Origin of the sequence: Pedobacter sp. WC2423, assembly GCF_040822065.1 — a bacterium.
In the GTDB taxonomy this organism is placed as follows: domain Bacteria; phylum Bacteroidota; class Bacteroidia; order Sphingobacteriales; family Sphingobacteriaceae; genus Pedobacter.
In genome coordinates this window covers 4900795-5131480 of record NZ_CP162005.1, presented here as the reverse complement: position 1 = coordinate 5131480, position 230686 = coordinate 4900795, and the positions used below count along the sequence as shown (strand labels likewise).

Below are 230686 nucleotides of genomic sequence, written 5' to 3'. Positions count from 1 at the left end.
TGCGGGGCAATCTTCGCACCCATCCCCTTTACAAGTTCTTCAATCCATTGCGCCAGTTTATAATCCCTTACCGGATCAGACTGAAAGACAACTCCGCTTTTAGTAATTGATTTAAATATCTTTTTACGTTTATCAAAATTCGCATATTTATAGCCCAGCACAAGAATAGTACTGTCCAGCGGTTTCTCAAAATAATTCTGAATAAACTCAGCTTCTTTACTGCTTCCCTCTGTTTCCTTAGACCACTTCAGATCCTGTGCCTCTTTCACCACGATCAGCTGATAGTCTGACATCATCGGATAACGTTTTGCTGCATTTAAAATCGTGGCCATGTCCGTATCTTTACCATACAATATAGTCTGGTTGAAACCTTTCTCCATATCATTCAATATATGATCTTCCATATAATGAATAATCTGGTCGATATAATAAGGTTCTTCACCATGCAAAAGATAAACAGGCTTGAATTTTTTAGCTTTGAGGTCTTTGATAATATCAGCAGCAGTCATAATTATCCAAATGTAACGGCTAATTACTAATTTTTAAAGGTTATTTTTGCACAAATGGCATTTACACCTACAGCATTGAACCTACCGCAGCATCCTTTCCGGATAACCCAGAAAGAAGAGCAGTACTTTATTTTTGATGAAGTACGGAAAAAACATCTCGTTTTAACTCCTGAAGAGTGGGTAAGGCAGCATTTTATCCATTATTTGATAAAAGATAAAAAGTTTCCGAAGTCTTTGATACAAATAGAAGGGGGCCTGAATCTGAATCAGCTTCAGAAAAGAACTGATATTGTCATTTTTAATACCAGTGGAGAAAGAATTATGGTCATAGAGTGCAAAGCTCCTTCCATTAAAATTTCTCAGGGCGTATTTGATCAGGCCGCAAGATATAACTCTGTACATAAAGCCAAATGGCTTGTAGTGACCAATGGCCTGAAGCATTGCTATGCACAAATCGATCATGTGGCTTCTCAGTTTTTGTTTATAGAGGAACTTCCTGAATACTCTTTGCTGTAAGTTTTTCACTTCTGTAAGAAGCTTACAATCAATCTGAGAAAACACAAAAACACTCATCTCTTGATACATCAAAATCTATATTTATTTATATATAGATATCAAGACACAAAGAAATATAGATTTAAAAACACTCAAAAATAAAGACACTTTAGCATAAAGATATTTACATATCTATAAATACAGATATCTATATACAAAGAAACAATTACATCTTTAAATAGCGATTTATCGTCAATCACAGCGATTAATGCAAGCTAACTCTAAACCCAGCCAATTCATCAGATCAGATATCAGCAGTATATAGATATCTAAAAATATAAACATCTATACGCATTTATATATCTCTGATTAAAGCGAAAAGGGTTTAATCAATCTAGCAACAAAGACATCTATATATTCAGATATATTTGAATCTAAACATCAAACAGGTAACCATCATTTATGTTCCAATTCAAATTGCAGGTAATAAAATAAAAAAAGGAAGGGCGTTTTCCTTGCCTTGGATGCTCTTCGCACCGTAAGCAAGGAAAACGCCCTTCCTTTTTTTATTTTACAAACTCAGAAGAGACTCTTGTATAATCTTCACCTTCGCTTCAGCATCAGCCTTCTTATTTCTTTCATTCTGAATAATCTCTGGCTTCGCATTCTGTACAAACCTTTCATTGCCCAACTTCGCATCAACCGACTTCAAGAATCCTTGCAAATACTCCAGTTCTCCATTCAGCCTCACCCGTTCCGCATCCACATCAATCGTTTCATTCAGCTGTATAAAAAACTCATCATTTCCAACCATGAAACCAGCAGCACCAACCACTTTATCACTTACAAAATCTACCTCAGTAATATTTGCCAGTTTAGAAATAATAGTCAGCCATTGAGCGTAAGCTAAAGAAGAATTAACTTTCACACTTAAAGGCAGCCCTTCTTTCGGAGAAATCTGTTTAGTATTACGGATATTACGTACTTCAGCAACAATCCCTTTCACCACTTCAACATCCTTTAACAAAGGTAAATCAGCAGGCTCCACAACAGGATAAGGCGCTACAATAATGCAATCCATCTCCCCTTTTGTACCAAATAGCTCATCATGCCACAATTCTTCCGTAATAAACGGCATAAACGGATGCAATAAACTTAAGATCTTTTCAAAGAAACCAATCGTTGCTTTCAGAGAAACCGGATCAATCGGATGCTGATAAACTGGTTTGACCATTTCCAGGTACCACGCACAGAAATCGTCCCACACCAGCTTATAAGTTGTCATTAAGGCCTCCGACAAACGGTACTGCTTATAATTATCCTCAATTTCAGCTAAGGCCTCATTGAAACGATTCTCAAACCATAAAATAGCCTGTGCATTAGGATTTGCTAAAGTCTCATCAACCTCCCACCCTTTCACTAAACGGAAAGCATTCCAGATCTTATTCGCAAAATTCCTTCCCTGCTCACAGTAGCTCTCATCGAACATCAAATCATTACCAGCAGGAGAACATAATAGCATTCCTACCCTGACACCATCTGCTCCGTATTTTTCGATCAAACCAATCGGATCAGGAGAATTACCCAAAGACTTAGACATTTTACGGCCTAACTTATCACGTACAATACCAGTCAGGTACACATTTGTAAACGGCTTTTTGCCCATAAACTCATGTCCCGCCATAATCATACGCGCTACCCAGAAGAATAAAATCTCAGGGGCAGTAACCAAATCATTCGTAGGATAATAATAATTAATATCCTTATTTCCCGGATCTTTCAACCCATTAAACACAGAAATCGGCCATAACCAGGCAGAAAACCAGGTATCTAATACATCATCATCCTGTCTGATAAAAGCAGATAACTGATGTTTAAATCCATTCGCTTCATCTTCAGTAAATTTACCGTCAATATCTTTAAGCTTTAAAAATTCATTTAAAGCATCTTCTTTGGTTTTTGCAACTACCCAGTCCCCTTTATCATCAAACCATGCAGGAATACGCTGTCCCCACCATAACTGGCGGCTGATATTCCAATCCCTCACATTCTCCATCCAGTGACGGTAAGTATTCACAAATTTCTCAGGAATAAGCTTCACATCACCATTCAGTACATCAGCTAATGCAGGTTTGGCCATTTCGTCCATTTTACAGAACCATTGTAAAGAAAGCTTAGGCTCAATTGCAGCATCAGTACGTTCAGAGAACCCAACCTGCGATTTATAGTCTTCTACTTTCTCCAGATGACCTGCTTCGTCCAGTAATACTGCAATCTTTTTACGGGCAATAAAACGGTCTTCACCTACCAGAATAACAGCAAGCTCATTTAAAGTACCATCATCATTCAAGATATCGATTACCGGAAGTTTATGTTTCACGCCCAGCTCATAATCATTTAAATCATGCGCAGGAGTTACCTTTAAACAACCCGTACCGAAATCCATTGTTACATATTCATCCTCAATAACTGGGATCTCGCGGTTGATTAAAGGAACAAATACTTTTTTACCTTTAAGATGTGTATAACGTTCATCATTTGGATTGATACAGATTGCTGCATCAGCCATAATTGTTTCGGGACGCGTAGTTGCAATCGTTATGAATTCAGTAGCTGTACCTGTAGCAGGAGCAATAGAGTATTTAATATAATACAACTTCTGATTCACTTCCTTACGGATTACCTCTTCATCAGAAACGGCAGTTTTACCAGCCGGATCCCAGTTGACCATACGGACACCACGATAAATTCTTCCCTTTTTATACAGGTCAATAAAACAGTCAATAACAGACTCTGAAAGGTCATCTTCCAGCGTAAAACGTGTACGGTCCCAGTCGCAGCTTGCGCCCAGTTTTTTAAGCTGATCCAGGATAATACCACCGTATTTTTCTTTCCACTCCCATGCATAGGTCATGAATTCTTCTCTGGTCAGATCTTTTTTGCTGATGCCTCTTTCTTTCAACATCGCAACCACTTTAGCTTCAGTAGCAATAGAAGCATGGTCAGTTCCAGGAACCCAGCATGCATTTTTACCTTGCATACGTGCACGGCGAATCATGACATCCTGAATCGTGTTGTTGAGCATATGGCCCATATGTAATACTCCAGTGACGTTTGGCGGAGGAATCACAATGGTATAGGGTTCACGTTCGTCTGGTTCAGAATGAAAAAACTTTTTTGACAACCAGTAGCTGTACCACTTGTCTTCGGTTTCGGCGGGATCGTATTTAGTAGAAATGCTCATTTATAGGGTGCTGATTAAATTGCAAAAATAAGGTTTTTAAAGGAAAATATTTAAGCTTTCCACTCTTCGTCCAGAATGGCGTATTCAAAACTATCCATCCAGCCGGTTACTAAAGGCAAAATTTGTCGTTTCCTGCCTTCCTGCGTCATCCCTGCTTTTTCCAGTACACGTATAGATGCTAAGTTTTCTACCGCGCAACCAGCTTCAATACGGTGTAATTTCAGGCGGTCAAATCCAAATCTGATCACTGCCCTGATTGCTTCTGTAGCATAACCCTGGTTCCAGAAATCTACATTAATCTTATACCAGATTTCTGCACTGTTGAACTTAGAAGAAGATAGCTTAAGAGATACCAGTCCCACAAAGCCACCTTTCTCAAATTCCACAGCAAAAGTGTAATTCTTAATCGTTTTTTTCTGGTGGTCATTAATCCAGCCATCTACAATAATATTAGTCTCTTCCAGATCTTTAGGAATACCCAAAGTATTATACTGATCTGTTTCAGCCAAATGGTGCAATACATGAATCGCTTCAAGATCAGCCATTTCTACTAATCTGAGTTTTAGTCTTTCGGTAAAAAATTTCAATACTACCATGCTCTTATTTAAGATTTTGCATAAAATAATCTGTTACTTTCTGATAAAGATGCGTTCTGTCTTTACCCAATACATTATGTTCGTGTCCTGGATAAATCATATAATCCAGCTGTATATTATCATCTACTGCTTTCTTTACCAGTTCAACAGTATGTTGCTGCAAAACAACATTATCCTGTAATCCATGAATAAGCAATAATTTGCCTTTTAGTTTTTGAATTTGGTTAGTCAGGTCAGTCGCTGCATAACCTTCAGGGTTTTCCTTAGGCGTATCCATATAGCGTTCTGTATACATCGCTTCATAGAAATTCCAGTTTGTTACAGCTCCGCCAGCTACTGCCGCCTTGAAAACGCCAGGATGATTCAACATAAAATCTACCGTATTAAATCCACCGAAGCTCCAGCCAAACAAGCCCATATTTTTTTCATCGGTATAGGACAGTCCTTTCAGATAGCCTACAGCAGACATCATATCTTCCATCTGTACATCACCGACTTTTCTAAACATAGCTTGTTCAAATGCTTTTCCACGGTTATCACTTCCTCTGGTATCAATCACCATGACTACAAAACCTTGCTCTGCAAGATATTGAAACCAGTAATTGCTCCCTCCTCCATTCCACTGGTCAAGAATTAATTGTGCATGCGAACCACCATACCAGTAAACTACAACCGGATGTTTTTTAGTGCTGTCCAGGCCTGCAGGCTTGAATAAATTACAATAGATAGGATCGCCTTTTTTCCCTTTGATAGTAAAAATAGAAGATGCACCCAAAGCATAATCTTTCAGTGGATCTGCGGATTGGAAAATCTGTTTTTCAGCTCCTTTTTTAACATCCAGCAGTTTAACAGTACCTGGATTTTTTGTAGAACTGAAATTATCAAGTACCGTATTTCCTGAAGTACTGATCTCTGTTTTATGCACTGCAAAACCCGAAGTAATCCTTTTTGACTGACCAGATTTGATATTCACTACATACAAGTTCCTGGTAATCGGAGATTCTGCTGTGGAAACATAAAATAAATTTTCACCTGCTGCATCAAAACCTTTGACTTCGGTAACTTCCCAGTTCCCTTTAGTGAGTTGCTTAACCAGTTTACCGCTGGTATTGTATAAATATAAATGATTCCATCCATCACGGTTACTTTGCCAGATAAATTGCTGAGGATCATTTTTCAGGAATACCGCAGGGACAAGTGGCTCTACATACTTTTCATCACGCTCTTCAAAAAGCGTTTTTACAGAGTGACCAGTTTGTGCATCAAACTGCTTAAATTGCATATGATTTTGTCCGCGGTTTAAAACAGCGATATAAACAAATTTATCGTCCGGGCTCCAGACGATATTAGTCAGGTACTGTTCTGCCGGCTCTCCTGTTTGCAAATAAACAACGGCTTGAGTCACTACATTATAGATACCTACTGTTACTTCATGGATTTTATCTCCTGCCATCGGGTATTTGATATTGATGTTTTTTGCCGGGCGGGTTGTCCAGTCAATAATTGGATAATCTGAAACCATACTTTGATCCATCCGGTAAAAAGCAAGCTGCTTCCCCTGATTACTCCAGAAAGTTCCTTTTGAAATACCAAATTCGTCACGATGTACGGATGAAGCGTAAACAATATCGCCGGTTCCATCGGTGGTTACTTGTTTTGCCGTTTTACCATCGCTCACAAACAGATTGTCATGATCCAGGTAAGCGGTATATCCTGCAATACTCCTTTCTGCTTTACTTTGACCAGCCAGTTTACTGTCCATCAAAGTGGTGAAACTGTTTTTCACCGGGTTATAAGCTAATAACGCGCCATTGACAGGAATAATCCAGTCTGCTCCCTGATTAAAAGTGATATCAGGCATCGTTTTTAAAGTATTCAGCTTTGCAGAACGCAGTTTTTGATTCAGTTGAGTTAAGTTAAGCAATAGTTTTTCTTCTTTACCCGCCATACTTCCTGTAAACCAGGCCGTTTCATCATTTACAGTTTTGCTGTATATATAATCTTCTTTTCCATAAAGGAATTGCAGATTCTTTAATTTTTGAGGGGCAAGTGTCGTACGTGAATTGAACATGGCATCAGTCATGCTCAGATTTTTCTGCTGACCGTTTACAATTACGGAAGCAGAAAGAAGTACGGCGAATAAAACTAGTTTCTTCATTGATTTAAATTTGATGGCCAAATATAGCAATTATGGCTTAGCGGGATGAATTTACCCGATTTGGAAAATGTATTAATAAGCTATTATTTCAGATCTGCACAATAATAAATGTTAAATTATGTTAATAGTGTAATTAATTCATCTGGTTATATTATGAAAACGATCAAAGTATTCCATCTTCCGGGATTAATCATTAAAAAACTCGGCCTGACCAAACTCTATTATTGGTTTAATAAATAACTGCAAGTACCCGGGTACTCAGTAATATTTTCATTAGAATAAGCTTTTGTAATTCTCATTTGTTATTTTGAGCACATTAGGTAAGCCTTATTAATAAAAACTGATGAATACAAAACACCTGAAAAACTATTTTGCAGTTCTGGGAATATTAGCAGCAAGCTACTCTTCTTACGCACAAAAAGTTCCCACCAAGTTTATTGATCCTGCCAATATGGATCTTACGGTAAAACCCGGAGATGATTTTTACGGATACGCGAGCGGTACGTGGATTAAAAACAATCCTGTCCCTGCCAAAGAAACACGCTGGGGAAGCTTCAATGAATTAAGAGATTTTAATATCAATGCAGTAAAAGGCATTGTTGAAGATGCTGCAGCAGATCGTTCTGCACCGGCCGGTTCTGTAAAAAGACGGGTAGGTGATTTTTATGCTGCTGCAATGGATAGCCTTACCATTGAAAAACTAGGCTATACACCTATTAAAGCTGATCTTGCCAGAATTAACAAGCTTAAAGATATACAAGGTATACTGGATGAAGTTGTCGCCATGCGCACTTCTGGTCTCGCAGCTCCGATGTATGGTTTTTATGTAGGTCAGGACAGGAAAAATGTAAATAAATATGTTGCACAGCTTGGTCAGGGTGGAACGACTTTGCCTGATCGTGATTATTATTTAAAAGATGATAGCAGAACGTTAAAAATCCGTGAAGCTTATCTGAATTACATGACTACCTTATTTATCTTAACAGGCAGTTCTGCAACGGATGCGAAACAAAAAGCAAATACAGTACTGACTATAGAGAAAAAACTTGCTGAAGCTCAAATGTCACGTCTTGAAATGCGTGACCCTTACAAGACCTATAATAAATTTACAATTGCAGATTTTGATAAAACAACACCAAATATTAACTGGACTGCTACTTTGCCAAAACTTTTAGTCAAAGGACAGGATACTGTTTTAGTAGGTTCTCCTAAATTTTTTGTCAGCCTGAATGCTATGCTGACTTCTGTACCCGTTTCAGACTGGAAAACTTACCTGGAATGGAATATTCTTAAAAATTCAGCATCAAATTTAAGTTCTCCTTTTGTAAAAGCAACTTTCGCTTTCAATCAGGCACAAACAGGTCAGAAAGTACAAACTCCAAGATGGCAAACGATGTCTTCTAAAACTGACGGAGCGATCGGTGAGTTATTGGGACAACTTTATGTCGCGAAATACTTTAAGCCTGAAGCTAAAGCCCGTATGACCGAGATGATCAAAAATTTGCGCACTGCATTTGAGATCAGAATTAAAGGTTTAGAATGGATGAGTGATGTGACTAAGGAAAAAGCGCTGGCCAAGCTAAATGCTTTTGTTCCTAAAATTGGTTATCCTGATCAATGGAAAACATACGATGGATTGAATATTGACCGTAAAACTTATTTCCAGAACCTTAGAAATGTAGGCGCATGGGGATATAATGATATGGTTTCTCAATTAGGTAAACCTGTTGACCGTAAACGTTTTGGCATGACACCGCCAACGGTAAATGCTTATTATAGCCCGACAATGAACGAGATTGTATTCCCTGCCGGAATTTTACAATTCCCTTTCTTTGCAGCTCATGCTGATGATGCGATCAATTATGGTGGTATAGGTGCAGTAATTGGTCATGAGATGTCACATGGTTTTGACGATAGCGGCAGCCAGTATGACAAAGATGGTAATCTGCGCAACTGGTGGACAAATGAAGATCGTACAAAATTTGAAGCTAAAACAAAAGCTTTAGGTGAGCAATTTGATTCATACACGGTACTGGATACTATTCATGTAAATGGTAAACTGACTATGGGCGAAAATATTGGTGACTTAGGAGGCTTAAATGCTGCTTATACCGCATTTAAATTAACTAAACAAGGACAATCTGAAGAGAAGATCGATGGGTTTACACCGGATCAGCGTTTCTTCCTTTCGTGGGCTCAGGTATGGAGAGGTAACATTTTACCGGATAATGCTGCACAGTTAATCAAAACTGATCCGCATTCTCCAGGGGAATTCAGAACTATTGGTGCTCCTGTCAACATGGATGCCTGGTATAAAGCGTTCGACGTGAAACCAGGTGATAAGTTATACAAAAAACCAGAAGACAGAATTCGGCTTTGGTAAATTGCTGATCAATAAAAGGCCGCTGCGATATGAATCACAGCGGCCTTTTTTGTTTTAAAACCTGGTTAAGACTTTTCTGCCTAAATCAAAGGTTAACCGGAATGCTTGCTGACTACTCATCCTTGATGGGGTATTATGCAAACTAAAGACGAATGATCCTCTGATATTCTTGAAAATCAAAGGGGTATACATCAGATCAAGCCTGTTATAAGTTTTATTCTGATAAAAACCATCTCCATAATTGATGTGTGATCCCTGCCCCTTGTAAAACTCATCATATAAAGCAAAACGTTTGTAACCCAGGTAAGCACTGGCTACAAATCCTTTTGGGGTATTCAGGTCTGTCACATTTCTGATTCTTTCAATAGACATCAAGGCTCCGGCTTCAATTGTTAAAGAATCCAGTATAGTCTTGTGACTAAAATCCAATCCCAATTTCACTTGTAAACCACCATTATCCTCTATATGGTCACCTGCTTGTTCATTTGAGGTATACGCATTATGCATCAGCTGAAAATAATGAGTCACATAAAAAGGCCCTGTAGTTACCGGACGATATTTACCCGATAATCCTACTAAAAATTGCTCTCTGTCGGTTGGTGATTGTTTACTCAGCCAATCAATCCATACAGTTTCTGTAAAATGCTCATTTTGATATTTCAATAACATCCCCTGTACATTTGGGCGATAATAGCGCAAAGTATCATTTAATAAGGCACGTGGATAGTCACTGAGCAGTCCTTCTCTCGAAAATGCACCAATATTAAAATTCCAGTTTTTGTTGGTAAAGTTGTAATAAGCAACCGGATCTACCTTCATAAACCGGCTGGAACCAAATTCGTGTAATCCGTTTACACCCACAATAAAGTGATTGTTGCTGTCCAGGTTTAATCCAAGGTCAAGGGCAAGCCTGGTACCTGAATAAGTATTAGATCTGGAAATGTAATCTTTATACTCCCTGTTGTCCATAAAACCCATTCCGTTAAAATGGATATCAAGGCTTCCCTGTGCGAACGCTATAGTACTTGAAAATATTGAGACAATAATGATCAGGTAGATTTTTTTATTCATAATTGTATTTTAATCTTAATAATTTGGCGCTAATCTACAAAGCTTGTTTAGAATTTATGTGGTAAATTTGTAGAAATGAATATCATCACACAAACTGCAGACGGCTCTAACACTTTATATAACGAAACCATTGGTGAACACTACCATTCTAAACATGGCGCATTACAGGAAAGTAAGCATGTATTTATTGATGCCGGCCTCAAACAAGCCGAACTCATTTTTCCTGACCAGCCTATAGCTATTCTGGAAATTGGTTTTGGTACAGGCCTGAATTTTCTGCTGACATCTGCTTATGCAGATGAACATGGGCTTTCATTGAGTTATACTGGGATTGAAGCCTATCCGCTAAGTAAAGAAGAATTGATCTCTACACAATATAATCAATATGTGCCGGCACCGGTCTGGGAGAGCCTGATGAATGTTTATGCAAACGCATTATGCGCAGCAACCGCTTTGAATACGAATCAGGAATTAACCATAGCACATACTACTCTGGATGCTTTTAAAGCGGAGAAATTATTTGATCTGGTATATTTTGATGCTTTCTCTGTACAGCACCAGCCTGAAATGTGGTCGGATGAAATCATTTGCCATGTTTGCTCTTTCTTAAAACCTAACGGAATCTTTGTGACCTATGCAATCACAGGAAAACTTAAACGCGCTTTAAAAAGTTGCGGCATGAAGGTTGAAAAGCTCCCTGGTGCACCTGGGAAACGCGAAATGTTGCGGGCAACTAAAGTTCCTGCTGAACTGGCACCGGTTTAATTTACAAATCCCCGACTAAACTTGAACTTTTGCCATTTAGATTTGTTTTCAGGGCTAACCTGAATAATACAAATACTTAGAGAAAAACAAATATTTACAATGGATAAAAGAAAATTAGGTAATACAGATTTACTGGTTTCGCCAGTAACTTTTGGGGGAAATGTTTTTGGATGGACATTAGACGAGAAACAATCTTTTGAAGTTCTTGATGGTTTTATAGAAGCAGGGTTCAATTTTATTGATACTGCTGATGTATATTCCAGATGGGTACCAGAGAATAAGGGCGGCGAATCTGAAACTATTATCGGGAACTGGATGAAGGCAAGGAATAACCGCAATCAAATCATATTAGCTACAAAAGTAGGTAGTAATATGGAGCTGAACGGAAAAAAGTGCCTTTCAAAAAAATATATACTTGAAGCTGTTGATGCTTCGCTGCTTAGATTAAAAACTGACTATATCGATCTTTACCAGTCGCATTATGATGACCTGGAAACCCCAGTACAGGAAACACTCGAAGCTTATGATCAATTGATCAGAGCAGGAAAAGTACGGTGGATAGGTGCTTCAAATTTCAGTGCTGAAAGATTCAGGGAGTCTTTGGAAACCAGTGCGCGTTTAAGCTTGCCAAAGTACCAGAGTTTTCAGCCGGAATACAATTTATATAAAAGAGAGGGGTTCGAAAAAGAACTGGAACAGATTTGTCTGGATCATCAGGTCGGTGTAATCAACTATTATTCATTAGCAAGTGGTTTTCTGACAGGAAAGTATCGTTCGGAAGCTGACCTTGGCAAAAGCCAGAGAGGCAGTGCGGTCAAGGAGTTTCTGAATCCAAGAGGATTCAGAATTTTAAAAGCATTGGATGAAGTTTCAGAACAATACAATTCTTCTCTGGCCAGCGTCGCTTTAGCCTGGCTGATGGCCAGACCGTCGGTAACTTCACCGATTGCGAGTGTGACTAACTTAACGCAATTAAATAATCTGACAAAAGCAGCAGCATTAAGGCTTGATGTGGAAGTGATCTCTATATTGGATGCCGCAAGTGCGTGGGAATAAGATTTTAATAACAAGTTGTTTATCATGCCCTGCTAATTATTTTGGCAGGGCATTTGTTTTTAGCCAGACTTTATTATTAAATTCACCCGAGCATGAAAAACATCTCCCCTCCTTTTTACGCCAAGCTTGCTTTGGTCCTATTTTCTATTATCTGTCTGGGGTATCTGGCCATTTTGGGTCACAGTCTTCTGGCTCCGCTGCTTGCCTCATTTTTATTAGCACTCTTATTATTACCACTGGCAAATTTCCTGGAGAAGAAATGGAGGTTTAAAAGAAGTTTAGCTTCTATTGTGTCTGTTATTATTATGATTGCTGTCATTGCCTGCATCATGCTCTTTCTGGCCAACCAACTTACTGATTTAGGACAAGACTGGCCTTTATTGAAGCAACAGGCCATACATTCATTTGAATCCCTCCAAGTCTGGGTTTCTCATACTTTTAATGTCAATGCGCATAAACAGATTGATTACTTAAAAGATAGTGCCACCAGCGCGCTGGCATCCAGTGCTACTGTTTTAGGTGCCACTTTAATGACCTTATCTTCAACGTTATTATTCCTGGCTTTTCTTTTATTGTTTACTTTCTTCATTTTAAATTACCGCCGAATCCTTTTTACTTTCCTGATCACAGTTTTTAAAGAGGAACATTCTGAAAAAGTTAAACAAATAGTGGAGCAAATTCAGTACATCATTAAACGTTATATTTTAGGATTATTCCTTCAGATGCTGATTGTAACTACATTAACAATTATAGTGTTGTCATTACTCGGGGTAAAGTACGCAGTCTTGTTAGGTTTGATTACAGGTATTTTTAATTTGGTTCCTTATCTTGGGATCTTCTCTTCTTTACTGATCAGTGTGCTGATTACTTTTGCAACAGCTGGTGCAACCAAGGTGCTGTTCGTTTTGATCGCTTATGTAGCTATACATACATTGGATGGCAATATACTGATGCCCCTGGTGGTAGGCTCGAAGGTAAAAATCAATGCATTATTCGCTTTTATAGGAATTATTGTTGGTGAAATGCTGTGGGGTATATCAGGAATGTTTTTATGTATTCCCTATCTGGCTATGTTAAAGATTATCTTCGACCGTGTTGATGAATTAAAGCCCTGGGGAGTTTTACTTGGTGAACAGGAAAAGCCAGAGCGGAAACGAAAGGTATACCGCATTACCAAGAAAATTAAGCTGGAAGAACCTGAGTAACAAGTTTACCGCATCTTTTAATAACAAACCCATTCTTTTAAATAGAATGGGTTTGTTATTTTAGCGCTTTATTTTAAATAAAATCCCATGCCAAACCATATCCCTCCTATTACTGCAGCCGATCCTTCTACTGCGTTTCAAAGGTTATTAACTATACTTGATACTTTGAGAACGGACTGCCCATGGGACAGAAAACAAACCATGGAGACTTTACGTCACCTGACGATAGAGGAAACCTATGAGTTGTCTGATGCGATTCTGGATGGGGATTTAACTGAGGTTAAAAAAGAATTAGGAGATGTGATGATGCACCTGGTTTTTTACGCAAAGATCGCTTCGGAAACCAATGACTTCACGATAGTGGACGTACTGAATAGTGTTTGTGATAAACTGATCAACCGTCATCCCCATATTTATGGTGATGCAGAAGTCCAGGATGAAAATGATGTGAAACGTAATTGGGAACAGATTAAGTTAAAGGAAGGTAACAAATCAGTATTGGGTGGTGTGCCCGCTTCTCTTCCTGCTTTAGTAAAGGCCAGCAGAATTCAGGAAAAAGCAAGAGGAATCGGTTTTGACTGGGAAAATAAAACTCAGGTTTGGGAAAAAGTAGAAGAGGAACTTCAGGAATTCAAGAATGAATATAATGTTGTTGACAATGAAGCGATAGATATTGAAAAAGCGGAATCAGAATTTGGAGATCTTATTTTTTCACTGGTTAATTACGCCAGATTTATTGGAATTAATCCTGAGAACGCTTTAGAGAAAACTAACAGAAAATTCATTAAACGTTTCCAATATATAGAAAGTAAGGCCAAAGATAATGGCCAGGCTTTGCAGGATATGACTTTAGAAGAAATGGATGTGTACTGGAATGAAGCTAAGAAACTGTAAATTACCTTATAGTAAATTGCAAAAATAAGGGGTCTGTTAATGAAAACAGACCCCTTATTTTATAGGATTAAGAATGTTTTTTCTTCATGGTCATTTTTGCTTTCTGACCAATACCATAATTATAATTCTTTGAGTTACTTTCTTTTTTCTCATGGTAAGCTCCGCCACCAGCAGGTTCTTCAGTTTTAACTTTGACTACACGGTTTTTATCAAATCCTTTTGGTCTTAATGTTTTCTCCACTAAAAGCTCTTCCGGAAGTTCCATCAATTCAAGTTTCTGACCAATTGACTGCTCAATTTTTTTCACCTGAACAAGCTCCATATCTGTAGCAAAAGTAATAGCAACCACTTCTTCAGGATTTTCCTTGTTTTTAATAATTCGGCTCAGGAAAGTTTCCTTTTCTTCAGGCACATCAAAGTGGAAGATAAATGGAATGCCATCCAGGTCCAACGGACCTTCACCCTGATTGGCCACCACAAGTACCCTTGCGCCTTCACTCTGTTTAAAATCTTCAAAATCATCAAAACCATTTTCATCAAAATGTAATGGTCTGAACATAGAAAATTCCATTTCTTTAGGACTTGCGATACTGATAGCCACTTTTTGTGCAGTAAGTCTTGAATTCACAAAAACTACTACTTTATTGAATACTTCATCATCACGTAATAAATGACGCAGCAGATTTATCTTAGTCTTATAATTAGGAACCTGGTAAAGTACCTGTGTAACCGTTTCAGTTTTCGAATCCCCAAAATCCTCTACTTCAATTACCGTAGGGAAGTTCAGGAACTGATCCGTCATTTTAGTTAATTTTTCATGAACAACCTCTGTGAAAACCAGATGCTGACATTTACCAGCACTTCTTGCCAATTCACAAACAGGTAATTGCATTCCCTGCTGTACAATTAATGCGGCATCATCCACAATAAAAGTCTGAAGTTTACTTAAGTTCAAACCCAGTTTTAAATAAATGGCTCTTGCTCTGGTTGGTGTTGCGACAACAATATCGATACCCAAAACCAATTCATTAACTTCGGCTTCTACCCCTCCAGTACCATAAAGACCAACAATATTCAGATCTCTGTTTTTACTTAATGAAATAAACTGATCAATTACAGCGATTGCACGATCCTTATCTGCCACTAATATTAAAACTTTTGGCGCATCATCTTTCGTATATTTCAAACGCATTAAAACGCCAAGGATATAGGCTGTTGTTTTACCTGATCCTTCCGGACCTACAGCAAGTATATCCTGCCCACCCAAAATTCTAGACATAGTTTTTGCCTGGATTTCTTTCGGGGTTAAGTACCCGGCATCAGTCATTGCTGTAATCAGGGGCTTACTTAGTTTTAATTTATCTAACGACACAGTATTTCAGTTAAAATTGATATTTCGCCAAATTTACGGAAATAAGCACAATATCCGGTATAATCTGTGCGAAACCATAAAATATCGGATTTAAAATCCTATTGTATCAAGATTTTGATACGATTAAAGCCGATGGGGTTACTTGATTTTGTAGTTTTACCAGATTAACAAATTCCCATCAATATGAAGAAAACATTACTGACCTTATTATTATTTACGGCTGCAACATCCGTATTTGCACAAGATGCGGTCAACTACCAGCTTCCACCTAAAGCAATTGCCGACCTTTTATTAGCCAATCCCACACCTGCAGTGAGTCTTGATAGTAAAGCAGAATGGATGCTGCTCAGCACCAAAAACTCTTACCCTTCTGTGGAAGAATTAGCCATGCCTGAATTCCGCATCGCAGGATTACGCATCAACCCCGATAATTTCTCACCAAGCAGGCAGACATTTATTAATGACTTTACACTAAAAAATATTAAAACAGGAAAAATAGCCAAAATTAATGGCCTTCCTGCTCCACTAGCCGCAGCTAACGCCTTATGGAATCCTTCACAAAATAAAATCTCTTTCACACAGACCACTCCAAAAGGTGTTGATTTATATGTTATAGATATCGCAACTTTAAAAGCAGTTAAAATTAATCAGCAACCTTTAAATGTAACTTTAGGTGGTGGAATTACCTGGGTGGATGACCAGACTCTTTTATATAGAATCGCAACAAAGCCAGCCAGTGCGATCCCGGTTAAACCATTATTGCCTAAAGGACCTTCTATCCAACAGAATATTGGCAAGGCTGCACCAAATCCAACCTATCAGGATTTAATTAAAACTCCATTCGATGAGCAATTATTTGAGTTCTTTGCGACCTCGCAATTAGTTCAATATAAAAATGGGGCACAAACCTTAATCGGACAGCCCGCAATGTATGCTGGCGTTGATGTTTCTCCTGACAAAAAATACCTGTTGCAGGAAACGATCAGTAAACCTTTTTCTTATCTGGTTCCAGCTTATGGTTTTCCCAGGACAGTGAAAATTACGGATCTGTCTGGTAAATCGATTAAAGTTCTGGCCGAATTACCTTCTAAAGAGAGCACTCCATCCGGAAATGACAATACGCAGAATGTTCCCCGCAATTATGAATGGAGAGCAGATCAGGCGGCAACTATCACATGGGCACAGCCACTGGACAGCGGACTGATCAAAAAACAAGTTCCATTTCATGATGCAATCTATGCTTTAAGCGCACCATTCTCTGGTGAAGCTAAAGAGCTTTTTAAAACAGTTACCCGTTACCGTGAAACTATCTGGGGAAATGAAACTCTTGCCTTGGTCAGGGAAGAACTTCGTGGTAAACAAACCATCAAATTAAGTCGCTATAATCCAGCTAAGGGAACAATTGAGACTTTATATGAATTAAATGAGACTGACAATTACAATAACCCAGGTAATCCGGTTACAGAGAAGAATGCTTATGGCCGTCAGGTTGTACAAACTGTAGATAACGGAACCAGGTTATTGATGAACAATATCACAGGCTCCTCTCCAAAAGGCGATTTACCTTTCCTGGCAAAATTTGATCTGGCTTCTAAAAAGAACGAGATTATCTGGCGTAGTGCAGAAGGGTTTTATGAATACGTTGTAGATGTACTGGATGCTAACAAGTTAGTGTTACTAACCAGAAAAGAGTCACAAAAAGATGTACCAAATTATTACATTAAAAACCTGGTACTTAGAATAGCCGACAGACCAGTAACTGATTTCACTAATCCATACCCGGGGCTGGAGGGAACTACTAAAGAGAAAATCACTTACAAACGTGCTGATGGGATAGATCTTACAGGTAATTTATATTTACCAAAAGGTTATGACAAGGCTAAAGATGGCCCATTGCCTGCACTGATCTGGGCTTATCCAAGAGAGTTTAATTCTGCGGCTGATGCGGCGCAAATCAGAGGTTCTAAAGATCGTTTCACTATGTTAACCTGGGGTTCTCCGATCTACTGGGTTACACAAGGATACGCTGTCCTTGACAATGCAGAAATGCCAATTGTAGCAAAAGACGGAAAAAAACCAAATGATACTTTCGTTGACCAGTTAAAATTAAATGCAGAGGCTGCAATTAATAAACTTGCTGACCTTGGTGTTGGAGATAGAAACAGAATGGCAGTAGGCGGACATAGTTATGGTGCATTCATGACTGCAAATTTACTGGCACATACCAACCTCTTTAAAGCTGGTATTGCACGCAGTGGCGCTTATAACAGAACACTGACTCCTTTTGGATTCCAGAATGAAGACCGTACATATTGGGAAGTTCCACAACTATACTATGAAATGAGCCCTTTCAGTTATGCAGATAAGATTAAAACTCCGCTTTTATTGATTCATGGAGATTCTGATGATAATACAGGTACTTTTCCAATTAACAGTGAGCGTTTGTTTAATGCAATCAAAGGTCATGGTGGAACAACAAGATTGGTCTTCTTACCTTATGAAGCACATGGTTACCGTGGTAAAGAAAACATTTTACACTGCCTTTGGGAGATGAATTCCTGGTTAGATAAATATGTGAAAAACGCAAAATAAAAGACTAAATATTTAACCTGAAAAAGGTTGCAATCTATGAAGATGCAACCTTTTTCAGGTTAAATATCATCGTTATTTAAAACGTATCGCTTTTAGCGGAGATATTCTGCTCACCAGTAAAGATGGCAGGATCAATACCACGAAACAAATTACAATGGTGGCCAGATTAAGAATCAGCACATCAATAAAATGGAATTCTATGGGCACGTAGGATAAGTAATAGGAGCCTTGGTTCAGCCTGAATATATGCGTGTATTGCTGTAGAAAGCCTAAACCCAAACCAAGAATATTTCCTAATAACAAGCCTATTCCAACTAAGTAAAGGGCATTGTATAAAAACACTTTCATTACACTGAAGTCCGTCATCCCGAAAGCCTTTAACATCCCGATCATATTGGTTCTTTCCAGAATCATGATCAGCAAGGCAGTAATCATATTAATTACCCCAACAATCATCATTAAGACAAGCAAAACCCTCGTATTGACATCAAGCAGAGATAACCATGTGAAAATATTTGGAAAATATTCTTTAACAGATTCCGATTTAAGGTTAATCTCCATGGTAGAATAAATCTTATCGGAAGCCGGCTGCAAACGGGAAAATTTTTTAAGTTTGATCTCAATTGCACCAATCTCATTGGATTGCCAGTTATTTAAGCGCCTGATGATGTTAATATCTCCAAGTACAAAACTTTTATCAATTTCCTCTACTCCAATATCATAAATCCCTACAATCTTAAAGGGGCGTTTACGTGGAGGATTCTGTACAAAGTACATCACAAAGCTATCTCCGGTTTTAAGTTTCAGCCGGTTGGCAGTGAAAGAAGAAATCAGGATTTCTTTAGTCGCTTTAGTACTGTCAGAAAAGTCCATAATCCTGCCGCTGACCAGATGTTTACTGATATAATCCCAGTTGAAATTGCGGTCTACACCTTTAAAATTAGTTCCTTCCACTTCATCATTTGCTGAAATGATAGCCGGTTTTGTAGCATAGAACTGAAAATAAGCAATATCCTTATTTTCTTTCAGGTCAGTTAAAGTTTTGGCTGTAGGAACAAAAGGTGTGAGTTCAAAGGAATTATTTAAATCGAGTTTAAAAATCCTGACATCGCCAACAAATCCTCTTACTTTTTCTTGTATTTCTGTTTTAAAGCCTTTGATAATGGCCACCGATAACATCATAACGGCAAGACTTAGCATCACCCCCGCAATAGCAATACGGACGATCAGCTTCGAAAATGTGCGTTCTGATTTAATGGCAATTCGCCTGGCTATGAAATATTCTGTATTCAAAATTTTTAATAAACTGTAACTTAGAGCCTGGTTAATAAAAACAGACAATAGCAAAAATGGTTATTTGATTTTGAATTCAACTATAATAAGTAAAAAAAGGTCTTATGAAACTATCTTCTTCCATCCTGCTCCCGGTTTGCCTGGCTATATTCAGCATACAGGCTTGTGCTAATTCAAAATTGACTGATAATGATAGTTCCGCCCTGAAACCAGCAGAAAGTAAAAATACTGGTCATGAAATCCTGACCGGAGCAGCCCAAACGGAAAAATATCTGCCGCTGCTTCAAGGAAAACGGGTTGGAATGGTGGTCAATCCAACTTCTGTGATTAATGAAACCACGTCGGTAGACAGCCTTTTAAAACGCGGCGTAAATATTGTCAAAATATTCGGCCCTGAGCATGGTTTCAGAGGTGATGCCAGTGCTGGAATTAAAGTAGACGATGCGATCGATAAAAAAACAGGAATCAAAGCAGTTTCCTTATATGGTAAACATGAGATCCCTACCCCGGCAGATTTAGCTGATGTGGACATCATGGTTTTTGACATTCAGGATGTAGGTGTACGTTTCTATACTTATATTAATACCCTGCAATATGTGATGCAGGCTTGCGCAGAAAATAAAAAGGAACTGATCATTCTGGACAGACCAAATCCTAACGGGTTTTATATAGATGGCCCTATTCTGGATTCCAGACTGGTATCGGGCATCGGACTAAAACCAATTCCTATTGTCCACGGGCTGACCGTTGGAGAATATGCACAAATGTTAAATGGAGAAGGCTGGCTTAAAAATAAATTGAAGTGTAAAATCACGATTATTAAAGTAGCAGGTTACACCCATGATATGCCATATGATTTACCTGTTAAGCCATCTCCGAATCTAAATACACAGCAATCTATTTTACTTTACCCCACGCTGTGTCTGTTTGAGGGAACCTACCTCAGTCAGGGCCGCGGAACTCAGTTTCCGTTTACTGTTTTGGGTGCACCCGCGCTAAAAGGAAAATACACCTTTTCTTTCACCCCGAAAAGTATCAAAGGAATGGCAGAAACTCCTTTACATCAAAATCAGGAATGTTATGGTTTAGATCTGAGAAATTATAATATTTCAAACCTTAGGAAGAATAAGGTGTTAAACCTTAAGTGGCTTATTGAATTGTACCAGGCCTATCCTGATAAAGCAGATTTTTTCAACTTCAAGCTCAGCAAGCAAATGAATAATTTTGATAAGCTTGCTGGTGTTTATAGCTTAAAAGAGCAAATCATTGCAGGTAAATCTGAAAAAGAAATCAGGGCAAGCTGGGAACCAGGATTAAGTCAGTACAAAAAGATGCGCAAGAAATACTTGTTGTATCCTTAACCTTAAACTGATCTTGATGAACAAGGACCCTAAAAGAAAAAATGAAAAACCAAGCAGTAATTTTCAGGAACCGGTTCCTGAGGTTGATGAAGGAAATAAAGCAGTAAAAAAACCGGAGGATGAAGATTACACTAAAGATGAACCTGAGTTTAAGGATCCCGCAAAAAAGAGAGAACGGGAGGAACAGCCTGTTGAGTCTATAAAAAAAGCACCTAAAAAAGGTGTATAAAGAAATCTCTTCCCAAATTGGGAGGAGGTTTTATCTTTATTCCGGCACATCACAAGATTTATACGGCTGAAAGCTTTTCTTGCTCAAACAAATCCAGTAATTCATCCCAATTCATTACCCGCGTATGGTGTAATTGATTTACATTATGTGACCCGTTAAACATAATCGGCTTTCCTTTGCAAAAATCAAGGTTTTTACAGTGGTCATCAATCAGGTAATCCGTATCAATGATACTCTTATCTCCACACAAAACTATATTTGTCCAGTTTATAAATGGAAAATATTCATTTAACCATTCCAGCTTCTCTGATAAGCATTGCGGAAATTCTGTTGCAGCAGATACGATGAAAACTTCATAATCTTCCATTAGCATTTTTACTGCTTCAATTGCTCCTGGCATAACAGGAATTGTCCTGAAAAAACCTGGGGTATAGACATATCTTCTGATCGCAGTTTTGTCGGGAAAACCATCTGACTCCGGTACACCTAGTCTTTCTTCTCTTGGAACACGTATTCCATGCTCTTTTTCATACCAATCCATAAACTGTGCTTCTGTATCGGCAATTACACCGTCCATATCGATAGCTATTGTTTTTCTTTCTCTATTCATAATTCGCAATATATTGCAACAAATATAGCAATAAATTGCAATATACTGCAAATATGCAATAGTTTTTATTTGTATATTTGCGACTAAGATGATTAAGGCCGAAAGATTACAACTGATTATTGAGCATATTCGTAAAGAACGAAAAGTACTTTTAGGAGATTTAAGCACGCTTTTAGCGGTTTCTGAGGATACCGTAAGGCGTGATATTAAAGAGCTATCAGACCAGGGATTACTAAAAGCAGTTCGTGGCGGGGCAATTTCCCGTTCCCCTATCCCTCAGCATTTCCGGGAAAGAGAACATTATGACGTGTCTCATAAAGAAATCATCGCACAAAAAGCAATAAAACTTATTAAAAACGGTCAGGTTGTGTTATTTGACTCTGGTACTTCAGTACTTGCTATTGCGACACATTTACCCAGAGATCTGCAAATCACGGTAGTAACCAATAGCTTCCCTGTAGCGACGGTGTTAGAAGACCATCCTTTTATTGAAGTTATTTTTTTAGGCGGCAGATTAAATAAATCATCTTTTTCCACTACTGGATTTGAAGTCATACAAACTATCCGGGGTATCCGCCCGGACATCTGTTTTCTTGGCATATGCAGTATCGACCTGATCTCCGGGGTTACAGGTATCAGTTATGAAGACTGCCAGATTAAGAAGGCGATGGTCGAGACCTCCAAACAAGTGATCGCCATTGCCACATTTGAAAAGCTTGACACCACCGAGTCTTATTATATTACCAGTACAAGTGACCTTGATATTATCATTACGGATACCGATCCAAATCATGAAAACCTTAAAAGTTATCGTGATCTGGGCATCAGACTGGAATAAGTGTTATTATAATTTCTTCTGCACAGCTTTGAGAAATTTCATTAAGACTTTTTCGTCATTTTCCATCGCCTGGATAGTATCAGGTCTGTCAGTATGTATTTTTTTCATATACTTTAACAACTGATCGTTTTCAAAAGCTTCGATCAGCAGTGGATACACATAGGAACTTTTACAGACGGCAGGTGTATTACCTAATTTACTGGCCACACATTTCATGACTTCGGTAACAATTTTTTTCTTAGGCCGTTCTTCTTCCACATTGCCTGTACAAATAGCCAGTTGTCTTAAGGCTTCCAGCGTGCCACCCCACGTGCGAAAATCTTTAGCGGTAAAATCACTCCCGGTAATTTCTCTGATATAATTGTTAATCATTCCCGAATCTATCGCCCTGCGTTCTGAATCGGCAGTGTAGTATTGAAATAAATCTTGTCCGGGAATTTCCATGCAACTTTTGACCATTTTGGCCAGGCTCTTATCATTAAGGGCCACTTCTTGCTTTACCCCCTTTTTACCCACAAATTTTAACTGGAGCACATTCCCATTTACTTTAGCGTGTTTATTTCTTAGTGTAGATAAACCATAGCTGCCATAAAGCTGTGCATAAGCTTCATTGCCAACGCGAATGAGCGTCTTTTGCATCAGTTGCACACAAATAGCCAAAACCTTCTGTTCATCATATACAGGCCTTTTTAAATCTTTCGCGATTCTCTTTCTGGCTTGTGGTAAGACTTTTCCAAATTCCAGCAGCCGGTAATATTTAAGATCAGATCTCCTGGAAGTCCATTTGGTATGGTACCGGTATTGCTTGCGTTTTGCCACGTCCAACCCGGTTGCCTGCAAATAAGCGTTCTTTTTTGCAGCAATCCATACTTCAGTCCAGGCTGGTGGTAATACCAGCGCTTTGATTCTTTCCAGCTGCGCCTCATCTTTTACCCGCTGACCGTTATGGTCTTCGTAATAAAATTTTCCGGGTTTTCCTTTGCGGTAAAGACCAGGCATACTGTCAGTAACATATACTAAACCAATTTCTTTAATTTCTTCTGAAGTCTGAACCATATAGATTAAACAAAATATGCGTTAAATTTTTAGTTATTTTGCTAGAGAAAGACAGGATGTTTAACCATCATGGCCTTACAATAATTTGATCACGAATAAACCAAACAAACACATATGAAAATAGTTTTCATGGGAACGCCCGATTTTGCCGTTGCTTCTTTAAATGCGCTGGCAGAAGCCGGATTTGAAATCGCAGGTGTCGTTACCGCAGCGGATAAACCAGCAGGAAGAGGTCAGAAATTACAGGAAAGCGCTGTTAAAAAATATGCTGTAGAAAAAGGTTTAAAAGTATTGCAGCCATTGAAGTTAAAAGATCCTGATTTCATCGCGGAGCTGAAAGCTTTAAATGCAGATTTGCATGTGGTGGTAGCCTTTCGCATGTTACCGGAAATTGTATGGAATATGCCTCCTAAAGGAACGATTAATTTACATGGTTCTCTTTTACCTCAATACCGCGGTGCAGCGCCAATCAATCATGCAATTATCAATGGAGAAAAAGAAAGCGGAGTCACTACGTTCTTTTTGAAACACGAAATTGATACCGGTGATGTAATTTTCTCAAAGACAGTACCTATTGCTGATGACGATACGGCTGGCGATCTGCATGATCACCTGATGAATGCTGGTGCTGGTTTATTGGTTAAAACAGTAAAAGCAATTGAAGCCAGTGACTATACAGAACAGCCGCAGATCTTTTCTGCAGAGTTGAAACATGCACCCAAAATATTCAAAGAGTTCTGTAAAGTGGACTGGAATAATTCTGTAAAAACAATCTATAACCTGATCAGAGGGCTGAGTCCATATCCTACTGCTTTCGCAGCATTAAATGAAAAGACAATTAAGATCTTCAAAGCAGGGTTTGAAGAAACCACTCCTTCAGTAAGCCCTGGCATGTTTATAACCGATGGCAAAAGCTATTTAAAGTTTGCTGCTCAGGATGGTTATATTACCTTACTGGATGTACAGTATGAAGGCAAGAAAAGAATGATGGTTGACGAATTTTTAAGGGGAATGCGTTTATAGCTGAATAGCTATAACGCATTGAGTAAAGAACTTAAAGACTTTGTTATTTCATTAAAATATCGTTTTTTACCATAACCCATCACCCAGCGGATACCAGAAGTAGCATTGGTAATAAACACCTCATCTGCCTCTTTTAAGACTTCAGGATTAATTTGTGCTTCTATTACAGGAATCTGATTGGTTTTAGCCACTTTCATAACTACGTTACGCATTACCCCGGCAATACATCCTTCGGAAAGAGCTGGGGTATAAATCTTTTTGTCGTAAATCACAAAAATATTAGAGCTGATACTTTCGCACAGAAAGCCGTGCTGATTTAATATGAAAGCTTCATCCAGCCGGTTTTGTTGCTTATATAAACCAGCCATCACATAAAGTAATGAATTACTCGTCTTATAGGTAGACAGTTTATTAATCGGTTTAGTAACCTCATCGTAAACATCGATGATCAGTCCTTTTTTATTCAGCTCGTAACCTCCTGCAGCGAGCGGGGCCGCTTCCAGTATGTATCCCGATTTATTGCTGTCGGGCGTATATAGCCCGTCGCCTTCCCGGTAAACAGATAAACGGAACCTCACATTATCTTTTAGCTTATTGCGTTTACAAAGTTCAGTAGTCTTCTGTTTCAGGAAATAATCATCAAACAGAATTCCTCCCTCCATTTTCAGCGCATTCATTCCCGCCTGCAAACGATCAGCATGCAATTCGGCAAACTTCAATTTACCTCCAGACATCCGCATAGACTCAAACAGTCCGTCACCATACCTGAAGCCTCTGTTTTTGGCTGTCAGGATAGGCTGGTCTATCGCAATGAACTGATCGTTATGTAAAATATATTCTTGTTGCATTAAATTCTTATGGCTGTGCGATGTAGTTTCTCCATTTGTTAAGTACAGAATCAAAATCCGGAGGCAATGGTGCTTCAAATTCCATATATTCCCTGGTAGTCGGGTGTATAAACCCTAAAGTCTGTGCATGTAAAGCTTGTCGCGGTAACATCTCAAAGCAGTTGGCTACATATTGTTTATACTTTGTAAACGTTGTTCCTTTAAGGATCTTATCTCCGCCATAATTCGCATCGTTAAATAATGGGTGACCAATATGCTGCATGTGAGCTCTGATCTGGTGCGTACGACCCGTTTCAAGCTGACAACTAATTAAAGTCACATAACCTAAACGTTCTAAAACAGTATAATGCGTAACTGACCATTTTCCTTTGTCTTCTTCGTCATAAACATCCATGACAATTCTGTTCTTGGCACTACGACCAATATAACCAGATACTGTACCATTTTCTTTGATATCGCCCCAGGCTAATGCCAGATATTTCCGGGTAATACTGTGGTCAAAAAACTGTTTGGCCAGTTTAGTCATCGTAATTTCGTTCTTACTGATAATCAGCAATCCCGAAGTATCTTTGTCAATACGGTGTACCAGACCTGGCCTGCCTTCATTACCAGGTAATTGTGGTAAGGACTCAAAGTGGAAGGCAAGTGCATTAACCAATGTTCCTGTATAATTGTTAAACCCAGGGTGTACAACCATTCCTGCCACCTTATTTACAATCAGTAAGTCATCATCTTCATAAACAATATCCAATGGGATATTTTCCGGATAAACTTCAGTATCTCTTGGCGGATGAGGAAACACAATCGAAATCTCATCAGCTGGTTTAACTTTATAGCTAGCTTTTATAGTGGCTTTATTCACCAGTACGTTCCCTGCTTCAATCGCATTTTGTATGCGATTTCTTGAAGCATTCTCCATACGGTGCATCAAAAATTTATCTATTCGCAATAAGGACTGCCCTTTGTCTACAACAATATTAAAATGTTCGTATAAATCCTGCTCTTCTAATTCCAGTCCGTTGTTATTGTTTTCCATTATTTATTTTATCAAATGTTATGGACAAATACACAGCCTGACACTCTTCAGGAGAGCAGACCCTATACTAATTCCATTTTACAAAACTAATCTTTAAGTCGTAGAAAAGTTGAAAATTTAACCGATAAAATTGATTATAGTCTAATTTTAAGCTAAACGCGTTAAATTTGTCCATGTTTACAGATTTACACAGTCCTTTACAACAGTTAAAACATTCGGATTTAGCTGAGTTATGGGTCAAAAGAGATGATTTAATTGACCCTTATATTTCGGGAAATAAATGGCGTAAACTGAAATATATTTTACAAGATGTTATAGCTGCAAGAAAAACACATCTGGTCACTTTTGGCGGGGCCTATTCGAATCACCTGGTGGCTACTGCTTGCGCAGCTGCGAGATCAGGATTAAAGGCAACGGCTTTTGTGAGGGGTGAAAAAGTAAACAATGAAATGCTGGTGCTTTGTTCTTTATACGGAATGGAGTTGATTTTTATTGACAGGGAAGCTTATAAGAATAAGCATGCTTGTTATGCGGAATATTCGGCGAACCATGCTGACACGTATTTTATTAATGAGGGAGGTGCCTGTGTTGAGGCAGTACTGGGTTGTGCTGAAATTATTGCTGAACTTCCGCAGGATATAGATCACCTATTTTGTGCAGCGGGAACTGGTACAACAGCGGCAGGTTTATTACAGGGAATTCAAAAAGCGGGTTTAAAAACGAAACTCCATGTAGTCCCTGTACTGAAAGGCGGTGAGTTTATCAGGGAAGAGATCAGTGGGTATGTGTCTGCGAATGATGAAAGGTTGATTTTACATACAGATTATCATTTTGGTGGTTATGCGAAAACTACTCCGGATTTACTGGGATTTATGAAGGGTTTTACGGCTAAGCATGGAATGTTAACCGATCCTGTTTATACGGCCAAAATGTTTTTCTCAATTAACGATTTAGCAATTAAAGGTTATTTTCCGAAAGGAGAAAAAATCGTGGCTTTGCATACCGGTGGATTATTGGGAATCATGGGGATGAAAGATAAATTAAAAGACTAAAATCTGCCGTTTATAAGACGAATCTGTCTGAATGTTGTCATGAAAATTATTAACATTTGTGATGCTAAAAATATTTTTCTGTTAAAATCATACTTTAAACTGTTTAAACCTTGTTTTTGTTTTTTTAGGCCAAACATGGCCTGAACTTGTTATTCAGGGGCATTTTACTAAATTTGGATAAACCAAAATATAAGAATTATGTACCAACTTACTGTAGCTCCTGATCAGGTAAATGAGATTTTAAGTCAGCATGTTTTAGCTGATGGATTTGATTTAACCTATGATATGGGACAAAGCCAGGGAGCATACATTTACGACTCAAAGTACAAGCGGACATTACTGGATTTCTTTACTTGTTTCGCATCTGTTCCCCTTGGATATAATCATCCAAAAATGGTTAATGATACTGTTTTTACACAAAATCTGTTGCAGGCAGCAATGGCAAACCCTTCAAATTCTGATGTGTATACACAGCAGTATGCAGAATTTGTAAAAACTTTTGGCGCGATTGGTATCCCTTCTTATCTTCCTCATGCTTTTTTTATTGCAGGTGGCGGGTTAGCTATTGAAAATGCAATTAAAGTTGCAATGGACTGGAAGGTTCAGAAAAACTTTGCGAAGGGTCACAAAGAAGAAAAAGGATTTAAAGTACTGCATTTCGAGAAGGCTTTTCACGGCAGAACTGGTTATACTTTAAGTTTAACAAATACATTACCGGACAAAACAAAATGGTTCGCCAAGTTTGACTGGCCAAGGGTTTCTATTCCTACAGTAAAGTTTCCGCTGGAACATGATAACTTAACAACGGCAATCCATACAGAAGAGCTTTCTATAGCCCAGGTGAAACAGGCTTTTGCCGATTACAAGGATGATATCTGCGCAATTATTATTGAGCCGATCCAGTCTGAAGGTGGTGATAATCATTTACGTGAAGAGTTTTTAGTTCAACTTCGCAGTATCGCTGATGAGAATGATGCTTTCCTGATTTATGATGAGGTACAAACTGGTGTTGGGTTAACAGGTAAGTTCTGGTGCCATCAGCATTATAGTGAAAAGGCACGTCCTGATATTCTGGCTTTTGGTAAGAAAATGCAGGTTTGTGGAATATTAGTTGGAAATAAGGTAGATGAGGTGGAAAATAATGTTTTCCGTGTTCCTTCAAGGATTAATTCTACCTGGGGTGGTAATCTGGTTGATATGGTGAGAGCGACAAAGATTCTTCAGATTATTGAAGAAGACAAGTTGTGTGATCATGCAGCTGGTGTTGGGGCATATCTGAAGGAAAATCTGGAAGGATTAGCTCAGAAATATGATAAGATTAGTAATGTACGCGGCAAGGGTCTGCTTTGTGCTTTTGATTTCCCGAATGGTGAGATGCGTAATGCGTTTATTCAGAAGGGTCTGGAGCATAATGTAATGTTCCTGGGTTGCGGGCCGCAAACGGTTCGTTTCCGCCCTGCACTGATCATGGAGAAAAGTCATATTGATTTGGGTTTAGAGGTTATGCATAAGGTGTTAGTTGATTTATAGGATAAGATGCGCAATACAAAGACTAATATTTTCCTGGGAGTAATGGTAGTGGTTTTAGTGGGCTGGATGTTGAAGGGTACGTTTTTTCAACCTGGAGCAGGCGATCTTAAGGCTGGTTTCAAAGAGGTTGCTCAGTATAGAAATGAGAATAATACTGGCCCGGTTCAATATGTGTTCGCAGTAACGGTAAAGGATACAATCTGGTCAGAAATGGAAACTTATGGAAATTATAAGCCGCATCATAAGGGTGGAAATACAAAGGTTTATTATTTTTTGGAAGGGAGCAGGGTGCCGACAGAGTTAGGCGCTGGAAGGGTGAATTTTGATAGTTCGTTCGATAGGGGTTGTGTGGGGTTATATGAGAAAAGCGCCATGGGGAACACGAGTATTACCAAACGGCCATTTAACTAAGATCTGGGGTTTTTCCAGGTAAGATAGAAACAAAAACCACCCTGCTATATTTCTGACGGATTTAACCGCGAAAAGCGATTAAACATGTCAGAAATATAGCAGGGTGGTTTTTCTTTTTCTAATAATCCTTCTTCCTTGAAAATCTGCTTAGATGTTAGAGAAATGGATGGATTTGGTTGTTTCGTGTTTGGTTGAGAAAAAAATAGAAGGAGCTTAAAGAAGAAAAAATATGCAGCGACCGGATAGAAGAAACTAAGAGAAGAAATTTATTGCGGTAACCTGCCGGAAGAAATCCTTGTAAGTGCTCCAGATAGAAGAATCCAAAGAAGAAAAAATATGCAACTACCGGATGAAGAAACTAAATGGAGAAAGATTTTGATAAACCTTATGGGTCCATAGGTTCATCAAAATCTATTTGTAAGGATTTGGTATTTGGGTAAAATTCAAGGTCATTATCTGATAAACGTTTTCCGGTTTTATAGGGTTCGTACCCTAGTTCTTTGATACAGCGCTGGGGCATGATATCACTGATGTACATGCTTTGTGATTTAGTAGTTACGACCAATGCAGGTTGTTCCATTGGGATATGGTAACGGTAGATTAGTCTTGAAGCGTTACGCAGGTTGGTAGTGGTGTGCCTTGCGTGTGGTTCCATCAGGATAGCACTTTCAGGGATTTGTAAGGTTTGCATCAGAAATTTCTTCATTTCATAAGCTTCGCTGTATTTTGTTTTGTAGGGGTGCACTCTCCCGCCGGAAACCATAATGTAGGGTGCGGCCTTCTTTTGGTATTGTTCTGCTGCTAAACGGCAGCGGAGCATCCCTCCTGCACTGAGTTCGGTATCATGTTCTTCGGGGCCTTCTCCAGGTACCAGGATCAAGGTGTAAGGATAGGCTTTGAAGTTTGTGTTTTTAATAGAGGAAAGAGCGGCTTTGTTTACGGTACTGGTCATGGGCTCGTAATCGGCAGCGTCATTTCTTTCATTGATTTCCAGCGCGGTCAAAGCAAATTGCAAAGACGGTTCAAAGTACAGGGTGTTTTTTGAGGCCAGACTCAGTTTTGCACTGGTATTGACTAACTCTGGATAGTTTTTGTCTTTGAGGTCAAAACTAATGGAGTCTATAGCCGGGTAATTGGGCTTTTGACCGTTTACGTAGATATTGATGGTATTGTTTATAGCGCTGGCATCTTGCTCCCAGGCCTTGGTTAGCATTTCTACGGGTTTCAGGTTATCATAGCTATTGTAACAGCCGGATGGAACGAGATCCTGACTAATCAGCAGGGCTAATGCATTACCTGGTTTAAAAAGGGCTTGCAGACGGTTACTTACTGCGGCTATTTCTTCGGGACTGAATTTGATTGTTATAGTGAGACATGGGATGTCGCTGCCACAGTTTTTTAACGCAGCATTGATGCTGGCTGTTTTATTTTTTAAGAGTTCGCTGAACACGGGGTCTTTTTGGATCAGTGTCTTCACCGCGGCATCTTTTTGTAATAGGGTTAGCAGGTAATAGTTTTTATATTGAACTGGGTTAGCTGTGTTTTGAAGGATGTATTGGTTGGATGGCCCATGATTTTGATTTTGGGCAATGGCTGTTATCGTGATTAGCCAGCTGCAAAATAGCAGAAAAAAAGCTTTCATAGTTTTTTGTTAAAGTTGTTAAAATCGTAGCAGTTACCAAAATAACTGCTACGATTTTTTTAGTAACCGGTGTTCTGCCAGCCGTCTTTTTTATTGACGTTATCAATTTCTACCTGTGGTACTGGATAGAGGCTTCTGAAGGTTGGAATACCAGGGAAGACTGTAGCCATCTGATTGGTTCTTACAATGTCAAACCAGCGGTCGGCTTCTAAGGCCAGCTCTAATCTTCTTTCCAGATAAAGGGCTGTTCTGAAGGAATTTTGCGACGTCAGCATCGCAGGAGTTTTCGCAGCAATGCCTGCATTGGTACGTACTGCGTTCAGCGCTGTAAATGCATCTGTATTTCCATAAGCAACTTCATTTAATGCTTCTGCATACATTAACAATACTTCAGCACAGCGGAGCACTGGAAAATCACTACTGGTTTCATTGTTTACCTGTGGTGTATTAAACTTTCCCGGACGGCCTCCTGTACCGGTTACAGCAAGAAGTGCTTTACGGTTATCACCAGCTTCAAACAAACTTTGTGGTAAATTAATGATGTTAGTGTTGTTGTTATTTCTATAACGGTTATCCTGGTTTACAAACTCTTTTACACCGCCTGAAAGATACTGAACTGCAAAGATGATGTCTTTACTTGTTTTTAATGCGTTGGGAAAAGTAGTAGTTTGTGGTACAGTTGCTAAAGTAGTTCCGGCATAAATCGCAGTAACTACAGGCTGCAGGGTTGAAGCTGCCATCGTGTAATTCTTTTGATAAAGGTAGACTTTACCCAAAAGGGCTGAAGCAGCGTAACTGGTTGCTCTTCCTCTTTGTGCGTCAGACCAGGAAACCGGGAGTTTCGCTGCTGCATCAGTCAGGTCATTACTAATCTGCTGATAAATCTGTGCGGGTGTGGAACGGCTGTTTTCACGGGCCTCTTCTGTTTTTTGAACTTTAGTAACCAATGGAACGTTACCCCAGAGCCTGGTCAGGTTGAAGTAGCTTAGCGCACGGATAAATTTTGCTTGTGCAATGATCTGGTTTTTTGTGGTTTCATTCATCACAATAGCAGGTGCTCTATCCAGAATAATGTTACAACGGTAAATTGCTTTGTAGTGTCCTTGCCAGCTGCCGGAAAGAATATTGTTAGCCGAAGTTTCAGCAAATACCTCAATTTGATTCCGCACACCTGCACCTGAACCTGGATCGTTGTCCGTAATGTTGTCTCCTCGGATTTCTCCCAGAGTTAAAAGGTTGTTTCCGTAAAGGCTATCAGTTTGCAGCGCATCATAGCAACTGATCAGGCCTCCCTGAAGCCCTTTTTCATCCACATAAAAAGTACTTTCGGTATAGGAATCCTGTGGTTTTAAATCCAGGAATTTCTTGCAGGATGTGGCTGTCAGCATTAAACCACCAATAAGAATGTATATGTAATTTTTCATGGTTCTGATTTTATAAAGTGATGTTAATACCTAAGGATATTGTTTTTGAAGTTGGATAAACGCCGTAATCCTCCCCATTTGTGGTGGCGTCAGACCGGTTGGTCACTTCTGGATTGTATCCTGAATACTTCGTGAAAGTAAAAGGGTTTTGTACTGATAGATACACTCTAAGTTTGGTTAGCGTCATCTTCTTCACTAAATCAGCTGGGAAAGTATAACCTAAAGCAATGTTACGGATTCGCAAATAAGATCCGTCTTCAACATGCCAGGTAGAAGTTGTTCCGTTACTGCCTTTTGAAGCACGGTTAGCTCTTACATCCTGCCCGCTTCCTGGATTACTTTCCGACATCCAACGATCCAGAGAACTTACCATATTGTTCATATTACCTTCTTTGTTCGCAAAATATCTGCGGGAAAGATTCAGAATTTTATTACCGTAAACGCCTTGCATAGAGATATTCAGATCTACACCTTTGTATTCTGCTGAGGTTGCAAAGCCGTAGGTGAATTTAGGCAGGTAATTTCCAACAATTTCTCTGTCTTTGGTCAGGTCAATCACGCCATCACCATCTACATCTTTAAATTTAAAATCACCGGGCTTAGAGGTATTCAGATCATAGTTTCCCTGGGTATCTGTGTAATGCGGGTAAGCATTGACTTCTGCCTGATTTTTAAATACACCCAAAACTACTGGCAGGTAATAAGAACCAATAGGCTCACCAACTCTGGTAATGAAATAGGCATTGGCAACAGATCCGGTCTTGATAATGTCTGCATTACCAGGACCAAGTTCTACGACTTTATTAATATTCTTCGAGAAGTTCGCGTTTCCTGTCCATCTTACTGCACCAAATTGCTGCTGTGTGCCTAAATTGATATCGATTCCCTTGTTGTTGACTTTACCGATGTTTTTAAGTTCGGTAGAAAAACCTGTAGATATAGGGACAGGAACATTCAATAATAAATTGTTGGTGTTGCTGTTATAAACATCAACAGATAAGGTCAGCTTGTTTTTGAAAAAAGAGGCATCAAATCCAAGATTTAATTGTGCTGTTTTTTCCCATTTCAAATCATCATTAGGTTGTGCAAATGGTGCTGCACCATTGATAACGGATGGAGTAGCACCGCCAAATACATAACCGTAATTAGTCATCGCACCTTGTGATCCGTAGTTCGGGATATTAAAATTACCGGTCAGACCGTAACTGGCTCTTAATTTCAAGTCAGAGATTGCTTCTGAGTTCTTAAGGAAATCTTCTTCTGACAATCTCCATCCAAGAGATGCAGATGGGAAATAGCCCCATTTGTTGTTTTTCCCAAATTTCGAAGACCCGTCTGCTCTTACTGAGCCCGTAAACAGGTATTTTCCTTTGTAGCTATACTGCAATCTTGCAATGCCGGATGCTAAAGCCCATTGGGTACGGGTAGAAGTTCCATTGGTCACCAGACCTGCACTCAGGTATTCAACCTGATCACTGATAAATCCTTTGGAAGCAAAAGCATAATTTCCACTTAAATCATCTTTTTGGTTAGACCAGCCCAATAAAGCATTGATGCTATGGTCACCAATAGTTTTATTATAATTTAAGGTGTGTTCTAACAACCAGTTGGTTTCTTTAATCGTTCTGGAAGAACCTGTAGCTTCAGACAATGGGTTTCCGGCAGTATTGGATTGAGGAAGTGTAGAAGGTCTGAAAGTATCTTCTGAGCTATTGAAAATATCAGCACCTAACTGAAGTTTATATTTCAGGTCTTTGAATATTTCTGCTTCAATAAATGCACTTCCTGTCATTCGGTGAGCACTCACGTCATCTTTTTGCAAATTAGCTAAAGCAACCGGGTTCCAGGCCTGGGTTTCACCATTCCCGCTTGCCACGGTGTTGTTAGGCAAAGTAGTAATCGTTCCGGGACTCCAGGAGTTTTGTGCATAGCTATAACTTCCATCTGGATTATATACCGGAAAAATAGGTGAATAATGTAAGGCGGACGCAACGATTCCACCACCATTCGAATTGTAAGCACCATTCGCGTTCACCCTTTTTTCATTGATAACCGATGGATTGAAGTTAACGCCATATCTTACTTTTCCTTTTTTCCCTTCCAGGTTTAACCTGCCGCTATAGCGTTTAAAACCGCTGTTTAAAATGATACCATCCTGATTAAAGTATTCCAGAGAGGCATAATATTTAAGCAGCTCGCTACCACCAGCAGCAGAAATGGAATGATTTTGTATCGGTGCTACCCTGAAAATTTCATTCTGCCAGTCGGTATTGGTTAAGCCTTGCTGACCTTGCAGATATGGTAGAATTTCTTGCGGAATTACCGTATTGGTATTGTTCGAAGTATTAAACAAGCGGGTGCCATTACTGTCATTGATATTGTAATTGACAGCAGGCGAACCTAAAGCATTATTTTTTCTGTTAATGGCATCCATCGCATCTGTATAGGAGTTATTTCTCGAATCCAGCACCATTTGGGAATATTGATAGGCATCCATCATTTTGATTTTATGCGATAGCGTCTGCCAGCCGGTATAACTGTTTACATTGATGGTAGAGACACCGTTCTTACCTTGTTTGGTCGTAATCAGCACTACACCGTTAGAACCTCTGGAACCATAAATGGCTGCTGAGGATGCATCTTTCAGTACTTCGATAGAAGCGATATCATTGGTGTTTAAGGTGTTAATATTGTCGTTGGAAATTGGCACACCATCTATAACATACAAAGGGTTGGAGCCTGCGGTGATCGTCCCTACTCCTCTAACTTTAATGGACAGGGCTCCTCCCGGTGTACCAGAGCCTTGCGAAACCTGCACACCTGCCATTTTACCGACCATAGCCTCCGCAGCATTACTGATAGGCTGATTTTCGATGTCAGCTGCTTTAATACTGGCAATTGAAGTAGTGACGTCTTTTGCTTTCTGACTTCCATACCCGACAATAACCACGTCTGATAAAGCTTTGGAATCAGGATTTAACTGGATTAGCAGGGTAGCCTGTTCGCCTGCTTTGAGCAGATAATTATTCATTGTTTTTGTGGCATAGCCAATGTAAGAGGCACTGATGGTATACGGTATATTTGCAGATAGCCCGCTGATCAGGAACTTGCCATCTTTATTCACCATGATCCCTTTCTTATCATTGGTTTTCATATTCTGTAAAAGTATGGTGGCTCCGATTAAGGGCTGCCCCATTTCATCTTTTACAATCCCGGTAATCTCAGAGGTCTGAGCCCAGGCTTTTACCGAAACTGCGATCAGCAGCAGGCAAAAGAACAGATGTTTGGTAAATTTTCTAAGCATAATCTATGGTTTTTGGTGGTTTGTTTTTCGGCAAAAAGATTCCATTCACGCTTATTCAGCGAGTTATTTAATGAATGATATTGATTTGATTTACTTGCTGATCAGATAACCTTTGGTTGTTTTGATTTGACTTAATTTATTTAGTTGGGTTATTTCTTCCAGTATGATTGCTATGGGTTGGGTTAATTTCAAACTGCCTGTGAAAGACATTTCCGCGACGTCGGCCGGGTTATAAATAATCTTAACCTGGTAGTGCTGCTCCAGACTGGCAAAAACATCAGCTAAAGGAGCCTGTGTGAAGTTTAATATGGCCGGACTGTCTTTTTGCTTAAGCGCAGGTAGCTTAGCATCCATAAGCTTTACTTTATTGAGTAAGGTATTATAGACCAGCTCCTCTCCTGGCTTTAAAATTTCATTGAATGGTTTGATATGCTTCGTAGAATCCACGCTTTTGACCCACACTTTTCCGGTATGCAACTGTACTTTAACTAATTTGTTTTTCTCTAAAGCAGTAATCGTAAAAGAAGTTCCTAAAGCAGTGGTTGAGACATCCTTTGCATAAACTATGAAAGGGTGTTTTTTATCCTTTGTGACCTGGAAAAAACCTTTTCCCTTCAAATAGATTTCCCTGTTATGCGCAACAAAAGGAATGGTATATCTTAATTCACCTCCCGGATATAGTTTTACGGTAGAATTATCCGGTAAGGTTAGCAATTGACCTTGTTCGGTGTAATTCACGACAGATTTCCAATGGACAACCTGCTTGATTTCGGCCCGGAGGTTTTTCTGACCAGCCAAATCAGGCTTTGGCTGATTCCGGTTCAAACTCAAAAGCCCAATACTCAGCACAGTTAGTACAGTTGCAGCAGCAGCGGTAATTTTTAGCCAGCTTAACGGGCGTACTTTAGCAATAGTTTGTTGTTTTACAGCCTCAAACATCTGGAATGTTTCTGCCTCAGAGATAATCGCATCCGGAATTTCATCCCATTCGTCTTTATTGAATACGTCTGCTGGTAAATCATCGGTTTCATTCAGATACTGTGTCACCACGATTTTTTCCTCTGGTGTACAAGTTCCTTTAAAATACTTATTCAGCAGCTCATCTGACATATTCATAATACTAGTACGATTTGATTTGAGCAAAACCCGTAATGCCTGAAAAATAAATTTTAATTTCTTCAGATCCCTTTAGTTTCCTATTGAAAGAACCTGATCAGGAAAATGAGTGCGGGGATTGAGGAATAACCATGAAGTTGTTTTATGGCCAGTGAGATGTGTTTTTCTACCGTTCTGGGTGAGATGGAGAGCTGTTCAGCAATCTCCTTATAAGAGTAGCCATGGAGTCTGTTTAACACAAAAACCTTTTTACGTGTCGGCGGCAGAACATTTAAGACCAGATCCAGTTGTTGTTTAGTTTCAAAACTCTGATCATGCTCCACGATTTCTTCAGTTGCTTTATGGTAAAAAAGCTTCAGATTACGTTCCTCGTTAGCCAGTTTTCTAAAGTAATCCAGTAAAGTAGTTTTTGCGATTTTGAACAGCTGAAGATCGAATGAATGTTCATCGGACAGGGTGTGCTTAAAGTTCCAGAGCTTAATAAAAGTCATTTGGGTAAGCTCCTTCGCCTGATCTCCGGAAGCTGTCTTTTTAAAAAAATAAGCGTAGACTTTTTTATGCCATAGTTTAAAAACTATCTCAAAAGATATATGGTCACCCTCTTTTATATTCTGAGTATAATTCAACATGTTCTGCAAAACTAACTGGTCAATGTTAGCTGTACCTAAATATAGTATTAATTCTATCAGAAAAAACAATTTAACCCGACCTGAAAGCCGGAGCAAAAAAAAAGCACTAAGCCCTTTGAAGGACTTAGTGCTTTTTATCATCAGAAAAAACTGAGCAAACAGTTCTTTGCTGTATCTATTTCAGGAGCTCTGCAAGTTTAGCCTGCAATTCCTCTCCTCTTAAGTTAGTTGCAACAATTTTACCCGCCGGATCAATTAAGAAGTTTTGAGGAATTCCTCTTACACCATAAAGTGCTGCTGCTTCGTTATTCCAGAATTTAAGGTCAGAAACCTGTGTCCAGACTAAACCATCTTTCTTAATTGCAGCTAACCAGGCATCTTTTTTACCCGGCTGATCTAAAGATACACCAAGGACGGTGAATTTTTTGTCTTTGAATTTATGGTAAGCAGCAACCACGTTAGGGTTCTCCGCTCTGCATGGTCCGCACCAGGAAGCCCAGAAATCAATCAGGACATATTTACCACGGAAACTTGATAATTTAACTGGTTTATCATTAACGTCATTCTGAGTAAAATCAGGTGCCATTACTCCTACCGAGGTTGAACGGGCAACATCAATAGCTTTTGCGAATTCAACTCCTGCTTCAGTAGTACGTATTTTTTCAGAAAGACCTTTATAAGCTGGCTCAATTTCTGCAACATTGATACTTTGTCCTGCTATTTCACGCAAAGCCAGCAGACTGAAGTAAGAATCAGGGTTAGCTTTAATAAAAGTTGACTGAAGTGCTTTCATTTCACCTTCTGCTTTATCATATCTGGTTTCTAATGATTTTCTGAATGCTTCATCTTTCTGCTTTTCTTCAGAAGCATCACCGTATTCCTTATTTATAGCATTTAAAACAGCAAGGGGTGCAGCGATAATTTTCGTATAGCGCGCATTCTCGTCATTTAGTTTTGAACCCGTCACAACGACTGTTTTCACTGAGTCTTTAGCGGTCAGGGTAATGGTTGCCGGCTCCAGGTAAACAACAGCATTGTCTGCCGATCTTCCCAGTTCTTTTAAACTTTCACCTTTATGCGCAACAAGCACTCTTGCCATAGTCGGTCCGGCCACTTTTCCTTTAAATACAAATGCACCTTTGTTAACTACTGCCGAGTCCATTACTGCACTTTCTCCGCTTCTATAGCTCAGGTATACTTTTGCCGGAGCATCCAGTGCACCAATTTTTCCGTTTAAGGTGAAATCTCCCTGCTGTGCAAACACGAAAGCCGGGGTAGTCATTAATAGTGACAGCACTAATTTTTTCATTTATATATTTTTAATTGTTTTATTTACTGTATATCCAAAATTAAGGTAATATTTTGGAGGAAATTGCATGTAACCAAAATATAACGAACTATTTCTGTTTAATGTATATATTAATTAAACAAAGGCAGAAAACCCTGTAATCGCACGACCAACAATTAAGGAGTTTATTTCTTTAGTTCCTTCATAAGAATAAATGGCTTCTGCGTCGGCCACAAAACGGGCCACATCATATTCAAGCAGAATCCCGTTACCACCCATTACTTCTCTCGCCCTGCTCACGACATCGCGGGTTCGCAAAGAACAAAATACTTTAGCTAATGAAGCATGTTCATCAGTTAATAATCCCTGATCCTGTAATTGAGATAAACGGAAACATAAAGTTTGCATCGCTGTCAGATTAGATAACATTTCTACAAGGTGATTCTGGATCAGCTGGAAAGAGGCAATGGGTTTACCAAATTGCTTACGGGTTCTGGTATAAGCCAATGCACTTTCATAGGCGCCGCGGGCACAACCTACTGCTTGCCACGCTACTCCCGCACGGGTCATCCTTAGTACCTTAGCAGTATCTTTAAAAGAATTGGCGTTTTGTAAACGGTCTTGTTCGTCCACTTCGCAATTAGTCAGCGTAATCAAGCCGTTCTGTACAATTCTTAAGGCCATTTTGTCCTGCATTTTCTCTACAGCAAAACCTTTATTGCCTTTCCTGACCAAAAATCCTTTAACCTGATTGTCATCCACATCTCTTGCCCAGATAATCGTTACGTCTGAAAACGTTGAATTACCTATCCATTTTTTCTGACCATTCAGGATCCATTTACTGCCTTGTCTTTTAGCTGTTGTAGTGAGGCCACCCGCAGCCGCAGAGCCAACTTCAGGTTCTGTTAAACCAAAAGCACCAATGATTTTCATCTTTTGCATATCCGGCAGCCATTCCTGCTTTTGAGCTTCTGAACCTAACAGATAAATGGACCCCATTGCCAAACCACTTTGAACACCAAAAAAGGTGGACATGGAAGTATCAATTCTGGCCATTTCCATCGCCAGCATGCCTTCCATTACATTTGATTTACCGGGGCAGCCATATCCCTGATAGGTAAGCCCGCAAATGTTCAGTTCTGCAATCTTAGGGATCAGTTCAAATGGGAACTCCGCTTTCAGCCAGTATTCATTGACCAGAGGTTTAACTTCTTTCTCTAAAAATGCACGCACTTTTAATTGCAGCGCACGATCTTCTTCGTTTAATGCAGTATCCCCTAAATGATAGAAATCTCCGTTAATAGGCGGAAGTTCTTTCTTTTTATGCGGAGTACCCAACATTTTCATTAAACCAGAGAGCTGGGTTTCATCCAGACCGGCTACCGAATCCACTATCTTTTTAAGATCTACTTTTTTTGATAGTGTATCCAGTTTTTCGAGATCTATACTTTGAAAAAGTGTATACGCATTTTTTATTTTAGAGAATATACCGGCCATAATTGAAGCTGTGTTAGATTTATACTAACAACAGCTGACAGCCTCATTTTGTTCCCTAACGCAGTTCGAAAAGGTTATCTACCCCTAAAAGCTTAGGAGAAGTAAACCCTTCCGCATAAGTCGCGCCGATAGGTTTTCCCATCTCTCTGGCTCTCGCAATTACACTTTCAAAAAATTCTGGTGAGGAGATATAAGTTGCGGGGCCATCAAGCTCAGGATTTTTATTTAACTCAGGACTGTGGAACTGGGTTTTAAAAGCTTTAATCGAATTGATCTTTGTTTCTATATAGGGCGTGATATCTATAATCACATCGGGCTTGATATAAGTATCCTGAATATACTGAAGGAATAAGCGTGGTCTCCATGCCTGTTGCACTACACCATTATCTATAGTCTCCACTTTAGGCAAACCAGACAGAAAACAAGAATCGCCAGCTAAAGATGCGGCTCTTCCGTGGTCAGGATGGCGATCACGTATCGCATTGCCCAAAATGATTTCTGGTTGGTATTTGCGGATCATCCGGATTACCTCCAGCTGATGTGCTTCATCATTTTTAAAAAAACCGTCTTTGAACCTTAAATTTTCACGGGCATGCAAGCCTAATATTTTTGCTGAGTCAGCAGCTTCCTGATCACGTGTTTCAGCTGTTCCGCGGGTTCCCAGCTCTCCCCTGGTAAAATCAACTATTCCAACTTTTTTACCTTGGGCAATATGTTTTAAAATTGTCCCTGAACAGCCTAATTCTGCATCATCAGGATGTACAGCTAATACTAATATATCTAATTTCATTGTTTTGTTTTATGATTGATGAGCATATGCTCACCGCTTTAAAGCAGGCGCTGAATTTTCTTTCTGACCTTGGAAGATAACGGTTTGGTAAACGGAAAAAAGTAATCCACTACTTCGCCGTTTTTATTGATCAGATATTTATGAAAATTCCACCTTGGTGTAGACTTAATATGACCATTGAGGTCTTTATTACTTAAGAACTTATAGATTGGATCTGCTTTTGAGCCTCTGACCATGATTTTTTCAAATACAGGGAATTTCACGCCGTAGTTGACTTCACAAAATTCATAGATTGCGGTTCCCACCAGGGGCTCCTGTCCGCCAAAATCGTTGGAAGGAAATCCGAGAACTTCAAACTCTTCCTCGCTTAATGAATCTCTTAGCTCCTGAAGTTCTTTCAACTGAGGGGCAAACCCACAGGCCGAAGCAATATTTACGATCAGAAGTACTTTACCTTTATAATCTGCTAGTTTTTTATCTTTTCCATCGATTAGTTTTGCATTAAACTGGTAAATACTTTGAGGGTTTTCTTCCATGTTTATTGATGATAAAAACCTGAAGACTGAATAATAGATTCTATATCTCTTTCTTCTTCAGGATTATAAGTGCTTTTTAAATTATGGCCCACTACTCTTGCAACAGACTGGTAAATAAAGGCTTTTACACCTCCTTGTGTTTCTTTGACAATTTCATAAGTGGTACGGCCTACTTCCCTGTCAATTAACTTGGTGAGGATCTGCCCCTGCGTAATGGTCAGTTCCTTGATCTCTGTATTAAACATTTTTTTGATTTCAGCATCGCAGGCTTTCACGAGCTTTTTATGTTCTTTGCGATCCGTAGTTACGGCAAGGTCACGTTCCAGTTGTTCATACCTTCTTTTTGCAAAAAGGGCATAAGGCATAACTTTTAGTACATTGTAACGGAGCCTGTTAAAGGCAGCACGGTCTGCTGGAGTTTTAAAAATCCTGGTACCATAGATAACTACCTCATTCAGAGGTATCCATGGTATCATTTCACCATCTTCGTTCGTAGAGGCTACTCTGATGGTATCATTTTTGCCCTTTACAGGAAACTTAACAGGCACAGAACTTTCCTGGGCCTTTAGTTCACCTACGGCAATAATGACAAATAACAGAATAAATAAACTGCAAAATTTCATAAATTTATACTCCCACGAAGTTAAAGCAAATTTAATACATTAGGTTTATAACTAAATCTAATATATTCTTAAACGATTAACAAGCTATAATTATTACGAAAATAATACAAATGAAGAATACCTTAGTGATTGATTTAGAAGCGGAAAAGCAAGAAATCCTGAAGAGGTACCGTGCCCTCTTGCGTGCCTGTAAGCCAACATTACAAAAAGGAGATAAAAAAGAAATCAGAAAAGCATTCGATGTGGCCCTTGAGAGTCATAAAGATATGCGCAGAAAATCTGGTGAGCCTTATATTTATCACCCCATTGCCGTGGCTCAAATCGCTGCTGAGGAAATCGGGCTCGGAACAACATCTATCGTGTGCGCACTATTGCATGATGTGGTGGAAGATACAGATATCACGCTCGAAGATATTGAGAGAGAATTTGGAAAGAAAACTGCCAAGATCATCGACGGCCTGACTAAAATAGCAGGTGTTTTTGATTATAACAGCTCTTTGCAGGCCGAGAACTTCAGGAAAATGCTGCTGACCCTGGCGGATGATGTAAGGGTAATTTTAATTAAACTGGCAGATCGTCTGCATAACATGCGGACCATGGATTTTATGCCAAGGCACAAGCAGTTAAAGATTGCATCTGAGACTATTTACCTGTATGCCCCTCTGGCACACAGGCTGGGTCTGTATGCGATAAAGTCTGAGCTGGAAGATCTTTCCATGAAATACCTGGAACCGGATACCTATAAATTTATTGCAACCAAACTGAATGAGAAAAAGGCAGAACGTACGCTGTTTGTTAAACATTTCGTTGATCCGATCAATGAAATATTAGCAGAACAGGGTTTTGTGGCTAGTATTTATGGCCGGCCAAAGTCTATCCATTCGATCTGGAATAAAATGAAAAAGAAAAACATTCCTTTTGAGGAAGTGTATGATCTTTTTGCTATCCGGATTATCCTGGACAGCTCGCCTGAAAATGAGAAAGCTGATTGCTGGAAGGCTTATTCTATCGTAACTGATTTATACCGTCCAAATCCGGACCGTTTACGCGACTGGGTATCTTCTCCTAAAGGAAATGGCTATGAATCATTGCATACCACGGTAATGGGTCCAAAAGGTCAGTGGGTTGAGGTACAGATCCGTACACAGCGCATGAACGAAATTGCAGAGAAAGGTTTTGCAGCACACTGGAAATATAAAGAATCAAGCAATGACAATGGGCTGGATCAGTGGATCCTGAAAGTCAGAGAGATGCTGAACAATCCCGAAGCAAACGCACTGGATTTCCTGGATGATTTCAAAATGAACCTTTTTTCGGATGAGATCTTCATCTTTACGCCAAAAGGAGCATTGATACAATTACCACTGGGTGCAACTGCACTGGATTTTGCTTTTGAAATCCATACAGATGTAGGCGCCAAATGTATTGGTGCTAAAGTGAACCATAAACTCGTACCGCTTTCTTATAAACTGCAAAATGGTGACCAGGTAGAGATTATAACTTCTGGCAAGCAGGTTCCGAAAGAAGACTGGCTGAATATTGTCGTTACGGCAAAAGCAAAGTCAAAAATCAAATCTTCGTTAAAAGAAGAAAAGAGAAAAATTGCTGAAGGTGGTAAAGAAACTTTGGAACGCAAGCTGAAATCTTTAAAGATTACTTACAATACGGATAACCTGAATAAGCTGAGCTATTTCTTCAAGCTGACTTCTACGCAGGAACTTTTTATTGCTGTGGCTACCGGAAAAATCGAATTGAAAGATCTGAAGGAATACCTGGCAAGTGAAAAGGAAATTGAAAACAGGGGTATTGAACGCAACGACGGACAGCAGATTGAAGCTTTATTAAGTAAAGTAAAAGGTCCTGAGTCTGATATTCTGCTGATTGGTGAAGATCTTCAGAAAATTGATTATACGCTTGCTGCTTGTTGTAATCCCATTCCTGGTGATGACGTATTTGGCTTTGTTACGGTTAGTGAGGGAATTAAAATACACCGCACTAATTGTCCGAATGCTGCACAGCTGATGGCCAATTATGGTTACCGCGTAGTTAAAGCGAAATGGAACAAACAACAGGAACTTACTTTCCTGACCGGGCTGCATATTATTGGAATTGATGATGTGGGGCTGATTAACAATATTACCAAAGTAATTTCTGGTGATTTTAAGGTGAATATGCGTTCTATTACTGTGGACACTGATAATGGTATTTTTGATGGTTCGATTATGATCTTTGTCAATGATAAAGAGCATCTGGACAACCTGATCAAAAATCTTCTGGAAGTCAAAGGGGTGACAGGTGTAACCCGTTTCGACGCTTAAAATTGATTATGCTATAAAAACTGTTTAAGTTTATCTGTTTAAATTGCTTATGAGTCAAAATGAAGCAATAAACAGATAAATTTTAAACAGTTTCATCACGTTCTGTATAAAAAATGATACCTTTGAGAGGAGTTTTAAAACTATGTCTACAAACCATAACAGCGAGTTGGTTAGAAAAATATTCGAAGCTTATCTCGAAAATAAAAGTCTGAGAAAAACGCCTGAGCGTTTTGCCATCTTAGAAGAAATCTATTCCAGAGATGATCATTTCGATGTAGAGACCCTCTACATCCATATGAAAAATCAGAAATACAGAGTAAGCAGGGCTACCGTGTATAATACACTGGAGTTACTTGTTTCCTGTGATCTGGTAACTAAACATCAGTTTGGGAAAAACATGGCCCAGTTCGAAAAATCGTATGGCTACCACCAGCATGATCATGTCATCTGTATTGATTGTGGTAAAGTTGTTGAATTCTGTGATCCAAGGATCCATCAGATTCAGAGCATGGTAGGTGACCTGCTGAAATTCGAAATCAAACATCACTCTTTAAACTTATATGGCAGCTGCTTTGACTGTTCAGCTAAAGCATCCATTAAACAAAAAGAGGATATTAAACACGCAAATTAAACAACACAATTATAATCTTTTCTTAAATTAAAATAATGACGCAAGTAGACGTGCTTCTTGGCCTGCAATGGGGCGATGAGGGCAAAGGAAAAATTGTTGACGTATTATGTCCGCAATATGATTTGATAGCTCGTTTTCAAGGCGGACCGAATGCCGGCCACACCTTAGAGTTTGATGGCAAAAAGTTTGTTTTAAATACTATTCCATCTGGTATTTTCAACAAAGACACCATGAATTTGATTGGTAATGGTGTGGTAGTCGATCCCATCATTTTAAAAAGAGAATTAGATAACCTGAAAACTGCTGGTCATGATCCTGTTGCCAATGGCAAACTGGTGATCGCACGTAAAGCACATCTGATTCTTCCTACTCACCAGTTTTTAGACGCTGCAAATGAGCAGAAAATGGGTAAAGATAAAATCGGTTCTACCCTTAAAGGTATTGGCCCGACTTATATGGATAAAACCGGACGTAATGGTTTACGTGTTGGAGATACCACCCTGCCTGATTTCAAAGAACGTTATAACAAACTGGTTACTAAGCACAAGGAATTACTTTCTCATTATAACTTTGAGTATGACCTGACAGAAAAAGAAGCTGCTTTCTTCGAGGCTATTGAGTTTATTAAAACTATTCCTCATGTAGATAGTGAGCACTTTGTAAACGGTTATCTTAAAGAAGGCAAAAAAGTGCTTGCTGAAGGTGCACAGGGAACATTACTGGATATTGATTTCGGTTCTTATCCTTTTGTAACTTCTTCCAATACAACTACCGCTGGTGCCTGTACTGGTTTAGGTATTGCGCCAAACAAAATCGGAAGTGTGATCGGAATTTTCAAAGCTTACTGCACACGTGTAGGAAGCGGCCCGTTCCCTACTGAACTGGAAGATGAAGTAGGTGAAAACCTGCGCCAGGTAGGACACGAATTTGGTGCAACTACCGGAAGACCACGCCGTTGCGGATGGATCGATCTTCCTGCTTTAAAATATGCAATCATGCTGAATGGTGTGACTGAAATGGTCATGACCAAAGCTGATGTACTGAGTGGATTTGATACCATCTATGCTTGTACGCATTATGAACACAATGGAGAAACGATTGATTACATGCCGTATGACATCATCACGATCAAACCAAACCCAGTTCTGAAAGAAATTGAAGGATGGAAAACTGATATTACTAAAATCACTGAAGTTGATCAGATTCCTGCTCCGCTTGCTTCTTATATCGCTTTCTTAGAAAAAGAATTAGAAGTACCAGTAAGATACCTTTCTGTAGGTCCGGACAGAGTACAAACTTTGATTCTTCCTTAAGAGATTAATTCATATATAAAAGGCGGCCTGGTGCCGCCTTTTTTTATTTAAACGTGTGGAATACCAATTTTCTAATACAATGAATTCCCAGGAACTAATTTCATTTAAACAGAAAGCTTTACAATGGGCCAGTCAATTCGGGGTTTGCTGTTGTTTTGATTCAAATGAATACACTGATCCTTATTCCAAATACGATTTTCTGCTTGCTGCAGGAACTGAACATCAGCTGAATGCTTCCACGGGCAACGCTTTTAAAGCACTCAAAACATTTTCCCAGGCCCACCCGGGCTGGTTGTTCGGTTTGTTGAGCTATGACCTTAAAAACGAGATAGAGGAGCTGGCTTCCGGCAAAGAGAACAAACTTGATTTCCCGGATCTCTTCTTTTTTGTACCGGAATATCTGATTGCAGTTAGTAATGGCTGTATTGAAGTACTGGCGGGGCCTGCGAATTTACTGGAGACCATTCATGGAGTTACACAGCCTGCTATAAATTCTGGTCCTGCTTTACAGCTGGAACCCAAAATGGACAGGGCAACTTATTTGGCCAAAGTCAACGAATTGAGAGATCATATTGCAAGGGGTGATATTTATGAAGTTAATTTCTGCCAGGAGTTCTTTGCAGAAAATGCGGTGATCAATCCTTATGAAGTATATCTTAATTTAAATGAACTATCCCCTACTCCTTTTTCAGGCTTCTTTAAAGTAGATCATAAGTATATTCTTTCTGCAAGCCCTGAGCGGTTTTTATGCAAACGCGGAAATCAGCTCACTTCTCAGCCAATTAAAGGGACTGCTAAACGGAGTCCGGATGCCCTGGAAGATGCACAGATTAAGATCGATTTAAAAAACAATATTAAAGAACAGGCCGAAAATGTAATGATTGTAGACCTCGTACGAAATGATCTGACAAAAAGTGCGGTACCAGGAACAGTTAAGGTCAAAGAGCTTTTTGGGATCTACAGTTTTCCTCAGGTACATCAGATGATTTCTACCATAAGCTGTCAGCTTAATCCTGAACTGCATGCGGTAGAAGCAATAGAAAATGCTTTTCCAATGGGATCTATGACCGGCGCTCCGAAAGTAAGAGCGATGGAATTGATAGAGGAGACAGAATATAGCAGAAGAGGAATTTATTCTGGTGCTTTTGGATATTTTGATCCTGAAGGGGATTTTGATTTTAATGTAGTGATCCGCAGCATCCTGTACAATGAGGAAAAAAAATATCTGTCTTTCCAGGTAGGCGGAGCAATAACTTTTGCTTCTTCTGCGGAAGCGGAGTACGAAGAATGTATGCTGAAAGCTTCAGCAATGATTAAAACCTTAAAAGGGTCGTGTTAGCGACCCTTTTATAGTACCTGCTCAGAAAAAGCATTCTTCTGATTATCTGATTGGCTTTCCTGTAGGAGAGTTAAAATATCTTTGTGCTTCAGGCAAATCTCTTTGAATCTGTGCGATTCTTGTACCATCAGCAGGGTGCGTACTTAAAAACTCAGGTGGTTTCTGTGAACTCTGACTTACAACAGCCATTCTCTGCCAGAAACTAACTGCACTTGAAGGATTGTAACCAGCCATAGACATAAAAATCAGGCCTAAGTGATCGGCTTCTAATTCCTGAGTTCTTGAATTAGGCAACAGGTAAAATCCTTGTGCACTAACGCCGTAGATCTTGCTGATTGCAGCTTGTGTAGTTTCAGACTGACTACCAGCTGCAGCACCCACCAAGCCACCCAAACCTTGAGCTAATGCTGCTTTTGAAGCGCGTTCCGAAGAGTGTTGTGCAATAGCATGTGCAATCTCATGTCCCATTACCGTGGCCAGGCCTGCATCATCTCTAGTGACAGGTAAAATACCAGAATATACAGCAACTTTACCACCTGGCATACACCACGCGTTTACTTCTTTGCTGTCAATCAGGTTAAATTCCCATCGAAAACCCTGGATCTGCGCAGCATAACCATTGGCATTCATATATTTTGTTACTGCTGCCGCAATCTTCTGCCCGACCTGTTTGACTCTCTGGGCATCAGCATTATTTAATATTTTGGTTTTTGGATCTTTTAAAAGTGTGTTGTAACTCTGTGCAGCGGCAGTCTGCATTTCACTTTCATTGACAAAACTTATTCTGTTTCTCCCTGATAAGGGAACTGTAGAGCATGCATAAGTCATAGATACTACAGCAGCAATACCCAGTAACGTTAATTTCTTCATCGGTTTTTTAGTTAGTATTTGTTTTCTTTTTAAACAGATACACTTTAGATTCCTTGCCCTTAAGTAAGCGTTCCAGGTTTTTCTGGTGTGTAACCAATATCAGGATACAAACACACATCCCATACAGAACTTCAGACTTAATTGTGGAATGCAGCACAAAAACAATCCCTAAGGGAAAGGTAAATCCTGCACATATAGAGCTTAGAGATACATATTTTGTAACCAGCAGCACGACCACAAAAACAAGAACACAAAGCATAGCAGCCGGGAAGTTAACTGCTAAAATCATTCCAAAAAGCGTAGCCACCCCTTTCCCCCCCCTGAAACCAGCGAAAATAGGGAATAAATGTCCCATCACTGCTGTTACACCCAATGCGAGTTCATAATTAACAAATTGTGAAGAGTTATGCGGCCCGGTTACCGATAGCCCTATAAAATAGGCAAGCTTGGTCGCAGTGTATCCTTTCGCAATATCGATGGTCATTACTGCCATACCCGCTTTTTTACCCAGCACACGAAAAGTATTGGTTGCACCAGCATTACCGCTGCCGTATTCTCTTACATCAATACCATAAAATGCCTGCCCGATCCAAACTGCCGTAGGTATAGACCCGCAGAGATAGGCTAAAATAACCGCAGAAATAGAGTAGATAGATATCATACCTTAATAGGCTTTTAAACTCATGTCTAAACTTTTAACCGAGTGGGTCAATGCACCCATGGAGATAAAATCAACCCCACAATCTGCATATTCAGTTATATTTTCTTCGGTAATCCCACCAGACGCTTCTGTAGTAAACTGATGATCAATCAATTTAACAGCCTGTTTAAGGTCAGCAAAGCTGAAATTATCCAGCATAATCCTATTTACCTTACCTGTATTCAATACCTGGCTCAATTCTTCCAGGTTTCTTACTTCAATTTCTATTTCAAGTTTTTTACCGTTAGCTGCAAGATACTGATTTGCGGCTGTAATTGCATTAGAAATTCCACCTGCATAATCCACGTGATTATCCTTGATCAGGATCATATCATATAAACCAATCCGGTGATTTATTCCACCACCAATTCTAACTGCCCATTTTTCCAGGTATCTTAATCCGGGAGTAGTTTTTCTGGTATCCAGAATCTGAGTATGATAAGGTGAAAGCAATTGCACCACATGATTAGTCTTGGTTGCAATTCCGCTCATTCGCTGCATACAGTTCAATACCAGTCTTTCGGCCAGTAAAATAGCATGAGAGCTGCCAGTTACTGTAAAAGCTGTATCTCCGTATTTAACCGCATCTCCATCGTTTAAGAAAACTTCTGTCTGAAGTGTGGAGTCTACCTGTTTGAAAATTTCCATTGCAAGTTCTACACCGGCAAGTATACCATCTTCTTTAACCAATAGCCTGGCTTTTCCGGTTGTTCCGGCAGGGATGGTAGACATAGAAGTATGATCGCCATCGCCAAGGTCTTCGGCGATCGAATTTTTTATAAATAGGTCTATTAATTTCTTATCCAAAACATGTATTTTAGATCAAAAATAGCATTTTTACCTAAATTTGCATTACTATTTATCAGGTTCAATCCTTAATTCGGTGATAAAAAAGGTGTTAGCTGTTTTTTTCAGCGTAATTGCCACCCTGAATTTGCCGCTTTTTGTACTCAGCGACAAGATGCCAAACCGATAATTAGGATTGGTATTGATGAGATGTACAACTGTTGAATTCACCGCTGTATTTTTTGTAAAAAAATCTCTGAGTATCTGTTCAGCCTGTGCTTTGGTGTATACATCTTCTTCCTCATTTATGGTCAGCTCTACAGACGGAGAAAAATTTTTACTGATTTCTTTTGAATTCGCAGACTTGAATAAAGTCGATATAGCATCAACAATATCTCCTTGAATTAATCCAGGATGGAATAACTGGGTCAAAAAAATCAATGTCGAAATCATGGGTCTAATCATATTCTAAAGATAACAATTATTCTGCACACAAATTATGCCATTAAATATTAGTGATTCACCTTTAACCAAATACCTGTTCAGCTATTAAAAAAATCAGCAATCGGGAAGTAAATTTCAGTGATGAAGATCAAAGGAGTGTATAAATTACAATTAGATGCTTCATCAAAATCAATAAGAGTTATATTTGTTTGACATTATTTATCAGCGAAATATCAATTCAATTTAAATGAATAATAAAAAAGTGATGCTCCTCATTCTTGATGGATGGGGTTACGGAAAACAAGATAATTCAGACGCCGCTTACGCAGCAAACACACCTTTCTTTGATTCTTTACTGAAAAACTACCCGAATTCAAAACTTGAAGCATCTGGTGAGGCCGTAGGCTTACCTGCCGGACAAATGGGAAATTCTGAAGTTGGACACATGAATCTTGGTGCTGGAAGAGTAGTTTACCAGGAACTGGGAAGAATTAACAAAGCAATCAGCGATGGCTCTATCCTAACTAATCAGACTTTGGTTGATGCTTTTGATTATGCGAAGAAAAACAATAAAGCTGTTCATTTTATCGGATTAGTATCTGATGGGGGTGTACACGCCCATATCAATCATTTAAAAGGATTATGTGATGCAGCAAATGATCAGGGACTGAAAAATGTTTTTATTCATGGCTTTTTAGATGGCAGGGATACAGACCCGAATTCAGGGTTAGGTTTTATTAAAGAACTGGATGCCCATTTAAAAACTTCTGCAGGTAAAATAGCCAGCTTAATTGGCCGTTACTATGCGATGGACAGAGATTCACGCTGGGAACGTGTTAAAGAAGCTTATGATGTAATGACTAAAGGGGTCGGTTTGCATACGCAAGATCCTTTAAAGGCGATTGAGCAATCTTATGCTGATGGCATTACTGACGAATTTGTGAAGCCTGTCGTAGTTACCGGAGCAGACAATCAGCCGGTGGCAGTTATTGCGCCTGATGATGTAGTGATCTGTTTCAATTACAGAACAGACCGTGGCAGAGAAATTACTGCTGCCCTGACTCAGAATGACTATCCAGAATTTGAGATGCATAAATTACCATTGTACTATGTTACAATGACTACTTATGATGAGAATTTTGAGGGTGTAAAAGTTATTTTCACTAAGGATGACCTGACAGAAACACTGGGAGAAATCTTAGAAAAAAACCATAAAAACCAGATCCGTATTGCGGAAACAGAAAAATATCCTCACGTAACCTTCTTTTTCTCTGGCGGCAGAGAACTGGCCTTCGAAAACGAAAAGAGACTTATGATCCCTTCTCCGAAAGTAGCGACTTATGACCTTCAACCAGAAATGAGCGCTCAGGGAATTACCGATGCGATCACTAAAGAACTGGAAACAGGCTGGGCAGATTTCATTTGTCTGAATTTCGCAAATCCGGATATGGTAGGTCATACTGGTGTATTTGAAGCTGTTGTTAAAGCTGTGGAAACTGCAGACCGTTGTGCACAGGAAGTTGTGACCAAAGGTCTTGAAAATGGCTATTCTTTCCTCATACTGGCAGATCATGGGAATTCAGAATATATGGTGAATAACGATGGTTCTGTAAATACTGCACATACCACTAACCTGGTTCCTTGTATTTTAGTAGGTACTGATTATACGACTATTGCTGATGGTAAATTAGGTGATGTTGCACCTACAATCCTGAAGTTAATGGGAATTGAAAAGCCTGCGATCATGACAGGAAATGAATTGATATAATGAAGAAACTGTCATTCCTTTCTTTAAGCATTTTAGTTTTTGCGGCCTGTACTTCTACAGCGCCCAAAAACAAGCATGCACCTTTGGCTTATTTCGATCTGAAGGATTATATAGCGAAGGAGGCTAAACGTTTAACGGCATTAAATCCTGAGATTGATAAAACCGTTATTGTGAATAAAGCCTCGGAACGTAAAAAACTGAAGATTGCAGACTGGCCAAAAGAATTATCCTCTTTTTCTGATGCTGACATCAATAAATCTGCCTGGCAGGGATTGTTTACAACAGAAAAAACTAAAGATTCAGAAACTTATCTTTCCGACAAGGAGAAGGTACCCGTAAAATCGCTTGTAGTAAACTATAGAAATGGTAAGATTTACGGCATAAAGCTGCTGATCAGCAATACCAATTCACTGTATACTTCAAATGATACGCTTTCTTACTTTCCTGATAGCTTATATGAGGTCAGGAAAACGCAGAACATTAAACTGCTGAATGGAAAAAGTTATGCAATTACAGGAAGATTCAAATAAAATCTGTTGATCTTCAAAAAATATTATCAATAAAAAAAGCCAGAGATTAATCTCTGGCTTTTTTTATTGATAATATTTTGTTCTATTTCAAACTTGCAACCTGTGCTTTCACATAGTCTATCAATGAAATAATATCCTTACGCAAAGGCTGAACAGTTAATACTTTCTGGAAATCTGCAACTGAATTGTTAAACAATACAATACAAGCATCTTTATCTACGCGTTTCTTGATTTTATAAGATTTATAAATTGCATAATCTTTATAAGCTAAACCTCTGTTTTGCAACAATTGAGTATCTTCTTCTCCGTTAATCTCAATTGCTTTGGTAAAATCTTTAATCGCTGACTGATAAAATGTATCACGCATCTGGTTCAAAGATTCCTTCGGATCATTTGCTACATTCTGTCTTGCTTTACCTCTGTAGTAATAAGCCGAATAGTCAGAAGGTTTTACGGTGATCAGCCTGCTGTAAGTTTCAATAGAACTCTCAAAATTACCACATTGAAAATAAGAATATCCCAGCATCTTTAATACACTTGGATTATTTGGAGTTTTAGAATCGGCTTTTTCTAACTGAGCAACAGCCCCTTTATAATCACCTTTCATCATTGCCTGCATTCCTAATTTATCGTAACTTCCGCTTTGAGCGAAAGCGGCATTGGCAGAAACAACCAAAAATAGTATAAGCGCTTTTTTAATGTAGTTCATCAAATTTTATTTAATAAAGAATAAAGATATAAAATGATAGGTATTATTACCCATAATTTACGTATCATTTATTGATATTTAAAGGGTAAACGTTCAAAAAGTGAAAATATGATAAGCCAGTCAAATAATTTTACATATTCTGACTTTTTAACAGATAAAAACCGATATTCAATGTTTGGCACAGGAGTTGAAATTATACCCACCAATATATAATTATAATTTTTATAAACGGCAGACTGTCACATTGTCGTTTTTTTATTCTAGAAAGGCCTATTAATGAGTATAAAAGATCAGTTTGATTTTGGCAATGCACTACCCATCATAAATGAAGATACGGAATTTTTCCCTTTAATGTCTCAACAGGATGAAGATGAGATGAATAACGAAGAAACCCCTGAGATACTTGCTATACTTCCATTGAGAAATACGGTATTATTTCCTGGAGTTGTCATCCCAATTACCGTTGGAAGGGACAAGTCTATAAAACTGATAAAAGAAGCCTATAAAGGTGACAAAATTATTGGTGTGGTTTCTCAACTCGATGTATCTATTGAAGATCCGACCTTTGAGCAGTTAAATAAAGTCGGTACCGTAGCACATATTATTAAAATGCTGCAGATGCCTGATGGCAATACTACTGTGATCATCCAGGGAAAACAACGCTTCCGATTAATTGAAGAGGTACAGTCTGAGCCCTATATTAAAGTTACTATCAGTAAATTTAATGAGGCAAAGCATAAAAAAGATAAAGAATTCAAAGCACTGGTAGCTTCTATCAGAGAGATGTCTTCACAGATTATTCAGCTGTCACCGAATATTCCAAGTGAGGCTGCAATGGCACTTAAGAATATTGAAAGCACTTCTTTCCTGATCAATTTCATCTCTTCCAATATGAATGCAGATGTCAAAGACAAGCAGAAAATGCTTGAAATGGACAATCTCAGAGCAAGAGCTTTAATGGTTATGGAATTGCTGACACTGGAACTTCAGATGCTGGAATTAAAAAACCAGATCCAATCTAAAGTACGTGTTGATTTAGACAAACAGCAAAGAGATTACTTCTTAAACCAGCAACTGAAAACAATTCAGGAAGAATTGGGAGGAAACTCTTCAGACCTGGAATATGAAGCGCTTGAAATACGTTCGAAAAAGAAAAAATGGTCAGTACAAGTGAAAGATCATTTTGGTAAAGAACTGGAAAAGCTGGGAAGAATGAATCCTGCTGCTCCTGATTATTCTGTACAGATCAATTACCTTGAATTGTTACTTGATTTACCATGGAATGATTTCACTAAAGATAATTTCGATCTTAAACGTGCACAAAGAGTATTAGATAAAGATCACTTCGGACTAGAGAAAGTAAAACAGCGTATTATTGAATATCTGGCTGTCCTGAAGCTGAAACGTGATATGAAAGCGCCAATCATCTGTTTGGTAGGCCCTCCGGGAGTTGGTAAAACTTCGTTGGGTAAATCAATCGCGAAAGCATTGAACCGTAAATATGTCCGTATGGCATTGGGCGGTATCAGAGATGAAGCTGAAATCCGCGGACATAGAAAAACATATATTGGTGCAATGCCAGGCCGTATTATTCAGTCTATCAAAAAAGCAGGGGCTGCTAATCCGGTATTTGTCCTGGATGAGATTGATAAAGTTGGTTCTGATTTCAGAGGAGACCCTTCTTCTGCTTTATTAGAGGTGTTAGATCCTGAGCAAAACAGCGCTTTCAATGATCACTATGTTGAAACAGATTACGATTTGTCCAATGTATTGTTTATCGCTACAGCCAATTCATTAAGTACGATCCAGCCTGCTTTACTGGATCGTATGGAAATCATTGAAGTGAATGGCTATACGATTGAAGAAAAAATAGAGATTGCTAAAAAATATCTTTTACCCAAACAAAAGGAACAGCATGGCATTAAAACAAAAGATATTGTTTTAAAACCAAGTCTGATTGAAAAGGTAATTGAAGATTACACACGTGAATCAGGCGTTCGTGGTTTAGAGAAAAAGATTGGTTCGCTGGTCCGTGGTGTCGCGACTAAAATTGCGATGGAAGAAACTTATGAGCCTGCTTTAAGTCTGGAAGATGTGGAACGTATTTTAGGTGCCCCTATTTATGACAAAGACTTATATGAAGGCAATGAAGTTGCTGGTGTAGTTACCGGACTGGCCTGGACACAAGTTGGTGGTGATATTCTGTTTATAGAAGCAAGTCTGAGCCCTGGAAAAGGAAAATTAACTTTGACTGGTAATCTGGGTGATGTCATGAAAGAATCAGCTGTTATCGCACTTGCCTACCTGAGAGCCCATGCGGCATTATTTGGCATAGATAACCAGCTTTTTGACCTTTGGGATATTCATGTACACGTTCCGGCAGGTGCAACGCCTAAAGATGGTCCATCTGCAGGTATTACTATGCTGACTGCTTTAACTTCGGCCTTTACACAACGTAAAGTGAAATCTAATTTAGCCATGACAGGTGAGATTACGCTTCGTGGTAAAGTTTTGCCAGTAGGTGGAATTAAAGAAAAGATTCTTGCAGCGAAAAGAGCAAACATTAAAGATATCATCTTATGTAAGTCTAACCGTAAGGACATCCTGGAAATTAAAGAAAGTTATATTAAAGATCTTAATTTCCATTATGTAACTGAAATGAGAGAAGTAATTGAGCTGGCGCTAATGAAAGATCAGGTTAAAGATGCCCAGGATCTGACTATCAAAGTTAAACCAGTAGTCGCAAACTAATTGCGCAGATAAATTTTAACTCCTATATTTAAAGCTCCGGAATAACCGGGGCTTTTTTTTTATAATCCACATGAAGTATACCGGATATTCAATCCTATTCATCTTACTATGCTGCTCTTCTTTTGCTTATTCGCAATATTTTAAAAATGAGGTTGGTTTTAAAAGCGACAACGATTCTTATCTTGGTCAGGGCTCTGACCGTTATTACACGAACGGATTGTTCCTGTACTTCCGTCATGCAACAGACCAGTCAAAACTAAAATCCGGACTGGAAAAGAAAACCTACGAAATCAGCGTTGGACAAATGATGTTTAACCCTTATTCAGGATATGCACCCGATCCGGCTGCGCAAGATCGTCCTTTTGCCGGATACCTGTATGCTGGCGGTACAATGAACTGGTTTTACAGTGACGAGAGTATCATCACTGCCAGTGCGCAGATCGGAACAACCGGAAAGAATTCTCTGGGTGAGGCAGGTCAGAAATTACTGCATAAAACATTTGGCTTCTATGATGTTGGCGGATGGGATTATCAGATTAAAAATGAACTGGCTATTAACCTTTCTGCACAGTATACAAAACTATTGACACGTACAGCAGGAAATGCAGTTGAACTATCTTTTGAAGGTTATGCAAACCTGGGGACAACTTTCAGTGGTGCAGGTGCAGGATTACTTTTCAGAACAGGGAATCTGAATCAGCTATTTAATTCAGCTTATACACATGCGGCTATCGGCAATAATGCCAAAACCAAATCACTGGTTAAAAGAGAAATGTTTTTCTATGCTAAACCTCAGTTAAATGTGGTGGCTTATGATGCAACTATACAGGGCAGTATGTTTAACAACAACAGTCCGGTAACTTTTAGTCAGAAACCTGTTGTATTTGCACAGCAATTGGGAATTGATTACAGTGTGGATCGTTTTACTGCGGATTTCGGCGTTATATTTAAAACGAAGGAAATTAAAAGTACTGCAAGAGCACATCAGTGGGGGTCAGCTACGGTAGCTTACAGATTCAGATAGTCCGCCTGGCTTTAACTAAAATCTTTATAAATTAATTGAGCCAGGTATCCATACCTGGCTTTTTTCTGTTCTCTTTTTTTACTGCAATTGATTTTTTGTCGCTTTTCCTTTTCAGGATTACACTTTTTGGCGTGTGTGTCGGTTTTCTTTTTTTGTCTACATGAAGGCCGCCTTTCAGTAATGCCATTAATTTGATAATGCTTTGCTCCTTATTTACAAGCTGGCTTCTGTCTTCCTGAGACACTACATGAAGATTACCTTCCGTGTCAATCCGGTTTGCAAGGCGCACTGCAAGCAATAGTTTCTCTGCGGTGGTAAAAAATTCCGCTGATTCCACATGAAGGATCACTTCTACTTTGCTGGAAACCTTGTTGACATTCTGGCCACCTTTGCCCCCACTTCTGGAAGTTTTAAAGGTGAGCGATTTAACAAGTTCTTTTCTGTCTTTATACATAAGCGCAAAAATAATTCTTTTTCTGTAATAGTATTTTAAAAAACCCTTAAAACAGTATATTTGCATCCATATGAGAAAAAATGTAGTTGTGGCCATTGATGGTTATTCTTCATGCGGTAAAAGTACGCTGGCAAAAGCATTAGCTAAAACATTAGGTTTTATCTATATCGATAGTGGTGCAATGTACAGGGCAGTGACTTTATATTTTATACGCAATCATACAAATGTAAATGATGAGGCGGCAGTAGCCGATGCTCTTCAGCACATTGAACTGAATTTCCATTCCAGAGATTATGAATCGCACATTACTTTAAATGGTGAAGAAGTTTCGGAGGAAATCAGACAAATGCCGGTTTCTGAAACTGTAAGTGAAATATCAGCCTTGAAACAGGTACGCAAGGAAATGGTGAAACAACAGCAGCGCATGGGTAAATCCAAGAACATCGTGATGGATGGACGCGATATCGGCACTACTGTATTTCCTGATGCTCAGGTTAAACTTTTTATGACCGCAGATCCTAAAGTCAGAGCAGAAAGAAGATTCAAAGAATTGCAAAGTAAAGGTGATAACAAAACGTCATTAGAAGATGTTTTTGAAAATCTGGCACACCGTGATTATGCAGACACCACAAGAAAAGAAAGTCCGCTTATTCGTGCTGAAGATGCTATCATTCTGGACAATACAGAAATTACGCCAGCAGAACAGCTTGAATTCGCATTAAATAAAGTTACCCCTTACATTCCTCAGCTGGCCTGAAAGCGAAATTCGGGGAATTAACACCCGATTGTCATTCGAAATACATATTAAATAAGGCAAACTGTTCAAAATCAACAACATTTATTAAAAAATTCTTTCTTTAAAAATATTAATTTCTATCTTTGCAATCCCTAAAGGGAAAAGGAGATTAAATGATTAATGGCAAAAAAACAAGTAGCAGAAAAAGAATTAGAGGCTAAAAAAGCCGAATTACAAGGTGCAGACGCTCGTCTGACTGAAAAAGAAACCATTGAATCTGAAGCAGATTCATTGTCGATCGAACAGATCAAATCATCACTAGCAACACCAGATCAGGACTTTGACTGGGATGCAGACGATAAAGCTTTCGGAAAATACTCGGACGAAGACCGTAAAAAGTTTGAAGACATGTATACCGATACTTTCAATCAAATCAATCAGGGTGAAATTATCAGCGGTATTGTTGTATCTATCAACAATAAAGACGTTGTATTAAACGTAGGATTTAAATCTGACGGTTTAGTATCAACTTCTGAATTCCGTGATACACCTGATTTGAAAATCGGTGACACAGTTGATGTATTTGTTGAAGCTCCGGAAGACGCAAATGGTCAATTGATTTTATCTCGTAAAAGAGCTAAAACCCAGAGATCTTGGGAATCTATCAACGAAGCCCTTGACAATGACAGAATCATCAACGGATTTGTTAAAAGCCGTACTAAAGGTGGTCTTATCGTTGACATCATGGGTGTTGAAGCTTTCTTACCTGGTTCTCAGATCGACATCAAACCGATCCGTGATTACGATGTTTATGTAGGTAAAACAATGGAATTCAAAGTTGTGAAAATCAACCACGAATTTAAAAACGTTGTAGTATCACACAAAATCTTAATCGAAGACGATTTAGAAAGTCAAAAAGTTGAGATCGTATCTAAACTTGAAAAAGGTCAGGTATTAGAAGGTACTGTTAAAAACATTACTGACTTCGGTGTATTCATCGATTTAGGTGGTGTTGACGGTTTACTTCACATTACTGATATTTCATGGGGCCGCATAGAGCATCCAAAAGAAGTATTGAGCTTAGATGAGAAAATCAACGTTGTTGTTCTTGACTTTGATGACGAGAAAAAACGTATCGCATTAGGCTTAAAACAATTAACTCCACACCCTTGGGAAAGTTTAGATACTAACCTTGTTGTTGGATCTAAAGTTAAAGGTAAAATCGTTACTGTAGCTGATTACGGTGCATTCTTAGAAATCATTCCTGGCGTTGAAGGTTTAATTCACGTTTCAGAAATGTCATGGTCTCAAAACTTACGCAGCCCACAGGAATTCTTGAAAGTTAGCGATGAAATCGAAGCTGAAGTATTAACTTTAGACAGAGACGAACGCAAAATGAGCTTAGGTATTAAGCAATTAACTCAGGATCCATGGCAAAATGTTGCTGAAAGATATCCTATCGGAAGCAAACATACTGCTGTAGTTAAAAACATGACTAACTTCGGTGTATTCGTGGAAATTGAAGAAGGTATTGATGGATTAATCCATATCTCTGATCTTTCATGGTCTAAAAAAGTTAACCACCCTAACGAATTCACTAAAGTTGGTGATACATTAGACGTAGTTGTTTTAGAATTAGACGTTGATAGCCGTAAATTAAGCTTAGGTCATAAACAATTAGAAGAAAACCCTTGGGATACTTTTGAAACTATCTTCACGTTAGATTCAATTCACCAGGGAACTGTTGTTAAAGTAACTGATAAAGGTGCTGTTATTGCTTTACCATATGGTGTAGAAGGATTCGTTCCAACTAAACACATGGCTAAAGAAGATGGTACTACTATCAAAGCTGAAGAAACCAATGACTTCAAAATCATTGAGTTTAACAAAGATGCTAAACGTATCGTTGTTTCTCACGCCCGTATCTGGGAAGAGGCTAAAGCTGAAGTTGCTGCTGAAGAAAGAGCTACTAAGAAAAAAGATGCTAAAGCTTCAAGCAATGCAGTTAAAAAAGTTAAAGATTCAGTTGAGAAATCAACTCTTGGTGATCTAGGTGTTCTTGCACAATTGAAAGAGCAAATGGAAGGCGAAGAAAGCAAAAACAAAGCTAAATAATCTTCAAGCTTATATCATAAAAATAGGGTATCTTACAGGTACCCTATTTTTTTATGCGGTAAGTTTTTGAGACCAGGCCTTACCATACAATCCTCACAAAACAATCACAGAAACTTAGCTTTCAATTCGGCTGTAGGCACCATACAGCTCTCCTCTCTGCCCCAGACAGCATACCTCCGCTTTGCGATCTGATTGTAAACGAAGTCGCGGATAAAAGCAGGAACAAGTATAAAAATATATAACAATGGCCAGCCGCCACTCAAATGTCTTGCAATACGTAAAGCAGCTGTGGAACGTTGATAAACCCTCCCATTCTCTAACAGAATAACACTGCTGAGTTCACTGAGTGATAAACCAAATGCACCAAGATGCTGCTGCGTAATATCGCTCTGTAAGGCAGCAAATCTGAATCTGTCTTTTTTATCTCTCTTGATGACGAATTTAACAGAGCCTGCACATAGATTGCAAACGCCGTCAAAGAATATTATAGCATGATGCATAGTGAAATTTAGTGAATTAGAACGATTTTGAGCAATTCTGTCTTCTAATTAATAGTAACGGAAATATGGATTAATAATTGCGAAATTGTCAGGCTATAAATCAGGCAATTAGCATTATTTTACAATTAAAACGTCGAAGCTCATTGAAATTAATTAAAATTGCGGACACATATTCAATCCGATTTTTTATATTTGCCTAATCAATTTGTCAATGCAAAAGAGAACCCTGCTAGACGGTAAAAAATTCCAAATCACAATTAAGAGACTTTGTCATCAATTAATTGAGAATCACAACGATTTTTCTAATACCGTACTCATTGGTATACAGCCCCGTGGCAGTTACTTCGCAGACAGAATCAAACAAGAACTTTCAGAAACCCTTAAAAACAAGAATATCAGAAAAGGTAATCTTGACATCACTTTCTTCAGAGATGACTTTAGAAGAAAGGACGGGCTTGTTTCCGCAAACAGCAACACGATAGACTTTATCATTGAAGACTGTAATGTCATTCTGATCGATGATGTACTCTGGACAGGCCGCACCATCAGGGCTGCACTGGATGCATTACTTGCTTTTGGCAGACCAGCCAAAGTAGAGCTATTGGTACTCATCGACAGGAGATTTTCAAGACATGTACCTATTGAACCTGATTATATCGGGCAGCAGGTAGATAGCCTGGATTCTCAAATGGTAAAAGTAAGCTGGAAAGAGACAGAAGGAGAAGACAAAGTAATATTATTATCAGACCGAAATAAATAAGAAATGGCAGCAGAAAAACTATCAACACGACATCTTTTAGGCATTAAAGATATTACCCTGAATGATATTGAATTGATTTTTGAGACTGCAGATAATTTCAAGGGCGTCATCAACAGGACGATAAAAAAAGTTCCTTCACTGCGTGATATTACCATTGCAAATATCTTCTTCGAAAACTCAACACGAACCAAATTATCCTTCGAACTGGCAGAAAAGAGACTTTCTGCTGATGTGATCAATTTTGCAGCTTCCTCCTCTTCTGTAAGTAAAGGGGAGACACTGATTGATACCGTGAACAATATCCTGGCCATGAAAGTGGACATGGTAGTGATGAGACATCCATACGCAGGCGCAGGGGTTTTCCTGAGCAAACATATCAACGCACAGATTGTAAATGCCGGAGACGGTGCGCATGAGCATCCTACTCAGGCATTGCTGGACGCTTACTCCATCCGGGAAAAGTTAGGTGAAGTCAGCGGCAAAAAAGTCGTGATTGTCGGAGATATCCTGCATTCAAGAGTAGCCATCTCTAATATACTCTGCCTGCAAAAACTGGGTGCAGAGGTGATGGTTTGCGGGCCGACTACTTTAATCCCTAAACATATTGCCAGTTTGGGTGTAAAGGTTGAACATGATCTGATCAAAGCTTTAAACTGGTGTGATGTGGCCAATATGCTGCGCATTCAACTGGAAAGACAGGACATCAAATACTTCCCTTCTTTAAGGGAATATGCAATGATGTACGGGCTGAACAAACAGATTCTGGACAACCTGGATAAAGAAATTATTGTCATGCACCCAGGCCCTATCAACAGGGGTGTGGAGATTACAAGTGATGTCGCTGACAGTAAACAATCGATCATTTTAGATCAGGTAGAAAATGGAGTAGCTATCCGAATGGCTGTACTTTATCTGCTTGCTTCTCAGAGAGATTAGTCTTCACATCTTTTCTTTTATACCATTCCGGCTGAATTATCGTTAAACAGTGTTATCAACACTTGTTAACTTCTTATGTTAATAAGGCACATTACAATAATTATATTAGCAGCAACCATATTTGAAATCATTGCAACTATCAGGAGTTTATCGCGTTTTAAATCGGGATAGTCCGGGCTAGTTTCATAACCGCTTAAAGAAATTAAATACCAATGAAGAAAAAATACTTTTTTATTCCGCTTTTATTAGCTGGTAACCTTACCGCAGGTTATGCGCAGGTAAGTGCGTTAGTAAACCTCAATAAAAACTATCAGACGGGCCTTGAACTGCTTCAAAATGAAAAGTATGTCGCAGCAGCCCAGCAATTCAGATTGGTTGAACAGCTAAGACAAAAACCCGGAACAGCTCAGGAAAGTAACGCTGAACTTTCTTTATTGAAAGAAAACGCGAAGTTTTATGCCGCTGTCTGCGCTTTGGAATTAGGTAACCGCGATGCGGAAAGCCTGTTTCAAACCTTCATTAAAGATTACCCTTTAAATCCAAACACTAAATTAGCTTACTTCCACGTAGGTAAATCTTACTTTGCACAAAAGAACTACCAGAAAGCACTGGACTGGTTTGAAAAAACTGATCCTTCTACCCTTTCTCAAAAACAAAGAACAGAATACCAGTTCAAACAAGCTTATTCTTATTTCGAACTGAAAAATATAGAAAAAGCAGAACCTTTATTTGAAGCTGTAAAAAAAGTTGACGGTCCTTTCCAGGAAAGTGCGACTTATTATTTCGCTTATATCAATTACCTGAATAAAGAATACAAAACAGCCCTGAGTAATTTTGAAAAACTGAAAGGTTCTAAAACTTATGAAGCAAGTTATCCTTACTATATCACGTCCATGTATTACCTGGATGAGCGTTATGATGATGTGATCAGTTATGCTGTTCCGGTATTAAAAGATACAAAACAACAATTTGAAGCAGAAATGCTGAGTTTGATTGCGGCTTCTTATTTCGCCAAATCAGACTATAAAAATGCAGCACTGTATTTCAGTGATTTTTATACCAAGAGTGGTAATACTAAAACCAAAAACAATCTTTTCATCTATCAGTACGGTTACTCCCTGTTCGAATTAGGAATGTACAGAGAATCTGTAGGTATATTGGAGCAGTTAACTGCAGATGATGTGTACTTACAAAGCGGAATGCACACCTTAGGACGTGCATTCATTAAACTGGGCGATAAATCAAAAGCAAGAAGTGCTTTTTTCAGGGCGTCCCGTCTTGAATTTGACAAAGTAACTCAGGAAGATGCCTGGATCAACTATGCAAGATTAAGTTATGAACTTGATTTTAATCAGCAGGCATTAGAATCAACACAGAGCTTCTTAAAGCAATTCCCATCTTCACGTAAAATCAACGACGCCAAAACTTTATTGGGCGAGATTTTGCTGACCAGTAAAAACTATCAGGCAGCTATTGATATTTTAGAGCCTATTCAGAATAAATCACCAGAAGCACTGGAAGCTTATCAGAAGGTATTATACTTCAGAGGTCTGGAATTCTATAATGAACGTGCTTTCCCGAATGGTCTTTCGATGTTCCAGCGTTCCAATGCAATTCCTAATGATCCTGAAATTCACGCCTTAAGTACTTACTGGATGGCAGAAGCCATGTACGAGTTACGCAAGTACGGAGAAGCAGTCAGAACATTTGAGAAATTTCTTGCGATGCCTGGTGCAGATAAAACCAAAGTATACAACTTTGCGAATTATGCACTGGCTTATGCAGCCTTCGAAGATGAGAAATATGCGAAAGCAGCAACTTATTTCGAACGCTTCCTGAATGGAAATGATAAAGACAAAAACACAGTAGTTGATGCAACGATGCGTTTAGCGGATTCATACTTTGTGAGCAAAAGTTACAGCAATGCCTTAACCTATTACAACAGGATCATCACCAACAAATCAACCGGTGAAGATTATGCTTTGTTCCAGAGAGGAATGATCCAGGGATTACAAGGACAGGATGATACCAAAATTGCTACAATGGGCAGTTTGTTACAACAATTCCCTTCTTCAAACTATGCAGATGATGCGGGTTTTGAAATTGCCTATACTTATTTCAATAAAGGCGACCTGGACAAATCAAAAACTGACCTGACTGCATTAATCAGTAAATATCCAAACAGCAGCTATGTGCCAAGAGCATTGGTTACCATCGGACTGGTACAATATAACCAGGACAAAGATGATGAGGCATTGGCATCCTTCAAAAAAGTAATCAACGATTACGCAAGTACTGAAGAAGCTAAACAAGCCCTGGAATCTATCAAAAACATCTATGTTGACCGTGGCGATGCGAATGGTTTTATTGCCTATGCGAATACTACACCTATTGGTAATTATACGGTAGCAGAGCAGGACAACATTGTTTTCTCAGCAGCCAAAAACACTTACCTGAAAGGTGATGCCCAAGGAACAGTAGAAAGTGTGAATGCCTACTTTGACAAGTATCCCAAAGCAATACATGCAAAAGAAGCGAAGTTTATCAGAGCAGAATCGCTGGTTAAACTGAACCGTCCTGATGATGCAATTGCAGATTACGAATTCATTCTGAATGACTGGACAAGTGATTATACAGAACGCTCACTGGTTAGTATTTCTAAATTATTCTTAGCGCAGAAAAAATACAATGAGGCTATTGTTTATCTGAAAAGACTGGAAACATCAGCAGATTATAAATCGCATTATTCTTTCGCCATTAACAATCTGCTTCAGGCTTATACCGCATTGAACATGCCGGACGATATGCTGAAATATGTATTGCTGACTAAAGAATCTGACAAAGCTTCTGAAGAAGAAGTGAACAGTGCAGACCTGTATGCTGGTAAAGCTTACTTGCTGAAAGCCGATACCACAATGGCAGTAAAATCATTTGCTAACGTAGTGGCTAAAACAAAAACACTGGCAGCTGCTGAAGCAAAATACACACTGGCAGAAATTCAATATAATAAACATGACTATAAAGCATCTCAGAAAACTTGTTTTGATTTAGTCAATAACATGCCATCTTACGATTACTGGGTGGCAAAAGCGTTTATCCTGCTGGCAGATAATTATGTCGCATTAAAAGACAAACTGCAAGCAAAAAGTACGCTCTTAAGTATTATTGATAACTATGACGGTAAAGATGAAATTGTCGCTACTGCCAAAGAGAAATTAGAAAAAATTAAATAAGACAAAGCACCATGAGATTCAACAAATTATTATATACTACTGTTTTTTTACTGACTGCAGGTACACTGACCATTAAGGCTCAGGATAAAAAACCGACCGAGAAAAAACCAACGGAAAAGAAGACTACTGAAAAGAAGGCGGCAGAAAAAAAAGTTGCTGATAAAAAGGTAGCCGATAAAAACGACGACGATAAACAGGTAACTGAAGAAATTGAAGTAGTAAGACCCTATAAGCCAATTTTAGCTGAAGCGGTTAAATTAAGAAGAAGCCCGGATTTGAACGATGTTAAAACTTATAAAGCACGTTTCAATTACAGCTTAACTGATAGAAAACTGGAGCTTAATTCTGACATTGATAAGTTATACGCACAAGAAGTTGCAGCAGAAAGACAAACAGAAATTATCAATAACTATGTAAAAGGTGCTTTAGGTTCTGCCAGCACAGTCCTGGGTGAAGCTTATATCAATATGGGCCGTTCCGAAGATTTTCAGGCAGGTGGTTTTTTCAGGCACTTTAGTCAGTCGGGGAAATTAAACGGACAAAAATTCAATCAGCAGCAATTAAGTGTTTTCGGTCGCAGCATCGGCGAAAAAGCTATATTCAGCGGACGTATTAATTACGAGAGAAAAGGTGTTTATTTCTATGGTTATGACGAAGCTGATCCATTAAGAAATCCAAATCCCGGAAAACAATCTTTCAACTTTATTGAAGCAGAAGCAGAGGTTGTCAATAAACACAGTGAAGATGAGGATGCCTTAAGTTATGCAGCCAAAATAAATGGCTATATCTGGGGCGACCAGTTATCTGCCAGAGAGAATTCAGTGGTCATCAATGGTTATTTAAATAAAAGAATCAGCAGTTTCAACTTCGGTCTGGCTGCATCCGGAGAGTTTGGAAATACGAAAGATGTATTGACAAGTGTAACCAATAACTTATTGCGTTTAAATCCATATATCCGTTTACAAGCCAGTGGAATCAAAATTACCGCAGGAATTAACTTCGTGCAGGAATTTGGTACTGTGTCTAAATCAAGAATCTTCCCTGCTGTAACCGCAGATTTCACTATTATTCCTGATTACCTTCAGATTTTCGGAGAGATCAAAGGAGACGTGAACAGAAATTCTATGAAAGAATTCACGGATGAAAACCCATTCCTGAATAGCAACATTGCGATTAAAAACTCTATTGAAAAACTAAGTTTCAGTGCAGGTATTAAAGGTACTGGTGGCCCTGGTTTTGGTTACAAAGCAAGAGTTTACCGCAAGGAAATTACTGACATGCCACTTTTCGTGAACAACTTTACTGACTTCAATAAATTTGACGTGATCTACGATTTCGGAACAATGAAATTATTAGGTTTAGAAGGTGAAGTTTCTGTACAGGTGAGCGATCAGTTAAAATGGACTGGTAAAATCAACGTAGAAGATTATAAACCAGCTTCAGAGCAATATAGCTGGTTCAAACCTCAGTTACGTATAAGTTCAGACCTGTTGTATAATGTAACAGACAAATTAGGGTTTACTGCTGCTGTAGTTATCCAGGATGCATCTAATGCAAAGATTTATAATGCTGCTCCGGCTGCTCCTTATATCATCCCTAACACAGCTATTGAAAAAGTAGTGAATGTGAAAGGTTTTGTAGACTTAGGACTTGGCGCCAACTATAAGATCAACAACAGATTCTCAGCATTCGTTAAAGCAAATAACCTGTTAAATAAACAATACAGCAGATACTTATATTACCAGGCAATTGGTGTGAATGTATTTGGTGGAATCAGTTATTCGTTCTAAAAGCCTGGAGAGATTTATCCAGCCAATTACAATTATAATTGGTTGATACGGAATTTAAATTTATTTTTACCAGAATGGATATCTTATCTTACCTCTCAGAACTTATTCAAACCCGTAAAGCTGTAGGGGTTTCCGGATTGGGAACTCTCTATAAAAAGAAATTACCGGGAAGGTACGATGCTGAAATGCATTCATTCGTACCTCCCAGTTATGTTATTGACTTTACACCTGAAGTTAAAGAAGAGATTATATTAGCCGAATTTATCAGTAAAAAGAGGAATGTATCAATTGATACTGCCAACTACTTTATTGATGAATTCAGCACTGGTATTTTACAGCAATTAAATAATCAGCAGGAAGCCGGTTTTGGTGAACTTGGGAAACTATATAAAGCTGATGATGAAGTACACTTTGAGCCCTCTGAGAAACTGAATTACGGTTTCGATTTTTATGGGTTACCAGTTGTGAAAGCAGAACAGGAACCTTCAGCCGAAGAGATCATGCCTGAAACACCTTCGGTGGAAGAAAATCAGTCAAATACAGAAGAAGTATTACCACAGGAGGTTCCGGTTAAAGAAGCTCCGGCTGCTATTGAAGAAGAAACCCCGGCTGCTCCTGAAGAAGAAACTTTGCCTTTTGAAACTCCGGTTGTTCCCGATCAGGTTGAAACTCCCGAAAAGGAAGTGACAGCCATTGAAGAAACACCAGCGATTATTCCCGATCAGGTTGAAACTCCTGAAAAGGAAGTGATAGCCATTGAAGAAACACCAGCGATTATTCCCGATCAGGTTGAAACTCCCGAAGAGGAAGTGACAGCCGTTGAAGAAACACCAGCGATTATTCCCGATCAGGTTGAAACTCCCGAAAAGGAAGTGACAGCCGTTGAAGAAACACCAGCGATTATTCCCGATCAGGTTGAAACTCCCGAAGAGGAAGTGACAGCCGTTGAAGAAACACCAGCAGCTATTGCTGCTGTGGAAACAGTTGTTCCCCATATGGAAGAACCAGTAGTACCTGTAGCAGAAGTTCCGAAAGAAGAAATAACTCCTGTCGCAGAAACGGTTACCCCGGTTCAGGAGCCAACCATAGAAACAGTAGTTCCCGATCAGGAGAACCTGATTCCTGATAGCCCGGGTCAACCACGTAAAGATGAAAACCAGCTTCGTGCAGAAATCGAAGCCCTGAATTTCTACCGCTCTAAATCTCCGGTTGCAAAAGCTACGATTACAGAGCAGGAAGAAGTGATCTGGAACATCAAAGACAATACTAAAACGACTGAACCAGCTCCTTTTTACAATAAGAACGAGGAAATTTATACCCCGGAAGAAGAGGAAGAACAACCTAAAACTACCCCGTTATATTTAAAAATCATACTTGGTTTTCTGATTTTAGTGATCATGATGATTGTTGCTTATATAGTCAAACCAGAATGGTTTAACGGAATATTAGCGAATAACCCTTTTGCAACTCCAAAAGTTGAAGAGCCAGTTAAACGCCCAATACAGGAAAGATATAAATCTGACACGGTTACAACCCCTGTTGATACCACTAAAACAACAACAGCCGTAGCTCCTTCAACCGCTGTTCCTGCTGCCGCAAAGAAAGATTCAGTACTGAAAAAGGCAGTCGCTCAAACACATGATGCCCCTGTTCTTTATGAAATTATAGGAGCTTCCATGCATGACCAGAAGGAAGCAGACAGATTCATCGAATTGATGAAAAGAAGCGGCATCACTGCGAAAGTTGTCACCAATATGTCGGGAAAAAGACTAAAGATGAGTATTGCAACGTTAAAAGATGAGGAATCAGCCAGGCTTGAATTGGAGAGATTATCAAAAAAACTAAAAATACCCGGAATATACATTTATAAAAACAAACAATAAATATGATCACTTTGCTACAGGTTGCTACAGATACAGTACACCATTTAACAGATACCGCCAACGCTGCAAACCAGGCTGTAGCTGCTGCACCTCAGGAACTCCACTTCTTTGATTTATTAATGAAGGGTGGCTGGGTTATGCTTCCACTTGCATTTCTTGCTTTTTCTGGTTTAGTAATCTTCGTTGAACGTTACCTGACTATCAGAAAATCTTCTAAAACAGAATCTAATCTGATGCTTCAGATTAAACAATATATCCACGAAGGCAGATTAGAAAACGCAACCGCTTTATGCAGAAATACGAATTCTCCATTAGGACGTATGCTGGAAAAAGGTCTTAGACGTATTGGTCGCCCGATCAAGGATATTGAAGCTGCAATTGAAAATGTAGGTAAACTGGAAGTCTCCAAATTAGAGAAGAACATCAGTATACTGGGTATTATTGCAGGTATTGCACCCATGTTAGGTTTCGTAGGAACGATTATCGGGGTAATTACAATTTTCCATGATGTATCTGTAAAAGGTGCAATTGAAATCGGAACCATATCTGGTGGTTTATATACTAAAATGATTACTTCAGCAACAGGTCTGATTGTAGGTATTATCGCTTATGTTTTATACCACATCCTGAATGCAATGGTAGAAAGAATCATCCTGAGAATGGAAACCGATGCATTAGAATTTATTGATTTATTAGAGGAACCAGGTAAATAATGAATCTACGCAAAAGAAATAAAGGAACTGTTGAGGTACACACTTCTGCGCTGAATGACATCATGTTTTTCCTGATGCTGTTCTTCCTGCTGGCTTCGGCGGCAGTGAATCCGCAGGTTGTCAAACTACTTCTTCCACGCTCTGAATCCGGACAGCAATCTGCTGCCCAGAAAACAGTGACGGTCTCTATCAATGATAATCTGACTTATTTTGTAGAGAAACAACCAGTCACACTGGATCAGATGAAGGCAAGTATTGAAACCTATCAAAAGGCATCTCCGGATCTGACAATTGTATTGTATGTTGCCAGAGGAGTTTCCATCGAGAATACTATGGCAGTGTTTGATGTAGCCAATCAGTTGAAACTGAAAGTTGTATTAGCTGTAGAACCAAAAAAATAATGACTTACCATAAAGAAGAAAATAATTATCCTAAAGCCTTAGCAATATCCACCGCGATCATGGCTGGTTTATTGATATTAAGCTTTTTTATTGCTATCGGGACTTTCAAACCTGTTGAAGAAGCAGGTATGGGCGGAATGGTAGTTAATTATGGTACTTCTGTAGAGGGGATGGGTACAGATTATACCAGTATTGAAGAACCTTCTGCTGATCCTAATGCAAACAAACAGCTTCCTGACAAAGTAGTTCCTGAAAAAGTGGTTACGCCTGTTAAATCAGTAGAAAGTACAGATAAGGAAATCACGACCCAGGATAACGAAGAAGCAGTAAGTATCAGTACCAAGAAAAACACTAAACCCTCTACTCCCACTGTTGCAACCAAGGTAGTTGACAAACCGGCCAAACCAGCAGTAAATCAGAATGCACTTTATAAAGGTAAAGCCAATAAAGGGAATGGACAGGGAGATGGAACCGGAACTACACCAGGTAACCAGGGATCAGTTAACGGAGATCCGCTTGCTAACAACTATGGTGAAGGTGGTTCTGGTTTTGGAGGAAAACCGATTGCTTTAAGACGTTTTACCAACCTGGTTACTCCACAGGATAACGGTCAGAAAACAGGTAAAATAGCAGTCAGGATCAGTATTAATAAACAAGGGATCGTGGTTGATGCCACTCCTGGTGTGAGAGGAACGACTTTACAGGATTTAGACCTTTGGGCAAAATGTAAAGCAGCTGTAATGGGTGCACGTCTCAACCAATCTGAATCAGCACCTGATCTGCAGGTAGGTGTGGTAGTTTTCAATTTTAAAGTGAAATAATCCGGTTTCTTTGATACTTTTATATCCTTAGCAAATCATTTCAATGACTTATTTAGAAACCCTGGACTATCTGTACAGCAGACTTCCAATGTTTACCCGTATCGGTGCAGCAGCAATGAAAAAGGATTTACACAACACGATTGTGATGTGTGAAAACCTGGGAAACCCACAGGATAAATTTAAGACTATACACGTAGGCGGTACAAATGGGAAAGGCTCTACCTCCCATATGCTTGCGGCTATTTTACAGAAAGCTGGTTATAAAACCGGTTTATATACCTCTCCGCATTTAAAAGATTTCAGAGAAAGGATCAGAGTAAATGGCGGGATGATAACCGAACGTTTCGTCACTGACTTTACCGCACAGCAAAAAGACCTGATCGAATCTATCAGCCCTTCTTTTTTCGAGGTAACAGTTGCGATGGCATTCGCTTACTTTGAAGCAGAAAAGGTTGATGTAGCTATCGTTGAAGTAGGCCTTGGCGGCAGAAAAGATTCGACAAATATTATTCATCCGGAGTTATCAGTCATTACAAATATCAGCTTTGACCATACCAATTTATTAGGCAATACCTTGTTTGAAATTGCTGGTCAGAAAGCAGGGATTATTAAACCCGGGGTGCCCGCTGTAATCGGAGAAAGACAAGAAGAAATTGCACAGGTATTTATAGATGAAGCGAAAGAAACAGCAAGTGAGCTGATTTTTGCCAATACTGAACTCCATGTTCAGGATACCCTGCGCGAGGGCCGGTTACTAAAAACATCAGTGTATAAAAAAGATACCTGCCTGTTTAAAGACCTGGTATTGGATCTGAGCGGATTCTATCAGCTGAAAAACGTACTCACAGTAATACAATCCGTATTAACTTTAAATCAGCATGGCTTTGATATCTCTGATGAAGCCGTATACAGCGGTCTGGCCAATACCGTTCAGATTACGGGTTTACAAGGCAGATGGCAAACCCTGCAGGAGAATCCTTTAGTGATCTGTGATACCGGGCATAATATGGCTGGCATCCAGGAAGTACTGGAAAATATCAATGCAACCAAATACCACAATTTACATATCGTAATTGGAATGCTGGGCGATAAAGACGTGACCAGTGTACTGGAAATGCTGCCCGCAAATGCAAAATATTACTTTTGTCAGCCCGATCTGGAAAGAGCAATGCCGGCACATCAACTGGCAGAACAAGCGGCAAAATTTATGTTACAAGGCCCTGTTTTCGAAACAGTAACATTAGCTTTGAACGCAGCTAAAGCGAATGCTGAAACCGATGATCTGATTTTTGTTGGCGGAAGTACATTCGTCGTAGCAGAAGTTCTTTAAAGCTTACTCAAGCCTCATAACCTATAAAATAATGTAATTAATATCTGATGAAGAAAACTTACCTGTTATTTACCGCACTTTGTTGTTTATGCACAGTGACTTTAGCACAGAAAAAAACAAAAAGTACAGGAACTTATCCTGCAACCATTGACCGCCCGAAACTCGTGATCGGATTAGTTGTCGATCAAATGCGCTGGGACTATCTTTACCGTTACTATGACAGATATTCAAACGGAGGTTTCAAACGTCTGATCAACGACGGATTTTCAGCTGAAAACACATTCATCCCTTACACCCCTACTTATACCGCTGTTGGACACTCCAGCATTTATACAGGTTCTGTACCTGCAATTACTGGTATTGTCGGCAATGACTGGTATGATCCGCAATTAAACAGAAACGTTTATTGTACAGAAGATACTGCTGTTGTTTCTGTAGGCTCAACTACCAGAGCAGGGATGATGTCGCCTAAAAATTTACTGAGCAGTACCATTACAGATGAACTGCGTCTGGCTACAAATTTCAAAGGTAAAGTAATCGGTATCTCTTTAAAAGACCGCGGATCAATCCTTCCGGCTGGTCATACACCAAATGGTGCTTACTGGTATGACGGGCAAACCGGCGACTGGATTACCAGTACTTATTATATGTCTCAGCTTCCAGCATGGGTACAGGATTATAATAAGCTGAAAATGGCCAACAAATATTATGAGCAAAACTGGAATACACTTTATCCTGTGGAAAGCTATATACAAAGCACAGCTGACAATAAAGACTATGAAGGTAAGACCAGAGGAGAGCAAACACCAACCTTCCCGCATCCTTTAAAACTTTATACAGGGAAGAATTATGACATGATCAGAAGTACTCCTTACGGAAATACAATCACACTTGATCTTGCCAAAGTAGCCATCAAAGCAGAAGATCTTGGTCAGGATAAGATTACCGATTTCCTAGCAGTAAGCTGTTCTTCGACTGATTATGTTGGTCACCAGTACGGACCAAATTCAATTGAAGCAGAAGATACTTACCTGCGTCTGGACAAAGACCTGGAAGACTTTTTCAATTACCTGGATAAAACAGTAGGTAAAGGAAATTATCTTTTATTCCTTTCCGCAGATCATGGTGCAGCACATGTTCCCGGATTTATGAAAGAAAATAAACTTCCTGGTGGCGTAGTAGATGATAAAGCCATTGTAACCGGTTTGAATACTTATCTGGAAAGTAAATTTAAGATCAAAAAGCCTGTATTGCTGGCCATGAACAATCAGCTTATCTTTAACCACCAGAACCCTGATTTCAAACAGATTGATTTCACGGCAATGAAATCCGCTTCTATTGAATACTTAAGGACACTGGAAGGATTTGCTGATGCTGTAGATTTAGCCCGTATTTCGGAAAGTACATTGACTACTATCCAAAAACAAATGATTACTAACGGATACAATGCACGTCGCAGCGGAGATGTCTATTTCATTTTACAACCAAACTGGTTTGACGGTGGAAAAACAGGGACTACACATGGGGCATGGAATCCATATGATGCGCATATCCCGCTTGTTTTCATGGGATGGAATGTCAAGCCCGGAAAAACCAATCAAACACATCACATGACAGATATTGCAGCTACAATAGCAGCGATGCTTCATATTCAAATGCCAAGCGGCTGTGTAGGGGAACCTATTACAGAGCTTACGCACCAATAAAATAACAAGACAAACGCTCTCCGCACTCATAATTTGAGAAAATTGTGTAAGTCCAGACAGGGTTTGTCTTTTTTTGTGCCTGATACATTTTAAAAGGGATGAAAACAGCAGTTATATATTATTTTGACTTTCAATAATCAAACTTGCTATATAGTTTTTATTAACTTTACTGACCAAATATAATTTCTTTAATGGAACCAATTAAGAGCTACGTACCCAAAAATAAAATTCGTTTTGTAACAGCAGCAGCCCTTTTCGACGGACATGATGCAACCATCAATATCATGCGCCGCATTCTGCAATCCTCGGGAGCGGAAGTTATCCATCTCGGTCACAACAGATCTGTAGAGGAAGTTGTTAACTGCGCCATTCAGGAAGATGTACAAGGGATAGCAATGACCTCCTACCAGGGCGGACACCTTGAATATTTCAAATATATGTATGATCTGCTTCAGGAAAAAGGAGCTGCAAAAATCAAGATATTTGCAGGTGGAGGTGGTGTAATTCTGCCTGTTGAAATTGCAGAACTGCAAGCTTACGGGATTACCCGGATCTATTCTCCTGATGATGGCCGCACAATGGGCTTACAGGGAATGATCAATAATATGCTGGAGCAAACTGATTTCATTACGACCAGATCGATTACCAACGAATTGGAGATGATTCCCCGCAAAGAGGTAAGAAGTATTGCTTCTGCAATTACAGTTGCCGAAAACGATCCTGCAGGTGCACAAGCATTCGTCAATGAATTAAAGGTACTGACCAGCAAAAGCCAGGCCCCTGTATTAGGGATTACCGGTACTGGTGGTTCTGGAAAGTCTTCGCTGGTAGATGAACTGGTGAGGCGTTTTTTGATGGAAGTTAAAGATAAAACACTGGCAATTATCTCTGTTGACCCCTCTAAGAGAAAAACAGGCGGAGCTTTACTAGGTGACCGGATCAGGATGAATGCCATTAACAATCCCAGGATTTATATGCGTTCACTGGCCACAAGACAAGCAAACTTAGCATTGTCTGTCAACGTCCAGGAAAGTATTGATATTTGTAAAGCTGCAGGCTATGACATGATTATTGTCGAAACTTCGGGTATTGGCCAGTCTGATACAGAAATTACAGAACATTGCGACGTTTCTCTATATGTGATGACACCAGAATTTGGTGCGGCAACACAACTGGAGAAAATTGACATGCTTGATTTTGCTGATCTGGTAGCGATCAATAAATTTGATAAACGCGGAGCTTTAGATGCTTTGCGTGATGTCCGCAAACAATACAAAAGGAACCATAACCTGTTTGAAGCAAAAGATGATACCATTCCGGTATTCGGTACGATGGCTTCTCAGTTCAATGATCCCGGAATGAATAACCTGTTTACAGCGTTGATGGCGAAGATCAAAGAACGTACAGGAACAGATTTCAAAGCAAGAATGCTGATGACAGCAGGTCAGTCAGAAAAAATTTATATCATACCCCCAGACCGTTCAAGGTACCTGGCAGAAATTGCAGAATCAAGCCAGGCTTACAATGAATGGGTTGATCTTCAAAGTAGTATTGCCAGAAAACTTTATCAGCTGAGTGGTGTTCTGGAACTTTGTGAAGACGAAAAATCTGTAAAGAAAGGAAAAGAAGAAGATACAGCGCTTTTAAAAACATCTCTGAAAGATATCTATAATCACTTAGAGGAACAATTAGATGGACAATGCCGCAGGTTATTGAGAGAATGGCCAGAAACCGTTCAAAAATATAAAGAAGAATTCTTTGTCTATAAAGTCAGGGATAAAGAAATTAAACAACCTTTATTTTATGAATCTTTATCTCAGCTTAAAATCCCTAAAGTTTCCCTGCCAGGATATAAAGACTGGGGAGATATACTCCGCTGGTTATTAACAGAAAACGTACCTGGTGAATTCCCTTATGCTGCAGGTGTATTTCCACTGAAACGTGACGGAGAAGATCCAACCAGGATGTTCGCCGGAGAAGGCGGGCCAGAAAGGACAAACAAGCGTTTCCACTATGTATCCCTCGGACAACCCGCACACCGCTTATCCACTGCATTTGACTCGGTGACACTCTATGGCGAGGATCCACACATCAGACCCGATATTTATGGTAAAATAGGGAATTCAGGAGTCAGTATTGCTACACTGGATGATGCAAAGAAACTATATTCAGGCTTTGATCTGTGTGCTTCTTCCACCTCAGTTTCCATGACGATCAATGGGCCAGCCCCTATGCTGTTAGGCTTCTTTATGAATGTGGCTATCGATCAGCAATGTGAAAAATACATCATTGAAAACGGGTTACTAGAAGAAGTTAACGAGAAGATTGCTCAAATCTATAAGGAAAAGAAAATTAAAAGACCTGTTTACAGTGGTGCTTTGCCAGAAGGCAATAACGGTCTTGGGCTATTGCTGCTGGGTGTAACCGGTGATCAGGTTTTACCAGCAGATATTTATGCTAAAATCCGTGCCTATGCGATTAGTACTGTCCGCGGTACAGTTCAGGCAGATATTCTTAAAGAAGACCAGGCACAAAATACCTGTATCTTCTCTACAGAGTTTGCCTTGAGAATGATGGGCGATATACAGAAGTATTTCATTGACGAGAAAGTACGCAACTTCTATTCTGTTTCCATTTCAGGGTATCACATTGCAGAAGCTGGAGCAAATCCAATATCTCAACTGGCTTTTACTTTAAGTAACGGGTTTACTTTTGTAGAATACTACCTGAGCAGAGGCATGCATATCGATGATTTTGCGCCTAATCTATCCTTCTTCTTTTCTAATGGAATAGATCCTGAATATGCGGTAATAGGCCGCGTAGCCAGACGTATCTGGGCAAAGGCGATCAAGAACAAGTATAAAGGAAACGATCGTTCACAGAAGCTTAAATATCATATTCAGACTTCAGGCAGATCCTTGCACGCACAGGAAATTGATTTCAATGATATCAGGACTACATTGCAGGCCTTATATGCCATCTATGACAACTGTAATTCACTGCATACTAATGCTTATGATGAAGCAATTACCACACCTACAGAAGATTCAGTAAGAAGAGCAATGGCAATTCAACTCATCATCAACAGAGAATTGGGATTAGCTAAGAATGAAAATCCATTACAGGGTGCCTTTATCATCGAAGACCTCACAGATTTAGTGGAAGACGCTGTATTAGCTGAATTTAAAAGGATCAATGACCGTGGTGGTGTTTTAGGCGCAATGGAAACTATGTATCAGCGTGGTAAGATTCAGGAAGAAAGCTTGTATTATGAAACCTTGAAACATAACGGAGAATATCCGATTGTAGGTGTAAATACATTCTTAAATAAAAATGGTTCACCAACAGTTGTTCCCGGCGAAATTATCCGTGCAACAGAAGAAGAGAAACAATTTCAGATTGCTGCCCTGGATGAATTCCAGAAAAGAAACGCTGACCATACGGCAGCAGCATTGAATGAATTACAAAAGATAGCCGTTACCGGCGGAAATACCTTTGAAGCCTTAATGGAAGCTTGCAAAATTTGTTCACTTGGACAGATTTCCAATGCATTATATGAGGTAGGTGGACAGTACAGAAGGAATATGTAAATTCCTGTCCATAAGAAAAGCCCGGATGGTTTATCCGGGCTTTTTATAAGCTATTCTTTTAGGGTTAGTATCAGAGTTATTCTTTTGTTTTTATATTGTATTAAGCGTGTATCCAGCTGAATTTATATTCCATTGTTGGAGTTTTCATTCTTTCTGCAACGCGTAATAAGCGGCTTGGCAGAGCCATGATATAATCACGGGCTTTTTCACCAGCCTCATTCAGGTCTTGCATATTTTCAATTTTCCACTCCACAATAAGCTGCTGCATAATCTCCACATAATCAACTGCTGTATAAACACCTAAGCGTTGTGCAGCATCAGTAAAGTGGCCAAAAGTCTGCCCCATTTTCATTCCCATTTCTCTCAGGAAGTGAGCAGGCATAACAATTTTCATGCGCATCATATCTTCGAAAGCAATCATAGCTTCACTAGGATCAACTTCAAATATTTTAGACATAAAGTCCTTATAGGCTTTGGCATGTCTCGCTTCATCAGATGCAATTACTCCACAAATTTTGGAAAGTAAAGTATCTCCGTCTTTTTTAGCTAAAGAAGCTACTCTACGGTGAGATACATTCGTTGCAAGTTCCTGGAAACTTGTATAAATGAAGTTACGGTAAGGGTCATGGCCAGTACCAATGTCAAAACCATCAGCAATAAGATATTGCGTAGAGATTTCCATTTGGCGCATATCAACACGGCCTGATAAATAAAGATATCTATTTAACAAATCACCGTGTCTGTTCTCTTCAGCAGTCCAGTGACGTACCCATTTCATCCAGCCACCCTGTTCATTTCTTGAAATACCATCGACCATGGATAACCATGATTCGTACGTTGGTAATGCTTCTTCTGTAATAGTATCGCCAATTAGTACGGCAACAAGATCGTATGAAAGGTCATTTGCAGTTTCGCGAAGGGATTTTATGTCTTGAATAAAAGTATCACTGGTAGAAACAGGCAAAAAATCAGTTGGCTGCCAATTCGTATCAATCGGTTTCAGGTAAGTATCCATCATATCAAGCATATATTGCTCAATGTGAAGCATTACTTCCCGTCTTTTTTCAGCAAAAAAACTCATTATATGTGTGTTTTAGTTTAACACCAAAGATAACCAAAATTATTTCATAATGCCTTTCTGACACCATTTAATAGCAGATTAAGCTCAAAAAATGTTCTTGTATAAACGTAAATTATTAAAGCATTTCAAGGATGTGTTTATACAACGTATGAAAGGGTCAGATTGTTGCAGATTTTAGCAGAATAAGTACCTGTTCAGGAAGCGGGTCTTGTCTTTTCCTGAAAAGGAATCTGTAAACAAAAAGATTTATATACTCTTTTCAGACCCGGCGCTAAAATCCATGATTAATATATAAAAAGGCTTATAACAAGAAAAGCCTGTAGTTTCCTACAGGCTTTCTTTAAGATTTGGCACCGACCTACTCTCCCACGTGTTACCGCAGTACCATCGGCTCTGGTGGGCTTAACTTCTCTGTTCGGAATGGGAAGAGGTGGACACCACCGATATAGGCACCTAAATGTCTTTATCCAGCTTTTGTTATTTTCAGCTATTAATTTATATAGCTTTTGTTATTATCGCTCGATTGATATTGTAATTGTTTTCCGTTCCCGGGCTTAAAGGATCCGCATCACTGCTTTTCCTGTTTTCACTCCGGTCCATCAAACGATGACATATTATTGAAAGAAGTTAGTTATGAAGAACAAACAACAGTTTATTGCTCTTGAAAGCTTCGGATGATTAGTATTACTCGACTATGCTGTCACCAGCTTTACATCTGTAACCTATCAACGTAGTAGTCTGCTACGGTCCTATATGGAATTCTCATCTCGTGGCTAGTTTCGCACTTAGATGCTTTCAGCGCTTATCTATTCCCAACGTAGCTACTCTGCAATGCCCCTGGCGGAACAACAGATTCACTAGAGGTTAGTCCAACCCGGTCCTCTCGTACTAAGGTCAGCCCCACTCAAAATTCCTACGCCCACAACAGATAGGGACCGAACTGTCTCGCGACGTTCTGAACCCAGCTCGCGTGCCACTTTAATCGGCGAACAGCCGAACCCTTGGGACCTTCTCCAGCCCCAGGATGTGACGAGCCGACATCGAGGTGCCAAACCTCCCCGTCGATATGAGCTCTTGGGGGAGATCAGCCTGTTATCCCCAGCGTACCTTTTATCCTTTGAGCGATGGCCCTTCCATGCAGAACCACCGGATCACTATATCCGTCTTTCGACCCTGCTCGGCTTGTCTGCCTCACAGTCAAGCAAGCTTATGCTATTGCACTCCTCATACGGTTACCAAGCGTATTGAGCTTACCTTTGAAAGCCTCCGTTACCTTTTTGGAGGCGACCACCCCAGTCAAACTACCCATCAAACAATGTCCCCCCCGAAAGGGGTTAGACACCGAATACAAAAAGGGTGGTATTTCAACGTTGACTCCAGAACGCCTGGCGACGCCCCTTCATAGTCTCCCACCTATCCTACACATCCTGTATCCAATGTCAATGTTAAATTGTAGTGAAGGTGCATGGGGTCTTTCCGTCCCGTTGCGGGTACCCGGCGTCTTCACCGGGACCACAATTTCACCGAGCTCATGGCTGAGACAGCGCCCAGATCGTTACACCATTCGTGCAGGTCGGAACTTACCCGACAAGGAATTTCGCTACCTTAGGACCGTTATAGTTACGGCCGCCGTTTACTGGGGCTTCGATTCAATGCTTCTCCTTTAACAGATGACATCCCCTCTTAACCTTCCAGCACCGGGCAGGTGTCAGGCCTTATACTTCATCTTTCGATTTTGCAAAGCCATGTGTTTTTGTTAAACAGTCGCCTGGGCCTTTTCACTGCGGCTGACATTGCTGTCAGCGCCCCTTCTCCCGAAGTTACAGGGCCATTTTGCCGAGTTCCTTAGCCATGATTCACTCGAGCACCTTAGAATTCTCTTCCCGGATACCTGTGTCGGTTTGCGGTACGGGTTTTTATAACCTGAAGCTTAGCGGTTTTTCTTGGAAGTCTGATTACCTGCGCTATCCACTTACCCGAAGGCTTGCGGTACTATCGACCTTCAGCAAGAGTGGCGGATTTGCCTACCTCTCCTATACCTACAGTCTTTAACGATCTATTCCGTCAGATCGCGGCAGTGTCACTACTCCGTCCCCACATCGCAGTTATAAAAAGTACTGGAATATTAACCAGTTGTCCATCGAATTTCCCCTTCGGGTTCTCCTTAGGCCCCGACTAACCCTGATCCGATTAGCGTTGATCAGGAAACCTTATCCTTTCGGTGGGCAGGTTTCTCGCCTGCCTTATCGTTACTTATGCCTACATTTGCTTTTCCAGAAGCTCCACCCTGGCTTACGCCAAAACTTCGCTGCCGCTGGAATGCTCCCCTACCGTAATATTAATATTACCCATAGCTTCGGTGTACTACTTTATGCCCGTTTATTATCCATGCACGATCGCTCGACTAGTGAGCTGTTACGCACTCTTTAAATGAATGGCTGCTTCCAAGCCAACATCCTAGCTGTCTAGGCAATCGCACCTCGTTAGTTCAACTTAGTAGTAACTTGGGGACCTTAGCTGATGGTCTGGGTTCTTTCCCTCTCGGCCCGTGACCTTAGCACCCCGGGCCTCACTGCAGTGTATATTTATTAGCATTCGGAGTTTGTCTGGATTTGGTAGGATTTGACTCCCCCGCACCCAATCAGTAGCTCTACCTCTAATAAACTTAACCACCACGCTGTTCCTAAAAACATTTCGGGGAGTACGAGCTATTTCCCAGTTTGATTAGCCTTTCACCCCTACCCACAGATCATCCGGAAACTTTTCAACGTTTATCGGTTCGGTCCTCCAGTACGTGTTACCGCACCTTCAACCTGTCCATGGGTAGATCACAAGGTTTCGCGTCTACCTCCCCTGACTATACGCCCTGTTCAGACTCGCTTTCGCTTCGGCTGCGTGTCTTAAACACTTAACCTTGCCAGAGAAGAGTAACTCGTAGGCTCATTATGCAAAAGGCACGCCGTCACGCCACCTGGACGCTCCGACCGCTTGTAAGTACACAGTTTCAGGTTCTATTTCACTCCCCTGTTCGGGGTTCTTTTCACCTTTCCCTCACGGTACTGGTTCACTATCGGTCTCTCAGGAGTATTTAGCCTTACCGGATGGTGCCGGCAGATTCCCACAAGGCGTCTCCGACCTCGCGGTACTCAGGATACTACTAGACTAATGTTACTTACGTGTACGCGGCTCTCACGCTATTTTGCCAGGCTTCCCATCCTGTTCCACTTCATTTCATTAATGCCATATTGTAGTCCTACAACCCCAGCTATGCCGTAACATAACTGGTTTGGGCTCTTTCCCGTTCGCTCGCCACTACTTAGGAAATCATTATTATTTTCTCTTCCTCTGCTTACTTAGATGTTTCAGTTCGGCAGGTTTGCGCATCGTAATGCGACTAGTCTTCAACTAGCCAGGTTTCCCCATTCGGAAATCTCCGGATTAATTCATATTTGCTAATCCCCGGAGCTTATCGCAGCTTATCACGTCCTTCATCGCCTCTGAGAGCCAAGGCATCCCCTGTGTACTCTTTCTTACTTTCTTCTCTCCATAGCCTTTTGCGCCTATGGAAATGCTTTTTTTAATCTGTTATTAACCCTTACGGATTCAGTTCGTGTATAAATACACTTGTGTTTCCTTCAAGCTAACAACGTCTCTATTGTTGTTTGCTCTTCTTTATTAACTTCTTCCAATATGTCAAAGAACTTTATTGTCCCGGGTATTCAGTATTGCTACCATCTTTACCCTATTTCCTGTAGCTTTTATCTTAACTACGGGACAATCGTGGAGAATAACGGAGTCGAACCGTTGACCTCCTGCGTGCAAGGCAGGCGCTCTAGCCAGCTGAGCTAATCCCCCTTAGAATATATAATGTAGTCCCGAGCAGATTTGAACTGCTGACCCCTACATTATCAGTGTAGTGCTCTAACCAACTGAGCTACGGGACTATTTAACTGGGTCAGGGTTGTTGTTGAGGTGTCTCAGCACAATTCCTTTTCCTCGGTCAATTCCTTCTTTCAGTAGGTGAACAACACTAATGTTGATGTTTCATCCTATGGGTTTTTCTTTTGAGATTTTATTGTCATTTACTTATATACTGCTGTTGCTCTAGCTGTTAGAGTTTCATTGGTATATCATTTACGCAGCGAGTTATCTATCTTGCTCCAGAAAGGAGGTATTCCAGCCGCACCTTCCGGTACGGCTACCTTGTTACGACTTAGCCCCAGTTATCGGTTTTACCCTAGGACGCTCCTTGCGGTTACATACTTTAGGTACCCCCAACTTCCATGGCTTGACGGGCGGTGTGTACAAGGCCCGGGAACGTATTCACCGTATCATTGCTGATATACGATTACTAGCGAATCCAACTTCAAGAGGTCGAGTTGCAGACCTCTATCCGAACTGTGAATGGCTTTTGGAGATTTGCTTGCTGTTACCAGCTTGCTGCCCTCTGTACCATCCATTGTAGCACGTGTGTAGCCCCGGACGTAAGGGCCATGATGACTTGACGTCGTCCCCTCCTTCCTCTCTGTTTGCACAGGCAGTCTGTTTAGAGTCCCCACCTTAACGTGCTGGCAACTAAACATAGGGGTTGCGCTCGTTGCGGGACTTAACCCAACACCTCACGGCACGAGCTGACGACAGCCATGCAGCACCTAGTTTCGTGTCCTTGCGGACTCATCTATCTCTAAATGATTCACTAACTTTCAAGCCCGGGTAAGGTTCCTCGCGTATCATCGAATTAAACCACATGCTCCTCCGCTTGTGCGGGCCCCCGTCAATTCCTTTGAGTTTCAATCTTGCGACCGTACTCCCCAGGTGGAATACTTAACGCTTTCGCTTAGCCGCTAACTGTGTATCGCTAACAGCGAGTATTCATCGTTTAGGGCGTGGACTACCAGGGTATCTAATCCTGTTTGATCCCCACGCTTTCGTGCCTCAGCGTCAATTTAACCATAGTAAGCTGCCTTCGCAATCGGTGTTCTGTGACATATCTATGCATTTCACCGCTACTTGTCACATTCCGCCTACCTCTAGTTCATTCAAGCTCTTCAGTATCAAGGGCACTGCGATGGTTGAGCCACCGTCTTTCACCCCTGACTTAAAAAGCCGCCTACGCACCCTTTAAACCCAATAAATCCGGATAACGCTTGGATCCTCCGTATTACCGCGGCTGCTGGCACGGAGTTAGCCGATCCTTATTCCTTCGGTACATTCAGCTATCTACACGTAGATAGGTTTATTCCCGAATAAAAGCAGTTTACGACCCAGAGGGCTGTCTTCCTGCACGCGGCATGGCTGGTTCAGAGTTGCCTCCATTGACCAATATTCCTTACTGCTGCCTCCCGTAGGAGTCTGGTCCGTGTCTCAGTACCAGTGTGGGGGGTCATCCTCTCAGATCCCCTAGACATCGTGGTCTTGGTGGGCCGTTACCCCGCCAACTAACTAATGTCACGCATGCCCATCTTAATCCTATAAATATTTGATCATTGCACAATGCTGTGCTGTGATTTTATGCGGTGTTAATCCGAATTTCTTCGGGCTATCCCCCTGATTAAGGTAGGTTGCATACGCGTTACGCACCCGTGCGCCACTTTCCTCCTTAGCAAGCTAAAGAGTATCGTTCGACTTGCATGTATTAGGCCTGCCGCTAGCGTTCATCCTGAGCCAGGATCAAACTCTCCATTGTAAAATGTTATGTTTGAACACTGACCATTCTTAACTTGTATTAATAATAGTCTTATTCTTATTTGTCTGTCAGAATAGACTTAAAAAACTCGCGCGGTTCATGTACTTTGAACTTGTACTAGCTTACCTCGCTACGTTTGTAAATGACATCTCTTTAATGAACTTCTCGACAGTACCTCACGGCCAGTCTTTATATGTTGCAATGTTATTCCTTCTATTTCTCAGGTCTTCATGTTCCTGATTCATTTCCGGTATTTCATCGTTTCAGTCTTGTTATTGTGATCTGCTAACATCCGTTAGTGATCTTCCCGTTTTTGTTGGGACTGCAAAGGTAGAAATCTTTTTCGTTTTGTCAAGCTTTTTATTTTTTATTTTCAGAAAGTTTTAATTCCTTCCCAGGAGCTTAACAACAACCTCTACTTCACATCCTTTCAATCCTCAGCACTACATCTTTTTCACTCTTTCCCTTCCTCCGAAGCGGGATGCAAAAGTAGGAAAATTATACCAGCTACCAAACAATAACGCACTTATAATTGTATGCAATCCATAACTGCATGATTCTCAACACGAAATACTTCAAACTAAATTCCACCGCAGCAGCAACCAGCCTGGATTGATTTTAAAAACCGCCAAAAACCTTTACGGCCTATAGCTAATTGGCGCTTTAAACGGTTCAAAAGGAATTCCAAAACCAACCGGCTGCACAGCAATTCCAGCCTCCAAACCTCATGATCAGACGATATAAAGTACAGAAAAACTCAAAACATGGCCTCGTCGTATAAAACAGGTATTTAAAAGGGGTTAAATAGTGCCTTGAAATGACCTTGGAATGAGGTTGGGATGAGGTTGGAATGACCTTGCAATGACCACAGTCATTCCAACCTCATCCCAAGATCTTTTCAAGGTCGTTCTAATACACTACAGTAGTACTTCTATACCATAAGTGTACTCAAATCACTTGACATGACAGGAGAATTTTACTGATTTCACTTGACTTCCACCTCAAAAGCGATCTGTTGAAGAAGAAACAGACCAGAATAAATACCAACATCTCCCCTTATTCAAATCGTATAAAATCAAAATCCAGAAAATGTTGCCAGAATGTTTTAATGAAATGTTCTACCTGTTATATAGCAATCAAACTAGAGTTTATATAGCAATCACACTATAGTATATAGTATACATAAACCAATCGACCCTTCATTTTTCTCAGCGACCATGAAAAGCACCTCCCCAACTTTCTATCGTCAGATTTTTATTCCCCTAACAGGAAACCTTATAAAGGCAAACCATCACAGCTTTCAGCCACAATAATGTTAAAAGTTCACCGTTTTGAATTTAGAAGCAACGCATAACAATACCCGATCCGATAATTCCAATCTCACAATCAAACAAATTATCGCCATAAACATGAGTGAATTCTTCCCTTTTTTAGCCATTAAGTAATCAGATAACGGCTTCCAGAGAATTTATTTGTTAAAATATGTTAACAGCTTGACTTATAAAAAGGCTTTATATAGCTTAGCGGTCGATTATTTTTAATTGACGTTATCGTATTATTAACTTATCTTTGCACAATGTTTAAAATTAAACACGTTTTTATACTAAGTTTTACTGTTATTGCCCTGAGTATTGCAGGTTGCAAAAGCCGTTTTGAAAAAATCAGGCTCAGCAATGATGTAGCTAAAAAATACCAGGAGGCAATAAAACTATATAACAAGAAGGATTATTCAAAAGCCCTTATCTTATTTGAAGATCTTTCTCAGAAATATAGAGGAAGAACTGAAGCTGAAGACCTGAATTATTACTACGCTTATACGTTATACAGACTAAAAGATTACACTACTGCCCGTTATCAGTTTAAATACTTTGCAGATACTTATCCAACAAGTAAAAACGCTGAAGAATGCCGGTATATGGGTGCTTATTGCTATTATCTGGATTCTCCTGAGTATACATTAGAGCAGGAAAACACTTATAAAGCAATTGATGCATTACAGTTATTTATCAACTTATACCCTAAAAGCGAGCGCGTTACACAGGCAAGTCAATACATTACTGACCTTCGTGCAAAACTTGAATTAAAAGCTTATACCAATGCGAGGTTATACTATGATTTGGGTGGATATGATTTATCTTACTATAAATCATCAGTAATTGCTTTGAAAAATGCAGAAACCGACTTCCCTGACATCAAGTATGTAGAGGAAATGGACTTGCTAATCGTTAAATCACAATATTCATATGCTAAAAATAGCTATGCATTCCGTCAGGAAGACAGATATAATGAAGCAATTGGGTATGCAAACGAATTTATTGAAAGTCACCCTGAAAGCAAATACCTTGCTGAAGTGAAAACACTGAAAACAAATAGTGAAGCTGGAATAGAAAATGCGAAACAATTAATAGCGCAGGATGCTAAACTAACCGCGAAATATAAAGCATTAATGGAAAAAGATGCGAAAAAAGATACTACTACGATTAAAACCCCCAACCCATAATGAATACGAATAAACCCGCAATACCAAACACTACGGTAACAAGAAATGTAAACGATTTAGATCAAAAGACCCACAACATTTATGAGTCTTTAGTGATTATTTCTAAAAGGGCTAATCAGATTTCAAATAACATGAAAGAGGAGTTACATGGCAAATTAGCTGAGTTCGCTTCTTCTAATGATAACCTGGAAGAGATCTTCGAAAACAGAGAACAAATTGAAATCAGCAAGCACTATGAGCGCATGCCGAAGCCAAGCCTTATTGCGATTGATGAATTTCTGAATGATAAAATTTACCACAGAAATCCAGCTAAAGATTCACAATAAAATCTGCATAGGTATTATATAGCATAACCACTTGCATTAATAAACCATGCTTAAAAATAAAAACATTATCCTTGGCGTTTGCGGCAGCATTGCAGCATATAAGTCCGCAGTATTAGTCAGGCTCCTGATTAAGGCCGGTGCAAACGTCAAGGTAATTCTTACAGCCGATGCGGCAAATTTCATCACACCGCTTACGCTTGCTACCCTATCTAAAAACCCTGTCTACACTAAATATTTCGAAGAAGAAACCGGAGTATGGAGTAATCATGTTGAATTAGGCCTGTGGGCTGATTATATGATCATCGCTCCTGCCAGTGCAAATACAATTGGCAAAATGGCGAACGGACTTTGTGATAACCTGCTGAGCGCTGTATATCTTTCCGCTAAATGTCCTGTCTTTTACGCTCCGGCAATGGATCTTGACATGTGGAAACATCAAAGCACAAAAGATAATATTCAGAAACTGCAAAGTTTTGGCAATACCATGATCTCCCCGGCAAGCGGAGAACTTGCCAGTGGTTTATATGGAGAAGGAAGAATGGCAGAGCCGGAAGAAATTGTAGCGTACCTTTCAGCAACTATCAAAAAAGGTCTTCCCCTTGTTGGTGTAAAAGTAATGGTTACAGCTGGTCCTACTTACGAGCCAATAGATCCGGTACGCTTTATAGGTAACCATTCTTCAGGTAAAATGGGTTTTGCCCTGGCGGATGAAATGGCCCGCTTAGGAGCAGAGGTGACTTTAATCAGCGGACCTACAGCAGAGCAAAGCAAACAACAGGTAAACAGGATAGATGTAACTACAGCCAGCGAGATGTTAGAGGCCTGTAAGCAAAATTTTGCCGATAGTTCCATAACTATTATGAGCGCAGCAGTTGCAGACTATACACCCGTTCATGTAGCTTCACAGAAAATTAAAAAAGCAACAGAAGAGTTCAGCATAGCGCTTAAAAAGACAACAGACATTCTTTTCACTTTAGGCAAGACCAAAACCAAGGCGCAAATATTAGTTGGTTTTGCACTCGAGACTAACAATGAAGAAGAACATGCAAAAGCTAAACTGATCAAAAAGAACCTTGATTTAATTATCCTGAATTCTTTAAATGACGCTGGTGCAGGCTTTCAAAAAGATACAAACAAAATTACTATCTTTAATCAGTACTTAGAGAAAACGGTATATGAAGTGAAATCAAAAACTGAAGTTGCCAAAGATATCTGTACTGAAATACTAAAGCTGCGCCCTGCATGAAAAAATTCACTTCTCTCGTTCTCGTTTCACTCTTCATTTCCATAACTGGTTTTGCCCAGGAACTCAATACCAGGGTAACCGTAACCGCACCAACAGTGCAAAACATGGATAAGAAGAATATTGAACTGATCCAGAATACGGTGCGTGAATATCTGAATAACAATAAATGGACGAATGAAACTTATCAGCCGCAGGAAAGGATTGAAAGTACACTAGTGATTACAATCAGCTCCTGGGATGGGGCTTCTGGCTATAAAGCAAATGCGCAAATACAAACCAGCCGCCCTATATTTGGTACTTCATACAACAGCACGCTGCTCAATCTGAGCGATAAAGATTTCGACTTCAACTATAATGAAGGAGAACCAGTCAACTTCTCTGATCAGAATTTCCTGAGTAACCTCGGATCATTGCTATCTTACTATGCCTATACCATCATCGGATTAGATAAAGACAGCTTTAGCAAACTGGGTGGAACTCCATATTATCTGAAGGCTCAGAATATTCTTAATGTGGCCCAGGTATCAGGGAATACCGGCTGGAAAGCCTATGATGGTTTACGTAACCGGTACTGGTTAAATCAGAACCTGCTGGATAAGACTTTTGAAGATCTCAGGATTTTCATCTATAACTATCATGCGAATACAATGGATCGCATACAAGAAAATCCTACCAAAGGCTGCCAGATGTTATTAGGTTTCTTAACAGATCTGAAGCAAATGGACAAACAGAAATTAGGCTCCATATTCCCTAATGTTTACCTGGCTACCAAAGCTGAAGAAATGGTAAATATCCTGGCTACAGGAAATACTCAGGATAAAATTCAGGCTTATAATTTGCTGAGCGAGATTGACCCTGCCAATATTAACAAATACGAGATTCTTAAAAAAGGTCTTTAATTACCCTTCTCCATCTTCCTGCCTGCTATATCTTATTTTTATAAAATATATTTTGGATATACGAATATATTCGTACATTAGTACTACGAAACAATTCGTAAATATACTATGTCCTCACAAAATACTATAAAACCGACTGAAAGCGAACTGGAGATACTTCAGATTTTATGGGAGAAAGGAAATTGTACCGTGAGAGAAGTTCACGAGATCCTGACGCAGCATAAAGAAGCTGGTTATACGACAACTCTTAAAATTATGCAGCTCATGCATGAAAAGGGGTTGGTCAAAAGAGATACCAGTTCAAAAACACATATCTACAGCGCACTGGCCAGCCAGCAGAAAACACAGGAACACCTGGTTTCCAGATTAATTGACAATGCATTTAGCGGGTCCGCAGCACGATTGGTGATGCAGGCCCTGGGAAATCATACTTCAAGTAAGGATGAGATAGAAGCGATAAAGAAATATTTAAATGACTTAGATTATAAATAATACTATGGAAGCTTTATTAAACAATCTTATACAGGCAACAGGATGGAGTATCCTGCATTCCTTATGGCAGGCCGCACTCGTTTATGCACTGCTCTTACCAAGCCAGATGCGTGTATTCCGGTTGAAAGCCAGGCTTAAATATAATTTAGCTTTTGCTGCCAATACGCTCATATTTATTTGTTTTATAGCCACCTTCTTTTCCATATTCAAATGGCCGGCAGCTCAGCAGGCCCCGCTAACTGCCCAGGTCATTGCCAATACCAATCCATTATCACATTCCTTTTTATCGGCAATTCTAATTCCTTATGCGGAGAAAATATTCCCCTTCCTGGTTTTGTTGTATAGCATTGGCCTGCTGATTCAGTCTGTCATCGTCTTCAAAGGATATCATCAGATACAAGAGCTGAAAAGAACAGCGCGGATCAGTGTTCCTGAAGAATGGACTATTCTTTTTGAGGCCTTAACTAAAAAATTAAATATCAAAAAGCACGTTTCCTTTCATTTGTCCAACCATGTCAATGTTCCACTTGTTATCGGTTTTTTCAAACCAGTTGTACTTTTTCCGGTAGCGTTAGTGGCGCAAATGGAAATGAAACACATAGAAGCCATACTCATTCATGAACTCTCCCATATCAGAAGGAATGATTATCTGTTTAATCTGATCAGAACGCTGATCGAAACCATTCTGTTCTTCAATCCTTTCGTATGGCTGACAGGCAAATTTATAGCTATCGAAAGAGAACATGCTTGTGATGATCTGGTAGTCGACCTGACCAACACCCCGTTAACCTATGCCCATGCCCTGCTGCAATTAGAATTACTGGCAGATAAAACTTCGCCCGTATTTGCTTTAGCTGCCACAGGAAAAAATCAACATCTCTATCAGCGGATTAAAAGAATTACAGCTATGAAAACGAACTATATGAATTCCAAACAAAAGCTTTTTGCGGTTGCATTAACACTAACTACGATCATTTCATTAGCGTGGATAAATCCTGCAAAGAGTGATCAACAGCTAAAGCGCTCAAAACTATCAAAAGATAATGCGATCTTATCTCCTTCGGTTCAGCTTCCTGTTGACACCGGGAAAAAGAAAATCAAAGAAGCAGTGCGCTTTAAAAGTCCCGAAACACCTGATACTCTGGCTATACAAGGGCAGGATAGCGTAGCCTTACGCTCTGTAAATATTAATCCTAATAGGTCTGAACGTTCTATGGTTATTATGCCACCTGTACCGCCTGCTCCCCCTGTTCCAATGGCAATTGAAATAGATTCTGTATCAGCACCAGAGCTGCCTGTTAGCATGATCAATTTCACTGCGGACGTTAAAGCTATGGTTGAGGCCAGTCTTTCGGGCGATGAAAGCAAAATAGCAATTCTGTCAGCCCGTATTGAAGAGAAAGGCAAAGCATTAGAGCGAAGTTTCAATTCTCCTGCAGAAAAAGCGAAATGGGAAAAGTATGGTGCCGAAATGAAAGCGAAATACGATAATCCTGCAACACGCGCTAAATGGGAGAAAATGGCCAGAGAAATGCAGGCCAGGTATAATTCGCCTGAGCAAAAAGCAAAAATCAAAAAACTTCAGCAACAAGCAGCTATACAAGCATTGAACGCACAAAAAATGATCAACTCTCCTGAGTTCAAAGCAAAGATGAAACTGATTTCGGGTGATCATCTGAACAGGATTGTCCTGTTGAATGAATCAGAAGAGCAGCAAAAGCTTAAAAAAACAGCAGAATACCAGGAATTGAAAAAGAAATTTGATGCAGATGTAGAGAAGCTGAAAGCTAAAGAACAGAAAAAAGACGACAATTAGAGGCTGTTTTAACTGATTATCGTCTTTTAAAATATTTAAAACCCTAATACACAAATAGCCACAGCGGCCGGAGAAACATCTCCGGCCGTTTTTTGTTAAAAAAGAATAAACGTCAAATGACATAGTTTTCATAATTTAGCAATCAAATATGCTACAGAAACTTTCTATACGTAACTATGCACTGATCGATAGTGTCGATCTGGAACTTGATAAAGGTTTAAATATCATTACAGGGGAAACTGGTGCTGGAAAATCTATTATGCTGGGTGCGCTGTCTTTAATTTTAGGTCAGCGTGCGGAAACAAAGTATTTTTTCAATCAGGCGAAAAAATGTGTCATAGAGGGGCAGTTCAAACTTTCGGGTTCAGGACTACAACCTTATTTTGAAGAATTCGATCTGGATTATCAACAGGAAAGTATTCTGAGAAGAGAGATTTCTATTGATGGCAAATCCAGAGCTTTCATTAATGACACGCCTGTAACCTTGTCAGTCATGAAGCAGATCGGAGAAAAACTGATTGATATTCATTCTCAGCATGCAACGTCAGAAGTTAATGATCCGGGCTTTCAGTTGTCAGTTGTCGATACTTTATCCAACCACCTGCCGCTGCTCACGCAGTATAGATTGAAATTCCGGGAATATAAAAAGAACCTTCAGCTGTTGATTAATATGCAAACCTCTGCTGATGAAGCCAGAAGCAAGCAAGATTACGAGCAATTCCTGTTTAATGAGCTGGAGACTGCAAATTTACAGGCCGGCGAACAGGCAGCGCTGGAAATTGAGATGGAAGCATTAAATCATGCAGAAAATATCAAAAGAGGTTTATTAAATGGTCATGTTTTACTCGATGGCGAAGAAACTGCAGTACTTCCCATCTTAAAAGAAGTAATCAACCAGATCCAGGCTATAGAGAAGTTCAATCCTGCTTACAGCGCAATGAATGAACGCCTGCGTTCAGCAATGATAGAAATCAAAGATATTGCAGAAGAAACTGTAGTACTGGAAGAAAACATAGTTTACAGCCCGGCGAGGATTGATGAGATCAATGTCAGACTGGATACTATTTATACCTTACAGCAAAAACACCGGGTTACTTCAGTGGAAGAACTACTGACTATACAGAATGAACTTTCGGACAATCTGAATACGCTTTTAAACAGTGACGAAGAGATAGAACGTTTAATCATTGCGATCAATAAGCTGAAGGGCGAGTTAGAAAAGATAGCGGAGACCTTATCAAAAAACCGCAGCAAGGCTATTAATGTAGCCCAGAAACAAGTTGGCGAAATATTAGTCCGTGTGGGCATGCCTAATGCGAAGATTAAAATTGAGCAGACTGTAGTGGAGAACCTGAATAAGGATGGAAAAGATATGATTTCCTTATTGTTTTCTGCCAACGCAGGCCAGGCCCCTGCCCCGGTAGGCAAAGTAGCTTCCGGTGGTGAGCTTTCCCGTTTAATGCTTGCTATTAAATCAATAATATCAAAACATACTTCACTCCCAACTTTGATCTTTGATGAGATTGATACGGGTATTTCTGGCGAAACAGCACTGCGGGTTGGTGATGTAATAGGTGAGCTTGAACAAAACATGCAAGTAATTTGTATTACCCATCTTCCGCAAATTGCGGCTAAAGGCGAGGCACATTATTTCGTTTATAAGAAAGAAGAATCAGAACGGACAACGACAGGTATCCGCAGATTAAACCCTGAGGAACGTATTTTCGCTATTGCAGAAATGCTCAGCGGTAAGAATCCGGGAGAATCGGCTTTAAAAAATGCACAGGATTTGTTAAGCTTCAAAAACTAAAGGCAAATATGCTTTGAGTCTGAAGCTTAATTACAGACAAACCGTGCTGATCATTAAATAATAAAAACAAAGAAATGTACAATTTATTAAAAGGTAAAAGAGGTATTATCACAGGTGCCTTAGATGAAAATTCCATAGCCTGGAAAGTTGCAGAGAAAGCACATGAAGAAGGAGCAACATTCGTTTTAACCAACGCTCCTATTGCCATGCGTATGGGTGAGATTAACAAGCTTGCAGAAAAAACAGGCTCACAAATTGTTCCGGCAGATGCAACCAGCGTGGAAGACCTGACTAATTTATATATGAAGTCTCAGGAAATACTGGGCGGTAAAATAGACTTTGTTCTTCATTCTATTGGAATGAGTGTCAATATCCGTAAAAAGATTCCTTACACAGAATTGAACTATGATTACTTCCAAAAGGGGATAGACGTATCAGCTTTATCATTTCATAAGATGCTGGCGGTAGCAAAAAAACTGGATGCGATTAGCGAAGGCGGTAGTGTTGTTGCATTAACTTATATGGCTGCTCAAAGGACTTATCCATTTTATACCGATATGGCAGATATTAAAGCGATGCTGGAATCTATTGCAAGAAGTTTCGGTTATCATTATGGCGTAGAAAAGAAAGTACGTATCAATACCGTATCTCAGTCTCCAACAAAAACAAGTGCGGGAACAGGGATAAAAGGGTTTGGTGATTTCTTTGATTATGCGGATAAAATTGCACCATTGGGAAATGCAGATGCAGCATCATGTGCCGACTACTGTGTTACTTTATTCTCAGATCTGACACGCATGGTTACGATGCAAAACCTTTTCCATGACGGAGGGTATTCTTCTACTGGTGTTAGTGATGGAGTACTGCACGGATTAGGTGTAGATACGGAAGCTTAAAAAGCTATCCTAAGCTAAAAATATAACGTTCTGGAAGCTATCCTCTTAATTAACGTTTTTTAACAAATTCAAAGCCCTTAAAGGGCTTTTTTTATGACCAACTAATCAGTAGATCAGTTAAATTAGCCCTATGATTAAATATCTCTTTGGAACAGTCTTGCTTTTATTATTCTGCCTGAATACGCATGCACAAAAGTTGTATACAATTAGTGGACAAGTCAAGGACAAAAAGGGAGAAACTTTGCCAGGAGCCGGTATTTATCTCAGTGGATATACCACTGCAACAGTAACTAACAACGACGGGCAGTTTACCTTATCTAAGATAAAACCCGGATCTTACGAGGTAGTTGTACAAATGATGGGCTACCTGCCTTACAGCAAAAGTGTCATTATTTCAGATCAGGCAGTTAACATTACAATTACCCTGGCAGAGAATACTGTACAACTGAATGAAGTAGTGATCCGGGCAGATCCTGACCGGGAAAAAAACCTTAAAGTATTCGAAGATTTCTTTATAGGCCGCACGCCTAATTCTGCGAAGTGTAAGATCCTGAATCCACAGGTACTCTATATCAAATATGACGGCGATGCGCGTGTACTTAGCGTAACTACAAATGAGTTTCTGGTGGTTGAGAATAAAGCATTAGGCTACAGGCTGAAATATATGCTTAATCTTTTTGAGTATAATTATAATACGAGGATTGTTTACTTCTCAGGTCTGCCCGTATTTGAAGATCTGAAAGGTTCAGGTAAAAAAAGAAGAACCTGGCTCAATAACCGGGAGATTGCCTATGCAGGATCACCCCAGCACTTCTTTCAGTCTCTTTATCAGCATAAGGTAGAAGAAAATGGCTTTATTATTTACAAAAGAATTAAAACAAAGAATCCCAACCGGCCATCAGACGCCTATATTTATACCACAAAAGCACGATTACAGAAAAGAATGCACGGAGCCAGTACTATAGGTTCGGTATTCAGCGACTCATTATTGATGATGCAGCGTCTATACGATCTCCCTAAAGAATTTACTACCGTTGATATGTCGGGCGTATCAACTGATACTTTAGTCAAAAGCATTTATCCTAACATGAAAACTATCAATTACAAGGATGAACTTTATGTCATGTATACCAAAGAAGAAGAAAGCAATGCCTATTCCAACACCGGACACTATATAATGCGGCCCTTAACTATTCCTAATTATCAGATTTCGGTAGTCAGTATGTTAAAGGGTCCGGTCAGTTTCTATCCAAATGGTGCAATACATGATTCAAAAGCCATACTCTTTGAAGGCTTCTGGGCTTACGAGAAGATAGGCGATATGGTTCCTATGGATTACGTCCCATTAAATAAAAGATAACCCAATCCCTAAAATTACTAAAAATATTAGTAATTTTAGGGATGATTTCATCGGAAAAGCCAGAAGAGCAATATTTGAAAGGGAGAGGCGCGCAATTTAACCCTCATAATCATTTCTTAGCCCACTCCTATGTCAAAGAACACAGCGAAGGAATAGACGATTGGGAAAATGAAAATCACAAGACCACTTTCATCATAGGGAAGTCGAAGACTATTGTCAATAAAGTGGCCAGTCCAGACGTTGGCATGGCTTATTCACTTAACCCATACCAAGGCTGTGAACACGGCTGCACCTACTGCTATGCCAGAAACGCACACGAATACTGGGGTTTCAGTGCCGGCCTGGACTTCGAAAGAAAGATTATTGTTAAAAAAGACGCACCACAACTTTTCAAAAAGTTTCTGGAACGCAAAGGCTGGAATGCAGAAACGATTTCCTTATCCGGAAATACCGATTGTTATCAACCCGCCGAACGTGAATATAAACTAACCCGGCAGCTCCTTGAAATTGCCCTTGCCTATAAACAACCTATAGGGATGATCACCAAAAATGCCTTAATATTACGCGATATTGATATCCTTCAGGAGATGGCCAAACTCAATCTCTGTCTCGTTTACGTCTCCATCAATAGTCTGGACGAAAAACTTAGGCTTAAGATGGAACCCAGAACCACAACCGTCAGACAAAGACTAAAAGTAGTAGAAGAGCTCAGTAAAGCCGGAATTCCGACCGGAGTCATGGTTGCACCACTTGTTCCCGGCCTCAGTGATCATGAAGTTCCCGGCATACTGAAAACCATTGCATCCTTCGGCGCAGAAAGTGCCGGCTATACCATTGTCAGGCTAAACGGAGCAGTAGGCCCAATCTTCGAAGACTGGTTACGTCAAAACTTTCCCGACCGCTTTGACAAAGTATGGCACATGATCCAATCCTGTCACGGAGGAACAGTGAATGACAGCCGGTTTGGAGAAAGAATGAGAGGTGAAGGTAATATTGCGAAAATGATTCACGACACCTTCAAACTACATTGCAGAATTAATCACCTGAACCTTAAAAAAACACACCTTGACTCCAGCATATTCAGTATTCCAAAACCACAATTAAGCTTATTCTAAAGCAAAAGCTTAGTCAAAAAGCAATAGTAAAAAGCTTTCCTAAACATTTCGCCAAAAACAAACAGCAAAGCGTTTCTTCTATTTTTTTCTCCTTATCCAACCCCAAAGAGTAATACCGACAATTACTATGAATATCAACCGCTCCGCTAAACCCCGGCCGGTTACATAAACCTTTAAAAAAAACAGGGTATAGTATTTCAAGACCTTGGCCGCCCCTTCAGGCGGGCGCCGGCTTGAAATACTATACCCTGTTTTTTTTAAGCTAAAAAGGCCGCCCTTTAGAGGCAGCCTTGATATTTCCGTGTTGGAGGTACTTACTCAATACTTCCTTCTTCTTTTTTCTTCTTCTTACCCGGGCTCTTATTTTCCACTACAATTACATCAGTTTCCTTATTGTAATCTATCTCAAGCGTATCCCCATCGTTGATTTCCCCTTTCAGGATTTCTTCCGCAATAGGATCTTCCAGATATTTCTGTATCGCACGTTTCAGCGGGCGGGCACCAAAGTTAATATCGAAACCTTTATCAGCAATAAACTCTTTTGCGACATCAGTCAATTTAACCTCATAACCTAAACTATGAACCCTGCCGAACAACGACTTCAATTCGATATCAATAATTTTGAAGATCTCATCCTTACCTAAAGTATTGAATACAACCACATCATCCACACGATTCAGGAACTCAGGAGCGAAAGCACGTTTCAGCGCATTTTCAATTACCCCTCTTGAATGTGCATCAACCTGGTTGGTTTTTGCATTCGTAGAGAAACCAATACCCTGACCAAAATCTTTAAGCTGACGAGCACCAATATTAGAAGTCATGATGATAATCGTGTTTCTAAAATCGACCTTACGACCTAAACTATCAGTCAGCTGACCTTCATCCAACACCTGTAACAGGATATTAAATACATCAGGGTGAGCTTTTTCAATCTCATCCAATAAGATAACGGCATAAGGCTTACGGCGTACTTTCTCAGTTAACTGACCACCTTCTTCATAACCAACATATCCCGGAGGCGCTCCCACTAAACGTGAAACAGCGAATTTCTCCATATACTCACTCATGTCAATCTGAATCAGTGAATCATCACTATCGAACATGAATCTTGCTAACTCCTTAGCTAATTCAGTTTTACCAACACCCGTAGGGCCTAAGAAAATAAATGAACCAATAGGTTTCTTAGGATCTTTCAATCCAGCTCTGGTACGTTGAATAGCTTTACTTAATTTCTTGATCGCATCATCCTGACCAATAATTTTAGTAGCTATCGTATCATACATGTTCAGCAATTTCACGCTGTCAGTCTGACCAACACGTTGTAAAGGAATACCAGTCATCATGGAAACAACCTCTGCAACATTATCCTCAGTTACGGTGTAACGTTTAGTTTTAGTTTCAGCTTCCCACTCCGTTTTTGCACGATCAAGCTCCTCCAGAAGATTCTTCTCAGTATCTCTTAATTTTGCAGCTTCCTCATATTTCTGACTCTTTACAACTTTATTTTTCTCAACCTTGATATTTTCAATCTTATTCTCAATATCAATGATGTTTTCAGGAACATGAATATTAGTTAAATGCACCCTTGAACCAGCCTCATCCAGCGCATCAATAGCTTTATCCGGAAGGAACCTGTCAGTGATATATCTTGTAGTCAAAGCAACACAGGCATTTATTGCCTCATTTGTGTAAGTCACACCGTGATGTTCCTCATATTTTTCTTTGATACGGTTTAAGATCTCAATAGTTTCATCAGGAGAAGCAGGCTCAATCATAACCTTTTGGAAACGACGGTCTAAAGCTCCATCTTTCTCAATATACTGACGGTACTCATCAAGTGTAGTCGCACCAATACATTGGATTTCGCCTCTCGCTAAAGCAGGTTTGAACATATTGGAAGCATCCAGGGAACCAGAAGCTCCGCCAGCACCAACAATAGTATGGATTTCATCAATGAATAAGATTACATCAGTTGATTTTTCCAGTTCATTCATTACAGCTTTCATGCGTTCCTCAAACTGTCCGCGGTATTTAGTCCCTGCAACCAAAGAAGCAAGATCTAATGTAACCACACGTTTATTGAACAGCACTCTTGAAACCTTACGCTGAACGATGCGCAAAGCAAGTCCTTCAGCAATTGCTGATTTACCTACACCTGGCTCACCAATCAAAATAGGATTATTCTTTTTACGACGGGAAAGGATTTGAGAAACACGCTCAATCTCTTTTTCACGTCCTACAATAGGATCCAGGCGACCTTCTTCAGCAGCTTTTGTTAAGTCTCTTCCAAAATTATCCAGAACAGGAGTTTTGGATTTAATATCAGATACTTTTTTAGGACTGCTAAAGCTTTCCTCTTCACGGTAATCATCATCACCACCAGTAGAAGCACTACCCTGAGTTTCATCTCTGAAACCATTTTTATTAACTTCTACTTCCTGTTTGAAGATTTCGTAATTGATGCTGTACTGCAATAATATCTGAGAAGCGATATTATCGTCATCACGAAGGATGGACAACAGCAAGTGCTCTGTTCCTATTAAATCACTCTTGAAGATTTTGGCTTCCAGATAAGTGATTTTTAATACTTTTTCGGCCTGTTTGGTCAATGGGATATTTCCCAGATTAACCGTTACGCTGGATGTGCCTCTAACTGCCTCCTCAATTGAGCGGCGTAACTTAGACGTATCAACCCCCAGCGACTTCAATATTTTGATAGCCATTCCATCGCCTTCGCGAATCAAACCTAACAAAAGATGCTCAGCGCCTATATAATCATGACCTAATCTCAGGGCTTCTTCCCTGCTAAACGAAATCACGTCTTTTACTTGTGGTGAAAATTTAGCTTCCATATATACCTTTTCTTAAACGCAACGCCCCTAAACTATAAAAATGTTTTATAAATAAGCGCCACCTATATGATTTATTTTATCAACAATTACGCCATACAGCGGAAGAAAGATTTCGTTACCGATCTAATTCCATTAAACTTACTAAGTTTTGACACGAATAACAATATTATTTTATGAGCAAGAGGAAAATAAATAGTCCTAAATTAGCTTAAATAATCATAAGAGGAACCATTTTCAACCCTTTTGGGAGAATTGTCCCAAAAATGTAATGATTATTATGCCATAAACGACCTGTCATTTTGTTAGTTATCCCAAACTAAAAGCAACAAAATGGCAGTCTTTAATTCGAATTCTCAATCCATTCCCCTATTTTGGTAGCTATAGGCTTTAATATGTTGTATTCTGTTTTCCAGATCACTTTTTCATTATGGAATTCATGGCTGATGGAACCAATAAACCGGGCTTCTGAGAACACTCTGTAGATGTTATTTTCTTCTCCGGAGAGGATTAAGAATTTTCTTTTCTGGCCACGATATTCATCTTCATAGCTGTATTGTTCCATAATCAGGCTTAGTCTATATATTAACGCAGCAAAGCTCTAAAAATTTCACTTATATTTTCCTATTCTTGGGGACGAAAACATTTCCCCGCTGATCTTTTAAATCATATTATGATCTATAACCTTATTTTAGAAAATATAACCAGGCACATTTCGCTTGATCAGGAGGAAATTAACTGTTTCATCGCCTGCCTGAAGCAAAGAAAAATTTCTAAAAAAGAATTTATTCTGAAAGCAGAACAAGCCTGTAAATACATCAATTTTGTTCACTCTGGTATATTAAGGGCATATTACCTGGATAAAGAAGGCAAGCAGTCTACTATTATGTTCGCAGTTACGGACTGGTGGATAACAGATATGTTTTGTTTTATCAATAATCAACCAGCGATGCTGACTATTGAGGCCGTAGAGGATAGTATCATTTTTCAACTGTCAAAAGATGATTTGGATAGTTTATATATCAAAACACCAAAGTTTGAAAGGTTCTTCAGAATTATTTTTCAGAATGCCTATATCAGAGAACAACTCAGAACGATACAAAACTTATCACTTACGGCCGAAGAGCGGTACAATAGCTTTATCAATAAATATCCCCAGGTGGTTAAGCAGGTTACTCAAAAACAGATCGCTTCTTATTTAGGTATTACGCCGGAGTTTTTAAGTACGATCCGAGGTAATAAGCATAAAAATTAATGTTTCGTTTGATAAAATTTCTTAATCTACCTTATTTTTTTCAACCATTTTGTTCCCTTGTTTTGTATAAAAATTAAAGATATGTTGATACTTATAGCAGGCCCTTACCGCAGCGGGACAAATGACGATCCTGAATTAATTGCACAGAATTTAAGCAGATTAGAAGCTGTAGCACTTCCTTTGTTCCGTTTAGGACATATTCCTATGATTGGCGAGTGGGTAGCACTGCCCCTGCTTCATCTTGCGGGTTCAAAAAAACCTGGTGATGAAGCTTATGAAGAGATTTTATATCCTGTAGCGCATCGGTTACTTTCAAAATGTGACGCAGTGTTACGTCTTGAAGGTGCTTCTAAAGGAGCTGATGAAGATGTGAGGATTGCGAAAGAAAGAGGATTAAAAGTGTATTATAGTTTGGATGATGTACCTCATGCTGATGAATAATATGTTTTGATGCGCGTCTTCCTGTCGAATTAAATTTTCAAGGCAAAAGCAAAGATTCCATCATTCAACATATTTTCAAACAATAACACCAACAGCAGGTATTATATAATATTTTTCAATTATTATTGTTTTATATAACAAAAGTTAAAACCTTTTATATTGAATAATCAATTGGCATTAACAATTTCCAAATACCATGCTTGAAATCAACAAAAAAGAAGATATTATTATACCTTTCGATAAAATGGGAGATAATGACTGGAAAATCAAAACCGGCCAAATCATTGAAGCTTTTGCAGATACCTGGGATGAAGAACTCAAAACTCCGATTTCCGCAGCTGAAATTACAGCACTCGAAAAGAAACTTGGCACAACGCTTCCTGATGGGTTAAATCTTTTCTATCAAACATTCGGTCTCGCTAATATTGGTGAAGAACTTCAGGATCTCGATCAAATGGAATGGATGAAGGATATCTGGGCAGACAATCCTGAAAACGGGCCAGACTTTACAGCCGAAGACAGCGAAATATTGCCTTACCTGGTTACATTCAGTAACTATATTGGAAATGGAAATATGTTCTGTTTCCATAGTGAAACCAAAGAGATCTATCTTTTTGATCATGATGGCTCCTCTTATATCAATAAGATGTTCAATACAGTGGATGATTATATAAAAGGCTGTTTAATTTTCGCACAGGCTGAACTTTACGGCGAAGACACGGATCAGGAAGATGCAGAGGAATGGAGTGAAGAGGTTGCAGAGGAACTATTCGGCATTGATATTATCAAAAAATGGAAATATTCAAGCGGCTGGGAATAAGTTTAATAATTACGGGCAAATTATTCTCAAACGCGGTGGTGGCACATTTATTTTCCAAAGAATAATGAAAGAGATCTTTCCTAAAAAACTTGAGATCCTGAGACAACGAATCCCTATTGGAATTAAAGAGGCTTTATGTCTTCTTGAAAGTACAAATGGAGACGTAACACAGGTAGAAATTTTATTTAAGGCAAAAGTTTTAGCCATTATTCTACAAAAAACAGGAGTAACAAAAGAAACCGCAGCACATCATCTTTTAAAAAACAAGTTCAATATAGATCAGACCCTAAAAAGTATTAACGAGGAACGCTATACGCTGACCGAAAGGATTTTAATAAAGGATAAATACAGAAAAGAATCTGCATTAACTAAAATAGCCGATACGATTGAAAAAGAGCAAAATCTAACCAGAGATTTCTGGTTAGATTTTGTTCAGTTTGAAAAGCTTGAACCAGAAATTTCTTGCCTGCTGTCAATCATGGAATGGTTAAATTATGAAAGTTGGGAAGGATTCGATAGTGCGATATACTTCAATTTAGATATTGTAATGAACCAAATAGAAAATAAGCTTTATCTACCTCAAATCGCCGAAATACTAAGAAGATCCTTAATGATAGATCAGATCCATGCTGAACAGCAAAAAAACATATTGTCAAAAGAAGGCGTAATAGTTCCCATTCATGATTTCATAAAACAAAATGGCTTATTTAATCAAAAAAGGTCTTTGCTTATTGATACACTTTATGAGTTCGTAAAAAAACATATCGATAAATTTCCATAACAATAAAAGAAACCTATTTTTTCAAACTGAAAGGATAAACGTGCTTATCTATTTCAAGGTGTAAACTATCAGAATTTTTATAAGCTACGATATAAACTTTGGACTCCCATTTCTGCATAAGCGAAGCCAAACCGGTGGCTGCATCTCCTAAGCGTTTGGAGACGAGTTCAATCTTTCGGTTTTTATGATCAAGGCCAGCATCCATTACCTTATCGACATAAATTGCCTGATTGTTATTCACTTCACCCAAAATTATTGATGATGCAGCTTTAGGATGGCCAACAAGCAAGACAAAGTTCTTCTTAAAATCAATGGCAGCTATTTGTGCAGAAAAATCCTGGTGGTTTGTGCTGAAACCTTTTTCTGCATGATCATTAATTACATTTTGTAATTCTTCTGCACTAACTACTGGTAAAAATGCAATGTCTTCATAAAACGGAACCTTTTCCTTTTCATCCGATTGTAATACTAAAGCACTGTCTTTCCCCGCCTTTTGAGCCTCCTCCATAAGAGCCCCATTTAAACTTTTTGCTAAGTCTGATACCCTGTCTTTCCCCGGGCGTAAAGTAGTCTCAAAAGCAAAATCCTCTTTCAATTCCACCGGAGAACTACAGGAAACAGACAAGCCAGCAACTAACAAAAGAGAGAAAGCCATCTTTAACGGAACAAACAATTTACGTTTCATGCTTTAAATATAGATGAATTCTGCATTAATTTATTTCAGCAATACTATTAAAACTGAGTTTGGAGGGAGAAACTATCTCCCAACTAGTCTCTGCTCAATAACCAGCTCCCCGCTCAAAAATTCTTTTTTAATATCTGACAAACCATTTCTTTACTACCGTACCTTGTTTATCTTTGCACCTGTTATTTAATCAGGAGCCAGGTTTTGCTGTATTGTTTGCATAATGATTCGTTTTTAATGATGGTTACTGCCCGAAGGTGCTTCGTGGATTGATTTTTCATAATTCTAAGCCTTTAGAGGAAGGTGAACTGTCGTTCAACAGACAAGCCATTATACCATATATAATGTATTTTATCCCTCAATCAAGTTTTATGGCATTTGTTGGTTCGGGGGGACGCTTCCAAATAAACTGATCAAATCAATTGTAAGTAAAATGAAAGATCAATTAGATAATATTTTACCCCAACGGAGTTAAACTGAAATTCAGCGGCGACCTATTGCTTTTTTTATCTCAGTTGATACGTCTGTATTGACATGTTCTCACTAGGATCTTAAACCGTTTCTATCTTTAGTCGGGGCATTGTGATATGCGCAAAAAATTTTGATGGCTGTAGATCGGTTTTATACTTGGGTTTTTTGAGATGAATTAGTATTTCTATTCTACAACAAGTAAACTAATGTAAGTTTGATTATCAAATAGAAAAGCATATAAAGAATTGTCATTTTTTGCATATGCATCTTCTTCTCCATAAAGCACACCATATTTAATCATAGTAGAAAACAATAGCGCATGATTTGCATATTCGTATTCCGGAAAACAATTGGTCATCATTTGAGTAATCTGATGTGTATTAGCTATTTTGTTTTTTTCAACCTGGCTTTTTAAAGAAATTATCGTTGTGTTATAAGGATGTCCAGTAGAATGTAGTACATCCTTATGCTTTACATATTCCTGATAAAAAAACGTGTAATGATTGGTTAACAAGGATATCTTTACAGTAAATAAAAGCTCTTTTTCGAAATAGATAGAATCATTGCGATCTAATACTATGGAGAAAGAGAAGCTTGGGTACTCTGTGTGAAAGTCATTAAATACTACGAAGCCGTTGAAGTATGCTTTTAGCTGTTTCTCAAATTCAATTCTAGGTGCGGGAATGCTATTCTCGTGTAATTGAATGACCTTATTCCTGGCAATTTGCGTGGCCTCCAGAAATCCATCATACAGGTCATTTCTTAAGTTAAAGCCTATAGGATAATATTTATGGACAGCTTTTATTAATTTATTTAATAAAACTGGATGATCTATTGTAATTGATATGTTTTTCATAACTAAATTTTTATGGGCAATAAACTGCCAATATTCCTCTCACATTTGAACAGGGACCTGTGCTAAATGTACTGCCAGCTTGAAATGCTGATAATGCTATAAGAATTTGTGCTTTTAAAGATCCTTTTATGGCAGTTTCTGTATAAGGAATAGCGCCATATTTAACTTGAGCTATAACTAATTCAACAGCAATATTATATGCAGTATTAAAAGCTATAGAAGCACGTGGACCAATTGTATTATAGGATGGAATTGAAAAACAAGTATTGGACCATACAACAGGGATTCTTATTGAACTGCCCGTTGGTGGAGTTATAGTCATAGTAAACCCCAAAACATTTACTCCACCGGTGTAGGAGTCGCCAATCTTTAGCATTGGTATTGTAGTACAAAGTATTGCATAGTTGTTAAAAGTCACAGTCGCACCACCGACAAAATTAGCAAGATTTCCTCCATAGTTTCCACCAATTAGCCCACTACCGCCATTGCTACCTACACCATAATTTCCGATAATTACATTCTCATCAAGTTGACTTGTACTGTCACTGCCTTTACCACTAACCCCACCCTGAACGGACATTATATTATTTGGTGTGTAGAGATAGGATACCTCTTTTGTTATAGTTTTTCCATTTGAGTCCTGTTGGAAAGTTCTCAAATATTGGTCCTTCCTGGCACTCTCTTTTTTTGAAGACTTTTGTAAGGGGGTAGTTTTGTCGTCAAGCTTTGAAAAAATAGCTACTTTATCAGTGCTTTTAAGACCTTTGTGAAATAAGCTGCCCTCAATCCATCTATAATTTAAATCATATTGTATTATAGCACCATCAAAACCATTAATGGATGATTGACGATAATTAGGGATTAGGGTGCTTAATTTTTGATTTACGGCATACTTAAATCCAATGAATTCAACGATTCTACCGCTTGCAATATCATTATCCAATGATTCAAAAAGATAGAATCTTCTGATATTTACCGATTTATTGTTGACATAGTTTTCAATAGTAGGTACAACAACAATGTCAGTTCCTTCTGGCGATTTTACTGTCCATGAATCTCTCCATTGTGGTTTTAATTCTATCCAGCTATCGGTTTTCTCAATATACTTTGTAGTTTGACCTAGAACAGCATTATTCCAAATCTTGGCAGATTCTAAAAGACTTGAGGGAATTTTTGGTTTTTCCTCAGTAATAAGATTATTAAATTCTTTTCGGCAGGCAAAGATCAATAGACATACTCCAAAGAGTACGGCGAGCATTAATAGAGTGCGTTTTTTCATTTTTAAGGAGCTATTTGTTTAGAGTAAAATCCATATATAATAAATGTAATAAAGACATTAATTTTATAATAGCTACTTAACGGAAATCTGCTTTAAAAAGAGAGGAGAACGTTCGAAGATAACGGATATGAGCAGCATTTTATACAGAGGCAACGTATTACCTAAATTAGATATAAATTTGATAATTACAAATTTTATTTTAAATAAAAGTTAACTACTAATTTTTTATACCTCTTATTAGGATCAAATACCCATTTTTCTTGGCCTGGCAGAAGAAAAAGTTAGATTTAATCGAATTATCTTAAAAAAATTTTATACTCTTTGCTGGTGAACGGAATTAATCAGTGGCCGAAAGCTCTGTCAGTTGCCAATTAATGATCAAGTTCTTCAAAAGAATGTACAGAGTTACATAATTCCACAAAGGATTTGATAGTGCTTTCTTTTCATTCCATGGAAATTTGTAGATCATGCCTGGCCATTATACTGAACTGTCAGTTCTATTGGTAACCGGGCTTTTAACCCTTGCATATACCTGTTATCTAGTTGCAATAATTGTTGTATTCAGGACTATTTGAATCAGTATAGCGAAGCTTCCAGGAAAGTTTTTTTATTTGGCAAATCCGCAACCTAAATTGCGAAGGTCTTTTTTTGAACTTATCACAGCGTTTATAGCTTTTAGAAGGTTTAAGATCATCATTACCTCTGGATAACGTTCTTTGATTAATGATAATTCAAAAAGTGGTTCGGATTTAACCTTCCGACGTACAAATTTCTTCCTTCGCACTTTCTGCAATATATGACATTTTCTTATGGCGAAGTCCAGAGTAATATCAAAAGGAATACCCATATCTTTTCGATGAATAGCGCTTCTTAAGATCAACAGATATAGATCAGATTCAACAGCTTTTAAAGCGGTAAACAAATCACTAAAGGCAATTTCCTGAAGATCAGTGGAACATAATGATACCAGTTGTTCTGGAGAAAGTTCAAGTATTTTTTTGACGCTTTTGAATGATTTTCCATATTCTGAGTTTTATAAGTGAAATTTGGCATGTGCTTTCTTTTTAGTTAGGGTTTACCTTTACTATCTTTGCACCAATTGTTTGGCGCAAAATGTTTGGAATTTTACAGGGTTTTCTTTTTAGTTAATATAAATTTTGTCCCCGTTTTGTCCTCTTTTTTATAAAAACCACCCTAATACACGAATAAACGACGATGGACGAAAAAATAATCTTTTCAATGGCGGGAGTAAATAAGATTTACCCCCCTCAAAAACAAGTATTAAAAAACATATACCTTTCATTTTTCTACGGAGCCAAAATTGGTGTTATTGGTCTTAACGGATCAGGTAAATCATCTGTATTAAAAATTATTGCAGGAATTGACAAAGCATTTCAGGGTGAAGTTGTATTCTCACCAGGTTATACTGTTGGTTACCTTGCACAGGAACCAGAACTTGATGAGAACAAAACTGTTCGTGAAGTTGTAGAAGAAGGCGTTGCAGAAATCACGGCTATTCTGAAAGAATACGAATCTATCAATGAGCAATTCGGTTTGCCTGAAGTTTATGAAGATGCAGATGCCATGGATAAACTGATGACCAAGCAAGGCGAACTGCAGGACAAAATTGATGCAGTAAACGCATGGGAGCTTGACAATAAACTGGAACGTGCAATGGACGCTTTACGTTGTCCTGATCCTGACACTAAAATTGGTGTTTTATCAGGAGGTGAGCGCCGTCGTGTAGCGATGTGCCGTTTACTATTACAAGAGCCGGATGTGCTATTACTGGATGAGCCAACCAATCACCTTGATGCAGAAAGTATCGACTGGCTGGAGCAATTCCTGAAAGATTACAAAGGAACAGTTATCGCTGTAACCCACGATAGATACTTCCTTGATAATGTGGCAGGATGGATTCTTGAACTTGACCGCGGAGAAGGTATTCCATGGAAAGGTAATTACTCCTCATGGTTAGATCAGAAAGCAAAACGTTTATCACAAGAAGAAAAAACAGAGAGCAAACGTCAGAAAACATTGGAGCGTGAGCTGGAATGGGTTCGTATGGCACCAAAAGCCAGACATGCAAAATCTAAAGCACGTTTATCCAACTATGATAAACTGGCCTCAGAAGACTCTAAAGAAAGAGAAGACAAACTGGAGCTGTTTATCCCGGCAGGGCCCAGATTGGGTAATGTCGTGATTGAAGCGAATAATGTTACTAAATCATACGGAGACAAGATCCTTTTTGAAAATCTGAGTTTCTCTTTACCTCCAGCAGGAATTGTAGGTATTGTTGGCCCTAACGGTGCGGGTAAAACTACCTTGTTCCGTTTGATTACTGAGCAGGAAACACCAGATGAAGGGACTTTCAGAGTTGGTGAAACTGTAGCCTTAGGTTATGTCGATCAAATGCACAATGACCTTGATGGCAATAAGACTGTCTATGAAAACATTACTGACGGACTTGATAACATTATGTTAGGAAACAAATCAGTTAGCGGACGTGCTTATGTCTCAAAATTCAACTTTAATGGCGGTGATCAACAGAAGAAAGTAGGCATATTATCAGGTGGAGAGCGTAACAGGGTACATTTGGCCATTACTTTGAAAAAAGGAGCCAATGTATTATTACTGGATGAGCCAACCAATGATATCGATGTAAATACGCTGCGTGCACTGGAAGAAGCATTAGAAAACTTTGGTGGTTGTGCAGTAGTCATCAGTCACGACAGATGGTTCTTAGACCGTATCTGTACGCATATTCTTGCCTTTGAAGGGAATTCACAAGTTTACTTCTTTGAAGGTAACTACAGTGATTACGAAGAAAACCGTAAGAAACGCTTAGGCGATGTAACCCCGCACAGAATCAGGTACAAGAAATTAGGCTAACAGACAAAGTTACTTAGTCTTTTTATGACCGAAGTTCTGTAAACGGTAATTAAAACTAACAAGGAAATATCTGGTAATTTGATTATACTGACTATCAGTAATCGAATTATCAGATATACTTCTAACCAGGTTATTTCCCTGGTTCAATAAATCATAAGCTTGTAAAGAGATGGTTCCCTGCCTGTTCTTAAACAAGATCTTCTCCAAACTTAGATTAATCAGCATTGGATTCGCTACAGCCAGCGAATAACCTGAATTTATCTTCTTGGAAACATCAGCACTCAAAGAAAAATTTTTATTCAGAAAAGCACGGCCGCTCCAGTTAAATTGCCAGGTTTCAATATTTCTCAACTTCAGTAATTCAATAGAATAACGGTTACTGCTATAGGTATAAGTAGCAGAAGTCGTTAAAATTAACCTGCGCTGATTCATCCTGAATTTCAAAGACTGTGAAAAATTGATATTTCTATTGGTATTCAGATCATTATTAGCATATGAAATCATATTTATATAATCAAATGTGCCTCTTAATTCTGCATTAAATTTGTTCCTGGCGAACGGCAGCGCATAAGAGTACATACTCCCTACCAGGTATGCGCCATTCGCGTTCTCATAATGCGTTTCCTGCTTTAAGCTATTTAAGGTGTCTTTGATTAAAACCACATTACTAACCACCTGATCTTCTACCACAGAGCCGTTTAATGCGAGCTGCAAGGTAGAACCCGTAAGTTCGTCGGTATGCTGATAGGTCAGATTTCCAGCATGTGTAAAACTGGATTTCAGATTAGGATTTCCAATGATCACATTCTGAAGATTCGTAATATTTGGCACCGGCTGCAACTGGTAAAAATCGGGAGCGGTACTGCTTCCGCTATAAACAAAAGCTAAATTGTCCCAATTAGATAAATTATAGCTCAAATTGACTATGGGTGATAAATTAAGTTCAAAATGACTGATTTTAACTTCATTCCCTGCATACTGCCCGGTAAGCTGACTCGGCTGCAAGGTAAAACCAAGACTATAATTGAGCCGCTCGGCCTGGTAACGGTAATTCACAGCAAAACGCTGGAAAAGAAAAGCCGAAGAGTAAATAGAACTCAGAGAATCTACAACAGTACTATTACCAATACTGTTATCTACCTTTGTATACAAGCTATTCCTGGTTTTACTCATCGAGAAGAAATACGAAAAATCTATATTCCTCTTTACTAAAGAGTCATGATCAGACCTTAAAGGTTCACTATACCTGAAGTCGGCTGTGACCAGGTTTGTTCTGTTTTCCGCATCAATAAAGCGATTCACAATGGAATCTTTAACCAGTTGACCCTGCCTGTTATAATAGCTTAGTTTGTTCCGCAAATCATCCTGAACCTGATTAATCCCGCTACTCACCACCACTCCTGCAGACATACTTCTTCCCGGTTTATCCATACTCCTTGCCCAAACAAAATTACCATTCAGACTGGGTGTTTTAGTGTTCGAGCCACTCTGGCTATGCAAATCCTGTCTGATCAATCCTGTTTGCTTAGAAAGAATGTCTCCATCTCTATCCTTTACGGCCATAGAACCGCCCAGGGAGGCCTGAAAATAGCTCTTATTCGCTATGGATTGTACATTGAAATTAATATTATGAGTATTGTCAGCTGAATTGCCGGAAGACTGTGCCTTATTTAAAATTGTTCCATCGGTCGTTACTGTTTCAGTCGAATTCAGCTGGTCGGAGATGTTCTTATTATAACCATAATTATAAGCTGCACTTGCAGTTATCCCACTTGACAACTTATCTCTGTAATTCACACCCGCTGTTGCGGCGGTATTCACTCCTGCTTCGTTATTGGTGTTATTGGAGCTGCTGCTGAATCCAATCTGCTTACTGCCTTCCCATAAGTTGCCATTGCCCTGAAGACCGTAACGTTTATTGGTACCCCCACTAATTAGTGCATTACCAAAAGTCCCTCTGTTTTGTCCAGCCTTGGTTACCAGGTTCAGCATTTTTTGCGATTCCCCGGTTTTCAGCCCTGTAAAATTAGCTTCATCTCCGTAGTCATTAATAATTTCAACCTTATCAACCACACTGGCTGGAAGCTGACTAATAAAGTCCTTCACATTACTGGTAAAAAAGTCTTCACCGTTTACCCTTAATTTTTGCAGGGGTTTCCCCATCGTCGTGGCATTTCCATGCTCATCGACCTCTATACCGGGCAATTGCCTTAATAAATCCTCTACCCTGTCATTTTCAGAAACCTGGTAAAAAGCTGCATTATATTCAATGGTATCACGTTTAATCCTGATAGGCCTGTCCCTGCCATTGATCACGACTTCGTTGAGCAGGTTGGATTCCAGTTCCAGAATAATCATATCCAGGTCCATATTTATTTGCCCGGCTTTAAATTGATATGATTTAGTAAAAGGCTTAAAGCCTACACTCATGACCAGCAGGGAAATCCGGTCAGCTTTAAAACCTGAGAAAACGAATCTTCCGTGGGCGTTGGTGGTCGAAATCAGGGTATCTTTATCTGCAACGATATAAACGTCAGCTCCGGATACTACATCTTTCAAAGAGTCGATTACAGTTCCGGTAAGTCTATGTTCTGTTTGTGCTTTAGCAGAGAGGCTATAGCAGCATATAAAGGCATTAAATAAAATTATACATTTTAAATGAATCAAATTTCCAGGAAATTTTAAAAATCTAATCATTCGTTATGCAATCCAATAGGACATATTCAAAAACGCGATCCTTGTGAGAAGGCAGTATTAAGCCTTCTTTTCACAAGTATAGCAGTTTGTGCCAGTAAATTAACTTTATTTCAAAATATTACAGAACAAGTCCTGAAATTTCACAATTAAAGCAAGTTAATCAATAGTTGGCGGAGTTGATTTCTCCACTCTCGGGCCTCTTTTAAAAATGACTAATCCATTGAGGAAATTACGCAGGATCTGATCACCGCATGGTTTAAAGTTCGGATGGTCTTCACTTCTGAAGAACGACCCCAGTTCACTTTTTGTTACTTTAAAATTTACCAGCTCAAGGATTTTAATAATATCTTCATTATTCAGCTCCAGCGCTACGCGGAGTTTCTTTAAAATGTCATTGTTACTCATAATTACATCGCTACTTCTATCTTCACTTTCTTATTTTTTATTTTCTCATTAGCCAGCGCTGACAGCACCTTATTGACCATACTGCGTTTTACAGCAACATATGAACTCTGGTCTTTAACTTCGATCAATCCGACATCGTCCTTTTCTAATCCGCCTTTTTTAAGTAGTAAGCCTACGATATCAATTTTGTTGACCTTATCTTTTTTACCCGCAGCTATGTATAAAGTTTGCCACTGACTATCTTTTGGTAATTGATAATTACCTTTTAACTTCTCAATTTCTATATCACCTTTCAGAAAAGGATATTTATCTTCCTCAGTCATCATCAGGTAAGCAGTTCCTTTCGCATTCATACGGGCTGTACGGCCATTTCTATGCAAAAAAGCATCTTCTGTATAGGGTAATTGATAATGAATAATATATTCTACTTCCGGAATATCCAAACCGCGTGAAGCCAGATCTGTGGTAATTAATATTTTAATACTTCCATTTCTGAATTTCAGTAAAGCACGCTCTCTTTCATCCTGCTCCATCCCGCCATGAAAAATATCATGCGCAAGATCTTTATCAATCAGCAGGTCACTGATCCGGTCTACTGTTTCTCTGTGGTTACAAAAAAGCAAGGTAGTTTTATTGCCTATTTTACAGATCAGTTCAAATAACGTGTCCAGTTTATCTTCTGCGGTAGTCATTACCTTTTTCAGTTTCAAATCCGGTGCAACCTTTACATCCTTCAGGAAGTTGATTTCTACAGCAGACTTAAGTCCTGTAAAATCAGGAATTACCTCCATTTGTGTTGCAGAAGTAAGCATACGTTGTTTTAAGGAACGCATGTTGCCAATAATATAGGCCATATCTTCCTGGAACCCAAATTCAAGGGCTTTATCAAACTCATCCAGTACCAAAGTGGTTATAGATGATTCATCAAAGTTTTCTTTTCTAAGGTGATAAGCAATCCTTCCGGGCGTACCAATCAATACCGCAGGAGGCTGCTCAAAGTTGTTTCTTTCTGTTTTCACAGGGTGACCGCCATAACAGCAGTTCACTTTAAAACCAGTACCCATTTGTTTAAATACCTGCTCAATTTGTAAAGCAAGCTCCCTTGAAGGAACCAGTATCAACGCTTGTACCCCTTTTGTAGCTGCATCTAAATTTTTTAAAACTGGCAATAAGAAGCCAAGCGTTTTACCAGAACCTGTTGGTGCAAGTAAAACCACATCCTTTCCTTTAGCTGTAGCGGCAATTGCTGCATGCTGCATTTCATTTAAAGAATCGATTTTTAAATTACCCAATACCTTTTCTACCATCATGCCGCAAAGATAAGGGAATTAAGCTAAGATTAGCGCAAAAGGCAATTGACTAAGAAACTGTTCAGGCTTTTCTAATATTTCAGGAACTTTTTCCTGATTTTGCTCATCCGCAGCTGCGCATTCTTTTCTAGTTTCATCAACATGGTACCTCTCTTGGTCATCCAGGAGGTTACTTTATGATTTGCCTGCTGAATTGGGGAATAGATTTTTTCCTCCAGAATATCAAGATATTTAGCATTAGACCTGCTTTGTTGAAGTAAGAAGAATTCATTCATCAGTTCTGTTTTCATCTTTAATAGCTTTAAGTGAGGGCTCAGTTAATTGATTTAACGCACAGCGACTGTACTATAGTATCACCGTTGTTAGCATAAATGTAATAAAAAATAAGCAGGAGATGTATCCTTTATACATTAAAAATAAGGTAAAATGTCCCATAATATTCTTTATGCCAACAAATAGCCCGATAGTTTGTTTCTACTAAATAATATACTAGTAAATACATCAGAAATCACATTTAATGGACAGACACACCTATCAAACAGGAATAATTGGAAACTGTGCCTTTTTAGCGCACATCAACAAAAACACTAATATTGATTGGTTATGCTGGCCAAGATTTGACAGTTCATTTGTTTTCGGCGGACTGCTCGACAAAGAACAAGGCGGAGAATTCTCTATTTTACCTGAAGGGGAATATACTTCAGATCAGCATTATGTTGAAAACACGAATATTTTAAGTACAACCATTACCAGCGAAGAAGGTTCTTACCGGATCACTGATTTTGCACCCAGATTTTATCAGCACGAGCGTTTTTACAAACCGTTAATGTTAATCCGTAAAATTGAACCGCTGGAAGGGAATCCAAGGATTAAAGTAGTTTGTGACCCCGTTTTTAATTATGGGGAAGGAAAACAACAAGGTTCAAGGGGCAGCAATCACATCCAGTTTACCGGAGCTGAAAACGATATGCAGCTCAGCACTAACATTTCACTTTCTTATATTGAAGACGAAAAGTATTTTGCACTTAATGATACCAAATACCTGATCCTGACCTACGGGCATGATTTAGATGCTCCGATTGAAAGTACAGCAGAAAGATTTTTGACCGAAACCCAAAAATACTGGCGCACCTGGATTAAACACTCTACTATAGCGGGCTTTCATCAGTCATTGGTTATCCGCTCCGCTCTTGTCCTTAAAATTCATCAATACGAAGACACAGGAGCGATCATTGCAGCCAGCACAACCAGTTTACCGGAATCCCCAGGAAGTACCCGTAACTGGGATTACAGGTACTGTTGGATGAGAGATACCTATTACGTAATTACCGCGCTGAACCACATTGGTCATTTTGAAGAAATGGAGCGCTATTTCAACTACATCACAGATATTTCCTTCAGAAATGACAAGCGCTATCAGCCACTTTTTGGTATTGCCGGTGAACGTGTGCTTACAGAACGTATCCTGACTAATCTGAAAGGCTATATGGGCAATCAGCCAGTGCGTGTAGGGAATCAGGCTTATGAACATATTCAAAATGACATCTATGGGCAAGTATTGATTTCAATGCTGCCTTTGTATACTGATAACAGGTTTGTTTTTAATGAACGTAAGGATTCTGCAATCTGGCTTGATTATTTACTGACCAAGATTGAAAGTACCATTGATGAAAAAGATGCTGGAATCTGGGAATTCCGGAACCTCGCCAATATGCACTGTTATACAAATTTATTTCAGTGGGCAGGTGCAAGTGCAGCTTTAAAAATGGCGAAGACTATTGGCAACAAAGAATTCGAAGAACGCGCAAGTTTACTGATTGACCGTGCAGCGGCACATATAGAAGCTTGTTACGATCCGGAAAGAAAAGTATATAACCATGCTGTAGGCAGTGCGCATTTAGACGCAAGTACTTTACAGCTGATCCTGATGAATTATCTCGACCCCAGTTCACAGCGTGCAAAAGATCACCTGATTGCTTTGGAACAGGAACTTAAAGGGGCAAATGGTCTGTTTTACCGTTACCGTCATACGGATGATTTTGGCAAACCAAAAACGACCTTCCTGATCTGTGCTTTCTGGTATGTGGAAGCGCTGGCGATAGTCGGCAGATTAGATGATGCAGTCCGGGAATTTGAATTACTGATCGGTTATGGCAATCATCTTGATCTTTTCGCAGAGGATGTAGATGAAAATGATGGCAGTCAATGGGGTAATTTCCCGCAGGCTTACAGCCACGTAGGCCTGATGAATGCCGCACACAGAATCGCTATTAAACTCGACAAGCCCGCTTTCTTATAGAAAACGGGCTTGCTTATATATTTTGAGGGAGTTCGTTAGTTTGCTGCCAATGTTTTCAGGAACTCACGTACTTCCACAAAATCTCTTAAGTAATATCTTGCTGCTGAAATATTGCTTCCTACTTTAATCGTATAATCTTCTGGCTTCAGCGCTTTGAAAATATCTTCATCTGTATGGTCATCGCCCAGTGCAATAATAAAATCAGGATGACTACCATACAACCAGGCTAAAGTAGCTTTCCCTTTATTCACTTCTACATTTTTAAACTCGATCACTTTATTACCTGGCATCATCTGCAAGCCTTTATCGGCAACTGTTGCACCCAGATGGTTAATGATCTCGTTCGCCCTGAGCTCTCCTAAGCCTTCTTCTACTTTACGGTAATGCCAAACCAGTGAATAACTCTTTTCTTCAATGAAAGAACCCGGAGTACGGTCTGTATAAGTATCCAGCACGGTACTTATTTCCTGTTTCCAGCGGTCAGTCAGCAATGGCAAAGACTTCCATTCCTGCTGCTGGTGTTTTTGCCATGCGCCATGTTCAGCAATTAAACCCAATTTCAAATGTCCAAACCACTGTTCCAGTGTCTGATGTCTGCGTCCGCTGACGATGACTACCTGATTTGCCGGATCAGCAGACAATTGTTCCAGTATATCATATAATTCTTTATCGGGCGAAGCTTTATCAATATCTCCGTTAAAACCAACAAGAGTTCCGTCATAATCCAGAAAAATAAACCGGTCCTGAGCTATCGAATAAGCCTCCGCTATCTGTTCCCGTATTGCTTTTACCGCATGTTTAGTTAACAATGACTCTTGCATCTGTTTAACTTCAGCTAACTTATCCATAAAATTCTTGACCCAAAGGTGTATATCAAATTTCTTTACAATGCCTCTCATCACAGACATTCTTGTCCGCTGCTCCGTAACAGGCATATTGATCGCTTTAACAATAGCCCGCATTACATCCCCAATATTATTAGGGTTTACAATCAGCGCATCATTTAGTTCTTTAGAAGCCCCGGCCATCTCACTTAAAATAAGTACCCCGGTATTTTCTACCCTGCTGGCTATATATTCTTTGCTGACCAGGTTCATTCCGTCGCGCATCGGGGTTACCAAACAAATATCTGCTGTGTAATAGAGTGCAGATAAAAATTCTACAGGAAAAGAACGGTAAAAATAATGTACCGGTAACCAATTTAAAGTTCTGAAATGCGCATTGATATTTCCTACGAGCTGATCAATCTGATCTTTTAATTCTCTGTATTGCGCAACTGTATCCCTGGATGGCACAACTATCATATACAATGATAATTGCCCTATATATTCAGGATGAGTTTCCAGCAGCAATTCATAAGCCTGTAAACGCTGTAATATTCCCTTGCTGTAATCCAGCCTGTCAATGGTTAAGATAATTTTGCATTCCTGCATCGTCTCTTTGAGAGAAAGCACATGTTCAGCAACCAGCGGATCATCAGTCAGCTTCTCAAATTTATCCGCATCAATTCCCATCGGAAAAGCTTCTACTACAATCTGCCTGTCTTTAAAGGTGACTACATTATTTGATACTTTTGCTGAGGATAAACGTGAAGCTGCACTTAGAAAATGTCTGACGTCGTCAAAAGTGTGGAAACCAAGCAAATCTGCGCCAAACATTCCGCCAATCAATTCTTCCCGCCATGGAATCAGGCGAAACATTTCATACGAAGGAAAAGGAATATGCTGGAAAAAACCAATGATGACATGAGGCTGTGCGTCTCTTATCAATTGAGGAAGCAATAAAAGCTGGTAATCATGTATCCAGACTGTATCATCTTCATTCAGATGTGCAGTAACTACTGCTTTAAACTTATCATTTACACTTTGATAGAAATCCCAATAGGTTTGTTCAAAATGTGCATAGGTAACCATATAGTGAAATACGGGCCATAAAACTTCGTTGGAAAATCCTTCGTAATAAAGGTTGATTTCATCAGGAGTTAAAAATACGGGGATCAGATTGAGTTCAGCGAGCTTTTCAGTAACTTCCTGCTGCCGTTCTTCAGGAACATCAATTCCAGGCCATCCTACCCATACATTATTCCCTTTTTTATAAACCGATCCTAAACCGGTAGCTAAACCTCCTTCACTTGGACTAAGGAGATACTCCCCATTTTCTTCTACTATTTTAACGGGTAATCTATTTGAAACTATAATTGTTTTATTCACCATGTTATAGCCTGATTAACATGATTCCTTACATATTGTTTTAATTTTTATGTATTAAAGAAATTACACAAGTTAACTTTTCAACATCCAACCTGTTGACAACTATCTGATTGTTAGCAAATAAACAATAAATAATTAATGTATCTTTAACATAATCACCTTAATTTTAGGAAACCTGAATACGGGTTGTTCTTTAACACCAATAACGTATGACCTGGAAAAAATTCAACGGCGAAGTGATCCACTTGCCAATTTTAGAAGAAGTAGAAAAAGCTATCATCAGAGAAACCGAAAAAGGCTATCATCTTAAAGTATGCGTGGGTACAGATTCGCAGGTTAAAGGTGCTTACACTGATTTTGCTACAGTGATTGTTCTGCTAAGAGAACAACATGGAGGTTTCATGTACATCCATCAGGAAAAGACCACGCAACAAATGAGTATTAAAGAAAGAATGCTCATTGAAGTACAAAAATCCATAGAAACTGCTTATGCAGTCTGTGATCTGCTGGACTTGTATGACGTGGATCTTGAAGTACATGCAGATATTAATACCAATCCTATGTTCAAGTCTAACAAAGCATTGAACGAGGCCATGGGATATATCCTGAGCATGGGGTTTATTTTCAAAGCTAAACCAGAGGCTTTTGCCAGCTCAACCTGTGCAGATAAAATGGTTCATTAAGCAAACAGGCCTACCAGCTTTTAGTAGAAATCAAACGACCGGTTTGATGAAGTGGTTTGGCTTGTTGCGCTTCAGACAGATATGCTTTGAACTCGGCAGCAAGGGCAGACGATTGTCTTCCTGCCTCACTCACAAAGGCAGACCACTCTCCCGCATTTAACTTACCCGGGCTTTTCTCCAGTGGAATCCCTTTTACCGTTGCAGGAACAAAATTACCATAGCGATCCCTTTGATAAGGAATAAATAAGAAATCCGTGAGCCAGAATCTATACCGCTCGCCTTTAATTTCAAATCTGAAATTATACAATATCTCTCCGCTGGGATGCGACAATACATACGCAGTTTTATTAATCACGAATTTACCACGCTGTTCCAATGCTGTACTGTCAACCGCAAAAGGGTCCATCTTTTTCAGCTTAAAGAATGCTTTCGCCCTGAAAGCCAGAGAATCCGCAGATACAGGAAGCTGGGTCACGACTTCATAATGGATGTATTTCCCGATTTCATCTTTTTGTAACTCTTTGATTGCTTTGGCCTCCTGAGCAAATGCACCAGAGATGATCAGCAGTAAGAATAGAAATAGAAAGGCACCAGGCCATAAGACCTGGTACATTTCATGGTTATAGTTGAATTTAAAATGCATATACCGCAGCTAATGAAAATTGTGAAGCATTTTTTGTAGGGTCAAGATTATTCTTGATGAACCTTGCCGTTGAACCATTATCAAACCTGACCTCAGGTATAAATGTTAATCCGCCCGCTTTTAAATTTGCAGTTAGCGTAATCGATTTAACATTTGATCCTTCCAGATCAGGAACATCTTTCGTTTTGAAATATTCTCCTCTCAGCCCTAAAGAAAAATTCGTTGTAAAAGCATTTTGCAAATAAAGCGCAGCCCCGCTATATCCCCCATTGTTATTGGTTACTGAATAATCAGCAGCATTTAAACCAATCTTTACTTTCTCCGTTACCTGATAAGAAGTCGTTAAATCATAAATTGATCCCGTCCCTGTCGCTCCGGATGCTCTCCCGGTTAATAAATTCAGGTAAGCTGTCCATCCTTCAACGGGAACAACGGTCAATTGAGCCCCAAAATGCGTCACTCCATTCACGTCTTTATAAGCATTCCAGTCATTGAATAATCCGACCATTAAAGCAATTTTCGGAGAGAAGGTATAATTCGCTCTGATTCCTGCATTCTGAAAAGGACCATTCGTAAAAAGATACGAAGTAGAATAATTAAAATTACCAGTAGGCACGATTACTTCATAACCAATAAAAGTGCTCATATAACCTGCAGTAAGCGCTAGTTTATTGGTTACTGCATAAGACATGTACAAATTCTGTATATGAAAAGAATTGTCAGCATTATTAGTTTCTCCTTCACCGTTAGGGATTGAGCCATATTGCCCACGCGGGCCAAATGACAACTCTCCTACAAAAGAAGCTTTTCCTGTAGTTTTCTTTAAAGCCAGGTCAAGCATTCCGATAGACACTGAATTCTGGTCATTTGCAAAGCTCGTCCCAATATTAGGCTTTTTAGAGAAATCATACTTGTAATAAACATCCGCCGATCCCGAGATCTGCAACGGCGATGAAGCGGGCGTTTCCTGAGCGTAAGTGGCAGCGCTCATGGTAAGGGCAGAAAGCGTGAAAAAAGATTTAATCTTCATAGTGGTTAGTTAGGTTGGTTGAGGTTGCAAAGGTTGGTTGGTTGGTTGGTTGGTTGGTTGGTTGGTTGAGGTTGCAAAAGTTGGTTATTAGGATCAGGACAATGGAGAATTCTCCATTTCAAGCCCGGTTGAAGAGACAATCAAAGTACCCTGAGAATATTTTTCATTATGCTGACTTGCGTCAAGACCTTCTTCTTCTTCTTCTGAGGTTACACGGATCGGCTGAATTACATTTATTAATTTGAAAATCAGGAAGGATACCACAAAGCTGAAGGTGGCTACAATCAGTACCCCTTTCAATTGTGTTAAAAAGAAATCCGCATTTCCATAAAACAAACCATCTGCGCCCGCAGCATTTACAGTTTTAGTGGCAAATACCCCTGTCAGTAACATCCCTACAATACCACCTACACCATGACAAGGAAATACATCTAATGTATCATCAAGACTGGTTTTAGATTTCCACATCACTGCCAGGTTAGAAATAATAGCCGCAGCAACACCTATAAAAATACTATGTGGAATAGCCACGAATCCTGCGCCCGGAGTAATCGCAACCAGACCTACTACTGCACCAATACAAAATCCAAGTACCGATGGTTTTTTACCCATTAATACATCAAAAAACATCCACGATAAACCTGCCGCTCCCGCTGCAATATTTGTAGTTGCGAATGCAGATACAGCCAGACTATTTGCACCTAATGCTGAACCTGCATTAAATCCAAACCAGCCAAACCACAACAGTCCTGTACCAATTAATACATAAGGGATATTTGCAGGTGGAATTTCCTGATGATCCTGGTGAACTTTTCTTCTCTTCAATACAAGCGCGCCTGCAAGTGCAGCCATTCCGGCAGAAATATGAACAACTGTACCACCGGCAAAATCCAGTACCCCCATTTTAAACAGGATACCGTCAGGATGCCATGTCCAGTGTGCCAGCGGTGAATAAACAAAGATGGCGAACAGTACAATAAATAAGATATAAGAAGTAAAACGTATACGTTCAGCAACTGCTCCTACCACAAGTCCAGGAGTAATAATAGCGAACATCAGCTGAAATAATGCAAATAAGGTTAAAGGAATTGTTGGTGCAAGGCTCCATGCCGGACCGGAATTCACTCCCTGGAAAAACAGAAAAGTTAATGGATTTCCAATCAGGCCGTGAATACTTTCTCCAAATGCAAGACTAAAACCTACTGTAACCCATAATACACTGATTATACCTGCCGAAACTATACTTTTAATCATCGTGGAAAGCACATTCTTTCTGTGTACCATTCCACCATAAAAGAAAGCAAGGCCCGGTGTCATTAGAAAAACGAGTGCAGTGGCTACCAAAATCCATGCAATATCAGCTGCATTATATTTACCAGCTTCAAAATCGGCATGTAATGGAACAAAAAGTGCTGCAATTGCAACAATTGCAAGAACAACGAACGGAATTACCTGTTTAAATAGAACTTTATTCATATATATTATATTTTTAATGGTTTATTAGTTGATTTATTACATTATTAACATAAAAATAGTAATAAACTTCAACAATTAACAACATTACAAACAAAATATAACAAAATATGGATCATTTTGGATCACAAAACCACAAAAACAACAAAAATAACTTCAATAAAAATGAATTATTAGAATTTACAGCCTGAATAATTCTCATTATTTAAGATAAATTCAAAAAACAACCTGAAAATATATGATAATTGTTTTTATTTCATTTCACAGTAAAAAACACAAACAAGACGGTAGTTTAAATTGTTAATTCCTGTATTGCTACCTTTGCAATACAAATTATGAAAGCATTCCACCTTAAATTCTCTCAATTCCTGCCAATCAGCTTACCTGAAGCATGGGATTTCTTCTCTTCCCCAATGAATCTGGCCAAAATAACCCCAAAAGAAATGGCTTTTACGGTCACCTCGCCAATTCAATCAGACGAAAAGATGTATCCAGGAATGATTATTACTTATAAGGTATCTCCCGTTGCGGGAATCAAGTTAAACTGGATGACAGAAATCACCCAGGTATCAGATCAAAAATACTTTATTGACGAACAACGATTTGGCCCCTATAAATTCTGGCATCACCAGCATCATTTCAAAGCTGTGCCCGGAGGTGTGGAAATGACAGATATATTAACCTATGGATTACCGATGGGAATTTTCGGAAATATAGCAAACAGCGTATTTGTAGCCCGCAAATTACAGCAGATTTTTAATTTCAGAAAGCAGAAAACAATTGAATTATTCGGAGATTATACCGCAGCCACTGCCGGCACATAGGCAGAGCCCTGTACTATCCCTCTTTTTTCGATTTCCCTGTCTATATAAGTTTGAATAGACGATTTATTTAAACCCCAGTTTGGTGCAATCAATAAATCCCAGTCAGAAATACCGAACAGACGCTGAATAACAACATCCGGTCTTAATAAAGGGATCAGCTTACACAACAGATCTGTGTATTCTTCGAGCGTAAACAATTTAAAAGGCTCTTTCTTGTATTTGGCGCCCATGATAGACCCTTCTACAATATGAAGATGGTGGAACTTCACAAACTTAATTTTCGGGAACTTATTGATCTCATGAATATATTCCAGCATCATCTCTTCAGTTTCCCATGGAAAACCAAAAATAGTGTGCACACAAAGATCAAGCTTACTATTATCCAGTAACTTAACAGCCTCTACAAACTCTGCATGACTGCACCCCCTGTTGATCTGATTTAGCGTATCATCATAAATAGATTCCATGCCCATTTCCAGATCCACATCAAAACGATCGGCATAACTTTCAAGTAAGGCTACTTTTTCCGCATCAATACAATCCGGGCGTGTTCCTACAGAAAATCCGACAACATCTTCACTATTAATAGACAAAGCCTCATCATACATCATTTTTAAATAATGTACCGGTGCGTAAGTATTCGTATTCGGCTGAAAATAAACAATGAATTTATCCGCTTTATAAAATCCTTTACCACGCTCCATTCCCTGCTCCAGCTGCTCTCTGATAGTAGGCAACTTTCTGGAAAGCTCTGGTGTAAAAGAATCTACATTACAATAGGTACAACCTCCATATCCCTTACTACCATCACGGTTAGGGCAGGTAAACCCACCATCAACAATCACTTTGAACACACGCTGTCCTTTATACTTTTCCTTAAGGTGAGTACCGTAATTATTATAACCTTTTATGCCTGAATCTAATGGAGTTCCCAAATTGCTTTTGTATTATTTTTTTTGCAAAAATACACCTTTTAATTTAAAGTTCAAGCCACAGGAAAGCAACATCTGGAGATCAGCCCCTTATAAGCATTAAACAATAAAAGCAATTACTTAATCAGCGCAGGCAGATTTTCACTGTTGCCATTCTTAGTAAACTCAGCATAGCTCTTCTTGATATAGATGATCATTTCATAATCCGACATCTCCATTGTCTCCCTGCGTGATGGCCTGTATTGATCAATGAAACGCTGAAGGGGCTCCCCCTTTAAAGAAGTAACGCGTGTTATCTTTGACTTAGAAAACACCTTATCCACATAATTATTGTCCTCCCCTTTCAATAATCTCTTTTGTAACCTCGACATTGGTGCTTTATTCTTCCCGAACAAATTAATAACCTGTAACACATCAACACCAGCTATAGCCGCAGTGCTCATGGTATTTCTATTATTCTCAGTAAACCGCGGTGACCTTACATAAGCGGATTTCGAAATAAAAATATCCTTCACTCCCGGACTCTTATAAGCAAAAACCGGTAAAAACTCCTGTCTGTATCTCAGTGAATCAAACTCATACTTATTCCTGGCCTCAATCTGCACTTCCTGTAAAATAAAAGGTACAGCCTCCAGCAAAACTACCACAGCCCCCTTATTGGCTTTCAGCGTAAAATAAGAAGTCACATAATTGGCCCGGCTCACCTTTACCACTTCGCCCGCATTAATATCAGACAACCCAAACTCACCCTTTTGATTACTAAAAACAATCCCATAACTCGTCGTGATGGTTGCATTCTCAATCGGTGTCCGGGTATCCTTATCGAAGACAGTACCCAATATCCGCTGTGCAAAAAGCTGACAGGAAAAAGAAAGGACTAACGCTAGAGTAAATATAAATTTCATGCCTGCTGATTTAGGAAACCGTGAATAACTTGATGTTATAAATTTAAACAACTTCTAAATATTATCCCATACAAAACAGCACTTAACACCAAAAAACTTAAGACAAGATGACATTAAAACCGCATACAGCACAAGCATCCGATACTGCTATCCAATTGAGTTATCCGGCCAGCAATCAAAGAGCAATCCTAATAAATAATCAAAAGCTATTCAACCAAGCAATCCAAATTAGCCATCCAACCAGCAATCCTGCAAAATCTGTGAGCCCGTAACCATTTTATCTCTTTTCGCCTCCAGGATTCCTCAATAACATGGTGAAAAATAAAAAACCCGTTATACTATGTTCGGACATTGCATTCGGGCCCACTTCCGGGCCACAAAATGCTAGACGAACATAGTATAACGGGTTTTATTATTTCCCTTTACTTATCCCTTCGGCTTAGAAAAGAAATAAACCGGTATACCTGCGAGCATGATCAGCACCCCCCACCCACACGTACTAAACTTAGTAATCAACAATGCCACACAAATAGCCGCAGCAATTACCATATATAAAGCCGGCAATACCGGGTACCCAAACGCCTTATACGGACGTACCAGATCAGGCCGTTTCCTTCTTAAAATAAATATCCCATAAATAGTCAGGATATAAAAAATCATGACAATGATCACTACATAATCCAGTAAATCACCATACTTGCCCGTTAAACAAAGAAAAGAAGCCCAAATACACTGGAACCACAAAGCCCAGCCCGGTACACTCGACTTGTTCAGCAAAGCCGCCTTCTTAAAAAACAGCCCATCCTTTGCCATCGTATAATAAACCCTTGCCCCAGCCATAATGAGTCCATTATTACAAGCAAAAGTTGAAATCATGATCATTACAGCAATAGTAATCGTGCCCACATCCCCAAAAATATATTGTGCTGCCGCTACAGCCACACGATCAGACTTTGCAAAAGCAATCTCATTTAAAGGCATTACAGAAATGTACATCAGATTCGCTGAGATATAAATCACACTCACGATGAAAGTTCCGAAAAACAAACTTAAACCCACATTACGCTCAGGCCTTTTAATCTCACCAGCAATAAAAGTAACCCCGACCCAGGCATCACTCGAAAAAAGCGAACCCACCATGGCCGCTGCGATACCAGAAAGCAAAGCAGTACCACCAATAGAAACCCACGAACCATTTTGCGCATCAAAAGCCCTTGTATTCCAGGCATCAGCCCAATTCGCATTCCACACCTGCGTATTTGCCGCGATTAAAAAACCACCGGCAATTAACCCCAGCAGCGAGAAAATCTTAATAATTGTCAGAAAAGTCTGTAGAATTTTACTATCCCTCACCCCTCTGCTATTGATATAAGTCAGCAAAACAATCGTAACAATCGAAACCAATTGCGCCGCATTTAAATGAAAAGACCCTATACTATATAAAATATTGGTATCACTCAAAGGCTCATACAAATAAGCAGCAAACTTAGAAAAAGCAACCCCTACCGCAGCGATTGTTCCTGTTTGAATCACCGCAAAAAAGCTCCACCCATACAAAAACGCGATCAGCTTATTATATGCCTCCTTCAAATAAACATACTGACCACCCGCTTTTGGAAACATGGCACTCAGCTCACCATAACTTACCGCTGCCACTACCGTCACCAATCCTGTCAATACCCAGATCAGAATGAGCCAGCCCGCCGAGCCGACCTGCCTGGCAATATCAGCACTTACAATAAATATCCCCGATCCGATCATGGAACCTACAACAAGCATAGTTCCGTCTAAAAGACCAAGCTCTCTCTTAAAAGAGCTATCCTCAATTTCTTTATTCATTAGTTGGTTTGGTTGGTTGATGATTAATCCCTAAGGATGCGCTAATATATTTAAATTCTTAAAATAAAAAGATCAGGCCACAACTATAGCTGTAAATCTTTCAACCACAGCTGATTAATTTGGGAATGTCAGAAACTCTCATTATTTTGTATAATGGTCAAACATACCATCTGCCCAGGAAACCAAATCTAAACAACATATGAATTTTTTACAACAGAACTTAATTTACTTCATCCCCCTTTTTGGCCTCGTTGGGATACTAGTTATGGCCTTCCAAAGTGCCTGGGTAACCCGGCAGGAAGCAGGAGACAAAAACATGTCTGAGCTCGCAGGTTATATAGCAGACGGTGCTATGGCCTTTTTAAAAGCAGAATGGAAAGTACTCAGTTATTTTGTGATTATAGCTGGTATTTTACTGGCCTGGTCCGGTACACTCACCGGCACTGCTGCCAGCCCGATTCACTCCAGTCCCATTATCGCTGCAGCTTTTCTTATCGGTGCAGTATTTTCAGCTTTCGCAGGCTATTTAGGAATGCGCATCGCAACAAAGGCCAATGTCAGAACCACACAGGCCGCCAGAACAAGCTTAGCGCAGGCACTAAAAGTTTCCTTCAGAGGGGGAACAGTGATGGGATTTGGTGTTGCAGGTCTGGCCATTCTGGGTCTGGGTACCCTGTTCATTATCCTTTACCATACCTTTGTACATCCCGGATCTCCGGAATCTTCAGCAGAATTGAAAAAGACTATTGAAGTACTCGCAGGTTTCTCACTCGGCGCAGAAAGTATTGCCCTTTTCGCCAGAGTTGGCGGAGGAATTTATACCAAAGCAGCAGACGTTGGAGCTGACCTTGTAGGAAAAGTAGAAGCAGGAATTCCCGAAGACGATGTACGTAACCCCGCAACCATTGCAGATAATGTAGGAGATAACGTAGGTGATGTAGCCGGTATGGGCGCAGATTTATTCGGCTCTTACGTAGCTACTATTCTGGCAACAATGGTATTAGGACAAGAAATTATTTCCGAAGACCTGTTTGGAGGTATGGCTCCCGTACTCTTACCCATGCTGATTGCAGGTCTGGGATTAATATTCTCTATCGTGGCTTCCCTGTTTGTTAAAATCAAGAAAGAAACTGATAGCGTACAAAGCGCATTAAACATAGGTAACTGGCTATCTATCATATTAACCGCAATTGCCTCTTATTTTGCCGTTCGCTGGCTGTTACCCCCGGTTATGTCTATCCGCGGATTTGAGTTCACTCAGCTATCCGTTTATTATGCGATACTAATCGGCCTGGCTGTTGGCACATTGATGAGCCTGATTACAGAATACTATACCGCAATGGGAAACCGTCCGGTAAACTCAATTATTCAGCAATCTTCTACCGGTCATGCGACCAATATTATTGGCGGACTTTCTGTCGGTATGGAATCCACCGTATTACCTATTCTGGTACTCGCTGCCGGAATATACAGCTCCTATTACTTTGCAGGTTTTTACGGCGTAGCTATTGCAGCAGCCGGAATGATGGCTACCACAGCTATGCAGCTGGCTATTGATGCTTTTGGGCCAATTGCTGATAATGCAGGAGGAATAGCAGAAATGAGTGGATTACCAAAAGAAGTCAGAGAACGTACAGATATGCTTGATGCCGTAGGTAATACAACTGCAGCTACCGGAAAAGGCTTTGCAATTGCCTCAGCAGCGCTAACCTCCCTTGCCCTGTTTGCTGCATTTGCAGGAATTTCAGGTATCACCTCAATTGACATCTATAAAGCAAATGTACTGGCAGGCCTATTCGTAGGCGGCATGATTCCCTTCATCTTCTCTTCTCTTTGTATTGCGGCAGTAGGCCGGGCAGCGATGGCCATGGTACAAGAAGTGAGAAGGCAGTTTAAAGAAATTCCGGGGATTATGGAATATAAAGCCAAACCAGAGTATGAAAAATGCGTCGCCATTTCTACCGAAGCCTCTATTCGTGAAATGATGCTTCCCGGAGCAATCGCCTTAATCGTACCTGTTATTGTTGGCTTTACTTTTGGCCCCGAAGTGCTCGGAGGTCTGCTTGCAGGCGTAACCGTTTCGGGTGTTTTGATGGGAATCTTCCAGTCCAATGCCGGCGGTGCATGGGATAATGCGAAGAAATCTTTTGAAAAAGGAGTTATGATTGAAGGTAAAATGGAGTATAAAGGATCAGACCCGCACAAAGCATCTGTAACCGGCGATACCGTAGGAGATCCATTCAAAGATACCTCAGGCCCATCAATGAATATTCTGATCAAACTCATGTCTATCGTTTCGCTGATCATTGCACCACATATTGCTGTAGGGATTATTAACCCCGGTACAACAGAGATCAGGAAAGAAATACAAATCAGTAAATCGACTGACTCCAAAGGAAAAATTAAGATCGATACCGTTAAAAATGTGACAGATACTCTGATTCATCCTTAATCAATCCATATATTGTTCTGAATAAAAGGGATTTCCAAAACAAATCCCTTTTATTTTTAAATATATTTTAATTAGGTTTGGTCCTGAACTAACCCATAAAAAAATAAACAACGAAACTTACTATGTTATTTAAAAAATCTATCCCACAACTATTAGCTGAAGCAAATGAGAGTGGCGAGGGCACTTTAAAGCGTACCCTAACCAGTTTCAATCTCGTAGCCTTAGGCGTCGGTGCTATTATTGGTGCAGGATTATTCTCCCTTACAGGTATTGCATCAGCAGATAATGCTGGCCCGGCGGTAATCCTGTCTTTCATCATTGCCGCAGTTGGTTGTGGATTTGCAGGTCTTTGTTATGCAGAATTTGCTTCTATGATTCCAGTGGCAGGTAGTGCCTATACTTACTCTTATGCTACTATGGGAGAATTTATGGCCTGGATTATTGGATGGGATTTAGTCCTTGAATATGCATTAGGTTCAGCTACAGTTGCCTCCAGCTGGTCTCAATATTTCTCTCAGTTCCTGCTGGAATTCGGCATCCATTTCCCCACGAGCCTGTTACACGGACCATGGGAAGGTGGAATTGTCAATCTGCCGGCAATTATAATCGTTTGTTTATTATCCTTACTGCTGATGAGAGGTACCAAAGACTCTTCCTCTGTCAATAACGTATTGGTTATTGTGAAAGTTTCTGTAGTCCTGATCTTTATTGTTTTAGGATGGAGCTTTATCAACCCAGCCAATCACCACCCGTTCATCCCGGTTAACCCAGGTGAAGAAGCTGTTAAAGCAGGGACTAAAGGTTTCTTTGAATTCTTTGCCAGTGATGACTTCGGACACTTCGGTATCAGTGGAATTCTGCGTGGTGCAGGTGTTGTTTTCTTTGCCTTTATCGGTTTTGATGCCGTTAGTACAGCAGCACAGGAAGCTAAAAACCCACAAAAAGGGATGCCAATCGGTATTATCGGTTCATTGGTTGTCTGTACCTTATTATATGTATTGTTCTCCTACGTGATGACAGGACTGGAAAACTATACCAAATTTGCCGGTGATGCCAAACCAGTTGCTACAGCCTTCGCGCAAACAGGATATACTTTCTTAAACCGCTTTTTAATGATAGCCATTCTTGCTGGTTATACCTCAGTAATACTGGTACTGCTCTTAGGACAAAGCCGTGTATTCTACAGTATGAGTAAAGACGGATTATTGCCTAAAGTATTCTCAGAATTACATCCTAAAAATCAGACTCCATGGAAAACCAACCTGGCATTCATGGTCTTCGTTAGTATTTTTGCAGGTTTTGTTCCGGTATCAGACTTAGGGCACATGGTGAGTATCGGTACTTTATTTGCTTTCTCATTAGTTTGTATTGGTGTATTGATTTTAAGAAAAACAGATCCTGGACTGGACAGACCTTTCCGTACCCCATGGGTTCCGTTCGTACCTGTTATGGGTATTATTGTTTGTGTACTGATGATGGCTTCCCTACCAATTGTAAGCTGGGAACGTTTAGCGATCTGGATGGCTTTAGGTGTAATCATTTATATGGCTTACAGTAAAAAACACAGTAAGATCAGAAAAGAGTACAAAGGATAAACATTTATATCGGTGACACACACAAGGTTAATCCTTGATTGCTCCATATATTATATTGAATAAAAGGGATTTTCAGCGAGAATCCCTTTTATTTTTAAATATATTTTAATTAGGTTTGAAATTGAATTAACCCTATCCTAAAAACAAAAAACTTAAAACTATCCATTAACTTATGTTATTTAAAAAATCTATCCCACAACTATTAGCTGAGGCAAATGAGAGTGGCGAGGGTACACTAAAACGTTCTTTAACCAGTTTCAACTTAGTTGCCTTAGGCGTTGGTGCTATTATTGGTGCAGGATTATTCTCCCTTACAGGTATAGCAGCAGCTGATAATGCTGGTCCGGCAGTAATACTCTCTTTCATCATCGCTGCAGTTGGTTGTGGATTTGCAGGTCTTTGTTATGCAGAATTTGCTTCTATGATTCCAGTGGCAGGTAGTGCCTATACCTACTCTTATGCTACTATGGGAGAATTTATGGCCTGGATCATTGGATGGGATTTAGTCCTTGAGTATGCATTAAGTGCCGCTACCGTTGCTTCCAGCTGGTCACAATACTTCTCTCAGTTCCTGCTCGAATTCAGTATACATTTCCCTCAAAACCTGTTACATGGCCCATGGGAAGGTGGAATAATCAATGTACCAGCAATTGTTATTGTTTGTTTATTATCGCTGTTATTGATGAGAGGTACCAAAGACTCATCCTCTGTCAATAACGTTTTGGTGATTGTAAAAGTAGCTGTGGTATTGATCTTCATTATTTTAGGATGGAGCTTTATCAACCCAGCCAATCACCACCCGTTCATCCCGGTTAACCCAGGTGAAGATGCTGTAAAAGCAGGTACAAGAGGATTCATGGAATTCTTTTCAAGTGATGACTTCGGACACTTCGGTATTAGCGGTGTATTACGTGGTGCAGGTGTTGTATTCTTTGCCTTTATCGGTTTTGATGCCGTAAGTACAGCAGCACAGGAAGCTAAAAACCCACAAAAAGGGATGCCAGTCGGTATTATCGGTTCATTGATCGTTTGTACTTTATTATATGTATTGTTCTCCTACGTGATGACAGGATTGGAAAACTACACCAAATTTGCTGGTGATGCCAAACCAGTTGCCACGGCCTTTGCCCAAACAGGATATACCTTCTTAAACCGCTTTTTAATGATTGCCATTCTTGCTGGTTACACTTCAGTAATTCTGGTGATGTTATTAGGTCAGAGCCGTGTATTCTACAGCATGAGTAAAGATGGATTATTGCCTAAAATATTCTCAGATCTTCACCCTAAAAATCAGACTCCATGGAAAACTAACCTTGTTTTTATGGTTTTTGTAAGTATTTTCACAGGATTTGTACCCGTATCAGACTTAGGTCACATGGTAAGTATCGGTACTTTGTTTGCCTTCTCTCTGGTTTGTATTGGTGTGCTGATTTTAAGAAAAACCAACCCTGAACTGGAAAGACCTTTCCGTACCCCATGGGTTCCTTTGATCCCTATCTTAGGTATTGTAGTTTGTGTACTGATGATGGCTTCTCTTCCTATCGTAAGCTGGGAACGTCTGGCAATATGGATGGGACTGGGTGTAATTATCTATTACGCTTACAGTAAGAAACATAGCAAGATCAGAAATGAATATAATGACAGCTTATTAAAATAAGCATGCTCTAAAATGAATAAAATAAAAAAGCCACTTATAAGTGGCTTTTTTATTTTATTCATTTTACATTTACACAAAAAAACACCATGAAATTCAATCTAAGTCAAATACTCTCCACCTCAATGGTTTTGTTTGCGATCATTGACATATTAGGTGCAATTCCAGTGGTGATTCAGCTCCGCAGAAAAGCTGGTCATATTGAGTCAGAAAAAGCGACAATTGTAGCCACTTCACTGATGATTATTTTCCTGTTCGCAGGAGAAACCCTGTTAAAGATTATTGGACTGGATGTACAATCCTTCGCTATTGCCGGCTCACTGGTTATCTTTTGTATTGCTATGGAAATGGTATTAGGGCTTACCCTTTTTCACGAAGACGCTCCCGAAACAGTTTCTATCGTTCCTTTAGCCTTTCCGCTGATTGCAGGTGCAGGAACTATGACGACACTACTTTCCCTGAAAACTGAATACGATACGCAAAACATCATTGTAGGTATCCTGATCAATATGACATTTGTTTATTTTGTATTAAAGAATACCGAACGTCTGGAAAAGCTATTTGGAAAATCAGGTTTAAACGTTTTGAGAAAGGCATTTGGCGTCATCCTGCTCGCTATTGCAATCAAGCTATTCAGAAGTAATACAGGGCTATAATGCCGCTATGATAAAAAAAGGGTTTGTCTGAAAATTTCAGACAAACCCTTTTTTTATCCATTGAAATCTATTAACCCTTTTTAATCAGCCTTGCAATAAACATCGTATCAGCCTTATCATTATACCCTGTAATGCTTTGCATACTTTCCAGTGTCAGTGGCAAATTAGCAAGCAGGTAATCAATCACCTCTTCATTTTCCTTCTTAAATACTGAGCAGGTAATATAAAGCAGCGGTTTACCCGTTTTAAGATATTTTATAACCCGTTCTGCAATGTTTTTCTGAAGCTTCGAGAAGTAATCTATTTTATGCGCATCAAAATGAACCAGCATTTCTGGTGTACGGCCCCAGGTCCCTGACCCCGTACAGGGTGCATCCAGGATAATCCCGTCAAACACATAATCATGCAGGTCCTGCTCATTATTCTGTAACAGATCCAGTACTTTTTTATGATACTTCTTAATCCCGGCAGCTTCAAAACGTTCATCCAGGTTATGCAGGCTATTCTCCCTGACATCACTCACCAATAATTCTATTTTAGGCTGAATATCATGCAGCAACAGAGACTTTCCGCCAGAAGCGGCACAAGCATCCCACCAATAATCATAAGGCTGCGGAGCGAAGAATTCACCCGTTTTCTGAGAAGATAAATCCTGAACCTGGTAATACTGATCTTCAGGCAACAATTTCTCTAATTTCGTTCCATTAGGTAAAGCCAGTGTTTTTTCACTGATTTCTTTCACGGCTACTTCCGCCGCAACCAATAAATCGAAGATCTTTTGATGATGGGCGGCCTTAATCCTTAAAAACAAATCTGGCTGAATGAAAAATGACTGTAAAAAATCTGTAGTTTCAATTCCTTCCGACAACTCAGCCGTAAAAGCAAACACTTCCGTTAACTTAAATTCCGGGAAAGCATCTTCAACCAGTTTTAACTTCGCTTGTACCGGTAATAACAACTGTTCTTTAAACTGAGGCAGATAATGATTGATCATCAGACTCTCTGTTTGATTACACAGGAAATCTGCAATTGCCAGGCGCAATAACTGTTTCTCTTTTTTCAGTGCCTGTCCCAAACGGAAATAGCTATACAGATAGCGGGTTACCCAGCGTCTGTCTGAAGAGCCCATTTGCTTGTGCTGTTTAAAATAAGTAAACAGGAACCTGTGCAAAGGTAAAACTCCGTCATATTGCTTGAAGACATCCTCAAAGGAACGTATCTGATATTCTAATTTCATTCGGTATTTATTGTTTTTCAGCAGTAGATTAAACCTTATTCTATCGGGTTTAAAGCAAAGTTTTTATATTCCAGTAAGAATAAGCTGGTATTGATATAACCAAGTTTATCATCTTTGATAAAGCGGAAAGAGTTTTCTAATCCATCATAGTGTTCCTGCGTCAGATGCTTTAAATAACCTGCACCATGCTCAGCGAACAGTTTTCCGAAGAAAAACCCAATATCAAACCCTTTAAAAGAGTATTCCCCAGGCTCAAATTTGTTAAGCTGGCGGTATTTTCTAACAAAATTAATGACATCCCGGCTCTTATAATCTACAAAATAAGAAGTGGTAATTTTGGTACGCAGCAACTGTAATTTTTCAGTATTGTAATTTTGCTTGCTCCAGTTCGGGTGGCCAAACAATTCAATATTGCTGCCCGCAGTTTTCATCTTTGCCAGCTTATCTATGCTGCCTACCACAAAAGCCCTGTCAGCAGAAGAAATCAGCACCGCATACTGTTTACCGGGCACCATTTTTGTTTCCATAGCAAATACAGAAGCATACTCCTGGAAAATATAACGTGAACCTCTGCCCTTCTGGAAATAATTACGCAACGGATTGCCTAATACTTCATCTGCGGATTTCTTTGGATTGATCAGCACCACTATCGTTTTTCCGGGATCGTATTCTCTTCTGATATAATCACCAACTTTATCCGCATGCAGCTCAATATTATTGACAATAGAGATCAGATTTGGATTATTGAATTCATCAGGATGTGTAGCGGCCAGCGGCGAAACCACAGGAATATTATTGGCGATAGAATAATTGGTTATAAACTTAACCCCATCAGGAAATACAGGGCCGATAATTAAATTCGTACCCGTAATCTGGCCAGACTTCAGCAAAGAAGTAATGTGCGCATTATTATCACGCGTGTCCAGCACCTTTACTTTAAAGTTCATGCCTGCTGCGGCTGCAGAGTCGATTCCCATTTTAAAGCCCTGATAAAAATCAATGGCCATCGCAGACTTTTCCAGTTCAGCTTTATGACCAGCTTTAATTCTGGCACTGTTCAGGTTAAGCGGGATCAGTAAAGAAATATTAGCCTCAGTGAATTTCTTCTCTGAGGCTGCATCCTTTTTGTCTTCTTTATTTCTGGTTTCTTTTTGAGGTGACTTATTTGTCCTGGTTTTTGGCGAACAGGCCGCCAGGCCGCAACAAATCAATAGCAGACACCAGAATCTATTCCCACTCAATCGTTGCAGGTGGTTTTGAACTAATATCATATACGACCCTATTAATACCTTTGACTTTATTAATGATTTCATTAGAAATTTTCGCAAGAACCGGATAAGGTAAATGACACCAGTCGGCAGTCATCCCATCCACAGATTCTACAGCACGAAGACAGATTACGTTTTCGTAAGTACGCTCATCGCCCATTACACCTACTGATTGAACCGGAAGGAATATTGCTCCTGCCTGCCAAACCTGGTCGTATAAACCTGCCTCTTTAAGATTATTAATATAGATAGCGTCAGCTTCCTGAAGGATAGCTACTTTTTCTTCGGTCACATCACCCAGAATACGAATCGCTAAACCAGGGCCCGGGAAAGGGTGACGGCCTAAAATAAACGCTTCCAAACCTAATGACTTACCCACTCTTCTTACTTCATCTTTAAATAAAGTATTCAAAGGTTCCACAACTTTAAGTTTCATGAAATCAGGTAAACCACCAACGTTGTGGTGAGATTTAATAGTTGCTGAAGGGCCTTTTACAGAAATTGACTCAATTACATCAGGATAGATTGTACCCTGTGCAAGCCATTTTACATCCTGTACTTCATGCGCTGCATCATCAAATACTTCGATGAATACACGGCCTATAGCTTTACGTTTCAACTCAGGATCTTTAATACCAGCAAGCTGACTTAAAAAGCGGTCCTTTGCATCAACACCTTTAATATTTAACCCTAAATGTTTGTATTGTTCCAGAACCGCAGCATATTCATCTTTACGCAATAAGCCATTGTCTACAAAAATACAGTGGAGGTTAGTTCCGATAGCTTTGTGCAGAAGAATTGCTGCAACACTTGAATCCACACCACCAGAAAGACCTAAAACAACTTTATCGTCACCTAACTTCTCTTTCAGTGCAGCAATCGTAGTTTCCACAAAAGCATCCGCAGTCCAGTTCTGGCTGCAACCGCAAATATCTACCAGGAAGTTTTCCAGTAATTGTTTTCCATCCGTACTGTGTGTTACTTCAGGGTGGAACTGAATGGCATAAGTATCCGAGTTTTTCACATGGAAACCGGCAACTTTTACACTATCAGTACTTGCTATGATCTCAAAAGCTTCAGGAACGACAGTGATCGTATCACCATGTGACATCCAAACCTGAGAATTTAAATTTATATTTTTTAATAATTTACTAGTTGACTGAACAAAATTCAGGTTCGCTCTGCCATATTCACGTGATGAAGAAGGCTGAACTTCACCGCCCGAATGCTGCGCAAGATATTGTGCACCATAACAAACAGCCAGCACCGGAAATTTCTGATGAAAACGTGTTAAATCAATTTGAGGTGCATCTTCCTGACGCACAGAATATGGGCTACCTGAAAAGATAATACCTTTAACATCTGATAAGGTTTCCGGAATATTATTAAATGGATGTATTTCGCAATAAACATTTAGCTCACGCACCCTGCGGGCTATCAATTGTGTGAATTGAGATCCAAAATCGATAATGATGATTTTTTCTAGCATGGTCAAAGTTAGTATTTATTCACTTCAACACCGAATCTTTTTAAGAAATCCACACCCTCATCACTAGTCAGCCCTTTATAAGCTGCATAAGAGTCTTTAAAATAAACAACTTTTATCCCTGACGAAAGGATTAATCGTGCACAGGCAATACAAGGAGAAAGCGTTGTATATAAGGTTGCTCCTTCAATCCTTGATCCGTTTCTGGAAGCATATAAAATCGCATTTTCTTCTGCATGCAAGGCCAGCGAACAACTCCCTCTGGAATCTTTTTCGCAGCCCGTATCCGGCCATTCCTCATCACAATTATGTGTACCCGATGGCGGCCCGTTATACCCGATAGAAATGATGCGGGTATCTTTTGTCAATACAGCACCTACCTGTGCCCTTACACAATGAGATCTGGCGGCAAGATCTACCGCCAGATTCATATAAATATCATTAAAACCAGGTTTAACTGTCATAAAATTAGTGACCTCCTTCTGCTTCGATATGTTCTACATCAATTCCTTGTCTTTTCAATACCGAACTCACTTTCCAGGCAAAGAATATCAGGTAAACAAATCCAAACAACGGGATAATATAAGAACCGTGGATACCATGCGTATCGGCTAATTGTCCCTGTACCGGTGGTAAAATAGCCCCACCCAAAATCATCATGATCAGGAATGATGAACCCTGACTTGTATATTTACCTAATCCTGTAATTGATAAGGCAAAGATTGATGGCCACATAATTGAACAGCACAAACCACCACTGATAAACGCAAGTGTTGCCACCTCGCCCGTAGTCATTAAACCAACCAGCATACAAATTACGCCTAAAGTGGCAAAAATAGCCAGTGTTTTAGCTGGTTTCTCCTGACCAAGGAAAAATCCGGCAATCAATACCGCTACACACAGGCCATAGATATATAAGTTACCTACATCTGTACCTGTGAAGTGGTTCACTAAAAGAATCACGCCAAAAGCTACAAAAGGTACTACAACAGTTAATATATTCTTGGTAACCTTCGATAGATCAAAAGCACTTACAGCGCCTGTCCACCGGCCAATCATCATACTTCCCCAATATAAAGCGATATAAGGTTTGATCGCAGACTCCGGGAAACCACCAAACTCTTTCAGGTGAAGTAAAGCACCTAAATTACTTTGAATCGTCACTTCAACCCCTACATAAGTAAAGATTGCGATCATTCCCATAATCAGCTGAGGATATTGCATGGCACCCCATTGATTTCCATTCTCTTTCTTTTTAAGCAGTACAAAGATTAATGCTCCGATAATAATAGCCAGCGACGAGTAAACGAAGTTTGCTTCTGACATATTCGTTAAACCAGCTAATGGCTTAGCCGCAAGTACCATCAAAAAGCCAACGATAATTACTAAAAGAGGACCGTTTGATTTTGGACTGGCTTCCATCGTTTCTTTACTGGTTACTTCCGGTAATTTAGTCATGGCATAAAAACCAGCAACTAATAAGAATAACCCTGAAAGAGCATAGTATAAAGTAGTAATTGAAGAAATCTCTACGGTTTTAGCTACTGCATCACTTGCAGAACCAAACAGTACCAGACTCACAATAACAGGCCCCATCAATCCGCCAAAGTTATTTACTCCACCAGCAAGGTTCAACCGGTGTGTACCGCTTTCTGGTGCACCCAGGGCTACTACAAATGGCTGCGCTGCTGTTTGCTGCAAAGAGAAACCTATTGCAATAACAAAAAAGGCAATTAAAATGAAGAAGAATGATCCGGAATGTACAGCAGGAACCATTAACAGGGCGCCACCGGCAGAAACAATCAAACCAAGGATAATCCCTTTCTTGTAGCCTATTTTGTTAAGAATATCAACTTTACTTGCTTGAGAAGCAAAGTATAAAATCAGTGAACCAATAAAATACCCGCCATAGAACGTAAAGTCAATCAGTTGAGATTCAAATTGTGTAAGGTTAAAATGCGACTTACAGAAAGGTATAAAAATGCCATTCGATGCGGCCACGAAGCCCCAGAAAAAGAACACGGTGATGATCGAATACAACGCCGTTCCATAGTTTTGTTGTTTTTGGTTTTCCATTGATTATGCAAGTTTTTTTGGTTGTTTGAAACTATCTCATGCTTATGATTGTTCCAAATAATTATAGTCAGGATATTATCAATACTTAGTGTCGATAATACAAGCCATAAACATAATTAAAATATTGTGTATAGTGTATACAATAAATGAAGCAAAAAAAATAGGCGGTATTATACTTTAAAATCAGATATTAGCGCCAAATATATGTGAGTTGAATGATTGAAGCAATATTACAGGGGATTGGTGCGGGTATTTTGTTTTCGTTTTTAACGGGCCCGGTCTTCTTTTCCATGATCAAAACCAGCATTGAAAAAGGCTTTAAAGCTGGTTTTTCTTTGGCCATCGGAGTGATTCTAAGTGACATTATATTTATTAGTCTAACGATCTTCAGTTCGCAGTTTGTGGATTATAATGCAGATTATAATCAATACATCGGCATCATCGGGGGTCTTTTCCTTTTGGGAGTTGGTCTGTATTACCTGATCAATAAGGTCACGGTCAATTATGAGACTTCTGAAATTGTGAAGGTGCGCAAGCGCGGATATATCATCAAAGGATTCTTAATGTGCCTGCTGTCACCAACCACACTAATGTTCTGGATTATGGTAGGCGGTATTGTATCTGGCCAGTTGCATTATGAAATGGCAGAAAAAGTAGTATTCTTCGTGGTTGCCATGTGTACCCAACTCTTCGTCGATTTTATCAAAACCTATTACGCTGCCAAATTAAGATACCGGATCAAGGAAAAAAACATCAAGATCCTGAACCGGATTGCGGGTGCAGTGATCATTATTTTCGCAATCAGGTTGTTTATCGAAGTAGCAATCAAATATTACAGCTAATCATAAAAAGCTAATTTCACCCTACTCCTTCAGGCTCTAAATCCTCTGTAAGATTTATTTTCCCGAAAAATATAGTTTTAAACGTAAATATACTTAATCCTGAAAGACAGTATTTACACTCTTTATTATCTATCTCATTCTTTCTTCCTTTACATTGTCATTTGGAAGCACAGCTACAAAAGACTGGGAAAGCCGAAAACCATACAAAGTAGGCTACATTATTTAATAACTATTTACTATGACAACAAAAGGGAATCCAGAAGAATCAGACTCTACAGGAAAAATTATTGACATTCTTGTTGTAATCGATACCGATTATATAAAAGCAAATTACGCCAGTATCCATGGTATTAAGGACCAGGACAAAGGCAATCCGTATGCCATCGATCATCATTCAGAATATGTGGTAGCTGCAGGCGCCAATAACATCACCAAACAAGGGACAGCAGATATTACTTTTAACGCCAAACCTAATGACAGAATTTCCTTCAGGGGCGTATCTGCTTATAACAATTCAGATGATGCTATAATTATCTATGGTATCATTCCCGCAAACTCGGGCCCTAAAGGCAATGTATTCAACCCCTTCCATTATGATATGGTAACCAGAGCTTACGCTGTAGTACCTGTTGTAGATTCCTCTAATAGCTTTAATACTACAACAACAAGTATAACCTTCTATTCTTATAACTCTACAGTACAAAAACAGGGAACTGAATCTTATATAATTCAATTTGCTCTTTATACTTTAGCTGAAGACGGGGAAACACAGAAGCTTTATGGATATTATCAATGGGATCCAACAATATATGTTAGCTAATCACTTTTAATTAATTATTTATGAACAAAAAAACCGGTACTGAAACAGAACCGGTTTTTTATGAACTATATTTATTTAGTAAGCTCTCTGGTTACTTCCTTCTTTCCAGTTCACAAAAGCCTTGTTAACGACTTTGTTTCCACCTGGTGTTGGGTAGTTACCTGAAAAATACCAGTCACCTGTATGATTAGGACAAGCAATATGTAAATTATCCAGTGTCTGGTAAATTACTTCTACTTGTGCTACTGTATCGGCAGGGGTAATGATTTTTGTAATCTGTGCAGAGATCTCTTCCTGTTTGAAAGGTCTGTAGATGTCTTTTACATGGTTTACAATTTCTTCTTTTGGTAATAATAGGGAAGCTTTACATTTTTGATATACTTCTTCAATAATATGTTCTAATCCGCGTTCTTTTAACAACTGTATAGCTGCTTCAAAGGCTACGAACTGACCTAATTTCGACATGTCAATTCCGTAACAGTCAGGGTAACGGATCTGCGGTGCTGAAGAAACAATAATGATTTTCTTAGGGTGTAACCTGTCGATAATCTTAATAATACTTTGTTTCAGCGTAGTTCCTCTTACGATAGAGTCATCTACTGCAACCAGTGTATCTACATCATTTTTGATCACACCATAAGTGGTATCATAAACGTGTGCTACCATTTCTTTACGGTCAGCATCAGCGGTAATGAAAGTACGCAGTTTAACGTCTTTGATCGCAAGCTTCTCTACACGTGGAGCCATAGATAGCAGCTCATCAAGTTCAGCGTCTGTCAGGCTTTCTTTACGCTCAATAAGTGTCTCTTTCTGGATTTTCTTGATGTGCTTATGTACTCCTTCTACCAAACCGTAGAATGAGATTTCAGCAGTATTTGGAATAAAAGAGAAAACTGTATTTTTCAAATCTGAGTTTACTGCATTCAGGATCTGGTCAATCAGTAGTCTTCCTAATTGTTTTCTTTCTTTATAGATATCTGCGTCACTTCCGCGGGAGAAATAGATACGTTCGAATGAACATGCTCTTTTTTCCTGTGGTTCTCTGAAGATTTCCTGTGTTACTGTACCGTCTTTTTTAACGATCAGCGCATGTCCTGGTTTAATTTCCTGAACGCTGTTGATGCCTACGTTAAATGCCGTTTGAATTGCCGGACGCTCTGATGCTGCCACAACAATTTCATCATCCTGGTAAAAGTACGCCGGACGGATTCCTGATGGGTCACGCAGAATAAATGCGTCTCCGTTTCCTACAATTCCTGATATAGCATATCCGCCATCCCAGTTTTTAGCTGAACGGGTAAGGATATTCGCAATGTTCAGGTTTTGAGAGATTTTAGCAGTAATCTCTACGTTTGATAGTCCTTCTTTTTTATAAGTATCAAAAAGTTCCTGATTCTCATCGTCAAGGAAGTGACCGATTTTTTCCAATACCGTAACGGTATCAGCTTGTTCTTTCGGATGTTGTCCGAGTTCGTATAATTGCTCTAATAATTCATCAACGTTAGTCATGTTGAAGTTACCTGCAATAACGAGGTTACGAGTCATCCAGTTGTTCTGACGAAGGAAGGGGTGACAGTTCTCTATACTGTTCTGACCGTGTGTTCCGTAGCGAAGGTGTCCTAACAATACCTCTCCTATAAAACTCACATTTTGTTTCAGCCATTCTGCATCCTGCATGAGTTCTGGTGTCTCATTTTGAATGTCTGCAAATTTACCCTGTACATATCCGAAGATATCTGCAACGGCATTCTGTGCCATCGACCTGTAACGGCTGATGTACCGGTGACCTGGTTTTACATCTAATTTGATTGTTGCAATTCCTGCGCCGTCCTGCCCTCTGTTGTGTTGTTTCTCCATCAAAAGGTATAGTTTGTTCAGTCCGTAAAGGGCTGTACCATACTTTTCCTGGTAGAATGAGAGAGGTTTTAAAAGACGGATAAAAGCAATTCCGCACTCGTGTTTTATCTGGTCACTCATTTGTTTGTGGTTTGAGCCGCAAATTTACCTTTAATAAAAATCAGAACCTAGCTAAAAATACATTCTTTCATCAGCGAAATGTATGTTTTTAGGGGTTATGTAAAGGATCTGGGAAAAATAAAGACATGCTATGTTCGAGCTGGAAATTCCTTAGGCCCGAAGAGGGCAAAGAAAATTTAGGCTCTTCACATTAGCATGACTTTATTTTTCCCAGATTCCACACAGGTAAAATGTAAAAAACATACATAATGGCTATAAGAAAGGATTGTCGTTTTAGAGACGGTCTTTCGTTTATTCTGCGGACATCTGTTTGCTGGCACCTTTGGATCATTGCTGAAAAAGGCCAGAAGAATGTTATCTTCTGGCCTGCCATATTTCTTTAGGAATAAGTTTGTATTCTGTTTTTTATAATTTTCAGACAATTAGCCTTATTTACTGATTATAATTGCGGTTTTGTTCTGTAAACATAAGCTTCTATTCCTTCATAGAGGTAACCCCTTGGGTTTTCATTTGGCGTGGTCGTATAGTAGTGATTTGCATCCTTTCCACCCTGATAGTATCGATATAATGGTACTGTACCCGGGGCCTGGTACTTATAAACATAAGCTTGTATTCCTTCATACATATATCCCCCTGGGTTTTCATTTGGCGTAGTTGTATAATAGTGATCTACGTCCCGTCCACCCTTGTAATAACGATATAATGGTACTGTACCCGCAACCTGCTCACTATAAACATAAGCCGCTACTCCTTCGTAAATGTAATCCCGCGGATTCTCATTTGGTGTGGTCGTATAATAATGATCTGCATTCGATGATTGAAAATATCGGTACAGTGCAACTATATTGCAGTCTGAAGTATAATAATCCCCGTTGATCAGTGTTTTATAAATACCATGATCTTTTGCATTACGAAGTTTGTAAGCAATAACCTCACCTCTTGAATCTGGCCCCATATTACCACTGTTCACTACGTAGTCATGGAAAGCCTGCATACCAGCTATCGTTTTTACTGCATCAGTAGAAGACCCGCCAATTACTGTCCCACTGATCTTCATATTATCCATCACTTCTTTTTGCTCTTTAGTTACTGTTGCACCACCGCCAATTTTCCAGAAACCAAATGAGGCTTCAAGAGATTTGTAAACACGTGCTGAATCATATGAACTTTCAATAAGCAAATAGGCACTTCTTCCATAATCAATAGTAGAAATATAGACCGGGGCAATATTACCCGGATAATCAGCTGGTTTATTGAATAAATTACCATCAGCAGGGATGTTGATGTCTGCAGAGAAAAATTTCTGATATATTTTTAACAAAAAATAGTTTTTTGTTCTTGTCTGGCTTTCATCATAATTTCCGACAGAACTAAAAAAGGTACTAAACTTTAAATTGGCTTTTATTTTCATTTCTATTTCTCTTTTAGAACGTGCCTGCTCTAATTCAAAGGTGAAATTTGCAGGTTGCTGACCGACAATGTTTGCACTCATAATTTCCTGCATCGAATTTCTGAAGCTTGCAAGATCCGGAGAGATAGTTTTGCTTATGGCCTGGTTCGAGCCCTGAATAGATACTGAATAGGTAACTGGTTTGCGGACATAATCTGAAGGTAGAAATACGGGTTTATAAGTGCCTTCCTGAATACTTTGTCCATCCAGCAGAGAACCAACATACATAATATCTGTAGAAGGATCTAAAACAGATAATTTGTCAAACTCTGCAGACTGACTATGCAAAACAGGTGCACATCCAGCTACAGCGGATGAAACAGCATTCGTTTTTGCAGCATGTGCAGAACTGGATTTAGCAGTCTGAGGGATATTCAAATTCTTAAACTGATTCAGTTCATTGGTAATATTCTGATCAGAAACCTGATTCTGAAGATTACTTTGTTTTTTACAACCAGCGAGAATAGCTGCGAAGGCCAGAACTAAACAGGCCATTTTTGTTTGTTTTTTCATAGGTATTTGTTAAATTTTAGATAATTGTTTTCAAAGACAGATGTATTTCACTATAAATCAATTTAACATACCTAATCTCATCGCTTTCAGAGCAAAAAGCTTATTAATTAAAACATTCATTGAGAATTGATTACAGCCACATTAAACTAAAACAGGCTTTAACTGAAATCTAAAAAAACAAAAGAAATCTCAATTATGAATGAAAAATAATTAATTTAAAAAGTAAATAAAAATCTTATCATAAGCTAATAACATATATTTGTGTTAATTATTTGTTTACTAAACTAAAATAATTAATAAAAAAAACCAATTAAAAAGAAACTAAAATGATCTGTTATGAATTATTAAATCCAGCTTTAAAAGCTACAACTCATCAAAACAAGCTTGCTATCACCTTAGGTCTAATAAAATTAATGCATACTATTTTACTGGATGGTGGTATAAAATTTGCAGAATAGTAATTTTTTGAAATATTAAAAACAGTGCTTAAGCTGCAATTAACTAGAAATAAATAACTTATATTTTATATGAATCAGACACAAGAGCTAGGTGCCTTAAATAGCAAACATAATCCGGGAAAGGGCTTCACTTACTTCGCAAGTTTTATATTTATTTTATTCCTGACTATTTCAGGTTTCATTTATTTTGGCGCAATCGTCGCAGTCAAGGAGGGAAAGATGAATTTCTCAGGAGATATCAGCATACTTTACTGGGTAATTGCATTTATCATAGGACTTGGACTAGTTATATTATTACTGGCACTCAAACAGAGTAAGGGCAAGACTTTTTATTTATATGAGAAAGGGATCGTAACTGAAGGAAACGGACAAAGTAAAACACAGCTTTTTGAGGATTTAGATGATCTCTACTTATTTAGCTCAGGACGTACTTTCTTAACTAATAATATTGCCTTCCGAACCAGAAAAGATGGAGACTGGGAAACCATAACTGCCCGCTATCCTAAAGTATTTAAAGCAATTGATTTTATAACTACTCAACATGAGAATTTTTATGTGATGAAGGCTTTGAGAGAATTAGAAGCGAATAAGAGCATTACTTTTCAATACATCAACTATGATACAGCATTAGGTAAAAAGCTGTTTGCTACAGGCACTCAATCTTTCCTGAATGTACAGCCAAAAGAGATTATTGTAACCAGAGATCACCTGGTCATCGATTCTGCAAAAATCAGGATATCAGAGCTGAATCACTTTGCTGCAAATAATTGGATTAGTAAAATCAGTTTATATGATAAAGAAAACAACATAGTTTTCAGTACAGCTACTAACGGGATTTTTAGTGGTAAAAGCTTCGTGTCTTTAATGGACAAGCTGATAAATCCTGCCAAACAATAAATCACAAAAAATAATAGATTGCATCCAACAATAAATCTCAAAAATAAAATCATTTTAAACAATTAAATACTATGATTATCTACAAAGGATGGGGTCCGCTAGCCCTTCTGATTCCAGTTGCTACTATTCTGATCGGTATATTCTTCTTTGGCAAGAATGGAAATGCAGGACTTGAACTTTTCCTTTACTGTCTTTTATGTTCAGCTCCTCTGGTTTTTATAACCGGGTTGAGATTAAACAAAAAATCTGTCCACGATCTTTATTTTATTCCACTACAATATTGGGGTATCATCTGGGGAGTTATTGCTGCAACGATCCTAATTTACAAATATATACAAGGCTATTAAATATTAATTCCATCGATTTCATCTGGAGTTTAGTGTAATGGGAAAATTATTGGTACTCCTTAATAAGACAATTATTGATATTCCCATCGATACAACTATTGATAAACTCGAGATGAAACTGATAGCAATTATGAGCCAGGAAAGACTATCGGTTTTTTGATTCCGGGAGTAACTACAATCCCTCCCATATAGGCCTCATTTGCCTCACATTCTACCCCCTTTATATAACAAACATTTGAAGGATACCCTTCTCCATTATCCCTGTATTGCCCGGCGCACCCATGCCCGAACACATCTGAATTATAAAATACGACAGCCCTTCCCTGCTTATCAGTTGCTGATGAAATACATGCATTACATACATAATCCGGATATCGTAAAGAGACTAACGCTACCGCCTGTTTACACACCGGACAAAATTGTCTATCCACCGTTTTTTCGTTTTCATTTGCCATCAGTCGTATTTATTTTTACTTGTATATGATCAACCATTTATGTTATTAATAGTAAGCGTAAAGAGAGGGAAATTAGTATAGTTATAATTTCATCCTGCCAGTTAATAATGAATCAACGATTTTGCGGTACCAAATTAAAGTTTAAATTCTAAGCAAGAATCCTCAGAACAGGTTCACTATATGATGGTCAAACAGCCGGAAGCGATTCTCTCAACAAAAGGAATAAGCTAACCCAGTTATCCAAACCACTAATCATCCAATCAAACTATCCAACTAACCAAGCCATCCAGTTATAAACCTTCCCAACCCTACCAAACCTTGGAGGATAAAAACAAAAAACAGACCACCCTATTCCAGACATTGTTCATTCTTCATGAACGTCGGCTGGAATAGGGTGGTCTGTTTTTTGTTTTTCCCGAGAATCCCCTCCCCCTTTATACTTTCTCTGAAACCACCTCTCTTGAAAAAAATATCGAAGCACACTGATCAAACACCTTACTATCCCCCGTTGTATAAAACCTCATAGATCCCTCCTTCGTCAACACCCGCTCTATCTCAGGATGCCTGTTTAAGTAATCAACCAGGCTCTCAGCAACAATATCTCCCTGAGCAACCAATCTTATCCCATCCGGCAAATAAGCTCTTATCTTAGGCACTAACAACGGATAATGCGTACAAGCCAGTAATATCGCGTCAATATCCCCCGCCTTTGTCAACAATTCATCAATATATTCCTTCACAAAATAATCCGCTCCAGCGCCCCCATGCTCATTATTCTCAATCAGCGGAACCCACATCGGGCAACTCTGCTGAACTACATTTAATGAAGGAAACTGATGATGGATCTCTATCGGATAAGAATCAGAATTAACCGTTCCCCTTGTTCCCATTACCCCGATCGTATTTGAATCCGTATAATTACCAATGACCTCTGCCGTAGGCCGGATAACCCCCAATACACGATACCCCGGATACTTCACCGGTAATACCTTTTGCTGAATCGTACGCAACGCCTTTGCCGAAGCCGTATTACAAGCCAGAATCACCAGCGGGCAACCCTGCGCAAATAACCACTCCACACATTCCAGCGTATACTGATAAATCGTCTCAAAAGAATGGTCCCCATAAGGAGCTCTTGCATTATCACCGAAATAGATATAATTATAATCAGGCAATGATTTCGCGATGGACTCAAACACAGTCAAGCCACCATAACCCGAATCAAAAACACCAATAGACTTCTTATTTATCATGACAAAAAAAAACGGCACCGGGGAAATACCCGGTGCCGCAATTTAAATATTTTTTAAATACTATTTTTTAGGAGCAGCAACTGCTGAAGCAGAGATACCCAATTTAGCTTTAACTAAAGCAGTAACATCGTCACCACCTTCCCAGGCTAATAAATTGTTTGCACCATTCTGTGCAGAACTATCAAATACATAAGCTAAACCTTTTTCTCTGGCTACAGCTTTAACAGCAGTTTGGAATTTAGCATTTAAAGGAGCTAATAACTCACCTTGTTTAGTAGCAATATCTTGTTGAGCTTTTTGGCTTGCTTCACCGATACGTTTTTCCATATCCTGTAATTCAACACCCATAGCTTGTAATTCTTTACCAACTGTTTCTTTGTTAGCCTCACTCAAAGTTTTGTTTTTAGCAACTGCTGCTTCATACTTTACAGTGTACTCACTTCTCATTTTTTCGATCTCAGCTTGTTTTTGTTTTTGAAGAGTCTCTAAAGTCGCTGATGCAGTTTTTGCTTCTGGCATAACAGCAAAAATAGCCTCAGAATCCAGATGTGCAATTTTTTGTTGAGCACTAGCAACATTAGCAGTAAACATAAGGCCAGCTGCCACAAAAAATACGTTAATTAACTTTCTCATTTCTATTGTTCTTAATAATTGTTTTTTAAAATTTATTTAGGTGTGTTTTTACTTTACGGTGTTTGGTTTATAACCCAACCTGATAATAACGTCATTACTCAGGTCATAATTGCTGCTTGCGTAAATCATCATTGTCGCTTCACTACTCTTATCAAAGATAAAATCAAGGAACTTTGTTTTGGCTAAATCAGCAATCACACCAGTTACTTTATCCTGAATAGGCTTAAGCAACTTTGCCCTGGTCTGGAAAAGCTCTCCCTCAGGGCCGAACTTCTGGCGCTGAAACTCCTTAGCAGCCTTTTCCTTCTCAATAATATCATTCTCTCTTCGCTTACGCATGTCATCAGTCAGTAACACCTGGTCTGCCTGATAAGCCTTGTACATTTTGTCAATCGCCGTAAAGTTGGCATCAACCTCTTTTTGCCACTGCTGAGACAATACATTCAGCTGGTTCTGTGAAGACTTATACTCAGGTAGGTTCTTAAGGATATATTCTGTATCAACATAAGCGAACTTCTGTGCAAAAGCACCAAAACCTGCGAAAACTAAAACCCCGATTAAAATAATTTTTCTCATTTCTCTATTAATTAAATCCACCCAATTGCTGAGCAATACTAAAAGTGAAGTTCTGTTTACCACCATTAGCCTGACCAGGAATGTTATCAAACGGAAATCCGTAATCAATACCCAGCATACCAAATATCGGTAAAAATATTCTGGCTCCAATACCCGCAGACCTTCTCACATTAAAAGGATTATAATCTGAAAACTTGTTCCAGGTATTACCACCCTCAGCAAAGCCCACAAGATACGCAGTTGCCTGCTGACTTGCAATAACAGGATATCTTAATTCCATAACATATTTAGTATAGATCGGACTTCCTGAATTTGTTGCAGTCTGAATCTGTCCGCTGGTTGTTGCAGTTGCAGGAGTTACTGCACTATTCGCATAACCACGCATGGTAATGATCTCAGATCCCTGAAGGAAATCAAATCCCTGCATACCATCACCACCCAGCTTAAATCTCTCAAATGGAGACTGGCCAACCGCATTGTTATAAGAACCTAAGAAACCAAACTGAGCCTGCCCTTTAAGAACCATTTTACCAATTACCCTCTGGAACCACTGACCCTCAAATTTCCATTTGTGGTATTCGGTAAATTTATAGCGTTGCTTATCTGATGCAGTTGCATAGTTAGTTTTGTTCAATAACGAATAAGGAGGAGTTGCCTGTATAGTAAATTTGAAATAAGAACCTTCAGTAGGGAAGATTGGTGAATTTCTTGAATCCCTGCTAATCTCCTGTGTTAAGTTCAGGTTATAAGACGTTCCCGTGCTGAACAAATAACCAGGATAGTTATTCAGGATATACTGCTGCATATTGATCGCATGTGAAATCTGGAAATAGTTATCAGGCCATTTCAGTCTTCTTCCTAAACTTACAGTTACACCGTTTAAGCGGATACGCTGTGCAGTCTGCCCAACATCAACACCATTCGAAGAAAGTGACGTAAATGCACTTAAACCGAAACTGACTGGCTTCTTTCCACCTAACCATGGCTCAGAGAAAGAGAAACTGTAAGACTGGTAGTATTTACCATTTGTCTGACCACGAAGACTCAGCTTCTGGCCATCACCTTTTGGAAGAGGCTTGTAAGCTTTTGGATTTAATATATTTCTTAAAGAGAAGTTATTGAAAGTTAAACCAATCGTACCAATGATACGGCCACCACCGAAACCACCAGATAATTCTACCTGATCAGAAGGTTTCTCTTCTACAGCGTATTCAATATCAACCGTACCATCCGAAGGATTTGGTTTTGGAGTAGGTACCGTTTTAGACTCATCAAAGTTACCCAGCTGACCAAGGTCACGTACTGTACGTACCAGTAAATCTTTAGAGAACTTATCACCTGGTCTTGTACGTACCTCACGTAAAACTACCCTGTCATTTGTAATCGTATTTCCTTTTACAGTAATCCTGTTGTTGGTATACTGAGGGCCTTCATAAATCCTTACTTCCAAATCAACAGTATCATTATATATTTTTGTCTGAACAGGCTCCACATTGAAAGTCAGGTAACCATCATTCAGATAAATGCTCGATACGTCATCACTCTCTGCACCATTACCGTGAAGTTTAGTATTTAACTTCTCTTCACTGAAAACTTCACCTTTCTCAATACCCAATACTTTATTAAGATCTTTGGTTGCATATTTTGCATTTCCCGACCAGGTAATATTTCCAACATAATATTTCGGACCTTCGTATAAATCGATCTTAACACCAACAGATTTTTTATTGTACAGGTAAGTGGTATCCTTGATGATCACCGCATCACGGTAACCTTTTTCCTGCATTTTAGCAATCAGCTTTTCTTTATCCTCTTTATATTTCTCCTTACTGAATTTACCAGAGCCGAATACTTTATAGAAAGCCTGTTGCTTGGTCTTCTTCAAATACTTGCGTAAAGTAGAAGCCTTGAAGTCCTTGTTACCGGTAAAATTGATCTCATGAACTTTAACCTTGTTTCCTTTATCTACAAAAACCTGCAAAACCACCCCATTCTCCATGTTCGGATCAGGCTTGGTTTTATAGTCTACTTTCGTAAAAAAATAACCTTTTTCAGCCAGGTATTTATTGATGATTCCCGTTGTACTGTTGTAAGTATTTTCGTTGATAATCGTCTTTCCTGATTTGGAATTCAATTTCTCGGTAATATCCGTTTTCTGAGATTTGCTCAGACCGTTCAGCTCAAAAGAACTTAAACGCGGTCTTTCAACTACTTTAATATCGAAATAAACGGTATCCAGAACCATCTTAGTGATATCAAGTTCAATATCATCAAACAATCCCTGTGCCCATAGTGTTTTAATTGCGTTGGAGGTTGCCTCCCCTGGAAGTAATATTTTTTCACCTTTAATTAATTTGGAAAGTGTAATAATAACTTCCTTATCAATAAACTTGGCGCCACTTAAAGTAGTTCCCCCTATCGTATATTCTTTAGGCTGAAAATAATCCATATCCGTACCGCTGACTTTTAAGCTGGGGGCATTAGGATTAGATTTTGGACGGGCAATTTGTGCCATTGCCGGTGAGCCGATCAATAGCAATAATATGAGTTGGTATATTCTTTTCATTTACATTCTAAAAAACGTTGCTAAGTTAATTTAAACACATGTTAAAAAGTGTTAAAAGTAAAATTAGTTCAACTGTTCACTAATTTTACCGAAGCGACGTTCGCGCTTTTGGTAGTCTACAATAGCTTCAAAAAGGTCTTCTCTTCTGAAGTCAGGCCATAAAGTTTCCGTAAAATACAGTTCGCTGTAAGCCATCTGCCAGAGCAGAAAATTACTTACCCGATGCTCACCACTGGTACGGATCATTAATTCAGGATCTGGCATATTTACAGTAGTTAATTGAGAAGAAAACTGTGCCTCATCAATCTCATCCACCTTAATTTTACCATCCTGTACTAACAATGCAAGTTTTTTTGCAGCCTCCAGAATCTCCCATTTCGCACTGTAACTCAAAGCAAGAGTCAAAGTACAAGTGGTATTTCCAGCAGTCTTTTCCATTGCACTTTTTAAATCATCAATACACTGCTGAGGCAAAGAGGCGATATCACCAATGGCATTCAGCCTGATGTTATTTTTGTTCAGGGTATCTGTTTCATTGTTGATTGTAGCAATCAGCAATTCCATCAAAGCATTGACTTCATCTATAGGCCTGTTCCAGTTCTCCGTAGAAAAAGCATAGATCGTCAGGTATTTTACACCAATATCCGCACACCCCTCTACAATATCTTTTACAGATATTACGCCGCTTTCGTGACCGAAAGACCTGAATTTACCTTGATTTTTAGCCCATCTTCCATTCCCATCCATAATAATAGCGATGTGTTCCGGTAAGCGGCTGGTATCGATTTGTTCTTTAAATCCCATTTATTTGTGCAAATATGGCTAAAATGTCTAACATACTGAAGAATGGCAGGTTAGAAAGCTTCAAAGTTATAAGATATTTTGTTTATTTCTACCATAAACTTAGCAGGATAAGCTGATTTTAAGATAGGAGAGGTCAATAAAAGAGGCTAAAAACTATAACACTTATCAGAAGTAAACGTATAAGAAAGGCCTATATGTACAAAAAAGTAAGTATCATTTTTAACAAAATTACCACGCTGACCACCTGGAGTAAAATTTGGACGGTCAGGATCATTCGGATAACGAGGCACAGAAGGATCGGAAAGATTAACACCGCCGGGGTTTTTATTACTTGAACCACTAATTACTGGTATCGCCGGATATCTTTCACCCACATCATCCAGGTAATCTGTTTTTGCAGTCCGGTAACCCAACTGTGTAAACAGCCCTAAACGCTCCCCTATTCTATACTTCATCCCTATTCCATAAGGAATACTCATGGCATAGCTTCTATACTTTTTACCTTCAGTTTCGTAATATCTTAACTCGAAGGTTTCCCCATTATAAGTAGCTTTAGGGTTGAACAATACTCCCCCGACTCCAGCGAATACATAGGGCGAAAAATTCTTCCTTCCACCACCGGAAAAGTAATCCAGAAAATTAAAATCTACCTGTAAACTCAGCTCATTCAGTGAAGTAGAAAAATTAAGATTACGGGTTTTCAGGCTCAGATCGTCAGAATTTGCGTCATTACCTTTAATTTTCCCATAATTATAATGGATACCCACAGCCCAGTAAGGATTAAAATTACGTTTGATATAAGCACCAAAAGCGACACCAGCTGGTTTAAAAAGATTTGTCGGATTAATATCCCCTATATATCCGGCAGCACCGGCATTCACGCCTAATTCCGTTGTCTGCGCCAGCGCAGCAACAGAGAAAGTACAGCTCAGCGCAACAGAAAATATGATCTTTTTTAAACTCTTCATGCTAATAATTACGGGTATCAATTCCCCAAAGTAATTTGTTCCTCAAGGTAGTAAGATAACTTTCATTATTCAAACGAATAAGATTCACATCAAATGCGGCTTTATTTATGGTTATTTTCACAGAGCGATCTACAGTAGCAGTCCTGGAATCGCAGGATACCAGGAATTTAGTACTGCGAGCTTCTACCTCAAACCTTAAAGTAACATCATCAGGAATAATGACAGGTCTTACGTTCAGGTTATGCGGCGCAATTGGCGTAATAACGAAATTCTGTGCACTTGGAAATATAATCGGGCCTCCGCAGCTCAAAGAATAAGCTGTAGAACCAGTAGGCGTGGCAATAATTAATCCGTCTGCCCAGTATGAATTGATAAACTCATCATTCATATAAGCATGGATAATCATCATCGCTGTATTGTCACGTCTGTGAATAGTGATATCATTCAGTGCGAAGTTCTCATCACCAAAAAGATGATGCTTGGACTCTACATTCAGCAATGTCCGTTTGTCCAGTGAATATTGCTTATTGACCAGAGCTTCAATGGCATTTCTGATCTCATTTTTATTGATACTCGCTAAAAACCCCAACCTTCCGAAGTTGATCCCGATCACAGGAATTCCAGAATCCCTGATTAAAGCAAGGGTATCAAGCAGCGTTCCATCCCCACCCAGACTAATCAGGATTTCGGCATGATCACGAAGCTCCAGATGATTGGAAAAGGTCTCAATGTGGGCAGGAAGCTTTACTTTGTCTTCAATAAACTCATTATACTCCTTATGAACAATGGTTTCAATCCCGTAATGTTGCAGGGCATTGAAAACTTCCTGCACGAAAGGCAAAACGCTGTTATTGAACTCTCTGCCGTAAATTGCAATCTTCATTTAGATAAATATTGTATGTTGAATGGTTACAGGAATGAATTAAACATTTAAATAACTCATTAACAAATTATATCTGTCTTCCGTTCCGTTGTCCTGAGTGGTGCTGTTAAAAACAGCTTTAACCTGGTAATCATATCTTTCAAAAGAAGATATGATTCCGGATAATTCAGTTTTATTAATTTTCAGTGTAACCTCTAACCGGGTAGAATCTGGAAAGTTCTGCACGTAAGAGGATAAGATTTGTGCATTATCACCTTCAACAATCTGAGCCATATGTGACAAAGAATTATTACGGTTGTTAATTTCCAGAACGATGATTCCTCCTGGTTCTTTAACTGCAAAAATATCCGAAGTATACTTTAATAAGTCATGTATAGAAATAACCCCCAGATAATTCTTTTGATAATCCAGTACCGGTACTAAAGAAAGCTTCAGCTGATCAAATATTCTGATCACATCATACACATGAACATCCTGATAAACGAATGGGTTAAGAATAGTTAAAGAAAGATTTCCTATAGGCTCTTCCACATTTCTTATTTCCAGCAGATGATCTTCAGCCACAATGCCCAGAAACTGGCCATTGTTCAATACCGGTAAATGGTTCAATTTGAACTCACCCATTCTATCCAAAGCAGTGTGTACCGTTTCAGAAGTCTGTAGCGGCAGGATCGAATTTGATATGAGTTCAGATGCAAACATGGTTATTTCAGTAAAATTCTATCTAAGAAAGTACTCAGATAGGTGTTAAAAATTTCAGGATGCTCCATCATCGGAACATGCCCGCATTGATCAACCCAGTTTAACTCTGAGTTAGGCAGCAGCTGATGAAATTCTTCAGCTACATCCGGCGGAGTTACCTGGTCATTTTTTCCCCAGATCAAAGAAACAGGGATCGTAATTTTATTCAGTTCCTTAGACATATTGTGGCGGATAGCAGATTTTGCCAAAGCCAGAATACGGATAACTCTTGAACGATCATTAACCGTTTTAAATATCTCATCTACCATTTCTTTCGTGGCGATAGAGGGATCATAAAAGGTAAATTCTACTTTTTCACGAATATAATCATAGCTCTCTCTTTTTGGGAAAGAACCACCAAAAGCATTTTCATATAAACCAGAACTGCCCGTTAACACCAACGCTTTTACGCTTTCCTGATGTGCAGCGGTAACTACAAGCCCAAGATGTCCGCCCAATGAATTTCCGATCAGTACAACCTGCCCGAGTTTTTTAAACTTTATAAATTTATGAATGTACTTTGCTAAACTTTTAACTCCCAGAGTAAGGATAGGCAATTCATATATAGGTAAAATTGGCACTAGTATACGGTAATTCTCCTTGAAATGATCAATAACCGGTTCCCAATTGCTCAACTCTCCCATCAAACCATGAAGTAATACCAGGGTTTCGCCTTTTCCGGCCTCTATATACTTAAACCCATCCTCTTCTATTACTTCGTATTTCATGTATGTATATATTTCTGTAAATGTTTCCCGGAATGGTTACTGACACAATGGTGTCCGGTTCATCATTGTTGCTAAAGATACGCTACTAAGTTAGTCGCCTGAATTTATTTTAAACAAAAAAACTATTATTTTTAAAAAATAATTCTTTACAGATACTAGCTAACACAATTTATGCCAATTGAGTTTTAACAATTTCAGCTATCAATTTGCCATCAGCCTTGCCAGCCAGTTCTTTATTTGCCAGCCCCATAATACGGCCCATGTCTTTTACAGTCACCGCACCAGCATCTGCTATCAGCTTAGCAATCAGAACTTCTACTTCTTCTTTGCTTAATTGTTGTGGCATAAACTGACTGATTACTGCAATTTCTTCGTCTTCAATTACAGCCAGATCTTCTCTGCCTTGTTGTTTGTAAATATCAGAAGACTCTTTTCTTTGTTTAATTAAACGCTGAAGAATTTTCATTTCCGCATCTTCAGTAATTTCTTCTGCCGATCCTTTTTCCGTTCTTGCTACTAATAATGCAGCTTTAATTGCGCGTAAACCTCTTAATGCAGCCTGATCTTTAGCTAACATTGCTTTTTTTATTTCCTGATCTATAATTGCAGATACCATATTTTTTAAGCTTTTTATTCTAATTTCTATTGACTACCGTTGCTGATGCCTGTGCAGTTGGCATAATCAGCATATCATTTATATTAACGTGTGCAGGACGGCTAACTACAAACCAGATGGCATCAGCAATATCCTGTGCCAATAAAGGTTCTAATCCTTCATATACCTTTTTCGCTTTGTCTTCATCTCCTTTAAAACGGACTACAGAAAATTCTGTTTCTACCATACCAGGATTTATTGCAGTCACTTTGATACCATGCGGAAGCAGATCCAGGCGCATTCCTTTATTTAGGGCATCCACTGCATGTTTTGTTGCACAATAAACATTTCCGTTCGGATAAACTTCTTTACCTGCAATAGAACCAATATTGATGATGTGTCCTTTTTTAGCTGCGATCATCCAGTTGGAAACTATTTTAGTCACATAAAGCAAACCCTTTACGTTGGTATCTATCATGGTATCCCAATCACTGGTATCTCCATTTTGAACCGGATCCAGCCCCTGGCTTAAACCTGCATTGTTAATCAGGACATCAATTTGTTTCCAGTCTTCAGGCAGGCTTTCAAAAACTTCCTTCAATACTGAATTATCTCTGACATCTGCAATCAGTATTTGAATCTCTACTGCATATTTATCTGCTAAATGCTGAGCAACTTCTTTAAGTTTTTCTTCTCTTCTGGCTACCAGTACCAGTTGATATCCTTGTTGTGCAAATAAGTGTGCACATGCTTTTCCTATACCTGAAGTCGCGCCTGTTATTAATGCAGTTTTCATAATCAATTTTTATTAGCGGGCCTGTTTACTCACTCCAGGTGAGTGTGATATTTACCCTTTCAAACAAAGCTATTAAAATTCGCTCAGGCTACATCATTCAAAGAATAAACTGAATGTCACATGACGCAACATAAATTTATCGATTGGATTGTTATACGGATTAATCTCTGTTCTGTCTAAAACATCATTCAGTGAATAAGACAGTTTGATTTCAGGAGACATTTTAAAATACTCGAAATACAGATCCAGTCCGAAAGCCGCTTCTAAAGACCAGTAGCTTTTTTTATTTTTCAGAAATTTAAACTCTTCATCTAATTGTGAATCGTCCGATTTTTTTCTGGAAGCAATATCTATTGAATACTTTGCCCCATATAACATATAAGCCCTGAAGTTATTTCTTCTGTCAGACTTGATTTTAATGCCCAATGGAAATTCAACCATCGTAGCAACTACTTTCTTTTCAATCGTATTGGTTAAAGCCGGATTATTGAACTGATTACCTCCAATATTCGCATATGGTCCATATTCATACTCCATCAGCCTGTCTGTAAAAACCAGTGTTGGCGTTAACCTGACATCAATATGGTTATTAACCCTGCCATTGACAATAAAACCGATTCCAAATCCCGGAGAAGATTTACCGTACATCGCATTCAGTGAATCCGTGATCGCCCCCCTGGACGGATCAGCCATTGACTGATAAGGATCTCTCCAGTTCTGCTTTTTCTTAACCTTATAAGAAGACCCGGTATATTGAAAAGTAAACCCAAAGTGTACATTCTCATCATCAACACCACCACCCCAGTTTTGAGCTCTGGCAATAGCGACTGAAAAAAGAAGAACAAAAAACAGGCTTATTTTTAATTTCATCTGAATGGCTTAACCCTTTATTCCGGTATATATTGTACTGATCCCAAAGGTCAGTGGTCTGTGTTTAGTTGTTTGGTAACCCACTTTATCCATCACCGCAATAAAAGACTTTCCATCGGGAAATGCAACTGCCGATTCATTCAGATAAGTATACGCTCTGGCATCCTTCGAGAATATTTTCCCGAAAACCGGTAATATAGATTTGAAATAAAAATTATACAGTTGTTTTACCGGGAATGCCACAGGTTTTGAAAACTCCAGGATCACAACTTTTCCACCCGGCTTTAATACCCGCAGCATGTCTGACAATCCCTTTTCAAGATCCTGATAATTCCGGACGCCAAAGGCCACCGTAATCGCATCAAAATGGTTGTCTTCAAACTTAAGACCTTCAGAATCTCCGATTTCTACACTGAAAATGTCCTGTAAATTACGGTCCGTGATTTTTTTACGGGCTACTTCCAGCATTCCGGCAGAAATATCTACACCTGTAATTTTTTTAGGATGAAGTATTTTGATCGCTTCAAAAGCAAGGTCACCCGTTCCTGTAGCTACATCTAAAATATGTTGCGGCTTCAGTGCTGACAATTCACGAATGGCCTTTTTACGCCATAGAATGTCTATTCCTGCAGAAAGGAAATGATTCAGGAAGTCATAAGTACCAGCAATATTATCAAACATTGTGGTCACTTGCTCCTTTTTCGTGATCGTAGCAGATTGGTATGGAGTTATTTTTTCGTTCATGGTGTGTCGCAAAGATAAGTATTGTTGAAAACTAATTTTCTACCTTTGTCAAATGATTATAAAATCAGCAACATTTATTTGCAGTAATACCAAGATTTCGGCACTGCCAGTAGCCAACATGCCCGAATATGCTTTTATTGGCCGCTCAAACGTAGGAAAGTCGTCCCTGATCAATATGCTTGTTAACCAGCATGGATTGGCAAAAACATCTCAAAAACCAGGAAAAACACAGTTAATCAACCACTTTTTGATCAACGAGAAGTGGTATATCGTCGATTTACCAGGTTATGGATATGCGAAAGTTTCTAAAAACAGCCGTGAAAGCTGGGAAAAATTTATCCGTAATTACATCACTAAAAGAGAAAGTTTACAATGTGTATTCGTTTTAATTGACAGTCGTATTCCGCCACAAAAGATTGACATTGAGTTCTGCTGCTGGATGGGAGAGATCCAGATCCCGTTTGTGCTGGCCTTTACCAAGACCGATAAGCAGTCTACTTCAAAAACACACCAGAATATAGCACTCTTCAAAAAAGAACTTTCAGGATGGTTTGAAGAAATTCCACCAATATTTACAACCTCAGCAGAGAAGTTAGTTGGAAGAGATGAGATTCTGAACTTTGTTGATCAGACCAATCTTGATTTTGCAATGCCTATCCTGACGCCAGAAGAAGATTAATACAACAATTTAAATGAAGAAGTATTTTTCACTCGTGCTTTTTGCACATTCAGTCTTCGCACTACCTTTTGCGATGATTGGTTTTTTTTTAGGAGTTACCACTACAGATCATCCTTTCAACTGGGTGATTTTGTTGTTAGTACTCCTTTGTATGGTATTCGCCAGAAATTCTGCCATGGCGTTTAACAGGTATCTGGACAGGGACATTGATGCAAAGAATCCGCGGACGAACATGCGCGATATTCCAGCAGGAAAAGTTTCCGCGAATGAAGCCCTGATCTTTGTAATCGTGAACTGCGTGCTTTTCATCGTTACCACAGCATTCATTAATCCATTATGCCTGTACCTCTCTCCCGTTGCACTTTTTGTCGTCCTGTTTTATAGCTATACCAAAAGATTTACTGCATTATGCCATATGGTACTCGGACTGGGCTTATCGCTTGCTCCTATTGGTGCCTATATTGCTGTAACCGGTCATTTCGCATTGGTTCCTGTGCTTTATTCGCTTGCTGTATTATTCTGGGTAAGCGGGTTTGACATTATTTATGCGCTGCAGGATGAAGAGTTTGATAAAGGAGAGAAATTACACTCGATCCCTTCAGCCCTGGGCAGAAAAAAAGCACTCAGATTATCTGAATTCTTACATGTCCTGTCTGCGATCTGTGTGATCTTACCGATCGTATTTTCTACTTTCAGCTGGGCTTATTACATTGGCGTAACCTTCTTTTGTTCAATGCTGATTTATCAGCACCTGCTGGTTAAGCCTAATGACATCAGTAAAGTGAACAAAGCATTTGCGACCACCAATGGATTCGCCTCTGTGATTTTTGCAGCCTGCTTTTTGCTCGATGCTTTTTTAAGAACAATTTTAAAATTCTAGACCGATGAGCAATCTTATCATTACGAAAAAAATCAGGACTTATATCCCGCAGACACTGGAGATTAAATGGGAAAACCTTTCTCCTGTGCTGGATGAATTATTAGACAGAAAAATTACCAATGCCGGTGAGCTCGAAAAATGGCTTAAAGACAAAAGTGAATTTGAAGCTGCACTGGAAGAAGATTTTGCCTGGAGATATATCAAAATGAGCTGTGATACTGCCAATGAAGAATTGGTAGGCAGCTTTCAATATTTCGCTACAGAGATTGAGCCGAAGATCTCTCCTGTTGCAAATTTATTAAATCAAAAACTGGTAGACAGTCCGTTTATTGAGGAGCTGGACCAGACTAAATACTTTGTTTATTTACGGGCGATTAAAAAAGCACTGGAGATCTACAGAGAAGAAAACGTTGAGCTGTTTACGAAACTGCAAATTACCCAGCAAAAATACCAGGCCACTACTGGTGCCATGAGTGTGGTGATCAATGACAAGGAATATACTTTAGAACAGGCAGCTGTTTTAACGAAAGATATAGACAGAGCAGTGCGTCAGCAGGCATGGGAAACTATCCAGCAACGCCGCCTGGTAGATAAAGATGCTTTAAATATTGTATTTGATGAGTTGATAGCCATGCGTCATGAGGTAGCGCTGAATGCAGGATTTGAAAACTACAGAGACTATATGTTCCAGGCTTTGGGCAGATTCGATTATAGCGCAAAGGATTGTTATGCATTCCATGAAGCAATAGAAAATGAAATCGTACCTATATTAAGGGAGCAGGCAGAGAAAAGAGCTGAATCGTTAAGCCTGGAAGAATTGAAGCCATGGGATATGGAAGTCAGTACTTCTGGTAAAGCCGCTTTGAAGCCATTCAAAAATGGTGAAGAACTGATTGACAAAACTATTGCTGCTTTTACTGCGATTGATCCTGAATTAGGCCGCATGCTTTCGATCATGAAAGCGAATAACCTGTTTGATGTAGAAAGCAGAAAAGGTAAGGCTCCGGGAGGATACAACTATCCACTGGCAGAGACGGGTGCTCCGTTTATTTTCATGAACTCAGCAGGTTCACTGAGAGATCTGACTACGATGGTTCATGAAGGCGGCCATGCGATTCATACTTTTTTGACGGCCAGCCTGGAACTGAATGACTTTAAACACTGTCCTTCGGAAGTTGCAGAATTAGCTTCTATGAGTATGGAATTGATTTCAATGGATCAATGGGATATTTATTTTGATAACCCTGCCGATCTGGTCCGTGCTAAAAAAGAGCAGTTGCAGGATGTACTGAAAACTTTACCATGGGTAGCGGTGATTGATCAGTTCCAACATTGGATTTATACTAACCCTACAAATAATGCTGCCGACAGAGAAGTAGCTTTCAAACAGATCTATGAAAGATTTGGGGCAGGCTTCTCTAACTGGGATGGTCTGGAGCAGGAGTTTGGTAACATCTGGCAAAAACAATTACATCTTTTTGAAGTTCCCTTCTATTATATAGAATATGCGATTGCACAGTTAGGTGCGATTGCGATCTGGAAAAATTACAAAGAGAATCCTGAAAAAGCGTTACAGCAATATCTGGATGCGTTAGCTTTGGGTTATACTAAACCAATGAATGAAATTTATGAAACTGCGGGTATTAAATTCGATTTCAGCAGTGGATATATTAAAGAGCTGGCTTCCTTTGTAAAGGATGAATTAGATAAATTAGATTAATTTTTTATACTTTGAGCCAATTGGCGCCTGTCTGTATTTCAGACAGGCGTTAAGCTAACCTGAAACCATCTAACCGATTTGCCCATTATGTTTGAAAATCTTTTCAGAAAAAAGTCTGTCACTAAAATATTAGAAGATGCCGAAAAGGGCTATGGTGATCATGGCGCATCTCTAAATAAAACACTGGGTGTAAGAGATCTTACTGCTTTTGGAATTGCCGCCATTATTGGTGCGGGAATTTTCAGTACAATCGGAAAGGCTAGTGCCGACGGCGGTCCTGCTGTGATCTTCTTATTTATATTTACGGCTGTAGCTTGTAGTTTTGCCGCCTTTGCATATGCAGAGTTTGCTTCTATGGTTCCTGTTTCCGGAAGCGCCTATACGTATTCTTATGTAGCTTTTGGAGAGTTGGTGGCCTGGATTATTGGGTGGTCACTCATTATGGAATATGCGATTGGAAATATTACCGTCGCCATTTCCTGGTCTGATTATTTTACAGGTTTACTCTCCTCGATCCGAATACCGGCATTAGGTATCAACGGAATTAACCTTCCGGACTGGATGACAATGGATTACCTGACAGCATTTAATGGGCATAATCATGCCGAAGCCATGCTGAATGCAGGTAAAAGCTTTGCGAACCTGGATGATGCCACCCGTATTGCGAACAATGCCTGGGCCACTGCCCCTACCATTGGTGGTTTCCATATTGTAGCCGATTTACCTGCTTTAGGGATTATTATTCTGATTACGTGGCTCGTATACAGAGGGATGAAAGAATCTAAGAATGCCAGTAACGCGATGGTTATTGTGAAACTTGCAGTCATCTTACTGGTACTTTCTGTCGGTGTTTTCTATGTCGATACCGAAAACTGGAATCCATTTGCACCAAACGGTGTTTCTGGTATTCTTAAAGGAGTTTCTGCCGTGTTCTTTGCTTACATTGGTTTTGATGCAATTTCTACCACTGCCGAAGAGTGTAAAAACCCGCAGCGGGATTTACCAAGAGGGATGATGTGGGCGATTATTATCTGTACTGTTCTTTATGTAGCGATTGCGCTGGTATTGACTGGTATTGTGAAGTATGATCTGCTGGCTGTGGGTGATCCGCTGGCCTTTGTGTTTGATCATATCAACCTGAAACTCATGAGTGGAATCATTGCGGTAAGTGCGGTATTTGCGATGGCGAGTGTATTGCTTGTTTTCCAGATGGGCCAACCAAGAATCTGGATGAGCATGAGCCGTGATGGTTTATTGCCAAAAAGATTTTCCAGGATCCACCCTGTTTATAAAACGCCTTCATTCGCAACTATTGTAGTTGGTTTTGTAGTAGCTGTTCCTTCTTTGTTCATGAACCTCACTATTGTGACAGATTTATGTTCTATAGGTACGCTGTTTGCCTTTGTACTGGTTTGTGCAGGAGTATTGGTGTTACAGAACAAAACTGATATTCCAAGGGGTAAGTTCAAGACTCCTTATGTCAATTCAAAGTTTATCATTCCTGTGATCTTTATTGGGGCGATTATTTCAGGTTTCATCTTTTTTAAGGCGGAAATGACTTCTTTTATTACGAATGAGACTAAGGTTCATGATCCGGTCAGCTTTATTACTTCGCTTGATAAAACTGAATTGAATAGTGTGAAGGAAGAGATTATTGCAGCACAGAAGGTATCCAATGTGATGGAAAAGAATATTGATGCTGAGGCTTATTTAAATGGGCTAAGTAAGGAGCAGTACAAGAGTTTTATGGAGAAGAGTGCAGTGAGCGCCGATAAGAAATTTGAAAGCGGCTGGGCTTTGTTTAAACACAAAATCCCAATGTGGATCTTCTTCTTTATTTGCGTAGCGATCACTTATTTCTGTATTACACATAACTTGTCTCTGATCCCGGTATTGGGTTTATTGAGCTGTTTGTACATGATGTGTGAGCTGGGTATTTCTAACTGGATCGGATTCGGCATCTGGCTGGTGATCGGACTGGTTGTTTATTTCTTATATGGTTTCCACCATAGTAAGCTGAATGTGAAGAATAATGCGGTAAGCGTTAACTAGCTAAAAACTAAATGGGATTTGAGTTTTCACTCAAATCCCATTTTCCACTATCGTCTGTATAAAGCAATACAATAATGATTTACACCTGGTAATGAAACCTGATTTTTAAAGGGACTATAATTGAAGTGTCCATCCATATGGACTCCCAGACTTATCTGCCAGGAAATACCCCGTCCCATCAAGTAACCAAGCCTGTGATTCGTATTTACTTATTTTTGGATTAAGATAACTACCGTAATACCTCAGATATGGGTCTGCCCGGTTTAAGAATAGTGGTTTAGTTTTTTGTTTATTATTTGTACTATAATTCATAGTATACTTATTATCCTCGTCATCGGGTGAATGACCTTGCGGGTCGTAAGTATAATTATTAGATATAATTTTATAATTGAACGAAATGAAATTTGGTGCCTGGAATTCAGATTCCGGGGTACACAATGGTGAAGAATAGCAAGCGATTACAAGGTCTGCCTTTATCTGATCTAAAAAACTAGTACTTGAGAACTTTTCGTTAGATCTTTGAATATTTCTATATTCAATTCTGGCATATGGCTTATCATAGCTTCCGTAGTTGATATCAAATGGAGCTTCAATCAGTTTGTCGCCCCTGATTGTTTTGAGTTGGTAACTAATAGCAATGCCTGGATGGTCTTTATCATATGATGCATTGGCAGACAAAGTTTCTATGAAACCTGCTACTCCAAAAACGTCTGTTGGTTTATCCTTATCAGTACCGAGCCCGGTGAATTTGACTCTGATTTTAGCCTGATTGATCACACTTTCTTCCTCCGCGGTTAAGTGTGTACCTACCCCCACCACACCTTCCAGGATCTGTACTTGTTTATTTACTGCATTGTACAAAGCAGAGGCACTGGAAGTTGACTCGATGAGCATAATCCCCATTCTTCCATAGGCAACCCTACTCACATAACAGGGCTCAGTGCCACCAAAAACAGATTGGTCCAGACCATTGAAATCTATCAGCTCGCCTTGTGCGGGTAAATTACCATCTACGTCCATGTAAAAATGTTCCTGATAAAACTTTATTTTAATGGCAGAGCTTGTGGCTATGGTATGCGTGTTTTCTGTAGAATTCTTACCATAATTCGCAATAAAAAGGCCAATGTTCTTGTTGTAACCATACAGGGTCTTCAATTCCTCATAAACAGAAAAAGTGTCAATTTCTACTTGCAGGCGACTAATACCTGTCTCTCCCGGATAGAGCCTTTCGAGTTCGCTTAGTGCTTGTCTCTGAAAAGCCCTGTCATTACTGGGCCTTGGCCAAAACGTTCTGACGGTATTGTCCGGGCTAACTGGAATAGAGGTAGATACCGTTACCGGCCTCTTGTTATTTTCTATACCTTTTTGCATTTGGGGTTCATAATAACCATTGGCAGAAATACTTCCACCATCGATTATTGCCCCAGGGAAAATATTCAACGACATTTGATTGTCTGCAATCACAAATACATTACTTTTAAATGCCTGCAGATAAGAAACTTTGTTGGGATCTTCCTTACCCGTAAGGTCAAACCCATTGGTCACCCTCCCGGGGCCATCAGGCTTTACGCTCGAAGTAGTCCATGGATTCCGGTTATCAAAAGTGGCAGCATCGTTTAATTTACTCTTGCTGAGTATTCCGTTAATATTTTTCGGATCACTGTAGTGCCCGGCCCGCATTGAGAACCGGGGTATTTCCGGAGTTTTTAAACCCGACTGCAAGCCACTGCTAATGCGCTTTAAATTATTCTTTTTACAACTGTAAATAAGGACAGATAGCAGTATCATTGTTGCGTATAATGAGAAAGAAATGCGGTGCATAAAATTTTGTTAGTGATGAATGAAGTCAGTTTCTTAGTAGGGAAAATCCAGATGAAATACTGTTTTAAATAAAGTGTTATCTTTTAGGTATTTCGCAGTAAATGAAATGGGTACACCAGGATCTTTTGCGGTAAAGACACCCAGGTTTTCGGAAATAAAGTTAGACAACGCATCAGAGTCCGGATTGGTCAGAAGTTTGGTAATCGAGCCACCGCCTGGTTTACCCAACAGATTCAATGTGATCCTGCAGGTGCCGATTAACTGCTTTTCTTCCTGGGTCATGTTCTCATCCGTCTTTTTAAAAATCTTTTTCACCATTTTCTCAAATACGCTCCTCATCTGGGAACTCGTGTTATTGGTTTCTATCAGGAAGAAGCCAAAGCGGCCATAGGTTACTGAGTTGATGAATACCGGAGATACACCTTCGAAAATGTTTGCAGGCAATGCAGCGCGATCAATAAGTTCATTTTCGGTAGGGTTTGACATGCTGTAAGTGAAATTTTTTACAGTATACGTAGCCATCATCCCCGTTGAATAATTCGTTCGGCTAGAGTTGTAATTGAATGAGGTATTTACAGAATAAAACAAAGCTTTCTCATCCATATTGTAACCATAAGCAAGTTTTACCTCGTTATAATTGGTGAAAGAAGATGCATTGAATAAGAAATCTACAAGCTGGGTGCCCGAAAAATCCGGATCCATTAATGCATTTCGCAGAAATACCCGGCTGCTGGATAGTGCAGGATAATCAATTACTCCATAAGATTTGCCTGAAGGAAAGGATAGTGCCACGTTAATAGGCTTTCCAGCGAATCCGGTTAATGGTTCAAAAATTCCGGAGTTAACCGACGCGGCTTTAATAATAGATCCAGGATAAATATAAGAACTGTTGTCCGGAGTCACAATCATCTCGTCGGATTGATAAAAAGATGACCTTCCCAGCGAATTATGCCATAAACTATCTCTGACTTTAATTAGTTCGTTTCTTTTTTTTGGTCGAGCAAATCTTTTAAACTGCTCTTGCCTAAATAAACCGGGCTGAAGGTTTCAATTTTTAAATCCTGAAAATGAGAAGATAAAAGGGCTGTCCGCTTATCATCATATGGATCAGTGTTACTTAATTTATCCTTTTTACAGGATAAATTAAGTAACACTGATAAAGCAAAAAATAGATATAGAGATTTTTTCATTAAAAACAGATTATATTCTATCTAATTATTTGGAGTATTGATTTTGAATTTCGTTCTGAAAGTCCTGAAGTCGCCTAAATAATTAAGCGTATAATATAACGGAGATCCATAAGTATTCGCAGAAAACACACCTCCACCGCTCATAATATCAGCAAAGCCCTCAAGTCCTTTAACGATTGCTCCTATGCTTTTACCATCCGGGCCTAATACATACATTTTTACATGAGCGGTCTGCAAAAGTTCCTTTTGCTCTTTGCTCAGCCTTAAACCCAGCTCTGCTTTGAGCGTAGGGCCAAGCTGCACGGAAGCATCAGGTCTTCCTCCCAATAGATTTTTAACATCAATGGTAACTGTAAACACAAGTGATAATGCTTTCTGTACCATATTATAAGAAGAATCTGAATCCATGATCAGAATGCCTTTCCTGCCATAAGTAACTGAACTGACAATCAAAGGATCGTATCCACCAAATTTAGCCATGTTTACAGGGTCTTTCAGGAATGGTTTATAAATAGGTGGCTCTATGTTAAGTGAAAAGTTTTCTTGTGTGAAAGAGGCCATTACATGGGTTTGTGTACTTTGGTGGACAGTTGTATCTAAATAATTTAACTTAAATAAACCACCGATGTCAACATTAGCTCCAAATGAACGTTTAAGTTCGTCGAATTTTCGGTATGAAGTCATTTCATAACTAAAAGACTGCAGCTGCTCACCGGATCCTGCCTTTAAAGCTGCCCTTATATATGATTTGTCTATACTGGGCCCAAGGATGCTGACTGTTCTTGATATGCTATCTGTAGGGAAATTAGCATACATGGTAATCGGGTTCCTTTCTTCAGCAGATAATGCGACCGGAATGAAGTCTTTTGGATCTCCAGCCATATCACCTCTTACAATTGCACCCAGGTATACCTGTTTTCTAATCTCTTCAGTAACTGCAGGCATTTCTGTGGATTCGTAAAAGGCGGTTTTCCCTCCCCCACTCATCCATACACTGTCCCTGATAAAATCTACTGAGTTTTGTTTTTTACGATTTACCTTATTTTGAATATCGACTATGGCTTGTTTATCATAAACATCAGTTTCAATTGGTTTATAAGGATACTTTGGAAAACCTTTAAACTGTGACACATAACCCTTGGGAGCGAGATATGTTCCTTTATCCTCACCAACATTATCGTTGTTTTTTTTACAGGAAAAAGTAATTAACACGGCAAAACAAATTGCCATTTGTAAAATTTGATAGTTTTTTTTCATTTTTAAAGAATTATTAATTAATTTATTATCCTGCTAATTTAATTATCATAAACTATGAGCTATATTATATTTTCAATATGTTTTAATTATTTTTATGTTAATTAATTTACCAGGTCAATAAAAAAAATGGATAAAAAACCGGGCTTCTTCGCCAAAAAACAGATTAGTTTTAGTCTAAGCCCCCCTTTATGCGCTGTTAAAAGGCTATAATGGAAAGTTTGAAAACAAAAGGTCCTCATCTATCAAAAGCGAACTCTCTTCCACCAACATCTCTTCTACGCTGGTTAAGTTCCTTTATTCCAATCAATGACGTAATACAACTTCATTGGGGAATCAATAATTATGTCGAATTTTATAACAGTGAATGAAGATATTCCCTTATAATTAACAAGGGGTATAATGTATTTTCATCAGCTATCAGAAAGTGTCATTCCTAACCAATACCTGTACTAAACTGTACATTACAATAAAATGAAGAAAAATATATTCTACCAAAGCACAATAAATATGAACTCATTGTTACTTCTGTTAACTTTCACTTTGCTGATTGTCAGTTGTAAAAAGAATCCCGTCGAAGAGACAACAATAACACAGATAAATAAGAAAAGAATATCATCAAACTTAGATTCAATATACTTATATGCTCAACAAATATATCTCTGGAATGAGCAGCTTCCTTCCTTTGCAACATTCAGGCCTTCCCGATTTTATACAGGTGCCGGTCACGAAATGGACATGTATAATAAAGAAATATTTGATTTGACCAGAGCAGCTATAAATCCGGCTGCAAATGTGTCTTTTGAACTAAATATGAGTAATCCTGGCATACCAAAATATTCCGGTATTACCGAAGATTTTCATACATCTTCTTTTGCAAAAAATGAAGTTCAGCCGGTGCTGTTATCTAATAACTTTGGATTATCATTTGCCACTGTGTCAGATAATGAGATCAGACTTTTATATGTTGACCCGAACTCTCCTGCAGGTAAAGCTGGTTTAAACAGAGGAGATCGAATTATAAAAATTAATGGAATTCCGGTTCAGACGAATGAAATATATTATCGCTTTATTGAATCCTCGGTCAAAAATGCATTTATTGACATCGTTTTGATATCTGAAAATACACCCGTTATCAATAATAAAAATATCCGCCTTACACAAGCTCCTTTTGAAGCTAACCCAGTGCTTAAAAGTAAGGTGATCTCTATTAATAATAGAAAAATTGGTTACCTCGCCTACAAAAGGTTTACGGATGAATCTCTTTCTGCCAGATACCTGAATCCAGTTTTTGATAATTTCGGTAATGAAGATATATCTGAACTAATCATAGACTTGAGATATAATGGAGGGGGGTATCAAAATACCTGCAGGTATATTGCAAATCAAATTATTCCCGCAAATTTAAATGGAAAAACAATGTTTACGGAACATTATAACCATTTAATGCAGGGGGGTAAAGCAGACATTTTAAAAAATCAACCTATACTTGATGCAAACGAGAACCCGGTCTATATAGATGGGAGGCTTGCCACATTAAATGATATAGATTATAGTGTAAAAGGAAATACGGTTTTATTTGAAAAGCAGGGTGAGATCAAATCTATAAAAAGCGTATATTTTATTGTCAGCAAGGAAACAGCGTCTGCCAGCGAATTGCTGATTAGTATTTTACAACCTTATATGAAGGTTACGTTGATTGGTGTATCTGGCGATGGTACAAATGTGCGGACTTACGGAAAGCCTGTCGGCTTTTTCGACATCAAAATCGATAAATTCAATATGTATTTAGCTATGTATCAAGATAAAAACGCAAATAATGACGGTAATTATTTCGATGGGTTTTCTACCAATTTATCTGTGATCGATAACCCAATTTTTAATTTCGGAGATCTGGCAGACCCTGCGATACAGATAGCACTTGGAAATCCATCTCAAACAAACAATCAAAGGAACAAAAGCGATCTAAAATCAGCTTCACTTCAAGCCAGCACCGTACATTCGTCAAAAATATATTTTTATGATAAAATGGAGCGCAAAGAGATGCTTAAAAGTGCCAAAGATTTTAAATTAAAATAACCGGGAGTCTGTTTAAAAAAGGCATAGTTTTAATGTTAGCTATGCTTTTGACATCAAAGACATATTTATTTAGAATTTTATTGGGCTACCCATTGGACCATCCATTGGACCACCCCCAAATACCCAATACAAAAAGTACTATTTTCCGTTATCCGAAATGTCCGAATAACTATATTTGTCTATTAAGCACTTACTATAAACTCTCCCAGATGTTCCGTTTCTGAAACCAACTTAAGATCATCAGAGACAAAGAAAAGCCAGACCTGTACTTCACCTGCAAAAGAGCGTGTCAAATTAACAGTAAACGCACAAAAAAACCGCCTTCCTGTTTTTGCAAACATAGAAGACGGCTTTTATAACCTGATTATATCTCTTACTGTGGAATCAGGCTGATCGCTTTTTCCAACTGCGGATCAGTACCAACATCCAGAGCAGCCTTATTATACTTAACCTCTACATCTGGTGGAAAACCAATTCCTTCATATAACTTTCCATCTACATAGCGTAACGCAGTTGAAGAAGTATAAACCAAACTCAGGAAACCAGTTCTGAACTGTCCGCTGTTATAATAATCATTGTTATTTAACAACGGGCCGTTACCACCCCAGGTACGTTCACCCACAAATTTCACATTGCCACCTGGCATCGCTTTCAAAGCCATTGTAGTCATCTCTGCCATACTTACAGAGTTCAGATCAGCCAGTACAATAATCGGAGCTGTAAATAACTTTGCATCTTTTCCCGGATGAACCGTTGCAGGTATCCATGGTGTATAATCCAATCTTCCGTTTCCAATTTTTGAACGGGTAGCACCGATAGGAAACTCCTTATCCGTTAAACCACCTACCAGTAAATCTAAATCAGAAAGATAACCACCACCATTACTCCTGACGTCAATAATTATCCCTTTCAAGCCTTCCGGTTTTTTTACCTGATCAAAGTAATACTGCAATGCTTTCTGAGCATTGTTAGGCGTTGGAGAATCATTGATTACATTTAAACTGAACTCATTAAAATGAAGGTATAAGATATTGCCTTTAATCTTACCCGCAACAGCAAAGAACTGATCTGTAGCTGATAAGTTGACAAAACCTCTGACATATCCTTTATCCAGATACTTTGGAGGAATAGTACTGTAAAAAAAGTTAGGATTAATGTTACCATGATAATCAGGGCTCTTTTGATGTCTGGCATCAGAAGGGCTGATATAAGTTGCTGAATCTATCACATATGGACTGTTGATTCTAAGCGCATAATGTGAATCGATCAATGTTGAGGTCATCTCTTTAAAATAAGTATAAGATTTTCTGACATCTGTCGAATCATTGATATTCATTTTGGCGAACAACGGCTGATATTTACGGTAAATTTCATCCCAGTTTGTAGGATCAGTATCCCAAAAGATATAGTTATTATTCATTCCATTCCAGTAAGCTTCAAAAGCTTCACTGAAACTACCTTCAAGATACCGTTTAGGATCGTTGATTTGAGGGGACTCTTTACGGCAGGAAGCCAATGCGCTCACAAGGCAGATACCCAGTACCAGCTGGAGCATATTTTTATATAAAAATAGATAGGTTGATTTCATAAGATTGTAATAATGATGAATAAATTAGCGTTGTTATTTACCCAGACGGTACATACAGCCCACTTGAATAACATAGGTATCATTGTAACGTGGAATCTGATTGAGCATGTAGTTTTTCTGCTGATCGGTTAATGCACGGTAATACCTTGCTTCAGCAAAAAGCTCATACCTTGGTTTAAGCTGATAACTTACACCTGTTCCCGCCAGTACACCCAATTCGATTCTGCGGTCACGGCGGCTGTCAAAAATAAACTTCTCATTATAGCTGTAACCAGGCTGACCATCCAGGATACTTGGGGTTTGCGCATCATCCGGAAGATCATAGTCTTTCGCAAAAGGGTTAATCTGAGTCCCTTTGATACGGGACGAAGACCAGTACCCCACATAACCTCCCAAGTTTAAGAAACCTTTCAGTTTCTGGCCGCCAAAGGTGAAATGAGCCATCACAGGAAGTTGAATGTAATTGTTCTTGTTCGTATGGTTAATACCTTCGAAATAACTGCTGCGCACAATTTTGTAACTCTTGCGGATGAACTGAGGATCTGCTTGTATCGCAAACCAATTATTCAGGTCATATTTAACAGGTATCCCAATATTAAATCCATCCAGAGGTTCATACTTGGTGAAAGCTCTGAAGCCGATATTGGTAATGATGTGGTTTTTGTTGTAACCACCTTCCAGTCCGATAGAAAACTGGGCATGTGAAGTGAGCGTCCCGGCAATGATGCCCAGACCTAAGAGTAAACATTTTTTTTTCATAAGATTAGGTTTAGCAGATTTTAATCCCTTATCATCCAGACCAAATGTTCATTTAAATTTACATTTGTGTGGTGCCGGACAAACGAATGCGCAATGATGTATAAGAATAATTAAGCTTTTTATAGCAGGTGATCAGTCTGAATAAAAAATTAATATCCTGTCTAACAACGTAATTCAGATGCAAATAATAATCAGCAGCAGAAATTAACATCTTTTTATCCGGTATTTCAAAGCCGCATAGGGAATAAAACCTGGGGACAATATATAAAAATTAACAATAACTTTAAAAACAAATCAATATAATTAAATAAATGCTGTTTTACCATAAAAAAAGCAATATCATTCCTGCAGAAAAACCGACAACTGTTAAAATGTGTTAAATATTGTCCTGAGTACAAAAAGATTAATTATTGTGTAGAATTATTCACTACTTTTGTTGCAATAAGATGAATACAAAAACTAAAACGATCTCACTTCTGTACATAATTTGCATTTTTTGCATCAGTGTCTGCTGTGGATCAGCAGTTTTTGCCCAGCGTTCAGATAGTACAGGCACCAATGCCAAATACAAAAGAATTGTCAGGACTCCTCAAATCAGAGGTGATGTGCCTTCTTACAAGCCAAGTTATATGCCTGGTTCATCTTTATCTCCTTATAATAGTCTTCTTTCACATAGCAGATCAGCCAGCGGCAGACCAGATAAAATACTTTCAGTACTTAAAGTTTATCCTAATCCGGTTGATGATCAGATTAATCTGACAATCCGCCTGGAACGTGAGTCTAACCTTTCTATTAAGATTATGGACTTGTTAGGCAATGAAGTGGTAACCTTATCTAATGAACGCTTATCTGCGGGGGAACAAACTAAAACATTCACCATTCCTAACCGGTTGAACAGCGGAATCTATTTCCTTCGTTTTGTTGCAGGTTCAGAGACTGTCGTTAAACGTATTTCTATTCTGTAAGCTGAATACCCGTTTAAACTCAGCTAATTTTCAGCATCAATCTTTTTTTTACCGGATATAATTTACTTTTACGCATCATGCAAGCTGCATGTGAAGATAATAGACGTTTTTTATATACCTGAATACAATGAAGATAATTGCTATTGGCCGTAACTACGCTGCACACGCTAAAGAATTAAATAACCCTCTCCCATCAAGTCCTGTGATCTTTATGAAGCCGGAAACAGCAGTGCTTAAGGATAACAAACCTTTTTATATCCCTGAATTCTCTTCAGATGTACATTACGAACTGGAAGTTGTTTTAAAGATCAATAAAGAAGGAAAACATATTGCAGAGAAATTCGCTGCTAATTATTATGATGAGATTGGTTTAGGTATTGATTTCACCGCGCGGGATCTTCAATCTGCCTTGAAAGAAAAGGGATTACCATGGGAACTGGCCAAAGCTTTTGACAATTCTGCTGCTGTCAGTCATTTTATTCAAAAAACTAAACTTGCAGATGTCAATGCGATACCATTTGAGCTGAAAGTAAACGGAGAAAGCCGTCAGAATGGAAATACAGCAAATATCCTGTTCTCTTTTGATCAGATTATAGCCTTCGTTTCACAGTACATCACGTTAAAAAAAGGAGATTTAATTTTTACAGGCACACCTGAAGGGGTTGGTCAGGTTCATCCGGGTGACAAACTGGAAGCATGGATGGGTAAAGAACAGTTTCTGAATTTCGATATAAAATAAGTTTAATGATCAAAAAAAGTATATTCCTGTTTGTTCTGGTCACATTTGCAATCAGTACTCAGGCCCAGCAAATTTTCAGTAACAATAAATATCCACTGGTAGATTTCCGTCCGCCGCTGGATATCGTTCCTCCGGCATTAGCGGGTTCTTTTGGTGAGCTTAGAGGGAATCACTTCCACTCGGGTATAGACTTTCGCACTAATCAGCGTGAAGGATATCCGGTACATGCCATTGCTGATGGATATGTTTCCAGGATGAGGGTTCAGAACAGCGGATTCGGTTTGGCTTTATACCTGGTACATCCAAATGGATATACTTCTGTATATGGCCATTTATCCCGTTTTGCACCTAAAATTGCAGAAGCCGTAAAGGCTTTGGAATATCAGAAAAAGACTTTTGAACTCGACGAATTTCCTTCAGCAGATTTATTTCCGGTACATAAGGGTGATGTGATCGCCTATTCAGGGAACAGAGGCAGTTCGGGAGGCCCGCATCTTCACTTTGAAATCAGGGATTCTAAAACTGAAAACACAATTAATCCGCAGCTATTCGGGATCCAGATTCCTGATAATATTCCGCCGGTTATTTATTCTTTATACTTATATAAGCTGAATAAAAAACCTTTTAATGAATATACACCTAAAACTTTTTTCCAGGTAACTGGCGGAGCAGGTAAATATAGTATAGGTAAAACTGAACCATTGACGGTCAGTGGTGAGGTTGGATTCGGAATTACCGCTACAGACAGGCATAATGGAGCTTCAGGAATTAACGGGGTCTATTCTATTGAACTGGAAGTGGATGGAAAAACTGTTTTCACGTCTTCTTTAGAGAAGTTTGCTTTTGAAAACAGCAAGGCGATTAACTCACATATTGATTACGCAGCTTTCATGACCACTAAAAGGAGTATCCAGAAAAGTTTTACAGATCCGGGAAACCCTTTACAGCTCTATAGCAACCTGGTCAACAATGGCCGGATTGAATTTAAGGATCAGCAGGTACATGAACTGAAATATACGGTAACTGATGCTAAAGGAAATAAAAGCATTTTGCCATTTACGGTAAAATCGGATGGACAGACGTTAATTTCTACACCTGATCAGCCTGATGGTATACCTTTCTTTTATGCCAAAGAGAATGAGTTTGCCGCAGATGGTGTTAAAGTAGTGCTGCCAAAAGGAACTTTATACAATGATTTCAATTTAGTTTATAAGGTTAAACCAGAACCAGCAAGAGGTGCTTATTCACCAATTTATCAAATTCACAACAACCTTACTCCTTTACATGTTGGTTTTGATTTATGGATCAGGGCTGATGCCCGCTTAGGTGCATTGAAAGATAAAGCATTGATTGTCAGCACTAGTGGCGCATCTCAGGGCGGAGTTTTTGAGAATGGTTATGTGAAAGCTACCCCTCGCAATTTCGGTAGTTTCTACATTGCAGTTGATACTATCCCTCCAGCAATTACCCCGGTTAACATCGCCGATGGCAAAAACATGAGTGGTATAGCTAAAATGGTTTTTAAAATCCGTGACAACCTTTCAGGTATTAAAAGCTTTAATGGCTATATTGATGGCAATTGGGTTTTGATGGAATTTGACACCAAAACTGCTACTTTATGGCATTCTTTCGATGAACGTACCCCAGCCGGAAAACATCAGTTGAAACTGGTTGTGGAAGACATGAAAGGAAACAGTAAAACGTATTCAATTAATTTTATAAAATAATTATGAGTGAATTAAAAGAAGGTCAGAAAGCCCCTGAATTTACCGCAGCGGATCAGGATGGAAATACAGTCTCTCTGGGTCAGTTTGCAGGTAAAAAAGTGGTTTTATATTTTTACCCGAAAGATGATACTCCTGGTTGTACTGCTGAGGCTTGTGATTTCAGGGATAATTACCAGGGATTAAAAGCGAAAGATATTATTGTACTGGGTGTAAGTGTTGATGATGAGAAGTCTCATCAGAAATTTGCGGCTAAACATAGTCTTCCTTTTACCTTACTGGCTGATACTGATAAAAAGATTGTGGAAGCTTACGGGGTATGGGGAGAAAAGAACATGTATGGTAAAAAATATATGGGTACTAACCGTACTACTTTTGTAATTGATGAAAATGGTGTAATCGCACATATCATTAAGAAAGTTGACACTAAAAATTCAACGGCACAAATACTTGAGTTATTAAATATTTAGGACACTGTTATTTCAAACGTTGTAAATATATAATATCACATTTAAATCGTATTAAAGCGCTTTTACATTCCATAATAAATGATAGCAATAAACTATATTTGCTATTAATAGATAAATAATTGAGAAGATATTAAATAAATAGATGAAACATACAATCAATGAATTAGAGGACATTGTTTCTCAGGTACGAAGAGATATTGTAAGAATGGTACATGGCTGCCAGTCCGGACACCCGGGTGGATCACTTGGTTGTGCAGAGTTTTTGACAGCTTTATATTTTGAAACCATGAACCATTCCACAGATTTTAAGATGGATGGTATAGGCGAAGATTTATTCTTCCTTTCTAATGGTCACATTTCTCCGGTATTTTATAGCGTGCTTGCCCGTTCTGGTTATTTTGAAGTTAGCGAATTAGCTACTTTCAGAAAATTAAACTCTCGTGTTCAGGGTCACCCGACTACACATGAAGGATTACCTGGTATCAGGATTGCATCAGGGTCTTTAGGTCAGGGGATGTCGGTTGCAATCGGTGCAGCTTTAACCAAGAAACTAAATAAGGATCATTCTTTAGTCTTCAGTTTACATGGAGATGGTGAGTTACAGGAAGGCCAGAACTGGGAAGCTATTATGTTCGCTCCTCACAACAAAGTTGATAACCTGATCTCTACAATCGATTATAACGGACAACAAATTGATGGTCCTACTGAAAAAATATTATCATTAGAGAACCTGCAGACTAAATTCGAAGCTTTCGGATGGCATGTAATCACTTCTAATGGAAATAACATGGAAGATATTGTTAAAGCTCTGGAATATGCTAAATCACTTACGGGCAAAGGCAAACCAATCTTAAACTTAATGAGTACTCAAATGGGCTATGGTGTAGATTTCATGGTAGGTTCACATAAATGGCACGGTACTGCGCCTAATGATGAACAGCTTGCTTCTGCTTTAAGTCAGAACAAAGAAACATTAGGGGATTATTAATTCATAACCATTAACTGAGCCCGTCTTGTTTAGGATAGCGGGCTATAAAAAAATAGAGACTCATGAAAAAATATACATATTCAGAAAAGAAAGATACCCGTTCTGGTTTTGGTGCTGGTTTACATGAAGCTGGTCAGAAAAACCCGAATGTGGTTGCACTTTGTGCGGATCTGAAAGGTTCTTTAAAAATGGATGCTTTCGCAGACGAATTTCCGGAAAGATTTATCCAGATCGGAATTGCTGAAGCAAATATGATCGGGATTGCAGCAGGTATGACTATTGGAGGAAAAATTCCTTTCACAGGTACTTTCGCAAACTTCTCTACTGGCAGAGTTTATGACCAGATCAGACAGTCTGTTGCTTATTCCTACAAAAACGTTAAAATCTGCGCTTCTCATGCTGGTTTAACTTTAGGTGAAGATGGTGCAACTCACCAGATTCTTGAAGATATAGGTTTGATGAAAATGTTACCAGGAATGGTTGTGATCAATCCTTGTGATTATAATCAAACCAAAGCTGCTACTTTAGCTATCGCCGAGTATGAAGGCCCTGTTTATTTGCGTTTCGGCAGACCAAGTATTCCTGTATTTACTGATCCTGATCAAAAATTTGAAATTGGTAAAGCATGGATGGTCAACGAAGGTACTGATGTCACTATCGTTGCAACCGGACACATGGTTTGGAAAGCAATTGAGGCTGGTGAACAATTAGCTGCTTTAGGTATTGATGCAGAAATTATAAACATTCACACCATTAAACCGTTAGATGAAGAGGCTATCTTAAAGTCGCTTCAGAAAACTGGTTGTGTGGTAACTTGTGAAGAGCATAATAAATTTGGAGGATTAGGTGAAAGTGTTGCACGTTTATTATCAACTGAGCTTCCTTCTCCACAAGAATTCGTGGCTGTAAATGATAGTTTTGGCGAAAGCGGAACTCCTGATCAGCTGATGACTAAATACGGACTGGATACAATTAATATTGTTGAAGCAGCTCAAAAAGTTATAAAAAGAAAAAAATAATAGATGAAGCAGGTTGAAGATGATGAAATACTGGCGAAGTTCTCTATGGAGAGTACTCGTAATGAAGCCTTTAACCTGCTTATCTCAAAATACCAGGAGAAAACTTACTGGCATATCCGTCGACTGGTCATCGATCATGATGATGCGGATGATCTTGTCCAGGAAGTTTTCATCAAGGTTTGGAAGAATTTATCCAAATTCAGAAGCGACTCTAAATTATATACCTGGATTTACAGGATCGCAACTAATGACTGTATTACCTTTTTAAATAAGAAAAAACAGCGTAACAATATTCCTCTGGATGATGTTTCAGCTGAGCTTTCTGAAAGTTTAGTGGCCTCTTCTTATTTCAATGGAGACAAAATCCAAATGAAGTTACAGCAGGCACTATTAACACTTCCAGAGAAACAGCGGCTGATTTTCAACATGAAATACTACGATGAACTCAAGTATGAAGAAATTTCTGAAATTCTGGGAACGTCTGTAGGTGCATTAAAAGCTTCCTTCCATATTGCAGTGAAGAAAATAGAAGTTTTTATGCTAAATGAAGACATTACCTTTTAAACCTTTTGTGATTTTAGGCATCCATATAGCAGGTAAATTCAGGAAGCCCTGATATGATCACCCTGCAATAGCTAAATTATTTACAATGAAACACGATATAGAAGACAATGAATGGAAACAAGAAGCGCCTTATCTGGCCTCTCTTGAAAAAGAAAATCCATTCAGCGTTCCACAGGAGTATTTGAAGACCATCCCTGAGCTGATTCATGACGCAATTTACGTCGATGAGCTTAAGGAAGCTATTCCTATGTCCGGATTTATCGTACCTGATCAGTATTTTAACTTCTTACAAGACTCTATTTTTGCCCAGGCAACAGGTAACGGTTTACAAGCACTCCCTAAAGCTGATGGTTTTCATACGCCTGATTTATATTTCCAGAAATTACAGGCTAATATTCTTGCAAAGACTGTAGCATCAGACAATTCAGCTAAAACGATTGTCAGTACTAACCTTGCAAAACGCGAACCTGAATTATTTCGTTTATGGCGTAATGACCTGGTTAAATATGCATCAGCTGCTTGTTTTATCCTGGTTACTGCATTTGGACTTTATTTGAATCAGCAAAATTTCAATACGGAAAGCAAAAGTTCTGACCTGGTAAGTGAGCAGGTATTATATGATATGAATGAACAGGATATTATTGACCATATAGAGGGAAATAATGCAGATATATCAAAGGTGAATAATGCAAATGTATCCAATGACAATACCACCAATGCGGACCTGGAAACTTATATTCTAAACAATTATTCTCAAAGTGATCTGTCCTCCGTTTTATAATTAAGATACGATACCATGAAAAACATACTAGCCATAGCTTTTCTATTATCCCTCCCTTTTCTGTCTTCTGCACAAAGAGGTGAAGGAAAAAGCAATGAAATACAAGCTTATAAAAGTACTTATCTCAAAGAAAAATTAGAGCTGACACCCGAAGAGGCAAAAATATTCTGGCCGATTTACAATTCAATGCAGAGTGAGCAATCTGAATTGCGTCAGGAACGCAGAAAAAACATGATCAGCTTCAGAAAGAGTACAGAGATTGAAAACCTTTCAGATACAGAGGTAGAAAGCCTGATTAACAATGAGCTCAATTTCAAACAGAAGGATTTAAATATTGACCGCAAATATTATAATAAACTGAAAAGCAGCCTGCCGATCAAAACTGTGGGTAAATATTATCGTGCAGAACAAACTTTTAAAAGAGAATTGCTCAGCAGATACAGGGAAGGCAAGAAGTAATTAATTCATTTTTTGTCTTTTGATCAGATACGCCGCCAATACGGTTGAAAAGCCTGCTGCTATATCTGCGTCAATCAGATCTATTTTATATTGTGCACATTTTAACGTCAGCATCTGCCGGTAATCTCCATAAGATTTCAAATAAGCTTCTTTAACAGTAGCTGCATTTGCTTTCAGTAATTCCCCTGTCTCCAGGTCTACAAACTGATAAGGCCTGTTCTCAAAATTGAAGTCTACTTCTTTAGCTTTATCACTTACATTAAAAATGATAACTTCATGCTTATTAAATTTTAAGTGTTGCAGCGCGGAGAATAAATCTTCCTGATGATGATCTGTTTGGTTTGCAGTTAGCAGATCAGTAAAAACAACAACCATAGAACGCTTGTGAACTGATTCCGCTACCTGGTGCAGCGATGTACTTAATGCCGTCCCTACGTTAAGCTTAGGGGCCTTTAGCACCTCTTCCAGATGAGTAAACAAATACTTTTGATGCATAGTGGTCGATCGTGCAGGTGTATTTAAAATCAGCTGATCTGTAAATAAGCTTAATCCAAAAGCATCTCTCTGCTTTTTGAGCAGTTCCATCAGGGCAGCAACCGCCTGTACAGAAAAGTTAAGCTTGTTATACGCCCCTTGCGGAAAATACATCGATGAAGAAGTATCAATTACAAACTGGCAACGCAGGTTAGTCTCTTCTTCATATCTTTTGGTATAGAGCTTATCAGTTCTGGCAAATAATTTCCAGTCAATATTCCTGACATTATCGCCTCTGTTATAGGCCCTGTGTTCAGCAAACTCTACGGAAAACCCATGAAAAGGGCTTTTGTGCAATCCCGTAATAAATCCTTCTACAACCTGCCTGGCGAGTAACTCCAGGTTGCTGTTCAATTGATATTCCGCCTGATCTGTATGCGTGGCCATTTTGTAAATTTAACAATTTTCTGGTGAGCTGGTATAATCAGCCAGCTCACCAGAAAATAATTATTTTAATAACCACATCACTCCGTTGATGTCATCTCCACCAGGATACTGACGTTTGATAGCGTTATCTACATTTACGCCATTATTGTTCAGTTCTGCGGTTGGATACATCCATCTTTTAGGTATTTTTCCACCATTCAGTATACCTGCACCAGCGGTTTCAAAAGTGGGGAACCCTGTACGCCTTTGTTCATAAAATGATTGCCAGCCCGTGTTCATAAAAGTATTAATGTACCGCTGCATAATTATTTGAGGGATTAATGTTCCCGATTGCAGCGTAACAGACGGCTGTTTCAAATAAGTTTCGATATCATCCAGTGTATAGGCAAGGTCTCCCTTGTACCTGGAAAAGAGCATTGCGCCTCTAATTCCGCCTGTATAAAATTTGTTAATGTCTCCGGCTATCCAGCCCCTTGCCACAGCTTCTGCCAGAATAAATTGCAGCTCCGGGTAGCCGATTGCAACACTTGGCTCATTCACAGCATCATATGCATATCTTCGATTAATAGCTGAAGCATTTCCAGTAGTCATCTTCTGTACATTATCAGCAACCGGAGCACTACCAATCAAACCAGTATAAGCGCTGAAATTATTTGCTGAAAGACCTGCAGTAACTGAATTAGGTGTTGGGCTGGCGTAGACAAAAAGACGAGGGTCTTTCAGGTCTTTTAACATTTTAACAAATGAATCATCAAGGTAATAATCTGTCTTTAAGCTGTTGTTATTATTATACGGATAACGGTTGCCTACAATATCATAATAGGTAAGCTTCGCATTATCATCATTAGAAGTAAGCAATGGATATTTAGATGGATTAGAAACGATATCATTGAACCGTTGTTTGATATTGAGTTTGGTATTCGCTTCTTTTTTTGAAAGACTCATCAATACTCTTAGAGAAAAGGTGTTAATGGCTTTTTTCCATTGGGTGATATCTCCATTGTAAATAATATCATTGTTAATGGTTCCCCCTGAAGCAGACAGCGAGTCACTCGCCAATTTCAAGTCATTCAAAACTTGCAAATAGATATCTTCCTGTGCATCGTAAACAGGTCTGAGGGCTCCATCAGAAAAATTGTTATTCAGTGCCTGCATGGCCTGAGCATAGGGAACATCTCCAAAAGTAAGCGTCGCCCCTACGATATAATAGGACCTGAAAAATTTCCCCAGGTATTTATAATTAGGTTTGCCGATACGGGCAGCCTCCTGTTCCATTTTAACTACCTGAGCTATTTTTTTATAAGAGGAGTCCGAGTCCGCTCTTTGCCAGCCGTAATTCTGTGTTGTACTGGAACTTTGCGCATAAACCAACTGACGCGTAGCCAAACTTGCCTCCGTGTTAATGGTAGCAAAAGCTGTTTGTTCAATATTCGCTAACTCCAGAGAAGGATCAGCCTGAGTGGGTGTATTAGGGTTTATTTGATAATAATCGAATTTTTTGCAGGAGGATAAAGTAATACCCACTAAGAAAATAATACCAGATAGATACAAATAACTTTTTTTCATGATATAAAATGATTGATGACTAAAGAATGCCATTGATGAGTGGATTAAAACTTAAAATTAAAGTTGAAGCCAATACTTCGCATAGAAGGTGTTTGCAAATTGTCGCTTTCTGCATCCGGATCTACATTAGGTATTTTGGCCAGAATGAACAAGTTGTTTCCAATAAAAGAAACTGAAGCCGCCTGAAATACTTTTTGCTTTTTTATCCATTGTTGGGGAAGTGTATAGGTCAGCGCTATTTCACGCATCTTTAAATAAGTACCACTGTAATAGAAGTAATTATTTTCTGAGCTGCTGCCCGTCCCCGTGTTGTAAGCAATGTAATTTACCGGGGTTGTATTAGGTGCGTACTGCCTGTCATCGCTAATGATATTACCATGATTGTCATACGTTGCTTTTCCAGCAATAACCACTACCCCTTTTCCTATATAAGTACTTTTCCCGGCATTGGCATCATCACGGTACTGGTTAACGGTACCTGGAGCAGTTCCGCCCCACCACATTTTATAATTGGTAGTGGAGTATATAGAGCCTCCGATACGACCGTCAACAGCAATACTGAGTGAGATATTTTTGTATTTAAATGTATTTTGCCAGCCGTAGATCCAGTTTGCATCAGCATATCCAATACTGCGTTGATATGGATCATTTAATGGCATCCCATTAGTATCGTAGATGATCTTTCCATCAGGTGTTGTCTGGTATAATGAAGTAAAAATCTTGTCAGCCCGCTCTCCGGCTTTCAGGTTACCGATATATCCGTCCTGACTAAGGGTGGCTTCTTTAAGCCAGCGGTGGCTGTTACTGAAATTAAAACTGCTTTCCCATTCAAATGAGGATGTTTTTACCGGAGTTCCGCTAATCATAAATTCCCATCCTTTTCTCTGGTATACATTTGCATTTTGAAGCAGTGTGGTATAACCGCTGGTCTCTGAAACCGGAACCAGCTGAAAATTGTTATATTCTTTGTTCTGGAAATAAGTAACGTCAACATTTAAGCGGTTTTTAAAAAGGCCCAATACGGCACCCGACTCCCATGAAAGCACTGTATTCGGGACAAGACCTGGCATTTTGTAACTATCCGGCCACTTCAGTGAAGAGGTGCCGTTCCATTTATTACCTATATTATAGGTTTGTATTTGCGCATAAAAGTTGTTCGGGTCTGTGGTAATTGACCCGCTGTTTACTTTGGCCACAGAGGTACGCACTTTTAAAAATGAAATAGTTTCCGGCAATTTTAACGCATCTGACAATACTGCTGAGATACTTCCTGATGGATAAAAATAGGCACTGTTGTTTACTGGTAGTGTCGAGGTCTGATCTCTCCTGCCTGTGAATGACAGATAAAGGAAACGATACATTTCCAAATCGGCCATGGTATACAAACTATTTATTTGTCGTTCCTGAAGGTAATTAGACCCCTTCAATGGATTTGTGGAGTTAGCTAAATTATAGAATCCAGGAATGTTAAGCCCATCTGTAGTCGTGGCGATTCCTTTGGTATTGTTATAAGAGTTTGCCGCTCCCCCGATTACAGATAAATTAAAGTTATCATTAAACTTGTGTTTATAGCTTAAAATCAAATCTGTAGTGATATCGAAATGACTGCTTTTTGTATAGGTATAGTCCCCTTTTGAAAGGCTTCCATATCCAATATAACTATAGGGATATCTTGAATCTTCATCTGTTCCATACTGGTTAAAGCCTGAACGTATTTTAGCAGAAAAATCACGGGCAATCTGATAATTCAGGGAGAAATTCCCAAAAGAATTATCTTTTCTATATCCATTGAGCTGTTCGTTCGTAATAAAATAGGGATTGTTGTACCAGGAAAGATTATAGTTTCTTTGCTGCATACCTTCTTTACCTTTTAACCAGTAGTTCTTAAGATCGCGTATATCCAGGTCCGGACCAATCCACAGTAAAAGATTATAAAGGATATTGGTAGGGCCATAACCTGTAGAGGGATAGTTATTAGAGAATTCTCTATTGTAAGTAAGCCTTCCATCCATGGTTAGTTTTGGTGACAGGGCATAATTTCCAGCTACCGAAAAGGAAGAATTGTTTACTCCTGTATTTGGCATTGTACCTTTTTGATAGATATTTGCAGCCGATACTCTGAATGAGCCATTCTCACCGCCTGTAGATACTGTTACTGAATTACTGGAAAGCATTCCTGTACGAAAGAAATTTTTAATATTGTCTTTTCCCCTTGAAATCCACGGTAGTGGAACCAATTTACCAGTTATTGGGTCTACAGGACTATTGTATTGAGGAGTTTCATAATAACCGCTTGGGGTACTGGGATCTTTCTGATCCAGTTTAGGTCCCCAGATCCATCCACCACCTTCTGTACCTCCGCCAGATCCGTCAACATAAGCATATTTTCCATTATTTCCACCGCCATATTGGGTCTGTACTTTTGGTACTACGGTATATCCGGTCTGGAACATGGTAGAAGAGTTAACCTCCACAATGGTCTTTCCTTTTTTACCTCTTTTAGTGGTATACATAATTGCACCGTTGACCCCAATTGAGCCATAGAGTGCACCCGCAGCTGTACCTTTTAATACCGTGATACTTTCGATATCATCTGCATTAATTTTATATGGATCAGCAGTGGGATCCGGAATACCATCGATAACAATCAATGGTGTCTGCCCCCTTAGTGAAATAGCGGGTTTTTGAAAAAGGTCGGTTGTATTGGAAATATTTAATCCTGCCACCTTTCCTGCTAATGCACCTATAGCTGTAGGGCTTTTGACCTTTTCCAGGGTTTCACCTTTGACCTCCTGTACAGCATAACCGATAGATTTCTTTTCTTTCTTAATACCTAATGCGGTAACAACAACTTCTTTTAGATTACCATTATCAGGCTTTAAAATTACGTTTAGCTGTTTTTGACCGTGAAGACTTATTTCTTGCGGCGTATATCCAATATAAGAAAATATCAGTATCGCATCAGGATTTATACCAGATAGCGTGTAAATACCATTTGCATTGGTTGCCGATCTTAGCGTTGTACCCTTTATCAGGATATTTACTGCTGGTATTGGTGTTTTGGTTTCTTCATCCAAAACCTGACCCTTTACTGTGATGTTTTGTGCAAAGCTATTCAATGCAGTAAACAAAAGAAACAACAGCAATAGATGAATTTTAATTCTGCTGAAGTTTATAAAAAGTATTTTTTTTCTCATACTGTCCAAGATTAATTTTCTATAAATTATCATTTTCAAAAGACTATTATTTTCAGCTAAGGTCTCCGTTCAATGTTAGGAAAACAATAACAGCTTATTATTAAATTAACTAAACGTTCGTTTAATCTATTTTTAAAAAACAACCTTTTAAAGAAGTACATTACGTTCTTTTTATAACTCTTTTTTTAGTAGTTTGCCCATCGAAAATAATTTTACATGGGCAGAAAAAGCATTAAAGAAGTAAGACAATTAGAAATTATAAAAGCTTTTTACAAGCTGGCTAAGAAAGAAGGTTACGAGAACAGTTCGATTGCGAAAATTGCCAATGAAATGGGTGTCAATCCGACCCTGATTATCCACTATTTTAAAACAAAAGAAAGTCTTACCTACGCGTTGTTAGATTACATACTAGACAGGTACCTGTTAATATATAGTATTAAAGAAAAAGGAATGCTTTCTGACCTTCACAAAATCATAGAAGCTCTTTTTTCGAAAAAATGGAACTTGCTATTTGATGATGGATTGTTCTATGCATTTTATGCGCTGGCATTCAGGAATAAGAAGATTAAGGCAAAATATAAAATCATCCTGGATTCACTTCGTAAAACGCTGACTTCAGTTATTGAACGCTGTAATGAGCAGGGTTTAATTAACGTAGCTGATCCAAAAATTGCTGCAGATATGATTTTTGTACTGGTTGACGGTTCTTATTTTTACCTTTCATTGGAAGATGATAAAACTATCTATTCAGAAAAACTATGTTTTTATAAAAATAAGTCTTATGAGATCCTGGGCATAGAACCTTAATCTTTTTTAATTGACTTTTGAGTTTTCAAATGCCGTCCCAATGCATAGATTGCAATAAACATCCACAATATATTAGCAGCAGCATTTGGAATATCCTGGCTATCTATTGCCGATGCAACCAAAAAAAGCCCCCCGAAAACATTTAGTAATTGAAAACTGATGGATTCAGCTTGAATAACATTTGCACTTAAGAGTAAATAACCTAATGTACATAAGGCCATTCCTAACCAACCAATACTTGTTAATATAATATGCAACATCATAGTTTCTTTGGCCATAAAGTTGCTTATTTAAATTAGAATTCAGATTGACTAATTATCTAAATTTAAACAGGCTCAACTTGCCATTCATAAAAATGAATAAATCTCCAAATTTCCTTAATTCCTCTTCTCTTATCCATCGCCTGCTTTTAAGAGGTATTGTTATCTTTTACGCTCTGTTATTCCTGTGCGGATTAATCTCATCGGCTTATTTTTTAGGAGGTATAGTTGAATTAAAACCTATTCCTATGCTTGGCTTATTAAAGTATATTTTACTATGTATCCTTTTCCTGGTGCTTTTGATTAATGCACTAAGAGCGATCACATTGCATCCTGCACATTTAAGCCGTTTATCAAGCAGTACCGGGAATTTCAAATGGCTGTTTACACTCGCTTTAGTACTTTGCATTGCGGCAAAGGCAGGATTGTTTGACCTGAGCAGAGCTCATCCTGTTGAAATTTCTTATATCCAGATTGGCGTATTAACTGTGATTGCGGTCTTCTGCTATTGGAGCGACGGATTGCTAAAGGGAGAGGAAGCTACATGGGAAGAAATTGAGGAAGAAGACTTGCCCGAAGATTTTAAAGCATAAATTCTAAAATAGCCTGCAAAAGCATAAATTCCAAAATAACCTGTAAAAGAAAAAGCCGTTTCTATTAGTTTAGAAGCGGCTTTTTTTTATATATTGGGTTGATTACAATTGCTTATCCAATTTACCAGCTAATACTGATTTTGGAACTGCACCAACTTGCTTATCAACTACTTCACCATTTTTGAAGAATAACAACGCAGGGATGTTACGGATACCGAACTGAGTAGAAATCTGTGGGTTGTTATCCACGTTTACTTTACCCACTACTGCTTTTCCTTCGTATTCTTTTGAGATTTCATCTACTACCGGACCTACCATGCGACATGGACCACACCATTCTGCCCAAAAGTCTACTAAAACGGGTTTATCTGATTTCAACACAACTTCCTCGAAGTTAGCGTCTGTGATTTCTATAGCCATATTTCTTATTTTTATTTATACAAAGATATAATCAATTGTAATGCCACCATATTTTCTAATGCCAAAATGACATTAGTTCAACTTATAACTCACCACATTCAGCTCTTTCAACTGCTCCAGAAATGTATTATCAGGGTTGATTTTCAGCGACTTAGAAGGAAGATCAAGCGAAACATTTTGTTCCCGGTCGTACACAACAAAATTCAATTGACAGTTTTGTTGTTCTGTATTTTCTTTATTTTCTGCAATGATCGCCAGGATTTGTGTAATAATCTGATCATTGATTCCCTGAATTGGAATCTGTATGGTGATACATTTTGCCAGTTTATCCCGTAAATCCGATAAAAGAGCTATGGATGTGATTTTAAATTCCCAGTCTCCTTCTTTACGGAAGCGTTCTCCCACACGGCCACGGATTTGCAGGAAATAACCATCAGTCATAAACTGCTTGAATTTAACAAAGTCTTCTCCAAATAAAGCCAGTTCACAACTGTCATTGTAATCTTCAAAAACAATAGTCCCAAATGGTTTTCCGGTTTTAGTCATCCGTTGTGCGGAGATTACAACCAGTCCGCCGACCACCAGTTCCCTGTTTTTGAGTTGTTCAAACTCTGCCAATACGTCTTCATTTGTATCCCCCATCCGTATCTTATTGACTACAGCAAGGTGACGAACGTTGTGCTGACAGAATTCTTTCAGCTCTAATTTATAATTATCGAGCGGATGACCGCTCAGGAAAATCCCGATTGCATCTTTCTCGTATTTTAATCTGTCTATTAATGTCCATTCTGCAGCCACTGGTAAAGTAGGCTCGTTGATCATATCTGCAACCGTACCACCAAACAGCGAGGATTGTGCAGAAGATTCACTGTTCTGGAAATCATTTGAATACTTGATCAGCTTCTCAATACCGTTCAGCTTATCATTAATTCCCACAAAGAAGAATTGCGCCCGGTGGAAACCAAAACTATCAAAAGCACCGCTATAAACGAAACTCTCATAGGCTTTCTTATTGACCGTTCTGGTATTGGAACGTCTGGCAAAATCATAAATACTGTTGTAAAATCCGCCATTAGTCCGCTCTTCAATGATACTTTCTACAGCTTTCTCCCCTACGCCTTTAATTCCGGAAAGACCAAAGCGTACTTCTCCCTGAGGATTTACGGAAAACTTCAAAATGGATTCATTCACATCCGGACCAAGTACTCTTACCCCCATTTGTTTACATTCTTCCATGAAAAAGGCCACCTGCTTAATATCACTCATATTATTCGTCAGTACTGCGGCCATATATTCTGCCGGGTAATGTGCCTTCAGATAAGCGGTCTGGTAAGCAATCCAGGCGTAACAGGTAGAGTGAGATTTATTGAAGGCGTAAGAAGCGAATGCTTCCCAATCTTTCCATATTTTCTCTAATGTAGCCGGAGCATGCCCTTTTTCTGCTGCCTGGGCAACAAATTTAGGTTTCATTTTATCCAGTACATCTTTCTGCTTCTTACCCATCGCTTTACGCAGTACGTCGGCCTCACCTTTGGTAAATCCGGCAAGTTTCTGTGATAAAAGCATCACCTGTTCCTGATAAACTGTAATTCCATAGGTTTCTTTCAGGTATTCTTCGCAGGCATCCAGGTCATACTTAATTTCTTCCTCTCCGTTTTTTCTTCGGACAAAACTTGGAATATACTCCAGTGGCCCAGGACGGTAAAGTGCATTCATGGCAATTAAATCTCCGAATACGGTAGGCTTTAATTCTTTCATGTATTTCTGCATCCCGGTAGACTCGTACTGGAAAATACCAATGGTTTCTCCACGCTGGAACAATTCGTAAGTTCTGACGTCGTCTATAGGGAATTCATCAGGGTCAAGCTGAATACCTGTTCTTAAGCGAACCAGTTTAACGGTATCTTTAATCAGGGTCAGTGTTTTCAACCCTAAAAAGTCCATTTTCAATAATCCCGCGCTTTCTACTACAGAGTTATCAAACTGGGTAACGTACAGATCGGAATCTTTGGCCATGGCCACAGGTACGTAATTGGTAATGTCGTCTGGTGTAATAATTACCCCGCAGGCATGGATACCGGTATTTCTTAAAGAACCTTCCAGTATTCTGGCTTGCTGTATAGTTTCAGCACTTAAGCTTTTAGAGTCTGCAATATCTTTCAGCTCTACTACTTTCTCATATTCATCTGCACGCAAGGCTCCCCGGAGTGATTTCTCATCGAGGTTAAAGATTTTTGCGAGCTTCAGGTTGGGGATAAGCTTGGCTATTTTATCGGCTTCAAAAAGTGGCAGGTCCAATACGCGGGCGGTATCTTTAATAGAAGACTTAGCGGCCATTGTACCATAGGTGATGATCTGTGCCACCTGGTTTGCGCCATATTTATTGATCACATAGTCCATGACGCGGCCCCTGCCCTCGTCATCAAAATCGATATCAATATCGGGCATGGATACCCGGTCAGGATTCAGGAAACGCTCAAAAAGGAGATCGTACTTGATAGGGTCAATATTAGTGATCCACAAACAGTAAGCCACTACAGATCCCGCAGCAGAACCACGCCCCGGACCTACTGATACATCCAGATTTCTGGCTTCCCTGATAAAATCCTGTACAATCAGGAAGTAACCCGGATAACCTGTTTTCTCAATAGTCTGAAGCTCAAAGTCCAGACGTTCTATAATTTCGGGAGTAAGTTCTCCGTATCTTTTTTCTGCCCCAACAAAAGTAAGGTGGCGTAAATATTTATTCTCTCCTCTTTTACCTGCGTCATCTTCATCTTCCTGCACTATAAACTGTTCAGGAATATCAAATTTAGGTAAGAGTACTTCTCTGGCGAGTTTATAGATTGATATTTTGTCTACTATTTCCTGAATATTTAAAATTGCTTCCGGAAGATCCGCAAACAGTTTTTTCATCTCTTCTGAAGATTTGAAATAATATTCCTGGTTGGGTAAGCCATAACGGTATCCACGTCCCCTGCCTATAGGTGTAGCTTGCTTCTCTGCATCTTTTACGCATAGTAAAATGTCGTGTGCATTGGCATCCTTTTTATTGATGTAATAGGTATTGTTTGTTGCAATCAGCTTAATATTATGTTTTTGAGCTAAGGCGATCAGCGTTTTATTTACTACGGTTTCATCATCCTGGTTATGGCGCATAATCTCCATATAGAAGTCTGCACCGAATAATGATTTCCACCAGATTAATGCTTCTTCAGCCTGGTTTTCACCCATATTCAGGATCTTACTGGCTATTTCACCATACAGGTTTCCGGAAAGGACAATGATATCTTCTTTATATTGTTCGATAACATTCCGGTCAATCCTTGGGATATAGTAAAATCCTTTGGTATAGGCAATGGAAGACATCTTGGCCAGGTTATGGTAACCTGTTTTATTCTTAGCGAGCAGCACCATCTGATAACCGTTGTCTTTACGGGATTTATCCAGGTGATTTTCACAGACAAAGAATTCACAGCCTACAATCGGCGTAATCGGTACTTCTGCAGGCTCTTCTCCTTTTTCTATGGCTGCATTATTTCTGGCTTCTACGCCTTTGTTATGATTCAGTACCTGGTTCACAAAGTGAAAGGCCCCCATCATATTGGCGTGGTCTGTCATCGCTACAGCAGGCATTTTATCGGCCGCTGCCGCTGCAATAAGACCCGGAATATTAATGGTAGACTGCAAGACTGAAAACTGTGTGTGGTTATGCAGGTGGACAAATGTTGCGTCTTTGAGTTCTTGCTGATTGTCTTTTAAGTCTTGTTTTGATAAACCAGGACCTTCAGCTTTGGCCTGTTTTCTTCTGATTTCATCAGAAGCAGCCTTAAGGTTAATGTGCTGAATGCCTGCACTTGGTATTACTGCCGGCTGACTGGCAATAAATGAACGGATATACTCCTGATCAGCCTGAAGCTGTTCGGGCGTAAAAACCTCCATTTTTACTAACTGAAGGAAACAACGCGTGGTTGCTTCCACATCTGCCGTTGCATTATGTGCTTCTGCAAATGGGACACCAAATAAGTAACTGTGTAATTCGGTCAGCGTTGGCAGTTTGAACCTGCCTCCTCTACCTCCGGGAATTTTTAATAAGTTGGCGGTAACTTCTGTACAGGTATCCAGAACAGGCATTTGAGCCATAGGGCTTTCGATACCCATCCGGTAAAATTCAGCGCCCATGATATTGACATCAAAGCCAATATTCTGTCCGACTACAAATTTAGCTTTGGAAAGGACAATATTGAATTTCTCTAAGGCTTCACGGATATCAATACCTTGTGCTGTGGCTAATTCTGTAGAAATACCGTGGATACGTTCGGCATCGTATGGAATATTAAATCCATCAGGCCTGACCAGAAAGTCCTGGTGTTCAACCAGGTTTCCTAACGCATCGTGCAACTGCCAGGCAATCTGAATACACCTTGGCCAATTGTTAGTATCGGATACGGGTGCATTATAATTGGCAGGCAGACCTGTAGTTTCGGTATCAAAAATTAAATACATAGAAGGGTAATTATGAATCCCTGTTCTCTGGGTACTATTCCTCAAACAAAGCGAGGTACAAAATTACGTTTTTTTAAGAAGCGGTTGAAATTTACCTGATAAAATTGTTACTGGATTCAGGAAGATTATGCCTGACTCTTAGGTGCTGCTGGCTTATGTTCCTGTGAGACAAGCTTTGAGGTATCGTAACCTTTTTGCTCACATCGTTCTATAATTTCATTCAGAAGTTCGTCGGACATTTCCGGCCTGCGGGAAAGAATAGAAAGGTTTTTGTGTTTAGGGTGCCCGACAACGGCATAGGAGTAATCTGCGGCAAGTTCAATAATCCAGTAATCCACTTTTAAAGGCCATACAAACTGTGCTTTAAGTTGTGCATTACTGGTTCCGCGAACCACAATCAGTTTGGAGCGTACGTACTTGGTTGTTTGGGCCGGGGGTAACTTATAGGTAGTAAAAACTGCATAGTAACCGTCAGGATGTATCACATACGTCTCTGTAGTTTCATGCCAGTTTTTGTCCATAAAGGTGGGTATTGAACATAGTGAATACCATTTACCTGCATAAGACATTATATCAACTTTTTCAACAGGTTTATTCTCTAACATAGCGTTCCCTAATTAATACGGTAAGAATATCTGTTTAGCTGCAATGACCAAAATCAATTTACAAATCTAAACAGACGTTAAGCAAATGTAAATTCTTTCTCATAAAACCAAGAAGGTCTGATAAAGTTTTAAAAAGGATTTTTAAAGATTTTCTGATAATGCCTTAAATTTTATAACTTGGGCAGGAAGATCTAATGAAGATTTTATTACAATTTAAAAATTGAATCCATGAAGATAACAGTTGTTGGTGCAGGAGCAGTTGGTGCGACTTGCGCAGATAATATTGCTAGAAAAGAGTTAGCTGAAGAATTAGTTTTATTAGATATCAAAGAAGGTTTTGCTGAAGGCAAAGCGATAGATATGATGCAGACTGCTGCATTGCTGGGTTTTAATACAAAAATTACCGGGGTAACAAATGATTATAGCCAGACCGCAGGTTCTGCCGTTGCTGTAATTACTTCTGGTTTACCGCGCAAACCGGGAATGACCCGTGAAGAGCTGATTGGCATCAATGCGGGTATTGTTAAAGGTGTAGCAGAAAATATATTAAAGTTCTCTCCGGATGCGATTATTATTGTGATCAGCAATCCAATGGATACCATGACTTATTTAGCACTTAAATCTTTGGGGCTGCCTAAAAACAGAATCATTGGTATGGGTGGTACTTTAGATAGTGCAAGGTTTAAATATTACCTGAGTGTAGCCTTAAACTGTAATTCAAATGATCTGCAGGGCTTTGTTATCGGTGGTCATGGTGATACGACAATGATTCCGTTAACACGTTATGCAACTTATCAGAGTTTGCCAGTAAAGGATATTTTATCTGCTGAGGTACTGGCTAAAGTTGCTGCTGATACTATGGTAGGTGGCGCGACATTAACTGGCTTATTGGGAACTTCGGCATGGTATGCTCCCGGTGCTGCCGGTGCTGCACTGGTGGAGAGCATTGTTCGTGATGAAAAGAAACTATTTACTTGCTGTGTTGCCCTTGATGGGGAATATGGACAAAATGATATTTGTTTAGGTGTACCTGTAATTGTTGGTCGTAATGGCTGGGAAAAGATTATAGATTATAATCTGAATGAGGAAGAAAAAACTGCCTTCAATAAAAGTGCTGATGCGGTAAGGGCAATGAATAATGTGCTTAAAGAAATGAAGCTTATTTAATGCGTACTGTTACAGTCCCTCTTACTTTAATAAACTTAAATGATGACGGTTTCCACCTCCTGGTGGAAATCGTTGTTTTTGGTAAAAAACATTGGGCAGTCGTAGATACCGGAGCTTCAAGGTCAGTATTCAACAAGGCCTTTATTGAGCAGTATAGCGGTGCTGTGGTTGAACAGCAGGAGGAAGAAACCAATGCGACGACATTGTTTACAACTTCAAGTACGATACAGGCAGTGATCCTGAAATTAAAAATCGGTAAACTGATGATTAAAGCTTACCCTGCGGTAGCGCTGGATCTGGAAACTGTAAATGATGCTTATGAATTAATGGGGCACCCCCGGATCGTAGCGATTATTGGCAGCGATATCTTCCTTAAATATCATGCTAAGATCAACTACAAAAAACTGAAAATTCTATTTTCTTCTAAACCAGGCTGATTTCCATTTCAATCTGCTTAAATTTGCCTGAATAAAACACCTGCTTATGAAACTCCTTATTGTTGAAGACGAGCCTAATGTGGTGTCAGTTCTGAAAAGAGGGTTAAGCAGTGAAGGCTTTGAGCTAAGTGTGGCACCTGACGGGTTTATTGCGCTGGAAATGGTTTCGGCGCATACTTTTTCATTGATTATACTGGACATTATGCTTCCTGGAATCAATGGTCTGGACTTGTGCAAGCAGATCAAGAAGAATTATCCGCAGCTACCTATTATTATGCTGACTGCATTAAGCAGTACGGAGAATATCGTTACAGGACTTGACAATGGGGCTGATGATTACCTGGTGAAACCTTTTAAAATTGCTGAGCTAAGTGCAAGAATCCGCATGTTGTTGAGGCGGCATGCCGGTCTTCAGCAAGCAGATGAAATTATCACTATTGGCGATTTACAGATCAATATTTCTGGTAAAACAGTGACCAGAGCCAATCAGGAAATCACATTGACGGCAACAGAATACCGCCTGCTTCAATTCTTTGCCAGAAATAAGAACAAAACTTTGTCCAGAATAGATATTCTGGAGAATGTCTGGGATATTGATTTTAACATGGGCACAAATGTGGTTGATGTTTATGTCAATTACCTGAGAAAGAAAATAGACAAAGGCTTTAGCACCACGCTGCTGCATACGGTTGTTGGATTAGGCTACCTGCTCAAAGAAAAATCATTGCCATGAATTTAAATACCCGCATCACTTTCTTATTTGCTGTCTTATCTGCAATTATCATCTCTTTATTGAGTGGTTTTGTATGGTATTTTGCAAATGAGTTTGCTTTTGAAGATTTCTACAAGAGATTGGAAGCGCGGGTAAAAATAGCGATTCAGACTAAGGCTGCAGCTGGAACAAATACGCTGGAGTATAACGAGGTACGCCAGAAATACCTGGAACGTCTGCCACAGGAGGAAGAACAGGTTTTTGCTGCGGATGAACCTAGTAAAATAGCTTTTAATAAAAAGGTAAACCTCCCTTCCAGTTTTTATAAAAATATTGAATCTGGTATGCTGGCCCGTTACCGGAACGAAAACGTGTTTTATGCTGGTAAGTACTTCAAAAATGGACCGAATGGCTATATTGTTATCATTTCTGCAAAAGATCCTTATGGTTACAGGGAGCTTAAGGATTTACAGAAAATCTTGTTTGCAGGTTTCTTCCTTTCGGTCGCTTTATCGTACTTTGTAGGAAGAAGATTCTCTGACTTCACTTTTAAACCAATCAGAGAGTTAATTAAAAAGGCGAAAGGGATCAGCGCAGAGAATTTACACCAGCGCCTCCCGCCTATCAAAGGAAATGATGAAATCTCAGAGATTTCACAGACTTTTAATGAGATGCTGGACAGACTGGAAACTGCTTTCGAAACACAGAACAATTTTATCAGCAATGCTTCTCATGAGTTAAGAACACCATTAACGATCATTAGCGGGGAAGCCGAATTGACAATTGCCAGAGACGGCCACCGGGATCCTGAGCTTCAGAAATCTTTAGCGACTATCCAGGCGGAGTCCGAAAGACTGGAAAATATATTGACGAGTTTATTAAGTTTAGCACAATCTGGTTTTGACGGGGAAAAACAGCGCTGGGAAGAAATCCGGCTGGATGAGTTGATCTGGGATGTAAAGGCTTCTATCGACCTGGTGAATCCGGAGAATAAAATTCAGGTAGATTTTTCTAAACTTCCGGAAAACCCGGAAAGTATTAATTTAAATGGAAACCTGAACCTGATTAAGCTGGCAGTAACCAATATTGTAAACAATGCTTGTAAATATTCTGATAACAGAGTGGTTGAAGTCGGTTTATCTGTTACACGTACCAATATCGTAATCAGTGTAAAGGATCAGGGAATTGGCATTCCTGAGGATGAACTACAACATGTGTTTGAGCCATTTTTCCGCGCTTCCAATACGACTGATTATAATGGATATGGGGTAGGCCTGCCTTTATCATTAAATATTATCCGTTTGCACAAGGGAAGTATAGCTATTAAAACTGTACAGGAATCCGGAACTGAAATGAGCATTTTATTGCCCCGTTCACGCTGATCAGGATACCTCTGATTATTCCTGTCAAGACAATCTGATTATTCCCGAAATTCTAATCTCATTCTAATCTTACTCTTATACGGCTGTAATGTCCGGGCTGTACTATTGTATCATTAACTAATCAAAAGATACAATATGAAAACAGTCTTAATTCCTACAGATTTCAACGAAAATTCAGTTTATCTCTCAAAGAACATACTGAAAAATTTCAAAGATGAACCGATCAGGATTTTATTCTTTCATGCTTATAAACTGACAGATTCTATCTCCGATTTATTAATGCTTTCCCGAAGAAGTACTGAGTACGGGCAAATTCCCGAATCTTTTCACCGCGCGTGTTATGATTTCAAAAAAACACATCAGGCTCAGATAGACACTATAGGTATTGAATATTTTTACGGTAGTACAATGGCTGCTTTCAGAAATTTTGCTGAAGCACATGAAGTGGATTTCATCTACTGTCCTGAAACTTATAGTTTTCGTCAGATATCAAAGTATAGTATCAATCCTGACGTATTCTTAAATAAATCTGGTATCCCGATACTCAGGGTTATTCAGGAAGATGAAGCACCTGTAAAAAGAAAGAAAGCAATTGCGCTGGAGCATGAAGTTGCTCAGCTTGTCTAGTTATGACCTTTTAAAACACAATATATGTTATTAAAGAAAAATGTCCCGCTAACCTACATCTTCGGGAAAATATATAAAGATCTGATTTTAGTAACCTTGTATGCCGTTGGTATCGTCATACTTTATGAAAACTTTCATTTCACCAGAATCTCTATACCTATTGCGGTACCAGCCCTTTTAGGTACAGTAATCTCACTTTTACTGGCATTCCGGTCTAACCAGGCTTATGATCGCTGGTGGGAAGCGCGGATTCTGTGGGGTGGAATTGTCAATGATTCAAGATCATTAACAAGACAGATACTGTACTTTATTGATGATCCTTATTATTCGGCAGAAATACAATTGTTCAAGGAACGCTTTGTGAAAAGGCAAATTGCCTGGGCTTATGGCTTAAGTCAATCGCTTAGAAATACGAATCCGATATTAGGACTGGACAAGTTTATGAAACCTGATGAGCTGGACTTTGTGAGCAGATATAAAAATATACCGATGTCCATTTTAGAGTTGCATGCACGGGATATTAAAATCGCTGTTAAAGAAGGCTGGATCAATACTTATCAGCAGATAGAGATTGACAGGACTTTATCAAATTTATGTGATCGTATGGGAGGGGCTGAGCGGATAAAAAACACGGTATTCCCGGTTACCTATAGCAAGTATATCAATATGACGATCTACTTGTTTATTATCATGCTGCCTTTTGGACTGATTGAGTTCTTTGGGTACATTGAAGTGCCTGTGGTTATCGCAATTGCAGCAGCGTTCTTATTAATTGAGAAGATGGCTATTCATTTGCAGGATCCTTTTGAAAACAAACCTACGGATACGCCAACAACAACGATCTCAAGAACTATAGAAAGAGATCTGTCACAGATGCTGAATGATGCCCATTATCATGAAGATAAAATGAAGGCTATGGAGCCTGTTCATAATCCAAAAACCTACTATATCTTATAAAAGAGATTTATCTTAACATCATATTTCCATAAAAAAAAGGAGGTCCCAATTTGGACTGCCCCCAGAAAGTGTCTAACTTTTTGGGGGCAGTCCAAATTACCGGGTACCTCCTTTTTTATGGAAAGATTAAAAGCCTAAGCGTCAATCTTCGCGTATTTAGCATTTCTTTCAATAAATTCTCTTCGTGGTGCAACTTCATCTCCCATTAACATAGAGAAAGTATGGTCACATTCCGCAGCATTTTCAATTGTAGCCTGCATTAAAGTACGGTTGGCCGGGTTTAATGTAGTATCCCAAAGTTGTTCTGCGTTCATCTCACCCAAACCTTTGTAACGCTGGATGTGAACACTTTCTTCTTTACCTTGCCCTTTTAAACGTTGTACTGCTGCATCACGCTGGATATCATTCCAGCAGTATTCCTGATCTTTTCCTTTTTTAACAAGGTAAAGCGGTGGCGCTGCGATATAAACATAACCGGCTTCGATTAATGCTTTCATGTATCTGAAGAAGAAGGTCAGGATCAGGGTAGTAATGTGTGATCCGTCAATATCCGCATCCGTCATGATCACGATTTTATGGTAACGGAGTTTAGTAATATTCAGCGCTTTATCATCTTCAGGAGTACCTATACTTACACCCAGTGCAGTGAACATATTCTTGATCTCGTCGTTTTCGTAGATTTTATGCTCCATTGCTTTTTCCACATTCAGGATTTTACCTTTCAGTGGAAGAATAGCCTGGAAGTTACGGTCACGGCCCTGTTTTGCAGTTCCACCCGCGGAATCTCCCTCGACAAGGTATAATTCACATTTTTCAGGATCACTATCCGAGCAATCGGCTAATTTACCTGGTAAGCCAGATCCGCCCATTACACTTTTACGCTGAACCATCTCACGTGCTTTACGCGCTGCTGCACGTGCTGTAGCTGCAAGAATAACCTTGTTAACGATCATTTTGGCTTCTCTTGGATATTCTTCCAGATAAATACCTAATGCTTCACCAACGGCAATATCCACAGCACCCATAACCTCAGTGTTACCTAATTTGGTTTTGGTCTGCCCTTCAAATTGCGGCTCTTGTACTTTTACCGAAATTACAGCAGTCAGACCTTCACGAAAGTCATCACCGGTAATCTCAAATTTAACGTTTTTAAGTAAACCAGACTTGTCAGCATAAGCTTTCAAAGTACGGGTTAAACCTCTTCTGAAACCGGCAATGTGTGTACCGCCTTCATGTGTATTGATATTATTTACATAAGAGTGCACATTTTCAGCATAGCTGTCATTGTACTGCAAAGCAAGCTCTACCGGAATACCATTTTTAATTCCTTCTACATAAATAGGCTCAGCAATCAGTGAAGGACGACCTCCGTCTAAAAACTGAACAAATTCTTTTAAACCACCTTCAGAAAGGAAAAGTTCAGTCAGGAAATTTCCCTGCTCATCAACTTCACGCTCATCTGTTAGTGTTAAGCTGATTCCTTTATTTAAGAAAGATAACTCTCTTAAACGCGAAGCCAGCGTATCATAACGATATTCTGTAGTCTGTGTAAAGATCTTATCATCCGGAGTGAAAGTAATTACAGTACCTCTTTTTTCAGTTTCACCTACAGTTTTCACATCGTACTGTGGTTTACCTTCGCGGTATTCCTGTACCCAGATTTTCCCTTCACGGTGTACTTCTGCTTTCAAATGTATAGATAGTGCGTTTACGCAACTTACCCCCACACCGTGCAATCCACCGGAAACTTTATAAGTATCTTTATCGAACTTACCACCGGCATGCAGTACGGTCATTACAACCTCAAGAGCCGATTTTTGTTCTTTTTGCATGATTCCTGTCGGAATACCACGACCGTTATCCTCAACTCTGATAGAATTATCTTTAAGAATATTTACCGTAATCGTATTGGCATGCCCAGCCAGGGCCTCATCAATTGAGTTATCTACTACTTCATAAACCAAATGGTGCAACCCTTTAACACCCGTATCACCTATATACATTGAAGGGCGCTTACGCACCGCTTCTAAACCTTCTAATACCTGTATATTATCTGCCGAATAATTTGACTTTGAATCTTTTTCTTCGCTCATAAATGTTAATAAAAAATAAGATTCAAAAATAACCAATTATGGCCAATTAAAGGCAAATGTGGATAACTATTTGATCAAAAAACTGCATTAATGACCCAAAAAAAACAAGTTATTTAGGATACTAAATTGGAAATTTTATATTTGCTAAAATTTACTCCGTCAGTTTAAACCATAAATGGACACTGAAACTGGAAAAGAATTAAAAACAACATTATAATAAACGCATAAATGAACAGAACATCCTTCAAACTAAGCACACTGGCTACCGCTGTAGCATTAGTTTCAGTATTGGCTTCCTGCCAGAGTAAAGACAACAAAGCTGCGACTGATACTGCGGTTAAAACTGACGTTGCTGCAACAACAGTTAAAGCTAACGAGCCTATCGTTTATGTAAATTCGGATTCGTTATTAACTAAGTACCAGTATTTCAAAGATCTTAAGACTAAATTAGATGCCAAGTCTAAAGCTGCCCAAACTGATCTTGCTGCAAAACAACAGGCTTTTCAACGTGAAGTTGCTCAATATCAGCAAACTCAAAACACATTACCTGCTGACCAGAGAGCTACTACTGAGCAAAGATTAGCACGTAAACAACAGGAATTACAAGCTTATCAGCAAAATGCCGGCGCTGCTTTACAAAATGAGCAAGGTGCTGAGCAAGAAAAATTATACAACAAAATTGCTGATTACCTGAAAATCTATGCTAAAGGTAAAGGTTATAAAATGGTGTTGACTTACCAGAAAGGCAACAGTGCTATTTTATTTGCTGATGCTTCTTTAGATGTAACGAGTGAAGTAATCACTGGTCTTAACGAAGGTTACAAGGCTGACAAAAAATAATTAATGCTGAACGTTAAAAAAGATGCTCCTTAATTGGGGCATTTTTTTTGCATATAATTTTAAGATGGAAAAAGAAACAAAAGAAGAGCATGCCCATAAAAAGTTTATGCGCCTGGCTATTGCATTATCCGAACAGAATGTATCAGAAAGCCTGGGAGGCCCTTTTGGCGCTGTAGTAGTTAAAGATGGAAAAATTGTAGCTAAAAGTGGTAACAAGGTGACTACAACAAATGATCCTACTGCACATGCAGAAGTATCTGCGATCAGGATAGCCTGCAAAAAATTAAAAACTTTTGACCTGAACGGTTGTGTGATCTATACCAGTTGTGAGCCTTGTCCGATGTGCCTGAGCGCGATCTACTGGTCAAGGATCAATATCATCTATTATGCAAATACAAAAGCCGATGCTGCCCGGATTGGTTTTGATGATCAGTTCATTTATGAAGAACTGGACAAGCCTATGGAAAAACGTATCATTCCTGTAAACCAGCTATTAAGGGAAGAAGCCCAGCAGGCTTTTAAGCTCTGGGAACAGTCTGCTATAAAAATTGACTATTAGCCAGGGAAAACCCCGGCTAATCTTTTTTCTCTTCGTCTTCGTCAAAAAGATTGCCTTTTAAATCATCAATCTCTCTTCTGTCTCTCTTGGTAGGTCTTCCTGCTCCTCTGTCCCGGATTAAAACTGGTGAATGAAACATACTTTTATAACCCTGCGTTTCTTCGATCGGGGTAATATCTTTATATTTTGTCACTGCGATCTTTGATTCAACCCTGGTATACAACAGTTCAACGACCTCGATAATCTTTTTTTCGATTCCTTTGGAAACCTGGTAAACGTCACCGGGTTTGACCACTACAGAAGCTTTCACATTCTGACCGTTAAATTTAACGCGGCCAGCTTTACACGCCTCAGTTGCTAAAGTTCTTGTTTTAAACAATCTTATTGCCCACAAGTATTTATCTATCCGTAATTTTTCCTGCTCTGCCATAAAAAATCAAAAATACATAAGTAAAAGATCGCTCAATACATAAAATTGATTTATTTTGTGAAAAAATAAAATTGATAATGATTAAAGAATTGAAAAAGTTAATAGAGGCTGCTTGGGAAGACAGAACTTTATTAGAATATACTGAATATTGTGAAGCGATCGAGACTGTTGTGATGCAATTGGATAAGGGAGAAATCCGCGTTGCTGAACCAATTCTAAATTCATGGGGAATTAATGAATGGATAAAGAAAGCTGTTATCCTTTATTTCCCTATCAGAGAAATGAAAGAAATTGAAGTTGGCCCTTTCATATTTCATGATAAAATGAAATTGAAAACCAATTATAAAGAATTAGGGGTAAGGGTTGTTCCTGGTGCAAGTGCACGTTATGGCGCATTTTTATCTAAAGGAGTGATTTTAATGCCTTCTTATGTGAACATCGGTGCTTATATTGACGAAGGTACAATGGTTGATACCTGGGCTACAGTAGGTTCTTGTGCACAAATCGGAAAACATGTACATTTAAGTGGCGGTGTTGGTATTGGTGGTGTTTTAGAGCCAATTCAGGCTGCTCCGGTTATTATCGAAGACAATTGTTTCATCGGTTCAAGAGCTATCGTTGTGGAAGGTGTACGTGTAGAACGTGAAGCTGTTTTAGGCGCAAACGTTGTATTAACCGCTTCTACTAAAATTATTGATGTTACAGGAAGTACTCCTGTTGAATATAAAGGTATCGTGCCTGCAAGATCAGTAGTGATTCCAGGAAGTTATACTAAAAAATTCCCTGCTGGTGATTACCAGGTTCCTTGTGCATTGATCATCGGAAAACGTAAAGAATCTACAGATAAAAAGACTTCACTTAATGATGCATTAAGAGAAAACAATGTAGCAGTATAATGAATATTGGTTTTGATGGAAAAAGAGCCGCCAATAATTTTACCGGTTTAGGCAATTACAGCAGATCACTTGTTTTACAGTTATCAGAATTTTTCCCTCAAAACCAATACTTTATTTATAGTCCCAAGGTCAAACGGCATGGTCAGATTTCTTCTTTTTTTGAAAGACAGAATATCCACCTGGTGCTGCCTGAAAAGTCTTCGTTCCTTTGGAGAACTTTCGGCGTAAGAAAGCAATTTAAAACAGATAACATTGCAATTTATCATGGTTTAAGTAATGAAATCCCTGTCGGCGTATCTCCGGCTATCCGGACTGCAGTTACCATTCATGACCTCATTTTTCTGCGTTATCCGCAGTATTATAAATTCATAGACCGCACGATCTATAATTTCAAAAGTAAATATGCCTGCAAACATGCGGATCATATCATCGCCATCAGTGAGCAGACCAAAAATGATATCATTGAATATTATCAGGTTGATCCTTCGAAAATAGAAGTACTCTATCAAACCTGCGATGATTCTTTTAAACAAATTATCGGGCAGGAATTTAAGGATTCAATCCGCAAAAAATATCAGCTGCCTGAAAAGTACATCCTCAATGTAGGAACAATTGAACCCAGAAAGAACTTACTGGCTTTAGTACAGGCGTTACCTGCTATTGACCCTGATTTTAAATTGGTCGTGGTTGGAAAAAAGCAGGCTTACGCACAAAAAGTAATTGCGGAGATTGAAAGACTGGATCTTGGAGAAAGAGTCATTTTTCTGAAAGATATTCCGTTCACAGACCTCCCTGCTATTTATCAGCTGGCCTCTGTATTTGTTTATCCGTCTTTTTACGAAGGGTTTGGCATCCCGATCATCGAAGCGCTTTATGGCAGGATACCAGTTGTTGCGGCAACAGGTTCTTGTCTGGAAGAAGCAGGCGGCCCGCATAGTTTGTATATAGATCCAAATGATGCTGCGGCACTGGCAAAGGCAGTAAACTCTGTTTTAACTGATCAAAAGCTGGCTGACAAAATGAAAGAAGAAGGTCTGAGCTATGCGCAGAAATTCAATACAGCAGATTTGGCCCGTCAGCTAATGAATTCTTACAGCAGCATGATTGCTAAAGATTAAGAACCTTCTGAATACCGGAGATTATTTAATAAATTTACACCATGCTAAAAACGGAAATTGACAAGGCTTTAACGGTCTTGAAAAATGGGGGCGTAATCCTCTATCCTACAGATACGGTATGGGGTATAGGTTGTGATGCGACAAATGAAGCAGCAGTCGAAAAAATTAATGCGATTAAAGGCCGCTCTTCTGATAAGAGTTTTATTGTCCTGGTGGATAATGATTCGAAAATACAAAGTTATATCGATGAAGTGCCTGAGGTTGCATACGATCTGATCGAATTTGCGGAACATCCATTAACGATCATCTTTTCGGGCGCAAAGAATTTAGCTAAAAACGTGATCAATGCAGATGGCAGTGTCGGTATAAGAGTGGTTAAACATGATTTTGCACAGCAGTTAGTGCAGCGTTTCAGAAAACCGGTCGTCTCTACATCCGCTAATCTTTCAGGCCAGCCTACTCCACAGTTTTTTGATGAGATTGACGAAGAAATTAAAGCTGCTGTAGATTATGTGGTGGACTGGGAACAGGAACTCAGAATTAATAAAAAGGCATCTACAATCATGAAATTAAGTCCATCTGGTCAATTTTCCTTCATAAGAAAGTAAGTTTTAGTACTTTTGCAGACGCTATTGGAAGCATCATGAGTTTATAAGCTCAAAACAATATATAATTAGTGAAAAAAAATCTAGAACATCCTGTTTTTAAGGTAATGGCTGGTATTGCCGATGAAAATCATATCGAAGCCTATGTGATTGGTGGATACGTACGGGATATTTTTCTGAAAAGACCATCAAAGGATATTGATGTAGTCGTTCTGGGAAATGGGATCGAATTTGCTGAACGTACCGGAAAACAGCTAAAGAGTAAAGTTGCTGTTTTTAAAAATTTCGGCACTGCCATGTTAAAGTACCGTGAGCTTGAACTTGAATTTGTTGGTGCAAGAAAAGAATCTTATCGTGCTGATTCCCGTAAACCTATCGTTGAAAATGGTACAATTAAGGATGATCAGTTGAGAAGGGACTTTACAATCAATGCTTTGGCAATCTCTTTAAATAAAGATAATTTCGGACAACTGGTTGATCCTTTTAATGGTATAGAGGATTTAAATAATAAATTAATCCGTACGCCACTGGATGCTGAAATTACTTTTTCAGACGATCCTTTACGCATGATGCGTGCGATCCGTTTTGCGACTCAATTGAATTTCAATATTGATGAGCAGGCATTAGCTGCAATTGCTAAACAAAAGGAAAGGATCAGCATTGTTTCCAAAGAAAGAATTACAGACGAACTGAATAAAATTATCCTCTCCCCTGTTCCTTCAATAGGCTTCAAATATTTGTTCGATACAGGCCTGCTTCATATCATATTTCCACAAATGGCAAATTTATATGGAGTAGAAATCATTAAAGGAAAAGGACATAAAGATAATTTTTACCATACCTTGCAGGTACTGGACAATATCTGTGAAGTTACTGAGGATCTTTGGTTACGCTGGGCAGCGATTCTTCATGATATCGCCAAACCACCAACTAAACGCTTTGAGGAGAATCATGGCTGGACTTTCCATGGTCATGAAGATAAAGGAGCGAGAATGGTTCCCCAGATCTTTTCACAGTTGAAATTACCATTGAACGAAAAGATGAAGTTTGTTCAAAAGATGGTCCAGCTGCATTTACGTCCTATTGTTCTCGCACAGGAAGTGGTAACAGACTCTGCGGTAAGACGCGTTTTATTTGATGCAGGTGAGGATATTGAAAGCCTGATGTTACTCTGCAATGCGGATGTAACTACTAAAAATGAATATAAAATAAAAAAATACCGGAATAACTTTGAGCTGGTTAAGCAAAAGCTGAAAGATGTAGAAGAGCGGGACAAAATAAGAAACTGGCAACCTCCTGTTTCAGGAAATGACATCATGGAAGTATTTGGCCTCGCTGCCGGTAAAGAAGTGGGCATGATTAAAAATGCAATCCGCGAAGCAATTCTGGAGGGCGAAATAACAAATTCACCTGGTGAAGCGTTAGCATTTATGTTGCGCAAGGGAAAAGAATTTGGACTCATACCAATTACAGAACAACCTAAATAATTAATGTGACCACTGGGTTTTAGTTCATAGAATTATGGCTCAAAATGGCATCATATCTCATAAAATGAATATGTACTCGTGAAAACATATTTTATTTTATAATTTTATAATATAGAAATACAGCACAAATGGCAATTTACAGATTCAGACTTAGTTTTGACGATTACGATGAAGTGATCAGAGAGATCGATATCAAATCAACGCAAACTTTTGAAGATTTACATAAAGCACTACACCGCACAACAGGTTATAATGCAGAAAAATCTTCTTCATTTTATGTAAGTTCTGATCATTGGATCAAAGGGGATGAAATCGCATACCTCCCAACGCAAAAGAAAACCGACCGCGGTGTAAGCTTAATGGAAAAATCCAGGCTAAGTGCTTTTATTGAAGATCCACATCAGAAATTTTATTATATCTACAATTTTGACCGCCCTTATGAGTTCCATGTAGAGCTGATCAAAATTATTTTGCAGGCAGATCCTAATATTGAATATCCTGTACTTTTCAAAAGTATCGGTGAGGCACCTAAGATCTTTGATGCCAATAATATTCCAACTGAAGTCGTAACGAATAACCCAATTTCTAATGATTTCGATTTCCTGAACGAAATGGACTTTGTACCTGAGGATACAGAAGAAATTGAAGCAATGGATGGCCGTGGTATTACTACATCAGAAAAAAGTGAAGATGCCGATGATGACGATTCAGATTCGGATGATTTCTCTGAGGATGAAGATTATCATGAAGATGAGTACGATAGTAAAGAAGATTACTAAGCCATATCAATGGCAAAAAATAAAACATTAATTGTAATTGCAGGGCCAACGGCAATAGGTAAAACAGCTTTAGCTATTACGCTGGCCCAGCATTTCAGGACAGAAATCATCTCTGCTGATTCCAGACAGTTTTTCAAAGAGATGTCAATAGGAACCGCAAAGCCCCATGCAGATGAGCTTGCTGCCGCTAAACATCATTTTATTGATTCCCACTCTATTAATACCTTCTTCAGTACCGGAGATTTCGAAAAACAAGCTTTAGGGCTATTGGATCAAATCTTTACCAAACATGATCTGGCAATTATGGTTGGAGGATCTGGTTTATACCTGGATGCTGTAACTAAAGGACTTGATGAATTGCCGGATACAGACATGGAAATCAGGAATCAGCTGAATCAGCTGTTTGAAACAGAAGGATTGGAACCTATCAAAGCTCAGCTTGAAGCAGTTGATCCAGAATACTATGCAAAAGTAGATCAGGCCAATACACAGCGTCTCATCCGCGGACTGGAATTTTTCCTGTCTACAGGAAAAAAAGTCTCTTCATTTTTAACAAACAGTAAGAAAGAAAGGTCTTTTAACATCATAAAGATCGGCTTGAATATGGAAAGACCTCTTTTATATGAGCGCATTAATCATCGTGTAGATGTAATGCTGGAGCAGGGTCTGTTAGAAGAAGTAAAATCCTTAATTGAATTCAGAGAGCTGAATGCACTGAAAACTGTTGGATATGCAGAGCTTTTTGATTATCTGGATGGTACAATTACTTATGATACTGCGGTAGATAAGATCAAACAGAACACCAGGCGATTTGCAAAGCGCCAGCTGACCTGGTTTAGAAGAGATATACAAATCCATTGGTTCTCTCCTGATCAGTCGGCAGAAGTCATCAATTTCCTCGAACGATCAATAAAAAATTAAGGAGAAAACAGGCAGAAAATTGTTTTCTCCTCCTCTATTTAATTAAGCTTGTGCTGTTGGCCCGCCAAAGTTCATTGGAAATCCTGAAGGTTCTTCCTGAGTTTTGATTCTGCCATTAATTGATTCGAATTTCTCTATATTATCCTGCATTGCACTCATTAATCTCTTCGCATGTTCAGGAGTCAAAATGATTCTTGATTTCACTTTTGCTTTTGGTACTCCTGGCATAACCCTGATAAAATCAAGTACAAACTCCGTATTGGAGTGTGTGATTATTGCAAGATTTGAAAATATACCTTCTGCTATCTCTTCAGAAAGTTCAATGTTAATCTGATTCTCGTTGTTCTCGTTTTCCATACTACAAAACTACTTCTTTAATTCCTTAGCATGGTAGCTATATTAAAAAAAAATCCCCCCTGACAAGATCAGGAGGGATTAAAAAAAATTAACTATTTAAATTATGCTTCTATTTCTTCTTCTTGTTTCGAAGCTAATAATTTGTCATATTCTTCTTGTGAACCCACGATAATACGTTCGTATCCACGAACACCAGTTCCTGAAGGAATCAAGTGACCAACGATTACGTTTTCTTTCAATCCAAGCATATTATCACGTTTACCTGCAATTGCAGCTTCGTTCAATACTTTTGTAGTTTCCTGGAAGGAAGCTGCAGAGATGAATGATTTAGTACCTAATGATGCACGTGTAATACCTTGTAATACAGAACTAGCAGTTGCTGATCTTGCATCACGAACTTCGATCTGTTTCAAATCTTTACGTTTTAACTGAGAATTTTCATCTCTTAATTTACGCAGAGAAAGAATCTGACCTGGTTTAACCGTATTTGAATCACCAGCATCAATAACAACTTTCTTGTCATAGATATCATCGTTTTCAATCATGAAGTCCCAACGATCTACAGAATTATTTTCTAAGAATGTAGTATCACCCGGATCTTCGATATGAACTTTCTGCATCATCTGATGTACAATAACCTCAAAGTGTTTATCATTGATTTTTACACCTTGTAAACGGTAAACTTCCTGGATACCATTCACTAAGTATTCTTGTACAGCAGCAGGACCTTTAATTGCTAAGATATCCGCAGGAGAAATCGATCCGTCTGATAATGGCATACCAGCTTTCACGAAGTCATTGTCCTGAACCAGGATGTGTTTAGATAATGGTACCAGATATTTCTTGATCTCACCATCTTTTGATTCGATAGTCATCTCACGATTACCACGTTTCACACCACCTAAAGTTACTACACCATCAATCTCAGTTACTACAGCCGGATTAGAAGGATTACGTGCTTCGAACAATTCAGTTACACGTGGTAAACCACCCGTAATATCTCTTGTTTTTCCTGTAGCACGAGGGATTTTAACTAAGATCTGACCAGTCTTAACCGCTTCTCCATCATCGATAGAAACGTGAGCTCCAACAGGAATGTTATACTGTCTGATTAATTCACCTTTTTTATCTACAACTCTTACTGATGGATTTTTAGTTTTATCACGTGTATCGATAATTACTTTCTCACGGTGACCGGTTTGCTCATCTGATTCTTCACGGAAGGTAACACCTTCAATAATTGCATCAAATTCGATTTTACCGGCAAACTCCGAGATAATAACCGCGTTATATGGATCCCATGAACAAATTTTATCTCCTTTTTTAATTTCAGCTCCTTCTTCAACATATAAGAATGAACCGTAAGGGATATTATTGGTCATGATAACTTTACCAGTACCTTTTTCTACGATTTTGAATTCACCTGAACGGCCTAAAACAATTTGTTTCACACCTTGTTCACCTGTGTCATTTGCTACAGTACGAACGTTTTCGAATTCTATGATACCATCAAACTTCGCATTGATCTGAGATTCAGCAGCAATGTTCGATGCGGTACCACCCACGTGGAACGTACGTAATGTTAACTGTGTACCCGGCTCACCGATAGACTGTGCAGCAATTACACCGACAGCTTCTCCACGTTGAACACGTTTACCCGTTGCAAGGTTACGTCCGTAACAAAGCGCACAAACACCTCTTTTGTTTTCACATGTCAATACTGAACGTATTTCCACGCCTTCTAAAGGAGATTCTTCGATTGCTTTTGCGATGTCTTCATCAATATCCTGACCAGCACCTACTAATAATGCACCATCCAAAGGATTAAATACATCATGAAGTGAAATACGACCTAAAATTCTGTCATATAATGGTTCAACGATATCTTCGTTATCTTTCAACGCAGTAGTATACATACCTCTTAAAGTACCACAATCAGCAGCGTTCACGATCATATCCTGAGCAACGTCATGTAAACGACGGGTCAGGTAACCAGCATCTGCAGTTTTTAACGCTGTATCCGCCAAACCTTTACGCGCACCGTGGGTAGAGATAAAGTATTCTAATACTGATAGTCCTTCTTTAAAGTTCGAAAGAATCGGATTCTCAATAATTTCACCACCTGAACCTGATTTCTGAGGTTTTGCCATCAGACCACGCATTCCGCAAAGCTGACGAATCTGCTCTTTAGATCCACGTGCTCCAGAGTCAAGCATCATATATACCGAGTTAAAGCCCTGGTTATCGCTTGATAACTGAGTCATCACGAATGATGTTAAACGGTTGTTGATACGAGTCCAGATATCGATAATCTGATTGTAACGCTCATTATTGGTAATGAATCCCATGTTATAGTTATTCCTTACCTCTTCAACTTCAGCAGAAGCCTGTTCTAAAAGAACTTGTTTCTCTGCAGGGATGTTCACATCCTGCAAGTTAAACGATAGTCCACCTCTGAATGCCATTTGGAAACCTAGCTCTTTAATATCATCAAGGAATCTTGACGCACGGGCCATACCAGTAACCTTAACTACATCACCGATAATATCTCTCAGTGATTTTTTAGTCAGCAATTCATTGATATATCCTACTTCTGCCGGAACCATTTGATTAAACAGTACACGACCAACAGTAGTTTCAGTTAGTTTATTAACGATATTTCCGTCAGAATCTTTAACATTTACCTTTACTTTAATAAACGCATGAAGATCAATACGTTTCTCATTGTAAGCAATGATAACTTCTTCCGGAGAATAGAATGAGGAATCCTGTCCGTTAACCACACGGTTTTCGTCAGTTCTGCGGCCTTTAGTAATATAATAAAGACCCAAAACCATATCCTGAGATGGTACAGTAATCGGAGTACCATTTGCAGGGTTCAGAATGTTGTGCGCAGCTAACATCAATACCTGGGCTTCCAAAATAGCAGCATGACCTAAAGGTAAATGCACAGCCATCTGGTCACCGTCAAAATCGGCGTTGAATGCAGTACACACTAACGGGTGTAACTGGATTGCTTTTCCTTCCACCAATTTAGGCTGGAAAGACTGGATACCCAATCTGTGCAGCGTAGGTGCACGATTCAGTAATACAGGATGGCCTTTTAAAACGTTCTCAAGAATATCCCAAACTAATGGATCTTTTCTATCAACAATTTTCTTTGCAGATTTAACTGTTTTCACGATTCCACGCTCAATCATCTTACGAATGATAAACGGTTTGAAAAGCTCAGCAGCCATATCTTTAGGTAAACCACATTCGTGTAATTTAAGGTTTGGACCTACAACAATTACCGAACGCGCAGAGTAATCCACACGTTTACCCAATAAATTCTGACGGAAACGACCTTGTTTACCTTTCAGGATATCTGAAAGAGATTTCAAAGCACGGTTACCTTCAGTTTTTACCGCATTTACTTTACGTGAATTATCGAATAACGAATCTACAGCTTCCTGTAACATACGTTTTTCGTTACGTAAAATAACCTCAGGTGCTTTAATCTCGATCAAACGCTTTAAACGGTTGTTACGGATAATCACACGACGGTACAGATCATTTAAATCTGAAGTAGCGAAACGACCACCTTCAAGAGGTACTAACGGACGTAATTCCGGTGGAATAACAGGAACAATTTTGATAATCATCCATTCTGGATTATTTTCAATACGTGTTCTTGCACCACGGAAAGCTTCCACAACCTGTAAACGTTTTAATGCTTCGTTTTTACGTTGTTGAGAAGTCTCATTCGCAGCCTGGTGACGTAAGTTATAAGATAAAGTATCTAAGTCAATACGTTTCAATAAATCTTCTAATGCTTCAGCACCCATTTTGGCGATGAATTTATTAGGATCTTTATCGTCTAAGTATTGGTTTTCTTTAGGTAATTTATCAAGAATATCAAGGTACTCTTCCTCAGTAAGGAAGTCCATATACTGGATCCCTTGTTCTTCCATTAAACCAGACTGAATAACTACATAACGCTCGTAGTAAATGATCAAATCCAATCTTTTGGTAGGAAGGCCTAATAAGTAACCAATTTTATTTGGTAATGAACGGAAATACCAGATATGCGCAACAGGAACTACTAAGTTAATGTGTCCCATACGCTCTCTGCGCACTTTTTTCTCCGTTACCTCAACACCACAACGGTCACAAACAATACCTTTATAACGGATACGTTTGTATTTACCACAGTGACATTCGTAATCTTTTACCGGACCAAAAATACGCTCGCAGAACAAACCATCACGTTCAGGTTTGTAAGTACGATAATTAATAGTCTCAGGTTTTAACACCTCACCACTAGAGCGCTCTAAAATAGCCTCCGGCGATGCCAAACTAATGGTAATCGAGGTGAAATTGCTTTTTAATTTATTATCCTTTTTGTAAGACATAGCTCTGTTGTTTGAATTTGAAAATTTAAAAAGTCAGAATGGGTTCCTTTAACAGGTCCCATTCCGACATTAAAAAATTCAACATTAGTCTAACGTAATATCTAAACCTAATCCGCGCAGCTCATGTACCAGTACATTGAATGATTCCGGTACACCTGGAGTCGGCAGGTTTTCGCCTTTTACAATTGCTTCATAAGTTTTGGCTCTACCGATTACATCATCAGACTTCACAGTCAGGATCTCTTGTAGAATATTAGCCGCACCAAATGCTTCTAATGCCCAAACCTCCATCTCACCAAAACGCTGACCCCCGAATTGAGCTTTACCACCCAATGGTTGTTGTGTAATTAATGAATATGGTCCGATTGAACGGGCATGCATTTTATCATCAACCATGTGACCTAATTTCAGCATGTAGATAATACCTACTGTAGTAGGCTGGTCGAAACGCTCACCTGTTAAACCATTATGTAAGTAAGTTCTTCCTGAAGCAGGAACACCAGCTTTAGCGATCCACTCTTCAACTTCATCATGCTTGGCACCATCAAAGATCGGAGTTGCGAATTTCACACCCAATTCTTTACCGGCCCATGCCAATACAGTTTCGTAGATCTGTCCAAGGTTCATACGTGAAGGTACACCCAGTGGGTTCAACACGATATCAACAGGAGTTCCATCATCAAGGAACGGCATATCTTCATCACGAACGATACGGGCAACAATACCCTTATTACCGTGACGACCAGCCATTTTATCCCCTACTTTTAGTTTACGTTTTTTAGCCACATAAACTTTAGCCATTTGCACAATACCTGATGGCAATTCATCACCAACACTGATGGCGAATTTATCACGTTTATATGCACCCAGTTCTTCGTTTACACGGATACCGTAGTTATGAATCAAAATTTTGATCTGATCATTTTTATCGTCATCAGTAGTCCATTTGTATGGATTAATGTGAGCGAATTCTAAATCAGCCAAACTTTTTTGAGTAAACTTAGCACCTTTAGGGAATAATAATTCCTTGTAAACGTTGAAAATACCCTGAGAAGTTTTACCATTTACAATCTGGAACAATTTGTCAACCAACTCATTTTTAAGATTGGTTGTAGCCAGATTATATCTCTTATCTAATTTCTCTATCGCTGCTTTTTCTTCAGCTTTAGTAGTTTTCTTAGCTCTTGAGAATAATTTAGTATCAATTACAACACCTCTGATCGAAGGAGGAGTTTTCAGGGATGCATCTTTCACATCACCTGCTTTATCTCCAAAGATAGCGCGTAATAATTTCTCTTCCGGTGAAGGATCAGACTCACCTTTTGGTGTAATTTTACCAATCAGGATATCGCCTTCTTTTACTTCAGCACCAATACGAATAATACCGTTTTCATCTAAATCTTTAGTAGCTTCTTCAGAAACGTTAGGGATATCCGGTGTTAATTCCTCTTCTCCACGTTTTGTATCACGTACTTCTAATTCAAACTCTTCAATATGCAATGAAGTGAAAATGTCTTCACGAACAATACGTTCACTGATTACAATCGCATCCTCAAAGTTATATCCCTGCCAAGGCATGAACGCTACTTTAAGGTTCCTGCCTAAAGCAAGTTCACCGTTTTCAGTTGCATAACCTTCACAAAGTACTTGTCCTTTAACAACTTTCTGACCTTTTTTAACAATTGGTTTTAAGTTGATACAAGTATTCTGATTGGTTTTCTTGAATTTAATTAATCTGTAAGTTTTGCTATCACCTTCAAATGATACTAAACGATCTGCATCGTTTCTTACATATTTAATAGTGATTTCATTTGCATCCACATATTCAACAACACCATCACCTTCAGCATTGATCAATGTTCTCGAGTCACGTGCAACACGACCTTCCAGACCAGTACCAACAATCGGAGCCTCCGGACGTAACAATGGTACGGCCTGACGTTGCATGTTGGAACCCATCAGGGCCCTGTTCGCATCATCATGCTCAAGGAAAGGAATCAATGAAGCAGCAATCGAAGTAATCTGATTAGGTGCCACGTCCATTAAGTCTAATTTCTCAGGCTCAATAATCGGGAAGTCACCCTCATAACGTGCTTTAACACGGGTAGTGGTGAAATTACCTTTATCATCATAAGCAGCGTTTGCCTGTGCGATAGTTTTACCATCTTCATCTTCCGCAGAAAGATAAATTACATCTTCATCTACAGCAACGACACCGTCTCTTACGATCTTGTATGGAGTTTCTATAAATCCTAATGTATTGATCTTCGCATGTACACAAAGAGATGAAATCAAACCAATGTTTGGTCCCTCTGGTGTTTCAATCGTACACAACCTGCCGTAGTGGGTATAGTGAACGTCACGCACCTCGAAACCAGCTCTTTCACGGGAAAGACCACCTGGGCCTAATGCTGAAAGACGACGCTTGTGCGTAATCTCTGCAAGAGGATTAGTCTGGTCCATAAACTGTGACAACTGGTTTGTACCAAAGAATGAATTAATAACCGACGATAAAGTACGGGCATTAATTAAGTCTGTTGGGGTGAAAACCTCATTATCACGAATGTTCATCCGCTCACGGATTGTACGTGCCATACGCGCCAGACCTACACCAAACTGAGCATATAACTGCTCACCTACTGTACGTACACGACGGTTTGACAAGTGGTCAATATCATCGACCTCTTCTTTGGAGTTGATTAATTTGATCAGGTATTTAACAATTGCAATAATATCTGCCTTTGTTAATACTTTAACGTGATCAGGAGTATCCATCTTCAGCTTACGGTTGATGCGGTAACGACCAACATCTCCTAAGTCATAACGTTTGTCTGAGAAGAATAAACGTTCAATGATACCTCTTGCAGTTTCCTCATCAGGTGGTTCTGCGTTACGCAAAGCACGATAGATGTTTTCAACAGCCTCTTTTTCAGAGTTTGAAGTATCTTTCTGTAATGTATTATATATAATAGTATAATCAGCCTGACTAGCACCATCATCTTTAGATAAGATAATAGTTTTAACGCCAGCATCAATGATCATATCAATATGCTCGTCTTCTAAAACAGTATCCCTGTCTAAGATCACTTCGTTACGATCTATCGAAACTACTTCACCAGTATCTTCGTCTACAAAATCTTCAACCCATTTTCTTAAAACTCTTGCAGCAAGCTTACGTCCGATATATTTTTTCAAACCAGATTTGCTGACCTTAACCTCATCAGCCAAGTCAAACAATTCAAGGATGTCTTTATCAGAATCGTAACCAATAGCACGTAAAAGTGTGGTAACCGGGAATTTTTTCTTACGGTCGATATAAGCATACATGACGTTATTCACGTCAGTAGCAAACTCGATCCAGGATCCTTTGAAAGGAATCACGCGCGCAGAATAAAGCTTGGTTCCGTTCGTGTGACGGCTTTGACCGAAGAACACACCTGGAGACCTGTGTAACTGAGAAACAATTACACGCTCTGCACCGTTGATTACGAATGTACCTTTAGGGGTCATATATGGAATAGTACCCAGATATACATCCTGAATGATAGTTTCAAAATCTTCGTGCTCCGCATCATTACAAGACAATTTCAACTTTGCCTTTAAGGGAACACTATAAGTTAACCCACGGTCAATACACTCAGGTATATCATAACGTGGTGGGTCAATAAAATAATCAAGGAATTCCAAAACGAAAATATTTCTGGAATCAGTGATTGGAAAGTTTTCAGCAAATACTTTAAACAAGCCCTCTGTATGACGGTTGTCTGAAGTAGTTTCTATCTGGAAAAATTCTCTGAATGATTGCAACTGTACATCTAGAAAATCCGGGTAATCTATGATGTGCTTACTACGTGCAAAATTTACTCTTTGGTCGACTTTATTTGCCAAGGTACTAAAGTTAATTTAGTTTAAGAATAAACTATTTGTTTGGTTTGCCGTGAACATCTCACCAACCAAACTTAGATGAAATGTATATAAACAGGTATAGACTCCGACTGTACAGTCGGAGTCTATGTTAAAGTTATATTAAAATTAAGTGATTACTTAATCTCAACTACAGCTCCAGCTTCTTCTAATTGTTTTTTCAAAGCTTCAGCTTCGTCTTTAGAAACACCAGTTTTTAATTCTTTTGGTGCACCGTCAACTAAGTCTTTAGCTTCTTTCAAACCTAATCCAGTTAAGTCTTTAACCAACTTAACAACTGCTAATTTAGCACCACCAGCTTCTTTCAAGATAACATCGAAAGTAGATTTTTCTTCAGCTGCAGGAGCAGCATCACCAGCAGGACCTGCAACAGCAACTGCAGCAGCAGCTGGTTCGATACCATACTCGTCTTTAAGGATTTGAGCTAATTCGTTAACTTCTTTTACTGTTAAGTTTACTAATTGCTCAGCAAACGCTTTTAAATCTGCCATTTTATAGAGTTTTTAAAATTTGACGTGAAAAATAATTTATAATAATATGAAACTTATAAGGTGTTCCTTAACCTTCTCTTTCCTGAAGAGTTTTAACAATTCCTGCGATTTTACCACCACTAGATTTAAGTGCTGAAATAACATTTTTAGCTGGCGATTGTAGCAAGCCAATGATGTCTCCAATAAGCTCTTCTCTTGATTTCAAGCTTACTAATGCATCTAAATGATTATCTCCAACATAGATTGCTGTGTCAATAAACGCAGCTTTCAACTGTGGTTTGTCAGATCCTTTTCTCAAGGCTTTGATCAGCTTAGCCGGACCATTACCTGTTCTTGAGAATAATAATGCTGACTGGCCTTTTAATGCTTCAAAAATACTTGAATTATCGCCTTCTAATCCTTCGATCGCTTTTCTGATCAAAGTATTTTTAGCAACCTGCATTTCAATACCGCTTTCGAAACATTTGCGACGGATGTTGTTAATTTTCTCAACAGATAAGCTTGATGTATCAGCAATATAAAAATTGCCAAAGTCCTGCATCTTCTCTTGAAGAGCCGAAACTACTTCGTGTTTTTCTTCTCTGTTCATAATTAGATCCCTGCTACTGATTTTGTTTCGATTGCGATTCCAGGACTCATTGTAGAAGAAACATGAATGCTCTTAAAATAAGTTCCTTTAGCAGCAGATGGTTTAAGCTTAGAAATTACTTGAAGAACTTCTAATGCATTTTCATATATTTTTTCTGCTGGGAATGATACTTTTCCTACCGAAGCATGAATGATACCACTTTTGTCAACTTTAAAATCAATCTTACCGCCTTTTACGTCAGTTACTGCTTTACCAACTTCGTTAGTTACAGTACCTGATTTTGGGTTTGGCATAAGGTTACGTGGACCTAAAACGCGGCCCAGTTTACCTACTTTAGCCATACAAGCAGGAGTAGTGATAATAATGTCAACATCAGTCCATCCACCTTCAATCTTGGCAACATATTCGTCTAAACCTACGAAATCTGCACCTGCTGCTTTAGCTTCGTCTTCCTTATCAGGATTACAAAGAACTAATACACGTACAGTTTTACCTGTACCGTGTGGTAAAGTAGCGATACCACGTACCATTTGATTCGCTTTACGCGGATCAACACCTAAAGCGATGTCGATATCAACCGAAGCATCAAATTTAGTAGTCGTGATTTCTTTTACCAAAGCAGCCGCATCCTGTAAAGAATACGTTTTACCAGATTCTAGTTTAGCATGTGCCTTTTTTTGATTTTTTGTTAATTTAGCCACTGTTGTAAACTGTTTTTTGTTAATTAATTTGTCCAGGGTGCATCGCCGCTAACGGTGATTCCCATACTGCGTGCTGTACCGGCAACCATACTCATTGCCGACTCGATAGTGAATGCATTTAAATCAGTCATTTTATCTTCAGCAATTGACTTAACCTGATCCCAAGTCACCGAACCAACTTTCTTACGGTTGGGCTCAGCAGAACCACTCGCTAATTTAGTAGCATCCTTTAACTGGATAGCAACCGGAGGGGTTTTGATGATAAATTCGAAAGACTTGTCAGCATAAACAGTAATTACAACAGGTAATACTTTACCAGGCTTATCTTGGGTACGAGCATTAAATTGCTTGCAAAATTCCATGATATTAACACCTTTAGCACCCAATGCAGGTCCTACTGGTGGTGATGGATTTGCAGCTCCTCCTTTGATTTGTAATTTAACAAGCGCACTGACTTCTTTTGCCATTTTCTGATTTGTTAATTGTAATACTCAATGTTAAAATGTTGGAAGCATGTAACATTTAAGATCTTTATTCTACTCTTTTTCTACTTGCATATAGTTAAGCTCCAGCGGAGTTTTTCTGCCGAAAATCTTAACCATTACTTTTAGTTTTTTCTTCTCTTCGTTTACCTCTTCAATCACACCAGTAAAGCCATTGAAAGGACCGTCCATTACTTTGACGTTCTCACCAACATAGTAAGCTATATTCATAGTCTCACCCTGCTGACTCATTTCATCCACTTTACCCAGGATACGGTTAACTTCTGCCTGACGCATTGGAACCGGGTTTCCACCTTTATCCCCTAAGAAACCGATAACGCTGTTTACATTTTTAATGATGTGTTCCAGCTCACCGTCTAAGGTTGCTTCAATTAAAACATAACCAGGATAAAAGTTGCGTTCTTTTGCAATCTTCTTTCCTTCTTTCATCTGGTAGTATTTTTCCATAGGGATTAGTACCTGCGGAACAAGATGAGAAAAACCTAAACGACTGATCTCTGAATCGATGTATTGTTTTACCTTCTTCTCTTTTCCGCTTACCGCCCTAACTACATACCATTTTAGCTGATCGTTCATTTAGTTCTATTAATTAGAAAGTGATTTATAAAAAGTATCTAACACAAAAGTAGATCCCTTATCCATTGCAAAAATAACAACTGCAATAATAAACGAAGCTACCAAAACCAGCACTGCAGAACTTTGCAATTCTCCCCATGTAGGCCAGGTAACCTTCTGGGTCATTTCCTCATATGATTCTTTAATAAATTGAACTATGCTAGCCATATCTAAGTTTTTGCACGGGAACAAGGATTCGAACCCTGATCAAAGGTTTTGGAGACCTCTATTCTACCGTTGAACTATTCCCGTGTATAAGAATTAACCTTTTAAGGGTTAATCAAACATTTTTAGAACAAAGTACCCAGACTATAACGTCCGGGCACTTTGTATTATTATTTAATTGCTTAGTGACCCGAAGGACAGTTAAGTAATTATTTTACAATTTCAGTTACCTGACCAGCACCTACTGTTCTACCACCTTCACGGATAGCGAAACGAAGTCCTTTTTCCATTGCGATTGCGTTGATCAATTTAACATTGATTGTAACGTTATCACCTGGCATAACCATTTCAGTTCCTTCTTGAAGAGTGATCTCTCCAGTAACGTCTGTGGTACGGAAATAGAATTGTGGACGGTATTTGTTAAAGAATGGAGTGTGACGTCCACCTTCAGCTTTTGATAATACATAGATCTCAGCTTTGAAATCTGTGTGAGGAGTTACAGAACCTGGTTTACAGATAACCATACCACGACGGATATCAGTTTTCTCAATACCACGTAACAATAAACCTACGTTATCACCTGCTTCACCATAATCAAGGATCTTACGGAACATCTCAACACCTGTTACAGTTGATTTAAGATTTTCTGCACCCATACCTAAGATCTCAACAGGATCTCCAGAGTTGATTACACCACGCTCAATACGACCAGTTGCAACAGTACCACGACCAGTGATCGAGAATACATCTTCAACAGGCATTAAGAAAGGAAGTTCAGTCAAACGTGGAGGGATTGGAATGTAGCTATCTACAGCATCCATTAATTCCATGATTTTACCAACCCATTTCTCATCGCCATTCAATCCACCTAAAGCAGAACCTTGAATAACTGGGATATCATCACCTGGGAAGTCATAGAAAGATAATAATTCACGAACTTCCATCTCTACTAATTCTAGTAATTCAGGATCATCAACCATATCCACTTTGTTCATGAAAACCACCAATGAAGGTACACCTACCTGACGAGCCAATAGAATGTGCTCACGAGTTTGTGGCATAGGACCATCTGTAGCCGCTACAACGATAATAGCACCATCCATTTGCGCCGCACCTGTAACCATGTTTTTCACGTAATCCGCGTGACCTGGACAGTCAACGTGAGCATAGTGACGGTTAGCAGTTGAATACTCAACGTGTGCAGTGTTAATAGTGATACCTCTTTCTTTTTCCTCTGGAGCAGAGTCAATCGAATCAAATGAACGCGCCTCAGATAAACCAGCATCAGATAACACTTTAGTGATAGCTGCTGTTAAGGTTGTTTTACCGTGGTCAACGTGACCGATAGTGCCGATGTTTAAGTGCGGCTTGCTGCGGTCAAACTTTTCTTTTGCCATGTTTTTATACTTATTAGTAGGTTAACTTTTATTTTTAATTATTGTTTTGATACAATTCAATACAAAAAACCTTGTTCATTCCGGGCATAATGCCAGATTTAACAAAGCTTTTTTATCTTTATTCCTGAGCCAACGATGGGACTTGAACCCATGACCTCTTCCTTACCAAGGAAGTGCTCTACCGCTGAGCTACGTCGGCTTTTTTATTCTCTTCACAATCTTCAATACCGGTCCGGCATTTAAACTGTGACCATTATGCCGACTGCTCTTTGAATCAAGAGCGAAAGACGAGGTTCGAACTCGCGACCTATAGCTTGGAAGGCTATCGCTCTACCAACTGAGCTACTTTCGCTTTTACTATTATTATAAAGTGGGGGGAGAAGGATTCGAACCTTCGAAGTCTCGCGACAACAGAGTTACAGTCTGTCCCATTTGGCCACTCTGGTATCCCCCCATTTCTCCTAAACCGCCACATATCAAATGCGGGTTTAAAAGAGCCTCCTATCGGGATCGAACCAATGACCTACTGATTACAAGTCAGTTGCTCTACCAGCTGAGCTAAGGAGGCTTATTATTTATTAAACATTCACAGAACAAACCAACTCTTTATGGGTTAACCCCTGTTCTGAATTGGAATGCAAATCTACAAGAATATTTTATAGTTGCAAAACTATTTTGAAAAAAAAACCAGCAGACTGTATTCTGCTGGTTTTATATTTAAAATTTCTAAAAATAGATACCTAATAATCAGACACTTCATCGGCATTTAATACTGCCTTAAGCTCAGAAACTTTTATTCTATTTTTTTCTTTATGTTTTGTTATTTGCTTTTTTAACGATTCAATTGACAAATCCGTCGCTTCTTCGAAAGACTTGCATTGCTCCTTTGCGAACAAAATTCCACCAGGAACCATCAATTTGATCTCACTTATTTTGTTAGCCTCATCATCTACGTTCTCTAATTTTAAATAAACTTCCCCGCTTATGATCTGGTCGTGGAACTGTTCCAGCTTGTCAACTTTCTTTTGAATAAAGTCTAATAGTTTGTGATCTGCATTGAAATGGATTGATTGAACTGTAATTTTCATGTTGTCCTCCTTTTTTTATGCCTTTGGATGGGCCTGTTTATATATTGATTTTAATCTTTCTATAGAATTATGCGTGTATACCTGGGTTGCCGCTAAACTGGCATGCCCGAGTAATTCCTTGATCGCATTTAAATCTGCCCCCCTGTTCAACAGGCTTGTTGCATACGAATGCCGTAATACATGGGGACTTTTCTTATCCTGTGTGGATATAAATGTCAAATAACTTTTTACAATCTTATAAATAAAGACCGGGTAAACTGCTGTTCCTTTATTAGTAACGAACAAGTCATCCGTTTTGTTATTAAATTTCTGTAACGATTTCAACTCAATATACTCTTTAAGCTGATTAATAAGTTGTTTGGTCACAGGAATAATTCTTTCTTTTTTTCTTTTCCCCAAAACTTTAACAGATTCCTGGTAAAAATCAATGTCCGTTTCTTTTAAACCTAAAAGCTCTGCTAAGCGCATCCCTGTTCCGAAAAGTACTTCGATGACCATTTTATCACGAACCGAAGAAAAAGTCGCGTCAAAGAACTCCCCTGAGTCCAGCAGGTGATCCAGCTTCTGTTCCTCTATAAACACCGGTAACCGCTCAGGTGTTTTAGGCGCTTTGATTAATGACATCGGGCTGGTCAGAATAATTTTCTGGCGATAAAGATATTTATAGAAACCCCGCAGGCTTGATAACTTTCTGCCAATAGAGTTGGCCCCAACCTTATCTTCCATCAGGTGAACGATATAGTCCCTTATGTGTACATATTTAGCCTCTTCAGGCCCCATCTCATAAATTTGTTCAATATATTCATTAAACTGCACCAGGTCCGTTTTATAGGCAAGTACAGTGTGCGGAGAATAGCGCTTCTCGTGCTGAAGGTAGTTTAGATAGGATTCTACTGACATTAATTACAATTATTATCCTTTAGCGTCTGTTTAAAGCTAAAACAGGCCCTGTAAAAGTGAATGTACGGAATTACTACCTAAAAAGAAAGCGCCACCGGAAAAATCCGACGGCGCTTTGAAATATTTAAAATTAAAGGGGAAGAATTAAATCTTTCCTTCTAAGTGCATATTTTCTTTATAAATCGCGTGCTTAACTAATGTACGACGAGCTACAGATTTTTTCTCGTATGCCTGACGGCTACGTAGTTCTCTCAATACACCAGTTTTTTCAAATTTCTTTTTGAAACGTTTAAGGGCTTTATCAAGTGATTCGCCGTCTTTAATATTAATTATGATCATAACGTTAAAATACCTCCTCTCGTTGTTTTAAGGATTGCAAAGGTAGAACATAAAACCTTATAAAACAAGCATAAAAAAAATCCAGTATGCTTTCGCCTACTGGATTGGTAAAATATATTTGGTTAGAATATGTCTATTTGGAATTTAACAGCTATTTTAGGTTTAGGCTGTTATTATTTATTTAAGATTTCTCTCGCAATTACAATTTTCTGGATCTCAGAAGTCCCCTCCCCGATCGTACATAACTTACTGTCACGGTAAAATTTTTCTACAGGGAAGTCTTTCGTATAACCATACCCACCAAAGATCTGTACTGCTTCGGTAGCAGCTCTTACAGCGACCTCTGAGGCAAAGTATTTTGCCATAGCAGACTCTTTAGTCATTTTCTGGCCACGGTTCTTTAAATCGGCAGATTGTCTGATTAACAATTCAGCTGCCTCAATTTCAGTAGCCATGTCAGCGAGTTTAAAACTGATCGCCTGGAAACTTGAAATTGGCTGTCCGAACTGGTGTCTCTCCTGAGCATAAGCCAGCGCAGCTTCATAAGCACCTTTTGCAATTCCCAATGATAATGCAGCAATAGAAATTCTTCCGCCATCCAGCACTTTCATCGCCTGCTTAAAGCCTTCACCTACATTGCCCAGTAAATTAGCTACTGGTACACGGCAGTTATCAAATATCATTTCTGTAGTCTCAGATGCGCGCATCCCTAACTTATTTTCTTTCTTGCCAGCCGAAAAGCCCGGAGTTCCGCGTTCCACTACAATAGCAGAAATACCTTTAGAATCTCCTTTCTCACCCGTTCTTACCATCACTACTGCGATATCGCCTGATTTACCATGTGTAATCCAGTTTTTCGCACCATTTAAAACATAATGATCACCATCCAATGTGGCAGTAGTCATCATTCTCAATGCATCTGATCCGGTATTCGCTTCAGTTAAGCCCCATGCACCAATCCATTCGGCAGTTGCCAGTTTAGGCAGCCACTTCATTTTTTGTTCTTCCGTTCCAAATGCAAGGATATGACCTGTACATAAAGAATTGTGCGCAGCAAGAGATAAACCTATAGATCCGCAAACCTTGGCTACTTCTACAATTACATCTACATATTCCTGGTAACCGAAACCCGATCCGCCATAAACTTCAGGTACTAATACACCCATCATTCCCAGCTCACCCAACTTCTTAAAAACCTCAACAGGAAAAGTCTGTGCTTCGTCCCATTCCATTACATGAGGACGGATATTCTTTTCCGTGAAATCTTTAACCATACTCCTGATCATCAACTGATTCTCTGAAGTACTAAAATTGAACCCTGTATTTTGTGCTAACGTTTCTTGCATGTTTTATATTTGAATACGGCAAGTATAGAGAATATAAGCCCAAACAAGCAGTTGAATATTTGCCCGGAAACAGAACGAAACAGTATTTAGTTCATTTTACAGTATAGCATAAGAACTGAAGCCCTAAAACGACAGGATTTTTTTTCAACTATTTTAGCTAGTTAATAGGAAGCTAATGCGAAATTGTTCTCAGAAAACGCTTTTAGTCTGTCTTTTCCGTTTAGAAAATCAAGTGCAATGATAAACGAGTAACCTGCAACTACAGCATCCAGTTTCTGAATCAGCTTAGAAGCTGCAACCACAGTACCACCTGTAGCCAGCAGATCGTCATGAATCAACACATGCTGTCCCGGCAGAATAGCATCTTCATGCACTTCAAGTGTAGCACTGCCATATTCCAGATTATAAGATTGCTGTATAGTTTTGTGTGGCAATTTCCCCGCTTTTCTGATCGGTACAAAAGGAACATTCAGCAAATTCGCCAAAGCCATTCCAAACAAAAAGCCTCTGCTTTCAATTCCAGCCACTACATCAATCTTAACTGCTGAAAGCTGCATAGCCAGGGCTGTAGTAATTTCACCACATAACACTGCATCTTTTAAAATTGGTGTAATGTCTTTAAAAACGATACCCGGTTTTGGAAAATCGTTTACATCGCGTACAATCTGTTTTATTTTTGTTTCCATTGTCATGATTAAAAAGAAATATAAGGGGCCAGCCTCTCTATAGTTTCAGCAGATAAAATAGCCACCTTTCTTAAGTCCGCAATATTACTATAATTTCCGTGCTGTTTTCGAAACTGAATGATTGCATTGACCTGTTTATACTTTAAATAGGGGTGATTTTTCAAATCATCAAACAATGCTGTATTCAGGTTAATTCTGGTCAGTGCCCGCTCATCCAAACTGAGCTGATCTTTAATTTCATTATACTTTAAACTATCCAGTCCATATACCTCAAGCAGCTGCTCCTTCTGATAAAATCCGCCAAGACGCCGCCGGTAATTAAAAATCCTCCTGGCAAAAGCCGGGCCTACCCCTCTGATCTCCGTTAATTGTAAAGTATCAGCGGTATTGAGCGGTATTAATGCAGCTTTCTGCTGCACAGGATAGTGTTTCGCAGGATATTCAGGGTTCAGCCGCTGATGTTTCTGTTCTTTTGCCAAACCGATACTTATATAAGGCATCAATCTTTCATACATTTCTGGACTGATGACATACATTTTCTGCAAATCTTCCTTTTCAAAGTACCGTCCTCCTTTCTCTTTATACCTGGTCATTACAGCAGCCTGTTTAACAGATAAACCCAATCGCTGCCAGTCATCTGCATCAATCAGATTGGGATCAAAATTAAACAGGGTTGATTTCAGTGCCTGATCTGGCCTCTTCTGTGCGCTAACCGCTCCCTGCTTCTGCTGTTTCATCCACATTAATTTATTGATAGCTAATTTTTCCGTTTCCGGATCCGTCTGGTCTGGAAAAAAGAACACATAAACAAACGGAATTGCCCTGATCAATACGATTAGCACAACCATAGCCAGCAAGCCATTATATTCCCTTTTGGAGAAACTAAAATAAGAGCGCAACCATTTTTTCATCTCCAGTCAATGTACTCCCCTTATTCAGAAAGGTGGTTAGATTTGTGAATAAAATTCTTCTTTCTCTTATTTCCAAATAAGATGAGGCAATTATGAAGGCAAAAAGAAAGCTTAAATGTGCGATCAGATAAATTTTAAACTTTTCTAAAAATATAAATCTTATTTTTGAGATTGATTCAGGAACATATTCAGATCTCTATTCCAGATATGCGCCCAATTCTCCCCTTTTAAGAACAAATATGAAGATCATAACAACCAAAGAATTTGCAAAGGCTACTAAAATTGATAAACTCGGTGTTCCGGGACTTGCAGATTTACTGATGGAAGTCATGAAATTGAACGATATTAATAAAGTTTTCTCTCAGAATCAGCATTTCAATGGTTTAGAGTTTGTAGATAAAATACTGGAAACTATAGGGGTGTCAATTGATTTCGATGAAGATGACCTGAGAAACATTCCCAAAACAGGTGGTTTTATTGCGATTGCAAACCATCCTTATGGAGGGATAGAAGGACTTGCATTGGTAAAATTATTATGTACCGTGCGTCCGGAAGCCAAAGTAATGGTTAATTTCATTCTTCAGAAGATTCCTAACTTAAATGAGTTTTTTGTTGCCGTTAACCCTTTTGAAAATGTACAGCATTCTTCAAGCATCAGCGGATTAAAAGCTACATTTGATCTTTTGCAGAACGGGGTTCCTATTGGGATCTTCCCCGCAGGTGAAGTCTCTACATTTAGCCTGGACAAACAAGAGATTACAGACCGCTTATGGCATCCAGTAGTTGGAAAGCTAATTGCCCGTGCGAAAGTTCCCGTAGTACCGATTTATTTCCATGGTAATAATGGGGTATTATTCAATATTCTGAGTTTTATTCACCCTACCCTGCGTACCGCGAAATTACCTTCAGAATTCCTGAACAAACAAGGACTGAAAATAAAAGTCAGAATAGGGAAACCAATTCATATTGAAGATATTTCTTACCGCAACAACACCAATAAACTACTTGATTTTCTTCGTGCACGTACTTATGCTTTAGGCACAAGTATCGAACAGGAAAAGAAATTATTTAATCCCATCAATCTTTTCAAAATCAAGAAGACTCCGGAGCCGATTATTGAGGAAACTCCAGGAGCCAGTATTGTGGAAGAAATTGAACAACTGGAAACATACCGGGTATGGACGGAGAAAAATTATGAAGTTTACATTACCCCTTCGGCTAATATTCCAAATATATTAAGGGAAATAGGCCGATTAAGAGAAATAACTTTCAGAGAAGTCGGCGAAGGCTCTAATAAAAAGATAGATCTTGATAATTATGATATTTACTATCATCACTTATTCATCTGGGATGTAGATCAGAAAAATATTGTTGGTGCTTACCGGATTGGTAAAGGAGATGAGATTTTAAATACTTTAGGCAAAAGAGGATTTTATCTTTCTGAGCTCTTTAAAATAAGAGACCCATTCTATCCTGTATTAAGACAGGGAATTGAATTGGGACGTTCATGGATCCGCAAAGAATATCAGCAAAAAGCATTACCGTTGTTCTTGCTATGGAAAGGTATCTTAAAATATCTTTTAGATAATCCACAGTACCGCTACATGTTTGGCCCGGTTAGTATCAGTAATAACTTTTCTAAGTTTTCTAAATCATTGATTGTTGATTTCATTACCAAAAATCACTTTGATTATGAGTTGGGACAATATGTAAGACCAAGAAATAAATTCAAAGCAGATTTATCAGCCATTGATAAAGACCTGCTGATTGAAAGCAGTGATTCACTAAAAGATCTTGATGTATTGATATCTGATATTGAAAATACACATATTAAAATTCCTGTGTTGTTAAGACAATACCTTAACCTCAATGCGAAGATTATATGCTTTAATATAGATCCGAAATTTTCAGATTGCCTGGATGGATTCCTCGTGGTGGATATGCAAAGCATCCCACCAGAGATGTTGGAAAAAATTGGTAAAAACTTCTAGAAAAACAAATAGCCCGGACATCCACCCGGGCTATTTTGTTATCAACTAAACCTAAACTTGATAAATACTAACCAAATATTTACACCACAAATATAGAGGCGATATGTTAAGTCAGGATTAAGGATGGGTTATCTGTATTCAACATTTCTATACATTAATCACATCGCTGTTACTTCATATATTCTGCCAGCTGATATTGTAATCCGACGCCATTTAAATCCCTGGCTACTATCTTTCCTTCAGGATCAATCACAATACTTGCCGGAGTTCCCTGAGTACCGTAAAGCTTTGCAGTGGCAAGAGGCCCGGATTTCTCTCCCCATACTTGTACCCACGGAAGTTTATTTGCTTTCACTTCTTTTGCCCAGGTTTGTTTTCTTTTTTCAGGATCTAAAGAAATGCTGATAATTTTAAATCTCTTCTGCTTATATAATTCGGTCGCTTTGATCATTTTATAGTTTTCTGCTTTGATCAGGCCGTTACCAGTAACCCAGAAATACAGTACTACATAATTGCCACGATAAGTAGATAACTTTACCGCTTTGCCATTCACATCATATAAAATAAAATCTGGTGCCGGCATTCCAACAGCCCCCTGGCTCATGGACTGAATAATTTTTCCGATACGCTGCCCCTCTGGGGTATTTCTGAATTTTGCATCAATAGACCTGTAAGCAGTACCCGTTTTATTCATATCCTTTCCATAACCCATATCGATAATATCAGTCAGGGCATAAAGACTGAAGTAAGATTGAGGATTTTCATGGATAAACTGTAATTGCTTTTCAAAGCGCTCCGCTTTGAATTTATGCATGTATTCATCAAACTCTTTAAAAAAAGGGTATGAGCTCCACAAATACGGGGAAATTCTGTTCCGGTAATTTTTATAAGCACCAG

The 230686-nt window shown here is 39.0% G+C and carries 189 protein-coding genes, 7 tRNA genes and 3 rRNA genes (2 of these 199 running past the window's edge); 92 read left to right on the top strand and 107 right to left on the bottom strand.

Annotation, left to right across the window (positions count from 1 at the left end):
* Positions 1-509 carry the 5' portion of a DNA polymerase III subunit delta gene (holA, locus tag AB3G38_RS21445; protein ID WP_367865751.1) on the bottom strand. Its footprint begins 517 nt before the window's first position, so only the first 509 of its 1026 coding nucleotides appear in the window; it begins with the start codon at positions 507-509; its stop codon lies off the left edge, out of view.
* Positions 510-563: 54 nt separating this feature from the next.
* Here holA and AB3G38_RS21440 point away from each other — a divergent pair, with 54 nt between their 5' ends.
* Entirely contained in the window at positions 564-1025 is a 462-nt protein-coding gene (locus tag AB3G38_RS21440; protein ID WP_367865750.1) for a type I restriction enzyme HsdR N-terminal domain-containing protein, read from the top strand.
* A gap of 550 nt (positions 1026-1575) precedes the next feature.
* Here AB3G38_RS21440 and AB3G38_RS21435 read toward each other — a convergent pair.
* The 3 genes from AB3G38_RS21435 to AB3G38_RS21425 are packed head-to-tail and all read right to left on the bottom strand — an operon-like array spanning position 1576 to position 7002.
* Positions 1576-4248, bottom strand: a complete 2673-nt coding sequence (locus AB3G38_RS21435; protein ID WP_367865749.1) for a valine--tRNA ligase — start codon at positions 4246-4248, stop codon at positions 1576-1578.
* Positions 4249-4298: 50 nt separating this feature from the next.
* On the bottom strand, positions 4299-4844 hold the full coding sequence (locus AB3G38_RS21430; RefSeq protein WP_111635588.1) for a GNAT family N-acetyltransferase: 546 nt from the start codon (positions 4842-4844) through the stop codon (positions 4299-4301).
* Between the two features lie 4 nt (positions 4845-4848).
* The gene (locus tag AB3G38_RS21425) at positions 4849-7002 is read right to left on the bottom strand and encodes a DPP IV N-terminal domain-containing protein (RefSeq protein ID WP_367865748.1); all 2154 of its coding nucleotides are present in this window, start codon (positions 7000-7002) and stop codon (positions 4849-4851) included.
* Positions 7003-7345: 343 nt separating this feature from the next.
* On the opposite strand from AB3G38_RS21425, the gene AB3G38_RS21420 reads away from it, so the two are divergent.
* A complete protein-coding gene (locus AB3G38_RS21420) occupies positions 7346-9385 on the top strand; it encodes a M13 family metallopeptidase (protein ID WP_367865747.1) in 2040 nt (679 codons plus the stop codon).
* Positions 9386-9439: 54 nt separating this feature from the next.
* Here AB3G38_RS21420 and AB3G38_RS21415 read toward each other — a convergent pair whose 3' ends face one another.
* Positions 9440-10456, bottom strand: a complete 1017-nt coding sequence (locus tag AB3G38_RS21415) for a hypothetical protein (RefSeq protein ID WP_367865746.1) — start codon at positions 10454-10456, stop codon at positions 9440-9442.
* A gap of 75 nt (positions 10457-10531) precedes the next feature.
* Between AB3G38_RS21415 and mnmD the strand changes: the two genes are divergently transcribed.
* The 4 genes from mnmD (at position 10532) to mazG (ending at position 14376) form a co-directional block, all read left to right on the top strand.
* Positions 10532-11221 (top strand): tRNA (5-methylaminomethyl-2-thiouridine)(34)-methyltransferase MnmD, encoded by a 690-nt coding sequence (mnmD, locus tag AB3G38_RS21410; protein WP_367865745.1) that lies wholly within the window; start codon positions 10532-10534, stop codon positions 11219-11221.
* Between the two features lie 99 nt (positions 11222-11320).
* Positions 11321-12277 carry an aldo/keto reductase gene (locus AB3G38_RS21405; protein ID WP_367865744.1) on the top strand — a complete coding sequence of 319 codons (957 nt, stop codon included), beginning with the start codon at positions 11321-11323 and terminating at the stop codon, positions 12275-12277.
* Positions 12278-12369: 92 nt separating this feature from the next.
* Positions 12370-13482, top strand: coding sequence for an AI-2E family transporter (locus tag AB3G38_RS21400; RefSeq protein ID WP_367865743.1), 1113 nt, complete (start codon positions 12370-12372; stop codon positions 13480-13482).
* 87 nt (positions 13483-13569) lie between these two features.
* Complete coding sequence (gene mazG, locus AB3G38_RS21395; RefSeq protein WP_367865742.1) at positions 13570-14376, top strand: nucleoside triphosphate pyrophosphohydrolase; 807 nt, start codon at positions 13570-13572, stop codon at positions 14374-14376.
* A 67-nt stretch (positions 14377-14443) separates the two neighbouring features.
* Here mazG and AB3G38_RS21390 read toward each other — a convergent pair whose 3' ends face one another.
* On the bottom strand, positions 14444-15748 hold the full coding sequence (locus AB3G38_RS21390) for a DEAD/DEAH box helicase (RefSeq protein ID WP_367865741.1): 1305 nt from the start codon (positions 15746-15748) through the stop codon (positions 14444-14446).
* A gap of 183 nt (positions 15749-15931) precedes the next feature.
* Between AB3G38_RS21390 and AB3G38_RS21385 the strand changes: the two genes are divergently transcribed.
* Positions 15932-18340, top strand: coding sequence for an alpha/beta hydrolase family protein (locus tag AB3G38_RS21385; RefSeq protein ID WP_367865740.1), 2409 nt, complete (start codon positions 15932-15934; stop codon positions 18338-18340).
* Positions 18341-18412: 72 nt separating this feature from the next.
* On the opposite strand, the gene AB3G38_RS21380 is transcribed toward AB3G38_RS21385, so the two are convergent.
* The gene (locus AB3G38_RS21380; RefSeq protein WP_367865739.1) at positions 18413-19633 is read right to left on the bottom strand and encodes an ABC transporter permease; all 1221 of its coding nucleotides are present in this window, start codon (positions 19631-19633) and stop codon (positions 18413-18415) included.
* Between the two features lie 104 nt (positions 19634-19737).
* Between AB3G38_RS21380 and AB3G38_RS21375 the strand changes: the two genes are divergently transcribed.
* A complete protein-coding gene (locus AB3G38_RS21375) occupies positions 19738-20994 on the top strand; it encodes an exo-beta-N-acetylmuramidase NamZ domain-containing protein (RefSeq protein ID WP_367865738.1) in 1257 nt (418 codons plus the stop codon).
* Between the two features lie 16 nt (positions 20995-21010).
* Positions 21011-21223, top strand: coding sequence for a hypothetical protein (locus AB3G38_RS21370; RefSeq protein ID WP_367865737.1), 213 nt, complete (start codon positions 21011-21013; stop codon positions 21221-21223).
* A gap of 58 nt (positions 21224-21281) precedes the next feature.
* Here AB3G38_RS21370 and AB3G38_RS21365 read toward each other — a convergent pair whose 3' ends face one another.
* Positions 21282-21833: a 5'(3')-deoxyribonucleotidase gene (locus tag AB3G38_RS21365; RefSeq protein ID WP_367865736.1), complete on the bottom strand. Its 552-nt coding sequence runs from the start codon at positions 21831-21833 to the stop codon at positions 21282-21284.
* 88 nt (positions 21834-21921) lie between these two features.
* Between AB3G38_RS21365 and AB3G38_RS21360 the strand changes: the two genes are divergently transcribed.
* The gene (locus AB3G38_RS21360; RefSeq protein ID WP_111635574.1) at positions 21922-22671 is read left to right on the top strand and encodes a DeoR/GlpR family DNA-binding transcription regulator; all 750 of its coding nucleotides are present in this window, start codon (positions 21922-21924) and stop codon (positions 22669-22671) included.
* A 6-nt stretch (positions 22672-22677) separates the two neighbouring features.
* On the opposite strand, the gene AB3G38_RS21355 is transcribed toward AB3G38_RS21360, so the two are convergent.
* The gene (locus AB3G38_RS21355; RefSeq protein ID WP_367865735.1) at positions 22678-23727 is read right to left on the bottom strand and encodes a DNA topoisomerase IB; all 1050 of its coding nucleotides are present in this window, start codon (positions 23725-23727) and stop codon (positions 22678-22680) included.
* 114 nt (positions 23728-23841) lie between these two features.
* Here AB3G38_RS21355 and fmt point away from each other — a divergent pair, with 114 nt between their 5' ends.
* On the top strand, positions 23842-24750 hold the full coding sequence (gene fmt, locus AB3G38_RS21350) for a methionyl-tRNA formyltransferase (RefSeq protein ID WP_367865734.1): 909 nt from the start codon (positions 23842-23844) through the stop codon (positions 24748-24750).
* A gap of 8 nt (positions 24751-24758) precedes the next feature.
* On the opposite strand, the gene AB3G38_RS21345 is transcribed toward fmt, so the two are convergent.
* Both AB3G38_RS21345 and AB3G38_RS21340 read right to left on the bottom strand, forming a co-directional pair.
* Positions 24759-25598: an aminotransferase class IV gene (locus tag AB3G38_RS21345; RefSeq protein WP_367865733.1), complete on the bottom strand. Its 840-nt coding sequence runs from the start codon at positions 25596-25598 to the stop codon at positions 24759-24761.
* A gap of 7 nt (positions 25599-25605) precedes the next feature.
* Positions 25606-26634, bottom strand: coding sequence for an RluA family pseudouridine synthase (locus AB3G38_RS21340; RefSeq protein WP_367865732.1), 1029 nt, complete (start codon positions 26632-26634; stop codon positions 25606-25608).
* A 173-nt stretch (positions 26635-26807) separates the two neighbouring features.
* Here AB3G38_RS21340 and AB3G38_RS21335 point away from each other — a divergent pair, with 173 nt between their 5' ends.
* The 3 genes from AB3G38_RS21335 (at position 26808) to AB3G38_RS21325 (ending at position 29627) form a co-directional block, all read left to right on the top strand.
* Complete coding sequence (locus AB3G38_RS21335) at positions 26808-27686, top strand: 1-aminocyclopropane-1-carboxylate deaminase/D-cysteine desulfhydrase (protein ID WP_367865731.1); 879 nt, start codon at positions 26808-26810, stop codon at positions 27684-27686.
* Positions 27687-27884: 198 nt separating this feature from the next.
* Entirely contained in the window at positions 27885-29216 is a 1332-nt protein-coding gene (lat, locus tag AB3G38_RS21330; protein WP_367865730.1) for an L-lysine 6-transaminase, read from the top strand.
* 6 nt (positions 29217-29222) lie between these two features.
* A complete protein-coding gene (locus AB3G38_RS21325) occupies positions 29223-29627 on the top strand; it encodes a hypothetical protein (RefSeq protein ID WP_367865729.1) in 405 nt (134 codons plus the stop codon).
* 385 nt (positions 29628-30012) lie between these two features.
* Here the strand turns inward: AB3G38_RS21325 and AB3G38_RS21320 are convergent, their stop codons facing one another.
* From AB3G38_RS21320 to AB3G38_RS21275, 10 genes are all read right to left on the bottom strand, one after another.
* Positions 30013-31269 (bottom strand): YdcF family protein, encoded by a 1257-nt coding sequence (locus AB3G38_RS21320; protein ID WP_367865728.1) that lies wholly within the window; start codon positions 31267-31269, stop codon positions 30013-30015.
* Positions 31270-31328: 59 nt separating this feature from the next.
* On the bottom strand, positions 31329-32693 hold the full coding sequence (locus tag AB3G38_RS21315; RefSeq protein WP_367865727.1) for a RagB/SusD family nutrient uptake outer membrane protein: 1365 nt from the start codon (positions 32691-32693) through the stop codon (positions 31329-31331).
* 10 nt (positions 32694-32703) lie between these two features.
* On the bottom strand, positions 32704-35997 hold the full coding sequence (locus AB3G38_RS21310) for a SusC/RagA family TonB-linked outer membrane protein (protein ID WP_367865726.1): 3294 nt from the start codon (positions 35995-35997) through the stop codon (positions 32704-32706).
* Positions 35998-36087: 90 nt separating this feature from the next.
* Positions 36088-37113 carry a FecR family protein gene (locus AB3G38_RS21305; RefSeq protein ID WP_367865725.1) on the bottom strand — a complete coding sequence of 342 codons (1026 nt, stop codon included), beginning with the start codon at positions 37111-37113 and terminating at the stop codon, positions 36088-36090.
* An 80-nt stretch (positions 37114-37193) separates the two neighbouring features.
* Positions 37194-37742, bottom strand: a complete 549-nt coding sequence (locus AB3G38_RS21300) for an RNA polymerase sigma factor (RefSeq protein ID WP_367865724.1) — start codon at positions 37740-37742, stop codon at positions 37194-37196.
* A gap of 175 nt (positions 37743-37917) precedes the next feature.
* Positions 37918-39051, bottom strand: coding sequence for a redoxin domain-containing protein (locus AB3G38_RS21295; RefSeq protein ID WP_367865723.1), 1134 nt, complete (start codon positions 39049-39051; stop codon positions 37918-37920).
* A 114-nt stretch (positions 39052-39165) separates the two neighbouring features.
* Positions 39166-40527, bottom strand: coding sequence for an acyl-CoA dehydrogenase family protein (locus tag AB3G38_RS21290; protein ID WP_367865722.1), 1362 nt, complete (start codon positions 40525-40527; stop codon positions 39166-39168).
* A 55-nt stretch (positions 40528-40582) separates the two neighbouring features.
* Positions 40583-41317 (bottom strand): bacillithiol biosynthesis deacetylase BshB1, encoded by a 735-nt coding sequence (bshB1, locus tag AB3G38_RS21285; protein ID WP_367865721.1) that lies wholly within the window; start codon positions 41315-41317, stop codon positions 40583-40585.
* A gap of 38 nt (positions 41318-41355) precedes the next feature.
* On the bottom strand, positions 41356-41853 hold the full coding sequence (locus AB3G38_RS21280) for a glutathione peroxidase (protein WP_367865720.1): 498 nt from the start codon (positions 41851-41853) through the stop codon (positions 41356-41358).
* Positions 41854-41855: 2 nt separating this feature from the next.
* Positions 41856-42476, bottom strand: a complete 621-nt coding sequence (locus tag AB3G38_RS21275) for a DUF4294 domain-containing protein (protein WP_367865719.1) — start codon at positions 42474-42476, stop codon at positions 41856-41858.
* Between the two features lie 110 nt (positions 42477-42586).
* Between AB3G38_RS21275 and AB3G38_RS21270 the strand changes: the two genes are divergently transcribed.
* From AB3G38_RS21270 to AB3G38_RS21255, 4 genes are all read left to right on the top strand, one after another.
* Positions 42587-44794, top strand: coding sequence for a bifunctional (p)ppGpp synthetase/guanosine-3',5'-bis(diphosphate) 3'-pyrophosphohydrolase (locus AB3G38_RS21270; protein WP_367865718.1), 2208 nt, complete (start codon positions 42587-42589; stop codon positions 44792-44794).
* Positions 44795-44936: 142 nt separating this feature from the next.
* Positions 44937-45425, top strand: a complete 489-nt coding sequence (locus AB3G38_RS21265) for a Fur family transcriptional regulator (protein ID WP_367865717.1) — start codon at positions 44937-44939, stop codon at positions 45423-45425.
* Positions 45426-45460: 35 nt separating this feature from the next.
* The gene (locus tag AB3G38_RS21260; RefSeq protein ID WP_367865716.1) at positions 45461-46738 is read left to right on the top strand and encodes an adenylosuccinate synthase; all 1278 of its coding nucleotides are present in this window, start codon (positions 45461-45463) and stop codon (positions 46736-46738) included.
* Positions 46739-46817: 79 nt separating this feature from the next.
* Positions 46818-48077 carry an anthranilate synthase component I family protein gene (locus AB3G38_RS21255; RefSeq protein ID WP_367865715.1) on the top strand — a complete coding sequence of 420 codons (1260 nt, stop codon included), beginning with the start codon at positions 46818-46820 and terminating at the stop codon, positions 48075-48077.
* Between the two features lie 42 nt (positions 48078-48119).
* On the opposite strand, the gene AB3G38_RS21250 is transcribed toward AB3G38_RS21255, so the two are convergent.
* From AB3G38_RS21250 to AB3G38_RS21235, 4 genes are read right to left on the bottom strand one after another with little or no spacing between them, the layout of a single operon-like run.
* Positions 48120-48947, bottom strand: a complete 828-nt coding sequence (locus AB3G38_RS21250; protein ID WP_367865714.1) for a M48 family metallopeptidase — start codon at positions 48945-48947, stop codon at positions 48120-48122.
* A 7-nt stretch (positions 48948-48954) separates the two neighbouring features.
* Positions 48955-49608 carry a glycerol-3-phosphate 1-O-acyltransferase PlsY gene (plsY, locus tag AB3G38_RS21245; RefSeq protein ID WP_111635935.1) on the bottom strand — a complete coding sequence of 218 codons (654 nt, stop codon included), beginning with the start codon at positions 49606-49608 and terminating at the stop codon, positions 48955-48957.
* A gap of 3 nt (positions 49609-49611) precedes the next feature.
* Entirely contained in the window at positions 49612-50454 is an 843-nt protein-coding gene (nadC, locus tag AB3G38_RS21240) for a carboxylating nicotinate-nucleotide diphosphorylase (protein WP_367865713.1), read from the bottom strand.
* 48 nt (positions 50455-50502) lie between these two features.
* Positions 50503-50898: a DUF4783 domain-containing protein gene (locus AB3G38_RS21235; RefSeq protein ID WP_367865712.1), complete on the bottom strand. Its 396-nt coding sequence runs from the start codon at positions 50896-50898 to the stop codon at positions 50503-50505.
* Between the two features lie 226 nt (positions 50899-51124).
* Between AB3G38_RS21235 and gpmI the strand changes: the two genes are divergently transcribed.
* A complete protein-coding gene (gene gpmI / locus AB3G38_RS21230; protein ID WP_367865711.1) occupies positions 51125-52645 on the top strand; it encodes a 2,3-bisphosphoglycerate-independent phosphoglycerate mutase in 1521 nt (506 codons plus the stop codon).
* Entirely contained in the window at positions 52645-53175 is a 531-nt protein-coding gene (locus AB3G38_RS21225; RefSeq protein ID WP_367865710.1) for a hypothetical protein, read from the top strand. Before gpmI ends, AB3G38_RS21225 begins: the two co-directional genes overlap by 1 nt.
* Positions 53176-53257: 82 nt before the next feature.
* Here AB3G38_RS21225 and AB3G38_RS21220 read toward each other — a convergent pair whose 3' ends face one another.
* The gene (locus AB3G38_RS21220; protein ID WP_068402936.1) at positions 53258-53884 is read right to left on the bottom strand and encodes a tetratricopeptide repeat protein; all 627 of its coding nucleotides are present in this window, start codon (positions 53882-53884) and stop codon (positions 53258-53260) included.
* Between the two features lie 276 nt (positions 53885-54160).
* Between AB3G38_RS21220 and lon the strand changes: the two genes are divergently transcribed.
* Positions 54161-56635: an endopeptidase La gene (gene lon / locus AB3G38_RS21215; RefSeq protein ID WP_367865709.1), complete on the top strand. Its 2475-nt coding sequence runs from the start codon at positions 54161-54163 to the stop codon at positions 56633-56635.
* A 70-nt stretch (positions 56636-56705) separates the two neighbouring features.
* A complete protein-coding gene (locus AB3G38_RS21210) occupies positions 56706-57659 on the top strand; it encodes a lipid A deacylase LpxR family protein (RefSeq protein ID WP_367865708.1) in 954 nt (317 codons plus the stop codon).
* 31 nt (positions 57660-57690) lie between these two features.
* Here AB3G38_RS21210 and AB3G38_RS21205 read toward each other — a convergent pair whose 3' ends face one another.
* On the bottom strand, positions 57691-58113 hold the full coding sequence (locus tag AB3G38_RS21205; protein ID WP_367865707.1) for a peptide chain release factor-like protein: 423 nt from the start codon (positions 58111-58113) through the stop codon (positions 57691-57693).
* Between the two features lie 70 nt (positions 58114-58183).
* Between AB3G38_RS21205 and cmk the strand changes: the two genes are divergently transcribed.
* Together cmk and rpsA are read left to right on the top strand one after the other, a co-directional pair.
* A complete protein-coding gene (gene cmk / locus AB3G38_RS21200) occupies positions 58184-58870 on the top strand; it encodes a (d)CMP kinase (protein ID WP_367865706.1) in 687 nt (228 codons plus the stop codon).
* A 159-nt stretch (positions 58871-59029) separates the two neighbouring features.
* Positions 59030-60964 (top strand): 30S ribosomal protein S1, encoded by a 1935-nt coding sequence (rpsA, locus tag AB3G38_RS21195; RefSeq protein WP_111635945.1) that lies wholly within the window; start codon positions 59030-59032, stop codon positions 60962-60964.
* A gap of 104 nt (positions 60965-61068) precedes the next feature.
* Here rpsA and AB3G38_RS21190 read toward each other — a convergent pair whose 3' ends face one another.
* On the bottom strand, positions 61069-61464 hold the full coding sequence (locus AB3G38_RS21190; protein ID WP_367865705.1) for a thiol-disulfide oxidoreductase DCC family protein: 396 nt from the start codon (positions 61462-61464) through the stop codon (positions 61069-61071).
* A gap of 211 nt (positions 61465-61675) precedes the next feature.
* Here AB3G38_RS21190 and pyrR point away from each other — a divergent pair, with 211 nt between their 5' ends.
* The 11 genes from pyrR (at position 61676) to AB3G38_RS21135 (ending at position 78627) form a co-directional block, all read left to right on the top strand.
* A complete protein-coding gene (gene pyrR, locus AB3G38_RS21185) occupies positions 61676-62224 on the top strand; it encodes a bifunctional pyr operon transcriptional regulator/uracil phosphoribosyltransferase PyrR (protein WP_068402950.1) in 549 nt (182 codons plus the stop codon).
* A gap of 3 nt (positions 62225-62227) precedes the next feature.
* Positions 62228-63160, top strand: coding sequence for an aspartate carbamoyltransferase catalytic subunit (locus AB3G38_RS21180; RefSeq protein ID WP_367865704.1), 933 nt, complete (start codon positions 62228-62230; stop codon positions 63158-63160).
* Between the two features lie 212 nt (positions 63161-63372).
* Entirely contained in the window at positions 63373-66393 is a 3021-nt protein-coding gene (locus AB3G38_RS21175) for a tetratricopeptide repeat protein (protein WP_367865703.1), read from the top strand.
* Between the two features lie 11 nt (positions 66394-66404).
* A complete protein-coding gene (locus AB3G38_RS21170) occupies positions 66405-68183 on the top strand; it encodes a hypothetical protein (protein WP_367865702.1) in 1779 nt (592 codons plus the stop codon).
* Between the two features lie 74 nt (positions 68184-68257).
* On the top strand, positions 68258-70066 hold the full coding sequence (locus tag AB3G38_RS21165) for a hypothetical protein (protein ID WP_367865701.1): 1809 nt from the start codon (positions 68258-68260) through the stop codon (positions 70064-70066).
* A 2-nt stretch (positions 70067-70068) separates the two neighbouring features.
* Positions 70069-70779: a MotA/TolQ/ExbB proton channel family protein gene (locus AB3G38_RS21160; RefSeq protein ID WP_068402962.1), complete on the top strand. Its 711-nt coding sequence runs from the start codon at positions 70069-70071 to the stop codon at positions 70777-70779.
* Positions 70779-71180 carry a biopolymer transporter ExbD gene (locus tag AB3G38_RS21155; protein WP_068402964.1) on the top strand — a complete coding sequence of 134 codons (402 nt, stop codon included), beginning with the start codon at positions 70779-70781 and terminating at the stop codon, positions 71178-71180. The genes AB3G38_RS21160 and AB3G38_RS21155 overlap by 1 nt, the downstream gene beginning before the upstream one ends.
* Entirely contained in the window at positions 71180-72001 is an 822-nt protein-coding gene (locus tag AB3G38_RS21150) for an energy transducer TonB (protein WP_367865700.1), read from the top strand. The genes AB3G38_RS21155 and AB3G38_RS21150 overlap by 1 nt, the downstream gene beginning before the upstream one ends.
* 43 nt (positions 72002-72044) lie before the next feature.
* Positions 72045-73331, top strand: a complete 1287-nt coding sequence (locus AB3G38_RS21145) for a folylpolyglutamate synthase/dihydrofolate synthase family protein (RefSeq protein ID WP_367865699.1) — start codon at positions 72045-72047, stop codon at positions 73329-73331.
* Positions 73332-73378: 47 nt separating this feature from the next.
* A complete protein-coding gene (gene pafA, locus AB3G38_RS21140) occupies positions 73379-75037 on the top strand; it encodes an alkaline phosphatase PafA (RefSeq protein WP_367865698.1) in 1659 nt (552 codons plus the stop codon).
* A 191-nt stretch (positions 75038-75228) separates the two neighbouring features.
* Positions 75229-78627 carry a methylmalonyl-CoA mutase family protein gene (locus AB3G38_RS21135; protein WP_367865697.1) on the top strand — a complete coding sequence of 1133 codons (3399 nt, stop codon included), beginning with the start codon at positions 75229-75231 and terminating at the stop codon, positions 78625-78627.
* Between the two features lie 100 nt (positions 78628-78727).
* Here the strand turns inward: AB3G38_RS21135 and AB3G38_RS21130 are convergent, their stop codons facing one another.
* The 6 genes from AB3G38_RS21130 to AB3G38_RS21105 all read right to left on the bottom strand — a co-directional run bounded on the left by AB3G38_RS21130 (position 78728) and on the right by AB3G38_RS21105 (position 85394).
* The gene (locus AB3G38_RS21130) at positions 78728-79708 is read right to left on the bottom strand and encodes an acyl-ACP desaturase (RefSeq protein ID WP_367865696.1); all 981 of its coding nucleotides are present in this window, start codon (positions 79706-79708) and stop codon (positions 78728-78730) included.
* A 345-nt stretch (positions 79709-80053) separates the two neighbouring features.
* Positions 80054-80165: ribosomal RNA gene (rrf, locus tag AB3G38_RS21125) — 5S ribosomal RNA — on the bottom strand.
* A 202-nt stretch (positions 80166-80367) separates the two neighbouring features.
* Positions 80368-83248 (bottom strand): 23S ribosomal RNA (locus AB3G38_RS21120).
* 241 nt (positions 83249-83489) lie between these two features.
* Positions 83490-83563 (bottom strand) — tRNA-Ala (locus tag AB3G38_RS21115).
* A gap of 15 nt (positions 83564-83578) precedes the next feature.
* Positions 83579-83652 (bottom strand) — tRNA-Ile (locus tag AB3G38_RS21110).
* A 220-nt stretch (positions 83653-83872) separates the two neighbouring features.
* Positions 83873-85394, bottom strand: a 16S ribosomal RNA gene (locus AB3G38_RS21105).
* The 16S, 23S and 5S rRNA genes sit together here with 2 tRNA genes alongside, the layout of an rRNA operon.
* A gap of 1576 nt (positions 85395-86970) precedes the next feature.
* Here AB3G38_RS21105 and AB3G38_RS21100 point away from each other — a divergent pair.
* The 10 genes from AB3G38_RS21100 (at position 86971) to AB3G38_RS21055 (ending at position 97854) form a co-directional block, all read left to right on the top strand.
* Positions 86971-87894 (top strand): outer membrane protein assembly factor BamD, encoded by a 924-nt coding sequence (locus AB3G38_RS21100; protein WP_367865695.1) that lies wholly within the window; start codon positions 86971-86973, stop codon positions 87892-87894.
* Positions 87894-88220 (top strand): DNA-directed RNA polymerase subunit omega, encoded by a 327-nt coding sequence (locus AB3G38_RS21095; protein WP_068402985.1) that lies wholly within the window; start codon positions 87894-87896, stop codon positions 88218-88220. The genes AB3G38_RS21100 and AB3G38_RS21095 overlap by 1 nt, the downstream gene beginning before the upstream one ends.
* A gap of 46 nt (positions 88221-88266) precedes the next feature.
* A complete protein-coding gene (gene coaBC, locus AB3G38_RS21090; RefSeq protein ID WP_367865694.1) occupies positions 88267-89466 on the top strand; it encodes a bifunctional phosphopantothenoylcysteine decarboxylase/phosphopantothenate--cysteine ligase CoaBC in 1200 nt (399 codons plus the stop codon).
* Positions 89463-90365, top strand: coding sequence for a DUF4835 family protein (locus AB3G38_RS21085; RefSeq protein ID WP_367865693.1), 903 nt, complete (start codon positions 89463-89465; stop codon positions 90363-90365). The genes coaBC and AB3G38_RS21085 overlap by 4 nt, the downstream gene beginning before the upstream one ends.
* Before the next feature lie 108 nt (positions 90366-90473).
* Entirely contained in the window at positions 90474-90857 is a 384-nt protein-coding gene (locus tag AB3G38_RS21080; RefSeq protein WP_367865692.1) for a BlaI/MecI/CopY family transcriptional regulator, read from the top strand.
* A 4-nt stretch (positions 90858-90861) separates the two neighbouring features.
* Positions 90862-92673 (top strand): M56 family metallopeptidase, encoded by a 1812-nt coding sequence (locus AB3G38_RS21075; protein WP_367865691.1) that lies wholly within the window; start codon positions 90862-90864, stop codon positions 92671-92673.
* Positions 92674-92821: 148 nt separating this feature from the next.
* Positions 92822-94483, top strand: coding sequence for a DNA repair protein RecN (gene recN, locus AB3G38_RS21070; protein ID WP_367865690.1), 1662 nt, complete (start codon positions 92822-92824; stop codon positions 94481-94483).
* 74 nt (positions 94484-94557) lie between these two features.
* Entirely contained in the window at positions 94558-95379 is an 822-nt protein-coding gene (locus AB3G38_RS21065; protein ID WP_367865689.1) for an enoyl-ACP reductase, read from the top strand.
* A 130-nt stretch (positions 95380-95509) separates the two neighbouring features.
* Entirely contained in the window at positions 95510-96739 is a 1230-nt protein-coding gene (locus AB3G38_RS21060; RefSeq protein WP_367865688.1) for a carboxypeptidase-like regulatory domain-containing protein, read from the top strand.
* Between the two features lie 41 nt (positions 96740-96780).
* Positions 96781-97854: a PA0069 family radical SAM protein gene (locus AB3G38_RS21055; RefSeq protein WP_367865687.1), complete on the top strand. Its 1074-nt coding sequence runs from the start codon at positions 96781-96783 to the stop codon at positions 97852-97854.
* A gap of 314 nt (positions 97855-98168) precedes the next feature.
* Here AB3G38_RS21055 and AB3G38_RS21050 read toward each other — a convergent pair whose 3' ends face one another.
* Complete coding sequence (locus tag AB3G38_RS21050) at positions 98169-100709, bottom strand: ATP-dependent Clp protease ATP-binding subunit (RefSeq protein ID WP_367865686.1); 2541 nt, start codon at positions 100707-100709, stop codon at positions 98169-98171.
* Positions 100710-101049: 340 nt separating this feature from the next.
* On the bottom strand, positions 101050-101271 hold the full coding sequence (locus AB3G38_RS21045) for a hypothetical protein (protein WP_367865685.1): 222 nt from the start codon (positions 101269-101271) through the stop codon (positions 101050-101052).
* Positions 101272-101379: 108 nt separating this feature from the next.
* Here AB3G38_RS21045 and AB3G38_RS21040 point away from each other — a divergent pair, with 108 nt between their 5' ends.
* From AB3G38_RS21040 to AB3G38_RS21025, 4 genes are all read left to right on the top strand, one after another.
* Complete coding sequence (locus AB3G38_RS21040; RefSeq protein ID WP_367865684.1) at positions 101380-101961, top strand: Crp/Fnr family transcriptional regulator; 582 nt, start codon at positions 101380-101382, stop codon at positions 101959-101961.
* 81 nt (positions 101962-102042) lie between these two features.
* Positions 102043-102402: a DUF4406 domain-containing protein gene (locus AB3G38_RS21035; RefSeq protein ID WP_367865683.1), complete on the top strand. Its 360-nt coding sequence runs from the start codon at positions 102043-102045 to the stop codon at positions 102400-102402.
* A 196-nt stretch (positions 102403-102598) separates the two neighbouring features.
* Positions 102599-103222: an SMI1/KNR4 family protein gene (locus tag AB3G38_RS21030; RefSeq protein ID WP_367865682.1), complete on the top strand. Its 624-nt coding sequence runs from the start codon at positions 102599-102601 to the stop codon at positions 103220-103222.
* Positions 103179-104003 (top strand): hypothetical protein, encoded by an 825-nt coding sequence (locus tag AB3G38_RS21025; RefSeq protein WP_367865681.1) that lies wholly within the window; start codon positions 103179-103181, stop codon positions 104001-104003. The genes AB3G38_RS21030 and AB3G38_RS21025 overlap by 44 nt, the downstream gene beginning before the upstream one ends.
* A 13-nt stretch (positions 104004-104016) precedes the next feature.
* Here AB3G38_RS21025 and AB3G38_RS21020 read toward each other — a convergent pair whose 3' ends face one another.
* From AB3G38_RS21020 to AB3G38_RS21010, 3 genes are all read right to left on the bottom strand, one after another.
* Entirely contained in the window at positions 104017-104688 is a 672-nt protein-coding gene (locus AB3G38_RS21020) for a hypothetical protein (RefSeq protein WP_367865680.1), read from the bottom strand.
* 655 nt (positions 104689-105343) lie between these two features.
* A complete protein-coding gene (locus tag AB3G38_RS21015; protein ID WP_367865679.1) occupies positions 105344-106015 on the bottom strand; it encodes a hypothetical protein in 672 nt (223 codons plus the stop codon).
* A gap of 10 nt (positions 106016-106025) precedes the next feature.
* Positions 106026-107294 (bottom strand): hypothetical protein, encoded by a 1269-nt coding sequence (locus AB3G38_RS21010; RefSeq protein ID WP_367865678.1) that lies wholly within the window; start codon positions 107292-107294, stop codon positions 106026-106028.
* 1215 nt (positions 107295-108509) lie between these two features.
* Here AB3G38_RS21010 and ettA point away from each other — a divergent pair.
* Entirely contained in the window at positions 108510-110186 is a 1677-nt protein-coding gene (gene ettA / locus AB3G38_RS21005; protein WP_367865677.1) for an energy-dependent translational throttle protein EttA, read from the top strand.
* A gap of 9 nt (positions 110187-110195) precedes the next feature.
* Here ettA and AB3G38_RS21000 read toward each other — a convergent pair whose 3' ends face one another.
* The 4 genes from AB3G38_RS21000 to AB3G38_RS20985 all read right to left on the bottom strand — a co-directional run bounded on the left by AB3G38_RS21000 (position 110196) and on the right by AB3G38_RS20985 (position 114888).
* On the bottom strand, positions 110196-112883 hold the full coding sequence (locus tag AB3G38_RS21000) for an outer membrane beta-barrel protein (protein ID WP_367865676.1): 2688 nt from the start codon (positions 112881-112883) through the stop codon (positions 110196-110198).
* Between the two features lie 156 nt (positions 112884-113039).
* A complete protein-coding gene (locus AB3G38_RS20995; protein WP_367865675.1) occupies positions 113040-113288 on the bottom strand; it encodes a DUF1456 family protein in 249 nt (82 codons plus the stop codon).
* A gap of 2 nt (positions 113289-113290) precedes the next feature.
* Positions 113291-114598, bottom strand: a complete 1308-nt coding sequence (locus tag AB3G38_RS20990; protein WP_367865674.1) for a DEAD/DEAH box helicase — start codon at positions 114596-114598, stop codon at positions 113291-113293.
* Between the two features lie 71 nt (positions 114599-114669).
* On the bottom strand, positions 114670-114888 hold the full coding sequence (locus tag AB3G38_RS20985) for a hypothetical protein (RefSeq protein ID WP_111636021.1): 219 nt from the start codon (positions 114886-114888) through the stop codon (positions 114670-114672).
* A 227-nt stretch (positions 114889-115115) separates the two neighbouring features.
* On the opposite strand from AB3G38_RS20985, the gene AB3G38_RS20980 reads away from it, so the two are divergent.
* Positions 115116-116897, top strand: coding sequence for a glycoside hydrolase family 15 protein (locus AB3G38_RS20980; RefSeq protein WP_367865673.1), 1782 nt, complete (start codon positions 115116-115118; stop codon positions 116895-116897).
* A gap of 35 nt (positions 116898-116932) precedes the next feature.
* Here the strand turns inward: AB3G38_RS20980 and AB3G38_RS20975 are convergent, their stop codons facing one another.
* Complete coding sequence (locus AB3G38_RS20975) at positions 116933-119110, bottom strand: bifunctional alpha,alpha-trehalose-phosphate synthase (UDP-forming)/trehalose-phosphatase (RefSeq protein WP_367865672.1); 2178 nt, start codon at positions 119108-119110, stop codon at positions 116933-116935.
* Between the two features lie 206 nt (positions 119111-119316).
* Between AB3G38_RS20975 and AB3G38_RS20970 the strand changes: the two genes are divergently transcribed.
* Positions 119317-119790, top strand: a complete 474-nt coding sequence (locus AB3G38_RS20970) for a ribonuclease H-like YkuK family protein (protein WP_068403032.1) — start codon at positions 119317-119319, stop codon at positions 119788-119790.
* Between the two features lie 10 nt (positions 119791-119800).
* Here AB3G38_RS20970 and AB3G38_RS20965 read toward each other — a convergent pair whose 3' ends face one another.
* The 3 genes from AB3G38_RS20965 to AB3G38_RS20955 all read right to left on the bottom strand — a co-directional run bounded on the left by AB3G38_RS20965 (position 119801) and on the right by AB3G38_RS20955 (position 122939).
* A complete protein-coding gene (locus AB3G38_RS20965) occupies positions 119801-120433 on the bottom strand; it encodes a hypothetical protein (RefSeq protein WP_367865671.1) in 633 nt (210 codons plus the stop codon).
* Positions 120423-121463 carry a porin gene (locus tag AB3G38_RS20960; RefSeq protein WP_367865670.1) on the bottom strand — a complete coding sequence of 347 codons (1041 nt, stop codon included), beginning with the start codon at positions 121461-121463 and terminating at the stop codon, positions 120423-120425. Before AB3G38_RS20960 ends, AB3G38_RS20965 begins: the two co-directional genes overlap by 11 nt.
* Positions 121464-121556: 93 nt before the next feature.
* Complete coding sequence (locus AB3G38_RS20955) at positions 121557-122939, bottom strand: ammonium transporter (RefSeq protein WP_367865669.1); 1383 nt, start codon at positions 122937-122939, stop codon at positions 121557-121559.
* A 332-nt stretch (positions 122940-123271) separates the two neighbouring features.
* On the opposite strand from AB3G38_RS20955, the gene AB3G38_RS20950 reads away from it, so the two are divergent.
* A complete protein-coding gene (locus tag AB3G38_RS20950) occupies positions 123272-123760 on the top strand; it encodes a hypothetical protein (protein WP_367865668.1) in 489 nt (162 codons plus the stop codon).
* On the opposite strand, the gene AB3G38_RS20945 is transcribed toward AB3G38_RS20950, so the two are convergent.
* From AB3G38_RS20945 to AB3G38_RS20935, 3 genes are all read right to left on the bottom strand, one after another.
* Positions 123733-124695 (bottom strand): TIGR01212 family radical SAM protein, encoded by a 963-nt coding sequence (locus AB3G38_RS20945; RefSeq protein ID WP_367865667.1) that lies wholly within the window; start codon positions 124693-124695, stop codon positions 123733-123735. The genes AB3G38_RS20950 and AB3G38_RS20945 overlap by 28 nt on opposite strands.
* A gap of 113 nt (positions 124696-124808) precedes the next feature.
* Positions 124809-125597, bottom strand: a complete 789-nt coding sequence (locus AB3G38_RS20940; protein WP_367865666.1) for a hypothetical protein — start codon at positions 125595-125597, stop codon at positions 124809-124811.
* 426 nt (positions 125598-126023) lie between these two features.
* Positions 126024-127436, bottom strand: coding sequence for an APC family permease (locus AB3G38_RS20935; protein WP_367865665.1), 1413 nt, complete (start codon positions 127434-127436; stop codon positions 126024-126026).
* Positions 127437-127635: 199 nt separating this feature from the next.
* Between AB3G38_RS20935 and AB3G38_RS20930 the strand changes: the two genes are divergently transcribed.
* The 4 genes from AB3G38_RS20930 (at position 127636) to AB3G38_RS20915 (ending at position 133793) form a co-directional block, all read left to right on the top strand.
* Positions 127636-129888: a sodium-translocating pyrophosphatase gene (locus AB3G38_RS20930; protein WP_367865664.1), complete on the top strand. Its 2253-nt coding sequence runs from the start codon at positions 127636-127638 to the stop codon at positions 129886-129888.
* Between the two features lie 122 nt (positions 129889-130010).
* Entirely contained in the window at positions 130011-131483 is a 1473-nt protein-coding gene (locus AB3G38_RS20925; RefSeq protein WP_367865663.1) for an amino acid permease, read from the top strand.
* A 172-nt stretch (positions 131484-131655) separates the two neighbouring features.
* Positions 131656-133140: an amino acid permease gene (locus AB3G38_RS20920; protein ID WP_367865662.1), complete on the top strand. Its 1485-nt coding sequence runs from the start codon at positions 131656-131658 to the stop codon at positions 133138-133140.
* An 86-nt stretch (positions 133141-133226) separates the two neighbouring features.
* Complete coding sequence (locus AB3G38_RS20915; RefSeq protein ID WP_367865661.1) at positions 133227-133793, top strand: MarC family protein; 567 nt, start codon at positions 133227-133229, stop codon at positions 133791-133793.
* Between the two features lie 70 nt (positions 133794-133863).
* Here the strand turns inward: AB3G38_RS20915 and AB3G38_RS20910 are convergent, their stop codons facing one another.
* The 5 genes from AB3G38_RS20910 to AB3G38_RS20890 are packed head-to-tail and all read right to left on the bottom strand — an operon-like array spanning position 133864 to position 139860.
* Entirely contained in the window at positions 133864-135030 is a 1167-nt protein-coding gene (locus AB3G38_RS20910; protein ID WP_367865660.1) for an RsmB/NOP family class I SAM-dependent RNA methyltransferase, read from the bottom strand.
* A 35-nt stretch (positions 135031-135065) separates the two neighbouring features.
* Positions 135066-136301 carry an amino acid ABC transporter substrate-binding protein gene (locus tag AB3G38_RS20905; protein WP_367865659.1) on the bottom strand — a complete coding sequence of 412 codons (1236 nt, stop codon included), beginning with the start codon at positions 136299-136301 and terminating at the stop codon, positions 135066-135068.
* A complete protein-coding gene (gene guaA / locus AB3G38_RS20900; RefSeq protein ID WP_367865658.1) occupies positions 136258-137793 on the bottom strand; it encodes a glutamine-hydrolyzing GMP synthase in 1536 nt (511 codons plus the stop codon). The genes AB3G38_RS20905 and guaA overlap by 44 nt, the downstream gene beginning before the upstream one ends.
* 2 nt (positions 137794-137795) lie before the next feature.
* Complete coding sequence (locus AB3G38_RS20895; protein WP_367865657.1) at positions 137796-138248, bottom strand: cytidine/deoxycytidylate deaminase family protein; 453 nt, start codon at positions 138246-138248, stop codon at positions 137796-137798.
* Positions 138249-138252: 4 nt separating this feature from the next.
* Complete coding sequence (locus tag AB3G38_RS20890; protein WP_367865656.1) at positions 138253-139860, bottom strand: MFS transporter; 1608 nt, start codon at positions 139858-139860, stop codon at positions 138253-138255.
* A 215-nt stretch (positions 139861-140075) separates the two neighbouring features.
* Here AB3G38_RS20890 and AB3G38_RS20885 point away from each other — a divergent pair, with 215 nt between their 5' ends.
* Complete coding sequence (locus AB3G38_RS20885) at positions 140076-140702, top strand: LysE family transporter (protein ID WP_354306115.1); 627 nt, start codon at positions 140076-140078, stop codon at positions 140700-140702.
* Positions 140703-140940: 238 nt separating this feature from the next.
* On the top strand, positions 140941-141522 hold the full coding sequence (locus AB3G38_RS20880; RefSeq protein WP_367865655.1) for an inclusion body family protein: 582 nt from the start codon (positions 140941-140943) through the stop codon (positions 141520-141522).
* A 75-nt stretch (positions 141523-141597) separates the two neighbouring features.
* Here AB3G38_RS20880 and AB3G38_RS20875 read toward each other — a convergent pair whose 3' ends face one another.
* Entirely contained in the window at positions 141598-143499 is a 1902-nt protein-coding gene (locus tag AB3G38_RS20875; RefSeq protein ID WP_367865654.1) for a class II glutamine amidotransferase, read from the bottom strand.
* A gap of 439 nt (positions 143500-143938) precedes the next feature.
* Positions 143939-145462, bottom strand: a complete 1524-nt coding sequence (locus AB3G38_RS20870; protein ID WP_367865653.1) for a thiol-activated cytolysin family protein — start codon at positions 145460-145462, stop codon at positions 143939-143941.
* 527 nt (positions 145463-145989) lie between these two features.
* On the opposite strand from AB3G38_RS20870, the gene AB3G38_RS20865 reads away from it, so the two are divergent.
* Together AB3G38_RS20865 and AB3G38_RS20860 are read left to right on the top strand one after the other, a co-directional pair.
* A complete protein-coding gene (locus tag AB3G38_RS20865) occupies positions 145990-146817 on the top strand; it encodes a hypothetical protein (protein ID WP_367865652.1) in 828 nt (275 codons plus the stop codon).
* A 71-nt stretch (positions 146818-146888) separates the two neighbouring features.
* Positions 146889-147164 carry a hypothetical protein gene (locus AB3G38_RS20860; protein WP_367865651.1) on the top strand — a complete coding sequence of 92 codons (276 nt, stop codon included), beginning with the start codon at positions 146889-146891 and terminating at the stop codon, positions 147162-147164.
* A gap of 128 nt (positions 147165-147292) precedes the next feature.
* On the opposite strand, the gene AB3G38_RS20855 is transcribed toward AB3G38_RS20860, so the two are convergent.
* From AB3G38_RS20855 to ubiE, 14 genes are all read right to left on the bottom strand, one after another.
* Positions 147293-147619 carry a hypothetical protein gene (locus AB3G38_RS20855; protein WP_367865650.1) on the bottom strand — a complete coding sequence of 109 codons (327 nt, stop codon included), beginning with the start codon at positions 147617-147619 and terminating at the stop codon, positions 147293-147295.
* A gap of 434 nt (positions 147620-148053) precedes the next feature.
* Positions 148054-148872, bottom strand: coding sequence for a glutamate racemase (gene murI / locus AB3G38_RS20850; RefSeq protein ID WP_367865649.1), 819 nt, complete (start codon positions 148870-148872; stop codon positions 148054-148056).
* Positions 148873-148932: 60 nt separating this feature from the next.
* Positions 148933-149505, bottom strand: coding sequence for an OmpH family outer membrane protein (locus tag AB3G38_RS20845; protein ID WP_068403079.1), 573 nt, complete (start codon positions 149503-149505; stop codon positions 148933-148935).
* 48 nt (positions 149506-149553) lie between these two features.
* Positions 149554-150081: an OmpH family outer membrane protein gene (locus AB3G38_RS20840; protein WP_068407637.1), complete on the bottom strand. Its 528-nt coding sequence runs from the start codon at positions 150079-150081 to the stop codon at positions 149554-149556.
* Positions 150082-150088: 7 nt separating this feature from the next.
* Positions 150089-152647 carry an outer membrane protein assembly factor BamA gene (gene bamA, locus AB3G38_RS20835; RefSeq protein WP_367865648.1) on the bottom strand — a complete coding sequence of 853 codons (2559 nt, stop codon included), beginning with the start codon at positions 152645-152647 and terminating at the stop codon, positions 150089-150091.
* Positions 152648-152710: 63 nt separating this feature from the next.
* On the bottom strand, positions 152711-153451 hold the full coding sequence (locus AB3G38_RS20830) for an isoprenyl transferase (RefSeq protein WP_068403083.1): 741 nt from the start codon (positions 153449-153451) through the stop codon (positions 152711-152713).
* Positions 153452-153597: 146 nt separating this feature from the next.
* Complete coding sequence (locus AB3G38_RS20825; protein WP_367865647.1) at positions 153598-154419, bottom strand: DUF6089 family protein; 822 nt, start codon at positions 154417-154419, stop codon at positions 153598-153600.
* A 1-nt stretch (position 154420) separates the two neighbouring features.
* Positions 154421-155302 (bottom strand): NAD kinase, encoded by an 882-nt coding sequence (locus AB3G38_RS20820; RefSeq protein WP_367865646.1) that lies wholly within the window; start codon positions 155300-155302, stop codon positions 154421-154423.
* Positions 155303-155341: 39 nt separating this feature from the next.
* Positions 155342-156004 (bottom strand): CBS domain-containing protein, encoded by a 663-nt coding sequence (locus tag AB3G38_RS20815; RefSeq protein WP_367865645.1) that lies wholly within the window; start codon positions 156002-156004, stop codon positions 155342-155344.
* Between the two features lie 2 nt (positions 156005-156006).
* Positions 156007-156771 carry an alpha/beta fold hydrolase gene (locus AB3G38_RS20810; RefSeq protein WP_367865644.1) on the bottom strand — a complete coding sequence of 255 codons (765 nt, stop codon included), beginning with the start codon at positions 156769-156771 and terminating at the stop codon, positions 156007-156009.
* A gap of 169 nt (positions 156772-156940) precedes the next feature.
* Positions 156941-157387 carry a GatB/YqeY domain-containing protein gene (locus AB3G38_RS20805; RefSeq protein ID WP_367865643.1) on the bottom strand — a complete coding sequence of 149 codons (447 nt, stop codon included), beginning with the start codon at positions 157385-157387 and terminating at the stop codon, positions 156941-156943.
* Between the two features lie 19 nt (positions 157388-157406).
* A complete protein-coding gene (locus AB3G38_RS20800) occupies positions 157407-158162 on the bottom strand; it encodes an SDR family oxidoreductase (protein WP_367865642.1) in 756 nt (251 codons plus the stop codon).
* 93 nt (positions 158163-158255) lie between these two features.
* On the bottom strand, positions 158256-159032 hold the full coding sequence (locus AB3G38_RS20795) for an outer membrane beta-barrel protein (protein WP_367865641.1): 777 nt from the start codon (positions 159030-159032) through the stop codon (positions 158256-158258).
* Positions 159033-159041: 9 nt separating this feature from the next.
* Positions 159042-159776: a bifunctional demethylmenaquinone methyltransferase/2-methoxy-6-polyprenyl-1,4-benzoquinol methylase UbiE gene (gene ubiE, locus AB3G38_RS20790; protein ID WP_367865640.1), complete on the bottom strand. Its 735-nt coding sequence runs from the start codon at positions 159774-159776 to the stop codon at positions 159042-159044.
* A 52-nt stretch (positions 159777-159828) separates the two neighbouring features.
* On the opposite strand from ubiE, the gene yihA reads away from it, so the two are divergent.
* From yihA to AB3G38_RS20770, 4 genes are all read left to right on the top strand, one after another.
* A complete protein-coding gene (gene yihA / locus AB3G38_RS20785) occupies positions 159829-160455 on the top strand; it encodes a ribosome biogenesis GTP-binding protein YihA/YsxC (protein ID WP_111634701.1) in 627 nt (208 codons plus the stop codon).
* A 13-nt stretch (positions 160456-160468) separates the two neighbouring features.
* A complete protein-coding gene (locus tag AB3G38_RS20780) occupies positions 160469-161335 on the top strand; it encodes a UbiA-like polyprenyltransferase (RefSeq protein WP_367865639.1) in 867 nt (288 codons plus the stop codon).
* Between the two features lie 4 nt (positions 161336-161339).
* Positions 161340-163055 (top strand): M3 family oligoendopeptidase, encoded by a 1716-nt coding sequence (locus tag AB3G38_RS20775; protein WP_367865638.1) that lies wholly within the window; start codon positions 161340-161342, stop codon positions 163053-163055.
* Between the two features lie 87 nt (positions 163056-163142).
* The gene (locus AB3G38_RS20770) at positions 163143-165107 is read left to right on the top strand and encodes an amino acid permease (protein ID WP_367865637.1); all 1965 of its coding nucleotides are present in this window, start codon (positions 163143-163145) and stop codon (positions 165105-165107) included.
* Positions 165108-165221: 114 nt separating this feature from the next.
* Here AB3G38_RS20770 and AB3G38_RS20765 read toward each other — a convergent pair whose 3' ends face one another.
* From AB3G38_RS20765 to AB3G38_RS20755, 3 genes are all read right to left on the bottom strand, one after another.
* Entirely contained in the window at positions 165222-166895 is a 1674-nt protein-coding gene (locus AB3G38_RS20765) for a hypothetical protein (protein WP_367865636.1), read from the bottom strand.
* Between the two features lie 66 nt (positions 166896-166961).
* Complete coding sequence (locus AB3G38_RS20760; protein WP_367865635.1) at positions 166962-167837, bottom strand: thiol-activated cytolysin family protein; 876 nt, start codon at positions 167835-167837, stop codon at positions 166962-166964.
* A 302-nt stretch (positions 167838-168139) separates the two neighbouring features.
* Complete coding sequence (locus AB3G38_RS20755) at positions 168140-169375, bottom strand: hypothetical protein (protein WP_367865634.1); 1236 nt, start codon at positions 169373-169375, stop codon at positions 168140-168142.
* A gap of 735 nt (positions 169376-170110) precedes the next feature.
* Between AB3G38_RS20755 and AB3G38_RS20750 the strand changes: the two genes are divergently transcribed.
* Complete coding sequence (locus tag AB3G38_RS20750) at positions 170111-171451, top strand: S41 family peptidase (RefSeq protein WP_367865633.1); 1341 nt, start codon at positions 170111-170113, stop codon at positions 171449-171451.
* A gap of 373 nt (positions 171452-171824) precedes the next feature.
* Here the strand turns inward: AB3G38_RS20750 and AB3G38_RS20745 are convergent, their stop codons facing one another.
* Positions 171825-173039: a S41 family peptidase gene (locus AB3G38_RS20745; RefSeq protein ID WP_367865632.1), complete on the bottom strand. Its 1215-nt coding sequence runs from the start codon at positions 173037-173039 to the stop codon at positions 171825-171827.
* A 33-nt stretch (positions 173040-173072) separates the two neighbouring features.
* On the bottom strand, positions 173073-173798 hold the full coding sequence (locus tag AB3G38_RS20740) for a porin family protein (RefSeq protein ID WP_367865631.1): 726 nt from the start codon (positions 173796-173798) through the stop codon (positions 173073-173075).
* Between the two features lie 446 nt (positions 173799-174244).
* Between AB3G38_RS20740 and AB3G38_RS20735 the strand changes: the two genes are divergently transcribed.
* The 9 genes from AB3G38_RS20735 to AB3G38_RS20695 all read left to right on the top strand — a co-directional run bounded on the left by AB3G38_RS20735 (position 174245) and on the right by AB3G38_RS20695 (position 181507).
* Entirely contained in the window at positions 174245-174763 is a 519-nt protein-coding gene (locus AB3G38_RS20735; RefSeq protein WP_367865630.1) for a T9SS type A sorting domain-containing protein, read from the top strand.
* A gap of 127 nt (positions 174764-174890) precedes the next feature.
* The gene (locus tag AB3G38_RS20730; protein WP_367865629.1) at positions 174891-175502 is read left to right on the top strand and encodes a fumarylacetoacetate hydrolase family protein; all 612 of its coding nucleotides are present in this window, start codon (positions 174891-174893) and stop codon (positions 175500-175502) included.
* Positions 175503-175507: 5 nt separating this feature from the next.
* Positions 175508-177229: a M23 family metallopeptidase gene (locus AB3G38_RS20725; RefSeq protein WP_367865628.1), complete on the top strand. Its 1722-nt coding sequence runs from the start codon at positions 175508-175510 to the stop codon at positions 177227-177229.
* 2 nt (positions 177230-177231) lie between these two features.
* Positions 177232-177696, top strand: coding sequence for a thioredoxin-dependent thiol peroxidase (gene bcp, locus AB3G38_RS20720; RefSeq protein WP_367865627.1), 465 nt, complete (start codon positions 177232-177234; stop codon positions 177694-177696).
* A gap of 142 nt (positions 177697-177838) precedes the next feature.
* On the top strand, positions 177839-178684 hold the full coding sequence (locus AB3G38_RS20715; RefSeq protein WP_367865626.1) for a transketolase: 846 nt from the start codon (positions 177839-177841) through the stop codon (positions 178682-178684).
* Positions 178685-178746: 62 nt separating this feature from the next.
* A complete protein-coding gene (locus AB3G38_RS20710) occupies positions 178747-179703 on the top strand; it encodes a transketolase family protein (protein ID WP_367865625.1) in 957 nt (318 codons plus the stop codon).
* A gap of 3 nt (positions 179704-179706) precedes the next feature.
* On the top strand, positions 179707-180267 hold the full coding sequence (locus AB3G38_RS20705; RefSeq protein WP_367865624.1) for an RNA polymerase sigma factor: 561 nt from the start codon (positions 179707-179709) through the stop codon (positions 180265-180267).
* 85 nt (positions 180268-180352) lie between these two features.
* Entirely contained in the window at positions 180353-181048 is a 696-nt protein-coding gene (locus tag AB3G38_RS20700; RefSeq protein ID WP_367865623.1) for a hypothetical protein, read from the top strand.
* 15 nt (positions 181049-181063) lie between these two features.
* On the top strand, positions 181064-181507 hold the full coding sequence (locus tag AB3G38_RS20695) for a hypothetical protein (RefSeq protein ID WP_367865622.1): 444 nt from the start codon (positions 181064-181066) through the stop codon (positions 181505-181507).
* Here AB3G38_RS20695 and AB3G38_RS20690 read toward each other — a convergent pair whose 3' ends face one another.
* Genes AB3G38_RS20690 through AB3G38_RS20680 form a run of 3 tightly spaced genes read right to left on the bottom strand, consistent with a single transcriptional unit; the run spans position 181508 to position 187191 of the window.
* Positions 181508-182428 (bottom strand): DUF58 domain-containing protein, encoded by a 921-nt coding sequence (locus tag AB3G38_RS20690; protein WP_367865621.1) that lies wholly within the window; start codon positions 182426-182428, stop codon positions 181508-181510.
* Positions 182429-182488: 60 nt separating this feature from the next.
* A complete protein-coding gene (locus tag AB3G38_RS20685; protein WP_367865620.1) occupies positions 182489-183994 on the bottom strand; it encodes a SusD/RagB family nutrient-binding outer membrane lipoprotein in 1506 nt (501 codons plus the stop codon).
* 44 nt (positions 183995-184038) lie between these two features.
* A complete protein-coding gene (locus tag AB3G38_RS20680) occupies positions 184039-187191 on the bottom strand; it encodes a SusC/RagA family TonB-linked outer membrane protein (protein ID WP_367865619.1) in 3153 nt (1050 codons plus the stop codon).
* A gap of 216 nt (positions 187192-187407) precedes the next feature.
* Between AB3G38_RS20680 and AB3G38_RS20675 the strand changes: the two genes are divergently transcribed.
* Positions 187408-187998 carry a TetR family transcriptional regulator gene (locus AB3G38_RS20675; RefSeq protein WP_367865618.1) on the top strand — a complete coding sequence of 197 codons (591 nt, stop codon included), beginning with the start codon at positions 187408-187410 and terminating at the stop codon, positions 187996-187998.
* Here the strand turns inward: AB3G38_RS20675 and AB3G38_RS20670 are convergent.
* A complete protein-coding gene (locus AB3G38_RS20670) occupies positions 187995-188276 on the bottom strand; it encodes a hypothetical protein (protein ID WP_367865617.1) in 282 nt (93 codons plus the stop codon). The genes AB3G38_RS20675 and AB3G38_RS20670 overlap by 4 nt on opposite strands.
* A 77-nt stretch (positions 188277-188353) precedes the next feature.
* On the opposite strand from AB3G38_RS20670, the gene AB3G38_RS20665 reads away from it, so the two are divergent.
* On the top strand, positions 188354-188851 hold the full coding sequence (locus tag AB3G38_RS20665) for a hypothetical protein (protein WP_367865616.1): 498 nt from the start codon (positions 188354-188356) through the stop codon (positions 188849-188851).
* Between the two features lie 102 nt (positions 188852-188953).
* Here AB3G38_RS20665 and trxA read toward each other — a convergent pair whose 3' ends face one another.
* The 3 genes from trxA to AB3G38_RS20650 all read right to left on the bottom strand — a co-directional run bounded on the left by trxA (position 188954) and on the right by AB3G38_RS20650 (position 194382).
* A complete protein-coding gene (gene trxA, locus AB3G38_RS20660) occupies positions 188954-189271 on the bottom strand; it encodes a thioredoxin (protein WP_068403141.1) in 318 nt (105 codons plus the stop codon).
* A 72-nt stretch (positions 189272-189343) separates the two neighbouring features.
* Entirely contained in the window at positions 189344-193777 is a 4434-nt protein-coding gene (gene dnaE, locus AB3G38_RS20655; protein WP_367865615.1) for a DNA polymerase III subunit alpha, read from the bottom strand.
* A gap of 125 nt (positions 193778-193902) precedes the next feature.
* The gene (locus tag AB3G38_RS20650; protein WP_367865614.1) at positions 193903-194382 is read right to left on the bottom strand and encodes a lipocalin family protein; all 480 of its coding nucleotides are present in this window, start codon (positions 194380-194382) and stop codon (positions 193903-193905) included.
* Between the two features lie 228 nt (positions 194383-194610).
* Between AB3G38_RS20650 and mdh the strand changes: the two genes are divergently transcribed.
* The 6 genes from mdh to AB3G38_RS20620 all read left to right on the top strand — a co-directional run bounded on the left by mdh (position 194611) and on the right by AB3G38_RS20620 (position 199664).
* Positions 194611-195549, top strand: coding sequence for a malate dehydrogenase (mdh, locus tag AB3G38_RS20645; RefSeq protein ID WP_183865796.1), 939 nt, complete (start codon positions 194611-194613; stop codon positions 195547-195549).
* The gene (locus AB3G38_RS20640) at positions 195549-195986 is read left to right on the top strand and encodes a retropepsin-like aspartic protease (RefSeq protein WP_367865613.1); all 438 of its coding nucleotides are present in this window, start codon (positions 195549-195551) and stop codon (positions 195984-195986) included. The genes mdh and AB3G38_RS20640 overlap by 1 nt, the downstream gene beginning before the upstream one ends.
* Before the next feature lie 46 nt (positions 195987-196032).
* Positions 196033-196719, top strand: a complete 687-nt coding sequence (locus AB3G38_RS20635) for a response regulator transcription factor (protein ID WP_367865612.1) — start codon at positions 196033-196035, stop codon at positions 196717-196719.
* Complete coding sequence (locus tag AB3G38_RS20630) at positions 196716-198080, top strand: ATP-binding protein (protein WP_367865611.1); 1365 nt, start codon at positions 196716-196718, stop codon at positions 198078-198080. The genes AB3G38_RS20635 and AB3G38_RS20630 overlap by 4 nt, the downstream gene beginning before the upstream one ends.
* Before the next feature lie 135 nt (positions 198081-198215).
* Positions 198216-198707, top strand: coding sequence for a hypothetical protein (locus AB3G38_RS20625; protein WP_367865610.1), 492 nt, complete (start codon positions 198216-198218; stop codon positions 198705-198707).
* A gap of 24 nt (positions 198708-198731) precedes the next feature.
* Complete coding sequence (locus tag AB3G38_RS20620; RefSeq protein ID WP_367865609.1) at positions 198732-199664, top strand: bestrophin family protein; 933 nt, start codon at positions 198732-198734, stop codon at positions 199662-199664.
* Positions 199665-199798: 134 nt separating this feature from the next.
* On the opposite strand, the gene gyrB is transcribed toward AB3G38_RS20620, so the two are convergent.
* Positions 199799-201757 carry a DNA topoisomerase (ATP-hydrolyzing) subunit B gene (gyrB, locus tag AB3G38_RS20615; protein WP_367865608.1) on the bottom strand — a complete coding sequence of 653 codons (1959 nt, stop codon included), beginning with the start codon at positions 201755-201757 and terminating at the stop codon, positions 199799-199801.
* Between the two features lie 228 nt (positions 201758-201985).
* Between gyrB and AB3G38_RS20610 the strand changes: the two genes are divergently transcribed.
* Positions 201986-202597: an OmpH family outer membrane protein gene (locus AB3G38_RS20610; protein WP_183891691.1), complete on the top strand. Its 612-nt coding sequence runs from the start codon at positions 201986-201988 to the stop codon at positions 202595-202597.
* A gap of 64 nt (positions 202598-202661) precedes the next feature.
* Positions 202662-203156, top strand: coding sequence for a nucleoside deaminase (locus AB3G38_RS20605; protein WP_367865607.1), 495 nt, complete (start codon positions 202662-202664; stop codon positions 203154-203156).
* Between the two features lie 16 nt (positions 203157-203172).
* On the opposite strand, the gene AB3G38_RS20600 is transcribed toward AB3G38_RS20605, so the two are convergent.
* Positions 203173-203586 (bottom strand): RNA-binding S4 domain-containing protein, encoded by a 414-nt coding sequence (locus AB3G38_RS20600; protein ID WP_367865606.1) that lies wholly within the window; start codon positions 203584-203586, stop codon positions 203173-203175.
* Positions 203587-203666: 80 nt separating this feature from the next.
* On the opposite strand from AB3G38_RS20600, the gene AB3G38_RS20595 reads away from it, so the two are divergent.
* The 6 genes from AB3G38_RS20595 to miaA all read left to right on the top strand — a co-directional run bounded on the left by AB3G38_RS20595 (position 203667) and on the right by miaA (position 209392).
* Complete coding sequence (locus AB3G38_RS20595; RefSeq protein WP_367868780.1) at positions 203667-204482, top strand: 2,3,4,5-tetrahydropyridine-2,6-dicarboxylate N-succinyltransferase; 816 nt, start codon at positions 203667-203669, stop codon at positions 204480-204482.
* The gene (locus AB3G38_RS20590; RefSeq protein ID WP_367865605.1) at positions 204482-205600 is read left to right on the top strand and encodes a glycosyltransferase family 4 protein; all 1119 of its coding nucleotides are present in this window, start codon (positions 204482-204484) and stop codon (positions 205598-205600) included. Before AB3G38_RS20595 ends, AB3G38_RS20590 begins: the two co-directional genes overlap by 1 nt.
* 41 nt (positions 205601-205641) lie before the next feature.
* Positions 205642-206208, top strand: a complete 567-nt coding sequence (locus tag AB3G38_RS20585; protein ID WP_367865604.1) for an L-threonylcarbamoyladenylate synthase — start codon at positions 205642-205644, stop codon at positions 206206-206208.
* A 68-nt stretch (positions 206209-206276) separates the two neighbouring features.
* Complete coding sequence (locus AB3G38_RS20580) at positions 206277-207692, top strand: CCA tRNA nucleotidyltransferase (protein ID WP_367865603.1); 1416 nt, start codon at positions 206277-206279, stop codon at positions 207690-207692.
* A gap of 128 nt (positions 207693-207820) precedes the next feature.
* Complete coding sequence (locus tag AB3G38_RS20575; RefSeq protein WP_367865602.1) at positions 207821-208471, top strand: hypothetical protein; 651 nt, start codon at positions 207821-207823, stop codon at positions 208469-208471.
* Between the two features lie 9 nt (positions 208472-208480).
* Entirely contained in the window at positions 208481-209392 is a 912-nt protein-coding gene (gene miaA, locus AB3G38_RS20570) for a tRNA (adenosine(37)-N6)-dimethylallyltransferase MiaA (RefSeq protein WP_367865601.1), read from the top strand.
* A 42-nt stretch (positions 209393-209434) separates the two neighbouring features.
* On the opposite strand, the gene AB3G38_RS20565 is transcribed toward miaA, so the two are convergent.
* The 21 genes from AB3G38_RS20565 to AB3G38_RS20465 all read right to left on the bottom strand — a co-directional run bounded on the left by AB3G38_RS20565 (position 209435) and on the right by AB3G38_RS20465 (position 227798).
* On the bottom strand, positions 209435-209749 hold the full coding sequence (locus tag AB3G38_RS20565; RefSeq protein WP_367865600.1) for a DUF3467 domain-containing protein: 315 nt from the start codon (positions 209747-209749) through the stop codon (positions 209435-209437).
* A gap of 101 nt (positions 209750-209850) precedes the next feature.
* Positions 209851-214143, bottom strand: a complete 4293-nt coding sequence (rpoC, locus tag AB3G38_RS20560) for a DNA-directed RNA polymerase subunit beta' (RefSeq protein WP_367865599.1) — start codon at positions 214141-214143, stop codon at positions 209851-209853.
* Between the two features lie 84 nt (positions 214144-214227).
* The gene (rpoB, locus tag AB3G38_RS20555; RefSeq protein ID WP_367865598.1) at positions 214228-218031 is read right to left on the bottom strand and encodes a DNA-directed RNA polymerase subunit beta; all 3804 of its coding nucleotides are present in this window, start codon (positions 218029-218031) and stop codon (positions 214228-214230) included.
* Between the two features lie 152 nt (positions 218032-218183).
* Positions 218184-218558 (bottom strand): 50S ribosomal protein L7/L12, encoded by a 375-nt coding sequence (gene rplL, locus AB3G38_RS20550; RefSeq protein ID WP_068403178.1) that lies wholly within the window; start codon positions 218556-218558, stop codon positions 218184-218186.
* Between the two features lie 67 nt (positions 218559-218625).
* Positions 218626-219147, bottom strand: a complete 522-nt coding sequence (gene rplJ / locus AB3G38_RS20545) for a 50S ribosomal protein L10 (RefSeq protein WP_183865813.1) — start codon at positions 219145-219147, stop codon at positions 218626-218628.
* Between the two features lie 2 nt (positions 219148-219149).
* Entirely contained in the window at positions 219150-219848 is a 699-nt protein-coding gene (gene rplA / locus AB3G38_RS20540) for a 50S ribosomal protein L1 (RefSeq protein WP_068403182.1), read from the bottom strand.
* A gap of 23 nt (positions 219849-219871) precedes the next feature.
* Positions 219872-220315: a 50S ribosomal protein L11 gene (gene rplK / locus AB3G38_RS20535; RefSeq protein ID WP_037443979.1), complete on the bottom strand. Its 444-nt coding sequence runs from the start codon at positions 220313-220315 to the stop codon at positions 219872-219874.
* Between the two features lie 69 nt (positions 220316-220384).
* Positions 220385-220927, bottom strand: a complete 543-nt coding sequence (gene nusG, locus AB3G38_RS20530) for a transcription termination/antitermination protein NusG (protein ID WP_367865597.1) — start codon at positions 220925-220927, stop codon at positions 220385-220387.
* 9 nt (positions 220928-220936) lie between these two features.
* Positions 220937-221134 (bottom strand): preprotein translocase subunit SecE, encoded by a 198-nt coding sequence (secE, locus tag AB3G38_RS20525; protein ID WP_183881480.1) that lies wholly within the window; start codon positions 221132-221134, stop codon positions 220937-220939.
* 13 nt (positions 221135-221147) lie between these two features.
* A tRNA-Trp gene (locus AB3G38_RS20520) sits at positions 221148-221218 on the bottom strand.
* Between the two features lie 122 nt (positions 221219-221340).
* Complete coding sequence (tuf, locus tag AB3G38_RS20515) at positions 221341-222528, bottom strand: elongation factor Tu (protein ID WP_068403186.1); 1188 nt, start codon at positions 222526-222528, stop codon at positions 221341-221343.
* A 127-nt stretch (positions 222529-222655) separates the two neighbouring features.
* Positions 222656-222727: transfer RNA gene (locus AB3G38_RS20510), tRNA-Thr, on the bottom strand.
* A gap of 80 nt (positions 222728-222807) precedes the next feature.
* Positions 222808-222880, bottom strand: a tRNA-Gly gene (locus AB3G38_RS20505).
* Positions 222881-222899: 19 nt separating this feature from the next.
* Positions 222900-222982 (bottom strand) — tRNA-Tyr (locus tag AB3G38_RS20500).
* A gap of 41 nt (positions 222983-223023) precedes the next feature.
* Positions 223024-223096 (bottom strand) — tRNA-Thr (locus AB3G38_RS20495).
* A 172-nt stretch (positions 223097-223268) separates the two neighbouring features.
* On the bottom strand, positions 223269-223616 hold the full coding sequence (gene raiA / locus AB3G38_RS20490; protein WP_041878247.1) for a ribosome-associated translation inhibitor RaiA: 348 nt from the start codon (positions 223614-223616) through the stop codon (positions 223269-223271).
* 15 nt (positions 223617-223631) lie between these two features.
* Positions 223632-224516, bottom strand: a complete 885-nt coding sequence (locus AB3G38_RS20485; protein WP_367865596.1) for a tyrosine-type recombinase/integrase — start codon at positions 224514-224516, stop codon at positions 223632-223634.
* 144 nt (positions 224517-224660) lie between these two features.
* A complete protein-coding gene (gene rpsU / locus AB3G38_RS20480) occupies positions 224661-224855 on the bottom strand; it encodes a 30S ribosomal protein S21 (protein WP_041878250.1) in 195 nt (64 codons plus the stop codon).
* A 173-nt stretch (positions 224856-225028) separates the two neighbouring features.
* Complete coding sequence (locus AB3G38_RS20475) at positions 225029-226201, bottom strand: acyl-CoA dehydrogenase family protein (protein WP_367865595.1); 1173 nt, start codon at positions 226199-226201, stop codon at positions 225029-225031.
* A gap of 161 nt (positions 226202-226362) precedes the next feature.
* Positions 226363-226893, bottom strand: coding sequence for an adenine phosphoribosyltransferase (locus AB3G38_RS20470; RefSeq protein WP_367865594.1), 531 nt, complete (start codon positions 226891-226893; stop codon positions 226363-226365).
* 2 nt (positions 226894-226895) lie between these two features.
* On the bottom strand, positions 226896-227798 hold the full coding sequence (locus AB3G38_RS20465; RefSeq protein ID WP_367865593.1) for a ComEA family DNA-binding protein: 903 nt from the start codon (positions 227796-227798) through the stop codon (positions 226896-226898).
* A gap of 239 nt (positions 227799-228037) precedes the next feature.
* Between AB3G38_RS20465 and AB3G38_RS20460 the strand changes: the two genes are divergently transcribed.
* Positions 228038-229789: a lysophospholipid acyltransferase family protein gene (locus tag AB3G38_RS20460; protein WP_367865592.1), complete on the top strand. Its 1752-nt coding sequence runs from the start codon at positions 228038-228040 to the stop codon at positions 229787-229789.
* A gap of 169 nt (positions 229790-229958) precedes the next feature.
* Here the strand turns inward: AB3G38_RS20460 and AB3G38_RS20455 are convergent, their stop codons facing one another.
* Positions 229959-230686 carry the 3' portion of a redoxin domain-containing protein gene (locus AB3G38_RS20455; RefSeq protein ID WP_367865591.1) on the bottom strand. The gene runs 412 nt beyond the window's last position, so only the last 728 of its 1140 coding nucleotides appear in the window; its start codon lies beyond the right edge, outside the window; it ends in the stop codon at positions 229959-229961.

Coding starts and splice junctions, on each gene's coding strand:
- AB3G38_RS21100 (WP_367865695.1), top strand. CDS start 86,971: ATGTTTAAAATTAAACACGTTTTTATACTAAGTTTTACTGTTATTGCC.
- AB3G38_RS21165 (WP_367865701.1), top strand. CDS start 68,258: ATGGATATCTTATCTTACCTCTCAGAACTTATTCAAACCCGTAAAGCT.
- AB3G38_RS21275 (WP_367865719.1), bottom strand. CDS start 42,476: ATGAAATTTTGCAGTTTATTTATTCTGTTATTTGTCATTATTGCCGTA.
- AB3G38_RS20460 (WP_367865592.1), top strand. CDS start 228,038: ATGAAGATCATAACAACCAAAGAATTTGCAAAGGCTACTAAAATTGAT.
- AB3G38_RS21040 (WP_367865684.1), top strand. CDS start 101,380: ATGATCTATAACCTTATTTTAGAAAATATAACCAGGCACATTTCGCTT.
- mdh (WP_183865796.1), top strand. CDS start 194,611: ATGAAGATAACAGTTGTTGGTGCAGGAGCAGTTGGTGCGACTTGCGCA.
- cmk (WP_367865706.1), top strand. CDS start 58,184: ATGAGAAAAAATGTAGTTGTGGCCATTGATGGTTATTCTTCATGCGGT.
- AB3G38_RS21220 (WP_068402936.1), bottom strand. CDS start 53,884: ATGAACTACATTAAAAAAGCGCTTATACTATTTTTGGTTGTTTCTGCC.
- AB3G38_RS20715 (WP_367865626.1), top strand. CDS start 177,839: ATGAAACATACAATCAATGAATTAGAGGACATTGTTTCTCAGGTACGA.
- AB3G38_RS20975 (WP_367865672.1), bottom strand. CDS start 119,110: ATGGTGAATAAAACAATTATAGTTTCAAATAGATTACCCGTTAAAATA.
- AB3G38_RS20675 (WP_367865618.1), top strand. CDS start 187,408: ATGGGCAGAAAAAGCATTAAAGAAGTAAGACAATTAGAAATTATAAAA.
- AB3G38_RS21065 (WP_367865689.1), top strand. CDS start 94,558: ATGTACAATTTATTAAAAGGTAAAAGAGGTATTATCACAGGTGCCTTA.
- rplK (WP_037443979.1), bottom strand. CDS start 220,315: ATGGCAAAAGAAGTCAGTGCGCTTGTTAAATTACAAATCAAAGGAGGA.
- AB3G38_RS20965 (WP_367865671.1), bottom strand. CDS start 120,433: ATGCATTTTAAATTCAACTATAACCATGAAATGTACCAGGTCTTATGG.
- ubiE (WP_367865640.1), bottom strand. CDS start 159,776: ATGAACGAAAAAATAACTCCATACCAATCTGCTACGATCACGAAAAAG.
- AB3G38_RS21295 (WP_367865723.1), bottom strand. CDS start 39,051: ATGAAAAAATTAGTGCTGTCACTATTAATGACTACCCCGGCTTTCGTG.
- AB3G38_RS20485 (WP_367865596.1), bottom strand. CDS start 224,516: ATGTCAGTAGAATCCTATCTAAACTACCTTCAGCACGAGAAGCGCTAT.
- AB3G38_RS20705 (WP_367865624.1), top strand. CDS start 179,707: ATGAAGCAGGTTGAAGATGATGAAATACTGGCGAAGTTCTCTATGGAG.
- AB3G38_RS21235 (WP_367865712.1), bottom strand. CDS start 50,898: ATGATTAGACCCATGATTTCGACATTGATTTTTTTGACCCAGTTATTC.
- AB3G38_RS20940 (WP_367865666.1), bottom strand. CDS start 125,597: ATGAAATTTATATTTACTCTAGCGTTAGTCCTTTCTTTTTCCTGTCAG.
- AB3G38_RS20845 (WP_068403079.1), bottom strand. CDS start 149,505: ATGAGAAAGTTAATTAACGTATTTTTTGTGGCAGCTGGCCTTATGTTT.
- AB3G38_RS21300 (WP_367865724.1), bottom strand. CDS start 37,742: ATGTTGAATTATACTCAGAATATAAAAGAGGGTGACCATATATCTTTT.
- AB3G38_RS21160 (WP_068402962.1), top strand. CDS start 70,069: ATGATCACTTTGCTACAGGTTGCTACAGATACAGTACACCATTTAACA.
- AB3G38_RS20575 (WP_367865602.1), top strand. CDS start 207,821: ATGGCAATTTACAGATTCAGACTTAGTTTTGACGATTACGATGAAGTG.
- AB3G38_RS20920 (WP_367865662.1), top strand. CDS start 131,656: ATGTTATTTAAAAAATCTATCCCACAACTATTAGCTGAGGCAAATGAG.
- AB3G38_RS20825 (WP_367865647.1), bottom strand. CDS start 154,419: ATGAAGAGTTTAAAAAAGATCATATTTTCTGTTGCGCTGAGCTGTACT.
- bcp (WP_367865627.1), top strand. CDS start 177,232: ATGAGTGAATTAAAAGAAGGTCAGAAAGCCCCTGAATTTACCGCAGCG.
- pafA (WP_367865698.1), top strand. CDS start 73,379: ATGAAGAAAACTTACCTGTTATTTACCGCACTTTGTTGTTTATGCACA.
- AB3G38_RS21010 (WP_367865678.1), bottom strand. CDS start 107,294: ATGAAAAAACGCACTCTATTAATGCTCGCCGTACTCTTTGGAGTATGT.
- murI (WP_367865649.1), bottom strand. CDS start 148,872: ATGATAAATAAGAAGTCTATTGGTGTTTTTGATTCGGGTTATGGTGGC.
- AB3G38_RS20710 (WP_367865625.1), top strand. CDS start 178,747: ATGAAAAAATATACATATTCAGAAAAGAAAGATACCCGTTCTGGTTTT.
- AB3G38_RS20640 (WP_367865613.1), top strand. CDS start 195,549: ATGCGTACTGTTACAGTCCCTCTTACTTTAATAAACTTAAATGATGAC.
- AB3G38_RS21365 (WP_367865736.1), bottom strand. CDS start 21,833: ATGAATAGAGAAAGAAAAACAATAGCTATCGATATGGACGGTGTAATT.
- raiA (WP_041878247.1), bottom strand. CDS start 223,616: ATGAAAATTACAGTTCAATCAATCCATTTCAATGCAGATCACAAACTA.
- AB3G38_RS20475 (WP_367865595.1), bottom strand. CDS start 226,201: ATGCAAGAAACGTTAGCACAAAATACAGGGTTCAATTTTAGTACTTCA.
- AB3G38_RS20895 (WP_367865657.1), bottom strand. CDS start 138,248: ATGACAGTTAAACCTGGTTTTAATGATATTTATATGAATCTGGCGGTA.
- AB3G38_RS20915 (WP_367865661.1), top strand. CDS start 133,227: ATGAAATTCAATCTAAGTCAAATACTCTCCACCTCAATGGTTTTGTTT.
- AB3G38_RS20970 (WP_068403032.1), top strand. CDS start 119,317: ATGACCTGGAAAAAATTCAACGGCGAAGTGATCCACTTGCCAATTTTA.
- AB3G38_RS20605 (WP_367865607.1), top strand. CDS start 202,662: ATGGAAAAAGAAACAAAAGAAGAGCATGCCCATAAAAAGTTTATGCGC.
- AB3G38_RS20590 (WP_367865605.1), top strand. CDS start 204,482: ATGAATATTGGTTTTGATGGAAAAAGAGCCGCCAATAATTTTACCGGT.
- AB3G38_RS21035 (WP_367865683.1), top strand. CDS start 102,043: ATGTTGATACTTATAGCAGGCCCTTACCGCAGCGGGACAAATGACGAT.
- AB3G38_RS20855 (WP_367865650.1), bottom strand. CDS start 147,619: ATGGCAAATGAAAACGAAAAAACGGTGGATAGACAATTTTGTCCGGTG.
- coaBC (WP_367865694.1), top strand. CDS start 88,267: ATGCTTAAAAATAAAAACATTATCCTTGGCGTTTGCGGCAGCATTGCA.
- AB3G38_RS20670 (WP_367865617.1), bottom strand. CDS start 188,276: ATGGCCAAAGAAACTATGATGTTGCATATTATATTAACAAGTATTGGT.
- AB3G38_RS20750 (WP_367865633.1), top strand. CDS start 170,111: ATGTATAATAAAGAAATATTTGATTTGACCAGAGCAGCTATAAATCCG.
- AB3G38_RS21130 (WP_367865696.1), bottom strand. CDS start 79,708: ATGAGTTTTTTTGCTGAAAAAAGACGGGAAGTAATGCTTCACATTGAG.
- dnaE (WP_367865615.1), bottom strand. CDS start 193,777: ATGTATTTAATTTTTGATACCGAAACTACAGGTCTGCCTGCCAATTAT.
- fmt (WP_367865734.1), top strand. CDS start 23,842: ATGAAAATAGTTTTCATGGGAACGCCCGATTTTGCCGTTGCTTCTTTA.
- AB3G38_RS21170 (WP_367865702.1), top strand. CDS start 66,405: ATGAGATTCAACAAATTATTATATACTACTGTTTTTTTACTGACTGCA.
- AB3G38_RS21355 (WP_367865735.1), bottom strand. CDS start 23,727: ATGGTTCAGACTTCAGAAGAAATTAAAGAAATTGGTTTAGTATATGTT.
- AB3G38_RS21280 (WP_367865720.1), bottom strand. CDS start 41,853: ATGGAAGAAAACCCTCAAAGTATTTACCAGTTTAATGCAAAACTAATC.
- AB3G38_RS21020 (WP_367865680.1), bottom strand. CDS start 104,688: ATGAAACGTAAATTGTTTGTTCCGTTAAAGATGGCTTTCTCTCTTTTG.
- miaA (WP_367865601.1), top strand. CDS start 208,481: ATGGCAAAAAATAAAACATTAATTGTAATTGCAGGGCCAACGGCAATA.
- AB3G38_RS20840 (WP_068407637.1), bottom strand. CDS start 150,081: ATGAGAAAAATTATTTTAATCGGGGTTTTAGTTTTCGCAGGTTTTGGT.
- AB3G38_RS21345 (WP_367865733.1), bottom strand. CDS start 25,598: ATGCAACAAGAATATATTTTACATAACGATCAGTTCATTGCGATAGAC.
- pyrR (WP_068402950.1), top strand. CDS start 61,676: ATGCAAAAGAGAACCCTGCTAGACGGTAAAAAATTCCAAATCACAATT.
- AB3G38_RS20795 (WP_367865641.1), bottom strand. CDS start 159,032: ATGAAATTAAAAATAAGCCTGTTTTTTGTTCTTCTTTTTTCAGTCGCT.
- AB3G38_RS21260 (WP_367865716.1), top strand. CDS start 45,461: ATGACGCAAGTAGACGTGCTTCTTGGCCTGCAATGGGGCGATGAGGGC.
- AB3G38_RS20800 (WP_367865642.1), bottom strand. CDS start 158,162: ATGAAAACTGCATTAATAACAGGCGCGACTTCAGGTATAGGAAAAGCA.
- AB3G38_RS20685 (WP_367865620.1), bottom strand. CDS start 183,994: ATGAAAAAAAGTTATTTGTATCTATCTGGTATTATTTTCTTAGTGGGT.
- AB3G38_RS20865 (WP_367865652.1), top strand. CDS start 145,990: ATGAATCAGACACAAGAGCTAGGTGCCTTAAATAGCAAACATAATCCG.
- ettA (WP_367865677.1), top strand. CDS start 108,510: ATGGACGAAAAAATAATCTTTTCAATGGCGGGAGTAAATAAGATTTAC.
- AB3G38_RS21155 (WP_068402964.1), top strand. CDS start 70,779: ATGAATCTACGCAAAAGAAATAAAGGAACTGTTGAGGTACACACTTCT.
- AB3G38_RS20745 (WP_367865632.1), bottom strand. CDS start 173,039: ATGAAATCAACCTATCTATTTTTATATAAAAATATGCTCCAGCTGGTA.
- AB3G38_RS21180 (WP_367865704.1), top strand. CDS start 62,228: ATGGCAGCAGAAAAACTATCAACACGACATCTTTTAGGCATTAAAGAT.
- AB3G38_RS20585 (WP_367865604.1), top strand. CDS start 205,642: ATGCTAAAAACGGAAATTGACAAGGCTTTAACGGTCTTGAAAAATGGG.
- AB3G38_RS21205 (WP_367865707.1), bottom strand. CDS start 58,113: ATGTATAAAGACAGAAAAGAACTTGTTAAATCGCTCACCTTTAAAACT.
- AB3G38_RS21385 (WP_367865740.1), top strand. CDS start 15,932: ATGAAGAAAACATTACTGACCTTATTATTATTTACGGCTGCAACATCC.
- AB3G38_RS21175 (WP_367865703.1), top strand. CDS start 63,373: ATGAAGAAAAAATACTTTTTTATTCCGCTTTTATTAGCTGGTAACCTT.
- AB3G38_RS20770 (WP_367865637.1), top strand. CDS start 163,143: ATGTTTGAAAATCTTTTCAGAAAAAAGTCTGTCACTAAAATATTAGAA.
- AB3G38_RS21135 (WP_367865697.1), top strand. CDS start 75,229: ATGGAACCAATTAAGAGCTACGTACCCAAAAATAAAATTCGTTTTGTA.
- AB3G38_RS20650 (WP_367865614.1), bottom strand. CDS start 194,382: ATGTTAGAGAATAAACCTGTTGAAAAAGTTGATATAATGTCTTATGCA.
- trxA (WP_068403141.1), bottom strand. CDS start 189,271: ATGGCTATAGAAATCACAGACGCTAACTTCGAGGAAGTTGTGTTGAAA.
- AB3G38_RS20950 (WP_367865668.1), top strand. CDS start 123,272: ATGAAAGCATTCCACCTTAAATTCTCTCAATTCCTGCCAATCAGCTTA.
- gyrB (WP_367865608.1), bottom strand. CDS start 201,757: ATGAGCGAAGAAAAAGATTCAAAGTCAAATTATTCGGCAGATAATATA.
- AB3G38_RS21255 (WP_367865715.1), top strand. CDS start 46,818: ATGAATTCCCAGGAACTAATTTCATTTAAACAGAAAGCTTTACAATGG.
- AB3G38_RS21265 (WP_367865717.1), top strand. CDS start 44,937: ATGTCTACAAACCATAACAGCGAGTTGGTTAGAAAAATATTCGAAGCT.
- AB3G38_RS21335 (WP_367865731.1), top strand. CDS start 26,808: ATGTTTACAGATTTACACAGTCCTTTACAACAGTTAAAACATTCGGAT.
- AB3G38_RS20815 (WP_367865645.1), bottom strand. CDS start 156,004: ATGTTTGCATCTGAACTCATATCAAATTCGATCCTGCCGCTACAGACT.
- AB3G38_RS20805 (WP_367865643.1), bottom strand. CDS start 157,387: ATGGTATCTGCAATTATAGATCAGGAAATAAAAAAAGCAATGTTAGCT.
- AB3G38_RS20630 (WP_367865611.1), top strand. CDS start 196,716: ATGAATTTAAATACCCGCATCACTTTCTTATTTGCTGTCTTATCTGCA.
- AB3G38_RS20935 (WP_367865665.1), bottom strand. CDS start 127,436: ATGAATAAAGAAATTGAGGATAGCTCTTTTAAGAGAGAGCTTGGTCTT.
- AB3G38_RS21310 (WP_367865726.1), bottom strand. CDS start 35,997: ATGCTTAGAAAATTTACCAAACATCTGTTCTTTTGCCTGCTGCTGATC.
- AB3G38_RS20995 (WP_367865675.1), bottom strand. CDS start 113,288: ATGAGTAACAATGACATTTTAAAGAAACTCCGCGTAGCGCTGGAGCTG.
- AB3G38_RS21405 (WP_367865744.1), top strand. CDS start 11,321: ATGGATAAAAGAAAATTAGGTAATACAGATTTACTGGTTTCGCCAGTA.
- AB3G38_RS20695 (WP_367865622.1), top strand. CDS start 181,064: ATGAAAAACATACTAGCCATAGCTTTTCTATTATCCCTCCCTTTTCTG.
- rpsA (WP_111635945.1), top strand. CDS start 59,030: ATGGCAAAAAAACAAGTAGCAGAAAAAGAATTAGAGGCTAAAAAAGCC.
- AB3G38_RS20470 (WP_367865594.1), bottom strand. CDS start 226,893: ATGACAATGGAAACAAAAATAAAACAGATTGTACGCGATGTAAACGAT.
- rpsU (WP_041878250.1), bottom strand. CDS start 224,855: ATGATCATAATTAATATTAAAGACGGCGAATCACTTGATAAAGCCCTT.
- AB3G38_RS20885 (WP_354306115.1), top strand. CDS start 140,076: ATGATTGAAGCAATATTACAGGGGATTGGTGCGGGTATTTTGTTTTCG.
- AB3G38_RS21045 (WP_367865685.1), bottom strand. CDS start 101,271: ATGGAACAATACAGCTATGAAGATGAATATCGTGGCCAGAAAAGAAAA.
- tuf (WP_068403186.1), bottom strand. CDS start 222,528: ATGGCAAAAGAAAAGTTTGACCGCAGCAAGCCGCACTTAAACATCGGC.
- AB3G38_RS20730 (WP_367865629.1), top strand. CDS start 174,891: ATGAAGATAATTGCTATTGGCCGTAACTACGCTGCACACGCTAAAGAA.
- AB3G38_RS21015 (WP_367865679.1), bottom strand. CDS start 106,015: ATGAAAAACATATCAATTACAATAGATCATCCAGTTTTATTAAATAAA.
- AB3G38_RS20565 (WP_367865600.1), bottom strand. CDS start 209,749: ATGGAAAACGAGAACAACGAGAATCAGATTAACATTGAACTTTCTGAA.
- AB3G38_RS20860 (WP_367865651.1), top strand. CDS start 146,889: ATGATTATCTACAAAGGATGGGGTCCGCTAGCCCTTCTGATTCCAGTT.
- AB3G38_RS20620 (WP_367865609.1), top strand. CDS start 198,732: ATGTTATTAAAGAAAAATGTCCCGCTAACCTACATCTTCGGGAAAATA.
- plsY (WP_111635935.1), bottom strand. CDS start 49,608: ATGATATCTATCTACTCTATTTCTGCGGTTATTTTAGCCTATCTCTGC.
- rpoC (WP_367865599.1), bottom strand. CDS start 214,143: ATGTCTTACAAAAAGGATAATAAATTAAAAAGCAATTTCACCTCGATT.
- AB3G38_RS20725 (WP_367865628.1), top strand. CDS start 175,508: ATGATCAAAAAAAGTATATTCCTGTTTGTTCTGGTCACATTTGCAATC.
- AB3G38_RS20810 (WP_367865644.1), bottom strand. CDS start 156,771: ATGAAATACGAAGTAATAGAAGAGGATGGGTTTAAGTATATAGAGGCC.
- AB3G38_RS21440 (WP_367865750.1), top strand. CDS start 564: ATGGCATTTACACCTACAGCATTGAACCTACCGCAGCATCCTTTCCGG.
- AB3G38_RS21370 (WP_367865737.1), top strand. CDS start 21,011: ATGAACAAGGACCCTAAAAGAAAAAATGAAAAACCAAGCAGTAATTTT.
- recN (WP_367865690.1), top strand. CDS start 92,822: ATGCTACAGAAACTTTCTATACGTAACTATGCACTGATCGATAGTGTC.
- AB3G38_RS21325 (WP_367865729.1), top strand. CDS start 29,223: ATGCGCAATACAAAGACTAATATTTTCCTGGGAGTAATGGTAGTGGTT.
- AB3G38_RS21030 (WP_367865682.1), top strand. CDS start 102,599: ATGCTTGAAATCAACAAAAAAGAAGATATTATTATACCTTTCGATAAA.
- AB3G38_RS20875 (WP_367865654.1), bottom strand. CDS start 143,499: ATGAGTGACCAGATAAAACACGAGTGCGGAATTGCTTTTATCCGTCTT.
- AB3G38_RS20890 (WP_367865656.1), bottom strand. CDS start 139,860: ATGGAAAACCAAAAACAACAAAACTATGGAACGGCGTTGTATTCGATC.
- AB3G38_RS21085 (WP_367865693.1), top strand. CDS start 89,463: ATGAAAAAATTCACTTCTCTCGTTCTCGTTTCACTCTTCATTTCCATA.
- AB3G38_RS21435 (WP_367865749.1), bottom strand. CDS start 4,248: ATGAGCATTTCTACTAAATACGATCCCGCCGAAACCGAAGACAAGTGG.
- AB3G38_RS20465 (WP_367865593.1), bottom strand. CDS start 227,798: ATGAAAAAATGGTTGCGCTCTTATTTTAGTTTCTCCAAAAGGGAATAT.
- AB3G38_RS20910 (WP_367865660.1), bottom strand. CDS start 135,030: ATGAAATTAGAATATCAGATACGTTCCTTTGAGGATGTCTTCAAGCAA.
- AB3G38_RS21055 (WP_367865687.1), top strand. CDS start 96,781: ATGATTTCATCGGAAAAGCCAGAAGAGCAATATTTGAAAGGGAGAGGC.
- AB3G38_RS21060 (WP_367865688.1), top strand. CDS start 95,510: ATGATTAAATATCTCTTTGGAACAGTCTTGCTTTTATTATTCTGCCTG.
- AB3G38_RS20905 (WP_367865659.1), bottom strand. CDS start 136,301: ATGATATTAGTTCAAAACCACCTGCAACGATTGAGTGGGAATAGATTC.
- AB3G38_RS20990 (WP_367865674.1), bottom strand. CDS start 114,598: ATGATGGTAGAAAAGGTATTGGGTAATTTAAAAATCGATTCTTTAAAT.
- AB3G38_RS21225 (WP_367865710.1), top strand. CDS start 52,645: ATGAAGAAACTGTCATTCCTTTCTTTAAGCATTTTAGTTTTTGCGGCC.
- AB3G38_RS20830 (WP_068403083.1), bottom strand. CDS start 153,451: ATGGGATTTAAAGAACAAATCGATACCAGCCGCTTACCGGAACACATC.
- lat (WP_367865730.1), top strand. CDS start 27,885: ATGTACCAACTTACTGTAGCTCCTGATCAGGTAAATGAGATTTTAAGT.
- AB3G38_RS20600 (WP_367865606.1), bottom strand. CDS start 203,586: ATGGCAGAGCAGGAAAAATTACGGATAGATAAATACTTGTGGGCAATA.
- AB3G38_RS21150 (WP_367865700.1), top strand. CDS start 71,180: ATGACTTACCATAAAGAAGAAAATAATTATCCTAAAGCCTTAGCAATA.
- AB3G38_RS21145 (WP_367865699.1), top strand. CDS start 72,045: ATGACTTATTTAGAAACCCTGGACTATCTGTACAGCAGACTTCCAATG.
- AB3G38_RS21095 (WP_068402985.1), top strand. CDS start 87,894: ATGAATACGAATAAACCCGCAATACCAAACACTACGGTAACAAGAAAT.
- AB3G38_RS21290 (WP_367865722.1), bottom strand. CDS start 40,527: ATGGCCGGTATATTCTCTAAAATAAAAAATGCGTATACACTTTTTCAA.
- AB3G38_RS21425 (WP_367865748.1), bottom strand. CDS start 7,002: ATGAAGAAACTAGTTTTATTCGCCGTACTTCTTTCTGCTTCCGTAATT.
- AB3G38_RS20955 (WP_367865669.1), bottom strand. CDS start 122,939: ATGAATAAAGTTCTATTTAAACAGGTAATTCCGTTCGTTGTTCTTGCA.
- AB3G38_RS20820 (WP_367865646.1), bottom strand. CDS start 155,302: ATGAAGATTGCAATTTACGGCAGAGAGTTCAATAACAGCGTTTTGCCT.
- AB3G38_RS20610 (WP_183891691.1), top strand. CDS start 201,986: ATGAACAGAACATCCTTCAAACTAAGCACACTGGCTACCGCTGTAGCA.
- AB3G38_RS21190 (WP_367865705.1), bottom strand. CDS start 61,464: ATGCATCATGCTATAATATTCTTTGACGGCGTTTGCAATCTATGTGCA.
- rplL (WP_068403178.1), bottom strand. CDS start 218,558: ATGGCAGATTTAAAAGCGTTTGCTGAGCAATTAGTAAACTTAACAGTA.
- AB3G38_RS20735 (WP_367865630.1), top strand. CDS start 174,245: ATGAATACAAAAACTAAAACGATCTCACTTCTGTACATAATTTGCATT.
- AB3G38_RS20780 (WP_367865639.1), top strand. CDS start 160,469: ATGAAGAAGTATTTTTCACTCGTGCTTTTTGCACATTCAGTCTTCGCA.
- AB3G38_RS20985 (WP_111636021.1), bottom strand. CDS start 114,888: ATGAAAACAGAACTGATGAATGAATTCTTCTTACTTCAACAAAGCAGG.
- AB3G38_RS20625 (WP_367865610.1), top strand. CDS start 198,216: ATGAAAACAGTCTTAATTCCTACAGATTTCAACGAAAATTCAGTTTAT.
- AB3G38_RS21000 (WP_367865676.1), bottom strand. CDS start 112,883: ATGATTAGATTTTTAAAATTTCCTGGAAATTTGATTCATTTAAAATGT.
- AB3G38_RS21360 (WP_111635574.1), top strand. CDS start 21,922: ATGATTAAGGCCGAAAGATTACAACTGATTATTGAGCATATTCGTAAA.
- AB3G38_RS21270 (WP_367865718.1), top strand. CDS start 42,587: ATGAAGAATACCTTAGTGATTGATTTAGAAGCGGAAAAGCAAGAAATC.
- AB3G38_RS20680 (WP_367865619.1), bottom strand. CDS start 187,191: ATGAGAAAAAAAATACTTTTTATAAACTTCAGCAGAATTAAAATTCAT.
- AB3G38_RS21305 (WP_367865725.1), bottom strand. CDS start 37,113: ATGAATATGTCAGATGAGCTGCTGAATAAGTATTTTAAAGGAACTTGT.
- AB3G38_RS20690 (WP_367865621.1), bottom strand. CDS start 182,428: ATGGCCACGCATACAGATCAGGCGGAATATCAATTGAACAGCAACCTG.
- mazG (WP_367865742.1), top strand. CDS start 13,570: ATGCCAAACCATATCCCTCCTATTACTGCAGCCGATCCTTCTACTGCG.
- AB3G38_RS21210 (WP_367865708.1), top strand. CDS start 56,706: ATGAAGTATACCGGATATTCAATCCTATTCATCTTACTATGCTGCTCT.
- AB3G38_RS21430 (WP_111635588.1), bottom strand. CDS start 4,844: ATGGTAGTATTGAAATTTTTTACCGAAAGACTAAAACTCAGATTAGTA.
- AB3G38_RS20870 (WP_367865653.1), bottom strand. CDS start 145,462: ATGAAAAAACAAACAAAAATGGCCTGTTTAGTTCTGGCCTTCGCAGCT.
- AB3G38_RS20930 (WP_367865664.1), top strand. CDS start 127,636: ATGAATTTTTTACAACAGAACTTAATTTACTTCATCCCCCTTTTTGGC.
- AB3G38_RS21075 (WP_367865691.1), top strand. CDS start 90,862: ATGGAAGCTTTATTAAACAATCTTATACAGGCAACAGGATGGAGTATC.
- AB3G38_RS20700 (WP_367865623.1), top strand. CDS start 180,353: ATGAAACACGATATAGAAGACAATGAATGGAAACAAGAAGCGCCTTAT.
- AB3G38_RS21250 (WP_367865714.1), bottom strand. CDS start 48,947: ATGAAGAAATTAACGTTACTGGGTATTGCTGCTGTAGTATCTATGACT.
- yihA (WP_111634701.1), top strand. CDS start 159,829: ATGATTATAAAATCAGCAACATTTATTTGCAGTAATACCAAGATTTCG.
- AB3G38_RS21080 (WP_367865692.1), top strand. CDS start 90,474: ATGTCCTCACAAAATACTATAAAACCGACTGAAAGCGAACTGGAGATA.
- AB3G38_RS21420 (WP_367865747.1), top strand. CDS start 7,346: ATGAATACAAAACACCTGAAAAACTATTTTGCAGTTCTGGGAATATTA.
- lon (WP_367865709.1), top strand. CDS start 54,161: ATGAGTATAAAAGATCAGTTTGATTTTGGCAATGCACTACCCATCATA.
- AB3G38_RS21340 (WP_367865732.1), bottom strand. CDS start 26,634: ATGGAAAACAATAACAACGGACTGGAATTAGAAGAGCAGGATTTATAC.
- AB3G38_RS20960 (WP_367865670.1), bottom strand. CDS start 121,463: ATGAAGATTAAATCTTTTTTCACGCTTTCTGCCCTTACCATGAGCGCT.
- AB3G38_RS20980 (WP_367865673.1), top strand. CDS start 115,116: ATGGACAGACACACCTATCAAACAGGAATAATTGGAAACTGTGCCTTT.
- AB3G38_RS21050 (WP_367865686.1), bottom strand. CDS start 100,709: ATGGAAGCTAAATTTTCACCACAAGTAAAAGACGTGATTTCGTTTAGC.
- AB3G38_RS20765 (WP_367865636.1), bottom strand. CDS start 166,895: ATGATACTGCTATCTGTCCTTATTTACAGTTGTAAAAAGAATAATTTA.
- AB3G38_RS20775 (WP_367865638.1), top strand. CDS start 161,340: ATGAGCAATCTTATCATTACGAAAAAAATCAGGACTTATATCCCGCAG.
- AB3G38_RS21400 (WP_367865743.1), top strand. CDS start 12,370: ATGAAAAACATCTCCCCTCCTTTTTACGCCAAGCTTGCTTTGGTCCTA.
- bamA (WP_367865648.1), bottom strand. CDS start 152,647: ATGAAAAGAATATACCAACTCATATTATTGCTATTGATCGGCTCACCG.
- gpmI (WP_367865711.1), top strand. CDS start 51,125: ATGAATAATAAAAAAGTGATGCTCCTCATTCTTGATGGATGGGGTTAC.
- AB3G38_RS20665 (WP_367865616.1), top strand. CDS start 188,354: ATGAATAAATCTCCAAATTTCCTTAATTCCTCTTCTCTTATCCATCGC.
- AB3G38_RS20760 (WP_367865635.1), bottom strand. CDS start 167,837: ATGATTGTGACTCCGGACAACAGTTCTTATATTTATCCTGGATCTATT.
- AB3G38_RS20880 (WP_367865655.1), top strand. CDS start 140,941: ATGACAACAAAAGGGAATCCAGAAGAATCAGACTCTACAGGAAAAATT.
- AB3G38_RS21375 (WP_367865738.1), top strand. CDS start 19,738: ATGAAACTATCTTCTTCCATCCTGCTCCCGGTTTGCCTGGCTATATTC.
- AB3G38_RS21320 (WP_367865728.1), bottom strand. CDS start 31,269: ATGAAAGCTTTTTTTCTGCTATTTTGCAGCTGGCTAATCACGATAACA.
- AB3G38_RS21315 (WP_367865727.1), bottom strand. CDS start 32,693: ATGAAAAATTACATATACATTCTTATTGGTGGTTTAATGCTGACAGCC.
- AB3G38_RS21415 (WP_367865746.1), bottom strand. CDS start 10,456: ATGAATAAAAAAATCTACCTGATCATTATTGTCTCAATATTTTCAAGT.
- AB3G38_RS20740 (WP_367865631.1), bottom strand. CDS start 173,798: ATGAAAAAAAAATGTTTACTCTTAGGTCTGGGCATCATTGCCGGGACG.
- bshB1 (WP_367865721.1), bottom strand. CDS start 41,317: ATGAAATTAGATATATTAGTATTAGCTGTACATCCTGATGATGCAGAA.
- secE (WP_183881480.1), bottom strand. CDS start 221,134: ATGGCTAGCATAGTTCAATTTATTAAAGAATCATATGAGGAAATGACC.
- mnmD (WP_367865745.1), top strand. CDS start 10,532: ATGAATATCATCACACAAACTGCAGACGGCTCTAACACTTTATATAAC.
- AB3G38_RS20925 (WP_367865663.1), top strand. CDS start 130,011: ATGTTATTTAAAAAATCTATCCCACAACTATTAGCTGAAGCAAATGAG.
- AB3G38_RS20755 (WP_367865634.1), bottom strand. CDS start 169,375: ATGAAAAAAAACTATCAAATTTTACAAATGGCAATTTGTTTTGCCGTG.
- rplJ (WP_183865813.1), bottom strand. CDS start 219,147: ATGAACAGAGAAGAAAAACACGAAGTAGTTTCGGCTCTTCAAGAGAAG.
- nusG (WP_367865597.1), bottom strand. CDS start 220,927: ATGAACGATCAGCTAAAATGGTATGTAGTTAGGGCGGTAAGCGGAAAA.
- AB3G38_RS20635 (WP_367865612.1), top strand. CDS start 196,033: ATGAAACTCCTTATTGTTGAAGACGAGCCTAATGTGGTGTCAGTTCTG.